Origin of the sequence: Oscillatoria nigro-viridis PCC 7112, assembly GCF_000317475.1 — a bacterium.
Lineage (GTDB): Bacteria > Cyanobacteriota > Cyanobacteriia > Cyanobacteriales > Microcoleaceae > Microcoleus > Microcoleus nigroviridis.
The window spans coordinates 4,147,382-4,378,067 of record NC_019729.1 but is presented as its reverse complement, the minus strand read 5'-3'; the positions used below and the strand labels follow the sequence as shown (position 1 = coordinate 4,378,067).

At 46.1% G+C, this 230,686-nt stretch carries 194 protein-coding genes, 2 tRNA genes, 3 rRNA genes and 3 pseudogenes (2 of these 202 cut by a window edge); 100 read left to right on the top strand and 102 right to left on the bottom strand.

Translation table 11 applies throughout. The features are described from left to right. A protein-coding gene (locus tag OSC7112_RS18425; RefSeq protein ID WP_015177314.1) for an Hsp70 family protein crosses the window boundary here: on the bottom strand, positions 1 to 739 show its beginning. The gene continues 851 nt to the left of window position 1, outside the view; only the first 739 of its 1,590 coding nucleotides appear in the window; the start codon lies at positions 737 to 739; its stop codon lies off the left edge, out of view. Between the two features lie 365 nt (positions 740 to 1,104). Here OSC7112_RS18425 and OSC7112_RS18420 point away from each other — a divergent pair, with 365 nt between their 5' ends. Further along, the gene (locus OSC7112_RS18420) at positions 1,105 to 1,794 is read left to right on the top strand and encodes a CPBP family intramembrane glutamic endopeptidase (RefSeq protein WP_015177313.1); all 690 of its coding nucleotides are present in this window, start codon (positions 1,105 to 1,107) and stop codon (positions 1,792 to 1,794) included. A gap of 28 nt (positions 1,795 to 1,822) precedes the next feature. Here OSC7112_RS18420 and OSC7112_RS18415 read toward each other — a convergent pair whose 3' ends face one another. The 3 genes from OSC7112_RS18415 to OSC7112_RS18410 form a co-directional block, all read right to left on the bottom strand. Next, complete coding sequence (locus OSC7112_RS18415) at positions 1,823 to 2,053, bottom strand: ATP-binding protein (RefSeq protein WP_071883996.1); 231 nt, start codon at positions 2,051 to 2,053, stop codon at positions 1,823 to 1,825. After that, positions 2,050 to 2,214, bottom strand: a complete 165-nt coding sequence (locus OSC7112_RS39915; RefSeq protein WP_190274234.1) for a hypothetical protein — start codon at positions 2,212 to 2,214, stop codon at positions 2,050 to 2,052. Before OSC7112_RS39915 ends, OSC7112_RS18415 begins: the two co-directional genes overlap by 4 nt. Positions 2,215 to 2,305: 91 nt before the next feature. After that, the gene (locus OSC7112_RS18410; RefSeq protein WP_041622613.1) at positions 2,306 to 2,641 is read right to left on the bottom strand and encodes a hypothetical protein; all 336 of its coding nucleotides are present in this window, start codon (positions 2,639 to 2,641) and stop codon (positions 2,306 to 2,308) included. Positions 2,642 to 2,945: 304 nt separating this feature from the next. On the opposite strand from OSC7112_RS18410, the gene OSC7112_RS39910 reads away from it, so the two are divergent. The 6 genes from OSC7112_RS39910 (at position 2,946) to OSC7112_RS18385 (ending at position 9,790) form a co-directional block, all read left to right on the top strand. Further along, complete coding sequence (locus OSC7112_RS39910) at positions 2,946 to 3,107, top strand: hypothetical protein (protein ID WP_190274233.1); 162 nt, start codon at positions 2,946 to 2,948, stop codon at positions 3,105 to 3,107. A gap of 600 nt (positions 3,108 to 3,707) precedes the next feature. Beyond that, positions 3,708 to 4,871 (top strand): glycosyltransferase family 4 protein, encoded by a 1,164-nt coding sequence (locus OSC7112_RS18405; protein WP_015177312.1) that lies wholly within the window; start codon positions 3,708 to 3,710, stop codon positions 4,869 to 4,871. Between the two features lie 444 nt (positions 4,872 to 5,315). Next, positions 5,316 to 6,440, top strand: coding sequence for a glycosyltransferase family 4 protein (locus OSC7112_RS18400; protein ID WP_015177311.1), 1,125 nt, complete (start codon positions 5,316 to 5,318; stop codon positions 6,438 to 6,440). Positions 6,441 to 6,545: 105 nt separating this feature from the next. Then, on the top strand, positions 6,546 to 7,916 hold the full coding sequence (locus OSC7112_RS18395; RefSeq protein ID WP_015177310.1) for a hypothetical protein: 1,371 nt from the start codon (positions 6,546 to 6,548) through the stop codon (positions 7,914 to 7,916). Between the two features lie 441 nt (positions 7,917 to 8,357). Continuing rightward, positions 8,358 to 9,152 (top strand): WecB/TagA/CpsF family glycosyltransferase, encoded by a 795-nt coding sequence (locus tag OSC7112_RS18390; RefSeq protein WP_015177309.1) that lies wholly within the window; start codon positions 8,358 to 8,360, stop codon positions 9,150 to 9,152. A gap of 194 nt (positions 9,153 to 9,346) precedes the next feature. After that, positions 9,347 to 9,790: a DUF4079 domain-containing protein gene (locus OSC7112_RS18385; protein WP_015177308.1), complete on the top strand. Its 444-nt coding sequence runs from the start codon at positions 9,347 to 9,349 to the stop codon at positions 9,788 to 9,790. An 81-nt stretch (positions 9,791 to 9,871) separates the two neighbouring features. Here OSC7112_RS18385 and OSC7112_RS18380 read toward each other — a convergent pair whose 3' ends face one another. From OSC7112_RS18380 to ubiG, 6 genes are all read right to left on the bottom strand, one after another. Beyond that, a complete protein-coding gene (locus OSC7112_RS18380; protein ID WP_041622612.1) occupies positions 9,872 to 10,780 on the bottom strand; it encodes an alpha/beta fold hydrolase in 909 nt (302 codons plus the stop codon). Positions 10,781 to 11,314: 534 nt separating this feature from the next. Then, positions 11,315 to 12,052, bottom strand: coding sequence for an alpha/beta fold hydrolase (locus OSC7112_RS18375; protein WP_015177306.1), 738 nt, complete (start codon positions 12,050 to 12,052; stop codon positions 11,315 to 11,317). 129 nt (positions 12,053 to 12,181) lie between these two features. Beyond that, positions 12,182 to 12,694: a flavodoxin FldA gene (fldA, locus tag OSC7112_RS18370; RefSeq protein ID WP_015177305.1), complete on the bottom strand. Its 513-nt coding sequence runs from the start codon at positions 12,692 to 12,694 to the stop codon at positions 12,182 to 12,184. A gap of 162 nt (positions 12,695 to 12,856) precedes the next feature. Then, positions 12,857 to 13,183 (bottom strand): cupin domain-containing protein, encoded by a 327-nt coding sequence (locus OSC7112_RS18365; protein ID WP_015177304.1) that lies wholly within the window; start codon positions 13,181 to 13,183, stop codon positions 12,857 to 12,859. A gap of 253 nt (positions 13,184 to 13,436) precedes the next feature. Beyond that, entirely contained in the window at positions 13,437 to 13,655 is a 219-nt protein-coding gene (locus OSC7112_RS39905) for a hypothetical protein (RefSeq protein WP_190274232.1), read from the bottom strand. An 8-nt stretch (positions 13,656 to 13,663) separates the two neighbouring features. After that, positions 13,664 to 14,509: a bifunctional 2-polyprenyl-6-hydroxyphenol methylase/3-demethylubiquinol 3-O-methyltransferase UbiG gene (ubiG, locus tag OSC7112_RS18360; RefSeq protein WP_015177303.1), complete on the bottom strand. Its 846-nt coding sequence runs from the start codon at positions 14,507 to 14,509 to the stop codon at positions 13,664 to 13,666. Between the two features lie 225 nt (positions 14,510 to 14,734). Between ubiG and OSC7112_RS18355 the strand changes: the two genes are divergently transcribed. Further along, complete coding sequence (locus OSC7112_RS18355; protein ID WP_015177302.1) at positions 14,735 to 15,466, top strand: TIGR04283 family arsenosugar biosynthesis glycosyltransferase; 732 nt, start codon at positions 14,735 to 14,737, stop codon at positions 15,464 to 15,466. 14 nt (positions 15,467 to 15,480) lie between these two features. On the opposite strand, the gene OSC7112_RS18350 is transcribed toward OSC7112_RS18355, so the two are convergent. The 7 genes from OSC7112_RS18350 to OSC7112_RS18325 all read right to left on the bottom strand — a co-directional run bounded on the left by OSC7112_RS18350 (position 15,481) and on the right by OSC7112_RS18325 (position 21,818). Beyond that, positions 15,481 to 16,533 carry an acyltransferase gene (locus OSC7112_RS18350; RefSeq protein ID WP_015177301.1) on the bottom strand — a complete coding sequence of 351 codons (1,053 nt, stop codon included), beginning with the start codon at positions 16,531 to 16,533 and terminating at the stop codon, positions 15,481 to 15,483. 239 nt (positions 16,534 to 16,772) lie between these two features. After that, positions 16,773 to 17,459: a hypothetical protein gene (locus OSC7112_RS18345; protein ID WP_015177300.1), complete on the bottom strand. Its 687-nt coding sequence runs from the start codon at positions 17,457 to 17,459 to the stop codon at positions 16,773 to 16,775. Continuing rightward, the gene (coaD, locus tag OSC7112_RS35920; protein ID WP_071883994.1) at positions 17,342 to 17,920 is read right to left on the bottom strand and encodes a pantetheine-phosphate adenylyltransferase; all 579 of its coding nucleotides are present in this window, start codon (positions 17,918 to 17,920) and stop codon (positions 17,342 to 17,344) included. Before coaD ends, OSC7112_RS18345 begins: the two co-directional genes overlap by 118 nt. A 152-nt stretch (positions 17,921 to 18,072) precedes the next feature. Further along, positions 18,073 to 18,909, bottom strand: coding sequence for a M15 family metallopeptidase (locus tag OSC7112_RS18340; RefSeq protein ID WP_015177299.1), 837 nt, complete (start codon positions 18,907 to 18,909; stop codon positions 18,073 to 18,075). 225 nt (positions 18,910 to 19,134) lie between these two features. Further along, positions 19,135 to 19,317: a helix-turn-helix domain-containing protein gene (locus OSC7112_RS18335; RefSeq protein ID WP_015177298.1), complete on the bottom strand. Its 183-nt coding sequence runs from the start codon at positions 19,315 to 19,317 to the stop codon at positions 19,135 to 19,137. Between the two features lie 36 nt (positions 19,318 to 19,353). After that, positions 19,354 to 19,602 carry a hypothetical protein gene (locus OSC7112_RS18330; RefSeq protein WP_223300641.1) on the bottom strand — a complete coding sequence of 83 codons (249 nt, stop codon included), beginning with the start codon at positions 19,600 to 19,602 and terminating at the stop codon, positions 19,354 to 19,356. 122 nt (positions 19,603 to 19,724) lie between these two features. Beyond that, positions 19,725 to 21,818: a tetratricopeptide repeat protein gene (locus tag OSC7112_RS18325; protein ID WP_015177297.1), complete on the bottom strand. Its 2,094-nt coding sequence runs from the start codon at positions 21,816 to 21,818 to the stop codon at positions 19,725 to 19,727. A gap of 269 nt (positions 21,819 to 22,087) precedes the next feature. Here OSC7112_RS18325 and typA point away from each other — a divergent pair, with 269 nt between their 5' ends. The 5 genes from typA to OSC7112_RS18300 all read left to right on the top strand — a co-directional run bounded on the left by typA (position 22,088) and on the right by OSC7112_RS18300 (position 27,104). Further along, positions 22,088 to 23,878, top strand: a complete 1,791-nt coding sequence (gene typA / locus OSC7112_RS18320) for a translational GTPase TypA (protein ID WP_015177296.1) — start codon at positions 22,088 to 22,090, stop codon at positions 23,876 to 23,878. A gap of 507 nt (positions 23,879 to 24,385) precedes the next feature. Further along, positions 24,386 to 25,258, top strand: coding sequence for a ParA family protein (locus tag OSC7112_RS18315; RefSeq protein WP_015177295.1), 873 nt, complete (start codon positions 24,386 to 24,388; stop codon positions 25,256 to 25,258). Further along, positions 25,255 to 25,698 carry a hypothetical protein gene (locus OSC7112_RS18310; protein WP_015177294.1) on the top strand — a complete coding sequence of 148 codons (444 nt, stop codon included), beginning with the start codon at positions 25,255 to 25,257 and terminating at the stop codon, positions 25,696 to 25,698. The genes OSC7112_RS18315 and OSC7112_RS18310 overlap by 4 nt, the downstream gene beginning before the upstream one ends. Before the next feature lie 143 nt (positions 25,699 to 25,841). Then, positions 25,842 to 26,081, top strand: coding sequence for a hypothetical protein (locus OSC7112_RS18305; protein ID WP_150111557.1), 240 nt, complete (start codon positions 25,842 to 25,844; stop codon positions 26,079 to 26,081). Between the two features lie 258 nt (positions 26,082 to 26,339). After that, positions 26,340 to 27,104 (top strand): TolB family protein, encoded by a 765-nt coding sequence (locus tag OSC7112_RS18300; protein WP_015177292.1) that lies wholly within the window; start codon positions 26,340 to 26,342, stop codon positions 27,102 to 27,104. Between the two features lie 141 nt (positions 27,105 to 27,245). Here OSC7112_RS18300 and hpsL read toward each other — a convergent pair whose 3' ends face one another. Continuing rightward, positions 27,246 to 28,910: a hormogonium polysaccharide biosynthesis protein HpsL gene (gene hpsL, locus OSC7112_RS18295; RefSeq protein WP_015177291.1), complete on the bottom strand. Its 1,665-nt coding sequence runs from the start codon at positions 28,908 to 28,910 to the stop codon at positions 27,246 to 27,248. A 502-nt stretch (positions 28,911 to 29,412) separates the two neighbouring features. Between hpsL and OSC7112_RS18290 the strand changes: the two genes are divergently transcribed. Then, complete coding sequence (locus OSC7112_RS18290; protein WP_223300640.1) at positions 29,413 to 30,114, top strand: alpha/beta hydrolase; 702 nt, start codon at positions 29,413 to 29,415, stop codon at positions 30,112 to 30,114. Positions 30,115 to 30,251: 137 nt separating this feature from the next. Here OSC7112_RS18290 and OSC7112_RS18285 read toward each other — a convergent pair whose 3' ends face one another. The 4 genes from OSC7112_RS18285 to OSC7112_RS39900 form a co-directional block, all read right to left on the bottom strand. Continuing rightward, positions 30,252 to 31,148, bottom strand: coding sequence for a succinate--CoA ligase subunit alpha (locus OSC7112_RS18285; RefSeq protein WP_015177289.1), 897 nt, complete (start codon positions 31,146 to 31,148; stop codon positions 30,252 to 30,254). Positions 31,149 to 31,231: 83 nt separating this feature from the next. After that, positions 31,232 to 32,461 (bottom strand): ATP-grasp domain-containing protein, encoded by a 1,230-nt coding sequence (locus OSC7112_RS18280; protein ID WP_015177288.1) that lies wholly within the window; start codon positions 32,459 to 32,461, stop codon positions 31,232 to 31,234. Positions 32,462 to 32,797: 336 nt separating this feature from the next. Continuing rightward, positions 32,798 to 34,315 carry a glycosyltransferase family 2 protein gene (locus OSC7112_RS18270; RefSeq protein ID WP_015177287.1) on the bottom strand — a complete coding sequence of 506 codons (1,518 nt, stop codon included), beginning with the start codon at positions 34,313 to 34,315 and terminating at the stop codon, positions 32,798 to 32,800. Positions 34,316 to 34,350: 35 nt separating this feature from the next. Next, entirely contained in the window at positions 34,351 to 34,491 is a 141-nt protein-coding gene (locus tag OSC7112_RS39900) for a hypothetical protein (RefSeq protein ID WP_190274231.1), read from the bottom strand. Positions 34,492 to 34,693: 202 nt separating this feature from the next. Here OSC7112_RS39900 and ebsA point away from each other — a divergent pair, with 202 nt between their 5' ends. After that, positions 34,694 to 35,068: a type IV pilus biogenesis protein EbsA gene (gene ebsA / locus OSC7112_RS18265; RefSeq protein WP_006634686.1), complete on the top strand. Its 375-nt coding sequence runs from the start codon at positions 34,694 to 34,696 to the stop codon at positions 35,066 to 35,068. A gap of 503 nt (positions 35,069 to 35,571) precedes the next feature. Here the strand turns inward: ebsA and OSC7112_RS39895 are convergent. Continuing rightward, a complete protein-coding gene (locus tag OSC7112_RS39895) occupies positions 35,572 to 35,850 on the bottom strand; it encodes a hypothetical protein (protein ID WP_041622608.1) in 279 nt (92 codons plus the stop codon). Between the two features lie 848 nt (positions 35,851 to 36,698). Here OSC7112_RS39895 and OSC7112_RS18255 point away from each other — a divergent pair. The 11 genes from OSC7112_RS18255 to OSC7112_RS18210 all read left to right on the top strand — a co-directional run bounded on the left by OSC7112_RS18255 (position 36,699) and on the right by OSC7112_RS18210 (position 47,978). Then, positions 36,699 to 37,796, top strand: coding sequence for a phosphotransacetylase family protein (locus OSC7112_RS18255; RefSeq protein ID WP_015177285.1), 1,098 nt, complete (start codon positions 36,699 to 36,701; stop codon positions 37,794 to 37,796). A gap of 277 nt (positions 37,797 to 38,073) precedes the next feature. Continuing rightward, entirely contained in the window at positions 38,074 to 38,577 is a 504-nt protein-coding gene (locus tag OSC7112_RS18250; protein ID WP_039887610.1) for a hypothetical protein, read from the top strand. 15 nt (positions 38,578 to 38,592) lie between these two features. Next, a complete protein-coding gene (locus OSC7112_RS18245) occupies positions 38,593 to 39,009 on the top strand; it encodes an MAPEG family protein (protein WP_015177283.1) in 417 nt (138 codons plus the stop codon). A 101-nt stretch (positions 39,010 to 39,110) separates the two neighbouring features. After that, a complete protein-coding gene (locus OSC7112_RS18240) occupies positions 39,111 to 39,602 on the top strand; it encodes a YajQ family cyclic di-GMP-binding protein (protein ID WP_041623247.1) in 492 nt (163 codons plus the stop codon). A gap of 4 nt (positions 39,603 to 39,606) precedes the next feature. After that, positions 39,607 to 39,729: a hypothetical protein gene (locus tag OSC7112_RS41825; RefSeq protein ID WP_263053531.1), complete on the top strand. Its 123-nt coding sequence runs from the start codon at positions 39,607 to 39,609 to the stop codon at positions 39,727 to 39,729. 117 nt (positions 39,730 to 39,846) lie between these two features. Then, entirely contained in the window at positions 39,847 to 40,227 is a 381-nt protein-coding gene (locus OSC7112_RS34600; RefSeq protein ID WP_051041524.1) for a hypothetical protein, read from the top strand. 396 nt (positions 40,228 to 40,623) lie between these two features. Next, positions 40,624 to 41,220: a response regulator gene (locus tag OSC7112_RS18230; RefSeq protein WP_041622607.1), complete on the top strand. Its 597-nt coding sequence runs from the start codon at positions 40,624 to 40,626 to the stop codon at positions 41,218 to 41,220. After that, positions 41,213 to 42,202 (top strand): ABC transporter substrate-binding protein, encoded by a 990-nt coding sequence (locus tag OSC7112_RS18225; RefSeq protein ID WP_015177281.1) that lies wholly within the window; start codon positions 41,213 to 41,215, stop codon positions 42,200 to 42,202. The genes OSC7112_RS18230 and OSC7112_RS18225 overlap by 8 nt, the downstream gene beginning before the upstream one ends. Beyond that, positions 42,199 to 44,862 (top strand): hybrid sensor histidine kinase/response regulator, encoded by a 2,664-nt coding sequence (locus tag OSC7112_RS18220; RefSeq protein WP_015177280.1) that lies wholly within the window; start codon positions 42,199 to 42,201, stop codon positions 44,860 to 44,862. The genes OSC7112_RS18225 and OSC7112_RS18220 overlap by 4 nt, the downstream gene beginning before the upstream one ends. Further along, positions 44,852 to 46,549: a response regulator gene (locus OSC7112_RS39890; protein WP_015177279.1), complete on the top strand. Its 1,698-nt coding sequence runs from the start codon at positions 44,852 to 44,854 to the stop codon at positions 46,547 to 46,549. Before OSC7112_RS18220 ends, OSC7112_RS39890 begins: the two co-directional genes overlap by 11 nt. 58 nt (positions 46,550 to 46,607) lie before the next feature. Further along, positions 46,608 to 47,978 carry a diguanylate cyclase domain-containing protein gene (locus OSC7112_RS18210; RefSeq protein ID WP_015177278.1) on the top strand — a complete coding sequence of 457 codons (1,371 nt, stop codon included), beginning with the start codon at positions 46,608 to 46,610 and terminating at the stop codon, positions 47,976 to 47,978. 307 nt (positions 47,979 to 48,285) lie between these two features. On the opposite strand, the gene OSC7112_RS18205 is transcribed toward OSC7112_RS18210, so the two are convergent. From OSC7112_RS18205 to OSC7112_RS18185, 5 genes are all read right to left on the bottom strand, one after another. Then, entirely contained in the window at positions 48,286 to 49,929 is a 1,644-nt protein-coding gene (locus tag OSC7112_RS18205; RefSeq protein ID WP_015177277.1) for a mucoidy inhibitor MuiA family protein, read from the bottom strand. 63 nt (positions 49,930 to 49,992) lie between these two features. Next, positions 49,993 to 50,592 carry a Uma2 family endonuclease gene (locus OSC7112_RS18200; RefSeq protein WP_015177276.1) on the bottom strand — a complete coding sequence of 200 codons (600 nt, stop codon included), beginning with the start codon at positions 50,590 to 50,592 and terminating at the stop codon, positions 49,993 to 49,995. Between the two features lie 113 nt (positions 50,593 to 50,705). After that, a complete protein-coding gene (locus tag OSC7112_RS18195; protein WP_015177275.1) occupies positions 50,706 to 51,596 on the bottom strand; it encodes a methylenetetrahydrofolate reductase in 891 nt (296 codons plus the stop codon). A 124-nt stretch (positions 51,597 to 51,720) separates the two neighbouring features. Next, entirely contained in the window at positions 51,721 to 52,731 is a 1,011-nt protein-coding gene (trpS, locus tag OSC7112_RS18190) for a tryptophan--tRNA ligase (protein ID WP_015177274.1), read from the bottom strand. A 134-nt stretch (positions 52,732 to 52,865) separates the two neighbouring features. Beyond that, positions 52,866 to 53,981: an HlyD family secretion protein gene (locus tag OSC7112_RS18185; RefSeq protein ID WP_015177273.1), complete on the bottom strand. Its 1,116-nt coding sequence runs from the start codon at positions 53,979 to 53,981 to the stop codon at positions 52,866 to 52,868. A 337-nt stretch (positions 53,982 to 54,318) separates the two neighbouring features. Here OSC7112_RS18185 and OSC7112_RS18180 point away from each other — a divergent pair, with 337 nt between their 5' ends. The 3 genes from OSC7112_RS18180 (at position 54,319) to OSC7112_RS18170 (ending at position 55,209) form a co-directional block, all read left to right on the top strand. Next, entirely contained in the window at positions 54,319 to 54,510 is a 192-nt protein-coding gene (locus OSC7112_RS18180; protein WP_015177271.1) for a hypothetical protein, read from the top strand. A gap of 170 nt (positions 54,511 to 54,680) precedes the next feature. After that, positions 54,681 to 54,875, top strand: coding sequence for a hypothetical protein (locus OSC7112_RS18175; RefSeq protein WP_015177270.1), 195 nt, complete (start codon positions 54,681 to 54,683; stop codon positions 54,873 to 54,875). Between the two features lie 145 nt (positions 54,876 to 55,020). After that, on the top strand, positions 55,021 to 55,209 hold the full coding sequence (locus tag OSC7112_RS18170) for a hypothetical protein (RefSeq protein WP_041623246.1): 189 nt from the start codon (positions 55,021 to 55,023) through the stop codon (positions 55,207 to 55,209). A gap of 395 nt (positions 55,210 to 55,604) precedes the next feature. On the opposite strand, the gene OSC7112_RS18165 is transcribed toward OSC7112_RS18170, so the two are convergent. From OSC7112_RS18165 to OSC7112_RS35910, 10 genes and pseudogenes are all read right to left on the bottom strand, one after another. Next, on the bottom strand, positions 55,605 to 56,402 hold the full coding sequence (locus OSC7112_RS18165; protein WP_015177268.1) for a DUF5829 family protein: 798 nt from the start codon (positions 56,400 to 56,402) through the stop codon (positions 55,605 to 55,607). 456 nt (positions 56,403 to 56,858) lie between these two features. Further along, a complete protein-coding gene (locus tag OSC7112_RS18160; protein ID WP_015177267.1) occupies positions 56,859 to 60,737 on the bottom strand; it encodes a PatA/PatG family cyanobactin maturation protease in 3,879 nt (1,292 codons plus the stop codon). 192 nt (positions 60,738 to 60,929) lie between these two features. Then, positions 60,930 to 61,892 (bottom strand): LynF/TruF/PatF family peptide O-prenyltransferase, encoded by a 963-nt coding sequence (locus OSC7112_RS18155; RefSeq protein WP_015177266.1) that lies wholly within the window; start codon positions 61,890 to 61,892, stop codon positions 60,930 to 60,932. An 87-nt stretch (positions 61,893 to 61,979) separates the two neighbouring features. After that, the gene (locus tag OSC7112_RS18150; protein ID WP_041622606.1) at positions 61,980 to 63,683 is read right to left on the bottom strand and encodes a DUF5838 family protein; all 1,704 of its coding nucleotides are present in this window, start codon (positions 63,681 to 63,683) and stop codon (positions 61,980 to 61,982) included. 271 nt (positions 63,684 to 63,954) lie between these two features. Continuing rightward, positions 63,955 to 64,182 carry a DUF5837 family cyanobactin class RiPP gene (locus OSC7112_RS18145; RefSeq protein ID WP_015177264.1) on the bottom strand — a complete coding sequence of 76 codons (228 nt, stop codon included), beginning with the start codon at positions 64,180 to 64,182 and terminating at the stop codon, positions 63,955 to 63,957. A gap of 134 nt (positions 64,183 to 64,316) precedes the next feature. Next, positions 64,317 to 66,647, bottom strand: a complete 2,331-nt coding sequence (locus tag OSC7112_RS18140) for a TOMM precursor leader peptide-binding protein (protein ID WP_015177263.1) — start codon at positions 66,645 to 66,647, stop codon at positions 64,317 to 64,319. Between the two features lie 49 nt (positions 66,648 to 66,696). Then, complete coding sequence (locus OSC7112_RS37145; RefSeq protein ID WP_015177262.1) at positions 66,697 to 67,455, bottom strand: cyanobactin biosynthesis PatC/TenC/TruC family protein; 759 nt, start codon at positions 67,453 to 67,455, stop codon at positions 66,697 to 66,699. A gap of 24 nt (positions 67,456 to 67,479) precedes the next feature. Continuing rightward, positions 67,480 to 67,731: a cyanobactin biosynthesis system PatB/AcyB/McaB family protein gene (locus OSC7112_RS18130; protein ID WP_015177261.1), complete on the bottom strand. Its 252-nt coding sequence runs from the start codon at positions 67,729 to 67,731 to the stop codon at positions 67,480 to 67,482. Between the two features lie 96 nt (positions 67,732 to 67,827). Next, positions 67,828 to 69,828: a S8 family peptidase gene (locus OSC7112_RS18125; protein ID WP_015177260.1), complete on the bottom strand. Its 2,001-nt coding sequence runs from the start codon at positions 69,826 to 69,828 to the stop codon at positions 67,828 to 67,830. 427 nt (positions 69,829 to 70,255) lie between these two features. After that, positions 70,256 to 70,345: pseudogene (locus OSC7112_RS35910) on the bottom strand (transposase); the annotation flags it as partial. A gap of 504 nt (positions 70,346 to 70,849) precedes the next feature. Between OSC7112_RS35910 and OSC7112_RS18120 the strand changes: the two are divergent. Further along, positions 70,850 to 73,060 carry a peptidase domain-containing ABC transporter gene (locus tag OSC7112_RS18120; RefSeq protein WP_015177259.1) on the top strand — a complete coding sequence of 737 codons (2,211 nt, stop codon included), beginning with the start codon at positions 70,850 to 70,852 and terminating at the stop codon, positions 73,058 to 73,060. A 469-nt stretch (positions 73,061 to 73,529) separates the two neighbouring features. Here the strand turns inward: OSC7112_RS18120 and OSC7112_RS18115 are convergent, their stop codons facing one another. Continuing rightward, a complete protein-coding gene (locus OSC7112_RS18115; protein WP_015177258.1) occupies positions 73,530 to 73,922 on the bottom strand; it encodes a Fur family transcriptional regulator in 393 nt (130 codons plus the stop codon). 143 nt (positions 73,923 to 74,065) lie between these two features. On the opposite strand from OSC7112_RS18115, the gene purS reads away from it, so the two are divergent. The 3 genes from purS to OSC7112_RS18100 all read left to right on the top strand — a co-directional run bounded on the left by purS (position 74,066) and on the right by OSC7112_RS18100 (position 76,391). Then, positions 74,066 to 74,350, top strand: coding sequence for a phosphoribosylformylglycinamidine synthase subunit PurS (gene purS / locus OSC7112_RS18110; protein WP_015177257.1), 285 nt, complete (start codon positions 74,066 to 74,068; stop codon positions 74,348 to 74,350). A gap of 302 nt (positions 74,351 to 74,652) precedes the next feature. Then, positions 74,653 to 75,354 carry a phosphoribosylformylglycinamidine synthase subunit PurQ gene (purQ, locus tag OSC7112_RS18105; RefSeq protein WP_015177256.1) on the top strand — a complete coding sequence of 234 codons (702 nt, stop codon included), beginning with the start codon at positions 74,653 to 74,655 and terminating at the stop codon, positions 75,352 to 75,354. 233 nt (positions 75,355 to 75,587) lie between these two features. Beyond that, positions 75,588 to 76,391: a DUF4058 family protein gene (locus tag OSC7112_RS18100; protein WP_015177255.1), complete on the top strand. Its 804-nt coding sequence runs from the start codon at positions 75,588 to 75,590 to the stop codon at positions 76,389 to 76,391. Between the two features lie 101 nt (positions 76,392 to 76,492). Here OSC7112_RS18100 and OSC7112_RS18095 read toward each other — a convergent pair whose 3' ends face one another. Then, entirely contained in the window at positions 76,493 to 77,056 is a 564-nt protein-coding gene (locus tag OSC7112_RS18095; RefSeq protein WP_015177254.1) for a helix-turn-helix domain-containing protein, read from the bottom strand. Between the two features lie 130 nt (positions 77,057 to 77,186). Here OSC7112_RS18095 and OSC7112_RS18090 point away from each other — a divergent pair, with 130 nt between their 5' ends. Beyond that, the gene (locus OSC7112_RS18090; RefSeq protein WP_015177253.1) at positions 77,187 to 79,496 is read left to right on the top strand and encodes a calcium-binding protein; all 2,310 of its coding nucleotides are present in this window, start codon (positions 77,187 to 77,189) and stop codon (positions 79,494 to 79,496) included. Between the two features lie 283 nt (positions 79,497 to 79,779). Beyond that, positions 79,780 to 79,995 carry a hypothetical protein gene (locus tag OSC7112_RS38340; protein WP_150111556.1) on the top strand — a complete coding sequence of 72 codons (216 nt, stop codon included), beginning with the start codon at positions 79,780 to 79,782 and terminating at the stop codon, positions 79,993 to 79,995. 353 nt (positions 79,996 to 80,348) lie between these two features. On the opposite strand, the gene OSC7112_RS18080 is transcribed toward OSC7112_RS38340, so the two are convergent. Beyond that, the gene (locus tag OSC7112_RS18080; protein ID WP_015177251.1) at positions 80,349 to 81,263 is read right to left on the bottom strand and encodes a peptidoglycan DD-metalloendopeptidase family protein; all 915 of its coding nucleotides are present in this window, start codon (positions 81,261 to 81,263) and stop codon (positions 80,349 to 80,351) included. A 313-nt stretch (positions 81,264 to 81,576) separates the two neighbouring features. On the opposite strand from OSC7112_RS18080, the gene OSC7112_RS18075 reads away from it, so the two are divergent. Then, entirely contained in the window at positions 81,577 to 82,797 is a 1,221-nt protein-coding gene (locus OSC7112_RS18075) for an HhoA/HhoB/HtrA family serine endopeptidase (RefSeq protein WP_015177250.1), read from the top strand. 303 nt (positions 82,798 to 83,100) lie between these two features. On the opposite strand, the gene OSC7112_RS18070 is transcribed toward OSC7112_RS18075, so the two are convergent. The 4 genes from OSC7112_RS18070 to OSC7112_RS18055 all read right to left on the bottom strand — a co-directional run bounded on the left by OSC7112_RS18070 (position 83,101) and on the right by OSC7112_RS18055 (position 86,355). After that, entirely contained in the window at positions 83,101 to 83,448 is a 348-nt protein-coding gene (locus OSC7112_RS18070) for a DUF760 domain-containing protein (protein ID WP_015177249.1), read from the bottom strand. Between the two features lie 42 nt (positions 83,449 to 83,490). Continuing rightward, entirely contained in the window at positions 83,491 to 84,006 is a 516-nt protein-coding gene (scpB, locus tag OSC7112_RS18065; protein ID WP_015177248.1) for an SMC-Scp complex subunit ScpB, read from the bottom strand. Positions 84,007 to 84,228: 222 nt separating this feature from the next. Beyond that, the gene (locus tag OSC7112_RS18060) at positions 84,229 to 85,920 is read right to left on the bottom strand and encodes a transposase (RefSeq protein ID WP_015177247.1); all 1,692 of its coding nucleotides are present in this window, start codon (positions 85,918 to 85,920) and stop codon (positions 84,229 to 84,231) included. A 54-nt stretch (positions 85,921 to 85,974) separates the two neighbouring features. Further along, positions 85,975 to 86,355 (bottom strand): DUF6444 domain-containing protein, encoded by a 381-nt coding sequence (locus OSC7112_RS18055; RefSeq protein ID WP_015177246.1) that lies wholly within the window; start codon positions 86,353 to 86,355, stop codon positions 85,975 to 85,977. A gap of 159 nt (positions 86,356 to 86,514) precedes the next feature. Here OSC7112_RS18055 and OSC7112_RS18050 point away from each other — a divergent pair, with 159 nt between their 5' ends. The 6 genes from OSC7112_RS18050 (at position 86,515) to rrf (ending at position 93,577) form a co-directional block, all read left to right on the top strand. After that, positions 86,515 to 87,714, top strand: a complete 1,200-nt coding sequence (locus OSC7112_RS18050) for an ISAzo13 family transposase (protein WP_083888119.1) — start codon at positions 86,515 to 86,517, stop codon at positions 87,712 to 87,714. Between the two features lie 699 nt (positions 87,715 to 88,413). After that, a 16S ribosomal RNA gene (locus OSC7112_RS18045) occupies positions 88,414 to 89,913 on the top strand. 118 nt (positions 89,914 to 90,031) lie between these two features. After that, positions 90,032 to 90,105: transfer RNA gene (locus OSC7112_RS18040), tRNA-Ile, on the top strand. A 93-nt stretch (positions 90,106 to 90,198) separates the two neighbouring features. Then, positions 90,199 to 90,271, top strand: a tRNA-Ala gene (locus OSC7112_RS18035). Positions 90,272 to 90,487: 216 nt separating this feature from the next. Further along, positions 90,488 to 93,391: ribosomal RNA gene (locus OSC7112_RS18030) — 23S ribosomal RNA — on the top strand. Between the two features lie 68 nt (positions 93,392 to 93,459). Beyond that, positions 93,460 to 93,577, top strand: a 5S ribosomal RNA gene (gene rrf / locus OSC7112_RS18025). Together the 16S, 23S and 5S rRNA genes with 2 tRNA genes alongside form the textbook arrangement of a ribosomal RNA operon. Before the next feature lie 397 nt (positions 93,578 to 93,974). Here the strand turns inward: rrf and OSC7112_RS42415 are convergent. Next, a complete protein-coding gene (locus tag OSC7112_RS42415; protein ID WP_223300889.1) occupies positions 93,975 to 94,106 on the bottom strand; it encodes an IS1/IS1595 family N-terminal zinc-binding domain-containing protein in 132 nt (43 codons plus the stop codon). Between the two features lie 402 nt (positions 94,107 to 94,508). Between OSC7112_RS42415 and OSC7112_RS42625 the strand changes: the two genes are divergently transcribed. Continuing rightward, positions 94,509 to 94,706 (top strand): hypothetical protein, encoded by a 198-nt coding sequence (locus OSC7112_RS42625; RefSeq protein WP_397317731.1) that lies wholly within the window; start codon positions 94,509 to 94,511, stop codon positions 94,704 to 94,706. Positions 94,707 to 94,989: 283 nt separating this feature from the next. Then, a pseudogene (locus tag OSC7112_RS41105) lies at positions 94,990 to 95,649 on the top strand (ISAs1 family transposase); the annotation flags it as partial. Positions 95,650 to 95,666: 17 nt separating this feature from the next. On the opposite strand, the gene OSC7112_RS18010 reads toward OSC7112_RS41105, so the two are convergent. Both OSC7112_RS18010 and OSC7112_RS18005 read right to left on the bottom strand, forming a co-directional pair. Then, positions 95,667 to 96,242: an IS630 family transposase gene (locus OSC7112_RS18010; protein WP_051041523.1), complete on the bottom strand. Its 576-nt coding sequence runs from the start codon at positions 96,240 to 96,242 to the stop codon at positions 95,667 to 95,669. Positions 96,243 to 96,246: 4 nt separating this feature from the next. Further along, positions 96,247 to 96,738 carry a helix-turn-helix domain-containing protein gene (locus OSC7112_RS18005; RefSeq protein WP_041622603.1) on the bottom strand — a complete coding sequence of 164 codons (492 nt, stop codon included), beginning with the start codon at positions 96,736 to 96,738 and terminating at the stop codon, positions 96,247 to 96,249. Positions 96,739 to 96,848: 110 nt separating this feature from the next. Between OSC7112_RS18005 and OSC7112_RS38320 the strand changes: the two genes are divergently transcribed. Then, entirely contained in the window at positions 96,849 to 97,346 is a 498-nt protein-coding gene (locus tag OSC7112_RS38320) for an ISAs1 family transposase (protein WP_051041522.1), read from the top strand. Here OSC7112_RS38320 and OSC7112_RS35885 read toward each other — a convergent pair. Then, a complete protein-coding gene (locus OSC7112_RS35885; protein ID WP_150111554.1) occupies positions 97,289 to 97,654 on the bottom strand; it encodes an ISAzo13-like element transposase-related protein in 366 nt (121 codons plus the stop codon). The genes OSC7112_RS38320 and OSC7112_RS35885 overlap by 58 nt on opposite strands. A 219-nt stretch (positions 97,655 to 97,873) precedes the next feature. Here OSC7112_RS35885 and OSC7112_RS41100 point away from each other — a divergent pair, with 219 nt between their 5' ends. Beyond that, complete coding sequence (locus OSC7112_RS41100) at positions 97,874 to 98,308, top strand: hypothetical protein (protein WP_223300638.1); 435 nt, start codon at positions 97,874 to 97,876, stop codon at positions 98,306 to 98,308. 12 nt (positions 98,309 to 98,320) lie between these two features. Further along, positions 98,321 to 99,016 carry an IS4 family transposase gene (locus OSC7112_RS41095; protein ID WP_263053530.1) on the top strand — a complete coding sequence of 232 codons (696 nt, stop codon included), beginning with the start codon at positions 98,321 to 98,323 and terminating at the stop codon, positions 99,014 to 99,016. A gap of 225 nt (positions 99,017 to 99,241) precedes the next feature. Here the strand turns inward: OSC7112_RS41095 and OSC7112_RS39885 are convergent, their stop codons facing one another. After that, positions 99,242 to 99,880 carry an IS66 family transposase gene (locus tag OSC7112_RS39885; RefSeq protein ID WP_051041466.1) on the bottom strand — a complete coding sequence of 213 codons (639 nt, stop codon included), beginning with the start codon at positions 99,878 to 99,880 and terminating at the stop codon, positions 99,242 to 99,244. Between the two features lie 40 nt (positions 99,881 to 99,920). Further along, a complete protein-coding gene (locus tag OSC7112_RS41820; protein WP_051041465.1) occupies positions 99,921 to 100,211 on the bottom strand; it encodes an IS66 family transposase in 291 nt (96 codons plus the stop codon). Positions 100,212 to 100,390: 179 nt separating this feature from the next. Here OSC7112_RS41820 and OSC7112_RS41090 point away from each other — a divergent pair, with 179 nt between their 5' ends. From OSC7112_RS41090 to OSC7112_RS17970, 3 genes and pseudogenes are all read left to right on the top strand, one after another. Continuing rightward, the gene (locus OSC7112_RS41090; RefSeq protein ID WP_223300636.1) at positions 100,391 to 100,549 is read left to right on the top strand and encodes a hypothetical protein; all 159 of its coding nucleotides are present in this window, start codon (positions 100,391 to 100,393) and stop codon (positions 100,547 to 100,549) included. 314 nt (positions 100,550 to 100,863) lie between these two features. After that, positions 100,864 to 101,360: pseudogene (locus OSC7112_RS17980) on the top strand (ISKra4 family transposase); the annotation flags it as partial. A 153-nt stretch (positions 101,361 to 101,513) separates the two neighbouring features. Continuing rightward, positions 101,514 to 102,580 (top strand): ISKra4 family transposase gene (locus tag OSC7112_RS17970; protein ID WP_150111675.1). Its coding sequence is split into 2 segments (ribosomal slippage): positions 101,514 to 101,682 and positions 101,682 to 102,580, totalling 1,068 coding nucleotides; the frame shifts between segments, so codons are not numbered across the junction. A 187-nt stretch (positions 102,581 to 102,767) separates the two neighbouring features. Here OSC7112_RS17970 and OSC7112_RS17965 read toward each other — a convergent pair. Then, entirely contained in the window at positions 102,768 to 103,547 is a 780-nt protein-coding gene (locus OSC7112_RS17965) for an ABC transporter permease (protein WP_015177245.1), read from the bottom strand. Between the two features lie 127 nt (positions 103,548 to 103,674). On the opposite strand from OSC7112_RS17965, the gene OSC7112_RS17960 reads away from it, so the two are divergent. From OSC7112_RS17960 to OSC7112_RS17945, 4 genes are all read left to right on the top strand, one after another. After that, entirely contained in the window at positions 103,675 to 104,832 is a 1,158-nt protein-coding gene (locus tag OSC7112_RS17960) for a DegT/DnrJ/EryC1/StrS family aminotransferase (protein WP_015177244.1), read from the top strand. 558 nt (positions 104,833 to 105,390) lie between these two features. Then, positions 105,391 to 107,067, top strand: a complete 1,677-nt coding sequence (locus OSC7112_RS17955) for an ABC1 kinase family protein (RefSeq protein WP_015177243.1) — start codon at positions 105,391 to 105,393, stop codon at positions 107,065 to 107,067. A 169-nt stretch (positions 107,068 to 107,236) separates the two neighbouring features. Further along, the gene (locus tag OSC7112_RS17950) at positions 107,237 to 107,611 is read left to right on the top strand and encodes a hypothetical protein (protein ID WP_015177242.1); all 375 of its coding nucleotides are present in this window, start codon (positions 107,237 to 107,239) and stop codon (positions 107,609 to 107,611) included. A 195-nt stretch (positions 107,612 to 107,806) separates the two neighbouring features. Further along, entirely contained in the window at positions 107,807 to 108,757 is a 951-nt protein-coding gene (locus OSC7112_RS17945) for an NAD-dependent epimerase/dehydratase family protein (RefSeq protein WP_015177241.1), read from the top strand. A 14-nt stretch (positions 108,758 to 108,771) separates the two neighbouring features. Here the strand turns inward: OSC7112_RS17945 and OSC7112_RS17940 are convergent, their stop codons facing one another. From OSC7112_RS17940 to OSC7112_RS17885, 12 genes are all read right to left on the bottom strand, one after another. Beyond that, the gene (locus tag OSC7112_RS17940) at positions 108,772 to 109,794 is read right to left on the bottom strand and encodes an Npun_R2821/Npun_R2822 family protein (protein ID WP_015177240.1); all 1,023 of its coding nucleotides are present in this window, start codon (positions 109,792 to 109,794) and stop codon (positions 108,772 to 108,774) included. Positions 109,795 to 109,940: 146 nt separating this feature from the next. Further along, on the bottom strand, positions 109,941 to 110,813 hold the full coding sequence (locus tag OSC7112_RS17935; RefSeq protein ID WP_015177239.1) for an Npun_R2821/Npun_R2822 family protein: 873 nt from the start codon (positions 110,811 to 110,813) through the stop codon (positions 109,941 to 109,943). Next, positions 110,810 to 111,784 (bottom strand): Npun_R2821/Npun_R2822 family protein, encoded by a 975-nt coding sequence (locus OSC7112_RS17930; protein WP_015177238.1) that lies wholly within the window; start codon positions 111,782 to 111,784, stop codon positions 110,810 to 110,812. Before OSC7112_RS17930 ends, OSC7112_RS17935 begins: the two co-directional genes overlap by 4 nt. Positions 111,785 to 111,850: 66 nt before the next feature. Next, positions 111,851 to 112,978: a formylglycine-generating enzyme family protein gene (locus OSC7112_RS17925; protein ID WP_015177237.1), complete on the bottom strand. Its 1,128-nt coding sequence runs from the start codon at positions 112,976 to 112,978 to the stop codon at positions 111,851 to 111,853. Then, positions 112,978 to 113,940, bottom strand: a complete 963-nt coding sequence (locus tag OSC7112_RS17920; protein ID WP_015177236.1) for a glycosyltransferase family 10 domain-containing protein — start codon at positions 113,938 to 113,940, stop codon at positions 112,978 to 112,980. The genes OSC7112_RS17925 and OSC7112_RS17920 overlap by 1 nt, the downstream gene beginning before the upstream one ends. A 118-nt stretch (positions 113,941 to 114,058) precedes the next feature. Beyond that, on the bottom strand, positions 114,059 to 115,279 hold the full coding sequence (locus OSC7112_RS17915) for a glycosyltransferase family 4 protein (protein WP_015177235.1): 1,221 nt from the start codon (positions 115,277 to 115,279) through the stop codon (positions 114,059 to 114,061). A gap of 237 nt (positions 115,280 to 115,516) precedes the next feature. Continuing rightward, positions 115,517 to 117,520 carry an ABC transporter ATP-binding protein gene (locus OSC7112_RS17910; RefSeq protein ID WP_015177234.1) on the bottom strand — a complete coding sequence of 668 codons (2,004 nt, stop codon included), beginning with the start codon at positions 117,518 to 117,520 and terminating at the stop codon, positions 115,517 to 115,519. Between the two features lie 92 nt (positions 117,521 to 117,612). Continuing rightward, the gene (locus OSC7112_RS17905) at positions 117,613 to 118,764 is read right to left on the bottom strand and encodes a glycosyltransferase family 4 protein (RefSeq protein ID WP_015177233.1); all 1,152 of its coding nucleotides are present in this window, start codon (positions 118,762 to 118,764) and stop codon (positions 117,613 to 117,615) included. Positions 118,765 to 119,038: 274 nt separating this feature from the next. Further along, complete coding sequence (locus OSC7112_RS17900) at positions 119,039 to 119,875, bottom strand: glycosyltransferase family protein (protein WP_015177232.1); 837 nt, start codon at positions 119,873 to 119,875, stop codon at positions 119,039 to 119,041. A 29-nt stretch (positions 119,876 to 119,904) separates the two neighbouring features. After that, on the bottom strand, positions 119,905 to 120,828 hold the full coding sequence (locus OSC7112_RS17895) for an alpha-1,2-fucosyltransferase (RefSeq protein WP_015177231.1): 924 nt from the start codon (positions 120,826 to 120,828) through the stop codon (positions 119,905 to 119,907). 88 nt (positions 120,829 to 120,916) lie between these two features. After that, a complete protein-coding gene (gene galE, locus OSC7112_RS17890) occupies positions 120,917 to 121,918 on the bottom strand; it encodes a UDP-glucose 4-epimerase GalE (RefSeq protein ID WP_015177230.1) in 1,002 nt (333 codons plus the stop codon). 200 nt (positions 121,919 to 122,118) lie between these two features. Continuing rightward, entirely contained in the window at positions 122,119 to 122,322 is a 204-nt protein-coding gene (locus OSC7112_RS17885; protein WP_015177229.1) for a hypothetical protein, read from the bottom strand. A 220-nt stretch (positions 122,323 to 122,542) separates the two neighbouring features. On the opposite strand from OSC7112_RS17885, the gene gloB reads away from it, so the two are divergent. Next, complete coding sequence (gene gloB, locus OSC7112_RS17880) at positions 122,543 to 123,316, top strand: hydroxyacylglutathione hydrolase (RefSeq protein WP_015177228.1); 774 nt, start codon at positions 122,543 to 122,545, stop codon at positions 123,314 to 123,316. A 237-nt stretch (positions 123,317 to 123,553) separates the two neighbouring features. Here gloB and OSC7112_RS17875 read toward each other — a convergent pair whose 3' ends face one another. Next, positions 123,554 to 124,393, bottom strand: a complete 840-nt coding sequence (locus tag OSC7112_RS17875) for a glycosyltransferase family 8 protein (RefSeq protein WP_015177227.1) — start codon at positions 124,391 to 124,393, stop codon at positions 123,554 to 123,556. Between the two features lie 619 nt (positions 124,394 to 125,012). On the opposite strand from OSC7112_RS17875, the gene OSC7112_RS17870 reads away from it, so the two are divergent. The 3 genes from OSC7112_RS17870 (at position 125,013) to OSC7112_RS17860 (ending at position 135,224) form a co-directional block, all read left to right on the top strand. After that, a complete protein-coding gene (locus OSC7112_RS17870) occupies positions 125,013 to 130,115 on the top strand; it encodes a PAS domain-containing protein (protein ID WP_015177226.1) in 5,103 nt (1,700 codons plus the stop codon). 164 nt (positions 130,116 to 130,279) lie between these two features. Then, positions 130,280 to 130,738 (top strand): 50S ribosomal protein L9, encoded by a 459-nt coding sequence (rplI, locus tag OSC7112_RS17865; RefSeq protein ID WP_015177225.1) that lies wholly within the window; start codon positions 130,280 to 130,282, stop codon positions 130,736 to 130,738. A gap of 595 nt (positions 130,739 to 131,333) precedes the next feature. After that, positions 131,334 to 135,224, top strand: coding sequence for a replicative DNA helicase (locus tag OSC7112_RS17860; RefSeq protein WP_015177224.1), 3,891 nt, complete (start codon positions 131,334 to 131,336; stop codon positions 135,222 to 135,224). Positions 135,225 to 135,559: 335 nt separating this feature from the next. Here OSC7112_RS17860 and OSC7112_RS17855 read toward each other — a convergent pair whose 3' ends face one another. Both OSC7112_RS17855 and OSC7112_RS17850 read right to left on the bottom strand, forming a co-directional pair. Further along, complete coding sequence (locus OSC7112_RS17855; RefSeq protein WP_015177223.1) at positions 135,560 to 136,147, bottom strand: FKBP-type peptidyl-prolyl cis-trans isomerase; 588 nt, start codon at positions 136,145 to 136,147, stop codon at positions 135,560 to 135,562. Between the two features lie 299 nt (positions 136,148 to 136,446). Next, entirely contained in the window at positions 136,447 to 136,773 is a 327-nt protein-coding gene (locus OSC7112_RS17850) for a phasin family protein (protein ID WP_015177222.1), read from the bottom strand. Between the two features lie 216 nt (positions 136,774 to 136,989). On the opposite strand from OSC7112_RS17850, the gene OSC7112_RS35875 reads away from it, so the two are divergent. The 4 genes from OSC7112_RS35875 (at position 136,990) to OSC7112_RS17830 (ending at position 139,897) form a co-directional block, all read left to right on the top strand. After that, the gene (locus tag OSC7112_RS35875) at positions 136,990 to 137,346 is read left to right on the top strand and encodes a hypothetical protein (protein WP_015177221.1); all 357 of its coding nucleotides are present in this window, start codon (positions 136,990 to 136,992) and stop codon (positions 137,344 to 137,346) included. A 72-nt stretch (positions 137,347 to 137,418) separates the two neighbouring features. Further along, positions 137,419 to 138,384 carry an N-acetylglucosamine kinase gene (locus OSC7112_RS17840; RefSeq protein WP_015177220.1) on the top strand — a complete coding sequence of 322 codons (966 nt, stop codon included), beginning with the start codon at positions 137,419 to 137,421 and terminating at the stop codon, positions 138,382 to 138,384. A 351-nt stretch (positions 138,385 to 138,735) separates the two neighbouring features. Next, positions 138,736 to 139,392, top strand: coding sequence for a hypothetical protein (locus OSC7112_RS17835; RefSeq protein WP_015177219.1), 657 nt, complete (start codon positions 138,736 to 138,738; stop codon positions 139,390 to 139,392). Positions 139,393 to 139,495: 103 nt separating this feature from the next. Continuing rightward, positions 139,496 to 139,897: an MgtC/SapB family protein gene (locus OSC7112_RS17830; RefSeq protein ID WP_190274229.1), complete on the top strand. Its 402-nt coding sequence runs from the start codon at positions 139,496 to 139,498 to the stop codon at positions 139,895 to 139,897. Positions 139,898 to 141,092: 1,195 nt separating this feature from the next. Here OSC7112_RS17830 and OSC7112_RS17825 read toward each other — a convergent pair. From OSC7112_RS17825 to OSC7112_RS39880, 3 genes are read right to left on the bottom strand one after another with little or no spacing between them, the layout of a single operon-like run. Continuing rightward, a complete protein-coding gene (locus tag OSC7112_RS17825) occupies positions 141,093 to 141,305 on the bottom strand; it encodes a hypothetical protein (protein WP_015177215.1) in 213 nt (70 codons plus the stop codon). Positions 141,306 to 141,355: 50 nt separating this feature from the next. Next, complete coding sequence (locus OSC7112_RS17820; RefSeq protein WP_015177214.1) at positions 141,356 to 141,586, bottom strand: hypothetical protein; 231 nt, start codon at positions 141,584 to 141,586, stop codon at positions 141,356 to 141,358. Positions 141,587 to 141,639: 53 nt separating this feature from the next. Beyond that, positions 141,640 to 141,858 (bottom strand): hypothetical protein, encoded by a 219-nt coding sequence (locus OSC7112_RS39880; RefSeq protein WP_190274228.1) that lies wholly within the window; start codon positions 141,856 to 141,858, stop codon positions 141,640 to 141,642. A 104-nt stretch (positions 141,859 to 141,962) separates the two neighbouring features. Here OSC7112_RS39880 and OSC7112_RS17815 point away from each other — a divergent pair, with 104 nt between their 5' ends. The 4 genes from OSC7112_RS17815 (at position 141,963) to OSC7112_RS34575 (ending at position 158,048) form a co-directional block, all read left to right on the top strand. Continuing rightward, positions 141,963 to 143,714 (top strand): hypothetical protein, encoded by a 1,752-nt coding sequence (locus OSC7112_RS17815; RefSeq protein WP_015177213.1) that lies wholly within the window; start codon positions 141,963 to 141,965, stop codon positions 143,712 to 143,714. A gap of 1,010 nt (positions 143,715 to 144,724) precedes the next feature. Continuing rightward, positions 144,725 to 148,228, top strand: a complete 3,504-nt coding sequence (locus tag OSC7112_RS38315) for a non-ribosomal peptide synthetase (RefSeq protein ID WP_015177212.1) — start codon at positions 144,725 to 144,727, stop codon at positions 148,226 to 148,228. Between the two features lie 3 nt (positions 148,229 to 148,231). After that, the gene (locus OSC7112_RS38310; RefSeq protein ID WP_015177211.1) at positions 148,232 to 153,334 is read left to right on the top strand and encodes a type I polyketide synthase; all 5,103 of its coding nucleotides are present in this window, start codon (positions 148,232 to 148,234) and stop codon (positions 153,332 to 153,334) included. Between the two features lie 271 nt (positions 153,335 to 153,605). Beyond that, on the top strand, positions 153,606 to 158,048 hold the full coding sequence (locus OSC7112_RS34575) for a non-ribosomal peptide synthetase (RefSeq protein WP_015177210.1): 4,443 nt from the start codon (positions 153,606 to 153,608) through the stop codon (positions 158,046 to 158,048). A 59-nt stretch (positions 158,049 to 158,107) separates the two neighbouring features. Here the strand turns inward: OSC7112_RS34575 and OSC7112_RS17795 are convergent, their stop codons facing one another. Then, a complete protein-coding gene (locus OSC7112_RS17795) occupies positions 158,108 to 158,407 on the bottom strand; it encodes a hypothetical protein (protein ID WP_015177209.1) in 300 nt (99 codons plus the stop codon). 168 nt (positions 158,408 to 158,575) lie between these two features. Beyond that, positions 158,576 to 159,373, bottom strand: coding sequence for an adenosylcobinamide-GDP ribazoletransferase (gene cobS, locus OSC7112_RS17790; protein ID WP_015177208.1), 798 nt, complete (start codon positions 159,371 to 159,373; stop codon positions 158,576 to 158,578). Between the two features lie 259 nt (positions 159,374 to 159,632). Here cobS and OSC7112_RS17785 point away from each other — a divergent pair, with 259 nt between their 5' ends. The 3 genes from OSC7112_RS17785 (at position 159,633) to OSC7112_RS17770 (ending at position 161,777) form a co-directional block, all read left to right on the top strand. Next, positions 159,633 to 160,082, top strand: a complete 450-nt coding sequence (locus tag OSC7112_RS17785) for a hypothetical protein (protein WP_015177207.1) — start codon at positions 159,633 to 159,635, stop codon at positions 160,080 to 160,082. A gap of 366 nt (positions 160,083 to 160,448) precedes the next feature. Then, positions 160,449 to 161,579: a tRNA guanosine(34) transglycosylase Tgt gene (gene tgt / locus OSC7112_RS17775; RefSeq protein WP_015177205.1), complete on the top strand. Its 1,131-nt coding sequence runs from the start codon at positions 160,449 to 160,451 to the stop codon at positions 161,577 to 161,579. Positions 161,580 to 161,639: 60 nt separating this feature from the next. Then, a complete protein-coding gene (locus tag OSC7112_RS17770) occupies positions 161,640 to 161,777 on the top strand; it encodes a photosystem II reaction center protein K (RefSeq protein ID WP_006634808.1) in 138 nt (45 codons plus the stop codon). A 192-nt stretch (positions 161,778 to 161,969) separates the two neighbouring features. On the opposite strand, the gene OSC7112_RS17765 is transcribed toward OSC7112_RS17770, so the two are convergent. Further along, the gene (locus OSC7112_RS17765) at positions 161,970 to 162,524 is read right to left on the bottom strand and encodes a glutathione S-transferase family protein (protein WP_015177204.1); all 555 of its coding nucleotides are present in this window, start codon (positions 162,522 to 162,524) and stop codon (positions 161,970 to 161,972) included. A 143-nt stretch (positions 162,525 to 162,667) separates the two neighbouring features. Then, entirely contained in the window at positions 162,668 to 163,249 is a 582-nt protein-coding gene (locus OSC7112_RS17760; RefSeq protein WP_015177203.1) for a manganese efflux pump MntP, read from the bottom strand. Positions 163,250 to 163,446: 197 nt separating this feature from the next. Here OSC7112_RS17760 and OSC7112_RS17755 point away from each other — a divergent pair, with 197 nt between their 5' ends. Next, positions 163,447 to 164,046, top strand: a complete 600-nt coding sequence (locus tag OSC7112_RS17755; protein WP_015177202.1) for a cytochrome b/b6 domain-containing protein — start codon at positions 163,447 to 163,449, stop codon at positions 164,044 to 164,046. A gap of 278 nt (positions 164,047 to 164,324) precedes the next feature. Here OSC7112_RS17755 and OSC7112_RS17750 read toward each other — a convergent pair whose 3' ends face one another. The 4 genes from OSC7112_RS17750 to OSC7112_RS17735 form a co-directional block, all read right to left on the bottom strand. After that, on the bottom strand, positions 164,325 to 166,733 hold the full coding sequence (locus tag OSC7112_RS17750; RefSeq protein ID WP_015177201.1) for a cache domain-containing protein: 2,409 nt from the start codon (positions 166,731 to 166,733) through the stop codon (positions 164,325 to 164,327). Positions 166,734 to 167,423: 690 nt separating this feature from the next. Continuing rightward, positions 167,424 to 167,888, bottom strand: a complete 465-nt coding sequence (locus tag OSC7112_RS17745; RefSeq protein WP_015177200.1) for a hypothetical protein — start codon at positions 167,886 to 167,888, stop codon at positions 167,424 to 167,426. A gap of 188 nt (positions 167,889 to 168,076) precedes the next feature. Further along, on the bottom strand, positions 168,077 to 168,637 hold the full coding sequence (locus tag OSC7112_RS17740; RefSeq protein ID WP_015177199.1) for a sugar O-acetyltransferase: 561 nt from the start codon (positions 168,635 to 168,637) through the stop codon (positions 168,077 to 168,079). A gap of 304 nt (positions 168,638 to 168,941) precedes the next feature. After that, positions 168,942 to 169,616: an MBL fold metallo-hydrolase gene (locus tag OSC7112_RS17735; RefSeq protein ID WP_015177198.1), complete on the bottom strand. Its 675-nt coding sequence runs from the start codon at positions 169,614 to 169,616 to the stop codon at positions 168,942 to 168,944. A gap of 33 nt (positions 169,617 to 169,649) precedes the next feature. On the opposite strand from OSC7112_RS17735, the gene OSC7112_RS17730 reads away from it, so the two are divergent. From OSC7112_RS17730 to OSC7112_RS17715, 4 genes are all read left to right on the top strand, one after another. After that, positions 169,650 to 171,122, top strand: a complete 1,473-nt coding sequence (locus tag OSC7112_RS17730) for a site-2 protease family protein (protein ID WP_015177197.1) — start codon at positions 169,650 to 169,652, stop codon at positions 171,120 to 171,122. A gap of 407 nt (positions 171,123 to 171,529) precedes the next feature. Then, positions 171,530 to 172,771 carry a DUF6745 domain-containing protein gene (locus tag OSC7112_RS17725; RefSeq protein WP_015177196.1) on the top strand — a complete coding sequence of 414 codons (1,242 nt, stop codon included), beginning with the start codon at positions 171,530 to 171,532 and terminating at the stop codon, positions 172,769 to 172,771. A gap of 163 nt (positions 172,772 to 172,934) precedes the next feature. After that, entirely contained in the window at positions 172,935 to 174,116 is a 1,182-nt protein-coding gene (gene sat, locus OSC7112_RS17720) for a sulfate adenylyltransferase (protein ID WP_015177195.1), read from the top strand. A 207-nt stretch (positions 174,117 to 174,323) separates the two neighbouring features. After that, entirely contained in the window at positions 174,324 to 176,495 is a 2,172-nt protein-coding gene (locus OSC7112_RS17715; protein WP_015177194.1) for a caspase family protein, read from the top strand. A 48-nt stretch (positions 176,496 to 176,543) separates the two neighbouring features. On the opposite strand, the gene OSC7112_RS17710 is transcribed toward OSC7112_RS17715, so the two are convergent. Next, a complete protein-coding gene (locus OSC7112_RS17710) occupies positions 176,544 to 177,104 on the bottom strand; it encodes a Uma2 family endonuclease (protein ID WP_015177193.1) in 561 nt (186 codons plus the stop codon). A 228-nt stretch (positions 177,105 to 177,332) separates the two neighbouring features. Then, positions 177,333 to 178,601 (bottom strand): valine--pyruvate transaminase, encoded by a 1,269-nt coding sequence (locus tag OSC7112_RS17705; protein ID WP_015177192.1) that lies wholly within the window; start codon positions 178,599 to 178,601, stop codon positions 177,333 to 177,335. 258 nt (positions 178,602 to 178,859) lie between these two features. On the opposite strand from OSC7112_RS17705, the gene OSC7112_RS17700 reads away from it, so the two are divergent. From OSC7112_RS17700 to OSC7112_RS17685, 4 genes are all read left to right on the top strand, one after another. Continuing rightward, positions 178,860 to 179,105 (top strand): hypothetical protein, encoded by a 246-nt coding sequence (locus tag OSC7112_RS17700; RefSeq protein WP_041622597.1) that lies wholly within the window; start codon positions 178,860 to 178,862, stop codon positions 179,103 to 179,105. A gap of 78 nt (positions 179,106 to 179,183) precedes the next feature. Then, a complete protein-coding gene (locus OSC7112_RS17695) occupies positions 179,184 to 179,726 on the top strand; it encodes a carboxymuconolactone decarboxylase family protein (protein ID WP_015177191.1) in 543 nt (180 codons plus the stop codon). Positions 179,727 to 179,747: 21 nt separating this feature from the next. Further along, positions 179,748 to 180,953, top strand: a complete 1,206-nt coding sequence (locus OSC7112_RS17690) for an adenylate/guanylate cyclase domain-containing protein (protein ID WP_015177190.1) — start codon at positions 179,748 to 179,750, stop codon at positions 180,951 to 180,953. Between the two features lie 285 nt (positions 180,954 to 181,238). Beyond that, entirely contained in the window at positions 181,239 to 182,078 is an 840-nt protein-coding gene (locus OSC7112_RS17685) for a Tab2/Atab2 family RNA-binding protein (RefSeq protein WP_015177189.1), read from the top strand. 289 nt (positions 182,079 to 182,367) lie between these two features. Here the strand turns inward: OSC7112_RS17685 and OSC7112_RS17680 are convergent, their stop codons facing one another. Beyond that, positions 182,368 to 182,574: a hypothetical protein gene (locus tag OSC7112_RS17680; protein WP_015177188.1), complete on the bottom strand. Its 207-nt coding sequence runs from the start codon at positions 182,572 to 182,574 to the stop codon at positions 182,368 to 182,370. A gap of 209 nt (positions 182,575 to 182,783) precedes the next feature. On the opposite strand from OSC7112_RS17680, the gene OSC7112_RS17675 reads away from it, so the two are divergent. Continuing rightward, positions 182,784 to 183,656 (top strand): S-methyl-5'-thioadenosine phosphorylase, encoded by an 873-nt coding sequence (locus OSC7112_RS17675; RefSeq protein WP_015177187.1) that lies wholly within the window; start codon positions 182,784 to 182,786, stop codon positions 183,654 to 183,656. A 140-nt stretch (positions 183,657 to 183,796) separates the two neighbouring features. Here OSC7112_RS17675 and OSC7112_RS17670 read toward each other — a convergent pair whose 3' ends face one another. Next, positions 183,797 to 185,020: a tetratricopeptide repeat protein gene (locus OSC7112_RS17670; protein WP_015177185.1), complete on the bottom strand. Its 1,224-nt coding sequence runs from the start codon at positions 185,018 to 185,020 to the stop codon at positions 183,797 to 183,799. Positions 185,021 to 185,096: 76 nt separating this feature from the next. Here OSC7112_RS17670 and OSC7112_RS17665 point away from each other — a divergent pair, with 76 nt between their 5' ends. Next, positions 185,097 to 185,588: a WbuC family cupin fold metalloprotein gene (locus tag OSC7112_RS17665; RefSeq protein ID WP_015177184.1), complete on the top strand. Its 492-nt coding sequence runs from the start codon at positions 185,097 to 185,099 to the stop codon at positions 185,586 to 185,588. A gap of 81 nt (positions 185,589 to 185,669) precedes the next feature. Here the strand turns inward: OSC7112_RS17665 and OSC7112_RS17660 are convergent, their stop codons facing one another. The 4 genes from OSC7112_RS17660 to OSC7112_RS17645 all read right to left on the bottom strand — a co-directional run bounded on the left by OSC7112_RS17660 (position 185,670) and on the right by OSC7112_RS17645 (position 193,656). Then, positions 185,670 to 186,167 carry a hypothetical protein gene (locus tag OSC7112_RS17660; RefSeq protein WP_015177183.1) on the bottom strand — a complete coding sequence of 166 codons (498 nt, stop codon included), beginning with the start codon at positions 186,165 to 186,167 and terminating at the stop codon, positions 185,670 to 185,672. A gap of 315 nt (positions 186,168 to 186,482) precedes the next feature. Next, a complete protein-coding gene (locus tag OSC7112_RS17655; protein ID WP_015177182.1) occupies positions 186,483 to 188,291 on the bottom strand; it encodes a PAS domain-containing sensor histidine kinase in 1,809 nt (602 codons plus the stop codon). A 281-nt stretch (positions 188,292 to 188,572) separates the two neighbouring features. After that, complete coding sequence (locus OSC7112_RS34570; RefSeq protein WP_015177181.1) at positions 188,573 to 191,767, bottom strand: sensor histidine kinase; 3,195 nt, start codon at positions 191,765 to 191,767, stop codon at positions 188,573 to 188,575. Positions 191,768 to 192,024: 257 nt separating this feature from the next. Beyond that, positions 192,025 to 193,656 carry a serine/threonine-protein kinase gene (locus OSC7112_RS17645; RefSeq protein ID WP_015177180.1) on the bottom strand — a complete coding sequence of 544 codons (1,632 nt, stop codon included), beginning with the start codon at positions 193,654 to 193,656 and terminating at the stop codon, positions 192,025 to 192,027. A 533-nt stretch (positions 193,657 to 194,189) separates the two neighbouring features. Here OSC7112_RS17645 and pheT point away from each other — a divergent pair. Then, on the top strand, positions 194,190 to 196,652 hold the full coding sequence (pheT, locus tag OSC7112_RS17640) for a phenylalanine--tRNA ligase subunit beta (RefSeq protein ID WP_015177179.1): 2,463 nt from the start codon (positions 194,190 to 194,192) through the stop codon (positions 196,650 to 196,652). 261 nt (positions 196,653 to 196,913) lie between these two features. Here pheT and OSC7112_RS17635 read toward each other — a convergent pair whose 3' ends face one another. After that, positions 196,914 to 197,486 carry a Uma2 family endonuclease gene (locus OSC7112_RS17635; RefSeq protein WP_015177178.1) on the bottom strand — a complete coding sequence of 191 codons (573 nt, stop codon included), beginning with the start codon at positions 197,484 to 197,486 and terminating at the stop codon, positions 196,914 to 196,916. Positions 197,487 to 197,647: 161 nt separating this feature from the next. Here OSC7112_RS17635 and OSC7112_RS17630 point away from each other — a divergent pair, with 161 nt between their 5' ends. From OSC7112_RS17630 to OSC7112_RS17620, 3 genes are read left to right on the top strand one after another with little or no spacing between them, the layout of a single operon-like run. Next, positions 197,648 to 197,917 carry a YciI family protein gene (locus OSC7112_RS17630; RefSeq protein ID WP_071883992.1) on the top strand — a complete coding sequence of 90 codons (270 nt, stop codon included), beginning with the start codon at positions 197,648 to 197,650 and terminating at the stop codon, positions 197,915 to 197,917. Positions 197,918 to 197,930: 13 nt separating this feature from the next. Beyond that, a complete protein-coding gene (locus OSC7112_RS17625; protein ID WP_015177176.1) occupies positions 197,931 to 200,966 on the top strand; it encodes a hypothetical protein in 3,036 nt (1,011 codons plus the stop codon). Further along, positions 200,956 to 204,624, top strand: a complete 3,669-nt coding sequence (locus OSC7112_RS17620; protein WP_015177175.1) for a helicase-related protein — start codon at positions 200,956 to 200,958, stop codon at positions 204,622 to 204,624. The genes OSC7112_RS17625 and OSC7112_RS17620 overlap by 11 nt, the downstream gene beginning before the upstream one ends. Positions 204,625 to 204,798: 174 nt before the next feature. Here the strand turns inward: OSC7112_RS17620 and OSC7112_RS38300 are convergent, their stop codons facing one another. After that, on the bottom strand, positions 204,799 to 206,184 hold the full coding sequence (locus OSC7112_RS38300) for a metal ABC transporter substrate-binding protein (protein ID WP_015177174.1): 1,386 nt from the start codon (positions 206,182 to 206,184) through the stop codon (positions 204,799 to 204,801). A gap of 102 nt (positions 206,185 to 206,286) precedes the next feature. Here OSC7112_RS38300 and OSC7112_RS17610 point away from each other — a divergent pair, with 102 nt between their 5' ends. The 3 genes from OSC7112_RS17610 to OSC7112_RS17600 all read left to right on the top strand — a co-directional run bounded on the left by OSC7112_RS17610 (position 206,287) and on the right by OSC7112_RS17600 (position 209,145). Further along, entirely contained in the window at positions 206,287 to 207,096 is an 810-nt protein-coding gene (locus tag OSC7112_RS17610) for a metal ABC transporter ATP-binding protein (protein ID WP_015177173.1), read from the top strand. Between the two features lie 404 nt (positions 207,097 to 207,500). Next, complete coding sequence (locus tag OSC7112_RS17605; protein WP_015177172.1) at positions 207,501 to 208,397, top strand: metal ABC transporter permease; 897 nt, start codon at positions 207,501 to 207,503, stop codon at positions 208,395 to 208,397. 289 nt (positions 208,398 to 208,686) lie between these two features. After that, a complete protein-coding gene (locus OSC7112_RS17600) occupies positions 208,687 to 209,145 on the top strand; it encodes a peroxiredoxin (RefSeq protein WP_015177171.1) in 459 nt (152 codons plus the stop codon). Between the two features lie 324 nt (positions 209,146 to 209,469). Here OSC7112_RS17600 and OSC7112_RS17590 read toward each other — a convergent pair whose 3' ends face one another. Then, positions 209,470 to 209,901 (bottom strand): hypothetical protein, encoded by a 432-nt coding sequence (locus OSC7112_RS17590; protein WP_041622595.1) that lies wholly within the window; start codon positions 209,899 to 209,901, stop codon positions 209,470 to 209,472. A 454-nt stretch (positions 209,902 to 210,355) separates the two neighbouring features. After that, a complete protein-coding gene (gene hpf / locus OSC7112_RS17585; protein ID WP_015177169.1) occupies positions 210,356 to 211,009 on the bottom strand; it encodes a ribosome hibernation-promoting factor, HPF/YfiA family in 654 nt (217 codons plus the stop codon). Positions 211,010 to 211,160: 151 nt separating this feature from the next. Between hpf and lipB the strand changes: the two genes are divergently transcribed. Beyond that, positions 211,161 to 211,841, top strand: coding sequence for a lipoyl(octanoyl) transferase LipB (lipB, locus tag OSC7112_RS17580; protein WP_015177168.1), 681 nt, complete (start codon positions 211,161 to 211,163; stop codon positions 211,839 to 211,841). A gap of 45 nt (positions 211,842 to 211,886) precedes the next feature. Here lipB and OSC7112_RS17575 read toward each other — a convergent pair whose 3' ends face one another. Continuing rightward, positions 211,887 to 212,108: a helix-turn-helix domain-containing protein gene (locus OSC7112_RS17575; RefSeq protein ID WP_015177167.1), complete on the bottom strand. Its 222-nt coding sequence runs from the start codon at positions 212,106 to 212,108 to the stop codon at positions 211,887 to 211,889. Between the two features lie 813 nt (positions 212,109 to 212,921). Between OSC7112_RS17575 and OSC7112_RS17565 the strand changes: the two genes are divergently transcribed. Next, positions 212,922 to 213,266 carry a hypothetical protein gene (locus tag OSC7112_RS17565; protein ID WP_041622594.1) on the top strand — a complete coding sequence of 115 codons (345 nt, stop codon included), beginning with the start codon at positions 212,922 to 212,924 and terminating at the stop codon, positions 213,264 to 213,266. 188 nt (positions 213,267 to 213,454) lie between these two features. Here the strand turns inward: OSC7112_RS17565 and OSC7112_RS17560 are convergent, their stop codons facing one another. Next, entirely contained in the window at positions 213,455 to 214,012 is a 558-nt protein-coding gene (locus OSC7112_RS17560; RefSeq protein WP_015177165.1) for a single-stranded DNA-binding protein, read from the bottom strand. A 9-nt stretch (positions 214,013 to 214,021) separates the two neighbouring features. On the opposite strand from OSC7112_RS17560, the gene OSC7112_RS41815 reads away from it, so the two are divergent. Further along, positions 214,022 to 214,156, top strand: a complete 135-nt coding sequence (locus tag OSC7112_RS41815) for a hypothetical protein (protein ID WP_263053529.1) — start codon at positions 214,022 to 214,024, stop codon at positions 214,154 to 214,156. Positions 214,157 to 214,212: 56 nt separating this feature from the next. Here the strand turns inward: OSC7112_RS41815 and OSC7112_RS17555 are convergent, their stop codons facing one another. Next, a complete protein-coding gene (locus OSC7112_RS17555) occupies positions 214,213 to 216,756 on the bottom strand; it encodes a mannose-1-phosphate guanyltransferase (RefSeq protein ID WP_015177164.1) in 2,544 nt (847 codons plus the stop codon). A 577-nt stretch (positions 216,757 to 217,333) separates the two neighbouring features. On the opposite strand from OSC7112_RS17555, the gene OSC7112_RS17550 reads away from it, so the two are divergent. After that, positions 217,334 to 217,531 (top strand): hypothetical protein, encoded by a 198-nt coding sequence (locus OSC7112_RS17550; protein WP_006633481.1) that lies wholly within the window; start codon positions 217,334 to 217,336, stop codon positions 217,529 to 217,531. Positions 217,532 to 217,538: 7 nt separating this feature from the next. Next, a complete protein-coding gene (locus tag OSC7112_RS17545; protein ID WP_015177162.1) occupies positions 217,539 to 218,276 on the top strand; it encodes a class I SAM-dependent methyltransferase in 738 nt (245 codons plus the stop codon). Positions 218,277 to 218,521: 245 nt separating this feature from the next. Here the strand turns inward: OSC7112_RS17545 and OSC7112_RS17540 are convergent, their stop codons facing one another. Then, positions 218,522 to 220,237 (bottom strand): hypothetical protein, encoded by a 1,716-nt coding sequence (locus OSC7112_RS17540; RefSeq protein WP_015177161.1) that lies wholly within the window; start codon positions 220,235 to 220,237, stop codon positions 218,522 to 218,524. Between the two features lie 808 nt (positions 220,238 to 221,045). Next, positions 221,046 to 221,525, bottom strand: coding sequence for an NUDIX domain-containing protein (locus tag OSC7112_RS17535; protein WP_015177160.1), 480 nt, complete (start codon positions 221,523 to 221,525; stop codon positions 221,046 to 221,048). Between the two features lie 152 nt (positions 221,526 to 221,677). Between OSC7112_RS17535 and OSC7112_RS17530 the strand changes: the two genes are divergently transcribed. After that, a complete protein-coding gene (locus OSC7112_RS17530) occupies positions 221,678 to 222,379 on the top strand; it encodes an esterase/lipase family protein (RefSeq protein ID WP_015177159.1) in 702 nt (233 codons plus the stop codon). 263 nt (positions 222,380 to 222,642) lie between these two features. Then, positions 222,643 to 222,771, top strand: a complete 129-nt coding sequence (locus tag OSC7112_RS41810; RefSeq protein ID WP_263053528.1) for a hypothetical protein — start codon at positions 222,643 to 222,645, stop codon at positions 222,769 to 222,771. On the opposite strand, the gene OSC7112_RS17525 is transcribed toward OSC7112_RS41810, so the two are convergent. Both OSC7112_RS17525 and OSC7112_RS17520 read right to left on the bottom strand, forming a co-directional pair. Then, complete coding sequence (locus OSC7112_RS17525) at positions 222,768 to 223,028, bottom strand: hypothetical protein (protein ID WP_015177158.1); 261 nt, start codon at positions 223,026 to 223,028, stop codon at positions 222,768 to 222,770. The genes OSC7112_RS41810 and OSC7112_RS17525 overlap by 4 nt on opposite strands. A 13-nt stretch (positions 223,029 to 223,041) precedes the next feature. Further along, positions 223,042 to 223,371, bottom strand: coding sequence for a hypothetical protein (locus tag OSC7112_RS17520; RefSeq protein WP_015177157.1), 330 nt, complete (start codon positions 223,369 to 223,371; stop codon positions 223,042 to 223,044). A gap of 270 nt (positions 223,372 to 223,641) precedes the next feature. Here OSC7112_RS17520 and OSC7112_RS17515 point away from each other — a divergent pair, with 270 nt between their 5' ends. Together OSC7112_RS17515 and OSC7112_RS17510 are read left to right on the top strand one after the other, a co-directional pair. Next, the gene (locus tag OSC7112_RS17515) at positions 223,642 to 224,058 is read left to right on the top strand and encodes a XisH family protein (protein ID WP_015177156.1); all 417 of its coding nucleotides are present in this window, start codon (positions 223,642 to 223,644) and stop codon (positions 224,056 to 224,058) included. Then, a complete protein-coding gene (locus OSC7112_RS17510) occupies positions 224,046 to 224,381 on the top strand; it encodes a XisI protein (protein ID WP_015177155.1) in 336 nt (111 codons plus the stop codon). The genes OSC7112_RS17515 and OSC7112_RS17510 overlap by 13 nt, the downstream gene beginning before the upstream one ends. Positions 224,382 to 224,626: 245 nt before the next feature. On the opposite strand, the gene OSC7112_RS17505 is transcribed toward OSC7112_RS17510, so the two are convergent. Further along, entirely contained in the window at positions 224,627 to 225,007 is a 381-nt protein-coding gene (locus OSC7112_RS17505) for a hypothetical protein (RefSeq protein WP_015177154.1), read from the bottom strand. 412 nt (positions 225,008 to 225,419) lie between these two features. Then, complete coding sequence (locus OSC7112_RS37115; protein WP_015177153.1) at positions 225,420 to 226,001, bottom strand: hypothetical protein; 582 nt, start codon at positions 225,999 to 226,001, stop codon at positions 225,420 to 225,422. Positions 226,002 to 226,206: 205 nt separating this feature from the next. Here OSC7112_RS37115 and OSC7112_RS17495 point away from each other — a divergent pair, with 205 nt between their 5' ends. Then, on the top strand, positions 226,207 to 227,583 hold the full coding sequence (locus tag OSC7112_RS17495) for a helix-turn-helix domain-containing protein (protein ID WP_015177152.1): 1,377 nt from the start codon (positions 226,207 to 226,209) through the stop codon (positions 227,581 to 227,583). Here OSC7112_RS17495 and OSC7112_RS39875 read toward each other — a convergent pair. After that, positions 227,542 to 227,709 (bottom strand): hypothetical protein, encoded by a 168-nt coding sequence (locus OSC7112_RS39875; RefSeq protein ID WP_190274227.1) that lies wholly within the window; start codon positions 227,707 to 227,709, stop codon positions 227,542 to 227,544. The two genes, OSC7112_RS17495 and OSC7112_RS39875, sit on opposite strands and share 42 nt — an antisense overlap. Here OSC7112_RS39875 and OSC7112_RS17490 point away from each other — a divergent pair. The 3 genes from OSC7112_RS17490 to OSC7112_RS17485 all read left to right on the top strand — a co-directional run bounded on the left by OSC7112_RS17490 (position 227,708) and on the right by OSC7112_RS17485 (position 228,539). Further along, entirely contained in the window at positions 227,708 to 228,049 is a 342-nt protein-coding gene (locus OSC7112_RS17490) for a DUF433 domain-containing protein (protein WP_015177151.1), read from the top strand. The genes OSC7112_RS39875 and OSC7112_RS17490 overlap by 2 nt on opposite strands. A gap of 3 nt (positions 228,050 to 228,052) precedes the next feature. Continuing rightward, positions 228,053 to 228,226 (top strand): DUF5615 family PIN-like protein, encoded by a 174-nt coding sequence (locus OSC7112_RS39870; protein WP_190274226.1) that lies wholly within the window; start codon positions 228,053 to 228,055, stop codon positions 228,224 to 228,226. A gap of 121 nt (positions 228,227 to 228,347) precedes the next feature. Next, positions 228,348 to 228,539: a DUF5615 family PIN-like protein gene (locus OSC7112_RS17485; RefSeq protein WP_223300634.1), complete on the top strand. Its 192-nt coding sequence runs from the start codon at positions 228,348 to 228,350 to the stop codon at positions 228,537 to 228,539. 1 nt (position 228,540) lies between these two features. On the opposite strand, the gene OSC7112_RS17480 is transcribed toward OSC7112_RS17485, so the two are convergent. Continuing rightward, a complete protein-coding gene (locus tag OSC7112_RS17480; RefSeq protein WP_015177150.1) occupies positions 228,541 to 229,179 on the bottom strand; it encodes a type I restriction enzyme HsdR N-terminal domain-containing protein in 639 nt (212 codons plus the stop codon). Between the two features lie 471 nt (positions 229,180 to 229,650). Continuing rightward, positions 229,651 to 230,686: the 3' portion of a class II fructose-bisphosphate aldolase gene (gene fba / locus OSC7112_RS17475; RefSeq protein ID WP_015177149.1), read on the bottom strand. 44 nt of this gene lie beyond the right edge of the window; the window shows 1,036 of its 1,080 coding nt (coding positions 45-1,080); the start codon falls outside the window, past its right edge; it ends in the stop codon at positions 229,651 to 229,653.

The window sequence follows — 230,686 nt, the reverse complement described above, 5'->3', positions numbered from 1 at the left end:
AATAGTCAACCAGCCAATTATCAATATCAGAACCGCCTAAATTTTGTCCGGCTTTAGCCAAAACCCGGGCAACTTTTGTTTTTTGCGCTGAAGATTCAGCTAATAGCTTTTCGCCCCATTTGAGAATAAAACCGAGGGGCTTTTTGTTGGAGGAAGCGTCCAAACGCACCAAAGAAAGATCGAGAGTTCCGCCGCCGAAATCAATTACTAACAGATTTTCGCGATCGGCCAAACCGTAACCCAAAGCAGCCGCCGTAGGTTCGTCCAACATCCGCACCTGTTCTACTTCCAGAGATTGAGATACTTTGCCCAACCAATGGCGGTAAGCTTCAAAACTATCTACCGGTACAGTAAAAATCAAAGAATCGATCGGCAAGGGCAGTTCGCGAATTGAGCTCACAATTTGGCTCAAATACCACTCGCCTACTCGTTCAAAAGTAACAAGTTGCCCGTCAAGTTCTGGCACAAAACCCTGAACTGAAGTGCCAATTCCCCGCTTAAAATTGCGAAAAAACCGAGAATCTCCACTCAAATCCATGCCTTTGTCGCGGACTTGCTGACCGAGTATGACTTTACTTTGAGCAGCGTCCTCAACGTAGAGTAAACTGGGAATTAGGGGCGGATTTTGAGCCGAGATTGCCGACAATCCCGGTAATTTCAAAGTTTCGGGCTGCGATCGGGCTGGATTCCAGCGAGCTGCCACGGTGTTGCTAGTTCCAAAATCAATTGCGATCGCCATTCAGCCAAAATACACAGCTACGAGGGATTCAATCATATTATTGTATTTTGAACCCCAAATGCAAATAGATGATCGACTTGTGCTTGCATAAATACTTAGTTGCAATCAAAACTGCTTTAGCAGCGGAGTCTTCAATTTTGTGCAACTGCATATTTTTGGTTGCAACAAGTAAGCGCCACTTGCATAAGCGGCACAAAACTCATACCATTTTAAATTTTAGATTAAACACTTGGGAATGGCTGACTGCATAAGGGTTTGGAACACTGGCCTACAGTTGCATTTTTTTTTGAAAGTGGTATCACCTGTCCGCCGCCGCCAAGCTTTTACCTTCGATCTCAATCCAATTTTTAAATGAAGCGTGAAAAATGCTGGACATGGGCGATCGCAAAACAGCACTATTGGCTTTAACACTGCTTGTCCCTGCCGCTAGTATCGGTATCATAGCAGGCTTGTATATTGCCCCGGAAGGCTGGGGACAAACACTGTCAGTCTTTTGTCAAGTTTGGTTGCTGGTTTTTCCGATCGCGTGGTCTGTTTTTGTCGATCGCGAAAAGCTGAGTTTCTCCCTGCCCAAGCGCCAAGAATTGCTGGCTGGATCTATTTGGGGAATATTCATGTTTGCGGTGATTGTGGGTATCTATAGCCTTTTTGGCCAGCAGTCGATCGATCCTGTAGTTGCTAAAGAAAAATCGTACCAATTAGGTATTAGCAGCCCTAATATTTACTTGATTGTAGAAGCATATTTTGTGCTGGTTAACTCGCTGATTGAAGAATTTACTTGGCGGTGGTTTGTCTGCAACAAGTGCCAGATTCTCATACCGGGAACAAAAGCAATATTTCTGAGTTCGCTATTTTTCACGATGCACCACATTTTTGTAATAGCAGCTTACAGCGACTGGCAGGCTGTTCTCTTAGGTTCCTTAGCTGTCTTCACCGCCGGGATAATTTGGTCGCATTCTTATCTGACTTACCGTTCGCTTTGGTCTAGTTATATCAGCCACGCAATCGCAGATTTTGCCCTGGCAATTATTGGTTGGCAAATCATCTTTAACTAGCTGCTTTTTTAGCCAGAATTGCCGGCAATTATACAGTAAAATTTGAGCCTTTTCCCAACTCGCTCACCCGACTAATATCTCCACTCATCATCTGACAGAATTTCTGGGCGATTGCCAATCTCAAACCCGTACCGCCGTATCGGCGAATAGTAGACTCGTCCGCTTGCGTAAAACCTTGAAATACTCTCTCAATTTGCTTTGTATTCATTCCAATTCCAGTATCGCTGACTGTGAATTTTCCAGTTAAGCGATATGTCAAAGCTTTGCGGGTAATTTCAGTGCCAGCAACTGCACTTTTAAACCAATAGCGATCGCTGCGGTTGATGCGATCGGGCGGCGTGCGACTGCAGCAGGCGATAATGTACCCTTATCAATTAGCTTCGGCAAGGTATATGTGGCTGTAGCTGCGGTTAATGCCAACTATAACCTTTCTCAGAAAGATGAGGTACTCCGCGGGCATAGGGCATAGGGCTGGAGTGGGCATAGGGCATAGGCCTGGAGTGGGCATACCTCACTTTTTTGATAACCGCTGTAGCAGCGACAAGTGTTTGCTGGCATTCATGCTGATTGTACTGGGATCTTGACTGATGCTGCACAACAATAGAACGTTCATATCTTCCCACCGGAAGATGCTTTCGGTTAAGATATCTGCTTTTAGTTCTAGGTTTGGTTTTGCTTGCGATCGCATAATTGTAGCTGCATGAAAACTGGCCAACATATCGCTACAAGCATCGGCGGCCGGGCCTCCAAGAGCACACCGATTGTTATCTGCAATTGCAAACTTAGAAAAAATGATGCTTTCATAACATGAAATTTTTTGTACGCGAAATCGTTTGATATATACCACGAAGTTGCTGCTACTGCTTAGGAGTCAAGGTTTGCATGATATGGGCCGATCGACCTTGAGTATTCCTTTGATCTTTATATGGTTATTTGATAATTTGCTGCTGAAGTTTTGTTACGGTAATTACTTATACAGGAATTGGGCATAAACGCTACATATATTCTGCCCCGCAGTGGCAGTCTCTTTTAGGAAATTTTTCAGGCGATCGCCTTTTATTAACAAATTTAAAACTCAGGCAGCTAATTAAATTTATATCGGTGAAACTCTATGTTCTGTAGCACGATTTGGAAACCTATTTTTTCAAACAGTGGACGCATCAACCCGGTTTTTATACGAACACAGGACAAGTGAGGACGAGGGAGAGTGCTTGAAAAATCGGCTTTCTCCCGTCATTCGGGCGTCCGCGACGGTGATTCGCGCGATCGCGCCCCAGCAGATAGCTGAGAAAACCACCATCTCTGAATCTTGACAAAATAGGATATTATGTCACGCAATACCGACCGTACAGTTACCCAAAAATCACAGCCACCGATCGGTATTTAGAGGTGTTAGAGCTATGGGGCAATCACCATTCTCAATTTAAGAATTTCCCTCTTGAATGCAGTATAAAATTTTGCCAAAGGCGATGTCAATCTACTGCGTATTGTTGTTAATGCTACCTTTATACCCCACCTTAAAAGTGGGCTAATATTCGGTTTCCCGTACATCACTGTCTGTTCGATCGTAAATGATGTTATCTTGAACCTAGGGTGTTGTCTAACTTGGTCTTTGTCGCGAAGAAAGCTGCTATTTGATGAGGGATCTATCTTCGGGAGTAACTTTCGCTGACCTCCGAGTTATCCCTATGGGAACTGTTCGGTTCTCGCATCCATCGTTATTATCATTGCAATGACAGCGCAGTTTTGGCAAATAGATATTGGGGTGTTGCGGACAGTCGATCGGTTGGATTCTATGTAAACACCAGGAAAGCGGTAATTAATAGTCACCCGCCCCTCTTTCCTTTTGGGCTCTAACATCAGCGCTGGTAACAGCGCCGAAAGCAAGTCAATGTCTTAAGCGGGACTTAAAAATGAAAATCACCTTTGTTCTTCCTACTCTGTCTCTGACAGGCGGAATACGAGTAGTATCTATTTTTGCAGAATGTTTGAGAAAGCGAGGACACTCCGTGTTCGTCATCTCTTTACCCCACCCCCAACCGAGTATGCGCCAGCAAGTCAAGTCGCTGCTGCGGGGACGCGGTTGGATTTCCCCACCTGAAAACGAACCCTCATTTTTCGATAACTTAGGTGTAGAACACAAACTTACCGATCGCTACCGCCCGGTAGAAGACAAAGATGTACCTGACGCTGACGTAGTCATTGCCACCTGGTGGGAAACCGCCGAGTGGGTAGCCAAACTCTCTCCTAGCAAAGGAGCAAAAGCTTATTTTATCCAGCACCACGAAATTTTTGACTATCTACCTCAAGGTAGAGTAGAGGCAACTTGGATGCTGCCTATGCACAAAATTACGATCTCTGAGTGGTTAGTTGACCTAGCTCGGACTAAATACCACGATAGCAAAGTTTCTTTAGCTCCTCCGAGCGTGGACACCAAGCAATTTTACGCCTGTCCTCGCAACAAACAATCTGTTCCTACAGTGGGTCTAATGTACTCTACACTCAACTGGAAAGGAACCGACATCGCCCTCAAAGCTTTTTCCCTAGCAGCAGAAAAGATCCCCAACCTGCGTCTGGTTGCCTTCGGTACAGAGGCTCCATCCTCGGAATTGCCCCTACCGGCCAATGCCGAGTATGTAATTCAACCCGACCAAGACAAAATCAAAGACTATTACAGCAAATGCGATGCTTGGCTGCTGGCGAGCCGCTCAGAAGGCTTCGGCTTGCCAATTATCGAAGCGATGGCGTGCCGGACTCCCGTCATCAGTACCCAAGTAGGCGCTGCTCCTGAAATTTTGAGCGGTGGTACTGGCATACTTGTAAGACCAGAAGATCCTCAAGAAATGGCAAAAGCCATAGAGTCTATCTGTCAGTTGCCAAATTCCAAGTGGCAAGCCATGTCTGAAGCCGCCTATGCCAAGGTGAGCAATTATACTTGGGAAGATGCCACGGATCATTTTGAAGTGGCATTAAAAGTTGCTGTAGACAAATCTCAAGACCGCGACGTTAACATAGATTCCTTTTCTCCCTACTATGAGGACGAAAAAGAGGACGAAAAAATTCCGGTTGAATGCTAACTGCCGGGCCGCCATTTGAAATTCTGCCCTACGGGCGTTTTCGGCGCCGGATTTAGGGGAGAAACTCAATATCGTTTGGTGGGGTGCTTCTGCCACAACTAAAATCGCCCGTGTCCTGTTTTCTAGCTAGCAGTCTAGAGGCGAATTCTGACCGCGCCGACGAGGGAATACTGGTTATAAATTGATCTGCCCAAATCTGAACCAGAGTGCAACGGAGGTTTTAAGGCTGGCTCCGTTACAGGTTAAACTTGTCTTGTCATCAAACATCTCCCGATTTGTAATTGGGAAAAGTCCCTGCCCACAAAGTAAGATCGGCTCTACTATCGAGTTACGATCGCCTCCAGCAAAGAGCCGCACCGCGCAGAAAAGCTAAACAGAGGCTGGTAAGTGCGAACTTGCTGTTATGGAGGAGTTTTAACCAGTATCCATCTTCCGTATCTATTCATGAAAATTACTTTTGTCCTTCCTAACCTGAGTCTTACAGGTGGTATGAGGGTGTTATCTATCTACACAGAACTGCTGCAAAAGCGAGGACACAAAATATTTATCGTCTCTACGCCCGTGTCGCAACCGACTTTGATCGAACAATTGCGATCGCTGCTCAGAGGTAGGGGTTGGCAGTCCGCTCCCAAGACACCAAAGTCTCACTTTGATAAAGTGGATGTCGAAATTCGAGTTCTCGAAACCTACCGTCCAATTACCGACCTTGACGTACCTGATGCCGATATTGTCATGGCTACTTGGTGGGAAACTGCCGAGTGGGTGGCCAAACTCTCCCCCAGCAAAGGAACGAAAGTATATTTTCTCCAACATTATGAGGCTTTTGACTACATACCAAAAGGTCGAGTAGAGGCAACTTGGCGGCTGCCGATGCACAAAATCGCTGTGGCCCAGTGGCTGGCCGACATAGCTCGGAATGAATACGGCGATTTGTCTGTATCTCTCGTCCCTCCTACGGTGGACACCAAACAGTTTTACGACCCCCACTCGCGATCGAAGCAGCCGCGAGGCAAGCAATTAGTTCCCACAGTCGGGATGTACTATACTACAACTCCTTGGAAAGGCTGCGATATTGCCCTGAAAGCTTTCTCTATAGCTGCTAAAAAAATTCCTAACCTTCGTTTAGTTGCCTTTGGTGGCGGGGGCGATACTCCTGCTCCCAATGTGCTGCCTGATGGTACTGAGTATAATAAGGAACCTGCTCAAGACCAACTAAAAGAATTTTACAGCAAATGCGATGCTTGGCTGTTTGCCAGCAGATCCGAAGGCTTTGGCTTGCCAATTATCGAAGCTATGGCTTGTGGCACTCCAGTCATCGGCACTCCAGCAGGTGCGGCTCCGGAACTACTTGCTGGCGGGGGTGGCATACTTGTCAAGCCAGAAGACCCAGAGGATATGGCAAAAGCGATCGAGCAGATTTGTCAGTTGCCTGATGCCGAATGGCGCGCCATGTCAGAGACTGCTTTGGAGACGGTGATCAATTATACTTGGGAGGATGCAACTAATCTCTTCGAGGCGGCACTGTACGCTGCTTTGGAACGTCAGGCACAATTAACGAACAAGACATAAAATTGAGGTGGATTTAAAAGATTGGGGTGGGGCGATCGTTTAAGTGAGAATTTTTATCCGGCAATTTGAGTTGTCTTTCTACAATTTTACTGCCAAAAAAGACCTATGGTTGCATTAATCCCACTCGCTATGTTCGGCTTGATTCCAGCCGTTTTTTACCTGTTTGTGAGGTTTCCGGCTCAGCGGGCGGTAATTATAAGTTTTGTGGCAGCGTGGCTGTTTTTACCGCAAGCTTCTTATCCCATCCCCTCATTGCCACCGTATACCAAAATCACCGCAGCTTGCTACGGCATTTTGCTGGGGACTCTTATCTACGATACTCCGCGCCTCACCTCTTTTAAGCCCGGTTGGCTGGACGTGCCAATGCTAATTTACTGTTTGTGTCCAATTGTTTCACAAGTTAGTAATGGCGGCAGCCCGATTTCTCCGACTGTCAACCAAATCGTTACTTGGGGTCTGCCTTATTTGTTAGGACGCTTGTATGTGGGTAATTTAGACGGGCTGCGACAATTGGCGATCGGGGTTTTTGCTGGTGGGTTAGCCTACATTCCTTTTACTTTAATTGAAGGTGTTAAGGGCCCAATTCTGCACCAAATGATTTACGGCGTCAATGCCTTTGAGGACTGGGGTCAAGCAAGGCGTTTGGGGGGGTGGAGACCGGTAGTATTTATGCAGCACGGTTTGATGGTGGGCGTGTGGATGATGACAGCCGCCTTAGTCGGAGTTTGGCTTTGGCAAACTGGGGCGATCAAAAAGTTTATGGGCCGCAACATCAAGACTTTAGCAATTATATTAACTATCGCTTTTTTCTTGTGCCGTTCTACTGGCGCATACAGTTTATTTGTAATGGGGTTACTCGTATTATTCTCGGCCAAGTGGTTTCGCACCTCTTTGCCCCTGCTATTTATAATTGGATATATAGTGTTTTATCTGTACATGGCTGTATCGGGTCAATTTTCGAGCAAAGACGTGATTGATTTTATCACTCAAATATTTGGCGAAGAACGAGCCGCCTCTCTGAAGTTTAGATTTGACAATGAAGAGATATTGGGGGAAAAAGCGCGGCAAAGATTTCTTTTTGGCTGGGGGGATTCCGGCGGAAACCGCGTGTACGACGCGTACGGTAAAGATATCTCGGTCACCGACAGCTTATGGATTATTGCCTTTGGCATCAACGGTGCAGTCGGTTTAGTTAGTTTATTTTCTTCATTGTTACTTCCTGTTATCGTCTTTTGCGTGTTCAAGTATCCCGCCAGAACTTGGTCTAATCCCAAAGTAGCGCCTGCTGCCGCCCTGGGAGTAGCCTTAACTATGTACGTGTTTGACTGTGTTTTGAACGCTATGACTAACCCGATTTTTGCGATGATTGCTGGAGGAATATCGGGTCTGGTCTTAAAAGCTCCAGAAAGTCTTAAGGCCAAGAAAACCAGTTTGCCACCAAGAAGACAGTCGCTGGTTCACCAAAAATCAGGATGATTTTCACGAAGGCGATCGCTGCTTCACTTCAAGCTTGAAAATATCTTGCCTTCCCTAAAGACAAAAACTACAAAATATACCATTTTTGCATGAAATCCAGTTCGGAAGTTGCGAGATATTTCTCACTAGGCTAAAATTTTAATCTCATCAACTCTTGTTTACATTCATTTGCCCTGCTTCAACAAGTATTAGCCGGGATGGCTTTTTTAGTGAAACTGTGTTGCGAGTTGTAAACTTAAAAATTGGCTTTATACACTTTTTATAAAACGAGATCATTCTTTACATAATCTTTAAAAATCCTGACTATACAGGTAGGGTCTAGGAGGATATACTGAGAAAAGTATGTTCATAGAAGCGCCCACTTAGTTAAAACACGAAATTGTATTGTGGGTTATAATAGTTTGAGTTGTAGTTTAATATAAACCGGGAAGGGCATAATCAATGAAAACAGTTAATTTATTGAATGTCTCGATAGATAACTTCTCAATAACAGAGTTGTTTGAAAAACTCGACGGCGAAGGTGGTGTCGTATTTACACCCAATGTAGACCACTTGATTAAATTACAGTATGACCGCGACTTCTATGATGCTTACAATACATCTACTTATAGAGTCTGCGACAGTCAAATATTGATGTATGCTTCCAAGTTTTTGGGTACTCCTCTCAAAGAAAAGATTTCAGGTTCGGATTTGTTCCCGGCATTTTATATGTATCACAAAGATAACGAGAAGATTAAAATATTTTTGCTAGGAGCTGCTGAAGGTATTGCTAAGAAAGCCCAGGAAAAAATTAACCAAAAAATTGGTAGAGAAATAGTGGTTGAAGCACTTTCTCCTTCTTTTGGCTTTGAAAAAAATGAGGAAGAATGTGAAACAATAATTGACGCGATCAATAAATCAGGAGCGACAGTTCTGGCCATAGGAGTGGGAGCGCCCAAGCAAGAGAAGTGGCTGGTTAAATACAGGAGCAAATTAACACACGTCAAAATTTTTTTAGCAGTAGGTGCAACCATTGATTTTGAAGCGGGCTGCAAAGCCAGAGCTCCCAAATGGATGAGCGAAGTCGGCATAGAATGGGCGTACCGACTGTTAAGTGAACCGAGAAGGTTGTGGAAAAGATATTTGATTGAAGGTCTGCCTTTTTTCCGATTAATCTTAGAACAAAAATTAGGGTTTTATAAAATGCCTTTCATGGAGAGCAAAACCAGCCAGCTAGAATGGAAAGGTGGCTCCTAAAAAGGTTAGCCACAAATCTCCAGCGTCAATTAAGCTGAGTATCGGAGAAAGTGGGTTTGACTTCAAGGTAAGACTGATGCAATCTGTGGATAGTCCGATCGCACTTTCTCTCAAAATTATTCTTGTTTGCTTTCAAGTCCAGGTAAAATCGGAGTAATACCTTTGTTGCAAATCCCTAATCAGGGGTTTAAATCATGAATCTGCCTTCTTTTTTGTGGTTGTGGAAAATAGCGGCTTGGTCAATGGGTGTTTCCCTGTTAGCTTACCTGTTGCTGGCCGTTACTGGAACCTGGATGTTTGCCGCCCGCAGTACCAAACAGCAGCGCCCAAAGTGGCTGCGTCCCTTTCATTTGGGGACTGGTGCGGGGATGGCAACTTTGGTAATTTTACTGCTGGGAATTGGTGTAGTCGGTACGCTGGGATACTACGGCAATTTGGGTCACTCGGCTCATTTACCGGCAGGATTAGCTGTTGTTGCTTTGGTATTGGTTTCTGTTGGAAGCGGGCTGCAAATTGGCCCTAAACAGCCTTGGGCGCGTCCCCTCCACATCGGCACTAATTTGGCTTTGTTTGGGGGATTTGTGACTGTGTTGCTCACAGGATGGACGATCGTACAAAAGTATTTGCCGAAAGTTTGAAACCTGTCTATTTAACCTCAAACTCTACCAAATTTGCCAGGGAAACCATATATGTCAGGTGCGCCACAGCGCACCCTAGGTTTAATTTTTTTGCGTGAGTACGCTTTTTGTGATGAATTCTAAAATATGCTGCGCGGCAATCTGTGGCTTTTCTAAGTGGGGAACGTGCCCGCAGTCTGATATCCAAATTAGTTGAGAATTTGCGATCGCCCTTGCAAACTTTTCCGCATCCGCCGTCCCCAAAATCCGGTCTTGTTTTCCCCACAAAATCAGCGTCTGCTGCTGAATTTGCGATAATTTTTCCCCAAAACCACCGTAACCGCCACTTTTGGTAAACGCAATTAAAGCTTGATTCCAGTTAGGCATTTCCAAGTGCAAAGCAGCACAAGTTTGAGCGTCAACAGAAGCCAAATTTTTATCGAAATAAGCATTGACACTAATTCGCTGGCGAATTTTTGGATTGCGTAAAAATGAAGTTGCCAGATACCCTAAAGGAGGAATTAAAAACTTTCCCTTATTAGAACTGATGGCAAAACCTGCGCTATCTATTAACACTAATTGTTTTACAGCTTCGGGATAATTGAGAGTGAAATCAATTGCTGCTGCACCTCCCATTGAAGCGCCCACTAAGATTACAGGCTGCGAAATTAGCGTTTTCCAGAAATAGTAGAGGTGACTTTCAATTGCCCTCGCGCTGAATGCCAAACCTGCCGATCTTTCTGTAAACCCGAAACCCAACAAATCAACCGCCCAAGTTTCATTTTCGGCAGCTAGCAGCGGCAACAGGCGGCGGAATTCAAACAAGGAACTGTCGAAGCCGTGAAGTAGCAAAATCGGTGTTTTGCCGCTGCCTTGGCGCACGTAGGTTGTGGCAATTGGCTCAGAAGATAGGGGAGTTGTAATTGCCTCCCGTTGAATGCTTTGGGCTAAGGCTATTGAGGTAGATTCTGTGAGTTGTGCGATCGATTTTGGCAGAAAACTTGCTGGCATAATTCTTGATAAATTGTGAATCGGTAGGGGCGATGCCACTTTGTCCGCCCTAACATTTAAGTATATAGGCTTGCTCGATCGCTATTTGAGGAGTTGGGGCGAGTCATTAAAATTCGATCGATACTTAGTATCCCTCTGCCCAGCCCAAGCCTGAGTTTCTTAACCTGATGTTAAAATATTTTATAATCCTTGCCAATCATTCCTGTTTAATACACTATCACCTTCCTCTGCGTCAAGAGCACCTCTGCTGTTTTTTCACAAAAACTCATTAATAAATCCAATAAAATTAGCATACTCTTTACTCAAACATCTTAATATAAGTTCAACATTTTTTACAAATATTCTAAAATCTCCAAAAGATACTGATGATAACTCAAACTCCATTCCTCAAAACTATACAAACTAAAATTGGCGGGAAAAACTGGGCAACTGCGCCAAAACAGTATAAGCAGGTTTGAAAAAATTGCCCGGAATTACCGACATTAATGTAGTATTTACACATAAAGTTTCGGTATAAAAAATAGCAAATGCGACCTAAAATTTATAATTTATAATTACTTGGCGGCTGGGTATAGATAGCCAAAAATTAAGTATTTCTTCGCCGACTTGTTCTGGATAGAAGTGGTGAAAGAAATGCCTACCGTCTTGACACTCCCAAAGCCGATCGCCTTTTTTAAGAAATTTCGACCAGCGACGCATGACAACAGGAGATACCAGAAAATCTGTTTTGCTGCTGCATATTAACAAAGGTACTTCTACACCTTGCTCGCGGGGATTACTAATCCTAAATAAGGAGTGAGGACAAGGAGAAAAGGCTAAGTCATCCTCAAAATATGATATGAATTTTTGATTGATAATTTTATTTTGGCATCCCAGCATATCGCATACTATTTGATTCAAAACTTGTTTGCGGCTCCAGGGAAAAGCTGAAAGATACGTATAGTAATGTGCTTGCCAATTAATAGCAGATGGCACACCGACAGATAAAAGCCCCAAAGAACTTACTTTGTGAGGATAGCGGCGCGCATACATTAAACCAACTAATCCGCTGGTACTGTGGCCTATTAGATGAATTGGGCGATCGCGCCCTGTTAAAAACTCGTGCAAAAGTTCAACTGCCATATCTAAAGAACAAGCTTCATCTTCAGTTTGTTGGTATTCCCATATTTGCACTGGTACAGAATCATTTAAGTAGGAAAGCAGCGATCGATCGAAGAATTGCAAACTGGGACTTACACTTAACCAAAGTACGTCATCTGAACTAAATTTCATCTATTTTAAGTTTGAGAGCGAGTTGTTAACAATAATAATTTATCTGCTAGATTTTCGGGGCGGGTTGAGTCCGTAATTTTGATTGCCTAAAATTATCTAATTACAAAACTCACCCTGCTACCGTTCAGTCTACAAGCTAAATTCTTTCTTGAGTTGAGATACCCAAGATTTGATGCGCGATTCCGTCCGATCTGATTGGTTGTCTTCATCAATAGCAAGACCCAAAAACTTGCCATTAACGACGGCTTTAGATTCATTAAAATCATAGCCCTCTATCGGCCAATAACCGACTGTTTCGCCGCCCTGTTCGGAAATTTTTTCAGCCAGAATCCCCATGGCATCCATAAAATTATCCGGGTAGCCTTCTTGGTCGCCAGTTCCCACATAAGCTACTTTTTTGCCGCTAAAATCAATATCATCTAGTTCGGTAAAAAAGCCTTCCCAGTCGCTTTGCAGTTCGCCGATATTCCAAGTCGGACAAGCGATAATCAGACATTCGTATTCGGCAAAATCATCATTTTCAACGCTGCCGATCTCGTGCAAGGTTACGATATTGCCGCCAAATTCATCCCGAATCATTTCAGCTACCGACTCTGTTTTCCCAGTTGTAGTTCCGTAGAAAAGACCAATTGCTTTTGACATTTTTACTCCGAAGGTGAAACTTGACAGTGTTTAAAATTTATTTGTTTTGAGTCAGGATTTGGCATTTCCTGCCTGCAATTCAGACAAAAACAGTAGACACGGTTGTGGCAAACCTGAGAAATCAGGGAGTCAAGGCAGCAAGGACACTGTTTTTTCATCGGGTTAAAGTTGAAAATTCATCAACCAAGCTGACTCGCTGATATCGGGGTCTGGTTCGCAGTCAATTAGTAACAAATTCAGGGTCGTTTGTACTTTTAGACTGCGCGGGATGCCGGCGGGTATAAACACAAATACTCCCGGTTTTAAAGTGACTGTTCGATCGCACACCGTGAGAGTCGCCACTCCTTCTAAGACGGCGAGGGTTACATCTTTGGAGTTATCGAGGTCAGGTATTTCGGAATTTTTACCCAAACTCATCAGTTTTTGGCTGTCGGCGGGTTGTCCGTCGCTGATTCGATCGGCGGATGCGGAAACTATTGCTGCTGTCACGGTGATTGACCTCCAGGTACTGTTAACTTCCGGCACTTATTGCAATTTATATTCAATAAGCTACCATGCAATTTAGAGAAATTGTCAAGAGTTAATCATTAAGATTTGTTACAAAAGGCGGTCAACCTAGGTTGAAACTCAGCACAAGCAGCCCCAAATTCACAATGGGCGGTGTTTTTGGACGATCGGACAGCGCGGTGCCGGGGCTTAACCTCAAAAATAGTTAGTAATTATTTGCAATTAGTTTTTAAAATTACATTTGTAGTGCGATCGCCAATATAGCAATTCTCAATTGCCCGCAATAAGGATACGGCGTCGTGCCGTGTCTCCACGGAATATCTGTATGCACTCCACAGGATAAGGTGTACCGCGGCCTGCGTACCCTAAAAAATGCAATAGAGGCGGGTTTTAGCCGGATTTGTCGATCGCCAAAATCCGTCTCCCACTCGCCCCTAATGACAACAGTTAACAATTAACTGACTAATTCTTCGCCCCAACGCCAACATACATAATCGACGTATCCTCATTGATTTGGATTTTAAACAACCCAGACTTTTTGTAATCAAAATAGTTAGCTATATTAGAAATTAGCACTTGAGAAACTTGTTGGAAACTTTTCCTTGAAGGAAATAGCTGCTTTCCACTTGTAAAATTCCCCCAAAAACCGTGCATCTGGGCTAAAATAGCGCCCATTTCTCCAAACATATCAAAACCTTTGATTTCAATATTTCCAAAACCCGTATCGCGCATTACCGCAGACAGTTCCTCCGGGGTAATAAACTTGTCCCAATCGTGAACGCCCCGCTTAATTTCCTGCAATGTATTTTCCATCAGTCCAATCATCACAATTTGCGAGGAAAAAGTTCGGTTGATGGTATCGAAAAAGAACAGTCCCCCAGGCTTGAGAATCCTGTGAACCTCAGACACAACTTTTTTGTAATCGGCCACGTGTTCCAAAACATCCACGCAGATTACAACATCAAAGGTATTGTCATCGTAGGGCATATTTTCGGCAAAACCTTGCCTGTAGTCAATCTCAAAACCGCTGGTAACTGCGTGATTTTGAGCTGCTACAATACATTTCTCCGATCGATCTATTCCAGAAACCACAGCACCTCTCTCGGCCATAAACTCGCAAGAAAAGCCGCCGCCGCACCCGACATCTAAGGTTTTCAGCCCTTGCCAATTAGTCGCGTGTCTGTCGAAAAACTCAAATCTGGGTTTGTTTAGATGGTATAAAGCATAAATTTTAGCATTTTCGTCCCACCAATTATCAGCATTTTCGTCGTAAAATTCTAGATCGTTTTTTACTTCTGTTTTCGGCACGATTTTCTCAGTCCTGATTAGTGGAAAAAATAGATGGCGATTGCACGTTTTCTTGGTTTTATAGGACGCCAATCAACCTAATTTATGTGAAAAAACCGAGGTTTCTTTACAAGTTCGCAGGCAGACAACGGGTTTATGAATCCGCGCGCGTAAGTTTTATTTTATCGTTAGTTGTGAATCGCCACAGTTTTTTATTATAATAGATCTGGCATAAATTTCAACCAGATGGATCGCGTTTCTATTATCATCCCAGCCCTCAACGAAGCGACTTGTCTGGAACGCACCCTCCGCCAACTCAGCATCCTTAATCCTCCCGCTTGGGAAGTGTTGGTGGTAGACGGCGGCAGTCAAGACGACACAGCGGCGATCGCACTTTCCGCCGGCATCCGCGTTATTTCTAGCAGTACAGCCGGACGTTCCCTGCAAATGAACTTAGGTGCTCAAGTCGCCACCGGTGAAATTCTGTGCTTTCTCCACGCCGATACTTTAGTTCCCGACGACATTGTAGCAGTCATCCAGAAAACATTGTCCGATGCCGAAATTGTCGGCGGCGGGTTTATCTCCCTGATGGCTGGTTCGCAGCAAACAAGATGGGGTTTTTCCCTCCACAATTACCTGAAAACTTATTACGCGCCGCTGTTATTTCGACCTCATTTATTTTTCCAAGGATTGCGCCTGCTGTTTGGCGACCAAGTTATTTTTTGTCGCCGTACCGATTTTTGGGAAGGCGAGGGTTTCGATGCTGCGCTGCCAATTATGGAGGAAGCAGATTTGTGTTTGAAGTTAGTGCGACGGGGGAGACTTAAGTTAGTCAATCGGGTAGTGGAAAGTAGCGATCGTCGAGTTGCGAATTGGGGTGAATTTAAAGCTATTGCGATCTATCTTGCGATTGGTTTTTTGTGGGGTTTTGGCGTTTCCCCAAGGTATCTCAAGCAGTTTTATGAAGACATCCGCTGAAACACAAAATTTGATTAAATTCCCAAAATGTACTGCCTGTAATTATTGGGCAAAACTTTTTCCAAGAGGTAAATAATCGCCCAACAACCTAACAAAGTCCCCATAACTAAAAAGCCGAGTTTCAGCAGTGGATTTACCGGGTCAATAAACTTATAAAACACTAACAACACATATTTCACTACTGTCGAATCCAGGAGATATATAGGGAATGAGTAAGCAGCCAATATTTTGACTAACCCAGATACTCTACTGGGAAGTGCGATACTCTTAGAAAATGCGAGGATCGATAATACGAACAAAATTGCGTATCCTTGAGCAGATAGTTTAAAAAACGATCGGAGAAACCATGCCTCCGAATTAACTCCACTTATCAGGTAATATTCCCAAATGCTAGCGAGATAAACAAGGATCGTTGCCCCTAAAATTGGTATTTTTCTACGTTCTAGAACGGGTTGAAATCTGTCATAGGAAAAGCCCAAAAATAGACCAGTTGAAAATGGCAAAATCCAACTGAAAATCCAGCGCTCCATCAAAGGTAGAGGTATTGATATGTATTGGAAAGCGGTTAAGTAGAAGAAGATTGTAAAAATTGTTTGAATTGTTAAGCCCAAAGCCAAAACTTTTCTGGGTTCTAAAAATTTTAATTTCACGAGAAGCCACCACCAGCCGTAGCATTGAACAATCACAACGATGAAGTAATAGGGAGGCATCACTGAACCCGTCAAGATATCTCTGAGTAATGAAAGTAAATCAAATTTTTCGATTTCTCCCAAATTATTTAAGATGTACACAGCTACTGACCAAAACAGATAAGGGGGTAGAATTTTTGACAGTCTTTTTTTAACTACCAGTGCGGGATTATTTTGATTTTCCAGTTTGTTGGTGAGAAAAAAACCGCTCAACAGTAAAAATGCAGGTACGCAGAACAGTTGAAATGTATCGATCGCCACAAATAAAATTCTCCGATCGCGAAATGTGAAGAACCCAGCATGAGTAATCACAACACTGACGATCGCTAAAGCTCGGATCAAATCAAATTCAGCGAACCGATTAGAAACTTTTTGCATGGTAAAAATTAGATTGTAAAAATTTGAATCAAATTAGGAATTTTTTGTCCGATCAGTTTTCACCAAACTTTAGCATAAAATTTTATATTTGCTCCCTCTTCACAAAACTTATGTCGGCAAAAATAAGTCACCGAGTGCTGGGATTGAGGCATAAAGACTATAGAGACTATTCCTCAAAAAAAAATCTACCTAATTTAGGTAGATTTTTATCAAGGTTCAAGCAATGAGTTAACTGTTGGCTAACCGTTGCTGTGATGGATGTGCGACGCAGAAACACTATCTAACCGATCGCGCCCGTTGCGGATCACGCGCAGCATATCGCTGAGCTTCTGCTCGATATTATCGAGCACTTGGTCAGCATAATCGTCGGCTCCGTTTTGAATTTCCTCGCATTCAGCCATCGCCCTGACTCTCATCTCTTCCAATTCCTCTTGAGCCTGGTAGCGAATTTGTTCGACTTCCGCCAGCGTCGCCTGCTGAATTGCCTCGCAGTCGAGCAAAACTTGCTGTCGCAACTGATCTGCTTCTATCTTCGCCTGCTGGAGCAGGCCCATATCATTTAAAAGTTCTGCGGCTCGCTGTTCTGCTGCTTCTATCACTTCCTGAGCGTAAAGTTCCGCCTCTTGAAGCAAGTCGTCCTTGTGCCGGATGATCGTCTCGGCTTCCTGAAAGGCGATCGGCAAATTTAGCCTCACCAAGTCTAACTGATCGAGCAACTGTTCTTCATCCACCAGAGTGCGTCTGGTCATAGGAATTCGCGGGCTGTCGAGAACAATTTCCTCAAGCCTGTTCAATTCCCGCTGGATGTCTACTCCTGCGGTTCGGGTGGGATCTCCGAAGGCGGCTGTGTTCTGAGGTGGTTCGTTCTCAGTGCGGAGGCCGGTACTGTCGGGTTCGATGCGAGTTGGTTCCTGCTGGCGTAACATTTGTAAATATCTAGGGCGACGTGTTTCGGAACAAGATGATCTACGGAGCCACCAAACTTGGCTATTTCTTTAACTACACTACTACTTAAAAAGCTGTACTCGTTAGAAGTTGCCAAAAAAACTGTTTCAATTTCGCCCAGAAGGGTTTTATTGGTGTGGGCCATCTGGAGTTCCATTTCAAAATCTGTTAGTACCCGGAGCCCCCGCAGCAGCACTTTGGCTTGTCGAATCTTAGCATAGTTTACTGTCAAACCCTCAAAACTGTCTACTTCTACGTTTGGCAAGTGTTGGGTAGAGCGCCGGATCTGCTCGAGCCGTTCCTCTACGGTGAACAGAGGGGTTTTGCTGGGGTTTTTGACTACGGTAACAATTACCCGATCGAACAGTTTAGATCCCCGCTCGATAATGTCTGCGTGACCGAAGGTAATGGGGTCAAAGCTGCCTGGATAGATTGCAATCACGAGTTTGGCTCAACCGAGTGGGGGGGAGTGGGGGAGTGGAGGAGCGAGGGAATGGGAGAGTGGGAGAGTGGGAGAGTCTATTATCCTTCTATCCGTGTAGTGCCTTCCTTCTGACAACTGACAACTGTCAACTGTCAACTGTCAACTGACTTCTACTTATTCATGGAATGAGCTTTGTAGAAAGTTTCGAGGCTTTGCTTGTCGCCCACAAACCGCCAGTGCCAAGGCTCGTAACTGACGCCTTGGCGATTGTTTTTGGGGAAGGACATTTCAAAGCTGAAGGCTACGGCGTTAGCTTCTAACCACTTGAATGCTTGGGTATTTTCAAAACTGGGACTGAGGTTGGTATCCGGGGCGCTGCCGTCGCCGATGTCGATCGCGTAACCGGTGTGGTGTTCGCTATAACCTGGAGGGGCACTGACTTCGGCTCGCTTGCTGGCGTTTTGCCTGCGTTCGGCTTTCACGTCAAAAAATACGTGCTGTTGGTCTTCGAGAGAGCGAAAGCCGGATATGGGAGCGAAGTAGATGCCTGAAGCCGCTGCGGCGTTGGCCATTTCCTGATATTTTGCTGCTGCTGAGGTGCGGAGTTTGACACTACCGTCGGGGGTGACGCCTACCAAGTCCTTGGCTGGTGCTTCTGGGTACGGCAAGTGTCCTAGCAGGTTGTCTGGGGTTGCGGGGGCGGTGCCGGCTTTTGGGTTGGTAGCTGGACTGGCAACCGAGGGAGACGCGGAACTCACCGATGCTGGGTTTTGTTGAGTTTGTTCTGCCTGACTGGTGGCTGAGAACAAGTTAAAGTTGAGGTGCAGCCAGATGCTGACCCCACAGGCTAAGGCAGCCAAGCCTAGCAGTTTCCAAATCAGCCCTTTTTTTTTGGACTGACTCTGGCCTGCTTCTGGGTATGGATGGTCTCGCACTGCTTCTGGAATTTCGTCGGCGACAAGCTCCGAGGCTTGCGGGGGTTTTCTTGACAGACTAGCGTTATCCAAGCCAGCTCCACTCCTGCACTTCAATAAGGCTCAACGTTAAAAATTGTAGACCGATATGGGCGATCGAACAGCTACAATTGCCGCTGAGAATATATCATCTCTTTCTGACTTCGCCCCGTCCCATCCGCCAACTCTCGCATCTGTTGCTTGGGCCCACAGTCGATCGTCCTTGCGAGGTCGAACTGGTTGGCGCTGGAGGCGCTGGTTTATTTTAAGTGTAATTTGTTACAAATTGACAAAATCCAACAATTCTTCGATCGACACATCAAACGTCCCGGCCAATTTCAGCAGAGCACCGATGTCAGCCATTGCCGTACCGGGCGATCGGGCATAACTTTTAACAGTATTGTAGGATACTCCAGAGCGATCGGCTACTTCCTTCAGCGATCGGCATTCGAGGGCCGTCAAGGTCTAATTAATAGCTTAAAGCTCGATCGCCCCAAATCAAATATTACCAACTTCCGCCAATTCAGCAGCACTAACAGAATCTTTCTCTTCCCCTTTATCCCCTTCATCAACCGCAACAGTTAACTTCAATCCCAGAGCATTCAGCCAACTTGCTAAAGCATAAATTGTGGCGCTTCCATTCTGCGACAACAAAACATCTAATTTTTCCAGATGCAATGAGGCCTCTTCAGCAGACATATTTGGTTCGCCAAGAGCCTCAAATACATCTCGAAGTGCTTTTCGCATGATTCCTAATTCCAAATCTCCTTCTTCCTCCTCAAGTATCTCTGTGAGGTAGCCAGCAGAAAAATTGGGCTCTTTGATTCTAAGGACTACAAGCCTTGACGGAGCTAAGGAGATTGAATCTACTAATATCCATGAGTATCCAAATACTCTTCAAAAGTCTCGTCTGTATCGTCGGCATCGTAGCCGAAAACAGCCTCCCTTGCCGCTCTATACGCTTGATAGTCCTCGAATCTCTCGCCCTCGCGACGATCGTACACATCTACGTCCCTACAGCTTTCCAAATCTAATGCCCTTTGCGATCTAGAGGGTTTCACGGCGCGAACCTTTCCCTTTGACAACTGCTCCAAAATTTTACCTACAGAGAGCCGCCAAGGATTCATTTCATTAGCTTGCCTCAGACACTCGATCGCATCTGCTGTTCTGTTCAACTTCGCCACAGCAAATGCTTCTCCAATCAGAAATATATCTTTTTGTTTTTCCTGTTTTAGTTCCTGAAATACTTGATTGGCCAAGTCTAATTTACCCGCTGCCAAAAAAGAGCAACCCATTAAAAACTTAGAAGTTGTTTGATCTACATTTCCTTTGTCCTTTAGCGCTTCTTGTAATTCTTTTTCTGCTTGCTCCGCTCTACCTGATAATATTAATGCCAGAGATAAAGTATGAATTACATAGGAGTCTAATTTTCTATTTCGGTACTTTTCAATAATTTGAATAGCCTTTGCATACTCTTCTTTGGTGATGTAAAGTCTTGCCAGCCTTTCAGCGATATAATCTTTTTTTTGCCTTGGCTTTTCCTGAGAACGAGGCAAGTTGAGCGACTGAACTAAATACTTTTCCGCGTGGTCGCGATAATCAATAGCTTCTGGTTTGTCTGACTGACCGTAACCGCTCAAAATCCAGTATTGAACAAATGCCGTTTTCCCGAGAGAATACAACTTATCAACACCCTCACAGACACCATTTATTGTAGTTGTGGGAGATTCACCCTCCGGCCTGTCATATTCCCAACACTTATAGAAATATCGCCACGCATTGTTGGCATTTTCTAAATCTTTGGGAACGTAAGTAATACAATCTTCCTCACGAATATTGTGACGCAATCTCAATGCAAAAACTGCTCGATCCCACTCATTGACAATCATTTGATAGTAGGTAGATCCGATGCTGTATAGCGACTTGATATATTCTTTGCGACAACGGCTGCGCTCTCGGTTTTGCTGTGGATTGCTAGGATCTAGTGATTCCCAAATTTGGAGAGCTTTCTCGAAAGACTCAATTCCTTCTAGACGTTTTTGTTTTGCAAGTTCTAAATTTCGCTCTTTCCAATAGGTGTTAGGTAGGACTTCTGCAAGTAAATACCCCTTTCGGTAGTGGTCTTTGATGCGATTAGGAGCTAAAGAAATTGCCATATCGTAGTATTCGATCGCTCGCTCTGCCTCTTGTCGAAGTTTTCCATCACGCCTATTTCTAGGTGTTTTTAGTTCCATCGCATTCTGATAGTGTAAATATGCTAAATTTGCTAAATAAGTAGGATTATTCGGCATTAATTCGACACACCGCTGGCGCAACATTTCCGCTTCACGGCGATACTTACTCTTGCAATTTAAAAATTCAGTTTTTTCTGGATCTTTTCTAGGAATATCTTCTACCGAAACCTCGGCTAGCTTCCCACAGGCAAATCCGACTTCGCTCAAGATTTCGGCATCTGTCCATAGCGGGTGCTGATTGAGACCATCTAGGGGGGGTAACTTGTTATATATACTCCCCCAATCACTTCGAGTTTTCAACAAGTTAATTTCATTTTTTATAGTTAAATTCCCGGGGTTTGGTAGTTTCATTACAGCTCTCATTTGTTCGCTATCTAGCACACAGCAGAAAGGTAAATAAGCACCTTTTTCGATCGCTCCTTCCCCGATCATTTGTCCCCGGAGACGTTGGTAAAAATCCCCCGAGGAAATATTTAGATCCGATACAATAGAAAACCGAATGATTATTTGCGTCGCTGTTTTATCAAGCGAACTCACTCTGAGTTGTTTAGCTTTCCGAATATTGTCCTCTTTTTTGAAATAAATACCTATTACATCTTCTATAGAGTCAAGAGTTAGATCGAGGAAATTAGGAAACAACGCTACTATTTCATCTAAAGATCGGCCTTGATAGGTGATTTGGCCTTGTTGAAACAGCGACTCGTTAGCCCTGGTGATAATTGTTACCACTTTATTTAACTCCTACACAATAGAAAGACCCTGCTCAGCTCAAGTTAAATGCTCTATATATCAGCGTGTAAGCTCTATGGCGATGCCGAGCGGCCTCCGCCGCCATTGGCATACACTGGTATTTATTATACCTAAGCTCGACCAAATGTCAAAGTCAGTAAGTCGGGCAAGATGCCAATCTTAAAGCCGCGCCCGATCGCCCCTTGACTTCATGCGCTACAATTATTAAGAAATCTTTAGTTAAATCCGTTTAACGTCCCAGACGCATTATGAGTCTTCCCATTCGCAACGTCGCCATCATAGCTCACGTAGATCACGGCAAAACCACCCTTGTAGACGCCCTCCTCAGACAGTCCGGAATCTTCCGCGAAGGGGAAGAAATCCCAGATTGCGTCATGGACTCCAACGATATCGAGCGCGAGCGCGGCATTACCATCCTGTCCAAAAATACCGCTGTCAGGTACGGAGAAACCCTGATCAACATCGTCGATACCCCCGGACACGCGGACTTTGGGGGCGAAGTAGAACGAGTTCTCGGCATGGTTGACGGCTGTCTCCTGATCGTAGACGCCAACGAAGGGCCGATGCCGCAAACCCGCTTCGTGCTCAAAAAAGCCCTAGAAAAAGGACTGCGCCCGATCGTCTTTGTGAATAAGATCGATCGACCCCAAGCAGACCCCCACAAAGCTATTGACAAAGTTTTAGACTTGTTCTTAGAACTCGGCGCCGACGACGATCAATGCGAATTCCCCTATCTTTTCGGTTCCGGACTCAACGGTACTGCTAAAAAAACTTTGGACGAGGAAGCAGTGGACATGAAACCGCTGTTTGAAGAAATCCTAGACCACGTACCGCCCCCCGTAGGCGACCCCAACAAACCGCTGCAACTGCAAGTTACCACCTTGGATTATTCCGAATACGTGGGTCGCATTGTCATCGGCCGCATCCACAACGGCACAATTAGAGTCGGCCAACAAGCAGTCTTAATCACAGAAAGCGGCGCGCTTGTCAAATCAAAAATCAGCAAATTGATGGGCTTTGAAGGGCTGAAACGGATTGATATCCAAGAATCTTCGGCTGGTAATATTGTCGCGGTTGCCGGTTTTGCTGATGCGTATATTGGCGAGACAATTACTTGTCCGAACGACCCGCAAGCGCTGCCTTTAATCAAGGTAGACGAACCGACTTTGCAGATGACTTTCTCGGTGAACGATTCGCCGTTCTGCGGTCAAGAAGGAAGTTTGGTGACATCTCGGCAAATTCGCGATCGACTGATGCGAGAACTCGAAACAAACGTCGCCTTGCGCGTCGAAGAAACCGACTCTCCCGACAAATTCCTCGTATCAGGTCGCGGCGAACTTCACCTCGGCATCCTGATCGAAAATATGCGCCGCGAAGGATACGAATTCCAAGTATCCCAGCCGCAAGTAATCTACCGCGAAGTCGGCGGTACTCCGTGCGAACCCTATGAATGTTTGGTATTAGACGTACCCGAAGAAGCAGTCGGCGGCTGCATCGAACGCCTCGGTCAGCGCAAAGCAGAAATGCAAGATATGCACGTCAGCAGCACCGGCCGCACGCAAGTAGAATTTTCAGTTCCCGCCCGCGGTTTGATCGGGTTCCGAGGCGAGTTTATGCGCTTGACTCGCGGCGCTGGAATTATGAATCACAGCTTCCTGGATTATCGCCCCCTCAGCGGAGAAATTGTCGCCCGCCGCAACGGAGTATTGATTTCTTTTGAAGAAGGAACAGCCACCTACTATTCACTGCAAAATGCTGAAGACCGAGGCGTATTTTTCATTACCCCCGGTACCAAGGTTTACAGAGGAATGATTATCGGAGAAAGCAACCGAAATCAAGATATGGAGTTGAATATTTGCAAGTCGAAGCAGTTGACAAACCACCGCGCCTCTGGCGGTGAAGAATTGGTGCAATTGCAAGCGCCGATCGACATGAGTTTGGAGCGCGCTTTGGAGTACATCGGCCAGGATGAATTGGTGGAAGTAACACCGAAATCAATTCGCTTGCGGAAGGTTTCTAAGAAGTTGGTCAAACGCTAAAACAACTTGTAGGGTGCACAACGCGCACCTTACTGGTGAAACGCTAAAAAAAATTGTAGGGTGCGTAAGGCGCACCTTACGTTTTATCGGCAGTAAAAACCTGCCAGAACTTAACAAGTTATATATTATCCAATTGTGTTTTGGTTTTTTTACTTAATTCTCGACTGAGAAACTGATATTTATCAGTAAATGTTTCCCCCACAGCCTTTAAACACCTTGCAAATAAGGTTCTTAGAGAAGCACAAGTATTCGGATTAGATAAAACCTTTTCAACATTAAGCGGATCGGGAATTTGATCGCCGTTTTCCTTTTCCTTAAATCCAGAATATATGTGTTTTAGTTCACCTTTGGGATGGCTAATAGTTTTATTTAATTATTTATTTCTCTATCATAGTCTGCCTTTTATGTCAATCAACACATCGGGCTTCTCACGGGCGATCGCGCGATCGACTAACCGCCACAATATGTTTTAATTTATATTTGAGCAAAATCCAAACAAAGCCAGCCATGAGTCCTAAATCAATAGCCGTAATCAACTTCAAAGGCGGTGTCGGAAAGACTACCGTCACTTGGAGTCTGGGAAATATTATATCCCAAGGAACAGACCGAGAAGTCTTGATGTTAGACTTAGATCCGCAAATGTCGCTCACAGAGGCGATCGGACTTAACGAAAATACAGGTCATTTAGATGACAAATTTGGTAAGTGGTACGAAAAATCTCTCAAGCACAGACTCACAATTTACGACGCTCTAGAAGTCTTTAAAAAAGCCGGACAGAATTTTAAATTTCCCGTTGGTTTCGACACCATTTATCAGATTGACGAACAGTTGCATTTTGTCCCTTCTGTTGAAGAATTGTATTGGTTGGATATCGATGGCTTTGAGGGAAAAAGTGTTAAAGACTTCATCCGCAGATTCATCGGCAAAATCGCCAACTCTGCCAATCTCCCCAAATACGACTTGATGCTTTTTGACTGTTCGCCTTCCTTCAGTCTCCTCACCTACAGCGTACTCTCTTGCTGCGACTTAATATTGATTCCCGTCAATCCCGATTATTTTGGTTCTAGGGGATTGAGTTTAGTTTTAAACTCGCTCCAGAAACGGATTGAGCCTTATCCGTTTCCTAAGATAGCAGTCTTTATGAATAAAGCTAAAATTTATGGAGGATTGCTGACAAATGAAGTTCAGTTTTACATGAGAGAAGTAAAGAGACTTTGCGATGAGATATCAAAAGATAATAACATAGAAGTTAGATTTTTAGAATCGACGATTCGGGAAAGCGTCGGGCTAAAACGGGCGATTAATGAAGGAGAACTGCCGCGAGAATTAGTTAGAGAATTTGAAAAACTATGGCGCGAGTGTGAGGAGTATCTGAAATGAGTAAAAAAGAAATTTTGGCTGCTTCAGAACAAGAAAGTGGGGGGTTAGTTGAGGAAATTGGTGAACTTAAGGAAATCTTGCGGGACGTTGCTCGAAAATTAACCCGGCTTGAGACTCAAGTCAAGCGGGGAGGGCTTTCTGCTTCAAAAAATTCGGATATTTCCACTGGTGCTGATGTTAATAAGACTGCTAATTTATCGGCGAGAAATGTTCTAGAAGTTTATGAAGAACTGCGTTTACAAGCTAAGAATGGTAATGAAGAAGAGGTGAGGCAAAAATTGTTGGCAATGAGTGCAACTGACTTGAACTTGATGTGTTGCGAGTTAGGGATGCCACCCAGCAGCAAGAATCCGTCCCGCAAAAAAATGTTCGAGCTAATTATTGGCAGAATTAAACAGAGTTTGAGGCTGTCGCGACATATAGACAGACAAACACTTTGAATCGGGCAAACAGCGAATTGGGCATGGGTAATAGCTTGGAGTTAGAATTTGCCAGATCCCCGCAGGACTTTAAGAAGTGGGAGATATGAGGACTGAAGACTGTGAAAATTTAAAAGTAAGGAGATGATATTGACAAAATGCTTTTGAATAAATTATGGCGACTTAGTTCGATCGTCCTCATCTCCCTAACACTCTTAATCAGCTTGTTTTTGAGCCTTCAGGGCCCCGGAACGCCCGCAGCCCAAAAACCAAGGATACTAGCGTTTACCGCCCTCCAAAGGCGCGGCAGTGAGGTGAAAAACAATTTATTTGCCATCAATGCTACCAGTTGGGTTCGCCGCGAACTTGCACCCAATATAGATGTTAGCCCTACCCTAGTGTAGTCGCCCAACGGCCAGCGGCTGGCTTTCGTTAGCGGAGACACCGACATCTACACAGTCAATGCTGACGGTTCCCGACTAACTAAACAGTTTGCTGGGGATGCTTGCAAAGCAGCTAATTTTGAAATAGTTTGGTTTTCCAACAGTCAGAAACTTGTTTTTGCCCGTTCTTGCGACGGTTTTACCTCTGATACTCCCGGCAGTCAGTCACTTTATATAAGCGACATTTCTGGCATTAAAGGCACTAAATTAGTTAGGAATTTGGAAGTAGGAGGATATCCGTCTAAAACAGAAATTTCATCGGAATTTTACCTTTCGTCGGACGGTCAGCAGGTAGCATTTGTCAAGGATAAAAATATCTACAAAATGAATACCGACGGTTCGGGAATGACCAAACTAACTAAAAGTCCCGGTGAATATATATCTGGCGGCAGTCAGCTTGTTTGGTCGCCCGATCGCAGAAAAATTGCTTTCCTGTTCGGCGCTTATCCGAAACAGCAAATTTACACCATTAATGCCGATGGAACCAACCTCAAAAATTTGACCAACAACCCGCAACATGAGGTTTACAACGTCAAACTATTTTGGTCGCCCGACAGCAGCCGCATTGCTTACTATTACAATAAACCGGGCGATTCAGCAGGCGAACAGCAAGATATCTACCTGCTCGACATTAACCGGGGGACAAGCAACAACCTCACCCAAAAACCCAGAAAATACGACGAACTTTCCTGGTCGCCGGATGGCAAATTTATTGCCTTCGTCGCCGGAGAGTTAAACAATCAAAAACTCTACACAATCAATGCTGACGGGAACCAGCTAAATCAACTAGCTACCAGGCTAAAACCGTCGGGAATTTCAGAATTAGCTTGGTCTACTGACAGCCAGCAAATTGCTTTTATATTTAACGAAATCCCAGGAGACACAAGCAACTTGTATGTAATTAATCGGGACGGTTCGGCATTGACTAAATTGACCAACGACAAAGATTTGAATGCTAGCCATCCGGTTTGGCAACCGCAGTAAAGTTAAGAGCCAAAATATGCTGTAGGGGTGGATTTTAGCACAGATAAACCCAGAAGTGCGGGCTATTTTTGCATCGCCTTGGAGCGAAAGCGGGTTACTGAACAAGAAAGAATCAACCCAACTCACAACTCAAAAATCTTCTCAAATTGGGGAAGATGCAATGATTTTTTTCTCCTTTAATGCCTGGTGAACTTGCAATTCATTTGACTCAACTTCCTGGTGTTTTTCATCATGCACCTGTTTATCAATTTTGGGCAACTTTAAAATCGCCCCAGCTAAAACCCAATAATACACGGATACTGGATCTACATCCAGCGGATAATATTGAGTATTGATCGTAATAAATGCCACAAACACCCAAAAACTAGCTCCGTAACTCCGCAAACTTTTGTCTTTCACAGAACGGTAAGCTCTAAAAGTTAGAAAAGCCAAGTGTAAAACCATGATCTGAAAAGCAATCATTCCCGGATAACCGAGTTCGTAAATCAACTTAGGTTGGAAAGTTTCAATTAGCTGCGTGGCACCAAATATTCGCGTTGAATTAGTTGCTCGTCCCACACCTCTACCGAGAGGTCTGTCAATGATAAAATTGTGGCTTTGCTCGAACTGATTAAAGAGAAACTGCTGGGGCGGTGCAGCATTCCAGCGGTTAACAAAACTCTCCCACCGCTGCTCGATAATTCCCGGGTAAATAGCTGCACCGACAAACAGCAAAATCGCCAGTCCTGCACCGATGGGAATAAATCGTTTGAAATTAATTAATTGACCGGTGAGAACTAGCAGGATTGCTGTACCAAGGGGAACCATAACTAAAGCCGCTCTCTGACCGGAAATAACTGCATTGGCAAATACTAATGCCATGCCAAATAAACCGATAACTCGCCACCAGAATGAAGGGTCGCAAAAGGCAGAGGCAAAGGTTAAAAAAGCATTAGAAATTAAAAACCACGCCCACTGCCAAGGGGCGACAAAAGTTCCCGGCAAGCGGACAAACTTGACTTCTGGACTGAACACCAAAGAACCGCCGACAAAACATCTAGCTTGCAGCGTTGCTTTATATAATTCTGCTCCGGTCATTCCTCTGGTTCCCGCACACTTTCCACTTTGCAGCAACAGGTACTGAATCAAACCGAGAAGGCAGCAAACGATCGCCAAAACGATGTGCATTCGACTAAAAAATACTAAATCCTTCTTAGTGCGGAGCAGATAATAGGTACAAGCAATCAGCGGTATGTAACCTATCAATACTTTTAAGCCGAGAATTCCTTGCAGAATTGGTTTGTCGCCCTTCATAGGGTTGAGCTGCATCTCCCCGTTGACAAAAATTAAAGTCAGCATTGCCATCATCAACAGGATGCTGAAGGTAGAAAGCATTTGTTTGGGAATGAACAGGGGCAACTGTTTCTTTTTGCAGCTTTGAATTAGGGCGATGAGGGCTGGTATGTAGAAAGCATCTTTGGCTACTTGAAATGCAGCATTACCGCCGCCAATTGCGTAGGTAATTGTACCACTGAAAGGCAGGTAAATTAGAAAAGCCCACAAAGCTTGACGGGGGTATTTGTAGGAAAGCAGCAAGATGGCTGCGGCTGCGCCTCCTGCAATAGCAATCTTAGGGCGGGCTAGGAACAACAGGGGGATGCTGACAGCAACGCTAAGTAAGCAGCTTAGGGCGATCGCCTGCACCACTTCATTGCGCTTTTCTGAAATTTTGCGTTTTTGTGCAGCTACTTCTTTTTTGCTTAGCGCTGTTGTTTTTTCGCTGTGCTTGTGTTTGGATTTCTTGGATTTGCGCTTGGTTTTCAACATATAGCAGAAGGAAGTTCGGCAACGAGCAATGTACGGGATGTAACGGATGTCAGGAAGTTCGGCAACGGATTCTCTAACGGATGTAACGGATGTCAGGAAGAAGGAGGGAAGAAGGAGGGAAGAAGGAAGAGGGATTTAGTTGCCTAAGAGAGAAAGAAGAAGCAATCTATCCCTTATGTTTGTGGAATTAAGAACGTCCTCCCGTGAGGGCAGTTCCTATAATTTTTATAAGGCACTTATGTAGAAGGCGGAAGACACTCTGATATAGAAGGCTGGAGATTTAGAAGGTAGAAGGCAGAAGGAATAGAAGCGAAAAGATTTCGGTAGATGTGGTTACTTATTCTTAAAGTCACGATCGACAAAAAGTCTCGGTCGAGATTGTCGGTGTGACGCGGGCATAAATTAGACTGGCGACCTTGTAGAATATAACTGCTGCATCTATACTGTACAATGTACAAAAATGTACAAATCTCGAAAAAATAATTTTAATGTAGCGGTGAATATGAAATTAACAAAATTTGTATCGATCGGCATTGCCCTAGTTTTAGGAGCAAGCGGGAGCATCTTATCTAGCAGCAGTAGAGCATTAGGGGCCGAAAAAGTTGTCCTCACATTTGGCCCGATCAGACAAGCCATCAAGATCGGCGACTTAGAAGACTTTGCTAAAAACGGCACGACGACGCCAACCCTCCAACAAATTATCCGGTTCTCCAAAATGGACGCGCAAATACTGCGGGGGTTCATGGGTTTAGAAATTGGTTTAAAGCCTGCTAATCTGGCCAGGGTAGTTTACAGCACCCCAGGAGAAAAAATCACTGACGACATCGGTCAAGCAATTCGGACTCAGCGCCGCACAGAAAGCGGAAAAGCTTTGCGGGCAGCGGTGATCCTAGCATCCGGGGACGACGGTAAGGTATCGCTGCTGGAAATTCTGAAAAAGTATCCTCTCAACGAGGTTTACGTAGATGTTGCCAGCCTTCGCACCGCTGTTGGGAAAGTTCAGAGTATAGCCGGAACTCTGCAAAGCCTGCTTCAAGATGTGACACGATCGACAAATCGCACAACTGAAACAACTCGCACCGAAAGTCCGATCGAACCTCGCCGCAGCGTGCAGCCCACAACTCCGCCTCCCGCGCCGCGCCGCGCCGCCCCCTTGCCAGCACCCGCACCGCAGCCTGTGACGCCGGTCAGAGGGCTTTGGTAAAAAAATCATAAATGTGTCCTAGGGGCGGGTTGAAGCGGCTGTTGTGGTCTTCTGGAGACACTTTTGAGACCCAACCCGCCCTACCCCTATCCCAACCCCCAAGAGGGTTACGACTTTTGCGAAAACTCCCAAAGCAATCAATTTTTCTTTAGCAATTTTTTGAGCAACTTAGGAATCTCTGAAGGTCTAGCCGCCACAGGTATGTCCGCGTCTTCAAAGGCAGCCATTTTGTTTGGGGCCGTAACTCCAAAGGCTTTCTGGGCAGCGGCCCGAGAACTGATCAGGATGCCGGCGTGGCCCAAAGACGGCCCCTTGGGAGCGTAGCGGCCGGCCAGATAAGCAACCACGGGTTTGTCGATCGCCGAGGCGATGTAAGAAGCAGCGGCTTGTTCGCTCCACCCGCCAACTTCCCCCACCAAAACCATCGCTTCGGTACTGTCGTCTTCGTCCAAAATTTGCAGCCACTGCATAAAAGAAGAACCGACAATCGCGTCGCAGCCAATACAAACCGCCATCGACTGTCCCAACCCAGCCTCCGTCAGTTCTAGGGCAACTTCGTAAGTCAAAGTGCTGCTGCGGCTGATTACTCCCACCGGGCCGGGAGTGTAAAATTCCTTGGGGTGAGTTCCCAGCAGCACTTTGTCGGGCACAATAATCCCCGGACTGTTGGGCCCGATTACCAAAGTTTCGGTGGCTTCTGCTTTTCTGACTAAGTGCACCATATCCAGAGGAGGCACTCCGCCAGTAACGATCGCGATTTGCCGAATTCCTCCGGCGATCGCTTCTAGAGCCGCATCCAGCACCGAGTAAGCGTCTACCAAAATTACCGCAGTGTCAACGTGACCCACTGCCGCGACTGCTTGTTCTACCAAATCAAAAATCGGAATTCCCTCCACTTCCAGCCCCCCCCGACCGGGACTAACACCGGCGACTACATTCGTGCCGTATGCTTTCATCATCAGGGCGGCGCGGGTGGACGCGGGAGATTCTGTAATGCCCTGTACTAGGACTTTGCTTTCAGGAGTTAAATTCATTTTTTCCCACTTGACACTCGATCTGTAAAAAGCAGAAGGCCTTCATGTGTACAGAAATCTCGTTTTTTGCCGATCGACTGCCGCTACTTGGCGGAGGATACAGAAGCGGCCGCGGCCTCATCCAAAGTGCTAGCTAGCTGCACCGGCAACTGTCCCAAACGCTTTTTAACAGCATCAGCATCGAGCTCTACCAGCCTCAGCACAACCTGGATGTGGCGGTTAGCGCGAGCTTTCCGTTCCAAATAGCCGGCTACTGCAGCGATTATTTCCTCCGTCTTGGAGGCGCTGCCCAAAATATTTACAAGTATCACCTTAACGCTTTTATCCTGAGCGACTAACTCCAGACCCAAATCCACGCGATCGCGCAGGGCATTTGCTGCATAGTAGCGGTCTAGGGAACCAATATTCACAAAATTAGCTGGTTTTCCTCCTTGGTGAGTTACAGCATCTAGAGTTGCCATTGTCAGCCCCACTCCGTTGCACAAAATCGCGATAGTCCCGTCTAGTTCTATTAATTGCAGGGATTCGGAATTCGAGATTGGGGATTTAGATTTGGGGTCAAACTCCGGCGACTGCTGAACCTTGGACTGGGAATGGGGGCGATCGCCAGAGGCATAGGGACTTCTTCTTTCCCGTGCCAACCCGCTGCTTTGCCTCTTCCCCGATAGTGCGGCCAAATCTGGATGCCGCCCCAAGGCATCGTCGTTGGCGGTGACTTTACCGTCTAAAGCCATTACCTCTCCCGTCGGACTGATGCCGAGAGGATTGATTTCTACTAAATCTAAATCTTTTTCGACAAACAGCCGGTACATTTTTTCGACAATGGTGCTCACCGATTGAATCAAGTCTCCCTGCAATCCCATTTTCAGCGTGAGACGCCTCGCGTAGAATGGGGAAAATTCTTGATCTACGGCAACTTGCTGCATTTGCTCGATCGACCCTTCGACATCCATACCTCCTTGTCTCGAACCCAGAAGCACCGGGCGGCGCGCTACGGGGTCTAGGAGTACCGCTAAGTACAATTCTTGGTCGGCGTTGTACTTTGCTTCTGCCAGCAGGACTTGGGGATATTCCTCCTCGATCGGCAAATTAAAAATTGTTTGAGCGGCTGCTACTGCATCGATCGTATTTTCCACAAACTTGATACCGCCCGCCCTGCCCCGTCCCCCAGCCCGCACTTGCGATTTGAGTACAACGGGGTAAGGAATTTTCAGTCCTTTGAGGTCGGCGGGATTGTCAATCCGCTGCGACGGCAAAATCGGAATTGCCATCTGGCGAAATAAAGATTTAGCTTGGTACTCTAACAAATCCATTATCAATTACGGGTGACGGGTAGTTGGCAACAAGCAATTCGTCCTAATTGGCAATTCATAATTAATAGATAGTAATTGGTTTTTTGTCAAGTTAAAAGTTAAAAATTCTCGCTTTTATCTTTTAATTTTAGACTTTTGTATTGCCGATTACTTATTCGCTATTACCGCTCGCCGATTACCTATTACCTAAGCTGTTTCAAAGTGTTTTTTTCTCGGAATTGCCAAATTTTACTGTCGGCTCTGGCGGGGAGATATTTGGCGAGCGTTGGTGTTTTTTTGCCTCAGAAAATCTTCGGACGTTCGGCGATACTGTGCCGAGATCTTTCTGCGAATTGTTTACTTGATGCTATTAACAGCGCCTTGATGGACGGTTTTGACCCATTTGAGCCGCTTGGGCCGTACCGCAATCCGAGCCGTCACAGTCCCTACCAGCAGCCAGTGGAACATATACACAGTACCCCGCAGCGTTTGCAGCAAGGTGACAAAAACTCTTTTCAGGTCAAATTTGGTCTCTTTGCGAGTGCGGCGCAAACCGACAAACATTCCCACCACCGACAATGTAAGGGTCATAAAAGTTATGGGACTGGCGATCGGCATCCGGCGCAGCGCAATTGACATCACAAAGTCGGGTAGGGCTACTGTGGGCAAGAAATATTGAGATACCCAAAATCCAAATAAATCCCACGTTTTCCCAGTTCCCATGCGGTTCCGCAAAATTAGCCGCCAGTAGTCAAGATAACGCTGATAGCCACCTTCTGCCCAGCGATTGCGCTGATGCCACAGAGCGCGAGCGTTAGTGACTCCTTCTTCTGACACGGCTGGGAAAGCGAGAAATTCAATGTCCCATCGGTCTAGGTGCAGCCTGACAGTCAAATCCAGGTCGTCGGTAATCGTCTCCTCGTTCCAGCCTCCGCAGCTTTCCAAGGCGGTGCGGCGCATGAATTGGCCGTTACCGCGCAATTCTCCAATGCCGCCGATCGCAATCCGCTGCTGCTGGAAAAAACTGTCGAGAGCCATTTCTGCTTCTTGGCCGCGAGTCCAAAAATTTACCGAAGCATTGGCGATGGCTTTTCTGACTTGCACAGCGCCTACTTTTTCTCCCTGGAACACTGGCAGCACCCGGCGCAGCAAATCCGGCGTTACCGTCGCGTCGGCGTCAAATATTCCGACAAATTCCCCGCGAGTCAGAGGCAACACTTGATTCAGTGCTCCCGACTTGCCGCCGCTGGCATTTGCTCCTCTGCGAAATATTTTGAGCTGGGGGTACTTTTTGGTTAGCTGTTCCAATACAATCGGCGTGGCGTCGCTGCTGTGATCGTCGATCGCCCAAACTTCGTAGCGGTCGATCGGATAATCTACATTGCAGATGGATTCTACGAATCGGGCAATCACCGCTTCCTCATTTTTCGCTGCCACCAGCAGCGACACATAAGGCCAATCCTCTCGACTTTCATCGGCAAGAGGCGGCAGTGCGGGCTTGGGTTCCGCAAACAAAACTCGCAATGCTTGCATCCACAGCAGTCCCGTCAACCCCCACACTACCCACGCGCCCCAAGAAATCAAGTGCAGGGCGATCGTGCCTGCCCAAATCGCAGTCAGCACTGCGGCGGCTTTTCCCCGGCGTCCCCGGTACAGATTTTGAGGAAAAGAGGAAGTTCCCGGCACAGACACCGCAACCGGGAGCTCTGCTTTTGTTTCCGCGTCAAACACCCTGTCGCCAATGTCTGGTATAGCAAATACTTTGCTGAGCTTCGAGTTCGAGGTCAAACTCTTGAGCTCTTCTTGAGCTAAATCAGAGATGTCCAAGTTAAGCTCGCTGCGAGCGTCGTTTTCTGGCCAAGAACTCTCCTGCATAGGTTACTTGATTCAACCACCAATAGTTTTTGATTTTAGATATAAGCATCTACTGTATCAGTTTCTGGGCTTTTGTCGAAAGCGGACTGGAGGACAACCAGCGGGTTCGGTGCTTGTACGGCCCCGGTAAACGGACACTGCATAAAGTATTTGGCTTTACCCGCAAATGGATACAAGCCTCCAGACTTCAGTTGTTCGCCACCCCAAATTTTCTACTCCCCTTCTTGCTGGCAGATTCATCTTTTTTGCTGTCAATCTAAAATCTAAAATCTAAAATCTAAAATCGACTGACTTTTGCTTGCGATCGACCTGGAATATCTGCTAGTTTTTTCAGGGGATCTAAACTATCTGTTAGCAATAATTGTCTGAGGTGGAAATATGTCTATTCCTCAACTCAAGCCAGCCGATGACAAAGAAGTGAAAGTCTACGCGCCTTTCTGTCAAGAGCCCAGGCGCAAGTTTTTACCGCACGCTATTGGCCTGTACAAGCTCAAAAGCTTGGAGGGGGCAAGAAAAATTGACGGCGGGGAGAGCGTGCCGTTTGTCGCTAGTTGGAATATCTCGTCGCTGCCGATCGACTTAACCCGCTGTCGGGTGTTGTTTGACGGCAATGCTGAACTCAGCTACGAAGTGACTATGCAAAGCTCTGAGTTTGTTAGTTGCTTAATTGAGGTTCTCCTGACTTTTCAGCGAACTCGTACCGTCGATTTTTCTAAAACGTTTTACCGCAAGCTGATGCGAATGGATGAATAACTTTCACCGCAGCCGCACTCCCGAAAGTCCGCAATTGACAATCAAGCAATTTCATCCGGGGCCCCCGGATTGATGGGTGGAGCGAGAAAAAAGCTCCTCGCTCCCGATCGCCAGCCCCGGATTTATCAGTGGGGTTGCTTTCTTCAACCTAAAATCTAAAATCTAAAATCTAAAATCTAAAATCGATTGACGGGCGCTATAACTGCAGCACCGATAGTGTAAAGCCATGACGGCAACATTACATGATTGGTGCCCCCGTTCTATTGGAGAAGCGGAAAGAATAAGTGAGTTCTTAGATTATTCTCAATAATCCCTTTGGGGGTCAGCACTTATCCCCATTGCTAAAGTCAATCTACAGCAGTTTTCTGTTGAGCGTGATACAGATTTTGCCTAGGGACTCAGGCTTTGCCTGAGTCCCTACCTGTATTTCATCCAATTGACAACTGCTGTACTTTGTTGTGGAACAAGTCCAAAAGCCTATTTAGGACATTCGTGCTGTGCGATTACGCGCGTGCGAAGCTATCGCCGTTAGGCGAATCGCGCCGTCCGATTGCGTTCAAATTTTGCGACTCGGTAGCTGAGAGGAAAGGGCTGTAGATCCGCCCAAGGAAAATCAATCTACAGCCCTTGAACTGCGATCGGGCTAGCATCGCAATCAGCCTTTGGGCTGCCGAAATGCCAGCCCACGCCGCCAGAAAATTTATGTGTTTAGAAGCTAGAAGCCCGATTCTAAGCAGCTTATCGATCGCAGTGCCACCGAGATCGGTTTGAATGGGGAGCATCTCAATGAAAGCAGCCCTCCGCTAGAAATAGGAGTTAGGAGTCAGGAGTCAGAAGCCAGGAGAAAAGAGTCAGAAGTCAGAAGTCAGGAGCCAGAATCAGTGTTTTTACAAATATGAGATGCTCCCGTTTGAATGCGGGCGATCGCACTAATAATTAATAACTAATAATACATAAGCTGTTCTACATTTAAATTGTCTGTTAAAAAACAATTCTCCGTCTTGTGGGGTGGGCCTATGAGCCCGCGGAGAATATACAATTTAAATGCGCGACAGCTTATCGATTTTCAATTATATGCAAAAATGATGAGGCAAACACCGGGATTTATTCCTACAACATACCTGTATTATAGCAATTTTAAATTAGTCGTGAAAATCCCGCCCCCAACCCTCCCCGAACCCGCAGGGAGGGGGTAATAACTTCACAAATGATTGAGTAGAATTGCTATATACCAAACAAAAACTGCACCAAGGCCTATTAATAGGTGTTTCACAGTCAAATCACCCACTTATACGCTGTTATTTTTATTTTATACAAGTCGGTATTAATATATAAAATCGGGAACAAAAACGGCTAAAAATTTATAATTTAAATCGGTTTTTCAAGGAATACCGGGCGACAAATAAGTATCAAAAACTGCTGGGAAAACAAACAATTTAAAAACTGCTTTTCCAAAATTAAGTAAAAAAAAATGGGAAGAAAACGATTGCGAACAGGTTAATAAAAATTTTTCTCAAAAAAACAATCTGCCCAAAAGCGACAAAATCGAGTATAATAATATTGCCAAATTGAGTCGCAGTTCAGAAATACTGTAGAAAAAACTAAATTTATTGAAATAGACAGGTGCAAATTGAGGATTGAAGGCGTACCCAAATTGACTAAATATTTGCTGATCGGTTCCACAAAAGCTTACAGCGGCAAGTCTGCCATCGCCCTGGGGATGGCACTCGGACTCCGGGGAAAAGGACTGGCCGTCGCCTACGGCAAACCTCTGGGAACCTGTTTCAGCTCGCCAGGAGCTGGGATCGAGGACGAAGACGTGCGGTTCGCGGTAGAGACGCTGAAGCTCTCAGAAAGTCAGATGCCGTCAACACTGCTGTATTTGGATGAAGAGACGGTTCACAAGCGTTTGCGGGGAGAAGACAAGACAGATTACCGCCAGTCTTTAGCGCAATATTTGCAAGATCCCAGCGGAGACTTGGTGCTGTTAGAAGGCCCAGCTAATTTGGAGGAAGGCAGTCTGTTTGACTTGTCTTTGGCTCAAATCGCTGAGGCAGTTGATGCTTCTGTGCTGTTGGTAGCCCGCCCGATCGACCTGTATATAGACGATTTGCTGTCGGCTAAACAGCGTTTGGGTTCGCGCTTGGCTGGCGTGGTACTCAACGACGTTCCCTCGGGCAAACTCGAATCGGTAACGGCGACTGTGCGGCCTTTTCTGGAGGCTGCGGGTATTCCTGTTTTGGGAATGCTGCCGAGAAGTGCTTTGCTGCGGAGTGTCAGCGTCAAAGAATTGGTGCACCAATTGAAAGCTGATGTGCTCTGCCGTCGAGACCGTTTGGACTTGATGGTGGAAACCTTGACAATTGGCGCGATGAATGTTAGTTCTGCTCTGAAGTATTTCCGCAAAGCGAGAAATATGGCGGTGGTGACGGGGGGCGATCGCACGGACATTCAGCTAGCGGCTCTGGAGAGCTCGACTCAGTGCTTGATTTTGACAGGCCACTTGCCTCCTTCTCCCCTAGTAATTGGCAGGGCAGAAGAAATGGAAATTCCGGTTTTGTCGGTTGATTTGGATACCTTAACCACGGTAGAGATTATCGACAGCACCTTTGGCAACGTGCGCCTGCACGAACCGATCAAGGTGGAATGCGTTACTCAGCTAATGGCAGAACATTTTGACCTTGATGGCATGATGGCATCCTTGGGGCTGAGCGATCGAGTCCATTAAGAAGAGAGCCGGAGCTGAGGGAAGAAGGTATTCGGCAGAGAAAACTTTTTGTTTAAATAAATAAAAAGCCAAAATTCTTAAATTCTCAATTTTTCTTGAATTCTACCTTGAACTCCGGCTGGCGAATGTCTTCAGACATTCTGCCTTCTGGCTTCCTCAAATCTCCCGATCCTCTAGTCCGATCCGTAAATCAGCAATTCTTAACTTCTTTTTGGCGGCAATTGCTAGTGAGTCTGCTAAAATCCACAACGTAGTTTTATTTAATTTAATAAATTCTTTGAGTCAATCAATTGAGCTACCCAGAGTAGATGATTTTTTACAAGAACTTGCGGCGATCCAGCAAACCAGCTCCAAGCGGATTGCTCTTTTGGGTTCTCGCCACGTTCCTATTACCCACCAGCAGCTAATTGAGATGCTGAGCTACGCCATAGTTCTGGGAGGCAATCAGCTCATCACTTCTGGTGCTACAGGCACCAATTCAGCCGCAATTCGGGGGGCAATGCGAGCAGATCCTAATCTGCTGACGGTGATTTTGCCGCAAAGCATGAGCCGCCAGCCCCGGGAGTCTCGCGACCAACTCGAACAAGTGATACATTTGGTAGAAAATCCCAAAAATGACAGTTTGTCTCTCCCGGAAGCAAGCGCCATGTGCAATCAGGAGATTATTTCTCGCTGCCAGCAACTGATCTGTTTTGCTTTTCACGAAAGCCACACTTTACTGAAAACTTGCCAGGATGCGGAGGAACAGCGCAAGGTGGTTACTCTGTTCTATTTTGATTGAACTGCGAGGAGGATGATGCTGTTGGGATTGCCTGTGTCGGTTATTCTGCTTGATTGTATTGCTGCTGCTGCTGCGCTGGTTTACGCACCGTTTTTGGTGGTTGCGTTCGCCCGCTTGCAGCTAGGCTACGACCAAGCAGCCCCTCGCGCTATGTTTGATAGGTTGCCTGCTTACGCTCAGCGGGCAACTTGGGCTCACCAAAATTCGTTTGAGACGTTTATGCTGTTTTCAGCGGCGGCTTTGATGGCTTTTGTGACGGGGGTAGATTCAGAGGCGGCGGGCTGGGCTGCGATTGCTTTTACGATCGCCCGGTTGTTGTTTTCGGTTTTCTATATTCTGAATGTGCCGCTGGGGCGATCGCTCATGTTTGCGATTAGTTCTTCTTGCACTGTTTCTTTATTCTATTTCAGTTTAATGGCTGTTAATGGCTAATTGTTATTAGTCACTGGTCATTAGTCATTAGTCATTAGTTAAGAGACGCTTAATTAATGACTAATTATAACTACCAACTACCAATTACCAATTACTACCTTATGGCTGCTAGTTATTCCTTTGATGTTGTCAGCGAGTTCGACCGGCAAGAATTAGTTAACGCTGTTGACCAAACTGTGCGGGAAATTCAAAGCCGGTACGATTTGAAAGATACCAAAACTACGGTGGAATTGGGTGCAGAATCAATTACTGTCAATACGGACAGCGAATTTACTCTCGATGCAATTCACACTGTTTTGCAAACTAAAGCCGCCAAGCGGAATTTATCTTTGAAAATTTTTGATTACGGCAAAATTGAACCGGCTAGCGGCAGTCGCGTGCGTCAAGAAATTAAACTTAAAAAAGGGCTCACTCAAGAAATCGCGAAACAGATTACTAAGTTAATCCGCGATGAATTCAAAAAAATTCAAGGTTCGATTCAAGGCGATGCCGTGCGGGTTTCTGCTAAAGATAAAGATGATTTGCAGTTGGTGATTCAACGCTTGAAGCAAGAAGATTATCCGGTGGCTTTGCAGTTTACAAATTACAGGTAAATTTTTGAAAGCTAAGTATGGGATTCCCAGTTGTGCGATCGCCTCTTTGAGTGCGATAAAAATTGCGCTGCGCTGGCTGGGATTGGGAAATCTTGCTTTGTTGCAAGCTGATACTGATGCTGACTAGATATTTGCACCAAATCAACCTGTATATCGCTTTGGCAATAGACTTCAGTACAATCAGTTTTCTCAACGGTCTGAACAAATCGATTCAGCCAAGCCTGAAGCTACTGTCAGAATTTTGATGGCAGGAGATTCGGTACTCGATGGGAATAATACCACGGATCGGATACAAACTATTACAGAATTGTTGGCAGCGCGTTGGTTGGGCCTCAAAAAGCAGGTTCAGGTGCTGAATGCTGCTGCGGGCTTTTGGGGAATTGGCAATCAATTGGGATATATTTGCAAGTTTCGCACTTTTGGAAGCGATGCTGTGATATTGCAAATTGGTACTCGCGATTTGCTACAACCTCCAAGTAGCAGCGCGGGGTTGAAAAATAACCATCTGATGCCGAATCGCCAACCGTTATTGGCAATGCAAGAAGTGTTTGACAGATATGTTATGCTCCGATTTTCCAGTGTTTTTGTGCCGAATTCCCCTGTGGCTGGTGTGTTTATGAAGTAGGAACACGGCTGTGCCGTGTCCCTACGGGAATCGAACGATAGGCGGGTGTACTTTATAAACGTAGAATCTGCTGTATATTTTATGCGATCGTCTGTAAGGAAACGGTATTGCCCTTTCCCTAGCCGGATCGGCGAATTTGAATAATTGGTAGAAAATTTAATTGTGTAGCAATATCCGATCGAAATTGATATTAAATATCTAAACTCATGACCGAGAATTTCAAAGGTGGTACCCGCCACGCGATCGATCCGTGGAATCAATCGAAAGCATCTAAAATCTAAAATCCTCAATCCCCCGAATTTGTCTCGCGCAAGTCAATCCAAAATCCTTGCATCTAAAATCTAAAATCGAATTACTCTTTTAGTCTCAATTTTATCGGCACTTGCTGCAAGTTGGTTGCACTTAACCGACGTAAATCCTGCGGCGCAGACTGCCGATGGAAAACCCGGTTTCTGCATCCACGACTATATTTTACGTTGTTTTAACTGGATCTATTTAGCTGCCGAAAGATGGGATGGAGATCGGGATGTCTGTGATGGCTGCGAAGCGACAAAATACATTAAATCTACCACTAAAGGCAATGCTACGGCTGTAATCGCGTTAACGGCGAGTGTGTTGGAAGAAGAAAAGGCGATCGTGCTTTCGGCTGGATGTGATGACTTTGTTCGCAAACCCTTCGTTGAACACACCATTTTTGAGGCAGTAGCCAAGCATTTGGGAGTCAAATATATCTATGCAGAAACAATATCTCCTGTCTTGGACGATACAGAAACACGCCCCTTGACATCGGCAGATTTAACCTGTATGACTCAAGAATGGATCGGTCAACTCTACGCAGCAGCACTTGAGGCAAATACTCACCTCGTGTTACAAGTCGTAGGAGAAATTCCCAAAACAGAAACTCGTTTGATAAAATCATTGACCAAACTTGCACGTGAATTTAAGTTTGAGCAGATTCTTGATTTAGTAGAACCCCCGATCAACAATGTCTAAACTACTCAGATACGTTAGTATTTTTCTCATTATCTCCTGTCTGCTATTTGCTTGCCATGCTCCAAGACAAACCGAATTAAAACGCCCTCCCTTGAAAGTAGGATTTACCATTTTTGTTGGCTATAATCCAGTTATTATTGCCCAAAAAAAAGGATTTTTCAAAGCGCAAGGAGTAGACGTGGAAATAATTTATATAAATTACAGCCAATTGCAACAAGCAGATTTCAGTGCCGGGAAGTATGATGGTGGTGGATTTGCCTTGGGAGGTTTTATGAGCTTGAGTGCCACAAATCCCGATATGCAAACTGTCATGGTTGTAGATGAAACCACAGGCGCAGATGTGGTAGTCGCACAATCAAAAATTAAAACCTTAGCTGACTTGAAAGGGAAAAATGTGAGCGCAAATCTAGGCGCATTTAGTGAAGTTTTTGTCACTGAGATGTTAAAAACTGGTAACTTAACGAAGGAAGATGTAAATCTAGTTAAATTCGACGCTTACGAATTTCCCCAACGCTTTAAAAGCAATGAAATCCAAGCAGGACACACTTGGGAACCCTATCTTTCTGAAGCCATAAAATTAGGAGGTCACATCCTATTTACCAGCAAACAAACTCCTGGCTTGATTTTAGATGTGGTTGCCTTTCGCGGTGAAGTAATCCGCGATCGTCCTGAAGATATTCGTGCATTTATTCGAGCATGGCTGCAAGCCGTCACCTACTGGGAAGCAAATGTTGAGGAAGGAAACGCTATCATTAGTAAAACATTAAATATTCCTAGCAATACACTATCTCTAGAGGGCATAAACCTCACTAATCTTGAGGAAAATAAGAAATTTTTCGATCCTGCCAGCAGTCAGTCTATATACAAAAAAGCTAAGATATATACAGACTTTTTTATTCGCTCTGGCGACGTTACACGCATTCCAGATATCAAAACTTTGTTTAATTCATCTTTCTTATATTCTTCTAATGTACACCCATGAATCACTCACTTTTAAACAGTATCCGTACCAAGTTAATCGTATCATTTCTCATGGTGGCTCTCATCCCTTTACTGTTGTTAGCTTATCTGAACAAACAGACAACAGAACAGGCACTAACTGACAACGCACGACAAGCTCTATCTGCGGCAGCCAAGGAAACTGTTAACAGAATAGATGCGTTTATTGATGCTAATCTCAATGCCGTGCGCGTAGAAGCGATTTTACCAGGTTTATCTGCTTACCTCGGCCAAACGGTCGAACAGCGAAAGGATAGTCCTGAAAAGCGGTTAGCGACAGAAACATTAATCCGTCTCAGTCGTAAAGATATGCTCAATATTATCTCTTACGCTTTGCTAGATATAAACGGACGGAATGTTTTAGATACTAATACACGGGATATTGGTCGAGATGAATCCAGTCAAAATTACTGGAGAGAACCGCTGCAAACTCAGCTACCTTTTGTCTCTAGTATGAAGCGATCGCCAAAAAATCCAGATCTAATTCAACTATTTTTTAGTAGTCCTGTTCGCAATGCAAAGGGAAAGATATTAGGGATATTACGGGTATCCTACAATGCCACAGTTGTTCAGCAATTAGTAACTCGACAAACTGAGCGAGCCGGGGCAGAATTTTCAGCAATTCTTTTAGATGAAAATTATATTTACCTGGCCCATAGTATAACACCTAAACTGCTTTTTAAATCCATTGTTTCTCTGTCGTCTGATGTCGCAACTAAACTCCAAAGCGAAGGGCGTTTATCGAAGGGTTTGACTAAAGAAACTGCTACAAATTTACCCAAAATCAAGCAAGCATTAGATACCAAACAATCATCTTTAATAGCATCCTTAACAGAGAATAATAATCAGGCAAATTTGATCGCGATAGCTCGTTTACAATATAAACCTTGGTCTGTGCTTTTCGCACAACCGCTAGCTGTTGCTCTAGCGCCTGTGGAAAAGCAAATTAGTGATGCACTATTCCTATTTACACTAATCGCTGGAGTAGTAACAATCATCGCCGTTGCCATTGGGCAACTACTGACTAAGCCATTGATTTATCTCGCTAATATCGTGACTGAGTTTACTGCGGGCAACTTAAATATCCGGGTTAAGATTCACTCAAAAGATGAAACAGCTCAACTGGCACGAGCTTTTAATAATATGGCAGGACAGTTACAAACATCTTTTGAAACTTTGGAACAACGGGTAGAGGAACGAACAGCAGAGTTAGTCATTGCCAAAGAAAAAGCCGAAGTAGCCAATCAAGCCAAAAGTACATTTATTGCCAATATGAGCCACGAATTGCGATCGCCCCTCAATGCTATTCTCGGCTTTTCGCAGTTGATGGTACGGGCCACAAATATGCCCCCAGAACAATACGAGAATGCCGGAATTATCTATCGCAGCGGTGATTATCTATTAACGCTAATTAATAATGTACTCGATTTATCAAAAATCGAAGCAGGTAAAACCACCCTTAATCTTACAGACTTTGACCTACATATCTTGCTGAATGATTTAGAAGATATGCTGCATCTGCGGGCTAATAATGCCGGATTGAAGTTGGTATTCCAGCGAACCGAAAATGTTCCGCGCTATATCTGTACCGATCAAGTAAAACTGCGTCAGGTTTTAATTAATTTACTCAGCAATGCCATCAAATTTACTTCCGAGGGTCAAATAACTTTGAATGTCTTTCTGGGAGAACAAGAAACCACAGATGTTTTTAATTTGCATTTCCGTATTCGCGATACTGGGGTAGGTATTGCAGCAGCAGAACTGCCCAAACTATTTGATGCCTTTAGTCAAGCTCAAGCTGGAAAAGATCTGGAGGAAGGAACGGGTTTAGGTTTAGCAATCAGCCGGAAATTTGTGCAATTGATGGGTGGAGATATTTCTGTAGAAAGCGAATTAGGAAAAGGTACAACTTTCCAATTGTATATTCAGACCAAATTGGGTCAAGAAACAAACAGCAAGAGTACGGGAGAATATTCAAGAGTGCTGGGACTGGTGCCCGGTCAACTTAGCTACAAAATTCTCACAGTCGATGATAAATCTATTAATCGACAATTACTAATTAAGTTGTTGAGTCCCTTGGGATTTGAGGTGAAAGAAGCCAGTAACGGACAAGAGGCGATCGCCATTTGGGATGAATGGGAACCGCACCTAATCTGGATGGATATGAGGATGCCAGTTATGGATGGCTACGAAGCGACAAAATACATTAAATCTACCACTAAAGGCAATGCTACGGCTGTAATCGCGTTAACGGCGAGTGTGTTGGAAGAAGAAAAGGCGATCGTGCTTTCGGCTGGATGTGATGACTTTGTTCGCAAACCCTTCGTTGAACACACCATTTTTGAGGCACTAGCCAAGCATTTGGGAGTCAAATATATCTATGCAGAAACAATATCTCCTGTCTTGGACGATACAGAAACACGCCCCTTGACATCGGCAGATTTAACCTGTATGACTCAAGAATGGATCGGTCAACTCTACGCAGCGGCACTTGAGGCAAATACTCACCTCGTGTTACAAATTGTAGGAGAAATTCCCAAAACAGAAACTCGTTTGATAAAATCATTGACCAAACTTGCACGTGAATTTAAGTTTGAGCAGATTCTTGATTTAGTAGAACCCCGGAGTGGCAATGAATCTTAATTATAAAATTGAAAATAAAGGTAATATTTTAATTGTAGATGACCTGCCAGAAAATCTACAATTACTAAGCGATGCGCTCCTCAAACTCGGCTACACTGTTCGCAGCGTTACCAGTGGGCGGATGGCACTGAAAACGGTGAAGGTAAAGCGACCAGATGTGATTCTTTTAGATGTTAAGATGCCGGAAATGGATGGTTATCAAGTCTGTAGAACTCTCAAAGCGAATGCAGATTTTAGCCAGATTCCAGTAATTTTCATTAGTGCTTTAGATGATGTCTTCGACAAAGTAACCGCCTTTGAGTCAGGGGCTATAGACTACATCACCAAACCATTTCAAATCGAAGAAGTAGTGGCGCGTCTGGAAAATCAGTTAACCATTCAACGCCAGCAACAGCTTCTGGAACAAGAAAACATTAAGCGCCGGGAAGCAGAAGAGGTTCTTTATCAATCGAGGGCTTTACTGGCTAGTGTTTTGAATAGTTCCCTTGATGGTATTGCCGCAATGCAGGCTGTTCGTAACACCGAAACAGGCGAGATTGAGGATTTTCGGTGTTTAGTCGTCAACCCCCAGATTTCTAGAGCTTTTAACAGTAGGAATGAAGAGATGATTGGCAAATTGGTACTAAAAAAGTTTTTGACTAATATCGATCCAGAACTATTTAATTGCTTCGTTAATATTGTCGAAACGGGGGAATCTTTAGAACAGGATTTTTACTATGAATCAGGAAAATCTTGCTGGTTTCACTTCGTAGCAGTCAAGCTAGGAGATGGTTTTTCCGTTACTATCCGTGATATTACCGCCCGCAAACAAGCCGAATTTGAATTACAACAACAAGCTAAAAATTTAGAACTTACTCTGCGCGAACTAAAGCGCACCCAAGCTCAACTCATCCAGAGTGAGAAAATGTCTTCTATTGGGAATCTGGTTGCAGGGGTAGCCCATGAAATTAACAATCCGGTGAATTTTATTCACGCCAATCTGATTCCTGCTACTGAATATTTCAAAGATTTACTGTATTTGGTAAAACTATATCAACAACACTTTCCCGATCCCCCGATACAAATTAAAGTAGAAAGTGAGGCTATTAACCTAGATTTTATGCAAGAAGACTTGCTCAAACTTCTGAATTCTATGCGGCTAGGAACCGATCGCATTCAGCGAATAGTTTTGTCCTTGCGGAATTTCTCCCATCACGATGAGGCTGAATACAAACGAGTGGATATTCATCAAGGTATCGACAGTACGCTGATGCTCCTCCAAAATCGCCTGAAAGCCACAGCAGAACATCCAGAAATTATCGTGATTAAAGATTATGCTCAGTTGCCCAGAATTCAGTGTTATTCTGGTCAACTAAATCAGGTATTTATGAATCTTCTGGATAACGCTATTGATTCTATTTACACCCAATGTATCGGCGCTCAAGGACAAATAAAAATTAAAACTATTTTTGTGAATAAAAATCAAATATTAATTAAAATATCCGATAATGGTGTAGGAATCTCTGAGGAATTACATTCACAATTATTCGATCCATTTTTTACTACTAAACCCGTGGGGAAAGGTACGGGACTAGGACTGTTTATCTGTCACAAAATTGTTGTAGAGCAACATGGTGGCAATTTATATTGTAACTCGGATTTCGGAAAAGGAGCCGAATTTGTAGTTGAAATTCCCATTGCCAAATAATTGTGGATTGAGGATGCTGAACAAGCACTTAAAACTAACTAATTAAAATTGATAAAATATGAATAATGATTGTCAAGTAGAAAATAAAGGTAATATTTTAATTGTAGATGACCTGCCAGAAAATCTACAATTACTAAGCGATGCGCTCCTCAAACTCGGCTACACTGTTCGCAGCGTTACCAGTGGGCGGATGGCACTGAAAACGGTGAAGGTAAAGCGACCAGATGTGATTCTTTTAGATGTTAAGATGCCGGAAATGGATGGTTATCAAGTCTGTAGAACTCTCAAAGCGGATGCAGATTTTAGCCACATTCCAGTAATTTTCATTAGTGCTTTAGATGATGTCTTCGACAAATTAACCGCCTTTGATTCAGGGGCTATAGACTACATCACCAAACCATTTCAAATCGAAGAAGTAGTGGCGCGTCTGGAAAATCAGTTAACCATTCAACGCCAGCAACAGCTTCTGGAACAAGAAAACATTAAGCGCCGGGAAGCAGAAGAGGTTCTTTATCAATCGAGGGCTTTACTTGCTAGTGTTTTGAATAGTTCCCTTGATGGTATTGCCGCAATGCAGGCTGTTCGCAACCCCGAAACAGGGGAGATTGAGGATTTTCGGTGTTTAGTCGTCAACCCCGTGATTGCTAGAGCTTTTAAAAGCAGTCGTGAAGAGATGATTGGCAAATTGGTACTAAAAAAGTTTTTGACTAATATCGATCCAAAACTATTTAATTGCTTCGTTAATATTGTCGAGACGGGGGAATCTTTAGAAAAGGATTTTTACTATGAATCAGGAAAATCTTGCTGGTTTCACTTCGTAGCAGTCAAGCTAGGAGATGGTTTTTCCGTTACTATCCGTGATATTACCGCCCGCAAACAAATAGAATTGGCTCTCCAAGATGCCAATCAAAAATTAAAAGAACTGGCAAATCTAGATGGTTTGACTCAGGTGGCTAACCGTCGCTGTTTCAACAATCGCCTTCAAAGTGAATGGCAACGCCTAGCGCCAGAAAAGCAGCCACTTTCTCTAATTTTATTTGACCTTGATAAATTCAAATCCTACAACGACTACTACGGTCATCTGGCTGGGGATGATTGCTTAATTAGAATAGGGCAAACATTACAAAAAGTAGTCCGTCGTCCCACCGATTTAGCAGCGCGTTACGGTGGAGAAGAATTTGTGGTACTTCTGGCGAATACGGATTTAAAAGGAGGGATTCAGGTGGCACAAAACATTCAGCAAGGAATTCACGATCTGGCGATTTCCCATGCAGAGTCTGACGTGAAGGAGATCGTCACAGTCAGTTTGGGTATTGCCTCACTCATACCCACCTTGGAAGTTCAACCAGATACACTGATAGCCTGTGCAGACAAAGCTTTGTACGATGCTAAACAACAGGGGCGCGATCGCTGGAGTACAAATTGTTGAAAAATCGGGGCGTTTTTTTGAGGAAGGGGGAATTATACCGTTAGACAAGACTTTTCGCCAGTTGTAATTCATCCTGGTTTTTTTGTTGATAGTCAGATCGTCAAATTTTTGATAAGTAATACCAATTGGAAATAGTCTTGCTACAATTATCCATCTTATACAAATTATCTTTGATTTGCACAACCCCCCGCCGGACACGGCAGTGCCGTTTCCCTACAGATGCTCCTCTCTAATTGATATGTATCAATATTTTTCATGATTAGTATAAGCTGTAGCTAGCGTTACAGATTAAGAGTGTAAATCCTAATTAAATATCTAAACCCGTGACTGCTAAATCAGGAGGATGTTCGACAACAAACTGATAATATAACTCTTGCTTTGCTTGCGGCGGCAGAGACATTATCCATTCCAGCAGTCCCATTTCACCTGCTACTATCTTCGGATTAGTGAGAGTCGATCGCACTTTAATTTGCTCGTTGCGGCTGACTGGCAATTGCTCTTTTAGTGTCAGGTGTACCTGTACCTGATGCAAGTTTGTCACATTTAAGCGATAAGCGTAACTCGTCCGCCTCTGCTGACCGATCAGTTTTTTATCTACTTGTCTTTCTACTAATTCCCGCTCTATTTTTAGCCCTTCATCTATTCCTAAATTCAGTTTATATTCTTCACCAGGCGAAACATTTTCTAGCTGGACACTGCCGACAAAAGTGTTGTCGCGAAAGATATTTGCTTTACCGGGAAGCAGAGTGGCGCCTGTCAGCGGATTCCCAACAACTGCTTGCAAATAGGCAAAACTGACTAATCGCGGGACTGCTATATATTCAGGTTTAAACGGATAATTTTCGCTAAAAATCGTCACTTTGTGCGGTGTACCGTCGCTGGGAATCTTGGTATTTCCCCCTACTTGAAATGAGACGGTGCCGCCTTCTCTGGATACTTGTGCGGTAGCAGTTTGAGCTGCCATGAGTTGGGGGGCGGCACAAGTAACTGGTTCATTTTCTTCAAACTCGAAGTTTCTATCATCTAGTGCTATTTCTGCTTCCGCAGGCTGTCGGCTGCGGCTCATCTTAAATTCTCGGGTTTGAGTATATCTTGGGTAAACAATATCGATAAACCAGGGTTCGAGTTTTGGGGGCAAAGTTCCCATTCCGGGTTTTGCTGTAGATAAAGTCAGCGCTACTCCAGTCCAATCTTCGCCTGTATTTTGATTGACTTCGGCTAGGTAATTGAGATTAATTTGGTTGTTGGTAGTGTTGACTCGCAAGTCGTAAAGGGGAGTCCAACGGGCTCGCATGACTACATAGGAAACTTCTAGTTCAAAACTGCCGCTGCCGCTGGGTTCTAGGGCGACAATGATGTTAAAAGTTTGCTGGGAATGGGGAGTTTGTACTTGCCACAACTGCTGGCGCAAAGCTTCTATTTGCTTGTCTAATTCGCGCTGCTGTCTTTCGTATTGAGCGATCGCACTTACGTATTTTAGGTAATTGGTTCCTAAAAAGTTCAGCAATTCACCAGTTTCGTTTAAACCTACCTGCTGTTTGGCGATGCTGCTGGAAAAGAAACCGACGCTTTTTTCGCTCAAACCTTCCACAAATTTGAGCTGAATTTTTCGGGCGGTTATTTTGTCGTTAATTGCCCGTTTTTGAGTTTCTAATTCTTGGATTTGTTGGGTTAATTCGGCAGTGCGATCGCCCACTGGTTCGCTGCTAAACACTGTTTCGGTTCGCACTCCCAGCAATCGCACTGCAACTGTACCCGCACCGGTGGCCCTGACTGACTCTGTTTCGAGGGTTGCGGGTACAGAGGCGATCGCCAATTCTCGTTCGTTTCCCGTCAGAGATACCGTACCGCGCCGCGTCACCAAAGCGCGATCGGTGTAAACTGTAACTTCTGATATGCTAGTATCTAGTGTTTTGATGGTATCAGAATTAAGGATTTCTGAGTCAGTCATTGCCAGTTGCTCCTATTTAATAACCGTTTAGTCGATCGAGCATTGTTCAAAGTAGTTTATCGATCAATTTTCCCGATCGCCCATTCCTCTAGAAAACTCTTCAAGCGCATCCAAAGGCGAAGCAAACAAAATGCAGCGTTTGAGCAAAGACAAGTCTAACTCCGGCAGTATTTCGCTGCTAGCAATGCGATCGTAACCTTCCTCTCGCAGATGGTAAAGCTCTAAAGTGCCATCTTCCCAAAACCAGACTTCCGGTACTCCCATCAGTCGGTATTTCTGAAGTTTAATCGGACTACCGCTAGTGATAACAATTTCAATACATAAATCTGGAACATCTTTAATAGTTCCGAAACAATAAGACAAATCTGCCTGATACTCGACTTGCTCTTCGACAATCTGACTGTAAGTACCGCTGGGAAAAAATACAATTCTTCTGAGCAAAAAATACTGTCCCATTAGCAAGCCCATCAAACACCTAATCGCTTCATGCAACCTTCCAGTACCCACAATTTCTAAAACTCCATCACAATAAAATAAGCGTACATTCGGTACGTCTTCAAAGCCAGCTTGAATTGCCTTGAATTGATGCCATGTCAAACCGCGCCAAGTGAAACGCTGTTCGGCGGCAGGAGAAGTTGTTGGATTGTCTATAGTTTGAACCATGACTGTCCTGTTGATGTTCAAAAGGGTAGCGCGGCGGTGGGCGGGTTTACGAGTTTGCGAAATCGTTAGTTTTAGGAATAGATAGTGGGTAAAACCCGCCCCTACGTATAATCTTAGCTCAGCGGCTCGATTCCTGCCAAATCCAAAATTTGAGGAATTAAATCTTCTCGCTTCACAGCCATCATGTGAACTCCTTGACAAATCTGCCGCGCTAGCTTGACTTGTTCTGCCGCAATTTTTATGCCTTCCTGCAGTGGTTCTGGAGCTTTAGCCAAACGGTCGATCGTCTCTTGCGGAATGTGAACTCCCGGCACGTATTTTTTAATAAATTCAGCATTTTTAGCTGATTTAAACAGAAAGATTCCTGCTAAAATTGGTTTGTTGCAGCCCGCTGCAACGTGGTGCATAAACTTATCCAAAACTTCAAAATCTGTAATTAATTGACTTTGAAAAAACTGTGCTCCAGCCTCTACTTTTTTCTCAAATCGACTTTGCAAACCAGACCAACTGGGGCATTGCGGATCGACGGCAGCACCGACAAATAAATCGGTAACTCCGTCTGTTAAAGGTTTGTCATTCCAGTCTTGACCGCCGTTCATTTTTTGAATAACTTGCAACAGCCGAACTGATTCCAAATCGAATACACTTTTTGCTTTAGGATGGTCGCCCGCTTTGACGGGATCGCCTGTAAGTGCTAATACATTGCGAATGCCTAAAGCGTGGGCTCCCATGAGATCGGCTTGCAGGCCAATTTGATTGCGATCGCGACAAGCAACTTGACAAATTGGCTCAATTCCGTGCTGCACTAAAATCGCCGAAACTGCTAGGGGGCACATTCGCAACACTGCGCGACTCCCGTCGGTGATATTAATGGCGTGCACTCTGTTTTTGAGGCGTTGGGCCATTTGAATTGTGTGAGTTATGTCGCCACCTTTTGGCGGGGCAACTTCGGCGGTAATTATAAATTCTCCGGGGGTGGTGCAGGCTGTGCGAAAACGGTTCATGATTATTTGTCTGTTATTGGTTATTTGTTATTTTACAGTTGACAGTTGACAGTTGGGAGTTGTTAGCGGGCAGTTGGCAGTTGTTATTCTTAACCAGTAACCAATAACAACTCACAACTAACAACTAAACAGGTAAAGAATAACCGAAAGCTGTCTTAACCTTAGTTAGAGTTGGATTAGCAATAGCTTCTGCTTGTTCTCTTCCCCGACGCAGTACAGACTCTAAATATCCCGGATCGTCCATTATTTCCTTGTATTTATCCTGAATTGGTTTGAGGGCATTAATTGTTGTCTCTGTCAGCAAGGGTTTAAAATCTCCCCAACCCATGTTTTCACACTCGGCTGCTACTTCTTCCTTAGATTTGCCGGAAAGCAGGAGATAAAGTGTCAGCAAATTTCTAGCTTCGGGGCGATCGGGGTCGTCAAAAGTCAAACCCCGCACGGCATCTGTTTTGCAGCGCTTGATTTTTTTGGCGATCGTATCTGGCGAATCCAATAAATTAATTCGACTTTGTTCGGAAGGGTCAGATTTCGACATTTTGCGCGTGCCGTCAGTCAAACTCATCACCCTCGCACCGTCAGTCCGAATTAACGGTTCGGGAAGTTTCAAAACTGGCTTTTCGGGTGTACCGAATTGGTGATTTAATCTAATGACAATATCGCGGGTGAGTTCCAAATGCTGTTTTTGGTCTTCTCCCACTGGCACTTTGTCGGCATCGTAAAGCAAAATGTCTGCTGCCATCAACACGGGATAATTTAGCAAGCCTGCGTTGACATTTTCGCCTTGTTTAACTGCTTTTTCTTTAAACTGAATCATATCTTCGAGCCAGTTAATCGGCGTAATGCAGTTGAGCAGCCATGCTAGTTCTGTGTGCGCCGAGACGTGGGATTGCACGAAAATAGTAGAATATTCTAAATCGATGCCGCAAGCTAAATACAGTGCGGCGATCGTGTAAGTGTCGGAGGCTAGAGTTGCTGGATTGTGCGGTGCGGTAATTGCGTGCAAATCGACTACGCAGAAATAATTTTCGTACTGACTTTGACCTTCTACCCAGTTGCGAATGGCACCGAGATAATTGCCGAGGTGAAGATTGCCGGTTGGCTGAACTCCAGAAAGAACGCGCTGTTTGCCCATGAGGAAAGAATAGAATTGAACTCACATTTCTATATTGACACGTTATTTCAATTTCAGAGCCTCTAATTTTCTGGCGGTTGACTGTTGGCGGTTGACTGTTGACTGTTGACTGCTGACTGCTGACTGCTGACTCATTACCAATCTGTCAGCAACCTTGCTTTCCGCAAAACAAATGTCAGAACAGTTTCTTGACCGGTAATAATATCGGCTCTGCCCTCCATTCCCGATTGAATCGAATACTGGCGGGGAACATTAGCCTGGGAGTTTCCGAAGAATTGGCCGTTGGCGGATTTGAGTTTTGTTAAATAAGTTTGTTCGGGCTTAATGGCTACTTCGTAATAAGCTGTACCTAAATTATTAGCGGGATTTTGAGGCGCGATCGCATCTGGGGCGATTTCGCTGACAGTTCCTTTTAATGTGCCGTAATCGGGGAAAGGCAAAGCCGAAATCCTGATCTGTACGGGTTGGCCGATTTGGATGCGGGCGATATCTTGGGATGCCACCTTGGCTTTGACTACCAGGGGTACGTCGCTGGGGACGATTTGGGCGATCGCGCTGCCGGCTTGTACGGTTTGACCGGTATTTTGTACTTCCAATCTGAGAATTGTACCATCCGCGGGCGTGCGGATCACGCTATTTTCGAGTTTTAACTCAATTTGATTGAGTTCTTTTTTAGCTTGAATTAATTGTTGTTGAATGGACGATTGCTTGACTAGCAAAACCCGCCGACTTCTGCCCAGTCTTTCGGCGACATCCGGTAGCGAGGTGGCGAATTTTACTAAAGCAGATTCGATTAATTCCTGTTGGGCGGAACTTCCACTTTGGCTCGTTTTAAATTGGGCGCTGGCCAAAATTTGATTTTCTAAGTCGCGCAGTTGCTGGTTGATTTGCTGTGCTGCTGTTTGAGACTGATTAATTGTTTCTTCTAACTGTTTTTTTTGAGCGCCCAAACGCGAAGCGTCTACAACTGCGATCGCATCTCCTTCTTTTACTGTCTGATTCTCGCTGACAGCAATGCTTTCGACGGTTCCTTCGGTTGCTGCTTGCACGACGCGCACTTCTCCGGCGGGACGGACGATCGCGTCTGCTTTGACTGTAGCGCTGTATTTGGTGACGCTAGCGAGGGCGATCGCCCCGCCAAAGGTCGCCACCATCAAAATGCCCCCCAAAGTCGTCCAGCGGCTGACAGGGGGCAAAAACTGGTCGTTATCAAAGGTTTCAGCGGGTGTGGTTTCGGGAGTGAGAGACATGGCGGCTGGGGGAGAGGGGAATAGTTTGGAGTTTGGAGTTTTGAGTTGGGGGAGAGGCAGAGATCGCTGATTTGTTTTGTCACCTTTACTCTCACCTTTCCGGAAAACAAGAATAGGTTTAGAAGTCTAAATCAAAATTCACAGGGTAAAGGTAAAAATCCGCACAGCTTTGCCGTTCCCACGCACAAACTTCGCCAAATATCAAGAGGAGTGAAGCCAGAGGGCCACTGTGATGAAAAAAATACGGCGTTTCCGCCATGAGTTTTGGCACTGTTACCGGGTTTTTCCTGTATGCGTAGGTAGTAAGTAAGTACATAGGTATTAAGAGGAGTTATTTATGTCAGAAAATCAACAAGGTTCACTCTTCATCGAACTCACCGATCGAGAATCTGCTACTGTCAGCGGTGGCAGCATTACCAGCGGTAACAGCAGCAGCGATGACCTGAATATGCTGTTTTTCCTGCCGCCGAACCAGCTTTATCTGTACGATCCCAACAGCCACCGCCCTTACAAAACCCTAGTGGTTTAGATAGCTGAGTCAGGTTATGCGATCGGAATGAATTTGGAAAATATCTCGGTAATATTCCGGAACTCGCACAGCACTTCAAGAACTATTAGTTAGTAATTACACGAGGCTATATACAATTTAGAAAACTTATAGTTCTCGTTCCCTCTTGTCAAATTAAATGGAGTCAAATCATGCAAGAAACTAAGGAAAACTCACTGTTTGCTGAACTCACCCCTGAAGAATCAGCTAGCGTCAACGGCGGTTACTATTATGCCAATAATCGCTACGACGATGACTGCGATCGCAATCAACGGCGCAGTTGGGTCGTGTACCGCCGGAATTGCGACGGTTCATACAGAAGAGTAGTCCGCTACGCTTACTACTAAAGTTTAGGGCTGTCAATTCAGCTCTCTAACTGTAGATCGAGAAAGCACCCATAATTTTATGGTGCTTTATTTAAGCGAGGCTGTTGAAAATTCAGATCATTTCTCGTTTATGTTATTTTTTTTTCACCTTGAAAGGAGTCAAATCATGCAAGAAACTAAAGAAAATTCACTGTTTGCTGAACTCACTCCTGAAGAATCAGCTAGCGTCAACGGCGGTCACTATTATGCCAATAATCGCTACAACTGTCACCGTCAGCGCCGCCGCAGTTGGGTAGTGTACCGCCGGAATTGCGACGGTTCCTTCAGAAGAGTAGTCCGCTACGCTTACTACTAAAGTTTAGGGCTGTCAATTCAGCTCTCTAACTCTTGATTGAGAAGCACCCATAACTTTATGGGTGCTTTGTTATATCCATTGCGTCAGTCATACAGCATAAATTTCAGAACTTTCGGGGTCTGCTGAAATTTTACTGAATTAGGGTTTGCAAGTTTTAAAACATCTTTCAAATCCTGATATTTTTGAGATTTTTGAGTCTACCTAACTAATAAGCTGAAAGCGAATTAATCTCGATCGGCACTAATCTATAAACCGAGAACAGCTATTGATATCAAATCCGGTAGCATTGGAATTAATATTAACCACTGTCCTCTATCTTTGCTATGTACCTCACTTACCTAAAAATGCTGTATCATAAGTCTAAGAAAGCCTTAATTTTTAACTTATTGCTTCAGTTATCCAAACTCCCAAATTGCCAGCTCTCCACCCACATTTAACCGTGCATTATCAGCGAAAGTGAACTTTATTTCCTGATGAATTTGAGCCTTCATCGTGCAAAAAACCTTGCGAATTCGATAACTTGGAGCAACTTTCTGAGATACTTGTAAAGTAAAACCATCAGAACGATAGGTAGTAATATCTCCTACGCAAGATGAGTCACAGCCAAAGACTCGAAGTAGTAATGCTAGTTCCTCGTGTTCCGCTAAAGTCAATTCAAGATGAACTTCTGAAATGTCGTCAAATAAAGAAGTTTCGGAAGTAGCAAGGTTTTTCAGATAAGCAGCACGGTCAAAGCAACCAGCACTGGTAAGCTTGATGTTTTTATAGTCTAAATAATTCTGATGAAATTCCATCAACCACGCATTGAAGGGTTCTGTCTCAGATTTGAGCGCCAAATAATGAAACCAGGGCACTTTTCTATCTTCGGTTTGACGAACTTGCAAACCATAAAACGTTTCTTGGGCTACTAAGGATTTTAGCTTTTCATCTACAATATCAATCTGTCCTGCTTGTTTACTATTGAAACCTATACCCGAAAAACCTTCCATAAACCCTTCCACACCCCCAGGAGCAAAAAGCTCAATATAGCTATGTTTTCCCCTGAGATAAGTTCCCGCCCAACTCTCTTTATCAGTTTCTACGGTATCTCTGGATATTGTGCAGAATTCTTGGCTGATGAACTCTGATTTGGCGATCGACTCTAGCGTTTCTGTGTCGAGAGTAACATATAAATGGTTAAATTCTATTCCCATGTTTTTACTGATTGAGCCTTAGTAATACAAATTGTGGTTGTGGAACAGACAAGATGCCTGTTCATAAAAACTCTTTAACTTAAGTCGCGCAAAGGTATTAGGATTATTCATAAAATTACGAGTACATTGAACTGAGATATGGCACCATTCTCAACAACAGGCAAGATGCCTGTTCCACAAAGAGTGAGTTTTCTTGTGGGTTGGGCGTCCCGCCCGCCCATGAAAGGCTAATTGAGAATGGTGCAATATCTCAGTTGAAGGAAATTCTCGAATTGCCCAGAAGGTCACGCCATACCGACTCTTGTGGCGTGAGTCCGTCACCAGTGCGTTCAACTGATATCTTGCACCATTATCAACTACCTGTTTAGGAACGGGCAAGATGCCCGTTCCACAAAACTCAATTTTATTGTGGAACGGGCATCTTGCCCGTTCTTAACAATGGTGCAAGATGTGCGTTCAACTCTCTTTACTAGGGAGTGACCAGCTTCTCACCTGACCCAAAGTCACCGGCATCAGAAGCACCACATCAAGGGTAAAGCGGAATACCTTGCGCCCCCGACGAGTATTGTCTGGGTCGTAGAAGACAAGCTTGACATCCCAACAGTCACTGTTGATGCGACAGAACGGGCTTTTTTCCACGTTAATGGTGTCGAGTTGACGACGATCGACGATCGCCCGAGCAAAGGTCACAGCGGCTTGGAAGATGTTGGTGGCGGCGAAGTTGAGGGCGCGATCGCGCGAAGTCTGCCCCACATTGCGAAGATCGTTGTAGACTCGGTTGAGGAAGGCTGTCAGAGCCTGTCGCACGAGGGGTTCTTGGGCTTCGTCCACCTGACGGGAGATTGCCGCCATCGCCGAGTTCACCAGGGTATTGACTTTCCAGCCGTACATTCCCCGCACGTTAGGTACCGTCACTACAGGCACAACCTCACCGGAGAAAAGTTCTACCGTGCGCTTGGTGCGTCGGGCGGGTATGCTGATCCGTTCTACAAATTCATCGCTCGCTTCTGGCTCGAGTTGCCCCGCCAACATCAGCACAAACATCTCGTAGACATCCCCATCTTTTGACTCTAGGGCATATATCGTGTCTCCATCGAGGCTCAAGGTCCAGATCAGGGAACGGCTTTCATCTGGATGGCGATCGAGGTGTTCGACCATCTGACGAGGATCGTGGGGGTCTGGCGGAACCATAATGCCGTTGACTTCGGCGGGAGCCATCTGTTGTTGGAAAGTGTCGCGGCGGGTTTCATCCCCAAAGTCGTAGCCGATCGTCCCTAGGGCGTAAACGTTGCCAGAGAAGGCGGTGCTGGCTTCGACAGTGCCTGTGTCTGCGGGAGTCGCGGCGGCTGTGACGGGTTCCTCGGTTAGTGTGGCAGGGGTGGCGGGTTGCAGGGCTGGGCTGACGGCAGTGTCTGTCATAGCCGCTGCGATGCTTGCCGGGGCAGCCGTAGCGGTAGCCATGGCATAGCCTCCCCGTTCCGTGCGGGTCACTCGATCGCCCGCGAAGGAAATGGTGAAGGAGGGTCGCCCAAACAGCAGCTTCATTGCGCCGCCGATATTGACAAAGCCGCGCAGACAGCGTTCCGGTTCTTCTACAACCTTTGGGTCGCAGGGAATTGCGGTTTTGAGCAGTGCCGTTCGGACGGCTTCAGCATCGACGGGTTTGCCCTCTTGCAGTTGCAAACTCATCAGCAGCGCGGCGATTCCGGTGACGATAGGGGCGGCTCCACTGGTTCCCGTTCTGAGTCTGGGTTTCTCGGTTGCCAGTTGCGCTCCCCAAATGTCGTCACCCGGAGCCATAATCCCCTCTTCGGTATAATTGCCTCCCCAGTTACTGTAGTGGGCGGGTGGACTGCCTAGATCCATTGCTCCTACAGGCAGGGTTCCTGGCAATACACCGGGCAGACACCAGTATTCACCCAAACCGTTACCCGCAGGCCCAACAATCAGAATGTTGTTATCTAGGCACTTCTGTACGGCTTTAGCGAATAGCTCTTCCCCTTCGCCAGTTTTGGTAGGATGGCAGATCCCGCAGTGGATGATATTTGCCCCCAAATCGAGAGCTTGCTCAAAGGCACGAGCTAGGTTCAAGGGAGAGATATATTCTTCTGCTATGCCACTGGTAAGCGACAGATTAATCAGGCGACAGTGGGGAGCAATACCCGCAGAAGGAGTGTTCTCTTGACCCACAATGATGCTGGTGACGTGGCAAGTATGGTCATCAACTTTAAGACGTTGGATGAGCGTTTCTGGAAAAGCCGCTTTGAGTGATTCTTCTTTCTCCTTTTTCGTGCGATCGCTATCCTCAATTGCTCGGAAAGTCGCGTACTCTTCTGAGGAAATCGGCTCTGGAGTGTCCTCCCAGTAGGGAAAGACTTTAGAAATTTCAGCGCTCTGGAAACAGGACAGGGAGTGGTCGGGGTTCCCCTCAATAACCACAATAGTGATACGGGGGTCGCCGAGAGTTTGATTGCGAAGGTGAGCGAGTCCAGGGATGCGATCGTCGAGGTCGTGGGGGTGAAGTGCTGCCGAGAGTGGGGTTGCAGAACTTTCAACCCCACTGGCTGAAATAGCCGCAGATTCAGTTTCATTCACTACAACATCCGATTCCACTTCACTCTCGGAAGCCTCTGAGTCCATGACTTGAGTCGTCGTCTGGGATACAGATTCAGCCTCACTCACCGAAACCGCTACCTCTGTTGTCTCCACCGATTCTGTAGCTTGGGTTGAGGAACGAAACCCAACATCTAGTTCAGATGTAGGTTGAGTTGAGGAACGAAACCCAACCTCAGCAGGCTCAGGTTCCGCCTCACCCCTATCCGATTCAACCGTACTCTCCGAGGCTGCTAACTCCGCAGGCTCATCTGAGAGATTGATTTCTTGAACTGACTCAACCCCACTGGCTTGCACATCACGCTTCGGCAGCGAGCCCAACATGAACTCACCCACCGCCGACTCTTCCACATAGTCCAGACCTGCGGCTTGCCCAAAACCATCGCTATCCCCACTGCCCAACGCGCAGGGAGCCAGACCCATATTAGTTGCCACTAAATAAAGATTTTGTTGCAACGCTCCGACGTGTTTGAGCACTAACGAATAGGCCACAGAGCGATACTTGCGGAACAGTCGTCCAAACCGCGCTGTAATCACGAGAAGGACTTGCGGTTGGGGTTTGTAATAAATATATGGTTGCAAAGCAAAAACATCTTCCGATTCAGCAATCCTTTCCAATTGATGGTTTAGTGAATCGTAGTGATACAAGCCTGCATCCAACACTCGACAACGCCGCACCACTGGATAAATCTCCAGTTCATACATTGCCCCGCCGCCAGGATATGGCCGACTACCTAACTCGCCATATTCAATCGCCGCATCAAAACCGAGTATTTGCCGCCAATTTTCACCAAACCACTCCTCCGTTTGAAGAATCTCTTTGACACGGGCTGTACGATAAAGCAGTTCGCTGAGTTGTTCTATGGTGATTGGATTTGTTTCATCGTATTCTCGAATCGATTTCCGCGTTTCAATTGCTTGGGTGAGTGTAGCATCATTACACTTTAACGCTCCTAAGTTCGGACGCGGCAGTGGGACAATTTGGTGGCTCATAGGCGATTTCACCACCGGAAAATCAGACCACTGCTTAATGTTAATATCTTGTGGTGGATAGTCATGGCGACCCAAGCGGCTGCGGCTGTGGAACAGCAAGTTATGAAATTCCCAAAGCTGGAGCGAGGGAGGTTCAGGGTCAGCAGTCAGAAAGCCTGCTGCCCACAACAAATTGAGGAACTGATAGGCGGTTTCTGGCCCCAGGTAGGGCGGTGGCGTTAGTGTTGCTAAGGATTGCGGCTGGGCAAGTTGAGCCAGGATCGCACTTGCTCGCCAATCGAGGAGTTTAATCCGAAACTTTGAGAGAGGGGACTCCAGCACCATTGCGCCCTCGTGGGAATGCTGATAGGCAAAGCGGGAGAGAGTGAGGTGCGTTTGTGTCCAATAGGGTTCGGTCAGATTCAGCTCGGCAGAGTCCACCATCGGGATTGCCACTGCCAGCGGCAACACAGCGTAACTTAACCAACCTCGCTCATCCAATTGTTGTAGCATCCGCCCGAACTGTTCCCCGGCTGCCCGACCATCGAGTTCGGCTAACCCTTGCACCAGTGAGTCGGGGGTGGTGTTGCCTGCCTTGAGACGATCGAGAGCCATACCAATTCCGGGCGTTGTAGCCATAGTGAGCAAAGCGGTCGGATCGGATTCTGCCGAGCGCAGGGTGTAATGGTCTTCGGTGCTTGTCACTTGCACAAAAGGATTGAGGGAAACAGCGAAGGGATGATAGCTCATGGCGACGGATAATGGATAATGATGATTGGGCAAGTCAGTCGATGGCAGTAGCGATTGGTGAAATTATCAGAAATGAAATTTTATTTGATGTGGAAAAATTCGAGTGATGTAATATCAAAACTTATGATTTTTTTGAAACTGTTGAACGATTGCTTAATACGCTATCACTTTCTCAGTTTTCCTCTCTAACAGTTAAAACATCATAGGTAAGCGTAGTATATCTAAATCTGTTTGACATGTATCACTTTGGTTATAGAAAAAACTATAATTATTTAATCTATTACTTTCTAATTCTTGCGCTCTGGCACTTACACCAGTATATGTAATGCAATCCTGACTTTGACAAAAATCATAAATTTTATCGCCCAAACTATTAAATGCAAAATATTTTAGTATGTCTTTGATATCAAAAAAGTGAAAATGGAAGAGTGGGTCTATCTTTTGCTTAGAAAAACTCACCGCGCTAAAATCTGAAACATTAAACATATAATTTACTTTGTGTGAGTAATATTTTCTTATGTAGGCAGTGAGATCTCTTCCCAAATTTCCTTGATGGTTGTGTTTTTGTCCTGCAGAACCCGCCCATATTTCTATGTTACTCCGGCCATCCAAGAAAAGATTAAATCCTATCACAACAACATCTCGGAGCAAAACTTGTGTCAACTCAGCCGAATATATAGCACCATCAAGTGCGAGCGCTGTCATCACTAAATCTTCGTTCGATTGCCCAGGATGGATGTGCATGTATATCTTAATCACAGAATCCTGAAGTGTTGGGCGTAAGTCAATGCCGATAGTGTTATTTTCGATTTTGCTAGAGCCTATATATAGTGCTGAAAACCGCTCGAGCAAATTCCGATTAATTTTTACATCTATTCTACGTTCAATTTTGTCTAAAAAACTTGCTGCATCAATCAGCGATCTAGGCCAAGTATGTCCATAGTTAGCAACTTGAAAGTCTCCTGCAAATAAGCGATCGCCTTCAACATTACAACTAGGCTCAACACCACACGAGCCTTCTATTTTAAAAACAGCTTCTTCATACAGAGGCAGTAAAAAGCTATAAGGTACATCAAAAGCATCTCGATGAGTCCGTATAAATCTCAGACGCTGCTCTCGTAGATAATTGTGTGAAAATACAGAAGTTATCGGCATAATCGTATTTTATTCTCAAACAGTTTGTAAGTATCAAAACCCAACTAGCTGCACTCATTGAGAGTCAAGGCTATTTTATATTCATCTTTATTTCATTCTGCTTACAAAGTCATTCATGTGATAGTACATTTTTACTCTTTGGATTGAATCAGTATAAAACTCTGATTCAGGAATACCAAGATATAAATCGTGAAAGACTCGATTTCGATACTGAGCATGGACTTGGCTAACCATTTGATTTTTCAGATAGTCAACCGCATTGTTGGGAGATTTAAATTTATTGAAATAGAGAACATCACTTTTGTTCTCATTGCTAATACCGATTTGAACGCATCTACTCTCATGGAGGAGTGGAAGTGCTTTTGCAGGTAGTCTCGAAGTTAAATACGCTTGGACATCTGGTCGCTGAAGATCGGCAGCGTAGAAGGTAGGATAAACTTCTACAGCAGCTCGATTATCAAAGAAAAAGTCAAATCCTACCAATAACATCCCGTTAATTATTAAATTTTCCCAGTCGCGCTGTTCTCCGCAAAGCGATATTGCAGTTGCTATTTTTTCTGGATAATCTTTGATGGTCAAATACAACTTGATCCGCGAATTTATGAGTTCTGGACGAACATCAATAGCAAAAATCACCATATCTACTTTGGACGGGTCTAGACCTGTAGCTAAAAACTGCTTAAGCAATCGGCGATCGATCTGAATTTCTGGACGTTCTTCTACACGATGGGAGAAATAGAGAAAATGTTCGATATCTAGTAATTTAATTCCAGGATCGGAAACATGAACTTCACATAAATATGAAAAACGAGCGGGATAAAGACGATCTTTATCTATATTGCAGCAACAGGAAATAGACCCTCCTTTGCCTATTCGTTGATTTCCGACAAGTCCCTCAAACAAATTCAATAAATAGGAATTTTCCATATCAAAAATTTGCTTATGCTGCTCGATATAACGCAAATTTTCCTGATGGCGATTTTGAGCATGATTGTAGGTCAAACCAGAAGGTCGTATCGAGCTTTTAGCTTTGACTATCGTCGGTTTTACTGCTTTAATATCAGCAAAAAGTAGAGGTAAATAGGGGTGCATTAAGTTTGCAGCAGTCAGACGTAAAGCGAGTGCAGGCATCTTAACAGTTTGGTTTTCATCGTATTCAATGGCTTGAAAACCTGCCTGCTGGACAAACTCAACCAAGTTTTTAAGAGGAATAACATAACTACCTTGTAATTCTTGCCGATTAATTTCATCAAGCGCTCGTTGCTCTAGTGGCGAGAGGGGCGGCTCTTTAACAAAAAGACCCGTAATGTATAGGGTTCCCCCCGGACGAAGGACGCGCTTGACTTCCGCAAGGACTTGGGGTAATTGATTAGAATATTTGATGCTGTCGTTGAAAAATACCACATCAAAGACTTCGTTTGGAAAAGGTGGAGAATGAAAATCACCTACTTGCACTCGTACCCGATCGACCAAGTTGGTTTGAGCAATCCGAGTTTGGGCTTCTGCTGCTTCCACTTCAGAAATCGTTAGACCCTCAATCCGCGTCCCAGGAAACGATTGGGCGATGTGGATAGCTGGAATTCCAGCTCCACAACCCGCATCAAATATATAGTTTCCAGGCTGTATCCCCATGCGAGCTGCTAAACCAAGATTGTGCGATCTCGCTACTGCATCAGGAACCATTCGACTGAAGTTGATGGAGTGATTGTTATAAAAAGTACGAACTTTTTCGACTTCAGGTGTCTGGTTCAAATGAGTAGTAACACTAGAGCTAATGTAATTATTTGACATGGTGTTCTCTGGGGATAACTTGCGGAAAGATAAAATCTGAATGGCTGGGTTGTGAGTTTGAATACATCTTGTTGAATTAAAGAAGACGAGGCAGATGAAGGAAGGTAAGACTTGAGAGAAAGTCGGCTTTCCAAGCATCCTTAGCCTCGTCTTTAGCCTCAAGACTAGCGTTCTTTAGTTCCTATAGTTAGGACAGTGAACTGCCATTTTCCCAAATGTGGACTAGCCTTAAGATGCAATCTGCTTGCAATTAACAGCAAATCGGAGATCTTTAAGCATCACCATCTACTGAGCAGATGAAAGACGCATCTACTGAGCAGATGAAAGACGCATCTACTGAGCAGATGAAAGACGCATCTACTGAGCAGATGAAAGACGCATCCGCACCAGCATCGCCTAGAGCTTCTTCAGACAATTCAGCCAAGTAGCTGGGTAGTTTACCACTGATGCCACGGATCACGGGTTTGCCTGGGTTAGGCAGGATGTTCTTCTTATTCATCGGAATAATCCTCATTTTGTTGCTGAGTTTATTGACCCGTTGGGGTGGGCCAGTCCCCTTCTTCGTGAGAAGAAGCTTCGTCGGGCGACATCCGGTACGTAGCGAAAGCGAGTCGCCCGAAAACTTTAAAAAACTTAAAATGGCATCGGTGTGGGGTTCATTTGAGCCTCAGCGAGCGGTTCATCTCGCCACCCCAGCTTCACCGGCACATCATAGAGCCGCCCCGACCCAAACCGCGACCAAAAATGCCGCATTCCTGGCACAATCACCTTGACCACATTCAAACCAATGTCCGGTCGTGTTTGATCTACCACCAAGGTCTCTAGACCAGCTTCTTGGGCAATCTTCACACAGGTCATCACCTCGGTGTAAATATCATCCCCCCAAAGTTTGGGGTAATCCTGGGCAGTCTTGAGGGCTTGAGTAGAATCGGGAACCAGATAGGGATGATCTGCTAGCGTCGCAGTCAGTAACCAATTTGTCGCCTCGCCCTTGAGGTTCTCGTCTGGCACTTTATCAAGTTCCCAGCCAATTTGGTTCACTTCTGTAAGGGCGCGGAGGATGGCAATGCTTGGGTCTAAGTGCGCTCCAAAGCCAAGAACCAGTCTTTCCGAGCTTCCACTTTTCCGATTCGATACTCCCACAAAGGCTGGAATACCTAAATCTGCTGTCAAATCCAGAACCCACAGATCTCGATCGCTTTCCTGATAGAACTGTTGCAACTGGACAAAATACGGCTCATTAAAGCTGCAAAGATCCACCGCTGGACGGCTCAGACGGTTGTACCACCACAACGCCACACTGTCGCGTTCCACCAGTTCCAAAAACCCTTGTAGGATTGCTTCTTCCAAGGTATTGCCTGCTGCGTTCCCATTAGAGTCATTTCGGCAGAAGTGGTGATTTGGTGGCGACGGGTAGTGGTAGTAACACATCGCTATGGGTACATATTTATGGGTCTGCTCCGTTAGTGACCACATTGGTGTCCAATCGATCGCTTGGCTAGGAACGAACCGCTGGGGAATCCAATCATGAGCCACGGTTGCCCGCTCATTGAGCATGTCCCGGTTAGCATACTGCGCCTCGCTAAAGCACAAACACTGCTCTGGATGAATCGCCAAATCTCCTAGTTCTGCGAGGGTTGCCCATTTACGGGGTTCGTCCCCCTGAAAAATAGCCGAATAACGTTCTACTGCCTCACACAAACCACTCGCTCGTGATTGGCTATCGGTCTTACCCTTACCGGAACTCTTATGGCGCAAGGTATGGCGTAGACCACGCAGGGAGGTAGAACTGCCGAAGCTATGCCCCGCCCGGTAGGTATGTACCAACGGATTAGCTGGGTCAGATATTCGCACCAGTTCCGTTACCACTCCCGTTACGGGGCCGATCAAGTGCTGGTATTTCTGCAAAGTCTGTTCGGGAGTGGCGGCCCGGTGACCACCATCGTGGGTGAACTGCTTGCGGCGCGATTCTAGCTTCAGCGGTTCAAACCCTCGCCGCTGCAAAATTTTTGGGTCACCACAGGTCGGACATTGCGGCCGCTTAATCAAGATATGACTTTTCAAGTCCAGGATCGTCTGGTTGAAGGTGATAACCTTGCCGTCCAGCGTGGGGAAGCGTGCCGTTCCCGGCGCAGTGGCATTGACGTGTTGCTTGACAATCCACTTCGCTATCTCAGTCGCGGCAAACTGTAACCCCGTTTGCAGGGTCGAAGGCAGCGTCGCCCGTGCTGTGGGCAAGCAGCCTAATACACTTCCGTTTTGACCGTTGCGCTGCTGTTGGGCTTGTTTTTGCCGCAATACCGACGACTCAACTTCGCGGTTGCCCCCCAGCCGATGAGCCAGACAGCCCCAACAGCCTGTCTTTCCGGGAACAAACACTGGGCCCAACCACAGGACACTGCCCACCGGCTTGACGAGCAGCCAAGTTTGTTGGCGCTCCAGAGCCTGCTTGTTGATGGCTGCTAGTTCCGGCTGCAAATAGTCATCGGTCAAGACGATGTTGAGCGCCGCTGAGGAATCCGCGTCTGTGGGGTTTTGCACCGGAATGCCCATGTCCCGCAGGGCAGTTCCCAGGGCAGCAACAGTTACTTCACTGATGTTATCGCCCACCGCTGTCAGCATGACCGGCTGCTGTAGCCCCTCGGCCGCTACGGGGGGTGCAATCCCTAACTCGCTCCAAAATGCCGCCACTTCCGAGGATAGTTCCGGGGCTACCTCGGTTAGGTAGCCTTTCTCTGCAAGGCGATCGAGCACATAGTCAATATATTCCGCCGGGACTTCTCCATCAAGCTTTTCGACAATCTGCTCTAGGGTATGTTGCCCATTCAGCAGAGGCACGATTTGGCAGTAGAGTTGCCCGGTGAGGGCGTGGTTGCTCTGTTCGCCAAGCAGGTAGACTTGCTTTGGCTCGATCGCCTCGACATGAAAGTGCGGCTTAATTTGGAGGAGTGTGGTGGATTGCATAGAGCGAACAGTCAGTCATTAAGTGGACGATAACTAGACAGGCTAGGGATTAGGCCCAGATGCGGCCCCGGCGGAAGGGTTTAGGGTGTCTCTGTGCCTTCTTGGCTTGCTTCTTGCAGTAGTCGCACCAGTAGGAATAATCTTGCAGCCCGGTCTGGGAAGTAGGTACGTAAGACTTTTTCTCTTCTGGAGGGGAGGAGACTTCCGAGGGTGTTACTTCTTTAGTCTCCTTAGCCACCGTTTCCTTTTTCTCATTAGCCATAGTTTCCTTAGTTTCCTTGGGTGTTTCGGGTGTTTGGAGGGTTTGCGGTTGCTGGGGTGCCACAACTCCCTCTAACTTGAGGTAGTCGATCCGGTGTGCCCCATCTCTCGACCCACCAGCAGTGGTCAGGGTCAGGGTATGTTGCCCAGCGCTGAGGGCTGGCAAGGGAATCTGGGTTTTGGTTGGCTTGCCTGACCCGACCCCGACGAGCTCGGTCACTGGCTCACCATCAACCCAGAGGGTGTCAACTTGAGAGCCAAAAAAGTTGTAAAAGAGCGTAAGTTCGCCGGTGCTGTAGCTGTGGGCAAGGGTGAATTGGATATTCAGTTTGTCGGTGGAAAAAAGCTGCTTTCCTTTGCTCTTTGGTTTGGTCTTGCGACCGGGAACCACGAGCAACGATGGCATCTGGGGCTGGTTGATCGGGTCTCGATCTGACCCAATAACGTAAGTAAATTCATCTTGCCAGCCGCCTACCTGCGAAAACTCCTGAGCTCCTTTACCAGCTTGACCAATTTGCCATAGGGTTTCAGTTTGCTGAGGCATCATGATTAGGGGCCGATCGGTGGCTCATTAATAAAATCGTCCCAGGCCCGCAAAGCCGCCCCAGCCCTGGCTGGCTGCACTCTGGCTGGCACTAGAGTACATCACTTGGTTCAAACTGCGGTTGGCATAGGCTGAAGGATCGTTATAGTTAGCGCCATGGAGCAGATCCATCCGAATATGCACCAAATCGTCGGTAAGACCCTCTTCCACATCCACGCACAGCGCAGGCTGGATGAAATGAGGCCGTTTGACGGGGGGAGACAATACAGGAAGTCGCATGGTTCAGGATTCTCCGTATGGATAGGGTGAACAAATCTAGATATCTTGGCGAGAGTGCATTTTGTTGTAGCACTCTCACCCCCATTGTATTGCCCTTTAATACGGTGAAGACCAAGAACGAACTTCGCCCAATGTGACCGGAATCAGATCGCTGACATCAATGGTGAAGCGGAAAATCTTCTTAGCACGGCGGTTGTTTTCAGGGTCGAAGAACTTCAACTTCACATCCCAGCAGTCGCTATCGAGGCGACAGAAGGGACTTTTCTCAACAGTAACGCTGTCGAGTTCCATGCCGACGGCAACCGCTTCGCTGAAGGTTCGGGCGGCTTGGAAGGCGTTGGTGACGGAGAAGTTGAGGGCGCGGTCTTGGGAGGTGATTCCCAAGTTGCGGAGGTCGTAGTAGATGCGGTTGAGGAAGCCATCTAAGGTGTTGCGGATGCGGTCTTCATCAGCAGTGCCCTCTTCAGCTTGAACCGCGTCCATCGCTGCGCTGACCAAGCTGTTGACTTTCCAACCGTAGATGCCGCGGGTGGTTTGGGGTTCAATTACCGGGACAACTTGACCGGAGAAGAGCTTGACTTTGCGCCCGGTCAAGATGCCCGGTATGCTGACGCGCTCCACGTATTCGGCATCGTTTTCGGGTTGGATTTGACCGGATAGCAGTTCGTGGAGAGCGCGGTAGGACTCGGCGCCGAAGGGACCGGTGGGGTCGATCGCATAGACGGGAGTCAGTTCAATGTTAAGCGTCCAAATGAGCGATCGCGCCTCAGAAATATTCTCGCCCAGGTAGTCCACCATCTGACGGGCGTCGTAGGGGTTCGCCGGCACCATCACCCCTCCCCCTATGTCAAACGGCGGCATCAGTTGCTTGAACGAGTCCCGGCGGGCTTCGCTTCCGAAGTCGTAGCCGAGGGTTCCTAGGGCATAAACAATCTGACCGAGCTCCGGAAGTTCGCTGGGGGCTTGGCTGGCGGTGACGGAGTTAGCAGTGAAGTTGGGCATCATTGGTGGTTGGGTTACAGGTGTAGGAAACGATTGCATCAAGTTTTGCAAGTTGGGGGTGTTGCTAGGGAAAGCCTCAGCCGCTCCTGGCTTGGCTCCAGCAGCAACCAAACTAGGAGCCGGTTGCGCTCGATCGGCGGCGGCAGTTGTTTCACTGGCGTTGGTTAAGCCGCCACCACAACCGCAGCCTGCTGCTTCTACTTCTGATGCACCCACCGATGCGAAATTCTCAGACATATTTCCTCCTTTTTTTAATAACGTTATGGCTCCAGGGATGTTCAGTCTGCCCGCCAGACACCGACGGGTTTCTTCTGGCAAGTCAGGGTCGCAGGGTAAGGCACTCTGCAACAACACTTGACGAATTTTTTGGGGGTCGGGGGTTTCTCCCTGCTCCCGCTGAAGACTCAGCAGCACGGCTGCTACACCTGTGACAATCGGAGTGGCGAAGCTCGTACCGCTCAGGCGGTCGGTGCCACCACCGGGTTTAGCTCCCAGGATGTCCTTGCCAGGGGCCAGGATGCCTTGGTCTTTGTAGGCTTCGCCCCAGTTGCTAAAGTCCAGGGGTTTGCCATCAGCATCCATCGCCCCGACCGCCAGCACAGAGGGCAAGGCAGCCGGTACGTGCAAGCAATCACAACTATTGTTGCCAGCCGCAGCGACGAGCAAGACGTTGTTCTCTCGGCACAAACGGACGGCATTCTGTAACCAGCCATCGGCCTCGCCATAGTCGGTCAGTTGACCCCCACTCAGGTTGATAACGTGGGCGCCGGCATTGACTGCTTGCTCGATCGCCCTAGCCAAATCTAGCTGGGAAGTTTTGAGGCGATCGTCAGCAAAGACTGGCACAATGATCCCCTTACATTTGGGAGCTATCCCCTCCACCGGACTGCCCGGTTGCCCAAAGATAATGCTGGCAACGTGGGTTCCGTGGGCGGACATATTGCCACCGATCTGGGCCTCCCCTTTAACCAAGGTGGGCAGATACGTTAAGTCGGCGCCTTGGAAGCAAGGATGAGTCTGGTCAACAGGACCATCCAAAACGGCAATACAAATACTACTATCTCCCTGGGACACCGTACTTAATGTATCTAGCATTTAAACCTATTCCCAACACTAATCAGCATAGAGTAGTTTTTTTACAGTATTGATTGATACCTGGGTTTTCACCTTCAAACTAAGGCAATGATACGCAGGCTGCTTGAATTTTAAGCATTGAACTAAAATTTTCAGCGCAGTTCCTTGAAACCTAGGGATTAGTTAGAGTGCTGCACAATCCCAGGCCCCGATGAGCGAACTTAGAATGGCCGAGGCTCGCTCGTCTAAGTGGGCTAGCTGCTGATTGTGTAGCGGTATACTTAAGCGCTGGGAATATATAAACATACTCAAAATTATTTACGCAAGGGGGGTAACAAAAATTTTTTTTCCCCGGAATAGACATTGAGGGGCTGTATTCCCTACCCAGTGGAACTTTAAGAAAATTTGCCCGTTCTAATTCAAGTTAACATTACTTAACATCATGGCCAACCAGATGGAGTTTGAAGCCAAAAAACCAATCTACAGAAGTCTTTCCTCTGGCTGCAATCCCTTTGAAGACTTTGTGCTGTTTAATCTGGACTTCCCCCATACAAATGTACTAACAGTTCTAAAACTCTTACTAGACAAAGGATGCAACTGTTGAGCTTAAATTTTGTACCGATTTATCAGCAATAGCTGACGCAGGATCTCGCGCTCAATTGTTGTAGATTCAATCTAATTGCCGATCGCAAACAGATATCAATCATCTACATGGGTACACAATTTTTAACTCAACAATTAAAACCTTTGTGATAAAAGGCTTGTGAGCCTGTGTAAGTATATTTGCAGGGGGAAGTTCAGTTTAATGTTGCGGGGTTGGGGCAGAAATACACTTGCCGGAGCTCGCCCGAATCTAGAATACAACGAGACAAGGAAAGACGCTTTGGCCCTTGCCCGATCTCGATCTTATATTTTGTTTAAGTTCCCTTAATTTAGTTAAAAAAATTTTAATAAAGCCAGCACCCATAATTTTATGGGTGCTTTTTGCTGATTGGCCAGGCAGCGGTGGGTATTGTTCTTTAGGCTCTACTTATTTGAAAAAATGCTAAAAAACATCCCATTTTTCCCAGGGATACCATTCTACGGAAAAATCAAGAATTCTCTGAAATATCAGGTTGTTCTCCAGCAGAGCGAAGAAGATTGCGGTGCAGCTTGTCTGGCTTCGATCGCTAAATTTTACGGACAGAATTTTACAATTAGCCGCTTGCGAGAATTTGCGGGTACCGGCAAACAAGGGACGACTTTACTGGGCTTGAAACAAGGTGCTGAGGCGATCGGCTTTAATGCTCGATCGGTGCGAGCGGCCGCTGCAATTTTAGACAAGCTCGATGATGCCCCTCTACCGATGATTATTCACTGGAGCGGCTATCACTGGGTTGTTTTGTACGGCAAACAGGGCAACAAATATGCGATCGGCGATCCGGCTGTCGGTATGCGCTACGTTTCTAAAGCAGAATTAGCAGCAGGTTGGACAGATTGGCTGTCCTTGCTAGTAGAACCCGATGCGGAGCGGTTTTTTGCAGCAGCAGACGGTCAACCCCCCGCCAATTCCTTACAAAAATGGATGCGCCGGATTGGGATTTACCGCCAGATTTTAATGGAAGCATTTTTGCTGAATGCAGTGTTGGGTTTGCTGTCGATTTCTTCGCCTTTTCTAGTTCAACTGCTCACCGACGACATCCTGGTGCGGGGCGACAGACAACTCCTGGCGAGTGTGGCGATCGCAGTTATAGTTATGAACCTGTTTAGCAGCAGTTTAGAATTGGTACAGTCCAACTTGATCGCTCAGTTCTCCCAGCGTTTAGAATTGGGATTAGTCATGGAATTTGCGCGCAAATTCCTGCGATTGCCTTTGAGTTTTTACGAAACCAGACGCAGCGGAGAAATTGTCAGTAGATTGCAAGATATCCAAGAAATCAATAAATTAGTTTCTCAAGTCGCTATCAGCTTGCCCAGTCAATTTTTTATAGCTGTAGTTTCTTTTATTTTTATGTTATTTTACAGCAAGGAACTGACGCTGGCAGCTACAGTAATTGCTGTGCTGATGACTGCCTCTACAGTCGTGTTTCTGCCAGTATTGCAGCACAAAACGCGCAGTTTATTTGTCCTAGAAGCAGAAACTCAAGGCGTTTTAGTAGAAACTTTTAAAGGCGCGCTGACCGTCAAAACTACTAGCAGCGGTCAGCAACTTTGGGAAGAATTTCAAACCCGCTTCGGTCGCTTAGCAAAGCTCACTTTTCGCACTACACAAATTGGCATTCTCAACAATATATTTTCGGGTTTTGTTGCTTCGGCTGGCAGCATTACTCTGCTGTGGCTTGGGAGCGGTTTAGTGATTGACAAGGTATTGAGTATCGGTCAGTTGCTAGCGTTTATTAGCATGAATCAAAACGTTACTACTTGGGTAAACTCCTTAGTCGGATTTTCGGATGAAATGACTCGCGTCCAGACAGCAACTCAACGGCTTTCTGAAGTCATCGACGCTGAACCGGAAACTAAAAACGATATTAATAAACCTTTTGTAACCGTTCAGGATCGCGACGGTATTGTTTGCAAGGGTGTTAGTTTTCACTACCCCGGCAGACTTGACTTGCTGGAAAATTTTTCTGTCACGTTTCCCGGCGGTCAAGCAATTGCTTTGATCGGCTATTCCGGCTGCGGAAAAAGTACGCTAGCTAAAGTAATTGCCGGTCTGTATCCGCTGCAATCTGGTAATATTAGAATTGGCGGTTACAACTTGCAGGATTTGTCTCTCGACAGTCTGAGAGAGCAGGTAGTATTGGTTCCTCAAGAAGCGCATTTTTGGAGCCGTTCGATTCTCGAAAATTTTCGTTTGGGCAATCCAGATATCAGCTTTGAACAGATTGTGAAAGCGTGTAAAATTGCGGGTGCGGATGAATTTATCAGCCAATTGCCGGATAAATATCAAACAGTTTTAGGGGAGTTTGGAGCGAATATTTCTGGCGGACAAAGACAAAGATTGGCGATCGCCCGCGCCATTCTCAACAACCCACCCGTATTGATTTTAGACGAATCTACCGCAGGGCTTGACCCCGCAAGTGAAGCGGAAGTCTTAGAAAATTTGTTGATGTACCGGCACGGGAAAACGACGATTTTTATCAGTCACAGGCCGCGAGTGATCGATCGCGCCGATTGGATTATCATGTTAGAACGCGGCCGGTTGAAAATGCAAGGCTCGGCTGCAAAATTGCGATCGATTCCAGGAGACCATTTAGAGTTTTTGCATCCTTGAGCGAGTTAATAAAACGACAGGTTGAAATCTGTCGCTACACAAACAAAACCCGCCTGCGCGGATTGATTGAATACTCTTAGAGTCCGCTCAGGCGGAGGAAAGTTTGTGTAGACGCGAATTATATGAGACTTTTGGCTAATGTATGAAAGGTGAAAACCCTCATACATATTTACCATGAATAGCGAGAATGATTGTATAATTAAAACCACATTAAATAATCTATTATGACTCTTCACCCGCGTGATACAGCAATCCTTGCAGGAGTCGTAAATTTTTGACACCACCACAACCCTCCCCGAACCCGAGGGGAGTCCGTAAGAAATTCACAAATGATGCGAGGATTGCTATATCGTTTGCGGTTGCATCGGAATCATAAAATCGAGTCAACAGTCAACAGTCAACAGTCAACAGTCAACAATCATTTCGCTCGTGCAACCCGAATTGAGATCGCTCATGACTAATAACTTCTCTAAGATTCTTGAGCCAAAGTACACCGATCGCACAATCCGAAAAACTCCAAAGTGTGATAATAAATCTTGAAAGAATGAGATTTTTGTAGTTGGCTTTCTAAGTGGTGGACGGGGCATTCGTCGATGGTAATGGAGGTGCCGCATTCCAGACAAGTTAGGTGGTGTTGGTCTTGGTGGGCGGCACCGTAGAGAGATTCGCCACTAGCGAGGGTTCTGACGTGAACGAACCCCTCTCGCTTTAAACCGTCGAGGGAGCGGTAAACGGTTGCTAGGCCCATGCTGTGGTCGCTGTTACGCAGTTCTAAGTAGATATCTTGCGCTGAGAGCGATCGATTCAGGACTTTGAGCAAGTTTAAAATACGCTCCTGACTGCGGGTGTGGTTGGTTCTCATAATTTTTTTCTCGAATCTGCTGGAATCAAATCTGTCCCTATTTCTAGGCTATCTTACTTGGGCGAACCAAATGGCGATCGGCGCGCAGCTCGGTTGTAGAATACAATGGGGCTAACTTTCACATCACCTACCGCAACATTCCCGTGACTCAGAAATATCTTGCCCAAATCTATGTTACCCTCCGCGCTTCTGTTTTAGATCCAGCCGGCACTGCCGTACAGTCTGGTTTGCAACACATGGGATACGACAATGTTGAGCGTGTGCGAATCGGGAAGTACGTTGAATTGACGCTGACTGCTGCTGGTGAGTCGGAAGCCCGCGAACAACTCGATCGCGTTTGCGACCAACTTTTGGCCAATCCAGTGATTGAAAATTATCGCTTTGATTTGACTGAAATTCCTGTTGCTGTGGAGACAGCGGCGGCCTAAATGCGATCGCCCCTAGGGTGTGTTTTTTTGCCCCGGAGATTCCCCCTAACCCCCCTTAATAAGGGGGGGACAAGAGGTTCTCAAAGTCTCTGTTAAAACGCGGGGACTCGGAGCATTCAAAGTCTCTGTTAAAACGCGGGGACTCGGAACACTCAAAGTCCCCCGCGAGGGGGATTTAGGGGGTTCTAGACTTTGATACAAGGGAGAGAAACATAAGATTTTAGTCTTAAGTTGACACCTCTTCCTTCTTCCTTCTTCCCTCTTCCCTCTTCCCTCTTCCCTCTTCCTTCTTCCTTCAGCTTATGAAATTTGGAGTTATTGTTTTTCCGGGTTCAAATTGCGATCGCGATGTGGTGTGGGTGACTCAAGGGTTACTGCACCAACCGACGCGCATGATTTGGCACGAAGATACCGATATTTCGGATATTGATGTCATTGTAATTCCCGGCGGTTTCAGTTACGGAGATTATTTGCGGTGCGGCGCGATCGCCCGTTTTTCTCCGGCGATGCGGGCTACTGCGGAACACGCGAAACAGGGCAAACTTGTACTGGGTATTTGCAACGGTTTTCAGGTGTTGACTGAAGCTGGTTTGTTGCCCGGTGCTCTGGTGCGGAATGCGGGATTGAATTTTATTTGCGATCGCGCTTCTTTGAAAGTCGAACGCGGTAATACTCGTTGGACTGCGGCTTATACTACGGGTGAAATCATCGATTTGCCGATCGCCCACGGTGAAGGCAACTATTATGCTGATGCGGATACTTTAGCAGAACTAGAAGAACACGAGCAAGTGCTATTTCGCTACTGCACAGAGGCGGGCAAAATTAGCGATGCTGGGAATCCCAACGGTTCGTTAAATAATATTGCCGGTATTTGCAATCGCCAAGGCAATGTGTTAGGAATGATGCCGCATCCTGAGAGGGCTTCCGATCCGATGTTGGGGGAAACTGATGGGGTGAAATTGTTTCAAGGGTTGTTGATGGCAACTGTTGCTGCTGTTTTGTAGTTGATATTTGGGGTGTCTATAATTTTATGAACAGGCTTTCCGGCCTGTTCCACAACAGATTAAATTTATTGTGGGGCGGGCCGGAAAGCCTGTTCTTGACAAGCTTTAACTGGTTCCCAGGCTCCAGCCTGGGAACCTATATCCAGAGGCTGTGCCTCCCTTTAAAGCGACGCACCCTACAAAATTAAAAATGCTAAAATGATTTGAGAGTCAATACATCGGAAAATAGTCCTATGCCTTCACCTTTTCCTGGAATGGACCCCTACTTAGAACACCCCGATTTCTGGCAGGAAACTCACAATCGATTGATTATCGCGATCGCTGATACCATTATGCCTCTAATTCGCCCTAAATATGAGGTGGCAATTGACAAACGAATCTATGAAATTACCGATCTAAATGAAAGTAACGACGAGTCCCTTTTAGTAGGTATCCCCGATGTCGCGATTAAGCGTCAATCTAATAACCCGAATATTCCTGCAGGTTCAGTTGCCACTGTAAGTATAACACTTCCGACTACCGTTAAAGTGCCTGCTCCTGAAAAAATTAAACAGACTTACCTGGAAGTGCGAGAAATGGCAACTAAACAAGTTGTCACCGCAATTGAAATTCTTTCTCCCGTGAACAAACGTAGTGGAGAAGGAAGAATTACTTATCTCAAAAAACGCCAGAGTATTTTAGGTAGCTTAACCAATTTAGTCGAAATCGATTTACTACGAAAATGGGAATCTATGCCCATTCTTAATAATTCTATTCAAAGCGATTATCGGATTTTAGTCAGTCCCAGTAATCGCCGTCCGTTTGCCGAACTTTATGCTTTTAATCTCCGCGATTCTCTACCTATATTTCCGCTTCCCTTGCGCGAGGAAGATGTAGAACCTATTGTTAACTTACCAGAATTATTTGCAGGTGTTTACGATCGTGCTGGCTACGATTATCGGATCGACTATAATCAAGAACCCGTACCGTCTCTATCGGAAGAAGAGCGGGTTTGGGCTACCCAACTTTTGCAAGAAAAAGAACTTCGAGATAATTAATTATATTTTACTTTATATCCTGTGCTTAGTCGCGACCGACAATCTCTAAATCAACTTGAAATTTTCGCAGCGACGCACCCTACAAATATCTCGCATCTTAGCTATGATAATTCACGCAATATTGTTTCTACCGTCACATCTGGCAGACCAAGTAACTGAGCGATTTGGCATGGTTCGATACCTTGACTGTGCAATTTGCAAACGACATCAGCTACATCAATTTCGAGGCGTTCGATCTGAGTTTTGAATCTGGATTCAGTGGCGTATTTGTTATCAGATTTGCTAGGCCCAGAAAGACAGGGGTTGAGGTTGAGGGTGTGGACGTATTCGACGTATTGAATATAATCTCTGCCGAAGTTTGAAGTATTGCTAATATTTCTGCGATCGACAGCAGCTTTGAGATTGCCTTTTTGCATCTCTTCATCCATCACTATCGAGAGAGTTTTGAGTAACTTGTAGCCGACTTCTCGGACGTATTTGGTAGTGTAGCGGGTGTCACGAGCGATAGCTTCGTAGGTTTTACCATCATACATTCCCTGAAACAGTAGCCGTTGCAGCGTGTTGAGATGTTTGCCTGTTTTTTCAAATATTAGACCATCGACCAATTTCAGCAATTCGTTATCGTCAGGGACGGCTTGCAACGGGCGATCGTCGTTGGGCTGCATGGGTTAAGTGAAGAAATATAAAGTTAAGGAAACTTCGGGCTTTTTCAGTCTTTTTCGGGCTTTTTCAGCCATGACATAGATGAGACAGGTGAGGTAGATTTCTTAAATCACCAACACAAAGCAACAGTGTATGCCTGACAATTTAGCTTTGCTGGACAAGAACGATGAGATATTGAACGGTAGCAGCGCCAAGAATCAAGCGGATTGCGGCTGTGGCTCGAAAAAAGCCACGACTCAAGAGACGGTATCGAATGCTCAGAATATCCAGAATATCTTTAGCTTGGGAAGCAACGATACGCTAGAAAGTTCGATCGCGCCAGACTTTTTCAATGGTAACACGGGCAAGGACTTTATCTCCGGTAGTGTTGATGGGGATATCGGGCGATCGAGTTCTCAAGTCAGCATTGGATCGCTTTCTGCCGATGGTAGTGCATACATTTTAACTGAGCAAAGCGACACATTTACAATTCCCCTTGGCTTGCTGGATACTCTCATCGGCGGTTTGCGGGGTTTAGGCGGTGCGGATTCGATTACTGGTTCCGAATCTGGGGATGTCGTCTATGGCGACGAAGGAAATGACCGAATTGAGGGCCGAGGTGGTGCTGATTTGCTCTACGGCGGCTTGGGAAACGATTTTCTCAGTGGCGGTGCGGGCCAAAACGGTCTGCTTGGCGGTGAGGGTGCAGACACCTTGCAGGGTGGTGAAAGTGCCGATGGTGTCAACGGAAACGCAGGTGATGACGTAATCTTCGGTGCAGGCGGAGACGACTTTTTGCGGGGTGGTCGCGGTAACGATATTGTGAATGGGGAAGATGGCGATGACTTCCTGATTGGCGATTTGGGCAACGATACCCTGACTGGTGGTGCGGGTCAAGATGTGTTTTTTCTGCGTTATGAACAGTCTTTAGGATCTCCTACTTTTGACTTAATTACTGACTTTCAAAGAACGATCGATTTTATCGGACTTAGTACAAATCTTCGGGAATCCGATATTGTTTTGGAGTCGAAAGTGCAGCCGTCTGGTGGTTCTGCTGTGGATATTAAGGTGGCTGCAACAGGGGCTTTGTTAGGTACTGTTTTGGGAGTGACACCAGATGATTTAAGTGGTCGTTTCAGACCTTATGATGTGGAACCAGAGCGTCCTGAAGATAAAGTCACAATTGATTTACCGGAAGTAAAAAAGCTATCTGACACCAGATTTCAGATGGAATTTCCGGCGAGTGATGGTAGCAAATATACAATTGTTTTTCAAGATGATGCTGACGGACGTTTCGTAGAATCAGTTATATTTGTACCCAATCGTACAACGGGTGTTCGTGGTAGTACAACGCGCTTGAATCGAGATGGTACAAGCGCGGATGTCACTCTTGAAGGCTCTAATGAAACTGTACGAGTTGAGTCTCGCCAGAACGCTGAAAATGGCAATCAGGATGAAGGTGTAATATCGCGGATCAAAGATGGTCAGATTATTGACTCTGTAACTGTTCCTCTGCCAATTGAGCCGACCGTACCTACTAATCCTGAGCCAGTTACTCCTCCGACCGTTGGTCAACCAGATTTTGCGACAAATTGTCAGCCGCTTAAAGACTTCTGTGAAGGAATTGGCAAAGTGGCTAAAGTGGTGGATTTTGTTGCTAACGTTGCATTAGTTACTGGTATATTGTTTGCTGCTCCTAGTGGGGGACTTAGCGCATCACTTGACGTTATTGGACTAGGATTGAAGGGAGTATCAACGGCGTTGACAGTCATTGACTACAGTTGCAAACTTCTTACAGGTAGCGATAAAGACCTTGGTGATGCGGTAATTGACCAATTGAAGGGAATAGGAATTGAAAAAGCTCTCAAATCCGCAGGACTTGCAGAAGACTTAGAAAATGCTGTAGGAGGTACTTTAGATTTATCTTCATCTACTAAGGATCTCATTAATTCATTTGGAAAAGAAGAGCCGACTGAACCTTCTAAAACCAACTTTTTGCCTCAGATCCGAAAGTTTCTTGCTAAAAAGTATAATTTTCCATTTGACTTTTGCGATCGACCTGCGACTACGCCTGAACCAGCACCAACTTGTTTAGGAGGAGCTTTAAACATTAAAGTAGAACTCATCCCTGACCGCATCCCCTATGGACAAACGGCACAATACACACTAGCATACTGCGATCCAATAAACGACATAGACAATTTTCTCGTAGAACTTGATACAGCAAATGGAACACAAACCAAAATCATTCCCGTTTCCTCTTCCAGTGGCACGATAAGTTTTGGGATACGAAACAAGCCAAACGCTTTTGGGGACTGTGTTACATCAGGTCAATCCGTGAGGGTTTCAGCTAGAAGTGGTAGTCGTGACTTAAATTCTATTTCAAATTTCACAAATTTTGGTCTTGATGGTGGATTACGTGATGGGCCCATTTCCAGTTACTGTGATGTAGAGTTGGTTTAAGGCCGATCGAATTTGAGAGAAATGTGCGATCGCATTTTTGGATGAATGGGCGATCGCATTTTTGGATGAATGGGCGATCGGGTTTTTGGGTTGAGGGGCGATCGAATTTGATTTGTTAGTCCGTTAGTTAGTCCGCGCCAGGGGCTAGTTGGTTCGTCGCCGAGTCCGCCAGGGGTTGAAACCCCTGTCTCATAGCGAAAGTCCTCTGAAAGAGGACTGAAGAGTTAGTTGATGTGTATCGGTTTCATGCGAATTTTCAGTCGGTTTCAACCGACTGTCTTCTATGAGACGGGGGTTTCAACCCCCGGCGGGCTGTGTCACAAAGCAGACAAATTTTCACTCGGTTTCAGGGCGATCGAATTTGAGAGAAATGTGCGATCGGGTTTTTGGGTTTATGTGCGATAGAGTTTTTGGTGGATGGGCGATCGGGTTTTTTGTCGATCGGGCGATCGAATTTGAGAGAAATGTGCGATCGGGTTTTTGGGTTTATGTGCGATAGAGTTTTTGGTTTATGGGCGATCGGGTTTTTTGTCGATCGGGCGATCGAATTTGAGAGAAATGTGCGATCGGGCAATAAGTTGTTCACCAATAAGTGATTAATGGGAACCCGATTAGTGCGATCGTTACTTGTTTCTCGGATTCTATGAGATTCAAAAAGATTGTGAGTAAAATAAACGGGGTTTGTGTCAGTTGTTTTTGTAAGTGAGTCTCGTAAAAGGTTGGTAACATATTTTTTGCGATAGGCAATCGTGTAATAATTCTGCTGCCTATCTTTTTTTACCACAACACAGCTCAATCCTTACCCCCTCTGGATTTGGGGCGGGTTGTCACCCCCCCAGCACACTAACAATCCTATTTTTTAATAGTCGCTTGCAAATAAAGCAGCGGGTCTTCAGCAACCCAACCTAAACCCGAATTGTACCGAACTTCAAAATGCAAATGAGATGGCGAAATGTCCCGTTTTCCCGTCATCCCCACAGTTCCCAAAACTTCTCCAGACTGCACTTTTTGACCGACTTTTACCGCAATATCTTTCAAATGAGCGTAGCGCGTTTGCTTCCCCGCTTGATGGTTCACCACCACTAAATTCCCGTAATCCCCCTGCGGCCCGGCAAAGGCGACAGTCCCTTCGCCCGCGGCCAAAACCTGCGTACCCTCCGACGCCAAAAAATCTACGCCGCTGTGGAAAAAAAATTCGCGCCGCGCCCGATCCAATTGCCGCCCGTAACGCAAAGCTTCCACTGCTGGCGCCGGCAGCGGAAATCCTTGCACCGATGGCGTTGCATCGGGATTGATAGAAGGCCCGATCGACCTATTCACCGCTGGCACAAACACCGTTTTCCCCAAAGGCCTGCACCCATTCGCCTCAAATAGCAAATCTGCACGCACTTTGTAAGCTTCTGCCAGTTTTTGCCAATTCCAGCCCGCAGGCACTTCTACCTCGATGCCACTGTACGGAGGAATGACGATCGCACTTCCAGCAGATACTCCACCGTCCCGCAACATCGGATTTATCCCGATCAGCGCCGCAGGAATCACATTGTACTGCCGCGCGATGCTTTCTATTGTTTCGCCCTGGGCCGCAGTGTGGCGGCGCAACCGAGACATAGCCGGACTCGGACAATCGCGGGCCGGGTCGGGGTTTTCTACAGGTGTACCTGAAGGAAGATTTGCAGGTGGGATCTCGGTATTTGCTGCCGTTTTCCCAACGGGTGCGATCGACCAAATTATTGCACCAATCAGCGGAAATAAGCGTTTAAAAGTCATTATGTACATAAAAAAATATTCATTTCGGACAGTTGACAATTTTTAAATCCTGTGAAACTGCATATTTGAAAGCTCTAGCCACCCCCCAGACTGTAAATCCCAGGCTAAGCCAAGTTAGGATGAGAATTATTACTTTGAGTCGCTCTTGGCAAATCCGGCAAAATTGCCTGTGATGCCGATGGGCGCCTGCCTGTTAACAGCTATGTTCTTGAGGAAGCGGTAAGCCCCGCCCCGCTTCCTTCCCGTCGCCAAGACAAAAATGCTTGATTCGGAACCTGTCTGCGGGGATGAGGTATTTAGCGGGAGTTATTAAATGAGTTTATCTTTTAAGCAAGCGACCCTTTATGTGACTTTGCTGTCAATCGGCGGAGGTATGGGATGGTTGGGAAATCGCTATCTGCAAGGCTCAAACAATCTGGAAACCGGATTGGTTTTGCCAGTAGTACGCCAGCAAATCCCCCCCTATGCGTCTCCTCCAGTTCTGGAAAATCGGGCGGTCGATCGCAGCAATCCCAATTTTATTGCTGAAGCAGCCGAAAAAGTCGGCCCTGCTGTAGTGCGGATTGACGCATCAAGCAAGGTGGCCAATCAAGTGCCGGAAGCTTTCAAAAATCCTTTGTTTCGTCGGTTTTTTGGGGAGAATTTGCCGCAGCCGGAAGAACGAGTCAAGAGAGGTACGGGTTCCGGGTTTATTCTCACTCCTGACGGCCGCATCGTTACTAATGCTCACGTTGTCTCGGGGACGGATACTGTCAAGGTAACGCTCAAAGACGGCCGCGAGTTTGAGGGTAAGGTGCAGGGAGTCGATCCGCTGACGGATGTCGCTGTGGTTAAGATTAATGCTAAGGAACTGCCGCAGGTGGCTTTGGGTCGATCGGACAACATTGTACCGGGACAGTGGGCGATCGCGATCGGCAATCCTTTAGGTCTCGACAATACCGTGACTGTGGGCATTATCAGCGCTACGGGTCGATCGAGTTCCCAAGTCGGCATCCCAGACAAGCGAGTCCGCTTCATCCAAACCGACGCCGCCATCAACCCCGGCAATTCTGGTGGGCCGCTACTCAATGACCAAGGCGAAGTAATTGGCATCAATACCGCTATCCGTGCGGACGCTCAGGGCTTGGGATTTGCAATTCCGATCGAAACCGCCAAACGAGTTTCAGATCAGCTATTCGCCAAAGGTAAAGCCGAACATCCCTATCTCGGCATTCAAATGGTCAGCTTGAGTCCCGCCACCAAGGCAGAACTCAACAAACAGCTCGATAATAATAAAATTACCCTCGATCGAGGCGTAGCCGTGACGCGAGTCGTGGAAAATTCCCCCGCTCAAAAAGCAGACTTGCGCCCCGGAGATGTCATTCAAAAAGTTGACGGAATTGCGGTTAACACCCCCGGGGACGTGCAAGAACGGGTAGAAAACACTGTTGTGGGCAAAGAACTCGAACTGGAAATTAACCGTTTGGGTCAAGTTCAGAAAATTAAAGTACGTCCGGGTGCTTTTCCCCTATCGGGTAGCTCCGCCGGTGGGTAATACCATTTTCGATTTTCGATGAAAGAATTGGGAATGACTTACTGCATAAGGATTTCGAGCTTACCTACAGTTGCACTCTTTTGTGAAACTGGTATTTATTTGCAAACGGTGGAGGATGAAAGATAAATCTGATTTTTAGTCCTGGAAGCAGTAACCGGGTTTTTTCACCAAAATCCTCGGTGTAGGGCGAGGGATACCCGGTTAACAGCCCGGTTTCTTAATTCCCTGTGCCTCCATGATTCAGGATTATGGATTTTTCTGAACTACTTTCATCTTTCTGGCTTCCCCAACCCGTCGATCTTTTTACTTGTCTTTGGGTGAGTTTGGTTTAATCGAGCTGGTGCTTGCTAAATTTTCTTCGAGGTGCATCCTTTGCTCCATTTGCCTCAAAAAATACCCTGTCATCATCGCTGAAGCTAGCAAACCTGCTAAGTTTTCGCGATCGGTGGTAATTTCGACGTTAAAATTTTCTGAAGGCAAAACGCCGACAAGTCCTTGAACGTTATGAGAGATTATTTCTCTGATATCGGGGCTGACGGACTTGGCGACGCGGGCTAGAACCTCCGGGGATTGGTGTTGGAGGTACTTCAGCAGTGGATTGACTGCGGTTTGTTGGGCATTGGATGTGTCAAAGTCAGGGTGAAAAACCATTTGGCGATTCTTAATTTCTGGCTGGTTACATTCTACTTCAAACTACTCGTCATTGTTTGGGTACAAATTTGCCTGAAAGTCAATTTGCAATTGTTTTGGCAGTTGGTCTACTTGAAAGTACCGATGAAATTTCTCGGTAACTTGTAACCAATACGACCGCCCTTCAGTGGGCCGCCGTTTGCGGACGAAACCCATTTCTACAAGTTCCTGCACTTGTTGGTAAGCTCCTGAACCTCGCAAGTTAACTAAATCTGGCTGAGCGATGCCGCCTTTGAGGGCGATCGCAGCCAGCGTCCGCAAAGCTCCCACACCTAATTCTGGAGGTATTAAAGTTTGCATTAAACTGGCAAACTCTTCTCTGAGTTGCAGGCTGTATCCTGTGGGGGTTTCGACGACTTCTAATGCACTGTCGCGGTGGGACGAGTCAGACATAAGTTCGATGATGGCGTCTTCGGCTTCGGCTCGATCGCACTTGGCAATCTCGGCAATTTCTGCGATCGACACTGGCTGACCTTTTAAGTAAAGTATGGCTTCTATTGTTGTGGCTAAGCGAGTCATGTGGGAATTAGGTATCCGCTCAATAAATCGGGGTAACAGTAAAAAAAAAGGTTAACAATCTAGGCACAGCATGGTATAATATGACATATTATTAATCATAAAATCAAGAATGTCATAGTATTTTTTAGCCACTAAAGTCACAATTAACCGTGGGTTTATACGACACTTACTACAGGAATCAAGAACCAATAATTCAGAGCCTTTATATTTTTTTGAATTTCTTCAATCAGACCAAGACACACCCAGAGAATAAACCGAAGATTGTTGACGAATAATCGTCCCTAGAGATTGAATATTTCCCAGGTAAGAAATACGGTCGTGCATATATTCAAAAAAGCTAATTCCTAATTTGCGGGTAGTCGCCACCAGAGACATGAAAACATCCATCGCCTTAGTTCCTTCACAAGTTTGGGTTGCATAACTAATATTTCGTCGCTGCACGATTGTTCTAGCAGCTAATTCGGCCGGGTTATTATGTAAAGGTAATTCCGGATGCTCCAAAACTAAAAGCAACTCAGATATTTTACTCAAAGTTAATTTTTTTCGTTCATCTAATTGTTCATAACCACTTAGACTGCCGAAAATTTCCCAAAATTTTGATCTGAGCCTGAGCTTCTCTAACCCAGATGGAGAGTTTTTATAAGCTAATAATTCTCGGTAGTAGTCCCAAAAATCATCAAGAAACTTGTCTAACTTTTTTTGATGACAAGTAACCAAGGGACTTAAATTTTGATAATGTCTTGCTTCATGCACCCAACATAAAGATAAATCATCTGTGAGTAATTTAAACAGGGGTGCATCATCAGTCACCAGAGTTTTTATTACCGGAATCTGGGATTGCTGAGCATAAAAAGCAATCGCTGCTGCCTCGAAAATCCTGGTACGATGTTGAGAGCCAACAGAACCCAGATTTTGATTCAGCAAGGAGTTAAACTCATCACCCTTCAACGGAATTTCTTGCGGCAATCCTTTAATTTGATGGCTCCACTTCTGGGGTACATTGAACTTATCTAATAGCTGGTAAGTAAGTGGAGATAGAATAAACTTAAGTTCTCGGTTGTTCTGTAATACTCCAAGTACGCTTAATCGGTCTTTTCTTAAGGTTGTAGAATAAACTGTATATAATGGGTTGCCAATTATATTTGTAGTGTGATTTACTCCTTTAACACGCGCACTTGTTTGGTCTAAGTGTTGCCAGGGGCTACTTGCTAATCCGGATACATACACTTCGTTAAATTCTGATTCAAACTTTGATGAATTATTTACCAGCAGATTTGATAAATAACCGGCTGACATGGAAATCCCAATATTGCTTAAAAGATCTAATAGCTTCCCTTGAGTCATGTTTCCCCCGTAATACAGGCTCATAACTAACGCTTTTATTCCCGGGCCAAACTCTCCATCATATCCGGATGGTAACGATGCTAAGTATGTTTTCTTTTCAGAAGGTGAGTAATAGTTCTCTTTCCGGAATAACACGTTATCTGTTTTCAGTAAAATGTCTTGAACTATTACCTCTTCATAACCCTTAAATTCTGAATCGAATGGTAGTTCTGCTTCAGGATACTCCAGAATTTTTTCTCGGTCAACTTTGAACCGAGCATTTTTACTACTTTTAATGTGCTTTTTTGGTGCTTTTCGCTCTTTTTCGGATGAGTAGTTCTCTTTTAACTTTTTCGCTCCATTAGCTTTGACCTCTGGTTTGCCTTGTTCTCCTTTCAGGCGATTGTTTTCGGATTTTAATCTTTGATTTTCTGACCTTAATTCTCTGGTTTCTGCTTGTAATTGTTCTATAATGTTCAGCAATATGGACACAGTACGACGCAATGATTCGTCGGCAATCTCAGATGGGTCAAGGCTTTGCAGTAAGGTTTTACTAATTTTTGAGGAGATGATTCTTGCGTCATAAATCATATTTTACCATGCTGTGCCTAAATTGTGAACCTTCTTTTTTGCTATTACCCCGATTTATTGAGCGGATACGATGCCTCCACATCCACTACATTGCTGGGGGTAATGGTTGATTACTTCTTGACACATTTGAGTCGGGTATAGCTTCCGTTCGTGTCCCGAATGTCCTAGTTGCCCACCCCGCTTTTTGCCGGTGGGTTCCTTTCGATTGGGCTTAAATCCTTGAGGATTCTTCGATGGTGGTTGTGATGAATTTGCCGAAGTTCTGGCTAATTGCTCTTTGAGAAGCTCGTTTTCTGTTCTCAGTTCCGCTATTTCCTGTTCAACCCAAGCCATCCTACGCACTAATTCGTAAATTAGTTCGAGGACGCTATCTGGCACTTGCGCCCACTCTGCTGGGCTGATTGCCGCCATTAATTCCGGCACAGTCTTCTCCATGTGCCTCACCTTATCAGATTTTTTGGGTTTTTGCTACCCCCGTGAACTTCTACCTTTTAGCTTAACTTGTGAGTAAGAGAACGCCACAGAATGATTGATCCTATAATAGTCAAAATATAATTTCAGTGTGCAGCCTATCTTATGTCTCTAAAATCTATCATGAAACTGACCGAACACGCCAAATCTCTTTACATCGAAACAGCTAAAAAACTCAAGGGGACAGACAGACGACAATTCATGGCATCGGTAGTCAAAGATTTAGGAATAGGTGGACAAACGTTAGTAGAACGGGAGTTAGGATGGAATAGACGGACCATCCGTAAAGGGATGAAAGAATTGAAAAGTGGTGAGCCAATTGTCGATGGTTTCAAGCGCAGTGGACGAAAGCGGGTTGAAACAAAATTACCCAACTTATTGAAAGATATTACATCGTTAGTAGACCCACACAGTCAAACTGATCCTAGCTTTAAGAGTACACGATTATATACGCGCATGACTGCCAATGAAGTCCGTCGTCAATTAATTAAACAATTTGGTTATAGTGATGAAGAACTACCGAGCGCCGAAACAATTAGAAGAAGATTGAATGATTTGGGTTATACCTTAAAACGAGTTTTGAAAACTAAACCAGTCAAAAAAATCCCCGAGACCTCAGCCATTTTTGAACAACTTGAACAAGTCAATACAGCAGCCGATAATAACCCAAATACTCTCCGAATTTCCATTGATGCCAAAGCTTCCGTCAAGATTGGAGAATTTGATAGAGGTGGTAAAAATCGGACGCCAACTATTGCAGTTGACCACGATTTTTCGACTCAATCAAGTGTGATTCCCTATGGTATTTTTCTGCCTGAGTACAATGAGCTATTTTTATTCTTCGTTACTTCTAAGTTGACGGCTGATTGTATAGTTGACTTACTTGAAAGTTGGTGGCAAACTGTTAAACACCGTTTTAGTCACATTCAAAAATTGGTCATCAATCAGGATAATGGACCGGAAAATCATTCTCGTCGTACTCAGTTTATGAAACGAATTTTAGATTTTTCCCAACAATCTCAACTGACGTTACAATTAGCTTATTATCCGCCCTATCATAGTAAATATAACCCAATAGAACGTTGTTTTGGTTGGTTAGAAAAGCATTGGAATGGTAGTTTACTTGACACTGTTGAGACTGTTGTAAATTTCGCCAAAACTCTCACATTTAAGGATAAAAATCCAGTGGTGACATTGGTAGAAACAATTTACTCCACAGGAGTTAAACTTTCGGAGTTAGCTATGGCAGAAATTGAAACCCAGATTCATCGTCTCCCCAATCTTCACAAATGGTTTGTAGAAATTTTCGCTAAACCCACATAGCTATTGGATCATTCTTTTTGTGGAGGTCTCTAATGTAAAAGCCATGGTTAATGCGGCTGTGCAGACCCCATCTTTAATCCCTCAAGTTGAGACCTGAATCCTTACGTAAGAGCGAGTATGATTTTTGCTTAATATCACGTGTTAGAGCTTAAGAACGATCGCTTGGTTGAGGGCGCTCGTATCCCTCGCAGCCTCACAGCTTACACTCTAACTTTGCCTTACCTATAGTCCAAGTCAGCCCGATCATGTTGAACCACGGAGTTCTTCTACCGATTCGCGGTAGATACTCCCCTCAAAAGTCCAATCTTGCCCAAAAAAAAGACCCCTTCCGGGAAAGAGGAATCAGCCAGGGGAGGCAGGAGCGGTGCTGACTAGCCGAAACCGTTGGTGTGTATGGCTTCAAAAAAAAATCAAAAATATTTTCGCAAAACGCTTGACAACCCTGGGGAGAGTTGATACATTAATAAAGCGCCAGAAGGGAAGCGGTTCACTGAACCGCAACCGGAAGGTAAAAACTGAACCTAGAAAAAAGAATAGTTTGAAAGCTTAAAGCACTATTAACCTCGTCAAAAAAATCAAGGTAGAGAGTCAAAGCGAGAGCTGATACTTAATATCGCAAACAACGAGAAAAAAGTCAAGGGAAACAAACCAGCCTTAGGGATGAGTAGAAAGAACTTGACGAGCCAAAAAGAACTCAACAACACGGAGAGTTTGATCCTGGCTCAGGATGAACGCTGGCGGTCTGCTTAACACATGCAAGTCGAACGGAGTAGAAATACTTAGTGGCGGACGGGTGAGTAACGCGTGAGAATCTGCCTTCAGGACGGAGACAACAGTTGGAAACGACTGCTAAGCCCCGATGAACCGAAAGGGAAAATATTTATAGCCTGAAGATGAGCTCGCGTCCGATTAGCTAGTTGGCGGAGTAAAAGCCCACCAAGGCGACGATCGGTAGCTGGTCTGAGAGGACGATCAGCCACACTGGGACTGAGACACGGCCCAGACTCCTACGGGAGGCAGCAGTGGGGAATTTTCCGCAATGGGCGAAAGCCTGACGGAGCAAGACCGCGTGGGGGAAGAAGGCTCTTGGGTTGTAAACCCCTTTTCTCTGGGAAGAAAGTTGTGAAAGCAACCTGACGGTACCAGAGGAATCAGCATCGGCTAACTCCGTGCCAGCAGCCGCGGTAAGACGGAGGATGCAAGCGTTATCCGGAATGATTGGGCGTAAAGCGTCCGCAGGTGGCAGTTCAAGTCTGCTGTCAAAGACCGGGGCTTAACTTCGGAAAGGCAGTGGAAACTGAACAGCTAGAGTATGGTAGGGGCAGAGGGAATTCCTGGTGTAGCGGTGAAATGCGTAGAGATCAGGAAGAACATCGGTGGCGAAGGCGCTCTGCTGGACCATAACTGACACTCAGGGACGAAAGCTAGGGGAGCGAATGGGATTAGATACCCCAGTAGTCCTAGCCGTAAACGATGGATACTAGGTGTTGTCTGTATCGACCCGGACAGTGCCGTAGCTAACGCGTTAAGTATCCCGCCTGGGGAGTACGCACGCAAGTGTGAAACTCAAAGGAATTGACGGGGGCCCGCACAAGCGGTGGAGTATGTGGTTTAATTCGATGCAACGCGAAGAACCTTACCAGGACTTGACATGTCGCGAATCTTCTGGAAACAGAGGAGTGCCTTCGGGAGCGCGAACACAGGTGGTGCATGGCTGTCGTCAGCTCGTGTCGTGAGATGTTGGGTTAAGTCCCGCAACGAGCGCAACCCTCGTGTTTAGTTGCCATCATTAAGTTGGGCACTCTAAACAGACTGCCGGTGACAAACCGGAGGAAGGTGGGGATGACGTCAAGTCAGCATGCCCCTTACGTTCTGGGCTACACACGTACTACAATGGTAGGGACAGAGGGCAGCCAACCCGCGAGGGCGAGCTAATCCCGTAAACCCTGCCTCAGTTCAGATTGCAGGCTGCAACTCGCCTGCATGAAGGCGGAATCGCTAGTAATCGCAGGTCAGCATACTGCGGTGAATCCGTTCCCGGGCCTTGTACACACCGCCCGTCACACCATGGAAGTTGGCCACGCCCGAAGTCATTACTCTAACCTTTCGAGGAGGAGGATGCCGAAGGCAGGGCTGATGACTGGGGTGAAGTCGTAACAAGGTAGCCGTACCGGAAGGTGTGGCTGGATCACCTCCTTTTAGGGAGACCATCTGAGACTCGACCGCACCTAAACAACAGGTCGCTTTCTCAGTCATCCCTGGTCGTTCGAGGAATAGAGGTCAAAGCTTTCAAACTATTAACTGGTTCGGAACTCGCGGGCTATTAGCTCAGTTGGTTAGAGCGCACCCCTGATAAGGGTGAGGTCCCTGGTTCAAATCCAGGATGGCCCACCTGGAAAAAAAGTGATGAATTGTCAGTAATGAGTAATGGATAATCAAGGATTAATTCAGGACTCATGCAACCAAAATCAGAACTTACTTAGTGGGGGTATAGCTCAGTTGGTAGAGCGCCTGCCTTGCACGCAGGAAGTCAGCGGTTCGAGTCCGCTTACCTCCACTCTCACTAACTGTAACTAACTACAAAAAAATAGAAATCAGCACCTAGACTATCGAGAGTGAAAGTCGGAATGCTGGAGTCTAAAACTCTAGTCAGAACCTTGAAAACTGCATAGAAATTAAGTCATCAAAGCTGGTCAGCGACTTGTAAGTCATCCGAGAAATCGGAGCATCTAACAAGAGCATCTGACAAGCGATCACCATGAAAAAATCAAGTGGTCAAGTTACAAAGGGCTAACGGTGGATACCTAGGCACACAGAGGCGAAGAAGGACGTGGCGACCGACGATAAGCTCCGGGGAGCTGGAAGCAAGCATTGAGCCGGAGATGTCCGAATGGGGCAACCCAGTAAGCATCAGTTGAATACATAGACTGAGAGCAGCGAACCCAGCGAATTGAAACATCTTAGTAGCTGGAGGAAGAGAAAGCAATAGCGATTTCCCAAGTAGTGGTGAGCGAACGGGAAACAGCCTAAACCAGAGGTTTTTACTTCTGGGGTCGTGGGACAGTCAACTAACGTATCTTCAAGCTAGACAAAGCAGTTGAAAGCTGCACCAGAGAAGGTGAAAGTCCTGTAGTCGAAAGTAGAAAAGAGCGTGACTGTATCCCGAGTAGCACGGGGCCCGTGAAATCCCGTGTGAATCAGCGAGGACCATCTCGTAAGGCTAAATACTACTGTGTGACCGATAGTGAACCAGTACCGCGAGGGAAAGGTGAAAAGAACCCCGGAAGGGGAGTGAAATAGAACATGAAACCGTTAGCTTACAAGCAGTGGGAGGACGATTTAACGTCTGACCGCGTGCCTGTTGAAGCATGAGCCGGCGAGTTATAGGCAGTGGCAGGTTAAGACCCTATGGGTTGCAGCCAAAGCGAAAGCGAGTTTGACAAGAGCGCCCGTGTGAAAGCACAGGTCACTGTTTATAGACCCGAACCCGGGTGATCTAACCATGTCCAGGATGAAGCTTGGGTAACACCAAGTGGAGGTCCGAACCGACTGATGTTGAAAAATCAGCGGATGAGGTGTGGTTAGGGGTGAAATGCCAATCGAACCCGGAGCTAGCTGGTTCTCCCCGAAATGTGTTGAGGCACAGCGGTCGAGATGAAGTTTAGGGGTAAAGCACTGTTTCGGTGCGGGCTGCGAGAGCGGTACCAAATCGAGGCAAACTCTGAATACTAAACTGGTACTCGGCCAGTCAGACGGTGGGGGATAAGCTTCATCGTCAAGAGGGAAACAGCCCAGACCACCAGCTAAGGTCCCCAAATGACTGCTAAGTGATAAAGGAGGTGGGAGTGCAGTGACAACCAGGAGGTTTGCCTAGAAGCAGCCACCCTTAAAAGAGTGCGTAATAGCTCACTGGTCTAGCGCTCCTGCGCCGAAAATGAACGGGGCTAAGCAGTCTACCGAAGCTGTGGAATAAATGATTTTAAAGTCATGTATTGGTAGGGGAGCGTTCCGCAACGGTGTGAAGCACTAGCGACAAGCAGGTGTGGACTGTGCGGAAGTGAGAATGTCGGCTTGAGTAGCGCAAATGTAGGTGAGAATCCTACACCCCGAAACCCTAAGGGTTCCTCCGCCAGGCTCGTCCGCGGAGGGTGAGTCAGGTCCTAAGGCGAGGCAGAAGTGCGTAGTCGATGGATAACGGGTCAATATTCCCGTACCTGACATTGTTGGTGCAGAGGGACGGAGAAGGCAATCGCCAGCCGGATGTTGGTTACCGGTTCAAGTATTCGAGGTGTTGAGAGACGGAGAAAACGTCTTGAGCTGAGGTACGAGTACGACCTCCTACGGGAGGGAAGTGGTAGATGTCAGGCTTCCCAGAAAAGCTCTAAACACCGTAAACAATGTCAGCCTGTACCCGAAACCGACACAGGTAGGGAGGTAGAGTATACCAAGGGGCGCGAGATAACTCTCTCTAAGGAACTCGGCAAAATGGCCCCGTAACTTCGGGAGAAGGGGTACCTACGCAAGTAGGTCACAGTGAAGAGTCCCAGGCGACTGTTTACCAAAAACACAGGTCTCCGCAAAGTCGCAAGACGACGTATGGGGGCTGACGCCTGCCCAGTGCCGGAAGGTTAAGGAAGTTGGTTAGGGTAACCGAAGCTAGCGACTGAAGCCCCGGTGAACGGCGGCCGTAACTATAACGGTCCTAAGGTAGCGAAATTCCTTGTCGGGTAAGTTCCGACCCGCACGAAAGGCGTAACGATCTGGGAGCTGTCTCGGAGAGAGACTCGGCGAAATAGAATTGTCTGTGAAGATACGGACTACCTGCACCTGGACAGAAAGACCCTATGAAGCTTTACTATAGCCTGGAATTGTGTTCGGGCTTCGCTTACGCAGGATAGGTGGGAGGCTGTGAAGTTCTGCTTGCGGGCAGAATCGAGCCAACGGTGAGATACCACTTTAGCGAGGCTAGAATTCTAACCCTTACCCGTCATCCGGGAAGGAGACAGTTTCAGGGGGGTAGTTTGACTGGGGCGGTCGCCTCCTAAAAGGTAACGGAGGCGCGCAAAGGTTCCCTCAGGCTGGTTGGAAATCAGCCCAAGAGTGCAAAGGCATAAGGGAGCTTGACTGCAAGACCTACAAGTCGAGCAGGGTGGAAACACGGTCTTAGTGATCCGACGGTGCCGCATGGAAGGGCCGTCGCTCAACGGATAAAAGTTACTCTAGGGATAACAGGCTGATCTCCCCCAAGAGTCCACATCGACGGGGAGGTTTGGCACCTCGATGTCGGCTCATCGCAACCTGGGGCGGAAGTACGTCCCAAGGGTTCGGCTGTTCGCCGATTAAAGCGGTACGTGAGCTGGGTTCAGAACGTCGTGAGACAGTTCGGTCCATATCCGGTGCAGGCGCAAGAAGATTGAGAGGATTCCTCCCTAGTACGAGAGGACCGGGAGGGACGCACCGCTGGTGTACCTGTTATCGTGCCAACGGTAAACGCAGGGTAGCCAAGTGCGGAGTGGATAACCGCTGAAAGCATCTAAGTGGGAAGCCCACCTCAAGATGAGTCTTCTCATGGAGTTATCCAGTAAGGTCACGGGCAGAACACCCGTTGATAGGCGTTAAGTGGAAGTCCTGAGAGGGATGAAGCTGAGGCGTACTAATAGACCGAGGGCTTGACCTCTATTGACTCATGGTGATTGATGACCTATTTCTGTGCAGTCTTCAGGGCTTTTCACCCTTACAGCTTTTCTAGGTGTCTATGACGCAGTGGCACCACTCCGAACCCATCCCGAACTCGGTTGTTAAACGCTGCGGTGGCGAAGATATTTGGCGGGTCACTGCCTGAGAAAATAGCTCGATGCCTGGGATTCTCTTCTCTAATCGGAACTTCCCCCACACACGGGGGAAGTTTGGTCTGAAACCATTACAAGGTAAAACTTTCCCGGAGGGGGAAAATGTTTTGCATGACTACAATTTTCTCTAACCCTTATGTGGCGGAGTTTTTGCTTAAACACAAATTCCGCACCCCGACTGTCACATGGTGTGCGGTTCGCGAGTCTTGTTCAGGGCGACCACAGCTCGTCACATTGCATCGTTAGTCTCCCTTTTTTTTGTGCCACCTGAACTTTGCGAGACACCAGGGCATATTTCTGATTGACGTAGGGAAAGCAACCACTGCTCAGACACCTGCGTGGCACGAGCAATTCCAGCTAGGGAAATCCGTTCTAGCAACAATCGATCAATCAGTTCACGCGCAAGCTGAATCAATTACTTTTTTCTGCGGATGCCAGGGCGAACTGTCGCCCACATTCATGACATTTAAACCGTTGTTTACCGTTGTGGATGCGACCATTTTTGACCGTTTGGCATGACGCACAGGTTGGGCAAGCAGGCATGATTAGAACCCACATTCCGCACTTCTTAATATTATTCTGATGAATTATATCAAAAATTGCTGTAAGCTTTACTCAGTAAGACTTACAGCATTATTAAACTATATTGCTTTTTATAAAGAATCATTATCTATTTCCCGTACAATAATTGTTATTGAGAAATAATTGCAGATAAAAGCCCTGGAATAATGGTTTTCCGTAAAAGCACTTCTGACTATGTTAAGAAGTGCGGAATGTAGGTTAGAAAACACCAACAAGAAACTCTACTTTCCTATCATTACATCTTTGGCACTACCAGGGGAGACTAACGATGCAATGTGACGAGCTGTGGTCGTTCGTGGACAACAAGGGCAATAAACAATGGGTGTGGCTGGCCCTTGATGCAGACAAAGAGTGAAATTGTGGGTGTCTACATTGGCGCACGTAACGAAGTCGCTGCTCGTGGGTTGTGGAATTCCTTACCCCCACCAAGATCGCCAATGCGCCGTTGCCTACACCGATTTTTGGGTAGCTTACGTCGCAGTGCTGCCAAGCAAACGACATCGAGCCGTCGGCAAGGAAACGGGTAAAACCAGTTACATTGAACAGGGTAAGCTCATCTAATTTGGTATAAATTGTACTTGACTTTAAGGGCAAGATATGAAGGAGTATCCAGTCAATAGCGGTTCTTGAGAATCCATTGAAGATATTGTGACGCTCGCCCGAGCCGTGTAAGTGAGGCTCGTAGCGGGCCCTCAAGTCACAATGGGCGCTCGAGTCACAACAGGCGCTCGACCCGCACCCTTAAAGATGTCAAATGCGTCCTATAATACTGCTTCATATCAGTCACGAAGGGTGAGGAAAAAACAATGGAGAAAGGATTCGATCGTGTTGTGAATGAGCCCAAATCATCGCCGACGCTCGAGCGGCCTCAACCCATCTCCATACAAGACTTACTGCGCCTTCAACTTATTTTGACGATCTACCAGACCCAAGAGTAGACCGAACCAAACAACACTTACTCAAAGACATTCTTGTAATTACCATCTTAGCTACGATTGCCGGTGCAGGCGGGGTGGGAAGACATCGAAAATTATGGACTCAGCAAGCAACAGTGGGCGTGAAGAATTTTTAGAGTTACCCAATGGCATCCCCAGCGATGATACATTTCGCCGGGTCTTTGAAAAACTAGATCCGAAAGTTTTAGAGCAGAAGTTATCGCAATGGTTGCAACAAATTATGGGTTCAGTCTTGCAAGAAATTATTCCCATAGATGGCAAAAGTTTGCGGGGTTCTTACGATCGAGAGAAAGGTTTAAAAAACTTACATTTAGTGACAGCTTGGGCGAGCCAACAACGTTTGGTAAGGAGGGCAAGTCAAAGTAGAAGACCATTCCAATGAAATCACAGCAATTCCAGCCCTACTAGAACTACTCGACATTGCCGGGGCGATTATCACCATTGATGCGATGGGGACTCAAACAGAAATAGTCCGACTGATTCGTCAGAAAAAAGCCGATTATGTCGTGGCACTAAAAAGCAATCATCCCACTCTTTACACTCAAGTTATACCACTTCTCCAAAATCATGCAACAGTAGCTAGGGCCGATAGAATATAATCCCATCCCGCGATAGATGCGATTGTTTCAGTTGAAAATTCTTCAAGAAAACTGCGAACTTTTTCTTTGATTTCATCTAAGTTGTCATACAACCCCCAACTCAGTTCTTGTTTTATGTATTGCCATACTCTCTCGATTGGATTCAATTCGGGACTGTATGGTGGTTGAAAAACCAGTAAAATATTATCTGGTATTTTGAGCTGACTACTATGATGAAACTTACCATTATCCAGTTGCACAACATTTAAATGCTCCGGATATTCTGCTGCTAGGTTATCTAGGAATATTTGAAAACATTGACCGTCAAGATGTGAAAACTCCAACCAGAAATTTTCTCCGGTTTGAGGGGCAACCGCCCCGTATAAGTAGTAAGCTTTAAAATTCCATTGAACTAAACCTATTGGTTTAACTCCACGGGCTGTAATTTTTTTCCTTTCAATCGTTTTTAAGCCAATTCTCGTTTCATCTTGGCACCAATATTTGAGACCCTTTTTGGCTGGATTTGGATCGACAGAATCTAACCAGCACGCTACTTTCGCAATTTTTCTAGTTTTTTTTAAACTCGATTGCTGCCGCCGGGTCTTTTTTGTTACTCAAACGCCTTGGTACTTTTAGCTTGGCTTTCATCCGGTAGCGTACTTGCTTATGTAAAGTTTGATATTTGACGGATACTTGATAGTTTTCTTCTACCCATCTGGCAATTTCTTTATAGCTCTTAAATTCGCAGGATTCGGCCTGGATTTTTCTCGAGATTCCTGCTATTATTTCTGAGGATATTGTTCGGGGTCTACCAGTCGATTTCCTCAGCTTTAATAATGATGACAAACCCCCCTCACTATATTGTTTGAACCATCTTTGTACGGTGATTCTATGTACTCCTAAAACTTCAGCTACATTTGTAATGCTCTGGCTTAAACCAGATTTTAACAAATAAAGTGCCTGAACTTTTTGTCTATTAGTTACAGTTCGTTGCTGTGACATAATTATTTTTAATTCGCTGACAGTGTCCTCAATTCTTTCAGGGTAATTTACTTTCATACAATCATCCTTGCGCTTGAGTCTTATTGTAGCATATTTTTGGAGAAGTGGTATTAAAGACTGGTTTGAGACGGCAAAAACTCAGGAATTCATGGGGATTGAAATGAGTTATGATTCCCGAACCGAAAAGGGTCATCATCGCGTCGAAACTCGAAAAGTCACCGGCGGTATCAGTTGCCCAATTAGCAGGACTTTACAAGCAAGAACAATGGGCAGGATTACGCACTATTGTGATCGTCGAAAGAGTTCGTCATCTGTGGAACAAAACCACTCGTGAGGTGCAGTTTTACCTAAGTTCTTTGCCAGTAGATGCCCAGCTCAATGGTCGTGCTATTCGCCAACACTGGGGCATTGAAAACCAAGTGCATTGGAGTTTAGATGTGACTTTTAATGAAGATAAATCTCGGATTCGCTCGTTAAACAGTCCTCAGAACTTCGCTCTGGTAAGACGGATTGCCCTTAATGCGGTCAACCAAGAAACCACTCTCCAGCGTAGCCTGCGACAAAAAATCAAACGGGCTGCGATGAACAATGACTATATGATGCAAATTCAAAGAGTGCTTTTGTCAAGCATGATTGAGATGCTCTTACCCTGGTTTTTAAATTGAGCATTCCGATTTTTATTAATTCCTATTATTTGTTTTTTTTGAGCTTTTATTTTCACATACCCATGCTTTTTTAATAGTTGGGCAACTAAGGGTAGACTAATGGTAAAACCTGCTGCTCGTAGTCCAGAAGCTATTTCTTTATGTGTCAAATTAGTCCATTTAATTAATTCATTCATTGGGTCTCCGGCTGTGTAATTTTTTAAAACTTCTAAAAATGCTGCATCAATGCCGATTTGAGTAGACAGAAGACTTTTTCTTCCCCCTCCTTTCTTTCTGATCCTGGAACTATTGAGTGTCTGTTCGTCCATTGTTTCTAAATCTTCTATTCCCTTGACGATGGTGTTTCGACTGCATCCCAAAAGTTGCAAAACACATAGCTAATTCCACCCCATCCTAATTTTTGAGCTTCGATAGCTGCATACCCTGACGGGGTGACAGGTTGCCTGAAAAACAGACTCTGAGGCAATCCTAGACAAATCGCCTCAAAAAAGATAGGGTAAGAAAGCTTCTTACCCAAAAACAATTAAATGATACCAGAATTATATCATGCCCATTTGTCAGAAAAGCTGACACGTTCTAATTACTTATTGACAATTTTATTGATTCAAGTAGTGCAATCGATTAAAGAAGTCACATTAGAAAGCATAGCGACAAAACTAGCGATGCCCATTAAATTTGAAAGTAGAAGAAAAAAACTTCAGAGATTTTTATCAGAGGATAAATGGGTTCTAGATGATATTTGGCTGTCACTGGTAATTGGTTGGATTAAAGGTACTGTCAAACAGAATAAGGTTGTATATTTAGCAATAGACCGAACCAAATGGCAATCCAATAATATTTTGATGGTCAGCATGATTTGGCGAAAAAGAGCTATTCCTATTTATTGGAAAATGCTTGAGAAACAAGGGAACAGCACATTAGACAATCAACAATTCGTATTAACGCCAGTATTCGCCGCTTGATCAGATTATAAATTGATAGTGTTAGGAGAGCGTGAATTTTGTAGCGTTACCCTCGCCAACTGGCTGAGGGAGAAGAAAGTAGATTTCTGTTTACGACTAAAAAAGAATGTTTGTATCAAGATTGAATCGGAGTTATGGGCTGAACTAAAAATGCTAGGATTAGAGCCAGGAAATAGCTTTTTCAATCAAGAAGTAACAATCAGAAAAACTGCACCCATTACGGGGTTTAATCTAGCAGGTAAATGGCTAGGGAAATATCGAAATTTTATTACAAAAGAGCCTTGGTATATTCTGACAAGCTTGGCAGATATACAAGCCGCAGTTGATGCTTATGCAAAAAGATTTGGAATTGAAGAAATGTTTAGAGATTTTAAAGGCGGAGGCTATAACCTAGAGAAGACTAATTTAACGGGCGACCGATTGAGTAAATTATTAATTTTGCTATCGCTATCATACTTAAAGAGTATCATTCAAGGGATAGATATTAAATCAAAGCAAGTTCAAGAATATCTAGGCAGAAAAACAGAAAGCCACAGAAAATATGCTAGACATAGCACTTTTTATATTGGACTCTGGGGTGAATCATGGGTCGATTCGATGTTTAGTAATTGGCAGGTTGTTGTTGAATTAATGTCTTTGTCTCCACATAAACTACCTAATTATCAACAAGGCATAAGAGCTATGAGGCTTATTCTATCAGCGTTATAGGCGACTTGTCACCCCGACAGCTGCATACCTTCTTTTATCCTTTTCTGATAAGGATTTATAAAACCTTTTCATTTCTGACTCAATTGAATTAGAATAAGACATGGATTTAACAGTAAATTACAATAGTTAAGTAGAAAAATCAGTTGTGAGTTGAGCTCTGTAGGAGTGAAACTTGTAATCTCACACTTTTTTCATTATAACCGATAACTCATCAACTGTAATTGCTCAACTAGGGGAAAAAAGGGAGCCATGAAGAGAGAGGGCTTTTTGAATAGCTTGATAAGCAGTTAAGCCCTGCCTTTTACCAGTATTGACAACTGAACGAACCGCTGCAAATAAATCTCTACCCCATTCCGAACGAAAGCAATTAGTCACGCGACGAAATATCACGCTCATCCGAATCGCTTGTTCGCTCGAATTATTTGTGGGTGGAATTGTCACATCTTCCAGAAATAAAAACAAATTATCCATCAACTCGCCATAGCGTTTTCGTAACCGGACACCATCCGGCTGATATGGGGCTAAACTCAAAATTCTGGTTAATCTTTCTCGTAAATTGCTGCGATATCTCTCCAGCTTTGTCTCGTCCATCCTGTCGCGTCGTCGATGGATGACAAAGGCCCTTAATAATAACCTCTTCATCGCTGGGGCAAAAATCTTGTCTCCTGCATCAATCGCATATTGGCAATCCCGTAGTTGATGGGCTAAACACACCTGCCATTGTGCTGCTGGGTGATTTTTTTGAGCGCTAAAAAGATCTGATACCCACAGTTGCGGGCGATGTTCCCCGAGAACTTCACTAATTACTCCAGCCCCTCGACTGGGACGGATGACATGCAGGCAAATATCTTGGTTCTGAAACACCCACTCCCATTGGTTTTGTCCGTTTACTCTGGCACTGGTTTCATCGCCCGCAAATTAATTTTGCCTGTCGCAAACGTTGTAGTATTTGATTTACTTGCTCATCTAAACTGGTTTTGACTGTACTTAAAAGGTTGGCGATCGCTCCTTCTGAGATCTTGAGTCCAAAAACGGATGACAAGATTCCCGACAGCCGTTCGTAGCCGATCGCATGAGTGTAGCGCAGATATGTGACGCGAGCTTTGAATCTCCCGGCCAAATGGTGAACCTGGTTCCATTCCAGCAGGTACTGGGGCAAGATACTCGGTTTGACAACAGGGGCAGCGACCGCCATAACGTTCAATGCGCGTTACGATCGGGCGAATTGGTGGTAGTTCAATTTTGTCATAGACGGATTGCAATTTTTGGGTTGTGGCAGTTATTGTTTCTGAACACTGGGGGCAACTTTTGATTTGAGCGATAATGATTTGGTCGGGTTCGGGATGTAGATGTCTTCCCCCTCCTGTTCTGCCAATGCTTTTTTGTCTTTTGACGGATTCTATTTTCGATGGCTTCGACTTGATGTTGGGCTTGAATCCTTTCGATGGTGGAGTGCTGGAATTCGAGCTGGTTTTGGTGGGGGATGAGTCTGTTTTTGATGCGTCAGTGGATAATGCTGCACGCAGTTTTTGAATTTCCTGCCATAGCTCTACTATCAAGGCGTCTTTTGCCTCGTCTGATAGTTGTTTTAGGTCAGGGAGTTTTTTCATTCCTCTATCTAATGTCTATCTCGTTCTCTTGTCAAGGGGGTTGAGCAATTACCATCAACTTATTTATTTTTTATTCCTAAACGACCATTTCAGGTCGCGCTCGACTAATCCGATCTCATCACAAATGCCAGCAATTAGTCCGCAGTGGTCAAGATCTTGTACTCTAATATCAGACGCTTCAATATTGTTCATCTTTTAAAAATACTTGAGCGCGCGATCGTACCTGCGGAATGTGGGTTTCAAAATAATCAAGATTTAATTGATTGGACTACTAGCCATTACTACACCCTATGTATTGCATAGGAGATGGCCATGCCGGGATTTGGAACATATTTAAAGAAATTGGAGATAATGAACAAAGACAAGAAATCTTAGATTGGTATCATATCAAAGAAAATATCTACAAGGTAGGGGGTTCAATAAAACAATTGAAATCAGCAGAAAATATGTTATGGCAAGGCAAAATAGATGAAGTTATAGATTTATTTAAATACTTTAAAGATCGAGCATTTAAAACGTTTTGCAATTATTTAGAGACCCATCGCTGCCGAATAGTAAATTACCAATACTACAAAGAAGAATCCATAAGTTCGATTGGTTCTGGAACAGTGGAATCAACAATAAAACGCATTGGATTAAGGGTGAAAATATCGGGGGCCGGGTGGAATATTGAGAACGTTTCCTCTATCCTTGCTCTTCGCTGTGCTTATCTCAACGGTCAACTTTCAATTTGATATATGTGCCAAAGTGAGATGCACCCAGGCATCTTGCCTGTTCCTAAAAATAGTGCCAAATGCAAGGGGTGCATCTCACTTTTGCGAATGTGTCAAAAAAGAGTTAAAATGAAAAAGCTAGTAAAATCGTCAAATAAAGATGAGGTAAATAAAATGACACCCTCAGACCAACAACAACTAAAAGCCCACTTAAAAGCGGTAGCAAAAATTCTTTACAGAAATACAGAGCCAACTGAGTTAAAAACTTTTGAAAGTATAGAAAAAGCAGTCCGTCAGAAAATGTTATCAGAGGTTGGTCCAGAAATAGGTAGCTTTTTTTTTCAGCAGTATCAGGAATTCAAACAGGAAAACCCCGAAAAATAAAATCAATAATCGGATCGCTCGACATTACAGATAATCAGGCAAAATATTTTGGCTTAAAAGCTTACAGTCAATTTAGTCCCCTGATGGAAAATTGCTGTCTTTTAATCAGTGCTAACGAATCTTATCAAATGGCAGAAAAAGATTTGGAAAAATTTACTGGGATCAAAATTTCTCACAGTACATTACAAAGATTAGTCAAAAGACAAGAATTGGAATTGCCTACATCTCAACAAGGAGTCAAAGAAATTACATTGGATGGCGGTAAAGTCAGACTACGCAACGCAACCAAGGGCGAGAGCTGTTACTGGAAAGACTATAAAGCCGTGTGTTTAGATAATATTTATGCGGGAGCGTTTTTTCAAAATAATCAAGATTTAATTGATTGGACTAATAGCCAAAAATTACTACATCCTATGTATTGCCTCGGAGATGGCCATGCCGGAATTTGGAACATATTTAAAGAAATTGGAGACAATGAACAAAGACAAGAAATCTTAGATTGGTATCATATCAAAGAAAATCTCTACAAGGTAGGGGGTTCAATAAAACAATTGAAATCAGCAGAAAATATGTTATGGCAAGGCAAAATAGATGAAGTTATAGATTTATTTAAATACTTTAAAGATCGAGCATTTAAAACGTTTTGCAATTATTTAGAGACCCATCGCTGCCGAATAGTAAATTACCAATACTACAAAGAAGAATCCATAAGTTCGATTGGTTCTGGAACAGTGGAATCAACAATAAAACGCATTGGATTAAGGGTGAAAATATCGGGGGCCGGGTGGAATATTGAGAACGTTTCCTCTATCCTTGCTCTTCGCTGTGCTTATCTCAACGGTCAACTTTCAATTTGATATATGTGCCAAAGTGAGATGCACCCAGGCATCTTGCCTGTTCCTAAAAATAGTGCCAAATGCAAGTTCCTACCTACATTATATTCCCAATGCCGTGCGCGGGCTAATGCCCTGCGCGAGCCAATGCCCAATGCCCAATGCCCAATGCCCAATTATCAATGCCCCATGCCCCATGCCCCATGCCCAATTACCATTTGATCAATTGTGCATCTTGATTGAAAAACTTCCGGGACAATCCCTCAGTCAACAGCAGAGTTGCTATTAAAGTTGCCAGCGCTAACACAAACATAATTAAAATCTGGTAAGATGCTGCATCGAGAGGACTGACACCGCTGAGCATTTGACCTGTCATCATTCCGGGTAAAGTTACGATTCCTACCACGGTCATTGTGTTTAATGTCGGGATTAATCCAGCTTTGATCGCATCTTTGCGGTACTGTTTTACTGCTTGCTGCGGCGTCGAACCTAAACTTAAATGGGTTTCTATTTCTAACTGGCTGCTATTAACTGTACTGAGAAGTCTTTCGCCTGCGATCGCCCCGGAGTTCATAGCATTGCCCAAAATCATACCCGCTAAAGGAATCAGGTATTGCGGTTCGTACCAAGGGTCAGGCTGCAAAATTAGCAAGTTTGTATAGGCGAGAGTCAAGGCCGTACTTATCAAAATTGAACCCCAAACTAAGGGCAGTAAGTTCTTGATTTTTTTGCTGATGCGGTTGCTGGCAACCATGCTAGCTGTTGTCAGCATGATTGCTAAAACTGCTAAAACCAGCCAAGGATTTTTCCCCTCCGGGTCAAATATGACTGCGAGCACGTACCCGACTAAGATTAGCTGGATCAGGGTGCGCCCTGCGGCGATCGCGATCGCCCCCTCCAATCCCAATCCCTGCCACGCCGAAAGCCCGATCGCGATCGCCACCATCCCCAAAGCCCAACCCAAATCTGTAAAATCTAGCAGAATTAACACCGGCCCACCCTTTCGATAATGTGATTGTTTGCCTGTCCAAATATAAGATATTGCAATAAAGGTTTCTGAGAAACAGTTTTGCTGCAAGAATTTGCTTTGATAATGCTTGAAATTTATGGTGTGAAGAGTGAATAATGTTCCCCCCCTCGACTTAACCCGCCAATACGCGCTCCTTGGCGACGAGATAACCGCTGCGGTGCAAAAAGTGCTTGCCTCTGGCGGCTACGTAGGCGGCCCAGTCGTGAAGAGTTTTGAACGAGAGTTCGCCGACTACATCGGCGTTTCCGAGTGCGTTGGCTGCAACTCCGGCACCGATGCCCTGATTTTGGCTTTGCGAGCTCTCAAAATTGGCGCCGGCGATGAAGTGATTACCACTCCTTTTACCTTTTTTGCTTCGGCTGAGACAATTAGCGCCGTCGGTGCGACTCCAGTATTTGTCGATATTGACAGCGGGACTTTTAATCTGGATGTCGAGCTCCTCGAAGCGGCAATTACCGACAAAACCAAGGCAATTATGCCCGTCCACATCTTCGGGCAACCGGTAGACATGACTCGGTTGATGGAAATTGCGACTCGGCACAATTTAGCCGTAATTGAAGATTGCGCCCAGTCTGTCGGGGCCCAGTGGCAGTCTCGAAAAGTCGGCAGCATCGGCCATGTCGGCTGCTTCAGTTTTTATCCGACCAAAAATTTAGGCGCTTGCGGTGACGGTGGCGCGGTGACGACAAACGATCCTGCCCTCGCAGCAGAAATGCGAATGCTCAAAGAACACGGACAGTCTTCTAGGTATTTCTACGAAGAAATCGGCTACAACAGCCGTTTAGATGCCCTGCAAGCGGTGATTCTCAGCATTAAATTGCGGTATCTCGACAGTTGGAACGCCCAGCGGCAGGAGAAAGCGGCACTTTACAGCGAATTTCTCTGCCGCGTGCCCGGAGTTGCCGTCCCCAAAGAATTACCGGAAGCAAAAGGAGTTTGGAATCAATACACGATCCGGCTGACAAGTCCAGAAGACACGCAAAATCCCTCTGGCAATTTCCGGGACTCGGTGCGGGCTCAGTTGCAGGAAACTGGCATCGGTTCGATGGTTTACTATCCGTTACCTTTGCACCTGCAACCTGTTTACAAATCTTTGGGCTATCAAGCAGGTCAATTGCCAAAAGCTGAGCAAGTTTGTCGCGAAGTCTTGTCTTTGCCGATGTTCCCGGAACTGTCGAGGGATCAACAAGAGCGGACGATTTATGGTCTGAAAGATTGCTTGGCAAAGGTCGATCGCATCCCGTAGCTTTGGCGCGATGGCATCAGCGAGGGAAATGCAGGAGGAGAAAAGAATTGCAGGGTTGCAGTGTTGTGAGAATGTGCAGCGGTCAGTCGATTTTAGATTTTAGATTTGAGATTTTAGATTTATCCCACAGATAAATCTGGGAGCTTGAACTAGGGTCTAAAATTTTTATCTTTCCACGACAGGAGTACGTGGCACGGTATCCGTTTTGGGGCTGGGTCAGGGATAGCTGTTAAGTATTTTGACCGATCACTTGTACTTTTATGTACTATATTTAATGAAAAGAAACAAATTTAGGCTAGCAATCCGCCTCGAACGGGTGCATTTTCCGCTCGCCTAAAACTTGCAATGCGATCGGTCAATGATGAAGAAGGAAGAAGGAAGAGGGAAGAGGGAAGAACGAAGAAGGAAGAACGAAGAACGAAGAATAAATAATATTTGAACTTTCGACTTCCAATCCCCGATGCCCGATGCCTGATGCCTAATGCCCGATGCCCGATGCCCGATGCCCAATTCTCAATTTAACCTGTAATTTTCATAAGATAAGAGGAAAATAAACGAGTGCCTCAGTATCAATTCACTCAGGCTAGACGCTACGATCCACAAGCGATCGCTCAGTATTACCGCAAACGTCCGCAGAAAGCAATTTGGCGCGCAATTACCGTTATTTGGTCTTTTGCGGGCTTCGTGCTGGGGATGCTGTGGGACAGTTGGCAGCACTCCGTCGCAGCACACCAGCCGGAACGGGCCGCCCACCTGCGACAAATACTCACTCGCTTGGGCCCAACTTTCATTAAAGTCGGCCAAGCCCTTTCTACCAGACCGGATTTGATCCGCAAAGACTTTCTCGAAGAATTGATCAAACTTCAGGATCAATTGCCGCCGTTTGACTCGGTGCGCGCTTTCGAGATTATTGAAGCGCAACTCGATCGCAAAATTAGCGAAACCTACAGCGAAATCTCCCCCGAACCTGTCGCCGCGGCAAGTCTCGGTCAAGTCTACCGAGCTCGCCTCCTCACCGGGGAAGCAGTAGCAGTCAAGGTTCAGCGACCGAATTTGCTCCCCGTCTTGAGCCTTGACCTTTACTTAATGCGCTGGGCGGCTGGATTTTTGGGCCCGTTGCTGCCGCTGAATCTCGGTCACGACCTCTGTTTGATAGTCGATGAATTCGGGATCAAATTGTTCGAGGAAATTGATTATATCAATGAAGGACGCAACGCCGAGAAATTTGCTACAAATTTTGCCGACGACCCGACAGTAAAAGTTCCGAGTATTTACTGGCGTTATACTTCAAATTGCGTTCTGACTCTTGAATGGATTGACGGCATCAAGCTGACAGATATGGAAAGTGTTAAAGCCGCAGGTTTGGATACCGATAGTTTAATTGAAGTCGGAGTCCGCAGCGGTTTGCGGCAGTTGCTGGAACACGGATTTTTTCACGCTGACCCCCATCCGGGAAATCTGTTTGCCTTAGCGGACGGCCGCATGGCTTACATTGATTTTGGGATGATGGATCAGATGGAAGAAACAACTAAAGAAACTTTGGTTGATTCGGTCGTTCACTTGATCAACAAAGATTACTTAGAGTTAGCCAAGGATTTTGTCAAACTGGGCTTTTTGACGCCAGATACAGATATTATGCCGATCGTCCCGGCGTTGGAATCTGTACTGGGCGATATCGTAGGCGAAAAGGTGTCAGATTTTAACTTCAAGACGATTACAGACCAGTTTTCGGAGTTGATGTACGATTATCCTTTCCGGGTGCCGGCGAAATTTGCCTTAATTATTCGCTCTCTGGTGACAGAAGAAGGTTTGGCCCTGACGCTGAATCCGAATTTCAAGATAGTCGAGGTGGCGTATCCTTATGTAGCGCGGCGTTTGTTGAACGGAGAATCTCCGGCACTGCGGCGGCGTCTGATTGAGGTATTATTCAAAGATGGCAAATTCCAGTGGAACAGGTTAGAGGACATGATCGCGATCGCCCGATCGGATCGGAGTTTCGACTTGCTCCCCACCGCCCAACTAGGCTTGCAATTTTTGCTGTCAGAGGAAGGGTCGTTTTTGAGACGCCAGCTAATGTTAGCTTTGATTGAGGACGATCGGATCCACACCGAAGAAGTTCGCAGCCTGTGGAACTTAGTCAAGGAAGATTTGCAGCCCGGTCGCCTGTTCAACGTTGCTCTAGGCGCTTTGACGGAGTTTTCCACAGCAGGAGCAGCCGCGCTAACTCGATTTTAATTAGAAGGAAGAAGGAAGAAGGAAGAAGGAAGAAGGAAGAAGGAAGAAGGAAGAAAAATAATTTTACTGTTGCCAATTCCCCATTCCCCATTCCCCATTCCCCATTCCCCATTCCCCATTCCCCATTCCCAAATTCCAACTTCCAATTACCCAAATTAAGGAATTATTCGTGTCTTATTTTCCAGAACCTCCCTATTTTTTAATGTCGGCTGGATTACTAGCAGGTATGGCCTCCGGCGTAGCATTTGAAGCAACTCTCAAACAATCCGTACAACTGTGGTCTAAAAATCGTTATACTCGCACTTTGGCTAACCTGCCAAGGCTGCAATTGGTCATACCTTTTCTGGGAATGGCTGGCGGTATTTGCGTATTTTTAGCTTCGGGGATGGAGATTTTTGGCTTCCCCAAACTACTTTCTTATGCCCTAGCTTTGCCGCTGACGGTACTCACGGGCTGGCTAGTTTGGACTCAGCTAGGTAAGCTTTTGATCGAGTTAGAACGCGGAGGTTCCCAAGCACTGGATTTAGATTCTTTTGAACAATGAAAGTTAACTATCAACCTCTTTTTATCAGCAGGAAGGGGGTTGATAGTTCTCTAATATTAATCCTATTTGATGCTTTTTGAACCGCAGAGAAGGCAGAGAACGCAGAGGAAGAGAAAGAAGAAGATGACAACTTAGGCAATAATTTGTGTAATTTTTTTTAAAATCTAAAATCTAAAATCTAAAATCTAAAATCGAATGAGTATTTTAATTGTTACGGGTGCAGCGGGATTTATTGGCTCTAACTTAGTAGAAACTCTTTTAAATCGAGGCGAAACGGTGATCGGTGTTGATGAATTCAACGACTATTACGATCCGGATCTCAAGCGCAAGAATATTGCACGATTTGAAAAGTATCCGGGTTTTGAATTGGTGGAAGGCGATATTTTGTCTCTCAATTGGCGAGATCTTTTATCCGATGCTAAGGTAATATTTCATCAGGCGGCGCAAGCAGGAGTTCGTGCTAGCTGGGGCGACGGTTTTCGCAGCTATACCGAACGCAATATTAACAGCACTCAAGTATTGTTAGAAGCTGCCAAAGATGCGCCCAGATTGCAAAAGTTTGTCTATGCTTCTTCTTCTTCAATTTACGGCAACGCTGAATCTTTTCCCACGAATGAAAATGCTTGTCCGCACCCGGTTTCTCCCTACGGAATTACGAAATTAGCCGGTGAACGTTTGTGCGGGCTTTATTACAAAAATTTTGGTCTTCCGACTACTGCGCTGCGCTATTTTACTGTTTACGGGCCGAGACAGCGCCCCGATATGGCTTTTCACAAGTTTTTTAAGTCGATTTTGTTTGACGAGGCGATTTCAATTTTCGGGGACGGATTGCAAACGCGGGATTTTACGTTTATCAGCGATTGCGTTGCGGCGAATTTAGCGGCGGCTGAGGTTCCGGAAGCTGCGGGGGAAGTTTTTAATATTGGTGGGGGAAGTCGGGTAGTTTTAAAAGAAGTTATTGATACGATAGAGAGAATTGTCGATCGACCTATTCGGATCGATTTTACTGAAGCTGCGAGGGGAGACGCGCGGCACACTAGCGCGGATGTGTCTAAAGCCCAGAAAATCTTAGGTTATCAGCCGCAGGTTGCTTTAGAAGAAGGTTTAAGGTGCGAATGGGAGTGGATTCAGTCTTTGTACAGTTAGAGTACAGTTAGATGCTATCTCTCCCAGAAATTCCGCAGCTTAAATTGAACATTATTAAGTTTTTGAATTGCCCAACTTTTGAGATTTCTCTGCAAGCGAACCAACACATTTGGAGGCGCGAGTTTTGGCTGTGTTTCCGGCGAATTCAAATAGCGGTAGTGCAGAAATACGTCTCGGTAGGGAATCTCAACATCTTCGCCAGCACACAATCGAGTAAACTTGGCAGCCGAAATACTCATGTAGTGCAAGTAAGTCAACCGTCGCCCTTTGTCATATAGAACATAATCTATCACCTCAAATTGAGAAGACCAATGATTTCCCGTCACCAGTGCAGGTTGATGATAAGCAAAGTTATAAAAAGAGATGCCGCTGCGGGCGACTAAATAGTTAAATAAAGGTTGGTCGGTTCCCCGCAAAGACAAAATTTCTGCTTCTCCTGAAATCAATTTATCTAACAATTGCTTTGAATTAGTTCGATTTAAAATACCTTGTTTTGAAGCAAACCAACCAGCACAAAAAATATGAGATTGCAGTTGGTTAATGTTCAAAACTTTTGGCAGTTTCGCGGACGATAAATCAAATACATAATTAAGGTCTGATTTGTATTGAAAATCGTTAGCTACCCAATCAAACTCATCGAGTTTTTGATAGATGTAATCTAGAGAACCCATTAACAGAGTGTCCGCATCAAAATAGACAAATTTATCAAAAGGGCCGTCAAAACAGCAAAATTTTCGGTGCATTCCCAAACAACGTACTGATTCCCAGCCTTTAACTTGCCAAATTTTTTGAGCTTTGGTATGAGATATCCAAACTTGAATTGCAAAGTCTTCCCAGAAATCAATTGAATCGGTGTTGTCAAAGAGGGTGACATTAGGACGAATTGCAATTTCTACTCGCACTTTTTTTAGTCTATCATCATAGGGAATGATGCAAACTGGAATATCTTTGGCCCCGTTGACTTCGAGACTGTTTAATAAAGCGACTAAGTGGTCAAAAACAACATCGTTTGCTAGAATATAAATGCCATTTGTCATAAGTTTTAAATAAATTATATCAGGTTCTGTTGATGAGTTATTATATAATTTGCGACCTCGTAGGGGCGGGTTTGACCAACCATCTATGTGGAAAATTAACTATCTTGTAAACCCGCCCTCCCAACGGCAAATCGCTACAAACAATATTATCCCTGCAAATATCGAAATATTCTTTGCACTAAATTTGGTTTTTCCTCATTGAGATAACGATAATGTTTCCACAGTTTCCAATAAGGACTACCCGATTTAATTGGTATTCCAGCCCAGTGAATATATTTTAACCTTTTGCCTTTGTCATAAAGAACATAATCTATTTCTTGAAAATGCTTGGAACCCGCCCAGCTTCCGGGTTCGGTTGCTGAATCTTTAACAAGATTGCAGCGTTGGGGAATCAGTTTAAGAATGATATAATTTAGTATAGGTTGGTCTGTGACATTTTGAGTAAAGTCAAAATATTCTCGATGCTGCGAACATTCTAGCAAAATCTCATACATTTGCGATTCTGTAATAGTTCCTTTTCTGGAGGCCCAAAAACCGCTGTTGAATACATCTTGAAGCTGGGAGTCTGTAAAGATATTTTGTTCTTTTACAGCGGGTGAAAATACATTTCGCAGTTTTTCGCTGAGGTGGTGGTAGTCGCAGCAAAAAAAGTCTACTTCTGATAGTTTGTTTAAGTTGGCTGCGATGTCTTCAAAGACGATGATATCGGTATCGATGTACAGAAATTCGTCAAGGGGGCCAAACCAGGCGGCGAGTTTTCGCATTTTGTTGGGAAGGGCTAAAAAGTTGCGATCGAACATTTGGCCAATTTCTCTGGTAAACTGTTCCACAAACTCCAGATTTGGGAATAATTGCACCCCGTGGAGACTGCTGAGTGCGGCTGCGACTTGCTGATAATTGTCGTCGAAGGGAATCAGAAAAACAGGTACTTGACAATTATACAGACGTATGCTGTTTAAAAGGGCGATCGCACTTTCGATCACCCGATCGTTCGCAACAATATAAATACCGCGATTCATACATTTATCCTCAACCTTCTCAATACCCTTTTTAACAAATTCGGCGCAGAAACCTCAGTATAAGACTTTGGGGGTTCCGCAAAAATCGGACGCTTTGACGGTTCGCGGAGATAGCGGTAATGCAGGAACAAATCGCGATAGGGAAACTCAATATTTTCGCCCGCACAAACTCTCCGAATTAAATCCGGCTGCACGCCAATATAATGAATATAAGTAAGTCGGTTTCCTTTGTCGTACAAAATTTTATCTTGCTCTTCAAAATGTTTAGAAGTGACGCTGCACCCAGTTTTTTTGCCATCCGGGAGGCTACAAGCAAAATTATAGCTATTCATCCCCGTTTTCATTACCATATAATTGAGCAACGGCTGTTCTCCCGCACCTGCATAGAGAATTTCCGCATCGCCCGATTGCAGTTGAGCTAACAGCCATTCCCTAGTATTTTGCTCAAACAATCCTTGCTTGCTGGCGTAAAATCCAGAACAAAATATTTCCGAGTCGATGCGATTTTGCTCAAAAACTTCTAGCAGTTTTGGCGACTGAATATTGTATACTTTAGTCGGGTCGCGAAATTGAAAATCATAAACCACAAAATCCGATGACTCTAACTTCTGAAAAACCGCATCAAGAGAATTCATCACCAAAGTATCCGCATCCATATAGATAAACTTGTCAAACGGGCCGTCGAAAGCGCAAAACCGCCGGTGCGCGCCGTAAAGCCGGAATTTTTTGCGGTTCAAACGCTCTGGTGCGGCTGCTTGCATGAATTTGTCCCATCGCTGAATTGAGGCGCTATCTTCATAAATAAAGACGTTGGGACGGTTAACAATTTCAGTTGTAATTTGCTCTATCTGGTCATCGAAAGGATAAATGCAGACAGGAATATTTGAGCCTAAGATAACTTCAATACTGTTGAGCAAGGCAATTAGTTGGTCGTAAACTGTGTCGTTGGCTAGCGTGCAAATTCCATTCATATATAGTAAAGAAAAAGTGCAGAGGGCTAAAGGGTAAAAGGATAGACAAGAGTTCTCGCGGAAAAACTATGCCGAGGGAGAAACCGACGCTACCGCTACGCGAAAACCCATCCAACTCCACCTACTGCTGTTGCCCCCCGAGTCCGACAAGCGAAAGGCACAGCGGCAATTGACCGCAAGGTGGAACCAAGAACCTCCACGCTGCACTCGGTTATTATCTGTGCCAGTTTCCCAGGAACTTCCGTCAGTTGGTGCGCCGTTATAGTTGCTGTGCCACCTATCGCTGCACCATTCCCAAACCTGACCGTGCATATCGTACAGCCCAAAGGCATTAGGAGGAAAACTCCCTACATAGGTTGTTTGTTCGGGGTAAAGTGACTTGGGTACATTTGCGTAGGGTCTGTTTCCGTCATAGTTAACATCGTTGACTAATTCCGGGGTAATGGTTTCCCCAAAATGAAATGGGGTTGTTGTTCCCGCGCGACAGGCGTATTCCCATTCTGCTTCACTAAGGAGACGATACTTTTTCCCGGTTTTTTGCGATAGTTTGCCACAGAATTCGACAGCATCTGGCCAGCATACACCTACCACAGGAAGTTTTTCACGTTTTAACAAACATGGGTTGTTTCCCATCACTTCTTGCCACTGTGCTTGGGTGATGGGATATTTGCCTGCATAAAAAGCGGGTACTGTTACTTGATGCTGCGGACTTTCACAATTGTCTCTACCTTCCTCTGTTGCTGGCGAGCCCATCATAAAAGTGCCGCCGGGAATCGATACCATTTCCAGCACAACTCCGTTCCCTAAGTCTTCTGCGAAGAAGTGAGCATAATGACGGCTGCGACGGTTTTCTTTTCCATACGAATCAACTGTTATTACATCAAAGTCAAAAATAGGCAAATATTTTTGTAACTGCTGTTTTATATTTGGTTCATCTCTATCCTTCAGCAGCGAATAGGCTGCAAACTTCACCGCCATTGATTCATCTTGCAGTGCCCCAATTATTAAATCTAAACCTGCATCTCCATATTTCAGCGCTTCAGACAGTGCAGCAATTTTTACCTCAAGAATCGGTGAAGCCAAACGACTCTTAACGCCGGGAATCCCGCCTAAAATAGCAGCACTGAGGGGAGGAGGATTTTGACCGCCGAGTACGGCATCGTATTCTCTGGGTTGATTTTGGTTTTCTGTCATTATGTTATTTCCTGAGATACAAAGTTAGACAGCCAATTGAGCAAGTTCAATTCGTGGAGAATGATTTGTCTGGCTTCGGCAATTTTATCCCTGGCTTCATGCCAATAATCCGCAGTAGCTACAACCTCTTTAATAAATTCTACTCCTTTCTCATCCAAACTCGGCAGCCGCAGAAAACTCCCCGCCGGCAACAACTTATCCGCCGCCGAACCGCCGTAATAAATTGGCAAACACCAAGCTAATAAAGCATCCCAAAGCTTCTCGCTGACATACCAATCGTTTTCTGCATAATTTTCAATCGCTAAGTTGTAATAGTATGGTGCGACGGCGTGCCATTTATTGTTTACAGTGCCGTTTCCCTGTGCCCATGTTGGCAAGTTTCGCCCGTAAAGGTCAAAATCTAATTCTCGTTCTTGCAGCAATTTGATAAAATCTAATCGGTGGCGGTGATTGGCGCTGCGGCTAACACCTGAAGTTATCCAAGAACAGGATTTAGTTTTAGCTGGTGGCGGCATTTCATCCAGTTCTCGAAACGAGTTAGAGTGATACCAAATCGCGGGCATATAATCGGGTTTTGGTGCGAAGTCGTCTGGCCCGGAAACGTAACCGCAATAAAGTTTGGCTTGTTCGTAGTTGGCTTTGGTAATTTCAATAACTTCTGGTAATGGCGGCTCGCGGATCAGGTAAATTATGCGTTCTTTGGGGACACCGCGAAATTTTTCTCGAATGTCGTTTTCGGGATTTTTGGGGCTGGGACGGCGAATTTTGTCGATCCAGGATTGATTTTTGGAAGGTTGGGGAAAGTCGAATTGATACATGAGTAAAAACTCTGGCTCTGGGTGATTTGCTAGCATTTGAATGTTGCCCCATTTGCCGAAGTTGTGGGGGGTTTGTTGCCACAGCCAGTCGCTTTGACTCATGCCTGGATAGGTGGTGATTGTGCCGATGATTTTTTGGTTCATTTTTAATAATCAATCCGGTTTTTGCGTGTGGGTGGGGCGGGTTTATTAGATTGTTTATTTGAGGCGATGATTGTTGGTAAAACCCGCCCCTACGGATTTTAAAATTATCGGATGAGGATTAATGAATGATTTGCGATCGCACTTCTTTATCGACATAACTTAAAATTCTCTCTATCCTATTTTCCCAGGAAAATTGCTTGACAAAATTTAATGTTTCTGCATAACCTTCGATTTTCCTCGGATATTTTGTTAAACAATCTCGAATGCTTTGCGCGAACTGGTGCGGGTTATCCGGTTCGCACCAAGTTGCTGCTATGTTTCCCGATTTAAATTCCCTTAAAGAGGCAATCTCCGTCGCCACAATCGGAGTACCGGATGCCATATAATCAAAGAATTTTAAAGGAGATGTGAACGTCGCGGCCTCTGTCAAACAGTGCGGGTGAGTCAAAACATCGGCTGCTTGCAGCAAGCTAGCTAGTTGATTTTGAGGCAGGTAGCCGAGAAATTTAATGTTGTTAACTTGCTTGTCTTTGGCTAATTGCTGGTAGGCTGTTACTTGGGATGAATCACCGCCTGCGATCGCAAATTGAACCAGCGGCAATTCCTTAGCCACATCCACTAGCATATCGACACCTTTAAACGGGTAAAGTCCTCCCGCATAAACTGCTAAATACTGTCTTCCATCTTCTAATAATTGCTGTCGCCAATTCAGGGCAGCTTCTGTTTGTCGGGCGAGAAACAAATGGTTAAAACCGTTGTGCAGCGTAATTACTTTTTCCGGTGGCATCCCATTCTTAATCATGCTGTCTCGGACAGTATCGGCAACTGTTACAGCAATTTGAAATAGAGGATTGCGAACGACTTCAGGTTGAAAATTTTTCTCTTCGTGGTGGTGCTGTTCGTAGATAGCGGGAATCCCGTTTTTAATGGCAGCTTTGACAAAGTTCCAGTCGCGGGTGTGGACAATTTTAGTGGATTTAAGGAGGTGAATTGGTAAGTAGTATTTTGATACTATTGTACTCGAACTCGTCCACTTGCTGTCCCAAAGGTCGATCGGCCACGGCATCGGTAAATCTGCTACTTTTAATTTATCTTGAATATTGTAAATTTTGGCAAGTTGGTCATCCGGTTTCCTCGGTTGAAAAGGACGAAGTAAATCAACGGGATTCCAAGCAGTCCATCCTTTGCGGAGGTATACCAAAACTGCTGGATAACCGAGGTTTGCTGCGGCATTGGCAGAGTGTGCAACTTGAACTAAGCTCGCTACATTGGGTTGCGGCAAGACATTTCTGGTAAAAAATACATAATATTTGGGCATGGGGGATGGGGGATGGGGCATGGGGCATTGGGAATTGGGAATTGGGAATTGGGAATTGGGCATTGGGCATTGTTACAGCATATTCCATGTAGATATAGATCGCGATCGACCGGGTTTCGAGCAACAGCATCAGTAATGATGCGATCGCTGTAAAGAAACCCGGTTTTGCGCGGTGTACTTCATAAACCTGGAATACGCTGTATTTCTGCCAACTGCCAACTAACTACTGCCAACTGCCAACTGCTAACTGACTAATGACTACTTTTTAATAGCTTGACGCTTAATAGTTTTTTCTATAAATTCTAAAGTCGTGAAAATATTAGCAGCAGAGTGAAATGATTCTCTGATTAACTCGTCTCTTTCTTCGGGAGAGTCTACCATTTCATCTACTAGCAATTTGAGGTAAGCTATCATGGGAGTCAGGCGAGTGCGAATTTCGTAAGAACCTCTAATTAGAGCTTCATCGCGAGCGGTTTCTTCGGCAAATTGCACTGAATACAAGCGAGTGTAGTAACCTCCTTTTGCTAGCAAGTCTTCGTGGGAACCCATTTCTACTACTTGTCCGCGATCGATCACGGCGATTTTATCGGCTTTTTGGACTGTGGAGAGGCGGTGGGCGATTACCAAGGTTGTGCGATCGCAGCTCAATTTCTCGATCGCCGCTTGCACGTACCTTTCCGAAACCGTATCCAGCGAACTCGTTGCCTCATCTAAAATTAAGATTTCCGGGTTTTGCAGCAGGGCTCTAGCAATTGAAATTCTCTGACGCTGCCCTCCCGATAAGATCACGCCCCGATCGCCAATTTGAGTATCCAACCCCTCCGGCAACAGTTGGATAAACTCGTAAGCATTCGCTCCCTTCGCCGCTTCCACAATTTCTTCCTCAGTCGCTTGGGGTCTAGCATAAGCAATATTTTCGCGCACTGAAGCATTAAACAAAAACGTATCTTGGCTAACAATACCCATCGCTTGTCTGAGACTTTTCAGGTCAAATTCGCGCAAATCCCTGCCATCTAGCGAGATATGACCTTCAGTAGGATCGTAAAATCTCGGCAGTAAATCTGCCAAAGTTGACTTGCCAGAACCCGAAGTTCCTACCAAAGCTAAAGTAGTGCCGTGAGGTAGAAATAAATCAATTCCTTGCAAAACTAAATTTTTGTGGTTAGGATAACTAAAAGATATTTTATTAAAATGAATTCCCGATCGCAAATGAGTGTAAGGCACAGAACCGTTGAGCATAAATGGCTTGTCCTCGCAGCTCAAAAAATCATTAACCACCTCTACACTAGCCGACGTATTTGCAAATTGACTGCGCCCGCTATTCAACTGGGAAATTAAAGGGATCAATCGAAACAGTACCAATAAATAGGTTAATAAAATTGTAGCAATAGACTCTATCTCATTCGCAAATATTGTGCGGCCTATAAATACAATCAAAATTATAACTATCAAATTAACAACTTCGTTAATTGGGGCGATCGCCGCATAATTTACCTGAGCCTGAAAATCCGCTTGTTCTCGCCTTTGAATTAAATGCTTGATCCGCTGATACTCCCTTTCCTCGTTCCCCGTTGACTTGACCAGCCGAATCCCAGTAATGGTTTCCAGCACCCTAACCGAATAATCTTTCGACATTTCAGAAAGCAGGTGGCCAAAATGCTTGGAACGGTTAATAATATATTGATTTGTCCAAGCAACTAACGCCAGCAAAACTGTAGCTGTCACCGTCAGTTTCCACGAGATCGAAAGTAGCATGCCCACAAACACCAAAACCGTGATTGAGGTAGTAAACATTCCGATTGCCGTGCCAACTGCACTAGCAGTCCGACCAATCTCTCCACCCAATCTATTAATTAAATCCCCGACTTTAGTTTTAGAGTAAAAATCTAAATCTACTTCTAACAACAACCGCAAACCTGCTTCTCGCAAATCAAAAGTCAGAGCTCGCGTCAGAGAAGTAGCTACTAAAGTATTGATATAACTCGCAACATTTTTTAAAAAAATTGCCAGCACAATCGCCCCGGTCATCAACATTAAACGCTGATTTCCGGGCATTCCCTCAAAGGGATACATCAAAGTTTTAATTAGAGGTGGAGCGCCCCGCAGCTCGATAGCTTCCTCTAAAAAACTTAAAAGCACTGGTACAATCAGAGTAGTGCTGATACCGTTGAATAAAGCGCCAGAAAAGCCCAGCATCACAGTTAAGAAAATCCTGCCGGGATATCGTCTGGCAAATTTTAGGAGTAGCTTATTGGCAGACATGAAGCATTCCCAGCTAAACAGTACGGCATCTCAAAATATTCTTTAATAACAGCCAGTTTTTCTTCCTCCTGTGAGTCGTTTTAAAATAACCTTTACATACCTGCGATTAGATCTGAAAGTATCGGTTTCATTGCTTGAATGCTATATTTTTTCACACATCTTTCCCGAGCTTTCATTCCTTGTAAATTAGCCGCTGTCAAATTTTGAAATATCCATTGAATTTTTTGTGAAATTTGAGCGGGAGAACTCGGATCGACTAAATAACCCGTTCCCCCTAAAATTGCTGGAATATCCCCCACTCGCGTAGACAAAACAGGCTTAGCCATTGCCATGCCATCTGTCAGCTTGAGCGGAAACTGAGCCAAGGCTGTGAGAGTTTCTCGCTGAGGAACAACGACAACATGAGCCGCCGCTACAACCGACGGCATCGTCTCCACTGGAAACCTTGGCAGTTTAATAATCCAACGCCCCCATTGTTTCACAAGTTTATCATCATAATCATCATAAGGACTCCCGCCGACGATCGCTAATTTTAAATCGGGCTCATTTAACTGTTCTAGGGCCATCAAAACATCCTCCACGCCTTTATGAGGTCGCGGAGCCCCCGGAAACATCAGAACTCTATACCCGGACAAGCCGTAACGCTGTCTGCTCAATTCAGGATTGTATTTAGCCGGGTCGAACATTGCAGTATCCTTACCATTAGGCAAATATACACCACCAAAACGCTGTTTTAAAAACTCAGTATGAACGGTGACTGCATCAGCACCGTGGATGAGACTTTCCATCCACTTTACATAGAGGGGATTATCTGGGTCTCTCAATTGACCATTCTCTTTAAAAATATCTCGATAAAGTTGTTTAAAAGAAGGACGGTATTTCCATTCATCTCCGCCGTACCAGCTCAGTTCCCAGTCGTCTATATCTAAAATTATAAAGTGGCGAGTCGCCAGTTTTTTTAGCAGTGATAACCCAAAGCTTGTAGGTTTAGGTTTGACTGCATAAATAATATCCCCATCTATTTTTTTCCAAAGTTTTTGAGCATCCCTCAAAAACCCCGGATAATTTTTACCCCGTATGGCACATACCGGGATATCTCTGGGAGGAATAGCATACAATTCCTTGCCAAACTGAAATCCAACAACTTCTACATCACATTTAAGCTCTATCAAGACTTGAGCTAAGAAAAAAGCACGAATTGCACCTGCTCCTGACAAATCGCTCACTACTAATGAAACTTTCACTGAGTATTGTGTTGATAAGATTTGTTTGATTTTCCTGCTTAACCGAGCTTTTGTCAAGGCGATTGGGACTCACGCACTCGCGACCAAAGAAACCGGGTTTTTCACCAGGGCAAAGGGCAGCAACGCAGTATTTTGGTAAAAAAAAACCAGTGATGAATCCAGGACTTTTATTCACTCCCGCAATAATTCTCCTCGGTAAATTGTCTGATATCTTGAGGCTATTTTTTTCTGGGCTGAATTTTGTTATTTTGATGCAGTTTACCAACAACTTTAATTATTTTAAACGCCAGGGATTGTTAAGTTGATTTGGTAAAAATATTTTAGCCGTGCGATCGACTATTCTAGTAAAGAGCGATCGCGTCACGTTCTTCGCGTACTGAGGGCGGTAAGGATAAGTGCAGTGCATTACTTTAATCGGTTTGTCGATCGTATAAACATCTTTCCACTTATCCAAGTAGTTGTAAACCGGGGACAAAGTTGTCATTTTCGGTTTCACGGATTCAACAGCCGCTGCAAAAGCACCTTGGTCTTTCAAGACTAGCACATTTTGATGTGCAACTACCATCTCGAAATATTTCTTAAAGTTTATAAACAATTCCTGAGTTTTACTGCTTTTCGTAAAAGCGATAAATCCGCCATTGTATTGAATGCTATTTTCATTTAGCGGCAACCCGACAGACTGCAAAGTTGACAGAATATCCTGCTTGACTCTTAATAAATTTGCCGCTTTAGCAATCGCAGGCTGCACATCTTCCGTCACCAACAAATCCACCCCGTCAAGCAAATCAAAAACCTCATCTATTGGCGACAGCAAACAAATATCACAATCCATATAAATAGTTTTCTCAAACAGAGATTCCCCGTACAAAGCCAGCTTAGCTAGTCGCGACGCTAAAACAGGATTTTCGTGAGACGGTGCAGGTTTCAATATGACATTTCCGAACACCTGAAGTAAAGGGTATAAAATTTGAGGAACTCTATCTATTAAAACAATAATGGTTTCGCGGTGAAACTTCCTGACAGACGCCAGAAAATGAACGCAATCCTGGAAAGAGTAAAGACCGGTTAAAATAGTGATAAATCCCTTAAGTGCTAATTTATTTGAATTCATTAATTTTCTTATTAATTTACTTATTTCCGTCAGTGTGTCCACTCCCAAAAGCTCTCACTCCAGTCATCTCGTTCGTGAAAAATTCCTTGCCATTCATAAAAATGTACAAAATCTTTCAGGTTAATTGTTTTATTGACATCGCGGATCGTATAAAGAGGTTTATCTCCATAAAAAGCAGCCCACATAGTATAACTGCTAGGCGGCCCGACAACATAGTCGCACTCAGCCAAAGCATAGATATCTTCAATTAAATGACCGCTGCCAAATCCACAGTTAAAATTATCAAATAAACTCCGATTTTGTGGAATATTAGAACAAATCAAAAACTTGATGGTTTTTCCGTCAAATAGCCTTACCACAGAATTCATAATTTCTAAATATTGCTCAGTTGTGTAAAAGTATCGCCCCTTTTGATGCTGAGCATAATCCCCTTGGCGGATGTGAATTCCGACGATCCGATCGCAGTTATTTCTTAAATTCAATATCAAACGCTCTACATTGATTCTATATCGCTCTAATGGTGCAAAGTATGCTCTAATCCGGTCGGCGTACTTGCACAACTTGGGTACATCTTCTACAAACCAGCCATCTCGAAATAGCCAGCCTTGAAAACAAACAATTGAACCGTGCTTGATTTGTTCAATCTCCTGATATTTGAGCCAACTAAAAGGTTCTTTTCGGGTTATTTCTTGCGTTTTCAATATTTGTTTCTTGCTTAAATAATTAATAAAATTATAATATTTACTTCGGACAAACTTGTTGCCTGCTAGGGTAAAATATGGAGGAGGATAACAACACAAAAAATCCCCTGCGGTTCCAACAAAGAATTCTGCATATTCCTCAAAAGCCGGATTGAGAACAATCAAATTACGATCGATCGCCCAAGCAATGAAATTAGCAAAAAGCAGCAGTCGGTTGCCGAGTTGTCCCGATTTAGCAGATATTATTAGCATATTGTATTTTTGGGGCGTCCCGCCCACCCCACAAGAATTTCATCAAACGTGGCTGTAATCGCAAGGTGCGCTGGGCGCACCTTACAGACTAAGAGTTGTGGCGTTTTTTGTGCCACTGCCAAGCATGGGAGATAATATTCTTAATGTCGGGATATTCTGGAGACCAACCCAAGGTTTTGATAGCTTTCTCGCTGCTGCCAACCAAAGCAGGCGGGTCTCCCGGACGGCGATCGCACTCAACAGCCTTAATCTCTTTTCCCGTCACTTGACGAGCCGTTTCTATCACCTCTTTCACCGAAAACCCGCCGCCGTTGCCCAAATTAAAGAAATCAGATTTGCCACCATTTAACAAATATTCTAATCCCAAAATGTGAGCCGATGCCAAATCGTTAACGTGAATGTAATCCCGGATGCAAGTACCGTCAGGAGTATCGTAATCCGTGCCAAAAATCGAGATTGAATCTCGTTTACCCAAAGCCGCGAACAACACCAGTGGAATCAGGTGAGTTTCTGGATTGTGATCCTCTCCTAACAACCCGTTCGGATCGGCCCCAGCCGCGTTAAAATAGCGGAAACAAACAGACTTGAAATCATACGCAGCGTCAAAATCAGACAAAATCCGTTCTACCATTAACTTAGTAGCACCGTAGGGATTGATCGGATTTTGCGGGTGGTCTTCTGTGAGCGGAATTTTATGCGGTACACCGTAAGTCGCGCAAGTAGAAGAAAACACAAATTTCTTCACGTCAGCAGCGATCATTGCTTCCAAAAGCGTAATAGTGCCGATGACATTGTTGCGGTAATATTTAGCTGGGTCGGTAACAGATTCGCCCACGTAAGCGTAAGCAGAAAAGTGCATTACAGCATCAATCTTGTGCGTAGCAAACAAGTTGTCTAGAAGAGTGCGATCGCTCGTGTCGCCAACTACTAACTCCACCTGCAAAGCCCGATCGACTAAATCTCTGTGACCGTAAACTAAATTATCCAAAATCACCACACCGTAACCGGCGTTTTTCAGCGCTAATACCGCGTGAGAGCCAATATATCCAGCTCCGCCCGTCACCAAAATAGTTGGTTTGTCTGCACTCATTTTATTCTGCCTGTTTTTGTAGCTGGGATTGCCAAGAACTTTGTTAATTTGAGACTTCCACATCTGACGCTTTCACACTCCGCACGAGCCGGAGAATTAAAGCGAAATATATAGGCTTTGCTGTGCCAGACGGGACGCTCGCACTCCTAAAAAACGCTTTTTACACTCCTGATAGATGCTGAGGGAGCAAGTCTTTCTGTTCAATCGATAAACTTGAGGCGACCAATTTGGATATAATCAAATATCCGATTGATTTGATGTCGATCCTCTTCTGACATTTTATCATCTGACAGGATAGCCGAAGTCAAAACTAAATGTTCCCGGCGAGCGATCTTGCCAGACGCTACAATCCGATCGACTTTTTGAGAAATTGTTAAGTTCGATTTGTTGTGAGATGTTCGCATGTATTCGATCGCTTTTATGCCAAAATAGTTAAAGAAGATTGCACTTCTCGATCCAAAAATGGTGCCTGCCAGACCGCAAATCAATTTGCTCAACAGCAGAAATAACGTATCAGAGTTTTACTTCCCAAGATAGATATGCGGACTTAATCTGCAATCACCCTTCGGATAGCGTTCAGACTAACTTAATTATATAATATTTTTCCGAGAGAGGCACTTTTCTATGCAGGTTTATCGGCTTCCGGTACTGTCCGACAATTACATTTTCTTGCTGCACGACCCCGATAGCCACACAGCAGCCGTCGTCGATCCAGCGCGATCGCAGCCAGTATTAGATCAACTGCGATCGCTCGGAGCGGAATTAACCGCAATTTTCAATACCCACCACCACAGCGACCACATAGGCGGCAATCAGGAACTGATCGATCGCTTTCCCCAAATTAAAGTTTACGGGGGCGCAGAAGACCGAGGCAGAATACCCGGACAGCAAGTGTATTTACAAGCGGGCGATCGAGTTTCTTTCGCCAACAGAACCGCCGAAGTCTTCTTCCTACCCGGCCACACAAAAGCTCACATCGCCTACTATTTCCCCCCCAGCAACCCCAGCGAAATCGGCGAGTTGTTCTGCGGCGACACCTTATTTGCTGGAGGCTGCGGCAGGCTGAAAGAAGGCACTCCCGCCCAAATGTTAGCCTCTCTGGCGCAACTGCGAAACTTGCCCGACAGTACGAGAGTCTGGTGCGCCCACGAATACACGCTGAACAACCTGCAATTTGCCTTGACTGTCGATGGCGACAATCCCGATTTACAGCAGCGCTTCGCCGAAGTCAAGGAAGCGCGCAGTCGATCGCAACCTACAATACCATCCTCGATCGGTCTCGAAAAAAGCACAAACCCATTTTTGCGCTGGGATTTTCCCAACATCCAATCAGCCGCCAACACCTCCGATCCAGTGCAAACCTTCGCTCGATTGCGCGGCATGAAAGACCGATTTTGACAATCAAGCATCCAGGATACAAGCCCCCGGATTCATCTCGCGCAAGTCAGTCGATTTTAGATTTTAGATTTTAGATTTACCCCACAGATAAATCTGGATCTTGAACTAGGGTCTAAAATTTTTATATTTCCACGACAGGAGTACGTGGCACGGTATCCGCTTTTGGGCTGGGTTAATGCTTCAATTCTTTAATCTAAAATCTAAAATCTAAAATCTAAAATCTAAAATCGATTGACTTTAACGTTTTTGTTGTTTCAGGTAACTCTTAAACTTGAGTATCGGTTCCCTCAACCACCTGTCAAGTCTTTGGCATTTTAGGTGAAAGCTCGACAGCCCCTTAAACTTATTTGGGATTTTTTCCAGTTCGTCCTTAAACGGTGTCTGAGACAACATATCGAGCCATAATTGATTGGGGGCAGAGCTTTCCCACGGTTTCGGTCTTGACATAAAGTGCATCACTTTACTTGACATATCATCAGTCTTGTGGTTGTTCCATATTTGGTCTAATTGCTTCCACCTTCCCGCTAAAACTGAATTTAATGCACCTTGATCGCGATCGCCCCAAACGTGGGTTCTAGCATTTTGGAGCAACTTTTCCGACAGTTGCTCTTCCTCCCAAAGCTTCATGTTGTAAACTAAAACACCACTATTGAAATAAGGGTTTCGATCTTGATAATTGTTGGGATTTCCCCAGAAGTTGGCGGAGGCTGCTATCGGCAGAGTTTGAAAATCTAGGTTCCACAGCGGCTTTAAGCTGCCCAGAACGATCGTATCGCTGTCGAGCCAAATCAGCCTTTCTGTTTCTTTAGTATATTTTCGCGGCTCCAATTTAACGTAAGGAAGTTTAGAACCTGATACCGAAAGAAGTTGGTCGTAATTAGATTGCAATTCTTGCCATTCAATCTGGTATTTGCAGCACTTCTGTAACTGTTCCTTTTGCGGTGAATATATCCTGGTAGATACAACGCTAATTTTGACCTGCTCGTCCCCAGATTGGCTAACATTCAGATCTACAGACTTGAGAAGTGCTGCTAACCCCAGAATATAGGTGCGATCGGCGGCTGTGAATATGTGCATAGGATTAAGTTTGTCAGATGAACGGCAAACGTGACACAAACGTTGGGACTGGAGGAAGCAGGCGACACTGTATTGAGGTAAATGCGATCGCCCGTTTACCGTTGATCCGAACAAAATCTTGCCTAAATTTCCGGTTAGATTAACACAAAGAAACGGGGTTTCTAAGTAGGTAGGGGCAAATAAAGTTTACAATGTAACATAATGTAAGGCGGGCGTAACAAGAGCAATTGCTTCGTTTCACTCGCTGCGAGAGAGGGGTTATGTATTTTCAAGCTTCATCTACTTATTTACCTGTGTGCAAGTGCCATCTGTTCGCGCCCGAAAACGAGCAACAGCCATTGGTAATATGCAGCAACGCGAAAAATAATGAGACAGACTAACCTGCCATCTGAAACAGCCAGAAAATTCCCCGTCGCCTGTGCTGAATCCCGCAACTGGTTCAGACGTGGGACTCTACGATAAAATAAATTGTCTAGAGATCGATATTACCGCACAACGATCGACATCCATCTTAGGTTTGAAGTGTCACCCTGCTCAAATCACAAGTTCCTCTGGTTATTTCCCTATTATCGATCGCGATTGGCTTGGCCAAAAGTAAAATGAGCGTTGTTAGAAACCGATGCAAAACCCACGCAATACTGAACCCCAACCAAAAATGGACCCATCTGTTTCAACGGATTCTAACAAAGTGTTCTACCCAGCCGCGCCTTTGCCAACCGATGTAGGGATGCTTCTGCAATTGGCAGACGGTAGCATTCAGGGCTGCAATTGTCACGCCCAGGATCTGTTGGGGATGACAGCACAACAGATGCTCTTATGCACTTCAATCAACAGTCGGTGGCAGACTCTGCGTGAAGATGGCTCGGATTTTCCCGGCGAGACGCATCCGGCGATGGTGGCGCTGCAAACCGGGCAACCATGTTTAAATGTCATCATGGGCTTTGAGCGGCCACAGGGAGAATTGATTTGGTTGACGCTCAATTCTCAACCTTTATTTCAGGGAGATCGATCGACTCCCTATGCGGTAGTAACAACCTTCACTCCTATCGCTCAACAAAAGCCCGAACCAGTCTGTAACGCACCCGCGCCACAACTGTCAGACACCCTCGAAAGTATTTCGGACGGGTTCTTTGCCTTGGATCGAGACTGGCGATTTACCTACCTCAATTCGCAAGCGGCGCGGTGGCTGAATCGACTCCCGCAAGAGGTGATTGGCAACATCATTTGGGAAGAGTTTCCCGAATCTGTGGGCAGTTTGTTTGAACAGGAATATCGCCACGCCGCGAGCTTCCAAGTTACAGTTAGTTTTGAATCTTTTTATCCGCCGCTCAATGCTTGGTATGCGGTACGAGCCTATCCGATCGCCTCGGGACTTGCCGTTTATTTTCAAGATGTGACCGAGGAGAAAGCGGCTCGGGCTGCTTTTATTAAACAAGCGCAAACTGTGCAGCAACAACTCGCAGAAATCGAGGCGATTTATGCTAGCGCGCCGATCGGACTTTGCTTCGTCGATACTGAGTTGCGGTTTGTCCGCATCAACGATCTGCTAGCAGAAATTAACCGAGTTCCAGCCGCCGCCCACATCGGTAAAACCTTGCGCGAAATCTTGCCCGAAATGGCAGATGATTTAGAGCCGCTTTACCGACAAGTTATTGAAACTAAAGTTCCTCTCAAACAGCTCGAAGTTCGCAGGACGAACTCAGCACAGCCAGAACAAGAACAGGATTGGCTGTTGAGTCTCTATCCGCTGAGGGCCCAGGACGATCGCGTTCTGGGCGTGAATGTGACGGTGCATGAAATTACCGAACGCAAAGCTACCCAAAAAGAAATTCACCGGCTCAACCAGGAACTAGAGCGACGAGTTAATGAACTGCAATCGATACTTGATGCTGTACCCGTTGGCATTACGATCGCAGACGACCCACAGTGTAAAGTAATTCGCGCTAACCGGTTTGCCCAGTCGATGTTGATAGTGCCGCCCGATACCAATGTTTCTGGAACCGGAGAGCAAGCCGCAGCCCTTCCGTTTCGACGATTCCGCAACGGACAGGAAATTCCGGGAGAACAACTGCCCATGCAACTAGCCGTGGCGAAAGGCGTCGCAGTGCGAGATGTGGAAATTCAAATGGTGCGCGAGGACGGGGTGGCCTTTGATTGGTTGGTGAATGCCGTGCCGTTATTTGACGAACAGGGCGCAGTTCGCGGCTGTGTGGCGGGCTGTATGGATATTAGCGATCGCAAACAAGCTCTTGCTGCTTTGCGCCGTTCCGAGGAACGCTACCGCACTTTGTTTGAGTCGCTAGACGAAGGTTTTTGCGTCATCGAAATGCTGTTTGACGAAAACGAAAAGCCGATCGATTACCGCTTTTTAGAAATCAATCCGGCCTTCGAGAAACAAACCGGACTCGTACAAGCTGCGGGGAAAACGATGCGACAGCTCGTTCCAGAACACGAAAATTATTGGTTTGAGGTGTACGGCAAAGTCGCGCTCACGGGGGAACCATTGCGCTTTGAGCATGGCTCGGAAGCCATGAACCGCTGGTTTGAGGTTTCGGCATTCCGCACTCCTGAGCCGCACAGCCGAAAAGTCGCCGTACTTTTCAAAGACATCAGCGCTCGCAAACAGTCGGAGAATCTTTTGCGACAACAGGAAGAGCAACTGCGGCTGTTCGTCAAACATTCGCCTGCGGGGGTGGCGATGTTTGACCGCCAGATGCAGTATATGCTGGTGAGCGACCGCTGGCTGGCAAGTTACGGGCTCGGCATTGAAAACATTGTGGGCCGATCGCACTACGACATCTTTCCCAATTTGCCCGATCGTTGGAAACAAATCCACCAGCGCTGTCTGGCGGGAGCAGTCGAAACCTGCCAAGAAGATCGGTTTCCCCGCCCTGATGGCTCGATCGACTGGGTGCGCTGGGAAATTCACCCTTGGCGAACCAACACCAACGAGATTGGCGGGAGCATGATTTTTTGCGAAATCATCACCGAGCGCAAAAACGCTGAACTGGCGCTCACAGAGGCCTCCCAGCAAATCAGCAATATTCTAGAAAGTATTACCGATGCCTTTATGGCGATCGATGCACAATGGCGCTATACCTACGTTAATTCCACTGCTGAAAAACTGCTTTCTCGATCGAGAAACGACTTGTTAGGTCGATCGATCTGGGAGCTATTCCCCGCCGAGGGAGAATCGAATTCGAGGGTATTTCAAGAATTTCATCGAGTCGTTAACGAGCAAGTTTCTGTCAAATTTGAAGAGTTTTCCCCGTCGCTCCAGATGTATATAGAAGTGAGCGCCTATCCTGCAGCCGAAGGACTTACCGCTTATTGGAGCGATATTAGCGAGCGCAAACGCACTGAAGAAGAACTGCGGCAAAAGAATGCGATTTTGAATCTGATTAACGAGTCAGCGCCCACGCCAATTTTTGTCAAAGATCGACAAGGACGGATTATTTATGCAAATCCAGCCACGCTGGACGTACTGGGCAAACCTGCTGCTGAAGTAATTGGGCGGCGCGATCGCGATTTCTACCCAATAGCAGAACTTGGAGCCACAGTCTCGGAAAACGATCGGCGCATTATGGAATCCGGCAAAACAGAAGTCGTCGAAGAATCTCCCGATGGCATTCGGACATTCGTGTCAATGAAAGCTCCCTACCGCGATCGGGCGGGAGAAGTCATCGGCCTGATTGGCATCTCCAGCGACATCACAAATCGCAAACGAGCCGAAGTCGCTATGCAAGAACAAACTAAGTTACTGCAAGTCATCATTGACAGCATTGGTGATGGCTTGATTTTGGCCAACCAACAAGGGGAGTTTGTGTTGTTTAACCGAGCCGCCGTAGGAATATTCGGTCAGCTATCGAATGAAAAATCTTGTGAGGAATGGTCGAGCACCTACGGACTATTTTTGGCAGACAAAAAAACCTTTTTCCCCGACGCTGAACTACCTCTAGCCAGAGCAATCAAAGGTGAATATGTCAATGATGTAGAGGTATTTGTCCGGCGCGAAGATTCCGAAGGCCGCTGGATCAGTATCAGCGGTTATCCGGTAGTGGATGCTAGCAGCCAAATCAAAGGCGGAGTGATTGTCTGTCGGGATATCACAGAACGCAAACAAGCAGAAGCAGCGATGCAAGAAAGCGAAGAACGATTCCGCAATATGGCTAACAATGCTCCTTTTAAGGTATGGGTAACAGACTCCACAGGCTATTGCACTTTCTTGAGCGAAAGCTGGTATGACTTCACAGGTCAAACTGAGGAAACAGGTTTGGGATTGGGTTGGGTAAACGCGCTGCATCCAGAAGACCGAGAACAGGCAAAAAAGGCATTTTTGACCGCCAACGAACGCCAGGAACCGTACAGCGTGGAATATCGCCTCCAGCGCAAGGATGGCGGATATTCTTGGGCGATCGATGCGGCTGCTCCCAGATTTTCCAAAAGCGGACAATTTGAGGGTTATATCGGCTCTGTGATCGACATTACAGAGCGCAAACAAGTGGAAACTGAGCGCGATATGGTTCTGCAATTAGAACAAACTGCCCGCGCGGAAGCCGAGCGAGCTAACCGCATTAAAGACGAATTTCTGGCGGTGCTGTCTCACGAGTTGCGATCGCCCCTGAATCCGATTTTAGGCTGGTCGCAACTGCTCGTCGGCGGCAAGCTGAACGCGAGTCAAAGTGCCAAGGCTTTTGAGACGATCGAGCGCAACGCCAGACTGCAATCTCAATTAATCGAAGACTTGCTTGACGTGTCTCGGATTCTGCAAGGAAAACTCAGATTGAATGTTGCTCCGATGAATCTGGAAACCATTATTCCCTCTGCTGTGGAAACCGTGCAATTAGCAGCCGAAGCTAAAAAAATTCAAATCCAAACAATCTTAAATCCCAATGTCGGGCAAGTTCTCGGCGATACAAGTCGCTTGCAGCAAATTGTGTGGAATTTGTTATCAAATGCGGTGAAATTCACGCCCGAAGGCGGTAGAATCGAAGTTCGATTAGTGCAAATCGCACGCCAAGCTCAAATTCAAGTCACGGACACTGGTAAAGGCATTATTCCAGATTTCTTGCCTTATGTTTTTGACCATTTCCGACAAGAAGATGGCGCTACAACGCGCAAATTTGGCGGCTTGGGACTGGGATTGGCGATCGTCCGCCAACTCGTCGAACTTCACGGCGGAACGGTGTTTGCAGAAAGCGCAGGAGTTGGTAAAGGAGCGGCGTTTACGGTGAGATTACCGCTATTAAATGATGATTCTAGAAGGCAGGAGGAGGAAGAACGTCATTGGGCTGCTTGTCCCGATCTCTCATCCTTGCCGCTAGCTGGATTGAGAATTTTGGTGGTAGATGATGAACTCGACTCGCGAGATTTTGTCGCTTTCGTGCTTGAGGAAGCGGGTGCAGAGGTGATTTCCCTGTCATCTGCTGCTGAGGCGCTAGAGTCGATCGAACAAACTGCACCGGATTTGCTCGTCAGCGACATTGGAATGCCGCACATCGACGGGTATATGTTGATCGAGCGCATCCGCACTCAGCTTGCGCCTGAGTATCGGCAGTTGTTGGCGATCGCCTTAACGGCCTATGCTGGAGAGGCGAACGAGCGCCAAGTTTTGCAAGCCGGATTTGACAAACACTTAGCCAAGCCGATCGATCCGACCCAGTTAGTTGCTACTGTAGCGCGATCGATCGCTCGCGGGCGAGCGAGCGCGACGCTTTGCTAGGTAAGCTGAAACAGCAGCACCTCCCCGTTTGGCGAATTTCCAACTGAATTTGCCAGTTAGATATTATGCCCGTCAACCGTCAACCGTCAACCGTCAACCTTGCGATCGCCCCTCAAACTTCGCTATTATAAAAAGTTGCAGTTAAAACCCCACAACCAACGATCATGGCCAAGCGCGTCCAATTAGTTTTAAATAAAGATGTCAGCAAACTCGGCAAAGCTGGCGACGTAGTAGAAGTAGCCCCGGGCTACGCCCGCAACTACCTAGTACCCCAAGGAATGGGATTTAGAGCCACTCCGGGCATTCTCAAGCAAGCAGAGCGCCGCCGTGAAGAAGAAAGACTGCGCCAGCTAGAGCTCAAGCAGCAAGCTGAAGTCCGCAAAACCGCCCTGGAATCGGCCGGGCCTTTCATCATCTCCAAGCAAGTTGGCGAAGGAGACGCGATTTTTGGTACTGTCACCAACCAAGAAGTAGCAGAACTGATTTTCAACTCTACCAGTCAAGAAGTCGATCGGCGCGGCATCACCCTACCCGAAATTCGCCAAACTGGTACATACAAAGCTGAAATCAAACTACACGCAGAAGTTACCGCCGAAGTTGATATTCAAGTTGTTCCGATGTAATTAAGAGTCATCAGTCATCAGTCATTAGTTGTTAGTCATTAGTCATTAGCTAACAACTAAGCACTGCTAAGTAAGGACTCAGCAACGCTAACTTGCAGATTGAGCACGGGAGCATCTCTCCAGAGAGTAAGAAGAAGCATTTTTTCAGGAGTGCGAGATCGAGAGAGCGTAAGTCAGATATAAACGCGAGTTCGCGACAGATCGCACTCCTACAAAAGCTTAAACTGATAATAACTAATGACCCCGCCGGAAAAACGGACACAAGCCCCGAAGCTCCTGATGGTCGAACCTAAAATTTTAGGCTCTTGTTCAAGCTCCCAGATTCATCTGTAGAGTAAATCTCAAATCTCAAACCTAAAATCTCAAACCTCAAACCTAAAATCTCAAACCTAAAATCTCAAACCTAAAATCTCAAACCTCAAACCTCAAACCTAAAATCTAAAATCTCAAACCTCAAACCTAAAACCTAAAATCTCAAACCTAAAACCTCAAACCTAAAATCTAAAATCTCAAACCTAAAATCTCAAACCTCAAACCTAAAATCTAAAATCTAAAATCTAAAATCTAAAATCGACTGACTGAGGACTATTGACTAATGAGCGATTTGATGCCGACCAATATAGAGGCAGAAGAAGCAATTTTGGGCGGGATTTTAATTGACCCCGAAGCTATTTCCCGAATTGCCGAACTTCTGCGGCCGGAGTTTTTTGCCATCACCGCTCATCAAGTCATTTATCGATCGGCATTAGCGCTATTTTTACAGGGTCAACCTACCGATTTAATGACGGTAACAACTTCGCTAACCGACCGCAACCAGTTAGAGCAAGTAGGAGGACTAACTAAATTAGCACAATTAGTCGATCGCACAGTTTCAGCCGTCAACATCGACCAATATGCAGTTTTAGTTGAAGACAAATATCAGCGCCGCAAATTAATCGAAGCTGGCAACAACATAGTACAATTAGGTTACGAGACGGCAACACCGCTAGAAACAGTCTTAGACCGCGCCGAACAAGAAATTTTTAGCATAACTCAAGAACGTCCGCAACAGGATTTAGTGTCGATCGGCGAAACGCTAAACCAAACATTTCAAGACCTAGAAAATCGCAATGAAGGCCTCACGCTTCCCGGTATTCCCTGCGGTTTCTATGACTTAGATGCTATGACAGGAGGCTTTCAGCGATCGGATTTAATCATCGTTGCGGCTAGACCGGCGATGGGAAAGTGCTGTACAGATGATTCCGTTATCCTACAAAGCGATGGAAGCCTTGTTACCCTTGAAGAAATCTATCAAAAACGTCAAGCTGAATTACTAACATTAGGAGAAGATTGGCAATTTCACCTAACTAGACCATCAGCTTTTATAGATGATGGAATTAAGCCTGTATTTCGGGTAACAACAAAACTAGGACGTTTTATAGAAACTACAATTACACACCCATTTTTAACAATTAAGGGATGGCGGCATTTGGCCCAAATACAAGCAGGCGATAAAATTGCTGTCCCCCGCAGGATGAATGTTTTTGGTAAAGAAACCATCCGATCCTGTGAAGTTAAGTTATTGGCTTATCTAATTGGCGATGGGTGTTTGACACGCAGCGCGCCGAAGTTCACCAATGGAAATACTGCTATACTACAAGATTTTGCTGAAGCTGCTACTAGCTTCGGAGGTCTGAAGCTGCGATTCCGCGAGCAAGGGAAACGCACACCAGAATATTATGTCATGGGCGATCGAGAAGGTTACATGGATGCTATTAATACAAAGCATAAAAACCCGCTGAGACTCTGGTTAGAAGAATTAGGTCTGATGGGAAAAAATGCTCACCAGAAAACTGTACCAGAAATAGTTTTTAAATTGGAGCGATCGCAAGTTGCCCTTTTTCTCAACCGCCTCTTTTCAACAGACGGCTGGGCAACCGTGCTTAGCAGCGGTCAATCTCAACTAGGCTACTGTTCTGTCAGCGAAGGACTAGCCAGACACGTACAGCATCTACTGCTGAGATTTGGCATCATTGCCGCCCTCAAAAAGCGTTCTGTAAAATACAAAAATACTCGTAAACCAGCTTGGCAAATCGATATTGCTGATGCTAAATCCATCAAAACATTCATATCAGAAATTGGCATTTTTGGCAAAGAGGTAGCATTATTCAAAGTAAAAGAAGCCTTAGAAAATAAAGAATACCAAACTAACCGCGATTTAATTCCGGTCGAGGCGTGGGAATACCTAGCATTAGCAAAAGGCAACGAATCTTGGGCATCCTTAGCAAAACGAGCAGGTATCAAAGGTCATTCAAATATCCACGTTGGTAAACGAGCGCTGTCCAGGGAAAGATTTTTAGTTTTAGCAACTGCTTTAGATAATTTATGGCTGAAACAACTGGCAGATAGCGAGGTTTACTGGGATGAAATAGTTTCTATCGAACCGATGGGAAACAAGCAAGTTTACGACTTAACTATCCCGGAGACACACAATTTTGTGGCTAACGATATCTGCGTTCACAATACTGCTTTTTGTACCAACATCGCCCACCACATCGCCGCCGGACAGCAAAAATTGCCGGTTGCCGTTTTCAGCTTAGAAATGTCGAAAGAACAGCTAGTGCAGCGTATCCTGTCCAGCGAAGCCAAAATAGAAAGTAACCGATTGCGATCGGGTAGAATCAGTCAAAACGAATGGGAACCCATCAGTACAGCCATTGGCAACTTATCAGAACTGCCGCTGTTTATTGACGATACTCCCAATATTACCGTCACAGAAATACGATCGAAAGTCCGCCGCCTCCAAGCAGAACAAGGCGGAACCCTAGGATTAGTCTTGCTAGATTACCTGCAATTAATGGAAGGTACCAGCGACAACCGCGTGCAAGAACTATCTCGAATTACCAGAAGTCTTAAAGGTTTAGCCCGCGAACTCAACGTGCCGATTATTGCCTTATCTCAGTTGAGTCGGGGTGTGGAAGCCAGGACAAACAAGCGGCCGATGATGTCTGATTTGAGAGAAAGCGGCTGCTTAACAGGTGATAGTTTGGTAATGTTAGCAGATACTGGTGTGCGCGTACCCATTCGTGAATTAGTAGGAAAATCAGGCTTCACAGTTTGGGCGCTCAATGAAGCCACCATGCAGTTAGAAAAAGCCGTTGTTAGCAATGCCTTTGCTACAGGTGTTAAGCCTGTACTACGACTGCAAACTCGTTTGGGACGGGCAATTAGAGCCACTGGCAATCATAAGTTCTTAACCATTCACGGCTGGCGGGGATTGGACGAGTTAAAAATAGGCGATCGCATTGCCCTACCTAGATACGTATCAAGTTCCTTCATCCAATCGATGGACAATGCCGAAATAGCCTTGCTAGGACACATGATTGGAGACGGATGTACTCTACCTCGACACGTTATTCAATACACTACTAGAGAGGAAGATTTAGCCAATACTGTTGCAAATCTTGCAATAGAAGTCTTTGGAGAGCGAATCATACCTCGTATTTGTAAAGAACGTGATTGGTATCAAGTTTATCTTCCTGCCGCCTATCATCTCACACATAATGTGAGGAATCCTGTAACTGAATGGCTAGATGCTTTAGGTGTTTTTGGTATGCGTTCTCACCAGAAGTTTGTCCCCAATCAAATATTTGAGCAGCCTCAAGAAGCAATAGCTTTATTTTTACGCCATCTCTGGTCTACTGATGGTTGCATAAAAACAGGTAGGGGTAAATGTCATTACCCTAGTGTTTACTATGCTTCCAGTAGCGAAAAATTGGCAAGAGATGTTCAGTCACTCTTACTCAGACTGGGTATCAATGCCCGCTTATTTTTAAGCCCCCAGCCAGGGAAAGGGCGAGATCAACATCAAGTTTGGGTTACTGGAAGACCTGATTTAGATAAGTTTATTCACTTGATTGGTGCAGTAGGTAACTACAAACAGCAAGCTCTGACAGAAATTGCAGAATACATTGAAATTCGTTCTAGCAATACTAATAGAGATGTCATACCGCGTGATGTGTGGAAAATGTATGCTGTTCCTGCTATGCAGCAATTTGGTTTAACTACACGCCAGATGCAAGCACAGCTTGGCAACTTATATTGTGGTACAACCCTTTACAAACACAACCTTGGTCGGGAACGAGCATTCAGATTAGCTACAATTGTTAAATCTGGTGAACTTGCCCTCTTATCGAAGAGCGATATTTACTGGGATGAAATCGCCTCAATAGAAGTTGATGGAGAAGCTGAAGTTTACGATTTAACAGTGCCTGCACTGCATAATTTTGTCGCTAATGACATCATAGTTCACAACTCGATCGAGCAAGACGCAGATTTAGTAATTATGCTCTACCGCGATGAATATTACAACCCTGATTCGCCCGATCGCGGAATTGCAGAAGTAATTATTACCAAACACAGAAACGGCCCCACAGGAATCATCAAACTATTATTCGACGCCCAATTTACCTGCTTTCGCAATCTGGCATCTCCGAAGCGATCGTAAATCCACTAGGGCTGATATTATGTCCGTTGAATTGGCCGTTATAAAATTTTGTCGATTAAGTGGGGGGCGGGTTTATAGATATTGTCGATGTGAATGGAAGATTGTTGGTGAAACCTGCCACTACCAATATTGTGGTTAATTTACCAGACGCGATAAGCTCAGGTGCAGCTAAATTTTACAGTCAACTTTGATGAAATTATTGTGGGTGGGCGTCTCGCCCGCCTGAAAAATACAACTTAAATGCCCAACAGCTTATTACACAGAAACCCGGTTTCTTAAAAAAAACCGGGTTTCTAAACACCGTAAAAGTTTTACGTTGAATTAGATTGAACTACCTAGCCAGCGATTTTCAACAATTCCACATCAAAAATCAGCGTAGCATTAGGAGGAATCACCCCGCCCGCACCGCGAGCGCCGTAACCGAGTTCAGGGGGAATAATCAACTTGCGGCGGTCTCCAACTTTCATCATACCGACACCTTCATCCCAACCCTTAATTACTTGACCCACGCCAATTTTGAACTCAAAAGGAGAATTGCGATCGCGCGAACTGTCAAACTTCGTGCCATCCTCCAAAGTTCCAGTGTAGTGCACCACAACCCTCTGCCCGGTTTTTGGAGTCGCCCCATTACCCTCTTTCAATTCAACATATTTCAGACCTGAATCTGTGGTGACAGTTTTCTCAGTATTATCAGTCATGTTATTGCCAGCGATAGTAGCTGGTACCTCCGGTAAAGTAGCATCAGCTACTAGCAAGCTATCTTCATTTAAAGACGGCGCTGACAACTTCTCAATAGCAGTCTCGGGTAAAAGATTGTTCAATTCGGCTGCAACTGCTTGGGACCCAGAACCGCCCATTTGAGCGACTATCAAAAACACAAAGCAAACCAGCATTACTCCCAAGCTGACTAGAACTCCTCGCAAAATTAATCCTCCTAATACTTTTAACCGCGATATCTCAGAGATCTAAGACATCTAGTACAACAAGAACTACCAAATTTTATCTGAACTTTTCCACCAAAAAATGGCAGGTACCAGATAATTTTAAAGGCAAAAGTATGAAGTCAGAATGTTTGTAATTATACATAAATGGCTTCTACATAAGTGCCTTTTTTAGCCTTCTGCCTTCGGATGACAATCTTATCACAAGATAGCAGCGAACTCCTCGCGGGCGTAAGCGTTGCCCGCCCCTACGGGGGCTGCGCCAACGAAGAGGTTCGAACTCAGCGCCAGTTACGGTTTTCTAAATCCCGCATCTGACGTTCCAAACGATCGAGCCTTCCCCGCAACTCATCCATTTCGGACTGTCGGGGAACTCCCATATCTTGCAGCATATTCCGTAGTTGCCGCTGCAACTGCGTCTCCCAATTGCCCTGTTCAGACTTGAGGTGCTCCGTCATGTCATCGACAAAGGTTTTGGCTTGATCGGGATTGATTTTGCCATCTTTGACCCATTGCTCGCTCACTTCCTGCAATTTCTCTGCCACCAGCGAGGTAGTACCAATGCCCAGCATTACCAGTTGTTTGAGTAAGTTGCTATTGTTATCCATAGATTTTTCCTAATGTTTGCCCTTTCATACCCGATCGGCTCAGTTCGCCTGCTGTCGCTGCGAAACCATCTGTAAACTTAAAGTTACATCAGCGCACAACTACCTTTCTATTTTGGATCATCCAGTCGCCTCATGGCGAGGCGATCGCGCATTCTCGGCGTTCGGAAAACCCGCTAATGAGCCTACCCACCACATTACCCCATCACCCTGCTGTCTATGCCTGATTGCCCCCGCTGTCACCAACCTGCAGACGCCCGAGCGCTCGCCTGTCCGCACTGCAAAATCCCCCTCAAAGCTTTCGGTCATCCGGGTATCCCTCTTTATCGATCGAAACCCGAAGAATTTCTCTGCACTACCTGTATTTATCACGCAGACGACACTTGCAACTACCCGCAGCGTCCCTTTGCCAAAGAATGCACGCTTTATCACGATCGAGCTGAGCCACTTGTGCCGCAGATGAGCCCTTACAGCAGCCGCGACGGGCTGCAATCGCTCAAAAATTGGTGTCACCGCCATCTGGTTTGGTTAGCATTATTAGGTTTAATTATTATTAGCATTGCTCTGTCGATTTAATCGGATTGTACAAAGCGTAGAATAGAGATATCTCTGTGAATCTGGGTTGCTCTATTATTCTCTAAATTATTCATGAGCTACGTATTCGGCATCGACGGCGGCGGCACTAAAACTATCTGCCTTTTAATGGACGACAACCACATTGTTTTAGGACGAGGTGAAGCCGGGCCGTCAAATTATCAAACCCTGGGAATTGAGACAGCAAAACAATCCATCCAATTGGCGATCGAACGAGCAGTTCTGTCCGCTCAGGTCGAGGCTGCAGGCAATCTCAACATAGAAGCAATCGGTCTGGGACTAGCAGGCGTCGGGCGTCCAAAAGATCGTGAAATAGTGCAATTTGTAGTGCAGAACTTGCAGTTGACGAATACTTTACCAGTAACCCGATCCTTCCTGCCCAGGAATATAGTAATTTGCAGCGACTGCGCGATCGCACTTGCGGGCGGTACAGGCCATCCAGTGGGTATCGCCGTTATTTCAGGCACCGGTTCGATTGTTTTCGGGCAAAACCGTCAAGGGAAAACTAAACGAGTCGGGGGTTGGGGATATATTTTAGGCGATGAAGGCAGCGGATATAACATCGCCCTTCAGGGTTTGCAAGCTGCTTTGAAGTTCTATGACGGACGCGAAGATTTTACCGTGCTTGCGGAAAAATTTCAAACGCATTTAGGCCTCAATAACCTAGAAGAATTGGTAGAAGTTGTTTACGGGCGCGGTTGGGGAGTCAAAGAAATTGCAGCTTTAGCGCCGATTGTCGATCGAGCAGCAGCAGAGGGCGATCGCGTCGCTGACTGCATTATCAATAATGCTGTGGCAGAATTAACCTATTCAACAAAAATAGCCATTTCAGCGCTATTTAACCAAACAGAAGAATTTGAAATTGTGATCGTAGGAGGTGTGTGGGGCGGAGAGGCAAATTGCCGAGGTCGGTTTGAAGCGGCCATAAGTGCGATCGCCCCAAAAGCTAAGGTAATCTCGCCCCGATACGAACCAGCTTTCGGTGCTGGATTGCTAGCTTTAAACGCTCTCAACAATTAATTGTAGAATGTTGACTGTTGACTGTTGACTGTGGACTGCTGACAAGCGAAATATTTTACACCTACTTTCCAGCTTCCAGAGCCCGGCTGTGCAGTCAAATCTAAAATCTAAAATCTAAAATCTAAAATCGACTGACTGTTGACTATCTTCCTTATCTTCCCGATCGCCCCTGTCTTGCGGATTTTCTCGATTTTTCCAAATTTTCAACTTCTGGATTATCGACCTTATCTTCCCAACTTGTAGAATTCCCGCCTGCCATAATCAAGATATCAGATGAATGCGAAACCAGAAACAAATTTAGCAGTAGTGCGTTCCTAAGTAAACAAAAACCGAAGCAAGGAGACAATTTATATGATTACTTCTCAAAAATGGCGTTCAGCAACAGCAGCAATCCTGGCACTGGGCATTACAGTGGGAACCAGCGCGCCGCTGGTGGTAGCTGCTCCCGCAGAAGCCCAACAACGAATTTCCCAATTTGATAGCATCCGAATTCCATCGGGCAGTGTAATTCCAGTTAGCTATGAAAAAGACAAAATAGTTGTCACCCGCGAAGAAACTGCACCTTTAACTTTAACAGTAGCCCGAGACATCCGCACACCTCAAGGCAGAGTATTAATCCCCGCAGGCAGCCAGATAGTCGGGGCACTGCAACCTGTCAGAAGAGGCAATCAAAGTGGTACTCAATTTGTTGCCAGAGAGTTAATTATCAGCCGCCGCCAACGCTATCGGATTGACGGAAATTCAGGAATTATTACCAGAACCGAAAGAGTCCAAAAAGGTGCTGGCACAGGTTCAGTGGCGCAAGGTGCAGCCTTGGGTGCAGCAGCAGCAGCAGCACTAGCAGGCATTACCGGCGACAAAGCGATCGCGACTGAAGAAGTATTGGGAGGCGCTGGGATCGGCGCTTTAGCTGGAGTATTGTTGGGGCGGCGCAGCGTTGACGTGCTCGTGATTCGCCCGGAACAAGATTTGGCAGTGAGATTGCGATCGGACATCGTACTCCGCTAAGATTGGAATCTTCGGATTAATTATTTGCAGTAAAACATTGTCGATCGCTAACTTGTGGTCTCCCGATAATTGGCTAGGCATACTGTTAAGGTTGTGCCTAGCCATGTTTGTTGGCGGAATTATTGGATGGGAGCGCCAACTCAGAAACAAACCAGCGGGATTGAGAACTCATATGCTAGTAAGTATGGGTTCTGCACTGTTTGTTTTAATGCCGCTGGCAATGGGTAAAAATGAAAACGGAGGAGATGCTGTAGCGCGCGTAATTCAAGGCATTGCTGCCGGGATTGGGTTTTTGGGAGGTGGAGAAATTCTGCTGCAACATCAACAGGAAAGAGGCAAACCGGAAGTTCACGGGCTTACCTCTGCCGCCGCTATTTGGGTATCAGCAGCTTTAGGAACTGCGGCAGGATGCGGGTTGTGGCAAATGGCATTAATTGGCGCTTTCATGTCGCTGTTTGTTCTGAGAGTAATTAAAGAGTTAGAGCGTCGGAGTCGTAGGAAATAGTCTCAGTGATGATATAAAATCTGGTATTATAACCCTTATAACTTTTGTAGTGACTGCGGAAGTACGAGCTATTGTTGTGAGGGTTAAATTCCTCACTATCAACTAATTTTATTGCGGTAGATTGAGGGTAAATAATATTAGCTGTTTCATACCAAGTCCAGTTAATCACTGCTCGTAAATTGTTGGCCCTCATCCCAGCCATACCTGTCAAGATGGTGAAAAAAGGGGGTTACACAATTTGAGGATGATTATTGTGGGCATTGGTTTCAACTTAACCTTAAACCTTATTCCGGCAGGGGTTGAAACAAGAGCCTCCCTCAAAGCGAAAGTCCTCGCTATGAGGACTAATGAGTTCTTCAGTCCTCGGAAGCGAGGACTTTCGCTATAAGCCCCGTGGAATTCATTCCCTGGCGGACTTCCGGGTGAGCGCAGGGCGGTTTCATGCTCACGAAAATCGCGATTTTGACTCTTGTAGTGCCAAGAATCTCTACCCCCACACAGACGATTTCACAGGCATTTGGGACATGGGGCTCTTCACGAGGGATTGCCCCTAGGTCGAATGAAACCGCCCTGCGGGTGAGCGGAAGGACTAGCGGACTAAAAGCTTAAGTTGACACTAATATATTGTGGGGTGTTCTGCCTTGTGTGAAAATACACGCCTTCGGGCTACGAGAGCCCATTCCACAAAAAAACAATCAAAATCACCCCGCAATTATGCAACGCCTACAAAGTGGCTAAAACGCTTGAAATCTCTGCTTGGGGCGATCGATAAATCTTCTCCATTTGATAGAGAATAAACAATACATAATATTTCAATAATAATGCTCAACTTTTACGAAGCAAACACTTTAACTACGCCTTGACAGGTCTGGTCATCCCAGCCTGACCTTGGACGAATGGAGTCCTCACTACAGCGGTTCTCAAGCGTGGTGAGGTATGTCCGCGGAGGCCTATTCCCACGGAGCCCTATTCCCTATGTCCGAGAGTACCTCATCTTTCCGAGAAAGGCTATATCCACTTAAATATTCATTTAAATATTTTTTTCAATTTTAGTCAATTTGCTCAACACCCATTGAACCAAAATACCAATATTTTTTAGATTAATTAATATAAATCAGCCCAACCATTATATCTTACCAGTTTTTAGTAATTAGAAAAGTTAATATTTATATCGAGCAATGGCTTAATAAAGAAATTAATTTCTCTCCGAAAAACTTGGCATTGTTATCAATTCCAAAGACTCTTGCCTGACGCGGCCCGCCATCGCAGCTAACTGCAAGCTCATAAAAGCATTCAAATCTTCCAAATCACACTTAGCGGAGGAAAAAATATTCTGCATTTCATTTTCCGCTTCCAAACTCAGATATCCAGCGGCAATAGCTTGTTTTACAACTTCACGAATCTGCACGGTAGAAATGTCCCTTACTAAATTTGAACTAATCAAAAGCCAACTAATTACTAACAGGAAGTTTCGGAAGCCGTCTCGCCAAAAACTTCAAATTTTTTCAGCTCGCGAGACTCTTGTTTCACTCCTCCGGACATAGCTGCTAGTTGCAAAGCCATAAAAGCATTTAAGTCTTCCAAGTCATACTTGGTGGTCGTTAACATCCGCCGCAGTTGATTTTCGGCTTCAATGGTTAGATAGCCTAGAGCCAGAGCTTGCTGGGCGATCTCGCGAATTAGTACCATAACACTTCGGGATTTTATTGGTTCAAGCCTCAGTATCAACTGTTTTCACAGAATCAGCAGTGACGGCTATTGCTCGATAGGTGTGACATTGTTACGGGCCACTCGTGACAGCCGGAGTCGCAGAGTGTGACTAAGTATTTGCACGGTTGTGACGGCGATCGCGTGGGGGATGCCAGAGGAGGAGTCCGAGAGTGGGGAGTCCGAGAGTGTCCGGGTGTCTGGGCGGGGGAGTCGGAGAGTGTCTGGGTGGGGGATTCGGAGAGTAGGAGCATTTTTCTTTTTCCCTCGGACTAATGACTGATGACTCCTGCTTCCTACCTTCAGAAGACGCTCAACGTCTATAATCAGCAAGTTAAATATTTACGGCAAGACACATATGGAAGCAGCACATAAAGATTTGCTACAACAAATAGCCCGACTATCGGACACTTATCCTAATTTGGCCGATCGCCTTTCCCAAGCAGCCAAACAACTGCAAGACTCCGGCCTTCCTCCCTCTGACAGCTTGCTGCAAGAAGTAGCCACCTACAGCCGCAACTTTGCCGCAGTTCAAAAACAAGCTCTTGAACTCAACAAATCCGCGATCGCGCCGGGGGAAATTGCTTCCCTCAAAGACATTCAAAACTTAGCCGAGACTGCCGCAGCTTCTGAAGGTAAAGCATCCATTCGCGATGCAGCATTGAAAGCGATCGATCGAGTATTGGCGATCGCCCACCGCGAACAAAGCGACTTCGCGCCCTTACAATTAGTTCATGCCAGAGCCCGCGAACTGCAGCGCGCGATTTCCGAATCAACCCCAACTCAACTGCATTCCGACGCCGAATCCTTAGTCAGCGGCAAACACCCAGTTGCAGCAGTGCTCGCCCTAGTGGAACAGCAAGACAAATTAGACGACGAACAGTGGGTATTTCTTGAAGAAACAGTCAGCGCCGCTTTTGGCAAACAAATAGCCGTCGCCATTTCCAGAGGCAAATTAACCATTGCTGAGATGGTAAAAGCAGCACCTGCAAAAGTCGAACCCGCATTTAAAGCAGCGCCAGAACAAAAAATCAGCGCCGAACCTTTGCCAGAAGTGATTGTCATCCCGTCAGGAAATGTGGCGCCGAAACAAGTTACAGTTGCGCCACAGATCCAGATTTTGGAATCCCCCGCACCTTCTGCCCCCATGCACGAGGTAATTATTGTTCCCAGCGTGGAAGTACCTAAGTCTCTTCAGACAACCGGTTCCGGGAACATTGTTTTTGGGGCACCTCGGGACATTCAACCAGCGGTGGCAGTAGAAGGCGGTTTGGGAATCAAAGTTTTGGTGCACATTCAGGGAATTGGCGATCGAACTTTCGGTGCTGGAGAATACGCGGGTTCTAAGGGTCAAGGGCGGCGCGTCGAAGGATTTCAAATTAATATCGATCCCCCAATTCCCGGCTTAAATGTCGAGTACATGGCTCACGTCGAAGGTGTGGGCGACACTCCTTGGATCGGCGAAGGAGAATTGGCAGGTTTTCGGGGTCAAGCGAAACGAATTGAGGGATTTGCGGTGCGGTTGAGCGGGCCGCAAGCTGATAAGTACGACGTATTTTATAGCGCTCACATTCAGAATATCGGCGACACCGACGTGTCCTCCAACGGCGCATATTGCGGCACTCGCGGCAAAGCTTTGAGAATAGAGGGTATCAAAGTTTGGATCGCGCCGTCTGCGAGTTCGCAAACAGCGGCGCCTGTGGGTTTAAAAGTGTTGGCGCACATTCAAGGAATTGGCGATCGAACTTTTAGCGATCGAGAATACGCGGGTACTAAAGCTCAAGGCCGCCGCGTGGAAGGATTTCAAATTAAAATAGAGCCTCCCGTTGCCGGTTTAAATTTGCAGTACATGGCTCACGTTGAAGGAGTTGGCGACACTCCTTGGATCTCGGAAGGGGAGTTAGCAGGATTCCGGGGCAAAGCCAAGCGCATTGAGGGATTTGCCGCGCGGCTGACAGGGCCGCAAGCTGATAAGTATGACGTATTTTATACGGCTCACATCCAGAATGTAGGCGATACTCCGGTTACTGCTAACGGTCAATATTGCGGCACTCGCGGCAAAGGTTTGAGGGTTGAGGGGATGACGGTTTGGGTTGAGCCGAAAGGGTAAAAATTGAGAATGAATGGAAAATTTTCAAGGGCATTTTCCATTCATTAAATACTCGAATAAGTAGGGTGCGTCTATTCACATTATTTGCGCCACAAACTAACAATATCCAAGCTGATACACCGCTCGATAATATCATGTTCGGCTAATCACAAGGCAATTGTTCGCGCTCGTTTACCAATCTCAGATGGTGGCGATTGCTTCGCTTCACTGCCTGCGTTCCGCTCGCAATGACAAATTATAACTAATTTACCGGACATGATATAAATAGTGCGTCAGAATTCGACTTTTCATACTTCTTGAGAATCTCTAATCTGACGCATCCTACGGCTGACGCACCAGGCAATAAACGGTGCATCAGAACGATATTTTATACTTTCTGCGGTTATTCAGAATCATAAAATTGACAGCAATATGTCTCTTTGACCATTTCAGCTTGAATTTTTTTGTTGATTTCGGATCGATTCAGTTCCCTGTTGCGGATGGTATGCGCGATATCGAATCCAGCCCAAATAAACATTGCGAGGACGATCGCACCAATCAATTATCCCATAGCTTTCTTTAAAGGTTGAGGTTGGCTGTAGCTCATCTAGCGCAGCGATTGCCAGCATACAGAATGCAAGTCATTGCTGTTGAGTGCGGATGTCAGCCTGTTATAGCAGATGTTGAAGGCTTTAGTTATTCTTCAGAGAAGAAAGTCGATTGTCAACAGAATATTAAGCAATTTTAATATTTACAGGCTGTGCAATTACACGGTTGCTGAACGGGAAATGCTCTTTGGCGGCGCTACCCGTAAAATGTATCATAAATACTTTACAGGGCGGTAGAGTTTGAGTTAGCATCGGCTGAGCTGATAAAATATTACACCTCAAAAAACCAAACATTCAGATGCACGCTAGCGATAACTTTACCGTAATTTTACGGTGATTGGGAATAAATAGTGACTTAAAAAAGTCTTAAAAATCCGGCTACAGTTGAGCGCAAGTCTTTTCCATCAATACTTACATATAAATATGTCATTGCCAGCAGACGATCGCCCGCAATCCGCAACCACTGATAGTGAGTCTTCCTACCAACTTTCACCGATACAGCAAGGGATGTTGTTCGACAGCCTTTCGGGTCAACAATCAGGGATAGACATCGAACAAGCGATCTGTAGCATCCGCGAAAATTTGAATGTTTCAGCTTTCCTCAAAGCTTGGCAGCAAATAGTGCAGCGGCATCCAATCTTGAGAACGAGTTTTTGTTGGTCAGGTGAAGAAGTTCCGCTGCAAACATTACACCAACAAGTTGAACTGCCAAGCGTTGAGGAAGACTGGCGCAATTTGTCGGAGGGCGATCGCGCCAACCAACTCGAAACCTATTTGCAAACCGATCGCCTGCAAGGCTTTGACCTAACTCAACCCCCGCTGATGCGTTTGGCTTGGTTCCGAGTTGCGGAAACCGAGTACAAACTCATCTGGACTTATCACCACATTTTGCTTGACAGTACCTCGGCAGTCATTGTTTTGCAAGAAGTTTTTACCTTGTACGAATCCCTGTGTGCCGATCGACCGTTAGAACTACAACCGCCCCGCTGCGATCGAGATTGCATCGAGTGGATGCAGCAGCCAGACATCTTGAAAGCAGAAACATTTTGGAGACAATACTTAAGCGGTTTCAGCGCTCCTACCCCTTTGGTTGGGGCTGTTTCAAGGGCGGGCAAGATACTTAACCCGAAAGACCGCCAGGGAATTAATTCCCTGTCTAACAGCGAAAGTCCTCTAAAGAGGACTGAAGAACTCATCAGTCCTCTTCAGAGGACTTCAGCTTTGAGGCAGGGAATTAATTCCCTGCCGGACTGCGGGTTTGACCCTAAGTTTACACCAATGGCATCTTGCCTGTTCCTGACACCACCAGAAATCCGGCTTTCTAGCACCGTAACCGCAGCCTTAAACTCCCTAATTAAAGAACACAATATCACCCTAAATACCCTGCTGCAAGGAGCGTGGGCCCTACTTTTGAGCCGCTGTTCCGGTTCGGAAGATGTAGTATTTGGAGCAATTTGCAACAGCCGATCGCAGAATATAGAAAACGCAGAATCAGCCGTAGGATTATTTATAAATACTTTGCCGTGTCGGGTAATTGTATCTCCCGATTTACCAGCGATCGACTGGCTCAAACAACTGCAAACTCAGTGGACGGCATTTCAAGAATACGGGAACGTGCCGCTGGCAAAAACTCAAGAATGGAGCGAGATATCCCGCGGCACAGCTTTATTTGAAAGCCTGCTAGTAGTTGAAAAATATCACATTAATTCTGCCTTGCAAGCTCTCGGCGGCAACTGGCAAAACCGAGAATTTCAGCTTTTAGAACAGACAAGTTTTCCGCTAACAGTTTACGCATACGGGGGAACCGAACTGCTGTTGAAAATTGCGGGCGATCGCCAGCGGTTAGATCCGATCGCCATTACCCGAATGTTGGGACACCTGCAAACTTTGCTAGAAAGTATAGCCGCCAATCCCCAGCAGAAAATCAGCAAATTGTCAATGCTGACAGCAGCCGAACTCGCTCAGTTGCAGGAGTGGAATCAAACTCAAGCAAATTATCCGCAAGACAAATGCGTTCACCAATTATTTGAAGCACAAGTCGATCGATCGCCCGATGCCATTGCCGCCGTTTTTTCCCAAAATCTCCAACAGCAACTCACCTACCTCGAACTCAATTCCAAAGCCAATCAACTAGCCCGTTACTTGCAGCAATTAGGCGTCGGGCCCGATGTTTTAGTAGCTATTTGCATGGAACGTTCCTTAGAAATTGCGATCGCCGTTTTAGGCGTTCTCAAAGCAGGCGCAGCTTACGTTCCCCTAGATCCCGCCTATCCCCAAGAAAGGCTGACCTTCATGTTAGCCGACACCCAAACTCCCGTTATACTCACTCAATCTCACTTAGTGTCGGGGCTGCCAGCGCATCAAGCCCGCGCCGTTTGTTTGGACGCAGACTGGGAAACAATCAGCAGTCACAGCACCGAAAACCCACCCAGCAGCGTCTCTCCCGACAATTTAACCTATACAATATATACATCAGGTTCCACAGGCAAACCCAAAGGAGTTCCCCTCCCGCACCGCGCCCTAGTCAACCTAATTGCGTGGCAACTCCAAAACTCGACCCTTGAGGGCCCAGCCAAAACCCTGCAATTTGCATCTCTCAGCTTCGATGTCTCATTTCAAGAAATGTTCTGTACTTGGTGCGCCGGCGGCACCCTCGTTTTCATCACAGAAGAAATCCGGCGAGATGCCCAAAGTTTGTTGCAGCTAATCGACAAACAAAAGATTCAAAGACTATTTCTCCCTTTTATCGCCCTGCAACACTTAGCCGAAGCAGCCGATACTTATCAGCTAATACCGAAATCGCTGCGCGAAGTAATCACCGCCGGCGAACAGTTGCAAGTCAACCGTTACATAGCCAGTTTCTTTCAACAGCTAGAAAACTGTACCCTGCACAATCAATACGGCCCCTCCGAGAGCCACGTTGTTACAGCTTATACCCTGGCAGGCCCGCCCGGAGATTGGCCCGCACTGCCTCCGATCGGCCGCCCTCTTGCCAACACGCAGATATATTTGTTACACAGGAACTATGAGTCTGTACCGATCGGCGTCCCCGGAGAACTCTACATCGGGGGTATCTGTTTGGCCCGGGGCTATCTCAACCGCCCGGACTTGACTGCTGAAAAATTTATTCCTAATCCTTTTAAACACAATGAAATACGCGCGATCGAACAGGAATCAGATATTACCCTTCTGCCTTCAGAAGATCGCCTTTATAAAACTGGAGATTTAGCCCGCTACCTGAGTGACGGTAACATCGAGTACATCGGGCGGATTGACGGTCAAGTCAAAATTCGCGGCTTCCGCATAGAGTTGGGAGAAATCGAAACCGCACTGGCAAAACATCGCGCCGTCAAACAAGCTGTGGTGCTGGCGCGGGAAGACGTACCGGGGGACAAACGACTGGTTGCTTATATAGTTGCCAATCCAGAAGAGCAATTGGCAATAGCCGACCTCCGCCGTTACCTGCAAGAGCAACTCCCAGATTACATGGTGCCTGCGGTGTTTGTGAATGTTGAGGCGATGCCGAAGACGCCCAGCGGGAAAATCGACCGCCGCGCCCTGCCGGCACCTGACTCGCAGCGACAAGAACAGTCCCAGAGTTACGCGGCACCGCAAAGCGAGTTGGAGCTTTTGCTGGCGGGTGTTTGGTCTAAGTTGTTGAAACTCGATCGCGTCGGCATTCACGACAATTTCTTCGAGATAGGAGGCAATTCTTTGATGACGCTGCAAGTTGCAGTCCAAGTTCGGACTCTGTTAGGTAAAGACTTGCCGGTGGTGAAATTGTTCCAGCACCCGACGATCGCCCAATTGGCAAATTATTTAAACGAGGGAAAAAGCGCGAGCCAATCCAACAACAAATTTCAAGACAGGGCCGATCGGCAAAAAGCTGCTTTTAAACGGCAAAAGCAATCTACCAAAAAACCCTAATTTATGACAAATTCGCAGGAAAACTCAGAACTTGACGGCATTGCGATTATTGGCATGGCCGGCCGCTTTCCCGGTGCTGCCAGTGTCGGTGAACTGTGGCAGAATTTGTGCGGCGGGGTGGAGTCCACAGCGTTTTTCAGCGACGCGGAACTAGACCCCAGCATCGACCCCAATCTCAGACAAAATCCCAATTACGTCAAAGCTAGAGGAATTATTGACGGGGCCGATCGCTTTGATGCAGCATTTTTCGGCGTGAGTACCCGCGAAGCCGAAATTACCGACCCGCAGCAGCGCGTTTTTTTAGAAATAGCTTGGGCCGCCCTAGAAAATGCAGGCTGCGATCCGAATACCTTCAGCGGCTCGATCGGAGTGTACGCCGGCACGGGCAACAATACTTATTTTCCCAACAACATCGCCGGACGATCGGACGTAATTTCCCGCGCGGGCGAGTTTCAGGTGATGGTAGCCAACGAAAAAGACTACATTGCTACCCGCACCTCCTACAAGCTGAATCTCAAGGGGCCGAGCGTCAGCGTGCATACCGCTTGCTCTACATCATTAGTTGCAGTTTGTCAAGCTTTTTATGCTTTGATGAGCTATCAATGCGACTTAGCCCTGGCCGGCGGGATATCAATTACGGTGCCCCAAAATAGCGGTTATTTGTATCAAGAAGGGGGGATGTTCTCCAGCGACGGACACTGCAAACCTTTCGACGCCAAGGCTGAAGGAACCGTGTTCGGCAACGCAGCCGGGGCTGTGGTACTCAAGCGTTTGGAAGAAGCGATCGCCGACAGAGATACAATCTATGCCGTAATTCGCGGAGTCGGGCTCAACAACGACGGGGCAGCCAAAGTCAGCTTCGCAGCACCCAGCGTAGACGGGCAAGCAGACGCGATCGCGATGGCGCAGGCGATGGCAGGCGTCGATCCCGAAACGATATCTTACGTCGAAACCCACGGCACGGCAACCCCCCTGGGCGATCCGATCGAAATAGAAGCCCTAACTCAGGCTTTTGCTCTGAAAACCGCAGCCAAACAATTTTGCGCGATCGGCTCCGTCAAAAGCAATTTCGGACACACGATCGCCGCAGCGGGAGTCACAGGGCCGATCAAAACAGCTTTAGCCCTCAAACACCGGCAAATACCCGCCACTCTGCACTTTGAGCAACCGAATCCAGCCATTGATTTTGCCAACAGCCCCTTCTACGTCAACGCCGAACTCTCGGAATGGAAAGCCGGCAAAACGCCCAGAAGAGCCGGAGTCAGTTCGTTTGGCGTCGGCGGCACCAACGCTCACGTCGTCCTCGAAGAAGCGCCCGCGCTGGAACCGTCAAGCCCTTCTCGCCCGCGGCAGTTGCTGCTGCTGTCGGCAAAAACTCCATCTGCTTTGGATGCAGCTACCGCAAATTTGCGATCGCACCTCGCCCAAAACCCGGAGATCGATCTCGCCGATGCTGCTTATACCCTGCAAACCGGGCGGCAAGCCTTCAATTACCGCCGTTTCGCCGTTTGCAGCGATCGCACCGATGCCGTTGAGATACTCGAATCCCTGCCGCCGCTGCGTACAGCAACCCGCTGCACCGAATCGAGAAATCCGGCAGTAATCTTCATGTTTCCGGGACAGGGGTCGCAATACGTCAATATGGGCTTGAATTTGTACGAATCCGAGCCTTTATTCCGCGAAACAGTCGATCGCTGCGCCGAAATTTTGCAGCCGCACCTCGGCAGAGATTTGCGGAAAGTGCTTTATCCCGGCAGCGATGAAGCGACAGCAGCCGAATCGCTGCGCCAAACTTTCTTGACTCAGCCTGCGATATTTACCGTAGAATACGCGCTTTCCAAGCTGTGGCAGAGTTGGGGCATCATTCCCCAAGGTGCGATCGGGCACAGCATCGGCGAATTTGTGGCGGCAACGATCGCAGGCGTGTTTTCCCTGGAAGATGCCTTGATGCTGGTAGCAGCGAGGGGGCGCTTGATGCAAGATTTGCCGGGGGGTTCGATGCTGTCGGTGCGCTTGCCTGCTGCCGAAGTAGAAGGGCGGTTGAGCGCGGATTTGGCAGTGGCTGCGGTGAATGCGCCGGATTTGTGTGTTGTTTCCGGGCCGACGGAGGCGATCGCACTTTTTCAGCAGCAACTAGAAAGCGAAAGCGTTGTCTGCAAACAACTGCACACTTCCCACGCTTTTCATTCGCCGATGGTGGATTCGATCGTCGAACCTTTCGCCGAATATGTCAAAAAAGTGCAGTTGTCAGCGCCAACTATCCCATTTGTTTCTACTGTAACTGCTAGTTGGATAACAGCGGAACAAGCAACCGATCCGATGTATTGGGCGCGGCATTTGCGGGCGACAGTGCGTTTTGCCGACGGGATAAAAGAGCTTTGGCAAGAAGATCCTAACAGGATACTTTTGGAAGTCGGGCCGAGAACAACGGCTGCTACTTTAGCTCGCAAACAAGCCAAAGATTTGAAAAAACAAGTTGCCATTTCTTCCCTCAGCGACAGCCATGAAAATCAAACTGAATGGGCGGCTTTGTTGAGTGCAGCCGGACAGCTTTGGCTGTGCGGAGTATCGATCGACTGGCAGAGTTTTTATCAGGAGGAAACGCGCGATCGCCTTCCCCTGCCGACTTATCCCTTCGAGAGCAAGCGTTTCTGGATCGAACCAAAAGTGTCAGAGGACAAGAGTGGGAGAGGGGGAGATGGGGAGAGTGAGAGAGTGGGAGAGTGGGAGAATTCCCAATTCCCGATGCCCGATTCCCAATTCCCGATGCCCGATTCCCCATTCCCTATTACCACTTCCCAATTACCAACTACCAATTCCCAATTACCGATGCCAAATTCACAGGCTGAAACCCAAACTGCAGCGCGCAAGTACAGACTAATTCCTGCAATCAAAAACATCCTAGAAGAAACTTCTGGCGAGGATTTAGGCAGTGTTGATGAGGACTTAACTTTCCTAGAAATGGGTTTAGATTCTCTATCTTTGACTCAAGTAGCGCTGAATTTGCAAAAAGAATTTAGCATCAAAATTACCTTTCGCCAGCTATTAGAAACTTTCCCCACTCTCGGCACTTTATCTGAATTTATCGACGGTGCTCTGCCGCCGGAGGTTTTGCCTGCAACTCCTGCCGTCCAACAAGCCGCGCCCGTACCAGCACCCGCACCGCCGATCGCACCTCCAGAACAAACTGCGATTCCCGTTCCCGCAAGCGCCCCTGTAAATCTGCCCTTACCCAGCCCTGGGCCTCAAATTTTGCATCCCGTACAGTCTGGCAATCTCGAATACCTGATCGGGCAGCAGTTGCAAATTATGTCGCGACAGCTAGAACTGTTGGGCGGCGCTGGTTCTGTTCCCGCACAGCCGGCACCGACAACTAACGGTAGGGGCAGTGCCCCCGTGCCTGCCCCCTCGCAGCCGGCAGCCGTTCAAAATATCCCGCAATCCCAGACTCACGGCAGCGCGATCGCACCAACAGCAGCGCCAACAGCGGAACCAACCGCAGAACCGAAAAAGGTGTTCGGGGCCGCCGCCCGCATCGACACATCCGATCGCGACGGATTAACTCCGCAGCAATCAGCATATTTAGAAACATTTGTCAAGCGATATACGGCGCGAACTCAGAAATCCAAACAGTACACTCAGACTCACCGCCACCACCTCGCAGATCCGCGGGTAGTTTCGGGGTTTAACCGGACGATGAAAGAGTTGGTTTATCCGATCGTGGTGGGGCGATCGTCCGGTTCTAAGCTTTGGGATGAAGACGGTAACGAGTACGTGGATTTAACCAACGGTTTCGGGTCGAACTTTTTCGGATATTCGCCTGCATTTATCACAGAAGCGATCGCAGCCCAAATGCAGCGCGGGTATGAAATCGGCCCGCAAACACCGCTAGCCGGGGAAGTTGCCGAACTCGTGTGCGAGATGACAAAACACGATCGCGCCGCCTTCTGCAACACGGGTTCAGAGGCAGTTTTGGGCGCAATGCGGCTGGCCCGCACCGTCACGGGCAACAGTACGATCGTCATGTTTACCGGAGACTATCACGGGATTTTCGACGAAGTGATCGTGCGCGGCACCAAAAAACTGCGATCGCTCCCCGCAGCACCGGGAATTCCCCAATCCGCCGTTGACAATACTCTCATTCTCGACTACGGCGAACCCGAATCCCTGGAAATCCTCAAAGCGCGGGCGGGCGAGTTCGCAGCCATCATGGTAGAACCGGTACAAAGCCGCCGCCCCGACTTGCAGCCGCGAGAATTCCTCCACGAAGTGCGCCGAATTACCGAACAAGCCGGTTGCGCCTTCATTATGGACGAAGTGATTACCGGATTCCGAGTTGCACCGGGCGGCGCCCAAGAATATTTCGGCGTACAAGCGGATATTGGCACCTACGGCAAAGTCGTCGGCGGCGGGATGCCGATCGGGGTAATCGCGGGCAAATCCGCCTGGATGGACGCTTTAGACGGCGGTTTTTGGCAGTTCGGCGACGACTCGTTCCCGGAAGTAGGCGTCACTTATTTTGCAGGGACTTTTGTGCGCCATCCCCTGACTTTAGCAGCGGCCAAGGCATCCCTCGAATATTTGAAGCGCGGCGGGCCTTCATTGCAGCGCGAACTCAATGCCAAAACTGACAAATTCGTTGCAGAATTGAACGCCATGTTCGATCGAGAGCAAGCACCTTTCACAGTTAAAAACTTTGGTTCCCTGTTCAAAATCACCTACCCGCAAGATTTTACTCATGGAGAACTGCTGTTTTACTCGCTGCGCGAAAAAGGAATTCACATTTGGGATCACCGCCCGTGTTTTCTGACGCTAGCGCATTCCGACGCAGATATTGCTTTTGCCAAGGAAGCATTTAAAAATAGCATTGCCGAATTGCAGTCAGCCGGATTTTTGACCGCTCCATCTGGTGCGACTGTTAAGGTTCTTGAGTTCAACAAAAATGGCAATACAAATGGATCGAAATCGTCAACTGTTTTCGCAAGCAATTCTCCCGTACCCGGTGCCAAATTAGGGCGAGACCCCAATGGAAATCCAGCTTGGTACATCGCAGATCCAGAGCGTCCGGGCAAACATTTACAAGTAGGAGATAGTTTATCAAATTGACGGTTAGGGTTGGTAATTAAATCCTGTAGGGGCGGGTTTTACCAACCGTAATTGCCACAAATCCATAATCTCAAAAACCCGCCCCCACCCAACGCTCGAACTATCGATCGCGAGGGAGCATCTCATATTTGTAAAAACACTTCTTCTGGCTTCTTCATTCTTCCTGTTTCCCCGCAGCAAGAGAGCCTCAAAACTCCTATTTCTAGCTTGCCTGCTTTCATTGAGATGCTCCCTCGCGATCGACCTGTAGATACTAACCAAGGCATAGCGAATGAAAACAACCGCAGATTTACAACCAAAACTAACTGCTGTAGACTTCGATCCTTTCGTCGGCGGAGAACTTTTTGCTTGCGTACCCGCGACAGAATCGCAGAAAGAAATCTGGATTGCCGTGCAAATGGGAGACGAAGCAAATTGCGCTTACAACGAGTCGATGTGTCTGCGGTTGCAAGGAAACCTCGACGTTGAATCTCTCCGATTTTCCATTCAGGAATTGGTGCAGCGGCACGAGGCGCTGCGGACAACATTTAGCCCTGACGGATCGACTCTTTGTATTGCGTCGTCAATCGAACTTGACATTCCGGTGCTCGACTTGTCAATTGTGGACGATCGCGATCGCGAATCGAAATTAGCACATTTGCGCCGTCAAGAAGTCGATCGACCTTTCAATCTAGTGCGCGGGCCGCTGTTTCGCAGTCAAATTATTAAGCTGCAAGCACAGGAACACATCGTTATTCTCACAGGCCACCACATCATTTGCGATGGCTGGTCTTGGGGCATACTACTCCCGGATTTGGGAGCAATTTATTCTGCCAGACAGCAAGGGTTAGCTGCCAATCTTCCACAGCCCGAAAGTTTTATAGAATACGCTATTTTACAAGAAGAAAACTCAACAACAGCCGAAATTCTTGAGGTCCAAAAGTATTGGTTAGAACAGTTTTCAGGCACAATTCCGGTGCTAGATTTACCGACAGACAGAGCGCGACCTGCTTTGAGAACTTACCAGGGTTCGCGGGAAGATTGGGAACTCAATCGTGATTTGGTTGTTAACCTCAAACGTCTGGGAAAAAAAGCAGGATGCAGTTTTTTTACAACTCTGTTTGCTGCATTTGAAGCTTTTATGTACCGCTTGTGCGGGCAAGAAGATTTGGTTGTCGGAATGCCGGCGGCAGGACAACTTGTTGGGGGAAAAGACAAGCTTGCGGGACACTGCGTGAGCTTGTTGCCGATCCGCACCCGCATTAAGGAGGAACAATCTTTTAGAGATTATTTGCGATCGCGCCGCACGGCAATTTTAGATGCTCTCGACTGCCAGCAGATTACCTTCGGTACTCTCGTAAAAAAACTAGCAGTGCCGCGGGATTTCAGTCGCATTCCGCTAGTGCCTGTAACTTTTAATCTGGACGTGCAGCTTGCAGAAGAGCAACTTAATTTTGACGGTTTTAAGGCTGAAGTTTTCTCGAATCCGAGAACTTGCGAAAACTTTGAATGGGCAGTGAATGCCAGCGAAACAAAAAACAAACTCGTGCTGGAGTGCCAGTACAATACCAACTTATTTGATGCTGCGACAATCCGCCGCCGCATGGCTGAATTTGAGGTGCTGTTAGAGGGGATAGTTGCTAATCCTCAGTGTCCGCTGAAAAACTTGCCAATTTTGACAGCAGCGGAACAACAACAGCTATTAGTCGAGTGGAACAACACTCACACAAATTATCCCGAATCAGCCTGCATTCACCAACTATTTGAAGTTCAAGCACAACAAACTCCCGATGCTGTAGCCTTAGTTTTTGGAGAGCAACAGCTAACCTACCAACAGCTAAATTGTCGCGCCAATCAACTCGCACATTACCTGCAAACTTTGGGGGCCGGCCCGGAAGTTTTAGCGGGCATTTGTTTGGATCGATCGATCGATGCGATCGTCTCGCTTTTGGCTGTTCTTAAAGCAGGCTCGGCTTACTTGCCCTTAGACCCAGCTTATCCCAAAGACCGGCTGGATTTCATGGTGTCAGACGCCCAAATATCGCTGCTTTTGACTCAACAGAACCTCGTAGAAAGACTTCCCGACAGCGGAGCAAAAGTCATTTGCCTGGATGCGGCGCGGGAGGAAATAGACGCACAAAGTGAGATAAACCCAGCCAATCTCGCTAATGCAGACAATCTAGCTTATGTCATGTATACTTCCGGTTCGACAGGCAAGCCCAAAGGCGTTTGCGTCGTCCACCGGGGCGTAGTGCGGTTAGTCAAAGACACTAATTTTGCCAGCCTCACCGCAGCAGAAGTCTTCCTGCAACTTGCTCCGATTTCCTTCGACGCCTCGACCTTGGAAATTTGGGGAGCGCTGCTCAACGGAGCGCAACTGGTGGTATTCCCTCCCGGCAGCCCGTCTTTGGCAGAGTTGGGAGAGGCGATTCGCTTATACAATGTGACAATTTTGTGGCTGACAGCCGGACTGTTTCACTTGATGGTGGACGATCGCATTGACGATTTAAAGGGCGTGCGCCAACTGTTGGCAGGCGGCGACGTTTTATCTGTTCCTCACGTCCAGAAGTTGCTGCGAGAAGTTCCAAATTGCAAATTAATTAACGGTTACGGGCCGACCGAAAATACCACTTTTACTTGCTGCGCGCCGATCGCCCCTGACAGTCAAATTACTAATTCTGTGCCCATCGGGCGGCCGATCGCCAATACTCAAGTTTACATACTCGATCGGCATTTGCAGCCAGTGCCGATCGGCGTTGCGGGGGAATTGTATGCAGGCGGCGCCGGCTTGGCCAGAGGCTACCTCAACCGCCCCGATTTGACAGCCGAAAGGTTCATTCCCAATCCCTTCAACGATTTTAGATTGCCGATTTTAGATTTTAGATTGGGGAATGCTGGTGAAAAACTAGAGATTGCCCAAAACCAAGAAGCATCCGATCGTACCAAATCAAATCGCCTTTACAAAACAGGGGATTTAGCGCGCTACCTGAGTGACGGTAACATCGAATACCTCGGACGCGCCGACAATCAGGTAAAGATTCGCGGCTTCCGCATCGAACTCGGCGAAATTGAAACTTTACTAACACAACACCCAGACGTACTCTCTACAGCAGTCATTGACCGAGAAGACACACCTGGCAACAAGCGTCTCGTGGCTTATCTCGTCTCCAAACTCATTCCAGAGCGCATCCCTTATCACAGTGAATGCCAACTAGAACTAGACGGTAAACCCATCAAACTCGACACAGAGGATATCTCCACGAGTGGCGTTGCTCTGGTGGGCGTGCCAGTTCTCGATCGAGGTAGGAGCGTTCGCCTGCACCTGCAACTGCCTGGAGAGAACGAACCGCGCTGGCTTTCAGGGATAGTCGCCTGGTCGCGTCCACCACAAACCGGGATTCAGTTTCAGCTTACACCGAACGAACAGAATACAGTTAACCAAAGCGTAGCCTATCAGTTGGAAACTCAAGGCTTGTGGAAAACTTTGCAGCGCACTTTGACTGGCAATCTGCGCGACTACCTAAAACAAAGGCTACCCGACTATATGATACCGAGTGCTTTTGTGTTGGTGAAAGAACTGCCCTTAAACCCCAACGGCAAAGTAGACCGCCGCGCTTTGGCAACTCAAAAGTGGCAATCTAGCGACGCTGCGCCCAATGAAACAATTGCTGTTGCCGCGCGCGACCAATTAGATATCCAACTGACAGAAATTTGGCAACAAGTTTTAGGCATTAATTCAATGGGAATTAGGGACAATTTCTTCGAGGTGGGAGGACATTCCCTGCTAGCAGCGCGCTTGTTAGCTGAAATTGAGAAAGTATTCGACAAAAAGCTGCCGCTGTCTGCTATTTTCCAATCGCCAACGGTTGAACAATTGGCTGACATTCTCCGCGAACCGGAATGGTCGTCACCGTCTCCGTCAATGGTGGTGATTCAACCGGGAACCGGAAGTTACAAACCGCCTCTGTTTTGCATCCACGTACTCGGTAGAGGATTGGAATTTTACCGTCCTTTAATGAATTATATCGATCGATCGCAGCCTGTTTTGGGACTGTCAACCCAGATTATGGATGAAAAATTGGCTCCCCCCAATCGAGTTGAGGAATTGGCAGCTTATTACATAAAAGAAATGCAAAATTTTCAGCCGCACGGCCCTTATTTTCTGTTAGGAGTATCTTTTGGCGGGACAGTAGCTTTTGAGATGGCCAGGCAACTTCACGATCTAGGTGAGAAGGTAGCTTTGCTGGGATTGTTGGACACCTACGGGCCGGCTGCTTTCAAAAATTCGTCTGAGATGAAGCAAAGTGAAGGGATCATGAGAATTTTACGTCTCACCCCCGGTGCATTTATGAATAAAGCGAAGAGCAATCTGATCGGAAAAATCGAGGATCTCACTGAGATTCAGTGGAGAATTTTGTGCAATTTGTACCGCGCGGTGGGGCGTCCCCTGCCAATTTATTTGGAAAACTTCACTCATCGGGAATTAAATCATCAGGCATTGAAAAATTATGTAGGGGGAGTTTATCCGGGTCGGGCTTCTATTTTCAAGGCAGTTGAGAGTGCGGAGGCGTCTGGTGCCGATCGCGAATTGGGTTGGGGCGGGGTAATTACGGGAGGAATAGAGGTTCACGAGATTCCCAGCAACCACCTTGGGATGTTAAAAGAACCTCACGTTCGGATACTGGGGGAAAAATTGCAGGCTGCGGTCGATCGGTTTCAGCGTAAGAACTTATGAGATTTTAACCGCAGATCGACACAGATAAACACAGATTTTATCTGTATTTGTCGATCGAATTAATGATGCCCTACGTGCAACAAGCCTTCTACGATAGGGGCGATCGCACTTGCAGCAGCTTCGCAAGTCCCAGCTTCGGCGGCGCAGTGGCCGGCGTGGAGTGCGTTTCCGACAGCCTGACTCCCTCCCTCCAACGCATCGGCACCAAATTGACCGCGATATGTTTCTTTGAGCATTTCAGCTTGAATGTTGCTGGTGGTTTCTTCGGGATTCGTTTCCCAATTGCGGATTGTTTGGACAATCTCGAACCCAGCCCAAATTAACATTCCGAGGACGATCGCAGCAATAAAGTATCCCATAGCTTTCTTGAAAGTTGAGGTTTGCTGTATCAAATCTAGCGCAGCATTTGAAGCCAGACAGGATGAAAATCATTGCTGTTGAGTGCGGATTTCCACCTGCTAGAGCAGTCATTATTTGGTAAATTGAGGACTAAAGTCTTAATTAAAACTATGGCAACATGGCATAACTTACCCTTCCAATGCTGCCAAAAGACACAGCAACAAAGCCTCAGTCCACTCGACTACAGCACCGTAAGTATCGCCCGTGTGGCCGCCCAAACGGTGGTTAAACCAGGCTCCGGCAAAAATTCCGATCGCACTTCCCCCCAAAGCCATCCCCACCGCCAACAGCCACCGATCGCCCTCCAAGACAACTTGCACCAGGCTCAAACTCAGCAGCAACAGCACTCCCGGTATAAAATCAAAAGGAGAATAAATCGATTCCTTGTGAAAAGCTCCCTTACCCTCGGCCCGGAGATAGGGATAGCGGGCGATCGCCACCAGTTGGGCCCACCTCCCCCAACCCGCCACACCCATCAAAGCCAGCCACCGATAGTTGTTCAAGTCCGAGAGAGCGGCAGTTTTCAGCAGGACGATCGCGATCGCAGCCATCGCCCCAAAGGCTCCTGTAACGCTGTCCCGCATCACTTCCAGCCGGCGCACGGGGTCTGGTACAGCCAGCCCGTCCGCCGCGTCCATTGCGCCGTCTAGGTGCAGCCCGCCAGTAACGGCGATGCCCGAGACTACCACCAAGGCCGATCGAGTCAGAGCAGGCATTCCCAACAACTGCAACCCAACATCCGCCAGTCCCAGCATTCCCCCAATCAAAAGCCCGATCGCCGGTGCCAAGCGGGCAATGCCCCGAAACTCCAAAGTCCAAGACACCGGTACCGGCAAACAAGTATAAAAAGCGACTGCGGCTGCGATGGCAGCGCCTTGATTCCGGAAAAAGTCGATCGTAGAGCGAACCCATTTATCATGCACCATAAGATAGAAAATTTTTCATCTGGTATGCAGTTGTCAATCGATTAGCGTGTGCCAGAATTGGACTGTAACACCCTAGTTTTTTGGATCGAGCATTCCTCCTGTCGCCCGCTCTTTTCCCCGGAAAACCTCTGTCGGCAGCGATCCCAAAGCTCCCCATCTAAAATGACTAAACTCAAGATCCGCGTTTCCCGTACCAAGAATTCTAGCTAACTCCCTGATTTTCAAGACGGGAAAATACTACAACAGAGGCTTTTACTCCATGAGTCACGATCAATTGAATAACAGGGTAGTTGCTCCTTGCATCATCGATACAGGGATTGTCGTCAACAAACGCGATATCAAAAGATTGCTGTTTGATTTAGGACGTGTCCGCTACCTTCACATACAAGATGGCAAGATTTACAGCGAAGGCGAAGGGTATGTGCTCGAAGTCTTCGCCAACCCCGATCGTTCTACCCTGATTGCCAACCATGCCCTTTATTTGAACGTGTATAGTTTTGATTACCTGGAACTGAAACAGTCCCCTGAAGATGGTGCTTATTTTGACTTGATTCAAGACGGACGGCTGTTGCGGTTAATTCCCCTCTCCAATCCTTTGCAAGAGCAATTCGCCCGGAATTTAAATGCTGCGGCTTTGGATGCGGTTGTCGATCAGGTACTCTCAGGCAACTGGGATCTGCAATTGGACGATGATGATTCCCCCTTTTAATCGTCAGTCGATTTTAGATTTTAGATTTTAGATTTTAGATTTACTCGCAGCGCCGTGAATCTGGGAGGTAGAACTAAGGTCTAAAAATTTTTGCCCTCCACGGCGATTGTCGGAAACTTGTCTCCGTTTTTGGGCGGGGTCATTCGATTTTAGATTTTCGATTGTCGATTTTGGATTGACTTGCGCGAGATAAATTCGGGGGATGCAAGGATTTTCGATTGTCGGTTTTGGATTGATTCCACGGATAAATCGCGTGGCGGGTACCATCTAGAAATTCTCGGTCATGGTTTTTTTGGTCGCGATGTCATCAACAATAGATTAAATAACACGGACGGCCGAGTAGCGGTTAACGAGCATCGGGGACTAATGACTGAGGACAAGGCGAAATTTTCTTTTAAATGTCAGGCTAATTGCAGCCATACCCAAGCGCGTGCAGGGGTTTTTGCCACTCCCCACGGTGTGGTGGAAACACCTAAATTTATGCCAGTGGGGACGCTAGCTAATGTCAAAACTTTGACGCCGGCACATCTTGAGGCGGCGGGTTCTCAAATGGTTTTGGCAAATACTTATCACTTGCACTTGCAGCCGGGGGAAGCAATTGTCGCCGGCGCCGGCGGATTGCATAAATTTATGGCTTGGCCGGGCCCGATGCTGACGGATTCGGGTGGCTTTCAGGTGTTTAGCTTGAGCCAAATGCGGAAGATTACTGATGATGGGGTGACTTTTCGCTCTCCCCGCGACGGCCGCATGATTAATTTGACACCGGAACGATCGATCGAAATTCAGAATGACTTGGGCGCCGATGTGATTATGGCCTTTGACGAGTGTCCCCCTTACCCCGCTACGCGGGAGGAGGTGGAGGCCGCCACAAATCGCACTTACCGCTGGCTGCAACGCTGCATTCAAGCTCACTCGCGCCCGGATCAAGCTTTGTTTGGAATCGTCCAGGGGGGCGTTTTCCCCGATTTGCGATCGCGCGCGGCGAACCAGTTGGTAGATTTGGATTTACCGGGCTACGCCATCGGCGGCGTTAGTGTGGGGGAATCGGGGGATTTGATCGCAGAGATTGTGAAGGTGACTGCGCCTCTGTTGCCGGCAAATAAACCGCGTTATCTGATGGGGATTGGGACTTATCGGGAAATGGCGCTGGCGGTGGCGAGTGGCGTAGATATGTTTGACTGCGTGATTCCGACTCGGCTGGCCCGCCACGGGACGGCGTTTGTTGGTGGGGAACGCTGGAGTTTGAAAAATGCTCGGTTCCGGGAGGATTTTGCTCCGCTGGATGAGTCTTGTCCTTGTTATACCTGCCAAAAATTCAGTCGGGCTTATTTGGCCCATTTGGCGCGGGCTAACGAAGTGCTGGGGTATACTTTGCTGGCGCTTCACAATGTGACGGAGTTGATTCGCTTTACGGGGAGGATGCGGGAGGCGATTTTGGCCGATCGATTTACTGAAGAGTTTGCCTGCTGGCTTGCACCGAGAGTCGATCGATCGTGATTGCCTTGGGTAAAGATATGCGACAATTATGAAAATTCTGTTGGATAGGTAGGTTGATTCATGGAAGCTGCATTACTCTTAGCAAAACTGCCCGAAGCTTATTCGATTTTTGAGCCTTTGGTTAATGTTTTGCCGGTCATTCCCGTATTTTTCTTGCTGCTGGCTTTTGTTTGGCAGGCGGCTGTCGGATTTAGATAAGTTTGATTTCATCAAAAGCAGGGGCAATTCACAAATTGCCCCTGCTTTTAGCTATTAAGTTTTATGACTTTGCCCTCTGACTGCTGACTGCTGACTGCTGACTGTTGCCCTCTGACTCCTGACTCCTGACTCCTGACTCACCCTCAATAATTCATCCGTGTATCCGTGTCAAAATCCGTGTAGTGCCATCCTTCAGCTACCGCCGATCGCACTTTTGAAAGCAGGCCTTTCTGAGATCCGCTTGATGTAATCTACAACAGCCGGATAAGGGCTGAGGTCTAGTTTTAGCATCATTGGAATGTAGGCTAAAGCTGACCCTACTGCTGCGTCGGCGACACCGAATTCATCGCCCATCAAAAACGGCTGTTTCTCGAAGATTTGATTAAGCGGTGTTAACAACTTGGGAGTTTCGCGATCGCGAGTTGCTTCTGTAAATATTCCCGGCGCCAACGTAGCGTTAGCAAATATGACCCACTGCACGATTTGAGCTTGCTCCTCCAAAGTGTCGGGCATCTTACCATATTTTTGAGCTAAATACAGCAGAATTGCGCCGGATTCCCAAAGTTTAAAATCTCCGTCAACAATTGCCGGTACTTTGCCGATCGGGTTAATTTCGAGATACTCTGGCTGCAAGTGTGCCCCTGCTTGCATATCCAGCATCACAAATTCGTAGGGAACCGCTATTTCTTCTAGATACCACTTGACAATTGAGGCCCTGCTGCGGGCTCCGCCGTAAAGTTTCAGCACAGAATTTTGTCCTCTAACGCAATATTATTATTGTAGCGGGAATTGGGCATGAGAAATTCGGCATTGTAGCCACAGCCTCCGGGTATGTGTTCTCAGGCATAGCCTGGAAAAAGTATAAATTACCAATTACCCATTACTGATGACTAATGACTGATGACTGCCGACGCTTCTGTTAAATGCGAAAATAATATATTGCTGCCGATCGCAATTAAAATTACGCCTCCTAGTAACTCTATTTTATTTCCAAATAAATTGCCGCACTTGTGGCCGATGAACACGCCAGCAAATACGACAAAGAAAGTAATAAACCCGATCGCACTAGCGACAGGGCCGATCGCAGTTTTTAGCACTGCAAATCCGATGCCAACTGCAAGAGCATCGATGCTTGTCGCCACCGACAGCGTTATCAAAGTACCCGTATCTAAGGGATTAAATTTTTTCTCGCCTTCTTCGGTTTGCAGCGATTCGTAAATCATTTTACCGCCAATGAAACTCAATAAACCAAAAGCTATCCAATGGTCGATAGGTGTTATCAAAAAACTAAAACTAAGGCCGAAAAACCATCCTAATACGGGCATTAAAGCTTGAAAACCTCCGAAAAATAAGGCGATTTTTAAAGCTTTATTCACCTTCATGTGTTTAATTGCTAAACCGCTAGAAACAGCAACAGCAAAAGCATCTGCTGCTAGTCCCAAGGAAAGTAAGATGGTAGTGGCTGCATCCATTTTTGTAAAGTGTTAGGTGTTATAAATAAACTGTTCTTCTTGACAATTTTATTTTACACTAAACTTTGATATTAATGCTTTTTTTTCATAAACCTTTCATTTTTATTTCAGATTTATTTCACTATTGGCGAGGGTTGAAAAAATGGGCGCTTAGCTGTATTCTCTAAAAAATTATCGATCGAGTAGCAGAATTGATTATGCCGCAATCTAGACCCTACCAGCCACTGCTGCTCAGGTTACTGCACGGGGTTAACGCTGCGATCGCCCTTTTAGCAATTTTGAGCGCATTTCTGGTTTACAACACCTACGATGGGCGGTTTGGCAAAGTCCCAGTGCCTCAGATTGCAGATATTATCGGGATTCACGGCACTTTTGGCAAGATGTTGCTGTTAGGAATAATGCCGGCTTTTGCATTGTACAGTTTCCACGCAGGTCAAAAACGCTTGGTGCAGCCGGATTCTTTTGGCAAACTAACGCAGTTAGGAAAACCGATTTGGTGGTACAGTTTGCACCGGATTGTGAATACGTTGATGTTGCTGGCACTGACTTGGGCGATCGCTTCTGGCAGTATGGTTAAGGAAGAATGGCTGCCGGCTGGGGAATTGACGCAGGTTTGGTATTATTTACACGCTTCTGGTTGGGTGGTATTGGTATTTTGTCTGGCAATGCACTTGTTGATGAGTGCGAAGGTGGGGGGTTTGCCGCTAATTTTGTCGATGTTTGATGCCGCATATCGCCCGGAAGATTCGCCGGCTGCTTGGTGGAAGAAAATTCGCTCTTTGCTCGATCGCTCTTAATGTGAAAATGCTTAATTTGAAAAAGAACAGAAATATTTTATTAATTGTTGCGGAAGTCTTGGTAATGGGAGGTTGGTTGTTTGCTGTGGTTGCACCTTTATTATTTCCCTAATCCTATCATAGCAATTTGGGTTGACAAACGATCGTTAGGTTTGTAGTGAGGACTTCAGCCCTCTGTTTTCTGACGGCTAAAGTCCTCAGTACAAACAGAAATTAAGCTTTTCGCGCAGCTTGCTAGCAAGATTTGCGACGGGTTTCCCTGGCGGCAAGATGCGATATCAAACGACCGGCAATTTTACTATAAACTCAGCACCGCCCCCTGTTTTAGATTTAATTTGAGGTTGAACCGGAGATTCAACTGTAAGGCGGCCGCCGTGCAATTCTACAATAATTTTATAGCAAACCGACAACTCTAGTCCTCTCAAATTTTTCAAGGATTTAGTACGGCCAAACTCCTCAAATATTCTGTGTTGAATTTCCTGCGGAATTATTGAGCCATTGTGGGCGATCGCTACTACGATAAACCTGCCTCTAGACTCCTCGACAATATCGGTGGTAATTGTAATAATTTGAGCGGAGTTTTCAATACTTTTAACAGCATCAATAGCATTGATGATGAGACTCGCGAATACCTGGCTAATTTGACCGGGATAACACAAAATTGGCGGCAGGTTGTTGTACTCCTTGACTACTAATATTTTTTGCTCCAGTCTGTGAGCCAGCAACAGCAAAATATTGTCGATGCTCTCATTAACGTTGGCGCGTTCTTTGTTAGCTTCGTCAGGAAGGGAAAATTTTCGCAAAGCCAGGACTATCTGGCGAATGCGATCGGCTCCTATTTTCAAAAAATTGAGGATTTGCGGCAACTCTTGGCTGATAAAATCCAGGTCGCAGGTCTCTATTTTTTTAGCAATTCGCGGCCCAGGTTCGGGATATTGTTCTCGATAGAGGCGAATTACATGAAGCAAATCTTTGATATAATCGTTGAGGTGAATCAGGCGGCCGTAAATAAAGTTAATCGGGGTATGAATTTCCCGGGCAACTTCGGCGGTTAGTTGACCGATAATTGTCATTTTTTCGCTTTGTACTAAAAGCTCTTCGGTGCTTCTGAGTTTGGCTAATACTTCTTCCAAAAGTTGGAGTTCTTCTTGAATTTGCCCGTGGAGTTGGGATTGGCAAATTGCGATCGCCAGCGAGTCTGCAATTGCTTCCAAAACTTCCACCTCGTCGGGAGTCGCAAACCGGCGGTTTGCACAGGCGAACAGATATCCCAGCCGATGATTCTGAGTTAGTACGGGTACTGCTGCGTAGTGACTGTTTCTGAGTTCGATATGGGCGTGTTCCTCAGACGCTTTGGCATCAGGGGCGGCGGTTTTATGTAGCAGTATCGTTTCGCAGCGGTGAAGCCGTGCAGCTAAATCTCCAGAGGGCCCTCCTGGAACACCAAAGATTCCCAAGCGCCCCGGCAAACCTTCCCGGCAATATTCCCAGCCAAATTCTAAAGTATCTTGTCGGGGGTCGTACCATGCGAAAATTGCTCGATCGAGCTTAAGTAAAGTACCGAGTTCGTCTACTGTAGTTTGGAGGATGCGATCGAGGTGCAAGCAAGCGCGAATGCGGCCGGTCAAGCGGTGGAGAAGGGCTTCTGTGCGAGTGCGAATGCAATTTAGGGCAAACAGCTTGAGTGCCACAATTTCTGCGAAAATACCTGCGGCGACAAGTACGGCGACCGCTGCTGCGAGTATATTTAAAGGGAGCAGTTCTTTTTCGATATTGTCGCGGGGAATTACGAGGGCGATCGACCATTCAGCTTGTTCTAAAGGAAGATAGGCAACATAAACTCTGGCACCGTTGATTTGAGTCAGCAAAATGCCCGTTTTTTGATAAACCATCTCCCGGGCTACATTTGCCAAATTAGCATCTGCAGACTCTAAAAGACTGGAAGCCGGCTTGTCGATATTTCCGATTAATCGAGCGTCGGGATGGACAATCGGCACTCCTTCAGAATTGAGAACAAAAGCGTAAGTTCCTGCCCCATATTCCAGCTTTCCTACTACTTCGGCAATTCGCTCCATCCTAATGACGCCGTTCATTACTCCGATCGGCTTTTGTGCTGTTTTATCAAGAGAATTTACCGAACTTGACCACACGGGAGCCGAAATGGGAACAATCCTTCTTTGTTTTGTGAGCGTGCGAGAAATGGTAGGATCTGAAACATAGACTTCCCCAGCCATTGCCTTTTTGAAGTGTTGGCGATCGCTGACATTAATCAACGCTCTGCCCACTTTTGTGGTGAAATAAGAACCGTCGGGTGCAATTAATGCAAAGTGCTGGAATTCTTGCAGTCGATTTACTTCCGATTTTAAATAAGGCTCTGTTACTAACCAATTCATCGAACGAACGGGAGGAGTGTTGGCGAGGATTTCGATCTCGGCTTTTCTAGTGCCGATCCAGCGATCGATCTTGTTGGCCCGCTCCCTAACTTCTAACAAAGCATTTCGCTCGCTTTTGGTGATAATCAAGCGGCGAATGCTTTGATAGCTGATACAACCAGTGATGCTAGCTGCCAGAATTGTTCCCCCCAAAATTAAGAGCGCAGTTTGGTACCCAAGATGGTATTCGCCCTTTAATTCCGCTGGCAATAGTCGAGTTAATTTCCACCACTTTACTCTCGCAAAGCTTCGCATGGTTTGACCAATTTGTGAGATTGAAATCCTTAGCTCACCTACGATCTAGTCCGAGCCTGCCAGTAGTCTTAAACTACTAGCATTCAATAATTGCGGGGATTTTTTAAAATTTCCCCCCAAGTAGCTCCTATCGTTTCCGGTGGCACCGGAATGATATCAAGGACACGACAGTACCGTTTCCCTACCCAGATTAATTGTAGGGACACAGCACTGCCGTGTCGAAAGCGGTGGGTAATATTAATTCCGATGCTACCCGATTTGATATCACTTTATTAAACAGGAATAATATCATACCACATTTTTGACAAATTAAAAATTTTCATCAACTACTTAATTCTTTTTTACAGTCGTTAATAATTGATGTTATTTAGGTGATGCGAGCAGTAGACATTTTAGGTTGAGAGGTTTGGTGCGTGTCTCAATCAATAGTCCAGACTGTTTTTAGTTCATAGTCTGAAACCCTAGATATTCCGTTGATAGTTCGATTGCCGAATTGCCTTGAAACCCTTATTCTACAGTTGGTAATCCAAAACTGTTCGCAGTATTGCTTAATAACGAAATATTAAAAGTTTTTCCTTCATTAATGAACAAAAAACTTATTAAATCTTTAATTTATATCTCAACAATCAAAAATTTTTTTGCTGCATCCGCTGGCTGAGGCAGCTAAATTGCCCCAGTTGCGGGATTTGCTTAAAGAACCTTGTGAGTGTGTTCGTGCTGTTTCACATTGTCTTCAGTGCGAATGATGCGCTCGGAATTGAGCACCCTTTTGCGTTCTAAGGAATAAGTAAAGTCGTTGCGAACTGTTCCCAAGGGAATGTGAAGTTGAGCTTGGGGGCGGATTTTGTAAGTGCGGGCAGCGGCGATCGCCCGAAAGGCAAATTCTTCGCTAAACTGAGCTGATGTCGGGAATTCTGGCAACATTTTGGGTGTTTCGCCGTCGAGCACTGCTCCCAAAGTCGTCCCGCTAACCATTAAATAGGATGTGGGAATGCCCTTCACAATTGCTTCTAAAGCTGCTGAGGGAATAGCTTCGATTACGGGCACTTCAAAAACTTCGCCTTCTTCTTTGATGAAGCAGGTAGCTACACCGACGGCTATGTAGTCGTCGGTGCAGAGATCTGGAGCGTTGGAATAAACTGTTGCAGTCGTCATAAGAAAAACTTGCTAGTGTGGAAAACGGGAACCAGAAATTAAGCGATTTTAGATTTTAGATTTTAGATTTATTCCACGGTTCTTTTCGGGGATTTTACGTAAAAAATCTCAAACCGGCTGTTCTAAACCTAAAATTTTTTGGTTAAGCTCCAAGGAGCCGATCGCGCGATTGTGTCGATCGTACCACATCAAGGTAGATGCCGGATGATTCGGCAAGGATTCCCCGCCGCCACGACGTTTGGGGGAATATCTTTGACAACAACACTGCCTGCGCCGATCGTGCTATTGTCGCCAATAGTGACTCCCGGACAAATAATACTGCCGCCGCCAATCCAAACATTATTGCCAATATTAATTTCAGCGGCGAGTTCTAGCCCAGAAAGCCTAATTTCCGGGTCTGTGGGGTGAAGAGCGGTGTAAATTTGTACGTTGGGCCCGCACAGCAAATTCTCGCCAATGTTAACTCGATTGCAGTCGAGAATCACGCAGCCAAAATTCATATACAATCCGTTTCCAGCATAAATATTACTGCCGTAGTCGCAGTAGAAAGGTGGCTCGATTTCAACTTTTGGGCCAACTGCACCGAACAATTCTGCGAGAATTTCTAACCGTTTGTCTGGTTCGTCTTCGCGGGTAGAATTGTAGGTTCGGGCGAGGCGGCGGGCTCGCTGGCGATCTAAAATTAATTGCTCATCCGCAGCTAAATACAATTCGCCGGCGAGCATTTTTTGTTTTTCGGTTTTTTCCACAGTTTTTTCCACAGTAAGAATCGGCGGTTGCAACCGCTACTTCACCAACTAACTTCCTTTCAAAGAGACTGAAGAATAACTCTCTTTTGTCACTTCGGGCGAGAGTATAGCGGTAGGGTGCGTCGCTCGTTGATAGTCGTCAACAATCAGAATTCTGGCGGCGACGCACCCTACTTTAATTAGAATAGGAGTAGGATCGCAATCTCTACCGAAAGTGACAGAAGAGGGATAATGTAGGTGCGCTAGGCGCACCTTACCGCTATAATTAGCGCATCAGCTCATTTTTTGATGTTGCAGCATACATTTATGGTTCAGGTTTTGACTGCAAACAAACAGCTAAATCCAGATTGGCTAATTTCTCAAAAGCTCGATCGATCGATCTTTTTCCCCGCAAAAAACCAGTATTTGCACCGGGACAAATATACTGTAAAGTTTCCGGCGAAAATCGATCGATAATTGACTTCACGCTGTTAATTTGGCGGGGCCAGTGAAAAGTTTTTGCTGTCAACAGCGGTACTGGGGCCGCTTCTCGGTTGGGGAGCAAGTGCCTACCCGAAAACAGCACTCCACCGCTGCCACTATGATAAAGGCAAGAGGAACCAGGAGAATGGCCGGGAGTCCAAAATGCTTTCATTCGATCGCTCAAAACAAATTCTCGCTCAAAAACCGTCACCTTCAAACCCGGCAGTAAATAAGCTTCCTGCTCTTGAATCAGGATCTCGCACCCCGTGGCTTCCTGAATCTCCCGCGCCTTGGCGATAGCGCCGCGGTGGGTGAGAAACAGCAGTCGCACGCCGCCGTGTTCCCGCAAAAATGTTTGGTTAATCTCATCCCAAGCGGGACAATCCACCAGGATGTTAGTTTGGTTTTCTACAATGAAATAGGCTGTTGCACCCAGGGTATCCCGGTTAGGCCCGAAAGCAAGGATATTGTCGAGCACGGGCCTGGGTTGTTTGGAGACTGAACTCTGTTGTTTCAAGGAAGTATTTCAGAAGGGAATGGGATAAATATTATGTTCTTTTTACTATGGTTGTTCGTATTGGGGCTGATATCCTACTTCTTGTTGCAGAACGGCACCAGCCGCATCACCAGGACTCCGATATGGCTGCTGTGGCTGGTAATGATGGCGCCCGCGCTGATTTGGGGTAGTTGGATTTTAGTTTACGGCACGAGCAAAACTGTACCGCCGGAGTTGGTAATTATACCTTTTCTGGTTTGCCCTTTTTTGTATTGGTTTTTGGTACAGTTGGGGCGCAAGAAAATTACCGCCGAAACTGCAGAGCAGGTAGCAGACTCGGAGACTGAACCTGCAAAGCCAAAACCGCCCCTGCGCCCGATCGATGCTGCAGAAGAAGCGAGTTTGCGCGATTGTTTTCCTTGGTCAATTTACTTTTTGCGAGATTTGGAATTTCGGCCGCAGGCTGTAATTTGTCGCGGACAGTTGCGGACGAACCCGGAGGCGGCTTATCAGGCAATTCGGGAGAATGTGGAGAGGCTTTTTGGCGATCGCTTTTTAGTAGTATTTCAAAACAGCTTGAGCGGTCAACCTTTTTTTGCTATAGTTCCCAATCCCAGCCACCAATCAGGGGAAACTCCTGTCAAAACCGAATCTGTAACCAAGCCATTTTTCGCATTAGCTTTGCTGCTGATCGCGGTGTTTACGACTACGCTTGTCGGGGCGGGATTTGCCGGAGTTACTGAACAAGCTTTGCAGTCCAACCCATCAATGTTGCTCCAGGGTTTGCCTTACTCGCTTGCTCTAATTGCAATTTTAGCAATTCACGAATCCGGCCACTATTTAGCTGCCAGATTTTACCAAATTCGCACGACTTTGCCTTATTTTATACCGATTCCTTTTTTCTTGGGAACTTTTGGGGCTTTCATTCAAATACGGAGTCCAATTCCCAACCGCCGAGCTTTATTTGATGTTAGCATTGCCGGCCCCCTTGCGGGTTTAGTGGCGACAGTGCCATTATTAATTTGGGGTTTGAATCATTCGACTATTGTACCGCTGTCCGACAAGTCGGGAATGTTAAATTTTGAGTCTTTCAAACCCAATTTTTCGCTGCTGATGACTCTCTTGAGCAAGTTCAGCTTGGGTGGTGCTTTAAATGCGGAAACTGCGATCGATTTGCATCCGGTAGCGGTGGCGGGTTATTTGGGTTTGATCGTGACGGCGTTTAATTTGATGCCGGTGGGACAACTCGACGGCGGACACATTGTACACGCGATGTTAGGTCAGCGAGCGAGTATGGCGATCGGGCAAGTTGCTAGATTTTGTATGCTGCTGCTTTCTTTTTTGGAACAGGGTTTGCTGCTGTGGGCGATTATTTTGTTTTTCACGCCACTAAACGACGAACCGGCGTTGAATGATGTCAGTGAATTGGATAATCGGCGGGATTTTTTGGGGCTAATGGCGATCGGGCTTTTGTTAATGATTTTGTTGCCGGCGCCCAGGGTACTCCTTGAGTGGTTAAATGTTTAGAATCAAGAATGATTTAGTTATCGTCGCGAGAGAAGTCAGAAGTCAAAAAAAAGAGGTTCACAAATTCTGCAAGATTTGCTGTATTAGGACTTACGCAGGGGTAAGAAACTGGGTTTATTCCTAGATACTTCGCTACCAAACCAAGATTATTCGCAGAAAACCGGTTTTTTTGTGTAAGTTTTTATACAAGCCAGTTGAGTTTATTTTCACTCGCTTTCTATCTCGAACCGTCCTGGATGCAAAAACCAGGTTTATACAGGTAATTTGGTCGTATACGCTCGATCGCGACAACGAGAAACCGGGTTGTTTTGCGAAGCGTTTTTCCAGGAATGTAGATTTTTTAACCGGATGCGAACTCTAAAAAGTTTGACCGCAAATCAAATAATCTAGCTGTACCAACGATCGCAATGACTCCAGAACAAACAGCGCTAATTCCGATTTATCGCGAGCAGTGGCGACAAATTGGACTTTCGATCGCACCGATCGATCGCCCGCAAGCTACAGCGGCTATCAACACCGCCTACAACATCATCCGCTGTTCAGAACCGAAAATTATTTTCTGTGACCACGAATTTCAAAGGTGGTACCCGCCACGCGATCGATCCGTGGAATCAATCCCAAATCGAAAATCGAAAATCCTTAAGAAAGAGCATTTATCTCGCGCAAGTCAATCTCAAATCTCAAATCTCAAATCGATTGACAGCCCTGACGCTGCTTTGCAAGCTTTTAAACCGCTAATAGAAGGCGATTTTGGGAGCGAGCTGGGCAGGGAAATTATCAAAAAAATTCACACTAAATTGTACAATCAATTGAGGTATAAACTCGGCAGCGAACTGCAAAACCAAGTTTACAGCCAACTTGACGACCCGCTGTACCAATGGATAGGTCAATTGCACGATCAAATTAAAGATGAACTTCTAAACAGATTGATCGGCGAATTAGATAGTAGCGATTGGGACAGCATCCTGAACCGCCAATTTTACAACAATAACTGCATAGCTTCCGAACTTTCAGCCTGTCACGGAAGTTGGGTTGAATTTTGTATAGAGGTGTTAAATTTGGAGATAGATCGCCCTTTATACTCAGCCTTTAAATCTTTAGTGGAAAACTGCGGCTGGATTTACCCGTTTGAGAAAAAGTGCTTTGTGTGCGATCGCCCGATCCAACTTCATTTTGATAGGGAATATTTGCTCCACGCAGAAGGTCAACCAGCGGTTGAATTTGCTGACAAGTTCAGTGTATACTCTTATCGTGGCGTCCGACTGCCGGAAATAATCGGTCAAGTTCCGCCCCACTCTTGGCAAGCTTCATGGCTGTTAACAGAACAGAATGCCGAAGTGCGGCGAGTTTTGATTCAGGCGATCGGCTATCGGAGAATTTGTCAAGAATTGCCAGCAACAGAATTGGATAAGTGGGTAGCCACGGGGGGCTACCCCTACCAAGAATATACTTTGTTGAAAATTGAGAATAATATTGACATAGAGCCAATTTATTTGTTAAAGATGACTTGTCCGAGTACGGGACAGGTTCACGTTTTGCGAGTGCCGCCAAAAGTGCGATCCTCTTCGAGGGCTTCGCTAACGGCTAAAGAAGCGATTAGCTGGGTAAATTGGGGAATCGATCCGGAAAAATTTCAAGTGCAGACTTGACCGGAAAGTTTAGAGTTTTCAGTGCGGTAGCTTACAGTTCAAGAATTACAGCGCCACAAAAGCAGCGTTCTGCACAAGCCCAGAACAATTAAAAAATGTAGAATTGCAGCCACCGCTTGATACTATGTACTCTGGCAGCTAAAACCCACAACTTCAAATCGACATGAGCCAGCATTCAGACCGCATTGCCCCTCACGGCGGCATCCTGGTCAACCGCATTGCCACACTAGACCAAAGACAAGAATTTTTCGACAAAGCAGAAGTCTTGCCGCGAGTCCAGTTGTCGGATCGATCGATCTCCGACCTGCAAATGATCGCCATCGGCGCCCTGAGTCCCCTCAAAGGGTTCATGAACGAAGCTGATTATCGATCGGTCGTCAAACAAATGCGCCTCTCCAACGGCCTTCCTTGGTCGGTTCCCATCACCCTCTCGGTAACACAAGCAGTCGCCGACACCCTGAAAGAAGGCACTTTAGTGCGCCTCGACTCGCCGGCGGGCGAATTTGTCGGGCTCTTGGAACTTGCAGAAAAATACCACTACAGTAAAGAAGAAGAAGCCCTCAACGTCTACCGCACCGACGACCTCAAACACCCCGGTGTCCAGGTAGTAGACAAATCCGGGCCCGTTAACCTCGCAGGCGACATTTGGCTGCTGGAACGCGAACTAGATGTCCGTTTCCCCCAATACCAAATTGACCCGGCGAAATCGAGAATGCTGTTCACAGAAAAAGGATGGAAAACCATAGTCGGTTTCCAAACCCGAAATCCCATTCACCGGGCCCACGAATACATCCAAAAATGCGCCTTAGAAATAGTAGACGGCTTGTTCCTGCACCCGCTTGTCGGGACGACAAAAGAAGACGACATCCCGGCTGATGTGCGGATGCGCTGCTACGAAATTCTGCTAGAAAAATACTATCCAAAAGATCGCGTAATTTTGGCAATTAATCCGGCGGCGATGCGCTACGCCGGGCCGCGAGAAGCAATTTTTCATGCTTTAATCCGCAAAAACTACGGCTGCACTCACTTTATTGTGGGGCGCGATCACGCTGGAGTTGGCGATTATTACGGCACTTACGATGCCCAACATATTTTTGATGAATTTGAGCCGGGAGAATTGGGAATTGTGCCGATGAAATTCGAGCACGCTTTCTATTGCAAACTGACGGAACAAATGGCTACAACTAAAACAAGCCCAAGCACTCCCGAACAACGGGTGCATTTGTCTGGAACCAAAGTTCGGGAAATGCTGCGCGCTGGAAAATTGCCGCCGCCGCAGTTTTCCCGGCCGGAAGTCGCCGCAGAATTAGCCAAGGCAATGAATATTTTCAATTACGAGATTTAAATCTTGAACTTTGGTGTGGGCGACATTCTGCAGAGTTTGGAATTTTGAGTTTTGAGTTTTAAATGGGAAATTTTAAACTTAAAGCTCAAAAGTTAAAACTTAAAAACTCCCTTCATGCTAAATACTCACAATCTAATTAATTTCCCTAAAATTATTGAGGGGAATTTAAGTTAAAATTCAAAACTTAAAATTCAAAGCTATTTAAAAATGGGACTCAAGCGGCGGGAATTTTTGCAGCAAGCTGGCCGGGTGCTGGCCGCCATTGGAATCAGCGAGGCCCTGTGGCTGCCGTTGGGTTCGCGCTACCACCAAGCCTTAGCGCAGCCGACAGCCCGGAAATTGGCTTTGTTGGTGGGCGTTGACAAATATCCAGACTCGCCCCTGCACGGCTGCGTCACGGATGTGGAAATGCAGCGGGAACTGCTGATATATCGGTTTGGGTTTGTGCCGTCGGACATTTTGACTTTGACTGACGCTCAAGCTACGAGGGACAATATCGAGACGGCTTTTGTGACTCACTTGACTCAACAAGCAAAACCCGGTGACGTGGTAGTTTTTCACTTTAGCGGCTGCGGTAGCCGAGTCAGCTTGGGCGAGTCTCCCGGCAAAATGCAAAACAGTTTGGTGCCGGCGGATGATGTTTTGCCGTTGTTAGCAAACCGGGCGGTGAACGATATTTTAGAGGAAACGCTGTTGCTGTTGATGCGATCGCTCGCGACAGAAAATGCGATCGCCATCCTCGACACCAGCTACCACTATCGGGGTTTCCCCACAAACGGCAATTTTCGCATTCGCTCCCGCCCCCGCCCCACCATCGGCGAGCCTCGCCTCGCAGAATTAACGTTTGCCGAAGACCTCCGCTCCCGCCCCAATCTCCGTCCTGCCACCGCCGTACTTGCCGCAGGCGCGGATTCCCAACTCGCCACCGAACAAGAGTGGGGCGGATTTACCGCAGGTTTGTTTACCTACGCCCTCACCCAAACTTTGTGGTGGGCAACTCCCGCTAGCAGCTTCAGCGTCAATTTCAGTCGCGCTGCGGGTAAGGTCGAGCAAATCACGGGGTTATCGCAACAACCGCAAATTCTCAATCACGATTTAACAACCGCGCCGGCGGTGAATTTTTCAAATTTAATCTTCAATTCCCCTGCATCGGACGGCGCTGTGACGGCCCTGGAAGAGGGTGGCAAAACTGTGCAGTTGTGGCTGGGCGGGTTGTCGCCCTCGGTTTTGGAGTGCTGCGGGGGTTCTGTGTTTGCAGTGGATTCCTCCGAAGGCGCGAGGCTTTTGCTGCGGGGACGCACTGGTATCTCTGCTAAAGCGCAAGTTTTAGATGGGTCTGCTCTAACAGACGGCCAATTAACAGTCGGCGAAGTGGTGACGGAAGAAATTCGGGTATTGCCGCGAAACATCGGTTTGACAGTAGCTTTGGACTCGGGTTTGGAACGCATCGAGCGGGTGGACGCTACCAGCGCCTTTGCGACTGTGCCGCAAGTTTCGGCGGTAGGCAGCGAGCAATTGGCTGACTGTCGGTTTGGCAGAGTCCCGGAAACGACTTTAGCCGAAACAGTCTCGCCTCACGAGCCTGCTTTGTATCCAAGCCGTTACGGTTTGTTTTCTTTGGCTCAAACGCTGATTCCCGATACTGAGGGCGACGGGGGAGAAGCAGTCAAGGTGGCGGTGCAGCGCTTGACTCCGCAGTTGAAAGCGCTGCAGGCTGGGAAGTTGCTGCGGCTGACAGTCAATGAGGGGTCTTCGCGCCTGAAGGTGCGGGCGGTGCTGGCAACTACTGCACCGCAAGCGCGGGCTGTGGCGCAGCGAGAGCCGGTGCGGGCCGGCGGTGATTATCGGCTGGAACCGCTGAGCGGGGAAAGTGAGAAATCCGCCAGCCCTCATATACTAAGTTTAACAGAAGGCAGCCGAGTTCGGTACAGATTGTATAACGACAGCGGTCGCCCGGTTTACTTTGCGGTGTTTTGCTCGGACAGCGGGGGACGGCTGTCCGTGCTCGGCGCTGAGGGCAAAGACTCTGTGGCGGGGATGTCGCGGGCGATCGCTCCTGGGGAGAATTTGACTCTGCCGGCGGCTGGGGGGAGCGGGTGGGCGGTATCTGGGCCGATCGGACTTGCGGAAACTGTGATTATATTTAGTGAGAGTCCTTTCGATCGAACTCTGGCTGCAATAGAAGCCGAAATGCAGCAAACGAGGGATTCCCTGCCAATTCGAGTGTTGGTGAATCCTTTAAATGTGGCGCGGGCGGTACTCGAAGATTTGCACGCGGCTAGCATTCCGGGGGTAGAGAAAGTGGGGATATCGACGGATGATTTGGCTTTGGATGTGAATGTTTGGGCAACTCTGAGTTTTGTTTATCGGGTGGTTTAATTGAGGAATGGAGACTTGGGAATGTTTTCCATAACCTATCATCTGAATCTATCCCAGTACGAAATCGATATTCACTTCCAAATCAGGAAAGGCGAGCGACGCAACTTGTTGACCCCGCCAAAATTTTTGGATTAAACTGTAACCATTAGGAGTTGGCTGGCGGTAAACTTCTAAACATTGTGCCTCTATATCTAGGAGCCAGACTTCTTGAATCAGCGATCGAGCGTAAATCAGAACTTTCACATCTCGATCGCAATCAACCGTGCGATCGGATACTTCTACCAACAGCAAAACTTCTGACGGTACTGGATGTGCTGTTGAATAGTAATCAGCCCGGGGTTTGAGCAATACTACATCAGGTTGAGGTTCGGTGCGATCGCTCAACTGGATGGGGTTTTGCACATCCAGAAAAGCCCGGTTACTGGGAATTTCGCTCAACAGTCCGATGAACCGTCTCACACAGGAAGCATGACGAGTTCCAATTGCTGCCATTTGGATCAGTTCTCCTTCTATCAGTTCTACCCGATCGCCCTCGGAAAGAATACCAGCTTTGCTCATTAAATGATATTCTTCTACGGTCAACAACCTTTTGAGTAATTGCACTGCCATAACCCACCGCGCTACTAATTGTTATTTCAATTGTAGTCGAGCTGCCAAGGAAAAAGTCAATCGATTTTAGATTTTAGATTTTAGATTTTAGATTTGAAGAATTGAGCCCCAGGATGAATCCGGGGGATTGTATTCTGGATGCTTTGGTCATTATAATCGGTAACTGATAATTGGGCTATTGGTAATTGGTGACCGCTAACAAATAACCAATCACCAATCACCCGTTACTCATGACTGATAAACCTTTTCAACCATTTGAGCCAAGCGTTTCATGGCAGTTTCAATCTCATCATTTGTTGCAGTCAAACTGATGCGTAAACACTCGTGCTTGTGCTGCCAATCTTCCCGCAAACCCGGGAAGAAAGAACTTCCTGGCACGACAATTACGCCGACTTTCTTCAACTCTTGATACAGTTCCCAATCAGTCATTGGCAAATCTTTCAGCCACAACCACGCGAAAATTGCTCCTTCGCCCCGGTGCAAAAACCACGGCAAATCTTTCGGCATTGCTTGTTCTAGAGTGCTTTCTACGATCGCAAATTTGCTTTGATAGTACGGGCGAATTACGTTGATGGAAATATCGGCAAGAGCGCCGGAAGCAATGGCACGAGTTGCGATCGCCTGTCCGTATCTCGGCGAATGAATGCACGTATTGGTCTGAAAACATTCTAATATTTGAATGATTTTTTCATCGCCGATCGCAATTCCGATTCTTTCTCCCGGCAATCCGGCTTTCGACAAACTCATGCAGTGCACGATATTGCCCCCAAAAATCGGCGTCATTTCGGTAAAATTCAAGGACGGGAAGGGAGGGCCGTAGGCGGAATCAACGAACACCGGCACGTCGAAAGCGGCCGCTAAATCGGCAATTTTCTTAACTTCGTCGTCGGTGAGAACGTTGCCGGTGGGGTTGCAGGGACGGGAAAAAATGACGCAACCGGTGGTTTGGTCGATCGACAGTTGGCTGAAATCCGGGCGGTATTTGAACCTGTGGGCGGCTGCATCAATATCGAGGGTGGGTTTGCAGGCGACTACCGCTTCGGGAATCAAGCTAACGCCGCCGTAACCGGTGTAGTCTGGGCTCAGCGGTAGGACGATATTTTTAAGCTGTTTGCTGGTAGTGTAGCCGCCGAAAGCGTTGGCTGCGTAGAAATAGATCGATTGACTTCCGGGAGTAATTAGAATATTGCGATCCGTCAAATTCAGCCCGTAACGCTGGTTAAAATCTGCCAATACCGCATCGATCAACGGCTGATAACCTTGACTGGAACCGTAGCGACAAACCACCTCGCCGTATTCCGGGCTCGCCAAAAGTTCCGCAGTGCAGTCGCGCCACAACTGCTCGACTTCCGGCAAAATCACCGGATTTCCGGCGCTCAAATTGATAAACTCCTGCCCGCTGCCGGCTCTGAGTGTTTCAATAATATCTTTCATAATTGCCCGAACTCCCGTGAGGTGGGACATCTGAGCGCCAAATTGAGTCAGGGCAGGGTTCATAGCAAATGCAGCGACAATGATAGAAGTTTACAGTTTACCCATGATAACTCCAGTCGCAGGCGTTAGCCTAGCTTGTCTGGAGCATGGGTTGTCATCGAGCGTCTGATTAATTCAATAAACTCGATCGCACAGCATTTTGTTTTTTCCCCTGCGCGCGCCGGAGTATAAGATTGTCGCCATTTGTGGAGTTCGATCGATCGAACAGTGTTTTTTGCCTAAAAATTAGCGAACGGAACAGCCATCTCTCCTTCAAGAGTTGTGGTAAGATTTCACGCCGTCGCGCCAGATGAATTGCCGATACTTGACAATAACCATTGGGAGAATTTAAAATTAGCCGTAAAACCCGATCGCAACAGAATTTTATGGGTTCCGGTTACTGCTATAATTGCAGGTTTAATCCAGCCTCAAGCATCAGATTTGTTGCTAGCTCATTATCAGGATTCGCGGTTTGCTGACAGCGGTGCATTTCATCATCAATCCGACTCTAGCCAAGATAGCTCGTAACGTCAGCGTTTGAGTGGCGTTACATCGACAATCTATAAACCCACATCAAAATTAACTGCCGTAAAATTTAACACAACAATGACACACTTTCCACTTATAGAATACGAGCAACTTACCGATCCTAAAGCCAAAGCAGTGTACGAAGAAATATTGACAGACTTGGGGTTTGGCATCGTCCCCAACCTGTTCAAGTCAATGGCAATCAACCCTGACTTATTAGAAGCAAATTGGAAAAAATTCCGGGGAACAATCCTGCAAGGAGACTTACCCCGCACGCTTAAAGAAATGGTCGGCGTCGCTATTTCCCAATCAAATAATAGCAAGTACGCTCTCCAAGTTCACCTGCACGGATTGTCAGCCTTGGGGATGAGCGAAGAACTACTGCGAACCCTAGTTTCTGACTTTGCCAACTGCCCTTTGCCAAAACGCGATAAAGCCGTAATTACCTTTGGCTTGCTGGCTGCTACAAAACCCCTGGAAATGACAGAAAATGATTACCAAAACCTGCGGGATTTAGGGCTAGATGATTCTGAAATATTTGAGATTATTGCAACAGCAGACTTGTTTAGCTTTGTCAACCGATATACTGATGCAATAGCCCTCGAAATAGATGCTTTGTAATCTATATTTTATACCCATATTATGGGCGATCGGCTAGAAGATCAAGATCGAGAAGAACTTCTGTTGACAGCCCGCCGTTTGTTAGCAGAAGCTCAAGCGCTTTCCATCCGCATTTCCGCCGTCAACGAAGTTGCAACTGCCATTAACCGCACCCTCGATCTGGGCCAGATTTTGCGGGTAGTAGGCAAGCAAGCCAAATGGTTGCTCGACTTTGAACACTGTAGCGTTTGCCTGCACAGCACTAACGCTTGCATGACCTTATTCGGCCGACATATCCCTGTAGATATTGCAGCCCTCCCAGAGGGCGGCCCTATTCACAAAGCTTTCACAACACGTCAACCTCAATTAATTCAAGAAGCGGGTGCTACTGCTATTTTATCCCCCTACGCTTCGCAAATTATCATTCCTTTGGAAAGCGAAGGTAAGATTTTAGGGACAATTAATTTTGCCACAACCAAGTCGAGAGCTTACACTCAAGAAGACTTGCGGATTGGCTATCTTTTGGCTTTGCAACTATCCTCAGCCATCCGCAATGCTGAACGTTTTAAAGAGATAAATAGGCTGTATTCCGAACTCGATGCCGAAAAGCACAAATCCGATCAGTTACTGTTGAACGTGCTGCCGGTTGAAATTGCCGAGGAACTCAAAAATAACGGCAAAGTGGAACCACTTTATTATGATTGCGTATCGGTTTTATTTACTGACTTTAAAGGCTTTACTCAGTTATCTGAAAAAATGACGCCGCGAGAGTTGGTTGACGAACTAGATTATTGTTTTTCTTATTTCGATCGCGTGATGGATAAATACTCTATGGAAAAACTGAAGACTATTGGCGACAGCTATATGTGTGCGGCGGGAATTCCTACGCCTCGCCCAACACACGCATTTGACGCTGTACTTGCTGCCATAGAAATTCGACAGTTCATGGATTTGCGAAAATTGCAGAAAGCTCAACAAAATATCCCTTATTGGGATATCCGCATTGGCATTCATTCAGGCCCAATACTTGCTGGGGTAATTGGGCATAAAAAGTTTTCCTATGATGTCTGGGGAGATACAGTTAATACTGCATCTCGGATGGAATCTTCCGGCGTCCCTGGAAATATCAATATCTCTCACGACACGTTTGAATTAGTTAGAGATTTTTTTGAATGCGAATACCGAGGAAAAATTTATGCTAAAAATAAGGGCGAATTGGATATGTATTTGGTTCGCCATCTTAAATAATGTTGGGAATGACTAATTGCTAATGAAGGATGGCAAGCCGAGCCTTTATACAATTTTAGATTTTAGATTTGAGATTTTAGAATGGGGAATGACTGATTATTAGCACCGTTGGGAACACCTGCCTACAGTTGCAGTTTTTTTAACGGGTGTTAGATTTGGAAATAAAAATCCACTATGAACTAAGAATATATCGCTCGAAGTTTTTTTCACAGTTCGGTATTGTATCGTATTGTCACCACGCTATATTAAAATTATCGAGTTGTAGATTTTATTTTTTAATTATTTATGCGTATTTGGCAAGCCGATTTTTACCGCCGCCCTCTCCAAGACGAAACTGGCAAACCACTGTGGGAACTCTTCATTTGCGACTCGGAAGGCAGTTTCCAATTTAGTGCAGTTTGTAGCCAGGGGGCTGCAAATTCTAATTGGCTAGCTTCGCAGTTGCAGCAGCAAGCTCAAACCCACAATTTGCCCGACTTGATTCAAGTATTTAGGCCTCAGTCTCTGGGCTTAATCGAAGCTGCGGGCAAAGTTTTGGGCGTCAAGGTGGAAGCGACTCGGCGCACTCCGGCTCTGAAATTGCTGCTGCAACAACGCGCAAAAGAATATTCGAGTATGCCTAATTATACAGGTGAAACTTACAGCGCGATCGCCCTCGACTCGCCGCCGCCGGTACCCTTACCCGAAAACCTCTGGGGCGATGGCTGGCGTTTTGCTTCCCTACCCGCCGGCGACATTGAAGAGGCTTTCCAAGGGCGTCCCCTGCCAATTTTGGAAATGCCAGAATTCCTGTTACCGCTGAATTTGGGCTTGGCCTCAACAGTACCCGTACCGGGAGTTGTGATTGACGGCGGACGCCAGTCTATGCGGTTGGCTAGATGGCTTCAGGATGCCAAACCTTTCGCTTTGAATTATATCGCTGGAGAACCCGACGGATTGATATTGGAAGCTGGGTTAGTAGATAGGTGGGTTGTGGCTACTTTTGAAGATAGCGAGGTGAAAGCTGCGGCCCAAATTTACCAACAGCGCAAGCAATTAAGTAAAGGATTGCATTTTTTGTTAGTGCAGCCAGATGATAGTGGCATGACTTATACAGGCTTTTGGCTGTTGAATTTTGATCGATAAGATGTAAGATCCATTCCGGTTGTACGAGCGAAACGATCGTTGACTGTTGACTGTTGGCTGTTGGCTGTTGACTCGGAGTCAAAAAACTCAATGGTTGAGTGTTAACTGTTGACTCGATTTTATTATTCTGATGCAACCGGAAACGATATAAATAATATTATTTGTGATGTCGAGCGATCGCGCGCCGAAAAATGGTAACATACCGCCCGAACTTCAGTTCCAGCAGATACAGACTCAGACAAAAATTTTAAAACAGCTTGTTGAGCTAGCAAGAGATCGTGCTGCAAATTTATTCTACAACTAAAATCAAGCCGTTTTGGATGCCTTGACACACTCGGTTGATGTGACACTGGTCTTTTTCGTTGAGACCTTTCTGGGCTAGCATTGCTGATTTCAGCAGCCGTCTGTCAAGGGGGGTAATCTGGCGAAAAGCAAAGATGCGCTCGACGATCGCCTCGATCGAGATTTTGGGGAGGTTAGCAGAGCTGACTGTCATGGTCTTAACACGCTAAAAATAAGTAACAGAACTATGTACCTTTATTTTTAAAGATTTTGTGAAGGTCATTTGTGATTAGAATCACATATAATTTGTGACAAAATAGTGTATGTCGGGTGACTGTTGTCACGAAATCTTCAATTATCTTTACGCCAACTTAACGATGGCCCGATAGAATCACTGTGGTAAAACTCAAGCAGAGGGTAAAAATGGCACAAGCAAAAATCGGAATTATCGGCGGCAGCGGTTTGTATAAAATGGAGGCCCTCAAGGATATTGAAGAGGTGAAAATTGATACACCTTTTGGATCGCCATCCGATGCCGCCATTGTGGGAACATTGGACGGTACGCCCGTAGCATTTATGGCTAGACACGGCCGCAACCACACTTTTTTGCCCTCCGAAGTGCCGTATCGCGCAAATATTTATGCCATGAAGAGTTTGGGAGTTGAGTATTTAATCTCAGCGTCGGCGGTTGGTTCCCTGAAAACAGAGGCGAAACCTTTAGATATGGTAGTGCCGGATCAGTTTATCGATTGCACAAAAAATCGAGTTTCTACTTTTTTTGGAGAAGGAATAGTCGGTCACATCACATTCGGCGATCCGGTTTGCGGCGAATTGGCAAAAGTGTTGGCAAGTGCGATCGAATCATTGAACCTCCCCGACGTTAACATCCACCGGGGCGGCACCTACGTCTGCATGGAAGGCCCCGCGTTTTCCACAAAAGCAGAGTCAAACCTTTACCGCAGTTGGGATGCCACAGTCATTGGGATGACAAATTTGCCGGAAGCAAAATTAGCCAGAGAAGCTGAAATTGCCTACGCAACTTTAGCCTTAGTCACAGACTACGACTGCTGGCATACCGAACACGACAGCGTAACTGTAGAAATGGTAATAGCAAATTTGCACCGCAATGCAGAGAATGCTCAAAAAGTCATTCAAGAAACAGTCCGTAGACTAACAGAAAATCCCCCCGTATCTGATGCACATTCAGCTTTAAAATATGCAATTCTGACTCGGCTGGATCGAGTGCCGGCCGCCACTAAGGAGAAAATGGGTTTGTTGTTGCAGAAATATTTGTAAAACGAACCGCAAAGACGCAAATAGCGCGAAGGAAAAACTGCATCCCTTCTTTCTCTTCTTTCGCGTCCTTAGCGTCTTCGCGGTTCATTTCATCTTACGACCTATTCGTTATCCTATAGTTTACGATTATTTCTGAACGATTAACTTATCAACTGCTTGAATGCGTCGTGTTCGCGAATCTTCTCCAAATCAGCTTCACTTTTTGCCAACTCTTTACACACATTCGGATTGAGATTGAGGGCGCGCTTTAAATTTTCAATAGCTAATTCAATTTTACCTTGTAGCGCATAACATCGGGCTTTATTGTACCAAATTCTGTAAAAGTCAGGTCGAATTTTGGCAGCATTTTCGTAGGAAGCGATCGCCGCTTCGTATTTTTGCAATTTGGAGAGTGCAACGCCTCGATTGTTCCAAGCGTCAGTATAATCATTTTTAATTTGTAGGGCTTGATTGTAAGAAATTACTGCTTGTTCGTACTCCTGCATTTTGGAAAAAGCAACGCCTCGGTTGTTCCAAGCATCGGCATAATCGGGTTTGGCTTGAATTGCCTGTTCGTAACAGCCGATCGCCTCTTGGTACTTCTGCAACTCCAACAATACCACGCCTCGATTGTTCCAAGCATCGGGATAATTGGGGCGAATTGTAGTAGCTTGTTCGTAAGAGGCGATCGCCTCTGGATACCGCTGCATTCTCGTGAGCACTACTCCTCGGTTATTCCAAGTATCGGCTAAATCCGGCTGAATTTGCAGGGCCCGATCGTAAGCGGCGATCGCATCTTGATAACGATTTTCAAAGAAACAAGCATCTCCCTGTTTAGCATAGTCGCCGGCCGTCAATAGCTGTTGGTAATTGCCATAGTTAACCGGAGCAAATTCTTGAATTTGGGCATCGGGGAATAAAAGGTCTGTTTCTGCCTCGGTCGAGTGACTTTGGTGTTGAATTTCGCCTAAAATAGTTTCAGCGTCCGAAATTAATAGTTTTAATTGAGAGATTGTATCGTAATGGAGACTTTCAATTTCTTGGCGGGCAATTGTTGTCTGCTTGGACAATTTGTTTAACAGAAACCAAACCCCTACTCCGGCTGCTGTCGGAAAAAAAGTTAGGGCAATTACCAGCCCGTTAAGCAGTACCGCCGTGCGCCCGAAAGCAATGTCAACTTCTTCTTGAACTCGATCGCGAATTTCTTCTTTAAATTGCTGCTGTGAGAATTGCTGCTGAACCAACAGTGTCACCCTCGGTTCAGACGCAGAAACGCTACTGGCGCAGACTAGAATAGTCAAAAGGGCGATCGGGCTAATACTTTTTCTAAAGATACTTGACAAACGCCTTGCCTTAGTGATACGCACCTGATTTGCGATTTTCATGTGTCAAGAGATGCTGATAACGACGATCCCAGACTAGCCCATTTGTTCAAAAACTATTAAATACAGGATATCTGTTGTGCAGCCCCCTCCGATCAAATTGCTGACGCAAGAATTGCTAGACGAAGTTGCCGCTTCCTCCCGCCGCAGTCCCCGCCAGCGACAAAACTACAATTTCCACGATTTATCTGAAAAAGTGCAGCGGTTTGTCAACGTGCTGCAACCGGGCACTTACGTCCGCCCTCACCAACACCTGCGCCCGCCTGCCGTTAACGGTTTTGAGTTTTTTGTGGTGATTCAAGGAGAAGTCGGTATTGTTATTTTGAACGAAAACGGTCAAATCCTGCGCTCCTTGCGAGTCAGCGCGACCGGCCCGACTCGCGCTGTCGAACTGCCAGAGGGCACTATTCACACGTTAGTAGCTTTGACACAGGATACTGTGATTTTGGAGTTTAAGGAAGGGCCTTACGACGTGGCGGCTGATAAAGACTTTTTGGCAAGTTTTCCTGTTGAGGGAACTGCGGCGGCGCGAGAATTGGTTCTGATTTGGGAAGCGGAATTTAACACTTGACTAATGACTGTTGACTGTTGACTGTTGACTGTTAAAAATCTAAAATCTAAAATCTAAAATCTAAAATCGATGGGCTGATTATTAATTACTGATGAATCTAATTGTCGTCATCCGATTGTATAAATCTGGGGCGGTGCGAATGATTTTTCTCAGGAGCTCATCCGTCACCCAAAAGACGAGGGGAAACGAAAATGTTTTGCTGAATTCGCTGCATAAGAGGTTGGTAGAAACGAGCAATCGATCGATCGCCTCCACTGATTCCAAACCGAGGAGCATTAAAGCTGGAGGCTGTTCCCCGTCTATTTCTGCTGCGATTGTCCTGTAGAGAGTTGTCGCCGATTCGGGCAAAAATAGTTGCTGCGGTTTCACGGGACAACTTACTTGCAGCCGATCGACTATTTGCTGCCGCAAAGCCAGCGAGTTGCAGTTGACTAAAACGAAAGAAAAGTAACCTTGGGAAAGACGGAGCGTCCGAATTAAAGTTGATAACGACCGCTCGTTATATTGAGCTGAGTCGTACTTAGCTGCATTGTCTTTAGCTGTATTTTCTGAGCTTTGCTCGATAAACATAAGTTGCATATTTTTTATCTAGTTTTAGATATTTTCTAGATTAAATGATGTTTCTAAAGAAAATGTGAAGATTGGAAATTTATTTTTTGTTGAAAAACATTTGGGTAACTATACCACGGTTTTAAATTAATATCAATAGTCCGAGGGAAATATTCCGATCGACTGATTTGGATGGAACCACTCAAAAAGCACCCGCCACGGCACAAGAAAAGTATAGCCGCAGGCAGAAGGAAGAAGCATATTTCGCAACGGTTTCAGCAATTAATAACGTTCTAAATATCTGGGACGATTGCTAGATTAAATGTAATTTAAAATACAAAAAAATTAACGGAAATTCTCAGCCAGCGGCAAAGTAAACCAAAAACTTGCCCCAGCACCGGGAGTGCTAATTACCCCAATTTGGCCGCCGTGAGCACCAATAATTTGCCGACAAAGATATAGACCCAAACCCAAACCGACGGAGTGTCGGGCTCGATCGCCCCTAACATAAAGGTCAAAAAGATTTTCGCACTGTTCCGGCAATATTCCCGCCCCGTCATCTTCCACCGTACAGTAAATCATCCTACTTCCGGGATTGGGGATTGGGGATTGGGGATTGGTAATGGGGGATTGTGGATTGGTAATCGGTAATTTGTCAATGTCTTGTTTTGCTGTTCTTTGATTGATAGTTAATTTCCCAGCCTTGATTACTTGAGCCGAGACTGTTAAATTCAGTCCGGGTAGATTGTGTTTCAAAGCATTAGCAATTAAATTAGAGAGGACGCGCAACAACTGAGTTTTGTCAGCATTCACGGCTGGCAAATCATCGGGAACCAAATTTTTAAAAGTAGCTTTACCCTCATTCATTAAAGGCTCCAAATCGGTCGCAGCAGCTTCAACTATCGCCCTCAAATCAACGGCATCGCAGTGCAAAACCAAACCGCGCAATTCCCCGGCGTGAACTTCCAACAGCGAATTTATCAAGCGCAATTGCTGCTCGCTACCTTGAATCATCCGCTCCAAAACAGAACGGGGAATTGCGATCGAATCCCCGGTTTTCGTCTGCCAATTTTTCAGCACCATTAACATTCCCGCTACCGGGTTTCGCAAGTCGTGAGAAAGAGCGTGGATAAACAGCCGCAGCGATTCTTGTGCCTGTTTGCGCTGCGTGATATCCTCAATTAAACCCTCATAATAAAGCACGGCGCCGCTGCTGTCCCGTACCGCCCGCGCCTTCTCAGAAATCCAGACAATACTGCCGTCTGAGCGGTAAATTTTAGATTCAAAATCCGATACTGTGCCACTTTCCTCGATCGATCGCAAAAACTCATTTCTGCGAGCCGGATCGACGTACAACTGCCGCTCAATATCAGTAAACTTTGCCGTCACTTCTTCCGGGGAATCGCAGCCGTAAATCCGCGCCAAAGCTGGATTTGCAGTAATATAACGCCCATCGGGAGTGCTTTGAAAAATCCCCTCGTCGGCATTCTCAAAGATGCTGCGGTACTTCGCCTCCGCCGCCTCCAACTGCTGGTAAGCAGATTCCAACTCACGCCTCGTACTAAACTCTGTCCGTTGCAGACATTCGTACCAATAAACGGACAAGTCACATATCAAACAAAACCAAAACAAATATAAGTACAACCCGGTCAACTTAAAAGGAGTATACTTAGCAAAACTTAGATTTAAAACCAAATTTATCCCGACGTGGCAACACAAAACGCCGAGTTGAGAAATCAGGTGGAGGCGCCAGCGAACCGGCATCAGCGTAGCTTGGATCAGAAATGCTAAAGTCCAGGTAAAAATTGGTAATTCCCCGGCTTGTGCGACAGCTAGCCCAATCTGTACAACCAGCGTCAGCGACCACGAAAAACCCAAAAATAGCAAACCGGGATAGCGCTGTCCGAAGGAGGTTTTTTGCAACACAAAACAGGTCAACAAACCCAATTCTACAGCAGCGCTCGTGTACAAATAAACACTTTCAAAATCCTGGCGAGCGAAGAATCTTTCGCCCATAAAATAGACAGTTATTGTGAAGGCAAAAAAGATGGCAATTCCGACAGCAGGGCGCAGCCGATCTCGGAGGAAGCGATCGCGCCACACCTCGTAAACCGTTAACGCCTGAACTGATTTTGCATTGCCCAAATAGTTCATACCATTTTAGATTTGAGATTTGAGATTTGAGATTGAGAAAGAGGGCTCGTCCGAGTTGACAGCAGGTAGCGAAAACCAGAAAGTCGAACCACAGCCGGGAGTGCTTTCGATACCGATGAAGCCGCCGTGAGCTTTGATAATTTGCAAAGGACAGGTACAGTCCCAAACCCAGCCCTGTTAATTGTCGGCTATTAGGGTCTTGAACGTAAAGTTCAAAGAGAGATTCCCGCTGTTTGGCGCTGATTCCCACTCCATCCATTTTAGATTTGAGATTTGAGATTTTAGATTGAGAAAGAGGGCTCGTCCGAGTTGACAACAGGTAGCGAAAACCAGAAAGTCGAACCACCGCCGGGAGTGCTTTCGACACCGATGAAGCCGCCGTGAGCTTTGATAATTTGCTTGGACAGGTACAGTCCCAAACCCAGCCCTGTTAATTGTCGGCTATTAGGGTCTTGAACGTAAAGTTCAAAGAGAGATTCCCGCTGTTTGGCGCTGATTCCCACTCCATTATCTGTTACAGTACAGCGAACCATTTTTACGGTAACTCCGGGCAATTTGCTGCCGATCTTGCCAATTTGACCCTGATAGCGGGGCATTTTGCAACTACCGTCGAGGTTGAATTTGGCCAGGGTTTCCTGATTTTTCTGGGTGGTCTCGCCCATCCTAGGACGATCGCCCGCAGCAGATATCCCGTTAGCGATACAGCGGGCAAGCGGATTATTGGGCGATCTTAAAGCCTGTGAATTTTCTTCATAACTTAGCGCTGTTTCAACTGCAATTACCTCTGCTTTAAAAGTTATATTGACTCCCGGAGGATTGTGCTTAATAGCATTAGTCAACAGATTTTCTAGCACCCGCTGCAAGTGTTGGCGATCGGCATTGACTTGTGGCAAATCCGCCGGAATATCCTGAGTCAAAGTTGCTTGATTTTTGGCCAGCATCGGTTCTAAATCGGCAATAATGGCTGAAGCTAAAGACGGCAAATCCAGCGGTACAGTATTGAGAACAATCCCTTTGACCTCGCTAGCGTGAGCGTCGAGCAGGGCATTAACCATAGTCAACTGGTGTTCGCTGGCCTGAACGATGCGCTGCAAAATCGATCGAGAAACCGGAACATCTTGTAGAGAGTCAGAGGGCGATTTGTTGAGCAAATTTTTCAGCAGTATTAACATTCCCATAACAGGAGTGCGGAGATTGTGAGAAACTGCGTGCAAAAATAGGTCTTTGAGGCGGTTGCTTTCTTGCAACTCGTGCATTTTTTGCTGTAGTTGGCGGGTGCGTTCCTCCACTTGAGATTCCAAGTTGGCATTGAGAGCTTTTACCTGCTGCAAAAGTTGGGCTTGCTGTAGGGCGATCGCCACTTGGGTAGCGAGTTTTTCCAACAAATCAATTTCAAATTCCTGCCACTGGCGGGGCCCCGAACACTGGTTGACGGCCAAGATTCCGAACAATTCATCCCCCAGGACGATCGGCACATTTAAAGTCGCGCGAATTTGATAGTCGCTGTAGAATTGGGCAATTGGAACGCTGATTTGAACGCTAGCAGTATCGGAGATAGCTCGGACGCGGTTGTTAGCATAAAAAGTTTTCTGGTTTTCGAGGTGATTCTCGTCAGCGAGTACCCACCCCAAAAGAGAACGGCATTGGGCATCCACAGACTCGGCCACAACCTTACCGTACACCGGGCTGGGAAGATGTACTCCGTTCGCTTCCACAATACCGATAAAAGCGCGGTCTGCCTTGAAAAATTGCCGGACTTCGGCAACAGTAGTATTCAGAATTTCTTCGAGGTCGAGGGAGTTGCGAATTCGCAGGGCGATTTCTGAGAGCAAGCGATCGCGATCGGAGGACGCCCGCAAAGCGGTTTCCGCGCGGTGGCGTTCGGTAACGTCTTGGACTGTGGCCGCGATCGCCCCTGACTCAATTGCCGACTGTTCGCAGACAGTGCGTTCCGAGCCGTCTGCCAGCACAATTCGGTAGTTAATGCAATAGGGTTTGTGCTCAAACATAGCTTGGCGCTGCGATCGCGCCACCAATTCTCGGTCTTCTGGATGTACGGCCTGCAAAAAAACTTCTGGTGTCGGTTTGACAGTTCCCGGAGCAAAACCCAAGAGGCGGTAAAGTTCGTTCGACCACCGCAATTCGATATTGGATATACGATCTTCTGCAGATTCTTGGCAGTTGTCAGTTGCTGTGAGGGCGGGGCAATTTAAATCCCAATTTCCCAACTGAGCGATGCGCTGAGCGTTGGCTAAACTAGCTTCGCGATCCCGCAGCATGGCGGCCGTGCGGCGCACCTCCACCAGCGCTTGCTGGCGTTCTGCTACGGCGGCGGCCAACATCAGAGCCACAAGGGCGATCGTACCGGTAAAAGCTTGTAAAAATAAAACCGCCTGTTTGAGATTATCGCTTTTGGCCAAAAACGGGCCGCCTCCCTGCACTGCTCCCCAAATCGCGATGCAAGAGACGATCGAATAAGCAAAAATCGCTCCCGCCGGTTGAAACCGCAGGGCTGCCCAAACTATCAGAGGAAAAGGCAGATACTCCAGCGGATACAGAGCGATCGCCGCTTGTGTTTTTGAGCAAAAAAACAGCCAGCTCACGCTCAGCAATAGAGTCAGCCAGAGCGCTATTTCTGAATAATTAAAAATGAAAAATAGAAGATTATAGCGTTTTTCAGATCCAGAAAATCTGGGTCGATAATTAGTAATTAATCCTTGGTAATTAGTCAATTGTAATTTGGAATTTACCCAGTTAAAAAATGCTTTTAATCTTGAAATATTCCCAGGTTTAATCTCACATTTTACACCACCATCGAGAACAGGCAAGATGCCTGTTCCACCAGAAAATTCATCTCTCGCTTCACAGGCATCTTGCCTGTTCCTAAACAAGTAATTGAGAATAATGAAAGATCTGAGTTTGAGTGGAAATTGAAAACTGTTAACGAGGTGGTTCAAAGTCAGCAGCAGGGGCGTCACAATCAAAATTCCCATGCCGTCTCCGAGCCACGTAGTCCACCAGTTGCGAGAGAAATTGCTCCACTGAGCCCAACCAAAAATGCACGTACCCAAGTTGCCGAGGATAGAGCCGAGGAAAGTAGACCCGATGACAGCGCCCGCTACCAAACCCAGAACATCTCGCAGTCGATCGAGTTTGGTAGAAAATCCGCTCCAAGTCAGTAAAGCCTCTCCAGCCAGCGCTTGCAGGGTGACGCTAAAAGCCGATGTGACAATGACAGCCGACGGTATACCGCCGGTAGAGTTTAACAGCACTGAACCGAGGACAATTCCCGGCAACATCCGTCGCCCTTGCAGTAGCAGTGCCGCTAGAGCAATACCGGCGGGCGGCCACACGGGGGAGGGTTCGGCTTTCACCAGTCCCAGCATCGACGCTGCGAGTTTTCCGGTAACAAAGTAGGCCAGCGCCAGGATGCCGGTGTACAGAAGCGTTCGAGTGCGGCGGTTGAGCAGTTTCATGTTTAGGTACGATCGAATCCTCCATTCCTAGTTTTTAATTTAGGCGGCTTTGGGGCGATCGGGCTTCCTCCTGACGACTCACCTGACTGGGGGAGTGGGGAGTTGACTGTTGACTGTTGACTGTTGACTGCTGACTGTTGACTGTTGACTGTTGACTGCTGACTGCTGACTAATGACTAATGACTAATGACTAATGACTAATGACTAATGACTGTTGACTGTTGACTGCTGACTGCTGACTAATGACTGCTGACTGCTTAAAATCCAAAACTTCGCTTGCCATCCGGCTTAACAGTAAGCCAATTGGTCTTGGCCATTGCCAATTGTTCATCAGAAACTGTAGCGTTGGTAAGATTCGCCCCGCACAAATTTGCTCCCCGCAAATTCGCCTTAGTCAAATAAGCCCCCGTCAAATCAGCGCCTCGGAAATCCGCCCCTTCAAAATTGGCAGTGCTGCAATAAGCCTCAGTCAAATTAGCATCTCGCAAATTCGCCTGAATTAACCTCGCGTGACCCAAATTCGCCCCCGACAAATCCGCTGCTTGCAAATTTGCCTTCACCAACCTAGCCTGATAAAAATTACTTCCCGCTAACTGCAATTTTTGCAGTTGCAGGCCAGACAGTTCGCAGTCAGCAAAATCGCGCTTGCCTTTAAAGTATGCCGCTCGCACGCTGTTGGTGTCCCACTTAGGAGCAACTTTCGATAGCTTTGACGCTGCTAAATTGTCGCTAGAAGGTCCAACCGTTCCGAAAGTTCTGCCCGACTCAGCCAGAGTACGGGAAACTCTGGGCTGCATCCCCGTGTTCCCAGATTGGCTGAAGGAAGTTCTACCAGGGCGGGTGTGGTTCGATCGTAAATCTTGATTAATTTTGCTCCTCGGCGGTGACCACGAAGAACCCTCGTCATTAAATATTGTCGGTTCTTCAACAGCACGAGAAGAGCCGTGGAATTGAGTTGCCAAGCCATCGACAAGACTTGGGTCTTCAAATTCGCCAGAGAGAGCTCTGAGGACATCTGCTGCTGATTGGAAGCGGTGACCAACCATCGGCTTCAGCATTTTTTCGAGAATCCGCGCAAAATTTGGACTCAGCTGAACGTGTGGCTGCCAAACAATTTCGCCGGTTACTCCATCAAAATCTAAATCCTTGGGCGATTTTCCTGTCAGCAAGTACAAGCAAGTCATCCCCAAGGCGTAGATGTCGCTGGCAAATATCGGCCGCAGCGCCATTTGTTCCGGGGGAGCAAAACTAAATGTGCCGACTGAAAATTTTGTGTTGGCGCTTTGGTCGGCGGGGTCTAATAATATTGTTTGGCTGACTTGATCTTTTACCGCTCCGAAGTCAATCAGAACTAAGTGGCCGTCTTGAACTCGGCGAATAATATTTGCGGGTTTGATGTCTCGGTGAATTACTCCTTGGCTGTGGATATATTGCACTACTGGCAGAATTTCTAATAGAAAATTTTTAACATCCGATTCGTTGAAACGGCCTGAGTGCTTGACTTCTTGTTTCAAAGTCGAGCCTCTAACATACTCTTGAACTAAGTAAAATTGCTGTTCCGTTTCAAAATAGTCTAGCAGCCTCGGTACTTGCGGGTGGTCGCCCAGTTGGCCGAGGGTTTTTGCCTCTCGCTTGAATAATTCCCGCGCCATTTCTAAAACTCGCGGCGACGAACTACTGGGTCGCAGTTGCTTGACTACACAACTCGGTTGACCGGGCAATGAGATGTCTTTTGCCAGAAATGTAGCTCCAAAACCTCCTTGTCCTAACGGTTCAATAACTCGGTAGCGAGCGCGCAGCAATAACCGCGCACCGCAGGTCTGACATTGGAGAATAGAGTCAGCAGGGTTTTGAGGATGGGGACAGCCCGGATTTACGCAGTAGCTCATATTGATTGAGTTTGCCTATGTTGTTCTGATCTTGTCAGCGTCGCTCGACTGCACAAATTGCCTGTTCCTGCTTCTGGTAGACATACTAATCTATCAGTTTTCGGCAGGCCGTGCCTTCGATTGCGAATTGGAATTGCACCTAAGTCTTTTAGGCCGATATCTTTTCCCTATTTTGATTATCTCGCTGCTGTGAGTTTTTTCGGTTGATTATCCTTGAAGATAGTTTAAAGACTTGCTAACGTTGCCCTTTTTTGTGTAAAGTCTTTCTAAACTTAAGTGCTTTTTGCGTTGTTAGATGTTTCTAGCATAGCTCATTCTCTGAATGAGAATGCTACTCATCCTCCAGTCGCCATCCACCTGTGGGCAGATCCTTAGTTTTTGCTGATGTATACCCTAATAGTATTGACAAATTTGAATTAGTATGCTATGAAAAGCTTTCCCGAATAAATTCTGGGACTCAAAAGTCGTAGCCCGTCGGCGCCGACTAATGACTAATAACTACAGAGCACTGACAACTCACTACTGACTAAATTATGCGTATTTCTCTAAAGTGGCTCCGGGAATTGGTGGATGTGGCAATATCGCCGGAAGAATTAGCCGAAACCCTGACAATGGCAGGGTTTGAAGTGGAAGAAATCGAAGACCGCCGCCCGTGGGCAAGCGGTGTAGTTTTGGGCAAAATCATCGCCTGCGAACAGCATCCGAATGCAGACAAATTGAGAGTTTGTCAAGTGGATGTGGGTTCTGAAGAACCTTTGAATATTGTTTGCGGCGCACCCAACGCTAGGGCAGACATTTACGTGCCTGTCGCTGTTGTTGGCACTTATTTATCGACTATTGATTTAAAGATTAAACCTGCTAAATTGCGGGGAGTTCCTTCAGAAGGAATGATTTGTTCTCTAGCAGAATTGGGACTGGCTAAAGAGTCAGCCGGCATTCACATTTTTGAGTTGGAAAATCCAGAATTGGGCAGCGATATTCGCCCGCTTTTGGGTTTAGATGACGTGATTTTAGACTTGACAGCAACTGCCAACCGTGCTGACGCTTTGAGCATGGTGGGTGTAGCGCGGGAAGTGGCGGCGCTGACTGGGGCGAGTTTGAGAATTCCCGCAGCGAACGGTGTTGCAATTGAGGGCAAAGAAAGTCCTGGTTTGGCAGTAGAAATATCGGAACCGCAAGGATGCCCGATTTACATCGGCACGGCAATTGAAGGTGTGAAAATTGCTGCTTCTCCAGCTTGGTTGCAGCAGCGGTTGCAGGCGGCGGGAGTGCGGCCGATTAATAATGTGGTTGACGTGACTAATTACATTTTATTGGAATGGGGACAACCGCTGCACGCTTTCGATCGCGATCGCCTGCAATCTTTCACCGGTACTCAAGATATCAGCATCGGCGTCCGCTTTGCCAAAACAGGCGAATCCTTCAAAACTTTGGACGGACAAAACCGCAATTTGCAAGCTCAAAATCTGTTAATTACTGCTAGCGACAAACCTGTTGCTTTGGCTGGGGTAATGGGCGGCGAAGATACGGAAGTTCACGAAGGAACGCAAAATTTAGTTTTGGAAGCAGCGATTTTTGACCAGGCAACGATTCGCCGTTCTGCGCGCGCTCAAGGCTTGCGGAGCGAGGCATCGATCCGCTACGAACGGGGGGTGAATCAGGCAGCCTTGGCGACGGCCTGCAACCGCGCTGTAGCTCTAATTTTGGAGTTGGCTGGAGGCACTGCGACGGTTCAGAAAACGGCGAGTTCCGGCGATGATTTGAGTTTTTCGCGATCGCTCGAATTGCGTTTAGACCGAGTAAATCTGGTTTTGGGGCAGTTGAAAAGAGGAGAAACGGGCGGTTCTAAATATCTGGAACCGGAAGAGGTAAAAAATATTCTGACAGCCTTGGGATGCGAAGTTGTTCCGACGGAAAAAGAACGGGTTTGGAATGTGACTGTGCCGCCTTACCGCTACCGCGATTTAGAAAGGGAAATTGATTTAATTGAGGAAGTTGCCAGACTCCACGGTTATGACAATTTCTGCGATACTTTGCCTAGCAAAACGGAACCAGGTTATCTGTCGGCAGAATATGCGGCAATTCGGAATGTGCGATCGGCTTTTCGGGCGGCCGGTTTGACGGAGTTGATGCACTATTCTTTGGTGAAAACTGAGGGAGACAATCAGGTAGTGCTGGCGAATCCGCTGTTTGTGGAGTATTCGGCTTTGCGGACAGAAATGCTGTCGGGTTTGATTGATGCTTTCCAGTACAATTTAGAACAGGGAAATGGCGCGCTAAACGGTTTTGAAGTCGGCCGCATTTTCTGGAAGGAAGAGGGCGGGCAGGATGCCCACCCCACAATGAAGGAAGCCGATGCAGTGGCGGGGATTATCGGCGGCGATCCGACTGTGTGGAAATGGCAGCAGTCCGGGCGCGATCGACCTTTGAGTTGGTTTGAGGCAAAAGGTATTTTGGAAAGCGCATTTCAAGAGTTGGGTTTGTCGGTGGAATATCAAAGCGATTCCTCGAATACGCGCTTGCATCCTGGCCGCACGGCGGCGTTATCGTTAAACGGGAAACATTTAGGAGTTTTCGGACAGTTGCACCCGCAATTGCAGCAAGAAAAGGATTTGCCCGAGCAGGTTTACGTGTTTCAATTAGATTTAGCGGTGCTGTTGGGTGGATTAGGGCGATGCAGCAACTTAACTCGCAAGTTTGCGGGTTATTCGAGTTTCCCCGCTTCCGACAGAGACATTGCATTTTTCGCACCGGTTGAAGTTCCGGTTGTGGAGATGCAGAGTGCGATGAAAAAGGCGGCGGGTAGTCTGCTGGATTCGGTGGAATTGTTCGACGAATATCGGGGCGACAACGTGCCGGCGGGACAGCGGAGTTTGGCTTTTCGGTTAATTTACCGCGCGGGCGATCGAACTTTGAGCGAAACCGATGTCGAACCGGCACAACAAAAAGTGCGCGATGTTTTAGTAGAGAAATTCGGCGTTAGTTTGAGAAGCTAAAATAGGCCGCTACTAACCAATGGAAACCGCCAGGGAATGAATTCCCTGGCTCAAAGCTAAAGTCCTCTCAAGAGGACTAATAAGATTTACGGATTACAAGGTAAATTTGCCATTTTGAGCAAAGCGAAGAATCTCAAATTCTTGCAATAAAACCGTCTAAAGTGCATAATTTCTAACTAATGAACTCTTCAGTCCTCTTGAGAGGACTTCAGCTTTGAGGCGGGGGTTTCAACCCCTGCCGGACTCAATTTTTAACGTTAATTAAATTGACACCAACGGCCGCAACATATCCCGAACCATAAAGGAAATCTCGGGAAACTGCAAAGAAGAAATGCTCGCATCATCCCCAAGAACTACTATACTTTGATAACCATCCTGACTCGGTTCTCGCAAAACGTGGAGTTGCCGATTATTAACATCCAAAACCCAATAATCAGCAATTCCCGACTGAGCATAAATAGTCGCTTTAATCCCCAAATCTGTTCTCAGGGTTGTATCGGCAACTTCAATAATCAGATAAATTTCTGAGGGAGTTGGATGGTGGTCTTCATAGTAAAGTGGATCGGGTATGACTACAGAAATATCTGGTTCTGGTTCAGAGTAATTATTGAGCCGAACCGGGTCTTGCAGCCGCACAAAAATCTGCTCTCCTAAACGGTTATCCAGTAATATCTTCGTGCGCGCAATCGCTGCACCGTGTGCTGTTCCTTTTGCTGCCATCTTGACTATCTGTCCTGCTAGTAATTCTACTCGTTCATCTTCGTCAAGAATCCCAATTTCGGCCATACGGTGATACTCTTGAACCGTCAACAAACGAATGTCTAATAAAGTCATAGCAATCTTCTCCTATCTAAGAATCATCTCTGTTTCCCCTCTTCCTCTGCGCCCTCTGCGCCCTCTGCGGTTAATTAATCTTAATCCTTAAAATTTTCGTTAAATCCTGTTACTCCTATTGTACAATAACTTTTAAACAAATTCATCTAAGGCTCAAAACCGTGACCAAATATGTGATGTGGGGAAGTTACTGCGAAGACGTTATCGAAAAACGCGCTCCGTTTCGAGACGCTCATTTAGCCGGATTGGCTAAGCAGAAGGAATCGGGAGTATTAAGTACGATCGGGCCAACCAAAGATTTAACAAAAGTTTTTGCAATTTACGAAGCGGAAGATGAGGCGGCCGTGCGAGAATTAGTGGAAGCCGATCCTTATTGGGTAAATGGGGTTTGGACTGAGTACGACGTGAAAGAGTGGATTCAAGCTTTTTGAAGGGGTTAACAGGGTGAACAGCTTAACATTGGGTGACAGCGATTTAGTTCCAGTGGACTATGGCGATTTGCTGGACAAGATTTTAGAAGTTTTGCAGGGAAAGAACCCGTTTAGCGTATCAGAAGACAACCGCCGCTTGCTCATTGATATTGATGCCATTGCTGCGGATGTTTCCCGCAAGCAAGTGCGGCAACCCTTGGGTTCTTTTGAACCTCAAGCAGATTCTGCTACTGTTAACTTACCGCCGGAAATTGAAGAGCATTTTGGCAGTCAAGTCAAAGAGATTAGAGAGTTTTTGCGGCAACATTTAGAATTAAAACTGCCCCCAAACACTTCTATCGAAAGCTTTGTCGCTAATTTGATTAGTCCCTTAGACTCACCATCTTTTCGGGGAAACGGCAAAGAGTTAGGCTTTAAATACGATTTTGACACCCGCCACCCTTCTTTAGAAAAAGAAAGGCTAACTTTGGAAAGCCGAGGTACTGGAAGCCATGCGGCTTTAAAATTGCATAAATTGACCGTTACCGTCCGAAATACTGATATTTTTGCACAAGAACTCAAGCAGGGTTTGCAAAATTATATCAATGAAAATGCCGACACTAGCAGTGAGAAAGAAGACCTTAACCACCGTCTTGATGAGATTGTTAAAAATCCCGACTCGGATTTTCACAAATTAATCCGACTGGTAGACAAAGAAACTCTCGGCAAAATTCAAAAAGAAGCTAAAATTACCTACTTGGAATACCTGCTAGAACACATCCGCGCTAGCAGCACAGATACTGTAGGCATCATCTATTTAGAAGACTTGATTCGCCGCCTCAGATTGATAGAAGAATACATCAACGACCCAACTAAATCCGATGGCGAGTACGAAGTTAATTATGCTGGTGTTCGAGTTAATTATCGAGATATATTTGCCCGATCCGAATTTTTAGATGCACTGCCAATTATTCCCATTGTATCAGGTTACTTGGGAGAAAGTACGGACAATTCTCGTAACGAACGTAAGTTTATCTTTGGCCTCAAAATAAAATTTGATAACTCAGTTCAAGCGCGCGGTGGAAAAGATGTATTTGAGTATTATCTGAACCTGCTAAATCCCGACAGTGAAGAACATCAAGCAGAATTTGATGAAGATTCTAATCCCGAAACCTTCGTCCGCAAACTGTTAAAAATAGCATTGCTTTACTATTTTGTGCTTGCTTCCCGCAATAACCCACTAGCACAAAATTACGATCCGGAATCTGAACTAAATCATCAGCCTAAAGCCATATTTGAACAAAGAGTATTGCCCGTTTTGCAAGGTTCTAACGATGAGGATAAAAAAGAGCTTTTTCGCAACTTTATTAAAGGGCTTAATCAGTTTAACATAAAACACAAAATTACGCATCTGAGAAAAATGCTTAGAGGCTTTCTGGAACGTCAGACAATTTTGCCAACCCGCACAGAAACGCGACACGTAAACCTCAAAATAGGTCTGGTAGAAGATATTGACAATATTTTGACTAATGGTAAATTTTTTAATGAGATTATGGAGCGAAATTACAAGCAAACGCTTCATTATATTACCGTCAAAGAACCTAGTGTCGATGAAAAATCTATTTGTCAGCTACCAGTCAATATCAGCATCGAAGATGTCCGGTATTTCCCGACTGATGAACGCCAAAATTTCAGCATGGAATATAATATCAAAGATGTTGATATTTTGCCTGTAGCTTCAGTTCCAGAAAGTCGGATGAGTGCATATAACAATTTTTTCAAACAGTATAAGTTGCTGTTATTCCGGTATAACAACCGACGACTGGACAGTGGCGATACAGGTTTACAACCGGCGGCGGCTTTTGTCTATAAGTTTACCATGTTGCTGCTGTCCTATATCTGTCTGAGGATATTGCTCGAAAACACTGCAGATAACTTGTTTATTCCGATGGTGAGGCTCCACGAAGGCGACCACAATCACCCTTCGCCGTCAGAAGTGTTTATGGCTAACCTTTCTAAAACATTGTCTCATATTTTGAGTGAAAAACAACGCTCAACTTCTCAAGGATTTCGGATTAAAAAAACTCCCAATGGTTTCACAATTCGTAACGGCTTGAGTTCCCTGTATTCAATCCTTCCTAAAAAGTTTCGCTTCAACGACAATGTGCTGCTAGCTCCCGAATTAGACAAGTTAGCAATTATTGTCGTTTCCAGCCGGGATAGTGATGCGAAAAGAAGCAATCAAAACCGCTTCCAAAGACAAGCCAGCTTAATCGGAGAAATTGTCGGAATCAATCGCCTAGATGACAGTACAATTCAAGTTGAAATGCTGAAAACACTTTCCGAGAATTACAGTGTCAGCCGTCTTTATTCTGAGCCGTTAATCCTTGAAGATGTCATGAGCCAGCTTTATCAGCAAGGATATCGGAATTTCGCATATATTTCGCAAGCACCTTACATGAGTACACTGCATATTACTCAGACTGAGGAAGATGAGGAATTATCTTTCATGTCAAAAAAATTGCTCCGAACTTTGAAGGGAGAGCGGCGGGATATCAAAATTTATCCGATATTCTTTGACAAATACTATGTCCGCAGTTTCCTAGGCGATAAAGGAAAATCCTTTTACATTCAGGATGCAATGGAGCTTGAAAGCTTGTTTGCAGATACCAGTCAGCAAGCTGTGATGTTTTTCAACTTGTTTAACGGAATTAGAGTCAGGGAGGAAAAGAACTTTTATAACGGTGTCATTTCCTACTCTACTCTGTTGAATATCTATCAAGGTATCCTAGACGATCAAGATATTCGTGAAGGTTTGATTTATGATGGTGCAATCAAAAATACTTTGCTACATTATCTAACAATATTCCACTTTTCTCGGTATGAAGCTCGTCACAATATTAGTTTAAAACTTGACCCATACGAGCGAATTATTGGCGATGAATCGGTTGGTGCTTTGTCTATATTTAGTCATGGTAGGGGTAGTGCGGATTTTAATTCCCTGGCATTTTTGAATAAGGTAAGAGAAGTATTGAATGTGGATAACGGAGGTATTAATCATGATTGGTGAAGATTTTGGACGGCTGTTTGAGGTGGGATTTAATATTGGGATTCTGGCGTATATTCAGCGTGAAAATATAGCTCACAATTTCGGAGATTCCTACCGTCTCGATTTGCAGAAACTAGAATTGCCAAAGATGATGGCGGAAATAACTAGGGAAGCTAATCTCCTCGGTAGTTTGGATGCTAAAATTGTTGAGAAGTGGAGTCGATTTTTTGTCCAAAAAGGCTTTATTGGTGGGTTGAATTTCTTCCGGGAGTATCTCACATCTACGGGCTGGACTTTAAGGTTATCGCAAATCTTGTATTTTCAGTGCAGTTTGAGTTGTGCTAACAGTATTAGAACCCAGAATGACGAGGAGACAGAAGTTTTTAAAGCGTTTAAGAAGGTATTATCTCAGTTTGAAACAGCGCAGCCAAATTTCTCAGACGATGAGATTAACTCCTACATCCGCCGCTACAAGAAAAAAGGCGAGTTTTTGCAAGCTGATACCTTGATTTTGTTACAGAATGGTAAGGATTTTAGAATTCTGTGCGTTGATTTATCTGTGTTTACTCCCCCGTTGACTTCGGAAAGAATCGATAATCTCAACGAAATAGAGGTGATGCGTAAGTCTTTGATCGGAGAAATTAACTATTTGCGATCGAAAAGTGTTTTTTCTAATCTGCGAATCGATACTAGCACTTTAGGTGTTGATTTCTCGGAGGATTTAAAACGCTATTTTACGGCTTTTAAGTATAAGGATAAGGAAAGCGCTAAGTTGATTCAGGCGGGTAGCTACGCTCACAGCTTCTACGGTTTTCTGCAAACAACTGGTATTATTCCTCATGATGCTGAGGTTTTGTTGAATGTTGTCGGTTATAGCGATCGCACAATCAGCGCAATTTCCCTCCGCAGTGATAAAATTGACATCTTGGCGACTTGTGCCAAAATTTATCAGCAGGAAGCGAAAAACAAAGAAATTAACGATGCTCGCGCCGAAGTTTTAGATGCGATCCAACTTAACGCAGGTTACAGTTTTCAGAATGGCAAAAAGTTTGTCAGCGATTTGTTAACAATTGGCAAAATTTCTACACCTGTATGTAATACAGAGCGGATCGAGAATTTTGCTAATTCCATAGATATTATATCAGATAAACTGGCAGATGATTTGCAAATCGATCGCGGATTACATCTGAGAAATGCTCACGCTCAATTGATTGTCAAAGCGCTTCAATCTGAGGAAACTTATATCTTTTTGACGGGGAATCCGGGAATTGGGAAAACAACTGCGATCGCCAATTTCCTCAAAACCCATATCGACGACGGTTTCTTATTCCTCTACGTCAGTCCCCGCAAGCAAGTAAACTTAGATATTATCGAAAAATTCAAAGATAAAAATACGGGTTTGCTGTGCAACGATCGATTATTTTGTATCAACACTAACGCCGATATCATCAAAAGTAATTCAGGACACTGTACCGTCAAGTACGCATCGAATAAATATCGCGAAGATTTGACAAAAAAAGCTGTTCGCTTCCTCAAGGATGATTCAGAAATTAAGAGGACGGAATATCATCAATCAGAACTTGAAAAAAAGGGAGAAACAGTAATTAAACCCATTAATCCCAAAGGAAATGGAGTGCTTAAGAGCATTTGCGAAGGTATATACGCGCTGATAAATGCCCAGGTATCTAATAATATCGTAGCTACCGTTTCTATTCAATCGGTGAAGATGAAAGAAAACCGAAAAAATACCCTAGAGCATTTAGATAAAATTTTTCAAGATACTTACAATAAACGGGACAAACGGGTCATTTCCGCTAAGATGCAAGAAATATCCAGTCGCATCAAACATATTTTCATTATGATAGATGAAATTACGGGAGATGATGGTGGCGTTGAGTTTTTAGCCGGAATTGCCAAGATTGTCAAAAAACATGAGTTGCACAAGCGAGAACACGGCTTTAATACTAAAATTATTGTCGCAGATGCTTCGATTGTGGACTGCGATGTGATTAAACAGCACCTTGATAACACGTCACCGGAACCGGACAAAATCTATTTTAAAAAGTTAGCGAAAGATTCGGAAGAAATTCAACCTTTACAAGCTATTCCTTTTAAATATAACAATCTAGCTGCCAAGGTGATTAATGCGAATTCCTACCCGGCGCGCAGTTTAGAGATAACTTACAAGGTATTTGTCGAAACTGTTAAATACAGTGAAAATGCGCCTTTAAAACAGAATAGTAATTTAGTAAACCGGGTACAATCTGAAATAATTGAGGATATCAATCAGCGATTAGCAATCCCCGGTGTGGAACAAATTATAGTATACATTCAAAACAAGCAAAGATTGGCAGAATTAATTGAAAAAATTAAAGCTAGTCGCGAAAAGTTTGAGCAGTTTACCGGTTATCTGGAAATTCACGCGAATATCTCGGAAGAGGAGAAAGAAAAAATACAGAAATACAAAAATACAGCTAAAGTAATCTTTATGACTGCATCGGGAAGTCGTGGACTTTCTTTCCCGAAGACTAAGCATATTTTAGTTGATATTCCCCGCTTTCAGATTGAGAAAAATCTGATGGAAGTCATACAGGTGATTTATCGGGGACGCGGGGAAGATGAGAACGGTAAAACCCTTGATGGTGAAGACAAACAATTGGTTTTTTACCTATCTGATACCGCAGTTTATTACGCTGATGATGCGGAACTTTCCCTGCAAGAAAGCAAATTGAGTTTGTTGAATTTATTGCTAATTCTCAAGACGGCGGTGATGACGCGAATTTCGGGATACGGTTATTTAGGTAGGGAAAAGTTTTTGATGATTCCGATTGGCGGTAAGTCGGTTTCCGCAGTAGGGGATACTTTTAGCAGCAAAATGGCTGCTCTAATTAAGACATTAAAAAGCGAAAGCTACCGAGGAGATAGGTTTTTAAAGGAGGTTTATACGAGTCTGGAAGAGCTTTTAGGTCGCGGGGAGTTCGTTCTGACAAATTATGATAAGTCTCGTCAAAAGGGCGATTCCTATCTAGAAATGCGGGAGGATTTTAATCGTAAGTTTTTGGATAAGTGCAATCCGCTGGATGGTTTGCTGAGTTATGATAATCTAGAGATTGGTCATGTTTGTGGTAGTTTGTTGGTAGTACCTCTAGCTAATCAAAGTTTGCTGGAAAAATACCAGATGCGGCTACATCGGGAAATTCAGAAATGTGTAGATAATCAGTTGCTGGACAAAATGTATCGGATTAGGGATAGCGATTCGTCCCCGGAGAATGTACGATCGGCTATAAGAGGCGGTGCGATCGAGCTTTTGCAATTTCTCAACGGCGATGTGGAGAAAACTCAGTATTTTGAAGAGCAGAGTCAGCAGTTCGATCGCTATTATGCCATACCGCTGTTTGCCTTCGTTAGCGGGGAGGAAATGCAGGAGTATTTTGCTGACAGCAAGCTGGAAGAACCGGAAGACACGCGGTTTCGGGATATTTTGTCGGCTTGCGTGCGATCGACCTACCCTATAGACAGTGTAATGCCGATCGGACACAAGTATCACGAATTCCCGTTTATCGTGTTTAGAAGCTACAGTTTAGAACAAAGCCGAGAAAAGATTTTTACAGATAAATATCTTTTAAGTTCCAACGAATTGAACGTGCTTAATTTAATTTTGTCGAAGCAGGTAAACTGAAACTTGTAGGGTGCGTCATACAATTTTAGATTTGAGATTTGAGATTTTAGATTGGGAATCAAGGATGACTATCGGGGTTTGGAGTTTACCTACAGTTGCATTCTTGTTTGAAACGGCTATCAGTTAGCTGTTACCCCGCAGAGAAAATAAAACTCTTCCGGGGCATCCTACTTGCTAATTGCTAGCTTCAAACGGCGTGTATTTCCCACCCAAAGCTTCGACGATGGTGCGAGTATTAGCCGACATCATTTTCACATAAGAATCGCCCTCGCTTCCGGCCGCCCCAATCGAATCGGAATAAAGTTGCTGCGCCGCCAATTTCACCCCCGCTTCCTCCGCCACTGTTCTAATCAGTTGCGGGTTAATTGTAGTCTCCGCAAAAATAGCAGGCACTCCCGCAGCTTTCACCGATTCTACTAACTTTTGCACCGTTTGAGCGCTCGGTTGTTCCTCCGTACTAATCCCGATCAAACTGTCAGCTATTCCCAATCCGTAGGCGCGGCTGTAATATTGAAAAGCATCGTGAGTTGTGACTAATTTGCGCTTATTTTCGGGAATAGTTTTAATCTCTTGTTCGATCCAACTATCCAAACGTTTTAACTCTTCAGTAAGTTTCACAGCATTCTGCGTAAACTTCTCCCGATCTTCCGGCGAGAGTTCGATTAGCGCATCCCGAATCGCTTCCACCATTTGAACTACATTTTCCACATTTCCCCAAACGTGCGGATCTGGTACGGTATTGCCTTCTTTATTCAGTAGCAAAGGCTTGACAACTTCGCCCACTGCTAATTTCCGCGCCTTAATTCCGGCGGCATTCATCATCCTAATTAATCCCGGTTCCAAATTGTAACCGTTATACAAAATTAAGTTAGCTTTTTCTAAAGCTTGAGAATCTTTTGGCACTGGTTCGTAAACGTGAGGATCGGTTCCCGGCTGCAAAATTCCTGTTAGCTGAATTTCGCCTCCCGCTACTCGATCGGTCAAATCCTCAATAATTGTGCTGGTAGCAACTACCTTGGGTTTAGCATCTGCCTCTGCAGATAGGCGATCGCCCTGCGCTGGAGCACAACTAAATAAACCCACAGTCAAAATGCCGCAGGCAATAGTTCTAATCCAAAATACCTTGGACTTGTCCAATCCAGGGGCGGCGGTTTCAATCCCCGACTCACCGCGAAACTTCCCTTTATCGGATTTTTTCACAATTGCCGTCGGTTTTAATTGACATCTGGCACCATTCTCAATAAGTCTTGGACGGGCGGGCAGGATGCCCACCCCACAAGAAAAGTCACTCTTCGCTTTTAACTCACATCTTGCACCATTCTCAATTACTTGTTTGGGAACAAGCAAGATGCCTGTGAAGCGAGAAAACTCATTCTTTGTGGAACGGGCATCTTGCCCGTTCTTGACGGGCAGGATGCCAACCCCACAAGAAAACTCACTCTTTGTGGAACGGGCATCTTGCCCGTTCTTGACAATGGTGCAACATCTGAGTTTTAACCGACTTGAGATTTTCGCCACAAAACCTATGGTTTGAGGGGTTTCGAGCTTGCACTGTCCCATTATCTACCTCTCCTGCGTTCCAGATTATTCCTATTTACCGATGATTTCATATTCTTTTCATTTTTACAGTAAACTTAATAAAAAGGAGATAGAGTCACCCCCATGAATACCGCCGCCTTGTCCAACGAGAATCCTTGGTCTCAAATGGTTTGCCACCTCAAAGACGCCGCTACCGACACTGAAATTATCACTGTTAAGCACTTAGCAGTAAACTACCGCACGGTAGAAGCACTCAGAGATATCAGTCTTTCTGTCAAACCGGGAAGGCTGACGGGTATTATTGGGCCCAACGGTGCCGGAAAAAGCACGCTGATCAAAGCAATGTTGGGCTTAATTCCTGCAGCTCGCGGCACTGTTACCTGGGGCGAAGAAGCGATCGCCGATCGACTCGAAACAGTAGCTTACGTGCCCCAGCGATCGCAAATAGACTGGAACTATCCCGCCACCGTTTGGGATGTCGTGATGATGGGAAGAGTCAGAAAAGCCGGCTGGTTTCGCCGCTTCTCGGCAGCTAGCCGCCGCACTGCCTCCGATGCCTTAGAAAGAGTAGGCATGAGTGCTTACAAAGATAGACCGATCGGACAACTTTCCGGCGGACAGCAACAGCGAGTATTTCTAGCTAGAGCCTTAGCCCAAGAAGCCGCTATTTTCTGCTTTGACGAGCCGTTTGTCGGCGTTGACCAAAAAACTCAAAATATCATTTTTGAGATATTCCACCAGCTAGCAAATGCCGGGAAAATCGTCTTAGTAGTCAACCACGACTTAGGCGAATCAATCACCAATTTTGATGATTTAATTTTGCTCAATACAGAATTGATTGCCGCTGGTTCCCGCCAAGAAGTGCTAACCCAAGAAAACCTTTACCGCGCCTACGGCGGACAAGTAATGTTCTTTGCCGGACAAGCAGCTTGATTAGCCAGCAGTCAATCGATTTTAGATTTGAGATTTTAGATTTTAGATTGACTTGCGCGAGATAAATGCTCTTTCTTGAGGATTTTCGATTTTGGATTGATTCCACGGATAAATCACGTGGCGGGTACCACATTTGAAATTCTCGGTCATTAATCTAGGAGTTACACTCTTGAATCAGGTTTTTTTGATAATCTTGAATTGGACAACGATAAATCTAGGATCGCACTCACATCTTGCACCATTCTCCAGAACAGGCAAGATGCCTGTTCCACAAAAAGTGAATTTTCTCGCTTCACAGGCATCTTTCCTGTTCCTAAAAAGCTTATGGAGAATGGTGCAACATCTCAGCTCAAACCGGGTTAGTTTGGTTGTTATTCATTAGTTAGCTGTGATTTGATAATTTTATGATACAAACCTTAATTGAGCCGTTACAGTACGGATTCATGCAGCGATCGCTCGTAATTGCCATTCTCGTCGGCATCGTCTGCGCGATCGTCGGCAGCTACCTAATGGTACAGCGGCTGGCCTTGCTCGGAGACGCCATCAGCCACTCGGTTTTGCCCGGATTGGCGATCGCATTTATCCTGGGAGCAAATATCTTTGTCGGCGCCTTCATTGCCGGAGTTTTGAGTACAGTCATCATAGCTTGGATCAAAGCTCGATCGACAATCAAAGAAGACGCGGCAATGGGCATCGTATTTTCGGCATTCTTCGCCCTCGGCATCACCCTAATTACGATCGTCCAAAAAGACAACAAAATAGACCTCAACCACTTTCTTTTCGGCAATATCCTCGGCGTTACTCTCGAAGATGCGATCGACACAGCCGTCATAGTCGCCGCAGTCTTATTAGTTGTAGTATTCTTTTACAAAGAACTGCTATTTTACACATTCGATCCATTAGGAGCGCAAGCCACAGGTTTGCCAGTAAACCTGCTCAACTTCGGACTGATGGTACTCATCGCCCTCACAATAGTTGCCAGCCTCAAAGCCGTTGGCGTAGTGCTAGTTTTGTCCCTATTAATTACACCCGCAAGTACCGCCTATCTCCTAGTCACTCGCCTGCACCAAGTAATGATTTTAGGTGCAATAATCGGAGTTATTTCCAGCATTAGCGGAATGTATCTCAGCTACTTTTATAACTTACCATCCGGCCCCGCAATAGTTTTAGTTGCATCGGGATTATTTGTGCTATCATTGCTGTTCAGTCCCACTCAAGGAATCCTCACCCAGCCCCGCACACACTCCGGCCAAATTCCTCCAATCTGGCGGGAATTAAAAAATTTAACCAAAGGCCGATAACAATGAAGTTTCTAGTAACACTTCAGCGACGCCACAGCAATTTTCCCTAAAAATCTGCGTTAATCCCCGTGCATCTGCGGTTCAAAAAAGCTTCTCCAATTAATCCGCCTAACTGCGAATCGCCTGCTGCATCCCGATGTTGTCAAAAGAGTTTTTTTGTTTGAGTGCGAGAAAGCAAAAATGAGAGGCTGTCGCAGCGGGCGATCGCAACTGCGAACTATTGCTCAAAAAAACAGTACAATAACAAAAGTTAAAATTTCACGCAAACAGAGCTACTCAGTTAAAAAACATGACAGTCAAAGTAGGAGACACCGCACCGGATTTTACCTTACCATCTCAAACTGGCACATCAGTCAGCCTCAAAGATTTTAAAGGTAAAAAAAACGTCATAGTCTACTTTTACCCCAAAGACGACACACCCGGATGCACCACCCAAGCTTGCGCTTTTCGAGATAGCTACGAAGTCTTCAAAGACGCAGGTGCAGAAGTCATAGGAATTAGCGAAGATTCGCAAAAATCTCACCAGCAATTTGCCGCCAAATATCAGCTACCCTTTACACTGCTGAGCGATACTGGCAACAAAGTGCGGCAATTGTACGGGGTTCCAGCTACCCTGTGGATTATGCCCGGTAGAGTAACTTATGTCATTGACAAAGAAGGCGTTGTCAAGCATATTTTTGACTCCATGTTAGACTTCAAAGCACACGTTGCAGAAGCACTCAAAACTTTAGAAACCATCCAAAGTTAGATGGCGCGCGGGTGGCCAGAAACCAGGTTTTTTTACGAAAATGATTTGCTGTATCTAGCAGATTAGCTAAAAAACCCGGTTTCTGCGATATTGGCGCGAAAATCGCAGTGCAGGCGGCGCGTTTCCATTCAATTAGTTTCGCCAGCGAGTGGGGAGTTGGGCCAACAAATTTGGTGCGACCCTTGCGCCGATGCAGGTCAGTTTCCATTCAATTAGTTTCCCCAGCCAGTGGGGAGCACCAACACAGATTATCAAACTTGACCCCAGAGTTAACAAACTTCCCATTCAATTAGTTTCCCCAGCCAGTGGGGAGTGTCGCGTTGTTCAATGGATTGGGCTAATCTTAAGCCGGAGTTTACCATTCGCATCAATTTCTATATCTACATGATGCCTTCCGCTTGATGTCACAACAGCAAGAGTTCCAACTATGGCTCCGATACCACCGCCCACTGCTGCTCCAACAGGGCCACCAACTATAAATCCAAGAATAGCACCTGCACCAGCACCAGCAAAAATATAGAGGGCAGAGTAGTTAATTGTAGTAACCCCAGCAGAAGAAGGGATGAATGCGCCTGTAGCTATATTTACCCACTCTCCCGATTTGTTCTTGTGTAACTCAAAAATGGTTTTTAACTTCTCTGGAAGGTCTGAATATCGCTCGTAGTCTGTAATAACTTCAACTTGCTCACTTTGCTCCAAGGCTGTCTTTAGCTCACGATAAAACATTTCTGTATCTGAGAAAACTAACTTCCGCATACATTCCATTCAATTAGTTTCACCTCCATTCTACACCCCAGACAGCGCAAGGAGTCTAGAGGGAGATCGGCGACACCCGCGACAAAAAATTAAGGAAGGGCCGAGGGACAGTTTTGGCAAGCTGCTGTATGTTAATTATCAGATAAATTTGCCCCATCCCTCCCTGAACGAATTCAGTGTGTGGGTGCAAAGATATATGGATAGCCCCCAAGTGCTTTCCCCGCCGAGTTTGGTAGAAAAACACCGACAAGCAGCGAAAGATTTAGTCGCGAGATACAGCTAGCTGGTAAAGACAGATTTTAGCACTTGTTCGTAGTGAACACCTCAGTCCTGATTCTCTAAAAAAACAAGAAAGGACTAAAATCATTACTAAAAACTCGTGGTTCGTAGTAAGGACTTTAGTCCTTTTTTGCTAACGGCTTGCACCCATTAACAATTAGCACTCAGCAATTATCTAGCTTTTTGCAACACTCGATTTTTCAGATGTAGCGCTTTCGGCAGTTTTGCCATTTTTGCTATTACCGTTACCGTTGCTGTGGCGCGGTTGGATAACTCCATAGCCGCCGTGACTCTTGCGTTCGTAGAGTACGTTAATTTCGTCTGTTTCCGCATTACGGAACATATAGAAATCGTGATCGATAATCTGCAATTGTTCCAAAGCTTGTTGCACAGTCATTGGAGGCATGGCAAAATACTTAGTCCGTACCACCTCAGCAGGAAGTTCGGGAGTTCGATCGCCAATCAGATCCGCTACTACAGGATGTTCTTCAACTGCCGTAACCGTTTTAACACTACTGTGGGTCTTGTTGTCGTGGCGTTTTTCCTTAAATTTCCGCAGTTGACGAGCTATCTTGTCGGCAACCAAATCGATGCTGGCATACAGGCTTTCCGTGCTTTCTTCAGCCCGAATAACGCTGCCGTTAGCATAAATTGTCACCTCAGCAGTCTGCTTAGGATTGATCCTGGGGTTACGAGCCACCGATAGATGTATGTCCACTTCTGTAGTCAAATTTTGAAAATGGCTAACTGCCTTTTCAACCTTTTGATTGACGTACTCGCGAATCGCATCGGTGATTTCTATATTTTTACCCTGGATAACAAGCTTCATAGAGCTCCCTCCCTTCTTTTACTTGGGTATATTTTATACAGTAGCACTATGTATTCTGGAAAACACTTATCTTCCAAATCTTTTATTATATGTTGACAATTCTTGATTTAAACTGCCCCAATATTCCGTAAAAACACTCTTGATTTTTTGCATGATTTCTCCTCTCATCCCTCAACAGCTAAATGCACCACCCTGCTTGCTCCTCGATTGGGGACTTGTTCCCTACTCCCAAGCTTGGGAAATCCAGCAAAAACTCGTGCAAGAACGCCGCGACAAACCAGATTTGCCAGATGTCCTGATTTTGCTGGAACATCCGCCGGTGTACACTTTGGGACTGGGAGCAAAGCTGGAATTTCTAAAATTTGACCCAAGTCAAACTCAGTCGGAACTGCACCGAGTTGAGCGGGGCGGCGAGGTGACTTACCACTGTCCGGGCCAATTGGTGGGGTATCCGATTTTAAATTTGCGGCGCCACCAGCAAGATTTGCACTGGTATTTGCGGCAGTTGGAGGAAGTGCTCCTGGGGGTGCTGGAAGTTTTGGGGTTGAAGGGTTCGCGCGTTCCCGGTATGACTGGAGTTTGGGTGGATGGGTGCAAAGTAGGCGCGATCGGCATTAAAGTCAGCCGCTGGATTACGATGCACGGTTTTGCTTTAAATGTTTGTCCGGATCTGGCTGGTTTTGGGCAAATTGTACCTTGCGGAATTCCCGATCGACCTGTTGGCAGTTTAGAGCAGTTTATCCCCGGAATTGAGGTCGATCAAGTGCGATCGATCCTTGTCGCTGAGTTTGCTCGCGTTTTTGCAGTGGAAATAGTGCGAACCCAGATGTAGGATGCGTCGCTGCCAACCTTACTCCTAACCATCGTAGTCGGTTTTTTAAGTGCGATCGGGCTCGTCTTCCTCATACACCATTAAATCGCCCGGTTGGCAGTTTAGCGCTTTGCACAGAGCATTGAGAGTTGTTTCATCAATTCTTGTCAGCCGGCGACGGGTTTTGATTTTAGAAACAGATGTTGGGTGCATCCCAACTCTAGCCGCCAATTCTTTATTGCTGATATTGCGATCGGCCATCACAACTGCCAATTTCCAACGGATCACTGCGGGTGCTCAACTACTAGCAAGGACTTTGCAAGGTGATGTTAGCATCCTGCAACCTTCACTAACAGTTGTTTTGCCGTAGAAGCAATATTTTTTGTCGTATCGCTTGACTTGCACCAGCGAATGAACTATGCTGAGGATGCACAAACGGAAAAGCGATCGCCCCTTTGCCTCGAAAACTCAAGGGCGATCGCTATCCGACTATTGTGTAGTTAACACTCATGATATCACAGCCAAAGTCAGTTCCCGAAGCTGCGCGAAGAAATTCCCAATGCACCCACCGGCAAACAACCGATCCGATTGTTGATTTGCGGGATTCCCAAAGGAGTGGAAAGCATCATCAATCTGCTGCATGTTTTAGGTTTTGCTGAAGTTGGGGAATGGAGCCCGCCTTTACCGTCCCCTCTAGCAGGTGAAGTAATGCGGATTTTGACCCGTTACTGGAAAGAATAATTTTTCAGGGCGATCGCCTTTTCTTGAGTTAAGTGCGATCGCTCTTAAATTATCAAAAACATTACGCTTAATTCTCCACCCAATCGCTTAAAAACTCCAGACTGAGGATGCTAAATATCGAATCGAATTAACGCGGCGGTGTTTGCGAGACTTGGGGGTATTATAGAGATTATTTTAACAGTCTGTACTTACTGAGTCAAGAATTGAGAGAATTGGTGGTATGAGGCGCGATCGCGGGCTTCTCTAACCTTAGAGAGAAGCAAGACCGATCCAGAAATACGTCCTCAGAGTTTTGCGATCGCCCCTAGCGTCAGGTAAGCTTCTTGTTAATTATTGCGCTTATCTCAGGAGAAAAAATTTATGGCAGATATGTCCGGTCAAGACCCCTCGGAAATTAAAATGGCGACGGTTGATGAAGAAGAAAAAGGCGCAACGTTTAGCGGTACGGTCATCCTTGCTATCGATGTCGAGGGTGGGGAAGTCCTTTTCTTCAGAGACTTTTTGATAGAAGATTATAAAGGCGAACTTACCGCTTATCTGGCAACAGATGGCAATATAACGAAAAGCATTGATTTAGGCGAACTTAAGCATAAGAGCGGCAGCTTTAAGCTGCCAATTCCGCTGGGGACGGATACATCACCCTACAATACAGTCGTGCTGCGCGACGAAAAAAGCAAGAAAAAAATTGTGACGGTCGAGCTGTAAAATTGGCAATTTAGCTCGCAGTTGGGCCAAATTCGTTAGCCCAGCCCTAGAAGAGGATCGCCCTTTTTTTTCCTAAAGTACGCGCGTGCGAAGCTATCCCGTAGGGAATCGCTCTTAAATTAAGGTGCGTCACTTTCGATCGAACGGCGAAGTTTTGCGATCGCTCGTAAAGTGATGCACCCTAATTTTTAAAATGGAATCGGATCGTAATCGGGATTTTCCGGTTCGTTAGACGAACCCGACGGGCGATCGGACTCAGAATTTGAAGACTGATGCGAGTTCCAATCCGAACTAGACGTGCGGTTAGCGCCGCCTGGAGCGCTGTTAGAACTGCGCTTGTGCGAGCCTAATGGTACTACATTGCTCGGCACATTAGCCGGGGCGGTGTCGCGAATTTGAGCCGGTTCCGGGGCGGTTCTACCTGCGGGAGCCGAACTCATGGCATCGGCACCGACACTGTAAATCCTTTGAGCTGTCAGTTCGGCGCGCTTTTCTTTGATACCATCTATTTCGATCGTATTCATCCCCAGCCGACCTTCAATAATCACGCGATCGCCCTCGCGATATTTATCGTGAATTTCTTGAGCCAAATTGCCCCATCCTATCACCTTCAAACGTTCGGGCGGATCTTCAGGTTTTGGGCCGGGAAACTGCACCAACATCTCAGCGATTGGAACTTGATTCTCAGGAGTATAACGGAGTTGCGGTTGTTGAGTTATTTCCGCCATCAAAATGCAGCTATTCATCTGTTATCTGTGCGTAATTGGGAATTGGATGTTGAAGGAAGAAGGAAGAAGGAAGAAGGAAGAAGGAAGAAGGAAGAAATAGCTATCCGTGTACCGATGACTTGTGCGTCTTGCTTTGGGGAATTGCCAATTGCCAATTGGTAATTACTAATTTTTCTACGCCCGATCGCTATTAGTTGTCACCGCTTACCGATTACCGATTACACGTTACCAAATTTATCTTGGAGAACCGCCGCCTCGGCTTGACTGACAAAATCGTGAACGAGGGCGCGGTACTCCTTCAAAGTTTCAGATACCCAATCTCGATCCTCACTGTTGGCGAAGATATGAACGGTCGGTTCACTAGCATCGGGTAAAACTAATACCCAATTGTCGTCGCTGTAGTTAAAAATCTTCACTCCATCTAATAATTCTAAACGATCGGGCGAATGAGTTTCTACTAAATATCGCATCAGCGAACCCTTGATAGTCCAAGGACAGCGGACGCTGTAACTGCGGTGGGTGATGCGGGGAAGTTCCGCCTTGATCTGTCCGAGCGATCGCTCCTGAATCGTCATCATTTCTATCACTTTAGCAATGCAGAACATTCCGTCAAATCCGGGATGCAACTGCGGGAAAATAAAACCCATAAGGCCGCTGCCGCCCAAAACCACATTGGGGTTCCTGTTAGCGGCTTCCATCAAAGCAGTTGGGTTCGCCTTCGTGCGGATTACCTTGCTTTGATAGCGTCGGGCGATCGCCTCCACCGCAGAAGACGCATGAACCGGCACTACTACTGTACCTTTGGGATGAGAAGTCAGCATTAAATTTACCATCAACGCCGTCAGCATTTCCCCGCGAATCGCTATCCCAGACTCATCTACCAAAATGAGCTGTTCGCCGTTAGCCGATACCTGCACTCCAAAATTAGCGCTGAGTGCTTTCACCACCCGGCCGAGTTGGTCGAGCAAATATTCCCGTTCCCCGTTGCTTAGAGAAGTCTGCTTGAGACTGGCATTGAGCACCACCGCATCGCAGCCGAACTTGGCAAGCATTTGGGGCAAAATTGCTCCAGAAACCGCGTAAACGTAATCGATTACCACCTTAGTATTGCTGTAGCGTATTGCCTCAACATTCATCTGCCGCTCAAAAATGCGGTTGTAAACTTCGAGAGCTTGGTTAAAGTACGTCATCTCTCCAATTTCCGGAATTAGAGCTCGCCGCAAATCTTCCTTAAAATAAGCGCCCTCGATTTTTTTCTCAGCTCCTTTAGTAATATTGATGCCTTTGATATCGAAGAATTCAATTAAAATGTGGTCGGAGCGATCGGGCGAAATGCGAACGTGAATGCCGCCAGCAATCGACAGCGTAGACGAAACCGTGCGCGCGATCGGAATTGCCGTCGATTCCAAATTGATCACATTAATTCCCACCGACATCAAACCCGCAATCAAAGACCTCGAAACCATGCGCGAAATGCTCCGCTGGTCGCGAGAAACCGATACCGAAGTCCCGGGTTTCAAAGTCGAGCCGTAAGCCGCGCCCAATTTCACTGCAAATTCGGGGGTAACATCCACATTTGCCAGTCCTTGAACGCCACGCTGACCGAACAAATTCCGCCTAGCTTGTTCTCCCCAAATTAAATTTTGATTTAACAGAGCGCCGGATTCAATATTTTTGCTCGGCCAGACGCGCACGCTTGGCCCCACTTGTGCTTCTTCTCCCACGATCGACATTGAACCGACGACAGCACCTTCGAGGACGTGAGCGCGCCTGTCTACGCGGGTGCTCCGGCAAATCACGCAGGCCCTCAGATGAGCATCTTCGCCGACAATTGCTCCGTTCCAGACGATGGGACGTTTGAGATTAGCGTCGGCCCCGACAGTCACGTTATCTCCGATCACTGTGCCGGCATCGATTGTAACTCGGGCTCCAATCCGGCAATTGTTGCCGATCATCGCCGGTACTTCGACGATCGCGCTATCGTCAATAAAAGTATTCTGACCTACCCAAAGTCCCGATCGAACTTCGTTGTAGTAGCTCAAATCCAGTTTGACCTTTCCCCGCAGCGCGTCGTACTGAGATTCCCGGTAAACATCTAGCTGGCCGACATCGCACCAGTAACCCTCGGCGATGTAGCCGTACATCGGCTCGTTTTTTTCCAGTAGCAGGGGAAACAAGTCTTTCGAGAAGTCGCACTCCTGATTTGCCGGCAGGTAATCCAAGACCTCGGGTTCTAAAATGTAGGTACCGATATTGACGGTATCGGAGAAAATTTCGCTGCTAGAAGGCTTTTCCAGAAAGCGACTGATGCGGTAATTTTCCTCAGTAATCACGACCCCGAATTCCATCGGGTTGGGAACGCGAGTTAAAATTAACGTGGCTTTGGATTGCTTGCTGCGGTGAAATTCGATCGCTGCCGTTAAGTCGAAGTCTGTAATGCTGTCGCCGCTTATGACCAGAAAAGTTCGATCGAGCAGTTCAGAAATATTTTTGACGCAACCAGCCGTACCCAGCGGTTGGTCTTCCTCCACAGCGTAAGTCATTTGAACGCCAAACTCTGCCCCGTCAGTAAAATATTCGCGCATGACATCGGGAAGGTAGTGCAGCGTCGCAATAATTTCCGTAATCTGATGCCTTTTTAGCAAATTAATAATGTGTTCTGCGATCGGGCGATTGAGAATCGGCACCATCGGTTTGGGCAAATCGCACGTCAGAGGTCTGAGCCTCGTTCCAGATCCCCCAGCCATCAGCACTGCACGCATAAAATCCTCCTTGCTTAGAAAGCTCTCTACCGCTATTGTCCGCTAGAAAAAGTTTGCCTGCTGTAATTCGTGGGCCACCAGCAATCAGTTCTTAGTTAATTATCTTTGAGTAGTTACACGTCTGTGAAATCCCGTTAGGGCTGGCCGTCCCCCAGCAGCAACCGATTTCAACGGAATTAGAACTTGCGGCATCGCACCAATCCCCCGGTCGAGCTCGGATTTGTAGGGGATCTTGGATAATACCAGTTTAAAAAAAGAATGCAACTGTAGCCCCGTGCTCCAAACCCTTATCTCATTAGCCATTCCCAATTCTTTAATTCTTCAAATCTTCAATCTAAAATGGTATAAGTCCTCAGAATCCTCGACTTTTGGCTGAAGTCCCTTCTTGCTTGCTCGGTGAAAGCTATGAAGGGGGTGTTATTTTTAAGTTTGTCGCCAGCGGGGATTTGGCAGTCTCTTTCTGAAGGTGGAATTACTACGGCTATCGGTGCGCCTTGCCGTCTGATAAATGATAGATTAAGGGTAGCGCTTTGACTAGCTGACCCAAAATCCTATCCATTGCTTAGGGGTTTTTTAAATGAGTACGTTAATTAGCTTGGCATTGCTGATCGCTTACGGTGGCGGTATTTGGAAATTTTGGAATGGTTTCGATCGCACTAACTTCGACAGAAGTTTTACAAATCGCCTGAAGCTCTCCCTGCTCTGGCCGGCGTTAATTTTTAATAAGCCTTACCGCCAAAACTTTACAAAAGCTCTCAAAGCCTCTAAAAGGTAATTCCAAAATGCCTAAAAAGTCCGATCGCCCAGTAGCGGGTCAGGAGCAGACTTGGTTTGCTAAAGGAAAATCAGATAGCTGGCAAGTTTTACTGTCGCAAGTCGCTTCTCGGTTCGATCGCGAATACCGAGGAGAAGCTTTCGCTTTACCCGAAGAAGTCGAAGCAATGCCGATTTTCCTGGAATCAGTCGCAGGAACTCTCCAAGAAAAAACAGTTTCTCCCTTCTGGAAAATTGCCAAACCTCAAAAAAATCAGCGCTGTTTAGACATTGGCTGCGGAGTCAGCTTTCTCATCTACCCTTGGCGGGATTGGGAAGCATATTTTTACGGTCAAGAAATCAGCAGCGCCGCGCGAGACGCCTTAAACGCTCGCGGCCCTCAGCTCAATTCTAAGCTGTTCAAAGGCGTAGAATTTGCCCCCGCTCACCAGTTAAATTACGAGGAGGCTCAGTTCGATTTATGCCTCGCTACAGGCTTTAGCTGTTACTATCCCATAGACTATTGGAGTATAGTCATGGGAGAAGTCAAGCGGGTACTAAAACCGGGCGGTCATTTTGTTTTTGATGTCCTCAACCCCAATGCTCCTCTAGCAGAAGATTGGGCAATTTTGGAAACTTATCGAGCCGGGGAAGTATTTTTAGAGACAATAGAAGATTGGGAAAAAATGATTAAAGCTGCAGGCGCTAAGGTAGTAAAAAAGCAAAGCGGCGACTTATTCCAAATGTATAAAGTTCAATACAATTGAGAGGTTAAGGGGAATAGGTAATTAGTTTTGCAGTCAAAAATTCAATCGTCCAAAGCCGGGTCGGGCGGACGAAAAACAACTTCATTCTTAGTGGATAAAGTAGGGTGCGTCAGCAAGTAGAAATTAGTTGGAGAAGCAACAAATATTCAAGCTGACGCACCTTACTAACTACTAACTCACAATAGTTAAGCAAGCAGATTGGATTTTACCCATTCCCATACCGATTGCCAATTACCGATGCCCAATTACTTTTCGGTAGCCGCAGGAGATGGCGCTGCTTCCGGCGAGGGCGACACTTCCGGGGCAGGAGATGGCGACACTTCGGCGGCAGGAGATGGCGACACTTCCGGGGCAGGAGATGGCGCTGCTTCCGGCGAGGGCGACACTTCCGGGGCAGGAGATGGCGCTGCTTCCGGCGAGGGCGACACTTCCGGGGCAGGAGATGGCGCTGCTTCCGGCTGCGGGGATTCTTGGGCGGGTTGCGGTTGAGGAGAAGGCGACTGTTCTGCGGCTGGCTTCGGTTCAGGCGAGGGCGACGGTTGAGCCGCAGGCTTGGGTGCCGACGGCGACGGTTTGGCCCCTGGCTGCGGTTTGGTCGAGGGGGCCGGCGGCTTCTCAAACTGCGGTTTCACTTCTGTAGGCGCTGGGGAAGGCTGCTGGCCTGTTGGTCTGGGCGCTGTGGGGGCGGGCGCTGGCCGCTGCTGGCCTGGTGGGTTGGGCCTGGTTGGGGTGGCAGGAATGCCACTGCAAACTTTTTCGTCGTACTTAAAATCGACAGTCAGTTGGTAAAGCTTGTGCGTGCTGGCTGCTGAAAATGTTAGAGAAGGGCTAATAATCGCAATTTTAGCGGTATTATCCAGAATACTGTAACCCGTCGGGACGATCGGCTGAGGCTCGGCCTTGAGCAAGCCTTGAGGGCTGACAACTGCTCCAAAAACTGCTGTTCCTTGGAGTTTTTGCGAGCAAGCTGTTACGGGATAAGGGACATTCACAGGAGTCGGGCTCGTCATTTCCAAGTCAGGATAAGCCTTTTTGAATTTCTCAAACAAAGCAACATAGGTATTTGCAGCCGCAAGCTGTGTCTCTCTGTCGGTGGGTAAGTTTGCACCCGGTTGTCCGGACTGTCCTAGCTGTCGCTGTCCCTCTTCAAATTGTTGTCTTTTGATTCTTTCTTCAGGAGTTTCTGCGATGAGATTCCTTTTATTCGGATCTTTTTGAGTCAATTTTGGTACTCCATCGGGTCCGACATTCCTGCCAATTGGGAATTCCGGGGTAAAGACTGGAGCTCCGTCTGGAAATAGTGGCAGTCCGCCTCTACTGGCTATGATCTTTTTGAGCGTCTCTGCTTCGTCTTCCGAACCGCCGCCGGGAAGCTGGGGCGCTTCTGTCATTGATGGCGGCGGCGGGATATTGCGATCGAAATTACCAGGTAAGGGTGGGAAAAGCAAACCGCTGGGAGGTACGGGTGGGATGATAGTGGGTGTTGTTGGCTGTGAGGGGGTTCTGACTGTTGGGGATGGAGTTTTGGGAGGCGGCGGGGCTGTTGGGGCCGTGAAGGGCGGGAGAGGGGAAGGAGGGAGAGGGGAAAAGAATCCAGGAGGGGGCATTCCCGGCGGCATGGCGGGCAAGTTGATGGTATCAGGTGCGGGGGGCAAGGGCGGGGCTAACTTTGGCGCTGGCGGAAGGGGAACTGGTGCGATCGAAAATGGCGTAAATCGCGTATTAGACGGTTTCGGTGGTATGGTTTGTGGCAGGCGGCTGACTTCTGCAGGAGTTAGTTCTACTATGCCTACAGAACCGGGGATATTTTTTGAGGAATTTCCACCGAAAAGTATGTTTGAGAGCGTCGGGGCGCTTACTCCGAGCACTCCGTGCAGGCTGACAGAAGCTAGGGCTGCCCACCAATAAGGCTGGCGCAGCGGTTCGGAAAGGGTGTTGGCTAGGGAGGAAGAGTCAGTCATTTAAATTTTAGATTTTAGATTTTAGATTTTAGGTTGGGGGATTGTTCGATTTTAGATTTTAGATTTTAGATTGGGGGATTGGGAGATTGTTCGATTTTAGATGGGGAGATGGGGAGATGGGGAGATTGGGGGATTGGGGAATTGGAGGATTGGGGGATTGGGGGATTGGGGGATTGTTACATTTTAGATTGGGAGATTGTTAGATTTTAGGTTGGGGGATTGGGAGATTGTTAGATTTTAGATTTTAGATTGGGGGATTGGGGGATTGAGTGATTGGGGGATTGGTAATTTATATTGTTGTGGTTGTGATTGAGGGTGAATTCGTTTTAATGAGGAGAGGTTGGGGAATTCAAAGGTATAATTTTAGCACGGTCGGTATCGAAATTGCCCGATCGACTTTTATGGAGATTTCGCGACCCTCACATCAAGCACTCAAGCCTAGAAACCCGGTTTCTTTCCTGGTTCCACGCTGGTACAGCAACCGCCGCAAATCGGGTGAGGACGTTGTTAATTGCTGAAACCATTGTTTTTCTTGGCTAATGACTTTGGCCGAATCCTATAGGCGGTTTCTCAGTTATTGTTGAGAATGGTGAGCGGGGCGTCAGGCGGGCCGGACTGGGGCGAGCAAAAAACAGACTGCGCCGCTGCTATACCCTCTTTTTCCGGGTTCTGGGGCCGAATTATTTCATTACACACGATCGAGCCGTTCGATCGACCCCTGTTTCCAATTCTGTTACACAACCGGATTCATCGGTGGAAGTAATTATTCAATCCCAAATCCCAAATCCCAAATCCCAAATCGATGGATTCACCAGCGATAGCGGTAATTTTTAAAAGGAGCCCCCTCGATGGTGAGCAAGTCGATGGGATAAATTGGAGCGCCGCTTGCCATATATTGAAACATTTCCCGAACTTCCTCTCCCCGCAACGACAACTGGTCTAATTCCTTGAGAGAATACCAGCCCGCGCACAAAGTATGCTCATCCGGCTTACTCTTGGGCGGCGTCTTATCTTGCGGACGAGCCACAAAAATGACTCGGAGGCGCACATTGCCCTTGGGCATCACTGTGTGCTCTACCCGGAGAATTCCCTCAACGATGATGGAAATGCCCGCTTCCTCGATGGTATTACGCATAGCAGCTTCCAGCAAAGTCTCCCCTTTTTCCACTCGCCCTGCTGGGAGATACCACTGCTGCTCGTACTTGCGCTCTTGTACCAGTAGAAAACGGTCTTCTAAGTGAACGACAACTAGGGTAAAATACCATGTTTGAATCGGCTCGCGAGCCATAGAAGTAGATATTCCCTAAGCAAAAGGTTTAACGAGCGGCAGATGTTAGCAATCCAAAGGATGCTTCGGCAAGTGTCTTTGAACTTGAAAAACAGATCGTAGCACTCCGGCCGCAAAATCTAAAATCTACAATCTAAAATCTAAATTTGACAATGCCATTACCAACCGTGATTTTACCAGGATATTTTGCTGCTGCTTCCGACTATCGGGAATTAGAAAAGTCTCTGGTCGATCGAGGTTTCCCAACAGTAACAGTGCCTCTGGGCAAGGGAGATTGGTTGCCGACTTTTGGCGGGCGGTCGATGGTGCCAATTTTGCGACAGCTCGATCGCACGGTCAAACAAATGTTACAGCAATACGGCGTTCCCCAGATCAATCTCGTCGGTCATTCCGCCGGCGGCTGGATTTCTCGCATCTATTTGGGCGAAAAGCCTTACACGATTCACGGCGACGTGCTTGAGGACGCGGGTTTGTGGGAAGCTCACCCTTACGTGAATACTTTAATCACTTTAGGCACGCCGCACGTCTCTCAAGAGCGCTGGACGCGCAAAAATCTAGATTTTGTCAAAATTCACTATCCGGGGGCTTTTCACCCGCAGGTGCGCTACGTGTGCGCTGCTGGGAAGGCTGTTTTTGGCAAGCGCGGTTTTGGGACTTGGCTGGCTTACAAAAGTTACGAGTTGACTGTGGGGAAGGGCGAAACTTGGGGAGATGGAATTACGCCGGTGGAAGCTGCTGTTTTGGACGGGGCCGAAAATCTGGTGTTGGAGGGGGTTTGGCATTCGCCTCGTTCTCCGGGGAAGTGGTACGGTTCGCCGGAGGTTTTGCCTGCTTGGATTGAGTATTTGTGTTAGAAACGAACCGCTTCGAGGTGCGTTCGGCGAAGCCGTTCCCGTAGGGTAGGACGCGAAGGAAGAAGCAGAAGGTTTAAGGGGCGGATTTAGTTAGAATTTGATATTAGGAGCGAGTTTAGTGCGGCAAAACTCGCCCCGCCGATGCTATGTTTGCTTAAATTTTTATCGCTAACTGAATAGAGTGAAAAAATATTTTATGTAGCATCATCGGTAAGATGCAGAAGTCACGGCGAACCACACAATCAAATTAGAGGTTGGCTGGGGTGGAATTGGTCGAGAATGCTACTGTGCGCTTGGACGCAGATAACGAATTTCAGCCGGATGCTTTGTGGAGAATTGATGCCGGAGGTCGATCGCAAATTAGGGATGATGATTATGTGCGATCGCACTAGACTGTTGCTTGAACCAGCATATCCTGTACTTGCCTAATTTGCTTCCAATCAATTACTGCAACCCAAAGACTTTCCTCTTCTGAATATTGCACTACGCCATCGACTTCTAATTCTTCGTCATACAATGCTAGCAATTGACCACCTTCCAACTTAATATTTTGGCGACTCAAATCTTCAATCGTACCAACGCAATTTAGGCGAAGGCGACCTTGTTCATCCGCATTATGAAAGTCTGCAAAGATTCTGGGATATTGCATATTTTTAGTTTACTCAGGATGACTGTTGTGATGGATTAGGAATCGTTGGTGTAAGCAGCAGACTTGCTTGTTCTGGTGTTAAGCCAGTTAATGTTGCATGATTTGGGCTTCGGCCAGAAGTACGGATGACATCTCCATCGGACGATCGAACTTCACCCACTGTCGTCACACCAACTTGTCCGTGAGGGATTGTCACTGCTAACTCTGCTACAGATAATCCTACTCCACATTCTACAGAAATCCCCGTGATGCCGCTGGGGTGAGTTGCCGTACTGCGTTTAATATCTTCTGGGCGATTGCGACCGCCACGAACTACTAAGGCCTCGTTTGGAATTCTTTCCACCAGTGTAGGCTGTTTGATTCAAGTACGCGCTATACTTTAGCAGAAATATTTCTCGATAGGCGATCGATATTTTGTTGAACTCAAGCATCGCTATCCGTACAAGCATCGCACTGTTTAGTATTTGCTGTGAAGGGACTCGCACTACCTTTGACAAGCCTTACGATAGCGATCTCCCACGCGAGGTTTGATTTGGTAAGTCAACAACCTGAATTGCACTCACACATCTCAATTAATGCCAGTATAATTGTAATTGTTTGTCATCAGGGCTTTATGTCAGCAAAGGATAAATTTCATGATGTTGTGAAGATTGCCTTGGAAAAGGAGGGTTGGCAGATTACAGATGACCCACTTTCCATCAGTGTGGGTGGAGTTGATATGTTAATCGATCTGGGGGCGGAACGCCTGCTGGCAGCCGAACGGCAGGGGGAGAAAATTGCTGTAGAAATCAAGAGCTTTTTGAATACTTCAGCCATAACAGATTTTCATTTAGCGGTTGGACAATTTATCAACTACCGTACAGCACTCAAGTTTAAAGACCCCCAACGTCAGCTATTTTTGGCAATTCCTTTGACGGCATATAACGATTTTTTCAAGCGTGAATTTACAACCGCTGTCGTGGAAGATTACCAGTTAAAATTATTGGTCTATGACGTAGAAGAAGAGGTGATAGCTTTATGGAAAAAATAGAAAAATATCGGGATTGTATCAAACAAATTCTCACGAAATATGCTGCCTACAAGCCTTCTTATGGAGAAGTAGATGTGCAAGTTGTTTTTGACACGGAACACAATCATTATCAAGTTGTTCGAGTGGGTTGGGATAACAAACAGCGAGTTTACGGCTGTGCTATACATCTCGATATTAAGGATGGCAAAATCTGGATTCAGCAGAATGGAACTGAAATCGATTTAGGGCAAGAACTGGTTAATATAGGTGTGCCGAAGTCGGACATTGTGGTTGGGTTTCATCCACCTTATATGCGTCAGTTCACAGAATTTGCAGTGGGTTAAAACTAACGTTGATGCTTTTGGTGGCAGACATCGATCGCTCTTTATGTGTTATGGGGCGATCGCTTTTTATGATTGGTGAGGCGATCGGTATCCGTGCAATCAGCACACTTTGAAATGCTGCAAAGGGATAAGATTGTAACTGGAAAAAGAGGTAGGTGAACACAAGCTTCAACTCAACCTACAAGAGCTGCGATCGCACTAAGTTATGCTGCGACTACTTCGACAGGCCTGAACATTATATCCATTCAACCTTTGATGCCAAATCTCTCATAAAGCATCTCTCTTAACCTATTGCTAGCGCGTTTCACGAAGTCATCTTCAGATTCCTGCTGCAAAGGTTCACCAATTTGATTGCTAAAGTCAGATAAAAAAGATTCATTCTGAATTAAGCTCGACACCTCTTCTGAGAATTTTTCCTTTTCATTATTTGAAAATGATAAGGGCGTCAACATAAGGAAAGTTCCTGCTGTTAAATCCATTTGAAGGGATGGAAGAGTTAAATCAGATTCTGGCAGTGATTGAGTAGGTGATTGCTTAATATCATCCATAAATTGCTTAAAATTACTCATCACTGATTGAGTAGGTGATTGCTCAATCTCATCCATAAGTTCCTTAAAATTACTCATCACTTATTCTCACTTGGTATGCCGATTTTTCCACGAACCATAAAAAGAACGAAGCAGCTTTTCAAATGACTTGACAACTTCCTCTATAATTTTACCTTTCGTTTTATCATCCAACCGATTCCATAGTCTGAAAAACCAATTAAATAGTTCAGATAGCCAACCAAACATCCGTATACTCCAAAGCTACGAAACAGAACCTATAACCCAACGCTGCAATATTTGCTGCATATAGATAGCCAAGCTTATCTTTTCAATCGCTCGCAGTTTTCTGATATTTGCTGCGAGGTGCGAGGAAATACTAAAGCCAGACTAAACGCTGATGAAGGTTGGGTTGCAACAGGAAACCCAACCTACCAATTCAAACTTAACTATCCCTCTTCTGCCTAGAGTGACAGAAGAGGGATAACTATCTTTACCCTTTACCTCCAAACAGTTTATATATTCCGTATCCAACAGCCGCCGCCGCAGCAACAGGTGCAGCAGCAACTATGGCAGTACCAGCAATTGCACCTCCCCCGACAACGCCACCGATACCAGCAAGGGTGCCCATAATTGCAGCACCAGAGGCACCGCCAGCTACCGTTACAGCACCAGCACCAACTAGACCAGCAGCAGCCCCAATGTTTGTAGCTGTTCTTGCCGCTGCACGAGCATCATTCTCTTCCTCAGACAAGTTCGATTGCTCTTTGAACAAAGTTTCATTCATTATTTTTGCCCCCAGATAAGCAGGGCCTGCTGCTAATACCGCAGGAGCCGCCGCCATACCACCACCAACCACACCACCTGCCGCAGCTAGACCCGAAGTAATTCCTGCTCCTGAAGTTGCTGCAACAGTCAACCCTGTAGCAGCACTGGTAGCCGCACCTACCGCAGCACCAGTTTCTGCAACCGCTTTGACTGTTTTGACTGTATTTCCATCAATGCCCGTAGTTTTTTCTACAACATTTTCTACAACTTCTTCACCTGCTTTCCTGGCAAAATCTTCCCAATTCATAAATCAATTAATCCTTTTAATACTTGTTCCATTATCCTTAATAAATTCAAGGTTTGTCTAGCCCAAAAATGTTCTATTTTGCAGCCAATTCTCCCTCGCTTTTACTTTAACTTTAATCTAAGTTTGTACAACAATGTACGAAAATGTACGAAAATGTTGGCAGTTGTGAGCTACAATACACAAAACTCTCGCATCTCCCTGCCAGATGAATCTTAAAGAAATGTTAAATGTCGCCGATCGCATAGTTTTCGAGAAAACAGGTCAGCACCTTGACGATTTACAAGACGCGGTATTGCGGGGAACTCTACAACGCGAGACATACAAAGAAATAGCGAAAGACTTTGACTGTTCTGAAAGTCGCCTCAGGGAAATTGGATCGGAATTATGGCAGATACTTTCAGAAGGGTTGGGAGAAGATGTTAATAAAACAAATTTTCGATCCACAATGGAGAGGTTGCACAACTCTAATATTTTAAACTTTGCACAAGACGTTGTAGTGAAGGGTAGTTTTAACACCTGTGGAGAAGGTAGATACCCGCCAAATATCCCAAACTCACATAATGACGAAAAATCTAACTCCAAACCAACTAAAACTCTACATCAAGATTTAAGCGAAATGCCAGAGTTGGGTGATTTCTTCGATCGCCCCCTCGAACTCCAAACCCTCACCACCTGGATTATACAACAACACAGCCGCCTAATAACCCTCACCGGCATCAGCGGTATCGGCAAAACCACCCTAGCAGTACAACTCGTACAACAAATTAAAGACAAGTTTGAGTACGCAGTTTGGTACACACTAGACGAATTCCCCACCATAGAAAAATTTCAATCTAACCTAATACAGCTTTTTTCCCATTCCGAAAAACAAGATTCATCCTCAACCAACCAGAAACCATTACCGCTGATTAAGTATTTACAAAATCATCGCTGTTTAATCGTCTTAGATGACGTTCACAACCTTTTCTGTAGCGGCGAATTGGCAGGAAAATATAAACCAGAATCCGAAGAATATCGCTCTTTATTCAAACAAATAGAAAAATTATCCCATCAAAGCTGCTTGATGTTAATCGGTTGGGAACAACCGAGAGAAGTGACTCAAGCTAAAAGCCAAAATACTTCTATTCGTACCTTACAACTCAAAGGTTTAGACATCGCCGCCGGACGGGAAATACTGAGAGATTGCGGGTTAGAAGCAAGTGACAACAGTGAAGCACTCATTCATCGCTACCAAGGCAACCCCCTATGGTTAAAAAGCGTGGCGAATCTGATTCAAGACTTGGGAGGAGGCGTGACAGAGTTATTACCAAATGATACCATATTGTTGCCGGAAGATTTGAAAGATATTTTACAGCAGCAGTTCGATCGCCTATCCGAACTAGAAAAACAAGTAATCTACTTGTTAGCGAAAGAAAGCCAGCCGATCGATCGGGCAAAATTGCTAGAAAATGATATAATTCCGGCTTCAGATTTGCTAAATGCGCTGCAATCTCTATCGCGGCGCTGCTTGATTGAACAACAAGCAAATTTTTACACGATTTCACCTGTACTGAGGCAATATGCGATCGCCTCTGCGGTGTAATTGATACAACCATTGCTTGCATTCTCGCCCTTCACCCAAATTACTAGAAGTGGCAATGGGCGATCGGGTAAATGGGGCGATCGGTTCGATAGAATGATCGGTAGTCGCAATTCCATTGTTTGCCATGACGCTAAAAGAATTAGAGCCTCAACTGCTGGCACTCTCTGACGACGAAAAAGCTCAAGTCGTTCAACTCCTATCTCAAGGTAAAATCACTCCTTGGCGCGGTATTGAAAAAACGCCTGATGTTTGTGGTGGGAGTGCTTGCATTGCTGGAACTCGCATCACCGTTTGGGGACTTGTAGAAGCTCGTCGCATTGGCTATAGCGAAGCCGAGTTACTCACAAGCTATCGATTACTCTCTGCTACTGATATTGCTAACGCTTGGGCTTATGCTGAAGCCTTTCCCGATGAAATTGAAACAGAAATTCGGGAAAACAATGAAGTGATGGACGAGGATTTGTAGCAGATGGCACGTCTCTATGCCGATGAGCAATACCCCTATCCTGTTGTAGAATTACTGAGAGCTTTAGGACACGATGTTTTGACTGTTCAAGAAGCAGGCAGAGCGAATCAGAAAATTCCTGACCCGGATGTTTTAGCTTTTGCTACTAGCGAAAAACGTGCCGTCAATCGATTTTAGATTTGAGATTTTAGATTTTAGATTTAAGCATTGACTTGCGCGAGATAAATTTGGGGGGCAAGTTTCATCGGATACAGGTTTTTTATTTCTGGACGGATGAATCCGGGGGCTTGTATCCTGGATGCTTTCGGTCATTACCGAAAACCGTAAAGATTTCTTTCGGCTGCACCGCATACAGCCCCTTCATGCTGGCATTATCGCCTGTACTAACGATCGCAATTGGGAAGCGCTCGCTAACCGAATCAACGCGGCTATTACAGCAGAAGAATCTTTGCAAGGTAAACTAATTCGTGTTGTGCGCCCTTCACCTTAACTTAGACGGCAGCAATACCTTGCCCTAAATGCTTCAAGACTTGAAAAGCCGATCGCAATTCACTACGCACAGTATAGATCGAAAATGCCCGCGATAACCCGTATTCTGGCGCTGGTTGAGCCATAAGTTTCACAAACAACACATCATCGCCATTCGTCAACATCCCAAACCTCGGTTTATCCAAATCAGGATTTGCCATCATGTACGCTAATGCTTGGGGTAATGCCGATCGCACCGAAATCGTAGTCTTCTTACACTCCAAAACCATCACCCAAAGCTGATTCTGCAAAATCAAGATATCAATGCGTCCGCGCAGCGTTTCTTCTCCATCATCGATCGCAATTTCGATCGCAGCTTCAGCCTTCATTCTAAACGGTGGATCGTAGAATCCCGCCAGTTCTAACAAAGGTGATGCCACCAGCAAAGTCACTGCCCCTTCTAACAATTCTCCATCGGATCTATGATATAGCAATCTGCGTCGTAGCGTATCCAAAGCAGTCTGTTCAGAATCGCTCGGACTTGGCAATTCAACTTGCCACTCAGTAAAAAAAGCCTCATCCTCAGTCAGGCTCAAATTCAACCTTGATTCAGCCTCAGCAAGGCTTTTAATAGCATCTGTAACTGCAATAACCTTTGCCATTGGTTCACCTTTGATTCAAGCCGTTGAATTGCCAACTGACTTTAGCTTCATTTTAAACGGAACTTCCCCCATACACGGGGGAAGTTTGGTCTGAAACCATTACAGGGTAAGACTTTCCCGGAGGGGGAAAATCTTTTACATGACTACAATTTTCTCTAACCCTTATGTGGCGGGGTTTTTGCTTAAATTCATGATAGAATAATACTTTCGCCCTCAATATTAAGAAAATCTTAAATACATGACTACGGTTTGAGAGCGGTCAATTGGCTAAAACCGAGATGGGGAAAAGAATACAGCCCTCGGAACTCCCTCCGCAGGGGGTAAGTTCCGTTTAAAATAAAAAACTAAAATCTGAGCTAATTTGTATTAAATTTAGCTACTCTCCACAAACAAAAACCGGGCAACTTCAAAGCTACCCGGCAATCCAAACTTTAGACTTCAGACAAATCTAAAATCTAAAACCTAAAATTCTTAAACAGCTACAGTCTTCTTAGCAGAAGAGCTCAATTCGCCCTTAGCATACTTAGCTGCAAAATCGTCCAAAGATACTTGCTTGATCTTTGTACCGTTACCGGCGCAACCAAAAGAGTTGTAACGATCGCTACAAACCTTCTGCATATACTTGATCGACGGCTTCAAGAAGTGGCGGGGATCAAACTCATCGGGCTTCGCAAACAAAGCTTCGCGCACCGCAGCGGTAATCGCCAAACGGTTGTCAGTATCGATATTGATCTTGCGAACGCCGCACTTGATGCCCTTTTGGATTTCTTCCACAGGTACGCCGTAGGTTTCGCGGATTTTGCCGCCGTTGCTGTTGATGATTTCCAGCAATTCTTGGGGCACAGAAGAAGAACCGTGCATTACCAAGTGAGTATTCGGCAAGCGGCGGTGAATTTCTTCAATGCGGCTGATTGCCAAAATTTCGCCAGTCGGCTTGCGAGTGAACTTGTAAGCGCCGTGAGAAGTGCCGATCGCGACTGCTAGAGCATCAACGCCGGTTTGCTCGACGAAATCCACAGCTTGTTCGGGATCTGTCAGCAACTGATCGTGAGAAAGCGCACCTTCAAAGCCGTGGCCGTCTTCTGCTTCGCCCATCCCTGTTTCCAGAGAACCCAAGCAACCCAGTTCGCCTTCAACGCTAACGCCGATCGAATGAGCCACTTTCACCACTTCGCGAGTAACTTCAACGTTGTACTCGTAGCTGGCGGGAGTCTTAGCATCCGCTTCCAGAGAACCGTCCATCATCACGCTGGTGAAACCTTGGCGCATGGCAGAATAGCAAGTGCCGGGGGCATTGCCGTGGTCTTGGTGCATGGAAATGGGAATGTGAGGATAGGTTTCAACTGCTGCCAAAATCAAGTGGCGCAGGAAATTTTCGCCAGCGTAGGAGCGAGCGCCGCGAGAAGCTTGCAGAATCACAGGGCTGTTGGTTTCGTCAGCAGCGCGCATGATCGCTTGGATTTGCTCCATGTTGTTGACGTTGTAAGCCGGTAGGCCGTAACCATTT

What these genes read in the sequence shown, in the direction of transcription:
- OSC7112_RS18420 (WP_015177313.1), top strand. Translation starts at nt 1,105, where the DNA reads ATGCTGGACATGGGCGATCGCAAAACAGCACTATTGGCTTTAACACTG.
- OSC7112_RS18405 (WP_015177312.1), top strand. Translation starts at nt 3,708, where the DNA reads ATGAAAATCACCTTTGTTCTTCCTACTCTGTCTCTGACAGGCGGAATA.
- OSC7112_RS18400 (WP_015177311.1), top strand. Translation starts at nt 5,316, where the DNA reads ATGAAAATTACTTTTGTCCTTCCTAACCTGAGTCTTACAGGTGGTATG.
- OSC7112_RS18395 (WP_015177310.1), top strand. Translation starts at nt 6,546, where the DNA reads ATGGTTGCATTAATCCCACTCGCTATGTTCGGCTTGATTCCAGCCGTT.
- OSC7112_RS18390 (WP_015177309.1), top strand. Translation starts at nt 8,358, where the DNA reads ATGAAAACAGTTAATTTATTGAATGTCTCGATAGATAACTTCTCAATA.
- OSC7112_RS18385 (WP_015177308.1), top strand. Translation starts at nt 9,347, where the DNA reads ATGAATCTGCCTTCTTTTTTGTGGTTGTGGAAAATAGCGGCTTGGTCA.
- OSC7112_RS18380 (WP_041622612.1), bottom strand. Translation starts at nt 10,780, where the DNA reads ATGCCAGCAAGTTTTCTGCCAAAATCGATCGCACAACTCACAGAATCT.
- OSC7112_RS18375 (WP_015177306.1), bottom strand. Translation starts at nt 12,052, where the DNA reads ATGAAATTTAGTTCAGATGACGTACTTTGGTTAAGTGTAAGTCCCAGT.
- fldA (WP_015177305.1), bottom strand. Translation starts at nt 12,694, where the DNA reads ATGTCAAAAGCAATTGGTCTTTTCTACGGAACTACAACTGGGAAAACA.
- OSC7112_RS18355 (WP_015177302.1), top strand. Translation starts at nt 14,735, where the DNA reads ATGGATCGCGTTTCTATTATCATCCCAGCCCTCAACGAAGCGACTTGT.
- OSC7112_RS18350 (WP_015177301.1), bottom strand. Translation starts at nt 16,533, where the DNA reads ATGCAAAAAGTTTCTAATCGGTTCGCTGAATTTGATTTGATCCGAGCT.
- OSC7112_RS18345 (WP_015177300.1), bottom strand. Translation starts at nt 17,459, where the DNA reads ATGTTACGCCAGCAGGAACCAACTCGCATCGAACCCGACAGTACCGGC.
- OSC7112_RS18330 (WP_223300641.1), bottom strand. Translation starts at nt 19,602, where the DNA reads ATGCGAAAAGCACTTCGAGATGTATTTGAGGCTCTTGGCGAACCAAAT.
- typA (WP_015177296.1), top strand. Translation starts at nt 22,088, where the DNA reads ATGAGTCTTCCCATTCGCAACGTCGCCATCATAGCTCACGTAGATCAC.
- OSC7112_RS18315 (WP_015177295.1), top strand. Translation starts at nt 24,386, where the DNA reads ATGAGTCCTAAATCAATAGCCGTAATCAACTTCAAAGGCGGTGTCGGA.
- OSC7112_RS18310 (WP_015177294.1), top strand. Translation starts at nt 25,255, where the DNA reads ATGAGTAAAAAAGAAATTTTGGCTGCTTCAGAACAAGAAAGTGGGGGG.
- hpsL (WP_015177291.1), bottom strand. Translation starts at nt 28,910, where the DNA reads ATGTTGAAAACCAAGCGCAAATCCAAGAAATCCAAACACAAGCACAGC.
- OSC7112_RS18290 (WP_223300640.1), top strand. Translation starts at nt 29,413, where the DNA reads ATGAAATTAACAAAATTTGTATCGATCGGCATTGCCCTAGTTTTAGGA.
- OSC7112_RS18285 (WP_015177289.1), bottom strand. Translation starts at nt 31,148, where the DNA reads ATGAATTTAACTCCTGAAAGCAAAGTCCTAGTACAGGGCATTACAGAA.
- OSC7112_RS18280 (WP_015177288.1), bottom strand. Translation starts at nt 32,461, where the DNA reads ATGGATTTGTTAGAGTACCAAGCTAAATCTTTATTTCGCCAGATGGCA.
- OSC7112_RS18270 (WP_015177287.1), bottom strand. Translation starts at nt 34,315, where the DNA reads ATGCAGGAGAGTTCTTGGCCAGAAAACGACGCTCGCAGCGAGCTTAAC.
- ebsA (WP_006634686.1), top strand. Translation starts at nt 34,694, where the DNA reads ATGTCTATTCCTCAACTCAAGCCAGCCGATGACAAAGAAGTGAAAGTC.
- OSC7112_RS39895 (WP_041622608.1), bottom strand. Translation starts at nt 35,850, where the DNA reads ATGCTCCCCATTCAAACCGATCTCGGTGGCACTGCGATCGATAAGCTG.
- OSC7112_RS18245 (WP_015177283.1), top strand. Translation starts at nt 38,593, where the DNA reads ATGCTGTTGGGATTGCCTGTGTCGGTTATTCTGCTTGATTGTATTGCT.
- OSC7112_RS18240 (WP_041623247.1), top strand. Translation starts at nt 39,111, where the DNA reads ATGGCTGCTAGTTATTCCTTTGATGTTGTCAGCGAGTTCGACCGGCAA.
- OSC7112_RS34600 (WP_051041524.1), top strand. Translation starts at nt 39,847, where the DNA reads ATGGCAGGAGATTCGGTACTCGATGGGAATAATACCACGGATCGGATA.
- OSC7112_RS18225 (WP_015177281.1), top strand. Translation starts at nt 41,213, where the DNA reads ATGTCTAAACTACTCAGATACGTTAGTATTTTTCTCATTATCTCCTGT.
- OSC7112_RS18220 (WP_015177280.1), top strand. Translation starts at nt 42,199, where the DNA reads ATGAATCACTCACTTTTAAACAGTATCCGTACCAAGTTAATCGTATCA.
- OSC7112_RS39890 (WP_015177279.1), top strand. Translation starts at nt 44,852, where the DNA reads ATGAATCTTAATTATAAAATTGAAAATAAAGGTAATATTTTAATTGTA.
- OSC7112_RS18210 (WP_015177278.1), top strand. Translation starts at nt 46,608, where the DNA reads ATGAATAATGATTGTCAAGTAGAAAATAAAGGTAATATTTTAATTGTA.
- OSC7112_RS18205 (WP_015177277.1), bottom strand. Translation starts at nt 49,929, where the DNA reads ATGACTGACTCAGAAATCCTTAATTCTGATACCATCAAAACACTAGAT.
- OSC7112_RS18200 (WP_015177276.1), bottom strand. Translation starts at nt 50,592, where the DNA reads ATGGTTCAAACTATAGACAATCCAACAACTTCTCCTGCCGCCGAACAG.
- OSC7112_RS18195 (WP_015177275.1), bottom strand. Translation starts at nt 51,596, where the DNA reads ATGAACCGTTTTCGCACAGCCTGCACCACCCCCGGAGAATTTATAATT.
- trpS (WP_015177274.1), bottom strand. Translation starts at nt 52,731, where the DNA reads ATGGGCAAACAGCGCGTTCTTTCTGGAGTTCAGCCAACCGGCAATCTT.
- OSC7112_RS18185 (WP_015177273.1), bottom strand. Translation starts at nt 53,981, where the DNA reads ATGTCTCTCACTCCCGAAACCACACCCGCTGAAACCTTTGATAACGAC.
- OSC7112_RS18180 (WP_015177271.1), top strand. Translation starts at nt 54,319, where the DNA reads ATGTCAGAAAATCAACAAGGTTCACTCTTCATCGAACTCACCGATCGA.
- OSC7112_RS18175 (WP_015177270.1), top strand. Translation starts at nt 54,681, where the DNA reads ATGCAAGAAACTAAGGAAAACTCACTGTTTGCTGAACTCACCCCTGAA.
- OSC7112_RS18170 (WP_041623246.1), top strand. Translation starts at nt 55,021, where the DNA reads ATGCAAGAAACTAAAGAAAATTCACTGTTTGCTGAACTCACTCCTGAA.
- OSC7112_RS18165 (WP_015177268.1), bottom strand. Translation starts at nt 56,402, where the DNA reads ATGGGAATAGAATTTAACCATTTATATGTTACTCTCGACACAGAAACG.
- OSC7112_RS18160 (WP_015177267.1), bottom strand. Translation starts at nt 60,737, where the DNA reads ATGAGCTATCATCCCTTCGCTGTTTCCCTCAATCCTTTTGTGCAAGTG.
- OSC7112_RS18155 (WP_015177266.1), bottom strand. Translation starts at nt 61,892, where the DNA reads ATGCCGATAACTTCTGTATTTTCACACAATTATCTACGAGAGCAGCGT.
- OSC7112_RS18150 (WP_041622606.1), bottom strand. Translation starts at nt 63,683, where the DNA reads ATGTCAAATAATTACATTAGCTCTAGTGTTACTACTCATTTGAACCAG.
- OSC7112_RS18145 (WP_015177264.1), bottom strand. Translation starts at nt 64,182, where the DNA reads ATGAATAAGAAGAACATCCTGCCTAACCCAGGCAAACCCGTGATCCGT.
- OSC7112_RS18140 (WP_015177263.1), bottom strand. Translation starts at nt 66,647, where the DNA reads ATGCAATCCACCACACTCCTCCAAATTAAGCCGCACTTTCATGTCGAG.
- OSC7112_RS37145 (WP_015177262.1), bottom strand. Translation starts at nt 67,455, where the DNA reads ATGATGCCTCAGCAAACTGAAACCCTATGGCAAATTGGTCAAGCTGGT.
- OSC7112_RS18130 (WP_015177261.1), bottom strand. Translation starts at nt 67,731, where the DNA reads ATGCGACTTCCTGTATTGTCTCCCCCCGTCAAACGGCCTCATTTCATC.
- OSC7112_RS18125 (WP_015177260.1), bottom strand. Translation starts at nt 69,828, where the DNA reads ATGCTAGATACATTAAGTACGGTGTCCCAGGGAGATAGTAGTATTTGT.
- OSC7112_RS18120 (WP_015177259.1), top strand. Translation starts at nt 70,850, where the DNA reads ATGCTAAAAAACATCCCATTTTTCCCAGGGATACCATTCTACGGAAAA.
- OSC7112_RS18115 (WP_015177258.1), bottom strand. Translation starts at nt 73,922, where the DNA reads ATGAGAACCAACCACACCCGCAGTCAGGAGCGTATTTTAAACTTGCTC.
- purQ (WP_015177256.1), top strand. Translation starts at nt 74,653, where the DNA reads ATGAAATTTGGAGTTATTGTTTTTCCGGGTTCAAATTGCGATCGCGAT.
- OSC7112_RS18100 (WP_015177255.1), top strand. Translation starts at nt 75,588, where the DNA reads ATGCCTTCACCTTTTCCTGGAATGGACCCCTACTTAGAACACCCCGAT.
- OSC7112_RS18095 (WP_015177254.1), bottom strand. Translation starts at nt 77,056, where the DNA reads ATGCAGCCCAACGACGATCGCCCGTTGCAAGCCGTCCCTGACGATAAC.
- OSC7112_RS18090 (WP_015177253.1), top strand. Translation starts at nt 77,187, where the DNA reads ATGCCTGACAATTTAGCTTTGCTGGACAAGAACGATGAGATATTGAAC.
- OSC7112_RS38340 (WP_150111556.1), top strand. Translation starts at nt 79,780, where the DNA reads ATGAGACGGGGGTTTCAACCCCCGGCGGGCTGTGTCACAAAGCAGACA.
- OSC7112_RS18080 (WP_015177251.1), bottom strand. Translation starts at nt 81,263, where the DNA reads ATGACTTTTAAACGCTTATTTCCGCTGATTGGTGCAATAATTTGGTCG.
- OSC7112_RS18075 (WP_015177250.1), top strand. Translation starts at nt 81,577, where the DNA reads ATGAGTTTATCTTTTAAGCAAGCGACCCTTTATGTGACTTTGCTGTCA.
- OSC7112_RS18070 (WP_015177249.1), bottom strand. Translation starts at nt 83,448, where the DNA reads ATGGTTTTTCACCCTGACTTTGACACATCCAATGCCCAACAAACCGCA.
- scpB (WP_015177248.1), bottom strand. Translation starts at nt 84,006, where the DNA reads ATGACTCGCTTAGCCACAACAATAGAAGCCATACTTTACTTAAAAGGT.
- OSC7112_RS18060 (WP_015177247.1), bottom strand. Translation starts at nt 85,920, where the DNA reads ATGATTTATGACGCAAGAATCATCTCCTCAAAAATTAGTAAAACCTTA.
- OSC7112_RS18055 (WP_015177246.1), bottom strand. Translation starts at nt 86,355, where the DNA reads ATGGAGAAGACTGTGCCGGAATTAATGGCGGCAATCAGCCCAGCAGAG.
- OSC7112_RS18050 (WP_083888119.1), top strand. Translation starts at nt 86,515, where the DNA reads ATGAAACTGACCGAACACGCCAAATCTCTTTACATCGAAACAGCTAAA.
- OSC7112_RS42415 (WP_223300889.1), bottom strand. Translation starts at nt 94,106, where the DNA reads ATGCCTGCTTGCCCAACCTGTGCGTCATGCCAAACGGTCAAAAATGGT.
- OSC7112_RS18005 (WP_041622603.1), bottom strand. Translation starts at nt 96,738, where the DNA reads ATGAAAGTAAATTACCCTGAAAGAATTGAGGACACTGTCAGCGAATTA.
- OSC7112_RS38320 (WP_051041522.1), top strand. Translation starts at nt 96,849, where the DNA reads ATGATTCCCGAACCGAAAAGGGTCATCATCGCGTCGAAACTCGAAAAG.
- OSC7112_RS35885 (WP_150111554.1), bottom strand. Translation starts at nt 97,654, where the DNA reads ATGGACGAACAGACACTCAATAGTTCCAGGATCAGAAAGAAAGGAGGG.
- OSC7112_RS41100 (WP_223300638.1), top strand. Translation starts at nt 97,874, where the DNA reads ATGATACCAGAATTATATCATGCCCATTTGTCAGAAAAGCTGACACGT.
- OSC7112_RS41820 (WP_051041465.1), bottom strand. Translation starts at nt 100,211, where the DNA reads ATGGCGGTCGCTGCCCCTGTTGTCAAACCGAGTATCTTGCCCCAGTAC.
- OSC7112_RS41090 (WP_223300636.1), top strand. Translation starts at nt 100,391, where the DNA reads ATGCTTTTTTGTCTTTTGACGGATTCTATTTTCGATGGCTTCGACTTG.
- OSC7112_RS17945 (WP_015177241.1), top strand. Translation starts at nt 107,807, where the DNA reads ATGAGTATTTTAATTGTTACGGGTGCAGCGGGATTTATTGGCTCTAAC.
- OSC7112_RS17940 (WP_015177240.1), bottom strand. Translation starts at nt 109,794, where the DNA reads ATGACAAATGGCATTTATATTCTAGCAAACGATGTTGTTTTTGACCAC.
- OSC7112_RS17935 (WP_015177239.1), bottom strand. Translation starts at nt 110,813, where the DNA reads ATGAATCGCGGTATTTATATTGTTGCGAACGATCGGGTGATCGAAAGT.
- OSC7112_RS17930 (WP_015177238.1), bottom strand. Translation starts at nt 111,784, where the DNA reads ATGAATGGAATTTGCACGCTAGCCAACGACACAGTTTACGACCAACTA.
- OSC7112_RS17925 (WP_015177237.1), bottom strand. Translation starts at nt 112,978, where the DNA reads ATGACAGAAAACCAAAATCAACCCAGAGAATACGATGCCGTACTCGGC.
- OSC7112_RS17920 (WP_015177236.1), bottom strand. Translation starts at nt 113,940, where the DNA reads ATGAACCAAAAAATCATCGGCACAATCACCACCTATCCAGGCATGAGT.
- OSC7112_RS17915 (WP_015177235.1), bottom strand. Translation starts at nt 115,279, where the DNA reads ATGCCCCATCCCCCATCCCCCATGCCCAAATATTATGTATTTTTTACC.
- OSC7112_RS17910 (WP_015177234.1), bottom strand. Translation starts at nt 117,520, where the DNA reads ATGTCTGCCAATAAGCTACTCCTAAAATTTGCCAGACGATATCCCGGC.
- OSC7112_RS17900 (WP_015177232.1), bottom strand. Translation starts at nt 119,875, where the DNA reads ATGAATTCAAATAAATTAGCACTTAAGGGATTTATCACTATTTTAACC.
- OSC7112_RS17895 (WP_015177231.1), bottom strand. Translation starts at nt 120,828, where the DNA reads ATGCTAATAATATCTGCTAAATCGGGACAACTCGGCAACCGACTGCTG.
- galE (WP_015177230.1), bottom strand. Translation starts at nt 121,918, where the DNA reads ATGAGTGCAGACAAACCAACTATTTTGGTGACGGGCGGAGCTGGATAT.
- OSC7112_RS17885 (WP_015177229.1), bottom strand. Translation starts at nt 122,322, where the DNA reads ATGCGAACATCTCACAACAAATCGAACTTAACAATTTCTCAAAAAGTC.
- gloB (WP_015177228.1), top strand. Translation starts at nt 122,543, where the DNA reads ATGCAGGTTTATCGGCTTCCGGTACTGTCCGACAATTACATTTTCTTG.
- OSC7112_RS17875 (WP_015177227.1), bottom strand. Translation starts at nt 124,393, where the DNA reads ATGCACATATTCACAGCCGCCGATCGCACCTATATTCTGGGGTTAGCA.
- OSC7112_RS17870 (WP_015177226.1), top strand. Translation starts at nt 125,013, where the DNA reads ATGCAAAACCCACGCAATACTGAACCCCAACCAAAAATGGACCCATCT.
- rplI (WP_015177225.1), top strand. Translation starts at nt 130,280, where the DNA reads ATGGCCAAGCGCGTCCAATTAGTTTTAAATAAAGATGTCAGCAAACTC.
- OSC7112_RS17860 (WP_015177224.1), top strand. Translation starts at nt 131,334, where the DNA reads ATGAGCGATTTGATGCCGACCAATATAGAGGCAGAAGAAGCAATTTTG.
- OSC7112_RS17850 (WP_015177222.1), bottom strand. Translation starts at nt 136,773, where the DNA reads ATGGATAACAATAGCAACTTACTCAAACAACTGGTAATGCTGGGCATT.
- OSC7112_RS35875 (WP_015177221.1), top strand. Translation starts at nt 136,990, where the DNA reads ATGCCTGATTGCCCCCGCTGTCACCAACCTGCAGACGCCCGAGCGCTC.
- OSC7112_RS17840 (WP_015177220.1), top strand. Translation starts at nt 137,419, where the DNA reads ATGAGCTACGTATTCGGCATCGACGGCGGCGGCACTAAAACTATCTGC.
- OSC7112_RS17835 (WP_015177219.1), top strand. Translation starts at nt 138,736, where the DNA reads ATGATTACTTCTCAAAAATGGCGTTCAGCAACAGCAGCAATCCTGGCA.
- OSC7112_RS17830 (WP_190274229.1), top strand. Translation starts at nt 139,496, where the DNA reads ATGTTTGTTGGCGGAATTATTGGATGGGAGCGCCAACTCAGAAACAAA.
- OSC7112_RS17820 (WP_015177214.1), bottom strand. Translation starts at nt 141,586, where the DNA reads ATGGTACTAATTCGCGAGATCGCCCAGCAAGCTCTGGCTCTAGGCTAT.
- OSC7112_RS39880 (WP_190274228.1), bottom strand. Translation starts at nt 141,858, where the DNA reads ATGCTCCTACTCTCCGAATCCCCCACCCAGACACTCTCCGACTCCCCC.
- OSC7112_RS17815 (WP_015177213.1), top strand. Translation starts at nt 141,963, where the DNA reads ATGGAAGCAGCACATAAAGATTTGCTACAACAAATAGCCCGACTATCG.
- OSC7112_RS38315 (WP_015177212.1), top strand. Translation starts at nt 144,725, where the DNA reads ATGTCATTGCCAGCAGACGATCGCCCGCAATCCGCAACCACTGATAGT.
- OSC7112_RS38310 (WP_015177211.1), top strand. Translation starts at nt 148,232, where the DNA reads ATGACAAATTCGCAGGAAAACTCAGAACTTGACGGCATTGCGATTATT.
- OSC7112_RS34575 (WP_015177210.1), top strand. Translation starts at nt 153,606, where the DNA reads ATGAAAACAACCGCAGATTTACAACCAAAACTAACTGCTGTAGACTTC.
- OSC7112_RS17795 (WP_015177209.1), bottom strand. Translation starts at nt 158,407, where the DNA reads ATGGGATACTTTATTGCTGCGATCGTCCTCGGAATGTTAATTTGGGCT.
- cobS (WP_015177208.1), bottom strand. Translation starts at nt 159,373, where the DNA reads ATGGTGCATGATAAATGGGTTCGCTCTACGATCGACTTTTTCCGGAAT.
- OSC7112_RS17785 (WP_015177207.1), top strand. Translation starts at nt 159,633, where the DNA reads ATGAGTCACGATCAATTGAATAACAGGGTAGTTGCTCCTTGCATCATC.
- tgt (WP_015177205.1), top strand. Translation starts at nt 160,449, where the DNA reads ATGACTGAGGACAAGGCGAAATTTTCTTTTAAATGTCAGGCTAATTGC.
- OSC7112_RS17770 (WP_006634808.1), top strand. Translation starts at nt 161,640, where the DNA reads ATGGAAGCTGCATTACTCTTAGCAAAACTGCCCGAAGCTTATTCGATT.
- OSC7112_RS17760 (WP_015177203.1), bottom strand. Translation starts at nt 163,249, where the DNA reads ATGGATGCAGCCACTACCATCTTACTTTCCTTGGGACTAGCAGCAGAT.
- OSC7112_RS17755 (WP_015177202.1), top strand. Translation starts at nt 163,447, where the DNA reads ATGCCGCAATCTAGACCCTACCAGCCACTGCTGCTCAGGTTACTGCAC.
- OSC7112_RS17750 (WP_015177201.1), bottom strand. Translation starts at nt 166,733, where the DNA reads ATGCGAAGCTTTGCGAGAGTAAAGTGGTGGAAATTAACTCGACTATTG.
- OSC7112_RS17745 (WP_015177200.1), bottom strand. Translation starts at nt 167,888, where the DNA reads ATGACGACTGCAACAGTTTATTCCAACGCTCCAGATCTCTGCACCGAC.
- OSC7112_RS17730 (WP_015177197.1), top strand. Translation starts at nt 169,650, where the DNA reads ATGTTCTTTTTACTATGGTTGTTCGTATTGGGGCTGATATCCTACTTC.
- OSC7112_RS17725 (WP_015177196.1), top strand. Translation starts at nt 171,530, where the DNA reads ATGACTCCAGAACAAACAGCGCTAATTCCGATTTATCGCGAGCAGTGG.
- sat (WP_015177195.1), top strand. Translation starts at nt 172,935, where the DNA reads ATGAGCCAGCATTCAGACCGCATTGCCCCTCACGGCGGCATCCTGGTC.
- OSC7112_RS17715 (WP_015177194.1), top strand. Translation starts at nt 174,324, where the DNA reads ATGGGACTCAAGCGGCGGGAATTTTTGCAGCAAGCTGGCCGGGTGCTG.
- OSC7112_RS17710 (WP_015177193.1), bottom strand. Translation starts at nt 177,104, where the DNA reads ATGGCAGTGCAATTACTCAAAAGGTTGTTGACCGTAGAAGAATATCAT.
- OSC7112_RS17705 (WP_015177192.1), bottom strand. Translation starts at nt 178,601, where the DNA reads ATGAACCCTGCCCTGACTCAATTTGGCGCTCAGATGTCCCACCTCACG.
- OSC7112_RS17695 (WP_015177191.1), top strand. Translation starts at nt 179,184, where the DNA reads ATGACACACTTTCCACTTATAGAATACGAGCAACTTACCGATCCTAAA.
- OSC7112_RS17690 (WP_015177190.1), top strand. Translation starts at nt 179,748, where the DNA reads ATGGGCGATCGGCTAGAAGATCAAGATCGAGAAGAACTTCTGTTGACA.
- OSC7112_RS17685 (WP_015177189.1), top strand. Translation starts at nt 181,239, where the DNA reads ATGCGTATTTGGCAAGCCGATTTTTACCGCCGCCCTCTCCAAGACGAA.
- OSC7112_RS17680 (WP_015177188.1), bottom strand. Translation starts at nt 182,574, where the DNA reads ATGACAGTCAGCTCTGCTAACCTCCCCAAAATCTCGATCGAGGCGATC.
- OSC7112_RS17675 (WP_015177187.1), top strand. Translation starts at nt 182,784, where the DNA reads ATGGCACAAGCAAAAATCGGAATTATCGGCGGCAGCGGTTTGTATAAA.
- OSC7112_RS17670 (WP_015177185.1), bottom strand. Translation starts at nt 185,020, where the DNA reads ATGAAAATCGCAAATCAGGTGCGTATCACTAAGGCAAGGCGTTTGTCA.
- OSC7112_RS17660 (WP_015177183.1), bottom strand. Translation starts at nt 186,167, where the DNA reads ATGCAACTTATGTTTATCGAGCAAAGCTCAGAAAATACAGCTAAAGAC.
- OSC7112_RS17655 (WP_015177182.1), bottom strand. Translation starts at nt 188,291, where the DNA reads ATGAACTATTTGGGCAATGCAAAATCAGTTCAGGCGTTAACGGTTTAC.
- OSC7112_RS34570 (WP_015177181.1), bottom strand. Translation starts at nt 191,767, where the DNA reads ATGAAACTGCTCAACCGCCGCACTCGAACGCTTCTGTACACCGGCATC.
- OSC7112_RS17645 (WP_015177180.1), bottom strand. Translation starts at nt 193,656, where the DNA reads ATGAGCTACTGCGTAAATCCGGGCTGTCCCCATCCTCAAAACCCTGCT.
- pheT (WP_015177179.1), top strand. Translation starts at nt 194,190, where the DNA reads ATGCGTATTTCTCTAAAGTGGCTCCGGGAATTGGTGGATGTGGCAATA.
- OSC7112_RS17635 (WP_015177178.1), bottom strand. Translation starts at nt 197,486, where the DNA reads ATGACTTTATTAGACATTCGTTTGTTGACGGTTCAAGAGTATCACCGT.
- OSC7112_RS17620 (WP_015177175.1), top strand. Translation starts at nt 200,956, where the DNA reads ATGATTGGTGAAGATTTTGGACGGCTGTTTGAGGTGGGATTTAATATT.
- OSC7112_RS38300 (WP_015177174.1), bottom strand. Translation starts at nt 206,184, where the DNA reads ATGGGACAGTGCAAGCTCGAAACCCCTCAAACCATAGGTTTTGTGGCG.
- OSC7112_RS17610 (WP_015177173.1), top strand. Translation starts at nt 206,287, where the DNA reads ATGAATACCGCCGCCTTGTCCAACGAGAATCCTTGGTCTCAAATGGTT.
- OSC7112_RS17605 (WP_015177172.1), top strand. Translation starts at nt 207,501, where the DNA reads ATGATACAAACCTTAATTGAGCCGTTACAGTACGGATTCATGCAGCGA.
- OSC7112_RS17600 (WP_015177171.1), top strand. Translation starts at nt 208,687, where the DNA reads ATGACAGTCAAAGTAGGAGACACCGCACCGGATTTTACCTTACCATCT.
- OSC7112_RS17590 (WP_041622595.1), bottom strand. Translation starts at nt 209,901, where the DNA reads ATGCGGAAGTTAGTTTTCTCAGATACAGAAATGTTTTATCGTGAGCTA.
- hpf (WP_015177169.1), bottom strand. Translation starts at nt 211,009, where the DNA reads ATGAAGCTTGTTATCCAGGGTAAAAATATAGAAATCACCGATGCGATT.
- lipB (WP_015177168.1), top strand. Translation starts at nt 211,161, where the DNA reads ATGATTTCTCCTCTCATCCCTCAACAGCTAAATGCACCACCCTGCTTG.
- OSC7112_RS17565 (WP_041622594.1), top strand. Translation starts at nt 212,922, where the DNA reads ATGGCAGATATGTCCGGTCAAGACCCCTCGGAAATTAAAATGGCGACG.
- OSC7112_RS17560 (WP_015177165.1), bottom strand. Translation starts at nt 214,012, where the DNA reads ATGAATAGCTGCATTTTGATGGCGGAAATAACTCAACAACCGCAACTC.
- OSC7112_RS17555 (WP_015177164.1), bottom strand. Translation starts at nt 216,756, where the DNA reads ATGCGTGCAGTGCTGATGGCTGGGGGATCTGGAACGAGGCTCAGACCT.
- OSC7112_RS17550 (WP_006633481.1), top strand. Translation starts at nt 217,334, where the DNA reads ATGAGTACGTTAATTAGCTTGGCATTGCTGATCGCTTACGGTGGCGGT.
- OSC7112_RS17545 (WP_015177162.1), top strand. Translation starts at nt 217,539, where the DNA reads ATGCCTAAAAAGTCCGATCGCCCAGTAGCGGGTCAGGAGCAGACTTGG.
- OSC7112_RS17540 (WP_015177161.1), bottom strand. Translation starts at nt 220,237, where the DNA reads ATGACTGACTCTTCCTCCCTAGCCAACACCCTTTCCGAACCGCTGCGC.
- OSC7112_RS17535 (WP_015177160.1), bottom strand. Translation starts at nt 221,525, where the DNA reads ATGGCTCGCGAGCCGATTCAAACATGGTATTTTACCCTAGTTGTCGTT.
- OSC7112_RS17530 (WP_015177159.1), top strand. Translation starts at nt 221,678, where the DNA reads ATGCCATTACCAACCGTGATTTTACCAGGATATTTTGCTGCTGCTTCC.
- OSC7112_RS17525 (WP_015177158.1), bottom strand. Translation starts at nt 223,028, where the DNA reads ATGCAATATCCCAGAATCTTTGCAGACTTTCATAATGCGGATGAACAA.
- OSC7112_RS17515 (WP_015177156.1), top strand. Translation starts at nt 223,642, where the DNA reads ATGTCAGCAAAGGATAAATTTCATGATGTTGTGAAGATTGCCTTGGAA.
- OSC7112_RS17510 (WP_015177155.1), top strand. Translation starts at nt 224,046, where the DNA reads ATGGAAAAAATAGAAAAATATCGGGATTGTATCAAACAAATTCTCACG.
- OSC7112_RS17505 (WP_015177154.1), bottom strand. Translation starts at nt 225,007, where the DNA reads ATGAGTAATTTTAAGGAACTTATGGATGAGATTGAGCAATCACCTACT.
- OSC7112_RS37115 (WP_015177153.1), bottom strand. Translation starts at nt 226,001, where the DNA reads ATGAATTGGGAAGATTTTGCCAGGAAAGCAGGTGAAGAAGTTGTAGAA.
- OSC7112_RS17495 (WP_015177152.1), top strand. Translation starts at nt 226,207, where the DNA reads ATGAATCTTAAAGAAATGTTAAATGTCGCCGATCGCATAGTTTTCGAG.
- OSC7112_RS17490 (WP_015177151.1), top strand. Translation starts at nt 227,708, where the DNA reads ATGACGCTAAAAGAATTAGAGCCTCAACTGCTGGCACTCTCTGACGAC.
- OSC7112_RS39875 (WP_190274227.1), bottom strand. Translation starts at nt 227,709, where the DNA reads ATGGCAAACAATGGAATTGCGACTACCGATCATTCTATCGAACCGATC.
- OSC7112_RS39870 (WP_190274226.1), top strand. Translation starts at nt 228,053, where the DNA reads ATGGCACGTCTCTATGCCGATGAGCAATACCCCTATCCTGTTGTAGAA.
- OSC7112_RS17485 (WP_223300634.1), top strand. Translation starts at nt 228,348, where the DNA reads ATGCTTTCGGTCATTACCGAAAACCGTAAAGATTTCTTTCGGCTGCAC.
- OSC7112_RS17480 (WP_015177150.1), bottom strand. Translation starts at nt 229,179, where the DNA reads ATGGCAAAGGTTATTGCAGTTACAGATGCTATTAAAAGCCTTGCTGAG.